Origin of the sequence: Citrobacter freundii complex sp. CFNIH9, from assembly GCF_002903305.1 — a bacterium.
GTDB classification, from domain to species: domain Bacteria; phylum Pseudomonadota; class Gammaproteobacteria; order Enterobacterales; family Enterobacteriaceae; genus Citrobacter; species Citrobacter portucalensis.
In genome coordinates, this window is sequence record NZ_CP026238.1 from 2,127,349 (window position 1) to 2,358,034 (window position 230,686).

Sequence of the window (230,686 nt, forward strand, 5' to 3'; positions counted from 1 at the left end):
AAGCTATCCGGAGTTAAACAAAGGTAAAGATAATCCAATATTGGCCGCACTTGCTGCGCGATTTCCATTAGTCCTGACAAACTATGGTTCTGGCGGTATATCAACCCGGGCAATTTTTGACGGCCTGTTCAAACGCGTCGTGCTGGATAAAAACTTTGTTCAACAAAGGATTGCACATATTTCGTTTGAACCGTTTATGCGGGCTATTCTGACGCAACTATCGCCCAGCTGTGAGTCAATAATCATTAGCGGAATTGATACACAAGAGATGCTGGAGCGCGTCTTGCCTGTGGGATTCAGTGCCATGCAGGGAGGATTGTGGCCTGCGGTGCCTCCTGCGCAGATAATTTCGCTCGCTAAGATATAACCCTTTTATTTGCTGGTGTTTAACAGCCTATTAACAGTCTACACTAGAGGCAGGAGGCCCTATGACCCTGTCTTTTACCACTCGCTGGCGTGATGAACTACCAGCAACCTATACCGCGCTTTCACCCACCCCTCTGAAAAACGCGCGCCTTATCTGGCATAACGATGCGCTGGCGGAGCAATTAGCAATTCCTGCGGCGCTATTTGATATTCCGACTGGTGCAGGCGTTTGGGGCGGCGAATCGTTGCTTCCCGGGATGTCGCCTTTAGCCCAGGTTTATAGTGGGCATCAGTTCGGCGTCTGGGCTGGTCAGCTTGGCGACGGACGTGGGATCCTGCTGGGCGAACAACAGCTCGCGGATGGTTCAACGTTTGACTGGCACCTGAAAGGCGCCGGACTCACGCCGTATTCCCGCATGGGTGATGGGCGTGCCGTGCTGCGCTCGACCATTCGTGAAAGCCTGGCCAGTGAAGCGATGTACTACCTGGGAATACCGACCACGCGGGCATTGTCGATTGTCACCAGTGACACGCCGGTTTATCGCGAAACGGTCGAAGCTGGGGCGATGCTCATTCGCGTGGCGCAAAGCCATATGCGGTTTGGCCATTTTGAGCATTTTTACTATCGCCGAGAGCCGGAAAAAGTGCGCGAGTTGGCTGACTTTGCGATTCGCCATTACTGGCCGCAATGGCAGGAAGAAGCCGATAAGTATCAGCTGTGGTTTAACGATGTTGTCACGCGTACTGCGACGTTAATCGCTGACTGGCAGGCGGTAGGATTTGCACATGGTGTTATGAACACGGACAACATGTCGATTCTGGGTCTGACGATGGATTACGGTCCATTCGGTTTTCTTGATGATTACGTGCCTGATTATATCTGCAACCACTCTGACAACCAGGGGCGATACAGTTTCGATAACCAACCGGCTGCCGCGTTGTGGAACCTGCAACGTCTGGCGCAAACCCTGTCGCCGTTTATCCAGGTCGAGGCGCTAAATGATGCGCTGGACAGTTACCAGCTGGCGCTGTTAACTCGCTATGGTCAGCGGATGCGGCAAAAGCTCGGCTTCTTTAGCGAGCAGAAAGACGATAACGAACTGCTTAGCGAACTGTTTAGCCTGATGGCGCGAGAAAGAAGCGACTATACGCGAACGTTTCGCATGCTCAGCGAAACGGAGCAGCACAGTGCGCAATCTCCGTTGCGCGATGAGTTTATCGACCGCGCAGCATTTGACGACTGGTTTACGCGGTATCGCTCGCGCCTTCAGCAAGACAATATTGCCGATGCAGTCAGACAAACACAGATGAAGGCGGTAAATCCGGCGATGGTATTACGTAACTGGCTGGCGCAACGGGCGATTAGCCAGGCAGAGCAGGGGGATTACGCCGAACTGCACCGGTTGCACCAGGTGTTGCGTACCCCGTTTGCCGATCGCGATGATGACTATGCCAGCCGTCCACCTGACTGGGGCAAACGGCTGGAAGTGAGTTGTTCAAGCTAAGGGGCCAGAAATACCTGCGGGGAGGCGTTGGCCGGATGCTGGCCAACGTGTACCTGAGCACCGTACCAGCGCTTCAGATCATCGGCCTGTAACACAGTTTCCGGTGTTCCCTGCGACACCAGCCTGCCGTTGTGCAGCAGCACTATTCTGTCTGCCCACAGTGCGGCGAGGTTCAGATCGTGAAGCACAATGCACACATGCAGCTCACCCGAAGCGGTTAGCGTTTTTAGCATGCGCAACAGATGCTGCTGGTGGTAAAGATCCAGCGCGGAGGTCGGTTCATCAAGGAATAACCAACCGCGAGGCGCACCGTCGCACCAGAGTTGCGCCAGCGCACGGGCTAACTGCACTCGCTGTTGCTCGCCGCCGGAAAGCGCGGCGTATTGCCGGCCTGCCAGAGGCGTACATCCGGTCATCTCCATTACCTGTGCAATAAGCCCAGGTTCCGGTCGTTGGGTCCAGGGCGCGCGACCCATCGCGATGACGGCCTCTACCGGCCAGTCAAATCCCAGTTGCGTTTGCTGACGCATTACCGCCCGGTGTCGCGACAGCATTTGGGTAGGCCACTCCTCCAGCGGTTTGCCCGCCAGCACGCAGCGCCCGGTAGCCGGTTTCAGAAAACCGGTCAGCAAGCGTAGCAGAGTGGATTTCCCCGCACCGTTTGGGCCGATGAGCGCCACCAGTTCACCTTTTGTAAGGGCGAGTGATACGTCGTCGATCACCGCTCTGCCAGCTACGTGATAGTGAAGCCCTTCAGCGATGAAATGTTCAGCCATGCGGTCCTCGCTGACGAAAAATAAGCCATAAAAACCACGGTGCGCCGAGAAGACTGGTCAACAGACCGACCGGCATCTCCGCAGGCGCAACCGCCGTACGGGCCAGTGTGTCTGCAATCAGCAATAAAAACGCGCCCGCCAGCACGGAACCCGGAATAACGGCCCGATGGTCTGAGCCGAGCCACATACGTATTAAATGTGGGATGACCAACCCGATAAAGCCAATCACGCCGCTTACCGCCACGGCTGAGGCAACCAGTAGTGCGCTACAAAGCAGCAAAATACGCTGGATTGTACGCACATCAACGCCGAGATAATGCGCCTCTTCCTCACCCAGTTGCAGAAGATTCAGCGCCGGAGCAAGTCGCCAGATGATCAGCACTGTCGGGATTGTCAGTGAAGTGACAGCCAACAGTGTGGACCACTGCGCGGCCCCCAGACTTCCCATTCCCCATAGCGACAGCTGGCGCAGTTGCGCATCATTACTGACCCACGACAAAACGCCAACCGCCGCCCCACAGAGCGCGTTAATGGCAATGCCGACCAGCAGCAGGCGTGAGAGTGAACCGTCGCGCTGTTGGCTAAGGATAAAAATCACTACGGTTGCCGCCAGCGCGCCGAAAAAAGCGGCCAGCATTGGAGCATACAACATCAGCAGCGCGGGCAAGGATACAGGCAGCACCACCCACAGGGCCACAGCGCAGGCGGCGCCACTGCTTATTCCCAGTAATCCAGGGTCTGCAAGTGGATTGCGAAACAGCCCCTGCATCACGCAGCCCGCGAGCGCCAGAGAGCCGCCAATCACCAGCGCCAGCAGGACGCGGGGCAGACGAATCGTGAGCCAGATTTGACGCAATGCCTCATCGCCATCACGCCAGAGCAGACTTACCGGCAGGCGCAACGCGCCAAAACCGGTAGCCAGAACCGTCATTACAACCAGCATCAATGCCAACATCCACAATGAACAGGTGATCCGCCGGGACATCAGGGCAATTGCTCCGCTTTAGCACGAAGCTGCAAAATAGCCTGTGGCGTGCGAACGCTGAAGCCCAACAGCGCCATATCGTCAACCTGCAATACCTGTTTATTCCTTCCGGCAGGTGTTTGCGCAAGTCCCGGTAGCGCCCACAGATTTGCCTCGCCACCCATCGCCTTAACACCTTCTTGTGAAATCACTACCAGATCGGGCTGGCTGGCAATGACGCCTTCTTGTGACAGCGGCTGATAGCGATTAACGCCCTGCATCGCGTTGCGTAGACCTGCGGCACGAATCGCCGCATCGGCTCCGGTTTGCTGGCCCGCCGCCATCGCGGTCATCCCGCCATGATTGAGAATAAACAGCACACGTTTATTAAGTTCAGATGACGGGAGCGTCGCCAGTTCCTGACGTAACGTTGCGCGCAGCGTTTCGCCGTCGGCCTCCCGATGAGTAGCCTCGGCGATAACCCGAACTTTTTCATCAATCGCGTTAAGATCGTTGCTTGCTAGGATCGTGACAACCCTGACGTTGCTCTGCTTGAGCTGTTTTAACACCAGAGAAGGCTGCGCCTGCGCGCTGGCAAGGACCAGCGTAGGGCGTGTGGCAAGGATCCCTTCGGCGTTGAGCTGGCGCAAATAACCAACATCAGGTAACGCGGTTGCCGCAGCAGGCCATTGGCTGGTGCTGTCTCTCGCCACAAGGGAGGGTTGTGCTCCCAGTGCGTATACGATCTCGGTGACATCGCCACCGAGGGCAACAACTCGTTCCTCGGGCGCAGCCAGTGCGACGAAGGGCAGCAGCACGATCAGGGCCAGCAGTTTTTTCATGCGGCCAGTCCTTTCGGCGTTAGCGCGTCAATCTGTGTGCGCCATTGCGTCTGTTCCGGCTCGCCTTCCGTACGTTGACCATACAGTTGTGCGATTTGCGTACCGTCGGCAGCAAACAGTTCCAGACTGGTGACGTGACCATCGGCGGTCGGTTTGCGCGTCACCCACGTTTCAGCCACGCTCTCTTCCAGCAGATGTAGGGTAAAGGTTGGGTTGAAGATGTTTAGCCAGCCTTTCATCGGTACCAGTTTTTCAATCACGCCGGTAAAAATCTGTACACAGCCGCGATTACCCACAAAAACCATAATTTCGTTGCCATCCTGACGCGCGGTGTTGAGTAACTGCGCCAGTGCACTATTAGAAACCTTACAGGCCAGATCGTCGCCCACCAGATTAAACGCCTGTTGGCGGGTGAGTTCATGGCGTTTCAGCAGACCGAAGAACTGGTGGACATCGGTCATCGCTCGCCACTCTTGATCAACGGTCCGCGCATCGACCGTGACGGCGGCAGGCGCGGAATTGTTGGCAGGTTGCAGTGCCAGCGGCGGGTTTTCTGCAAAGATGAAACGGGTCAGCAACGCTGCCCATTCCTCAACGAGGGTATTTTGCGTGGTATAGACCTTCAGCAGCGCATCTCCCTGATGGTCGAAGAACTGAATGCTCTGACGCTCACCATGGGCGGTTGTTTCGCTGATATGAAAGGTGCTGGCCCACTGATTCAGGAAAAGACGCAGATCGAGGGCGCGCGGATTGAGAACCAGTCCGGCATGACCGTTGAGGTGCTGATTGGTAAAAGCACCCACCTGCTCATGTACTGCGTATTCATTGCGGCAAATACATTTGGTTTCGCCAACTGCTTCCAGTGCGCTGAGAATTTCACGCACTTCGCCACGTAAGCGCCAGGCATCGTGACCGACGCGTGCAAAGGTCAGTTCGGCTTCGCTAATATTCATCAACCCCGCAATATCACGTGCGTATTTGCCAGGATTTTCTTTCTTCAGTTCCAGCCAGCGTGTGTAATGATTCATTGTCTCTTCCTTCCAGATTGCGGCCCCGGCGAACCGGGGAAAAGTGATTACCACTGATAACTCACGAAAATTTTGCCATTACGACCATCCTGCGGAATGCCTTGCGGCGACCAGTACTCTTTGTCGAAGGCGTTGCCCAGTACCAGCGTGGTGGTCATGCCTTTCAGCGCTTGTTGGCCCTGATAGCTGACGTAGAAATCGTTTACCGCATAGCCGGGCTGTTTAGCGTAGGTGCTGCTGATATGCGTTGAACGGTCAGCAAATGTCCCTATCCAGCCGACAGAGAAACCGCTGTGCGCAACTGGCACATTCAGTTTGCTGGTGACGGTGTCCGGGTTAATGCTTGAAATGTATTCGCCGGTGTCAGTATCTTTTCCGCGTGTGCGGTTATAGGCCATGTCGAGGCTGAACAGATCGGTGGAATATTTCGCCATCACGTCCCAGCCCCAGATTTTGGCGTTGGGTACGTTATAGGACGTGGTTGTCGCAGCGGCGAAATCGACGCTGGTGGAGATGTAATCTTTCGCTTTGGTGTCGAAATAGCTGGCTTTAAATTCGAGCGCGTCGCTCGCCATCAGCAGATCGTCAAAGCGCAGGCCAAATCCGTATTCCTGTGTTTCGTTGGTTTCCGGGCGCAGGTTAGGGTTCGGCACCCAGTAGTTGGTGTAAAAACGACCAATCGAGAAGTGTTTCGCATCGTTATACATCTCGCCCATAGTCGGGGCACGGAAAGCCTGAGCGTATGAACCGAACAGCATCAGCCAGTCAGTTGGCGCAACCGTTAATCCGGCGCGGGACGACCATTTATCGGCATCGACATCTTCATAACCGTCGCTGCTGCCGCGATAAGAGTCATAACGGGTACCGCCCAGCAGCGTAACCGGCAGGTCGCGCAGGGTGATTTCATCCTGGAGCCAGCCGGAGCTGAAATCGATCTTAGCCTCCGGGAAACCAGTTGTTGCTCCTCCCGGTTGTTGTTCCTGACGATAGTATTCACCGCCGTAGGTCAACAGGTGAGATGCAAAAGAGTCGGTAAACAGGCGGCTGCGGTTGTCGATCTTCCCGCCTTTGGTGGTTTGCTTGCGGAATTCGCCAGTGTTATCTGCATTCTGAGCATTAATGCGCGCTTCGGACCAGTAGATACGGGCGTCAGCGTTCAGCCAGTCATTGTCCGCCGGAGCGAGCGAGTAGGTCAGTTGCGCATCACGCTGGATCGTTGAACGGTTGGTCATCGGATTGCTGGCATCCGCCGCGCTGGTCTGCGGGTTTTTAGGTTCCCGGGCGTCATTATTGTAGTATCGCAGCGAACCGGCCAGCGTCTGGGCGCTGTCAATTTTCCAGCTACCTTTCGCCAGCATATTGTTAATTGCTTCGTCATTCGGCGCAGTAGTACCGTCACTCTGGCGTAAATCACCGCGATCGCGGCTGGACCAGGCAAGCAGTCCGTCAAGCGTATCGGTACGGCCATACGTGCTGGCGCCCATGCCGAGACTGTGATCGCCGGTCGCCGCGGTACCGAACACGCGATAACCACTGTTTTTCCCGACGTCCAGTAGATCTTTGGCATCTGCAGTGTCATAGGCGATCACGCCGCCTAGCGCGCCGCTACCGTACAGTAGTGCGGAAGGGCCACGCACGACTTCGATGCGTTTGATAAGCGCCGGGTCGAGGAAGGTACTGTTCAGGTGTCCGGTGTCGGTTCCCTGACGAACGCCGTCAACCAGTACCAGAACTCCGCGTCGATCATAGCCGCGCAGATTCACGTCCTGGCCGTTGGTACGGCCCGTACCGTCAAGGGTCAGGCCTGGAACCTTACGTAACAGGTCGGCAGCGGAGCTGGCGGTTTGGTTTTCTGGGGCGGTGGCGTCAATGACGCTAACCATCATTGGCGCTTCAAAGGCGCTACGGGCATTGCCGGTGGCGGTAACGGTCATATCCTCGACCGCCGCCCAGGCGACGGCGGGTAGGTTACTGATAATCGCCAGCGCCAACAGCGATGGGCGCAGGGAAGCGGTGTGCAGGTAAGGCATAGCAACTCTCCATTAGGAAATCGAAAAGCGCTGGCTGCCTGGGTATGACCTGGGTGGCTGGCGAAATGTGTTGTTTATTTAGTCAGAATGAGTTTTCCGGCTTGTGTCTGGCGCAGCAGGTAGTGCTGACCATCATGTTCTATGATCACGCGTCCTTCGTTACCAAGCAGGGTTTTACTGTCAATTCGTCGCTCGTTTGGCGCGACGGAAGGCGGTGTTTTGTCTTTTGCAGGCGTTGCCGTTGTGTTATCCATACGTGACATAGTGTTTAAAAATAACAATCAATGTAACAATGATAATCATTATCATCAAACTACAAATTTGCGGCAAGCGTTTTTGTGAAATAATTGTGACGAGAACGTTTTTTGCGCAATAAGCAAGGGGAAAACAAGGGATTAGCGCCGGGCAAGGTAATATTGCCCGGCGAACAGCATTAAAAACGGCTATCAACCGCAGAGGCGAGTTTTTCAACCAACAGTTCAGTATCTTCCCAGTTCAGGCACGGGTCGGTAATGGACTGACCGTAAACCAGCGGCTGGCCGCTAACGATTTTTTGCGTACCTTCACGCAAGAAACTCTCCGCCATAATCCCGGCAATCGCCGTCGAACCATTGCGAATTTGCTGGCATACATCATCACAAACGTCCAACTGACGGCGATGCTGCTTCTGGCAATTACCGTGGCTAAAATCGACCACCAGATGCTCAGGCAGGGAAAATTCGTGCAGGGTATCGCAGGCGGCAGCAATATCTTCAGCATAATAATTCGGCTTTTTACCGCCACGCATGATGATATGCCCGTAAGGGTTACCGCTGGTCTGATAAATGGTCATCTGGCCGGTTTTATCCGGCGAGAGGAACATGTGACTGGCGCGGGAGGCGCGAATCGCATCGACGGCGATGCGCGTGTTGCCATCCGTTCCGTTCTTAAAGCCAACCGGGCAGGAGAGCGCGGAGGCCATTTCACGATGGATCTGACTTTCGGTGGTGCGCGCGCCAATAGCTCCCCAACTGATTAAATCAGCAATAAACTGGCCGGTCACCATGTCGAGGAATTCAGTCGCCGTGGGGACGCCCAGTTCGTTGACCTGCAACAGCAGTTTTCGCGCCAGTTCAATACCGTGGTTCACACGATAACTGCCATTCAAATCCGGGTCGGAAATCAGGCCTTTCCAGCCTACGACGGTGCGTGGTTTTTCAAAATAGGTACGCATCACGATTTCCAGACGCGCTTGGTGCTTAGTGCGCAGCGCCTGTAATCGTGTCGCGTATTCCATCGCGGCATCAAGATCGTGAATCGAGCAGGGACCTACGATCACCAGTAAACGGGGGTCTTCACCATTTAAAATTTTTTCTATCCGACGTCGGGAGTCCGTAACATGACGGGCGACGGAGGACGAAACAGGATGCCGTTGCGCAAGCTCTGCTGGAGTGACCAGGTTGTCAATACGCGCAGTACGGAGTTCATCGGTTCTGTTCATTACTTGTCTCAGAAATTTGTTGCTTCAACGGCAGGACTACCGGGAAGTGATGTACATCACAATATCACACTCATCCTGCCTGGTGGCGAGCATAATAACAAAAAATCGAACCAATGCACTAGCATTCTAGTACATGCGGCGATTCAGTCCCATGATATCGAGGATCTTGGTAGCAATCTCTTCTACCGAATAATTGGTACTGTTCAGCCAGGGGATCTGGTTTTTCCGGTACAGCGCTTCTACCTCAGCGACTTCCATACGGCACTGACGCAGCGAGGCGTAACGGCTGTTCTCACGGCGTTCTTCGCGGATGGCCGCCAGGCGCTCAGGGTCGATAGTCAGACCGAACAGCTTATGCTGCAACGGCTTCAGGGAGGTGGGCAGCACCAGATTATCCATATCATCGGCAATAAAGGGGTAGTTGGCCGCGCGGATACCAAACTGCATGGCCAGATACAAACTGGTCGGGGTTTTGCCGCAACGGGAAACGCCGAGCAGGATCACCTGCGCCTGATCGAGGTTGCGCAACGAAATACCGTCGTCGTGGGCGAGGGTGTAGTCAATGGCAGCGATGCGCGCGTCGTACTTGTTGAGGTTACCGGGATTCAGACCGTGCGTGCGGTGGGCGATAGGCGTAGGGTCGAGTTTCATCTCGTGCTGCAGTGGGGCAACCAACGCCTGCACGATATCCTGACAAAACCCTTCGCTTTGCAGAATGATCGAGCGAATTTCCGGCAGGACGATGGAGTAAAACACTAAAGGGCGCACGCCAGTTTGTTGGTAGATAGCGTCAATCTGGTCTTTAACCGCGCGCGCACGACTCTCATTTTCCACAAACGGCAGCGTAATACTGCTGATCGTGACCGGAAATTGCGACATCACCGCGTGACCCAATACCTCGGCGGTGATGGCCGTACCATCAGAAATATAAAATACGTGACGATCAACAGCATTATCCATTTTGCTCATCCTGGGGCAGATATAATTCTCTGAAAGCATAAATTAAAATTCGCCAGAAGCGAATATTGCGGCATCTATTTTATAAAATGAAACGGTATTTTTATATTTAATGAAAAGTGCATTTCATTTTTCGGAACAAATGTTTATACCGGTCATTTTTGTGGTGATCCCGTGTGGCTCGCGGGTTTGCGCAAATGCGGAAACAATCTGAAAAAATAAAAAATAAAGTTGCTTGAACGATTCACCGTTTTTTTCGCCGGAGTAAATATGCCAAGATAATTACGCAAAATTGAGTTTCCTAACCTCGTTCATATATAAGGATTGTTCGATGTCCAACAATGGCTCGTCACCGCTGGTGCTTTGGTATAACCAACTCGGCATGAATGATGTAGACAGAGTTGGAGGCAAAAATGCCTCCCTGGGTGAAATGATTACTAACCTTTCAGGTATGGGTGTTTCCGTACCGAATGGTTTTGCAACGACCGCCGATGCGTTTAACCAGTTTCTGGACCAGAGCGGTGTAAACCAGCGCATTTATGAGCTGCTGGATAAAACGGATATCGACGATGTCACTGAGCTTGCGAAAGCCGGGGCACAGATCCGCCAGTGGATTATCGACACTCCTTTCCAGCCCGAACTGGAAAATGCCGTCCGCGATGCCTACGCGCAGCTGTCAGCGGACGATGCCAATGCCTCTTTTGCCGTGCGTTCTTCCGCTACCGCAGAAGATATGCCAGATGCGTCATTTGCCGGTCAGCAGGAAACCTTCCTCAACGTCCAGGGATTTGATGCCGTACTGGTTGCCATCAAACACGTATTTGCCTCGCTGTTTAACGACCGCGCGATCTCTTATCGTGTTCACCAGGGCTATGACCACCGTGGCGTCGCACTTTCTGCTGGCGTTCAGCGGATGGTGCGTTCTGACCTCGCGTCCTCAGGCGTAATGTTCTCCATCGATACCGAATCCGGTTTCGACCAGGTTGTCTTTATCACGTCCGCCTGGGGCTTGGGCGAAATGGTCGTGCAGGGCGCCGTTAACCCGGATGAATTCTACGTGCACAAACCGACCCTGGCGGCTAACCGTCCGGCGATCGTCCGTCGCACAATGGGATCGAAAAAAATCCGCATGATTTACGCGCCGACCCAGGAACACGGTAAGCAGGTGACCATTGAAGATGTCCCGCAGGAACAACGCGACATTTTCTCCCTGACTAACGAAGAAGTGCAGGAACTGGCCAAGCAAGCGGTGCAGATCGAGAAGCACTACGGTCGTCCAATGGACATCGAATGGGCGAAAGACGGCCATACCGGCAAGCTGTTCATTGTTCAGGCGCGTCCAGAAACCGTGCGCTCTCGCGGTCAGGTGATGGAGCGTTATACGCTGCATGCTCAGGGTAAAATTATTGCTGAAGGTCGCGCCATCGGCCACCGCATTGGCGCGGGTCCGGTCAAAGTCATTCATGACATCAGCGAAATGAACCGTATCGAACCAGGCGACGTACTGGTTACCGACATGACCGACCCGGACTGGGAACCGATCATGAAGAAAGCGGCAGCAATTGTCACTAACCGTGGCGGTCGTACCTGTCACGCGGCAATCATTGCCCGTGAACTGGGGATCCCGGCCGTGGTGGGCTGTGGCGATGCGACCGAGCGCATGAAAGATGGTGAGAAGGTAACTGTCTCCTGTGCCGAAGGTGACACCGGTTATGTTTACGCTGACATGCTCGACTTTAGCGTGAAGAGTTCCAGCGTGGAGACCATGCCGGATCTGCCGTTGAAGGTGATGATGAACGTCGGTAACCCGGACCGGGCTTTCGACTTCGCCTGTCTGCCAAACGAAGGCGTCGGCCTGGCGCGTCTGGAATTTATCATCAACCGCATGATTGGCGTACACCCGCGTGCGCTGCTGGAGTTCGATGACCAGACGCCTGAGCTGCAAAATGAAATCCGCGCCATGATGAAAGGTTTCGATTCTCCGCGTGAATTCTATGTCGGTCGTCTGACGGAAGGGATCGCAACGCTGGGTGCGGCGTTTTATCCAAAACGCGTCATCGTGCGTATGTCGGACTTTAAGTCCAACGAATATGCCAACCTGGTCGGCGGTGAGCGTTATGAACCGCATGAAGAGAACCCGATGCTGGGCTTCCGTGGGGCGGGCCGTTATGTTGCCGACAGCTTCCGCGACTGCTTCGCGCTGGAATGCGACGCAGTAAAACGTGTCCGTAACGACATGGGCCTGACTAACGTTGAAGTGATGGTACCGTTTGTACGTACCGTTGCCCAGGCGAAAGCGGTGGTGGAAGAGCTGGCACGCCAGGGGCTGAAACGCGGCGAGAACGGACTGAAGATCATCATGATGTGTGAGATCCCGTCTAACGCCTTGCTGGCCGAGCAGTTCCTCGAATACTTCGACGGCTTCTCCATCGGCTCAAACGACATGACGCAGCTGGCGCTGGGTCTGGATCGTGACTCTGGTGTGGTTTCTGAACTGTTTGATGAGCGTAACGACGCGGTGAAAGCGCTGCTGTCGATGGCGATTCGTGCTGCCAAGAAACAGGGTAAATACGTGGGTATTTGCGGCCAGGGACCTTCTGACCACGAAGACTTCGCGGCCTGGCTGATGGAAGAGGGGATCGACAGTCTGTCGCTGAACCCGGACACCGTCGTACAAACCTGGCTGAGTCTGGCGGAACTGAACAAGTAATATCATGCCTTATCCGGCCTATTCAACGTAGGCCGGATAAGATGCGTGAGCATCGCCATTCGGCGCTTTATCCTGTAATACTCTCCACGCTCAAACGCTGAATAATATCCTGACGAAGCTGGTATTTTTGTACTTTACCGGACGCCGTGCGCGGTAATTTTTCCACGATCACAATGTGCTCAGGGTATTTATACTTTGCCACCCGCTTGCGGCTAAAAAAGGCCACCACTGATTCCAGCGACAACGAATGATGCGGAGGTTTTAGGACCACGTAAGCACACGACCTTTCACCTAACCGCTCGTCCGGCATCGCGACAACACAGGCATCGTGAATGCGAGGATGCTGCAATAAAATATCTTCAACTTCGCGGCTGCTGATGTTTTCTCCACCGCGGACAATGATATCTTTTTTCCGTCCGGTGATTTTGATGTACCCCGCATCGTCCATTCGGCATAAGTCGCCGCTGTAATACCAGCCGTCTTGATCCAGCGCGCGGGCGGTAAGTTCGGGTTCATCGAGGTAGCCCATAAACACATTGGGACCACGCGAAGCTTCTTCACCTTCTACCCCCGCGGGCAACGTATTGCGTGCTTCGTCGACCACTTTAATTTCGACGCCTGCAGCAGCATATCCGTCGGTATTCATCATGCGAGAAAGCGAATCATCGAGATTGACCAGCGCATGCGGTGAACTCTCTGTCGAGCCATAAATGCTTAATAATTTTATGCCGAGCTGCTGGCAGTCACGGGCAATCTTCTGTGGAATGGTTGTGCCCCCACATAAGAAAAAGCGTAGCGATGAGAGATCGCGTGGTCGTTTTTCCATGCTACACAACATGTCGTAGACGAAGGGCGTTGCGCCGAGCACACAGGTACAGCGTTGTTGCTCCAGCAGTTCAAGACAGGCGGTTGGGGTGAAAATATCTAACAATACGCTGCGTGCGCCGATTAAAAACGGTGCGGTAACGCCATGCAGAAAACCGGTAGCGTGTCCCAGTGGTGCGGGCATCAAAAACACATCCTGCCAGGTGAGATTGAGGCGGGCACAGTAGGCGCGCTCGCTGGCAAGGATGTTGTTGTGGGTCAGCATTACGCCTTTTGGCATTCCCTCGGTACCGGAGGTAAACAACACCGCCGCCAGTTCATCGGCGTGAACATTAATCGTCTGGGTTAAAGGCGGAGCTAAAAGCAGTTGACTGAGCGCCAGCGAGGTCGTTGCCGGAGCCAGTTTATCCACGGCAACGATCTGTTGCAGATGCGGCAACTGGTTTTGTAAGGGGAGGATCAGATCGACCGGTCGGGTCTGTTTAAACAGCGTCGGTGCGAAAAAAATCTTCGCTTTGCACTTATTTAGCACCCATACCAGCTCTGCTTCACGCCACGCTGGCAGCAGCGGTACGGAAACGGCCCCGGTTTTCAGGCAGGCCAGGTAGATAATCGTAAACTCGCACCAGCCCGGTAACTGGAAGGCAATGCGATCGCCGGGTTGAATACCGCAGGTTAAAAACCAAGTTGCCAGACTGCTGGCCGCGCTGTCGAGTGCAGCATAGGTGTATGAAGCGCCATGGTTATCAACCACGGCGATTTTATCTGGCATGGCTCTGGCAGTTTGGTTCCAGTAATCGCCAAGCGAAGCATCTCCCCATAAACCCTGTTGCCGCCAGACTTCGCGGCGTTCGGCGTTAAACGTTAGTGTGATACTCATGAAGTTATTCCCAGGATGATTTCGGCATACATCTGACCGGATGGCCGGCGTGGCCGATCCGGTGTACTACAGGCAAAATCCATTAGCCGTAGCGAAAATCAACGCCAAATGTTCCGACCGGATATTCCCATTGGTCGAGGATCGTGTCGCCGCACAGTACTCGACACGTTCCGCACTCCAGGCAACCAGCAGAATCAAAATGAATGTTTCCACTCTCATCCTGCTTATACAGCCCGGCGGGGCAGGCTTTCAGCAGCTTGCGAAATTCATTAAGGTCTGGATGTTCGGCCAGGATAATGTGCGGGTGGCCTTCATCGACATTGAATTTATTGACGCCCAGTTTGACGTCAACGTTAACGGTATTGTCCTGATTCATAGTGCAGTTGCCCCCTTGATACCGTCTTTCAGTAAGTTCATCAGCCCGATTTGTTTTGCGTGGGACATAATCATCTTGCGAACCGGTTGATTTGGACGTCCGTCAACGGTGAACATATCGCTCATGATGTCGGCCACCATACGCGGATACTGAGTGAACAGCCGTGGGTTTTCCATTAACGCCGGGATCTTGCGAAAATGCTGTAAATCACGCATCACACAGCCCTGCTCGAGCGCGCGCTTGTAGCTCATCAGGCTGCTGGCAGAGAAATCCTGGCGTCCTTTTGCTGCAATAGCTGTTTGGGCTGCGGCTTCTGCGGAAGCGATGGCCAAATCCATACCTCGCACCGTGAAACCCAGGTTCAAACAGAAACCGGCGGCATCGCCCACGATCATCACACCGTCATCGACCAGCTTTGGAACCATTGCCAGACCGCCTTCCGGCACCATATGCGCGGAATATTCCAGTAGTTCTCCACCGGCAATCAATGGCCGAATAGTTGGATGTTGCTTAAAGTCTTCCAGCATTTGTGGAATGCTTTTTGTGGCATGGGCAATATCCCCCAGACCACACACAAGACCCAGAGAGATGGAGTCCTGGTTGGTATACAAAAATCCGCCTCCCATCAACCCATCAGACGGTGAGCCCGCAAACAACCAGGCCGCGCCTTCATTACCTGAAAGATTGAAGCGATCTGCAATGACCGCTGGAGGTAAGCCGATCAGCTCTTTTACGCCAACGGCATAGTGATGTGCAGAAGAGGGCGGAACCATCCCCAGGGAACGCCCCAGCATAGAGTTGACGCCATCGGCAAGGATGACAATATTGGCTTCCAGGATATCGTCACCGGCCTGAACTCCGGTAACCTTATTACCTTCGCGGATCAGGGCATCGACGCGCACGCCGGGGATGAACTGCACGCCAGCTTGTTCCGCTTTTTCCATTAGCCATGGGTCAAGTCTGTTGCGCAAAACGGTATACGAATCCTGCGTTGGTGCGTCAGCTTTTTCACGATGGAAATCGAGAGTGACGGCGCTTTCTTCGGTCAGAAAGGAGATTTTTTCGCGGGTGACTTTACGCTCGAGCGGCGCTTCCTGCGCGAACCCCGGCATGATGCGCTCAAGACTATGTGCATAGAGTCTTCCGCCGGTCATATTTTTACTACCAGCACTGTTACCGCGCTCGATGACCAGTACGTCCAGTCCGGCCTGAGCCATCACGTAGCCTGCAACCGTACCCGCCACGCCAGCACCGACCACAATGGCATCAAATTTTTCATCTGACATGCTTTATGCTCCCTTCCCGCTGCGAGGGCAGCGGGATATGTGCGTTAAATGTGGGGGTTAGCGGCTGAGATGCTCGATAAGAGCCGGAACGACTTTGTAGATGTCGCCGACCAGTCCGTAATCGGCGTAATTGAAAATAGGGGCTTTCTTATCTTTGTTGATGGCAACAATGACTTTCGCGCCGTTACCGCCAACCATATGCTGAATTTGTCCTGAAATGCCGAGGGTGAGGTAAAGGTCCGATTTCAGTAACACGCCAGAAACGCCGATGTAGCGTTCGCGTTCCATCCAGTTTTCGCCTTCGGCAATCGGTCGTGAACAGCCCACTTCTGCACCCAGTACAGATGCCAACTGGTGCACCATCTCCAGATCGTTTTGCGCAACCAGGCCGCGGCCCACACCCACCACACGTTTGGCTTTGCTGAGATCCACGCTGCTCACGGATTTGGCGCGACGTTCCTGACACATAATTTCATGGTGCGGTGCGATGTAAGGTGCAGAGACAACAGGGCAGGTTTGTGAAGCATTAGCCTCTACCGGTTCAAGTACGCCTGGGGCAAGGGTGATAATTGCCTGAGTTGTTTTGATTTTTTCTTTGCCGAATGCCAGGCCACCGTACATACGGTGTTCTGCGAACAGTGAGCCATCATCAAGCGTTACCGACGTGGCGTCATTTACCATCGCTGCATTGAGCTGAATACTTAACCGCGCACCAAGGGATTTAGCGCGTTTTGTAGCTGGCATCAGCAATAGCCCGGTATGTTCTTGTATCAGGGCGGCGATGGTCTCGGCAAAATTTTCAACACGCTGTAAACCAGACGTTGTTTCAAGCACGACAATCTCATCGGCACCCAGAGGTTTAACCTGATTGGCCTGTTCGTTGCCTTGTACAATAAGGTGTACCTGTTCACCCCACAGGCGTGCGCCGGCCATTAATTCTGCATAGCGTTCTACGTTATCGCTGAACACCCATACGTTAGCTAATTTACTCATGATAATTTCTCTCCGTTGGGCTTAGTTCAGGGCTTTTTTCAGATGCTCAGCCAGCTCGGCGATGGCTTCTGCTGAGTCATTTTCCAGAATGATGTGCTTACGTTCTGTTTGTGGCGGAACGGTGAGGCTCACCAGTTCTGCTAACGGTGAGGCAGGTGTCCAGCCAATATCGCTGGCTTGCCACGGTGTGACTGGTTTTTTACCTGCGCCCAGAATGGCTTTCATCGAGGGAATACGCGGCGTGTTGATATCCGAGGTTACGCACAGCACGGCGGGGAGCGACAGTTCAATCACTTCAACTTCGTCTTCCAGCGTACGTTCAACCACAATGCGATCGCCGTTACGTTGGATGTTGCTGACGGCGTTAATCACCGGAAGTTGTAAGAGTTCGCCAACCAGTAAGCCAACCTGCTGGGCGTAGATGTCTCCAGACCCTTCGCCGAACAGCATCAGGTCGAATTCAATGTTTTTGGCCGCGCAGGCCAGCGCCTGAGCCGTGTCTCGCGGTAATGAATGCTCCAGTTGGGGATCCTGCACCATAAACAAACTGTCCGGCCCGCGGGACAGTACGTCTTTACGCACTTTGGAGTTTTGCAGTAGCGAGCCGCCAACCGTTAAGGCGACAATTTCATCACCTTCCGCACTAAGTTGCGTCGCGGCCTCTATTGCATTCAAATCAAACTGACTGATTTTGGCATCGGCCCGGTCAAAGTTAAGCGAACGTTCTGGGGTAACAACAATGTCCTGTTCTTCAGGCACCAACTTAAAGCAGGTTATTAGTTTCATGGCATCTCCAGTGATTCTCGTGTTGATGATGACGGGGAGTGCCATCATCAACAGTAGGGAAAATTGACTGAAAATAGTGTGCGGCAGAGGGAGACTGTTTTCGACGGGGCAATCTGTTTTCATTCCCAACAATCTTGCAAAAAAAAGGACTTTAGGAATGCTGAGTTTATGAACGTAAAGACGACGTCGGGTGTTAAAGTGATAAATATGGAAATAAAATCGAGACGTTTTTTTGAGAAATGGATCATATTTTTATCCGTTTCTGCATGCACTTTGTTTCTGGTGTGTAAATTATTATTGCTGACTTAATAACATTTACACTTTCCTGTTATTTTAAAATAAAAACAATTTGTGCGAGCAGCGTGCTGAAGTTGGAGGTGTCATCTTGCAGACGACGCAAATAATTTTGTTTCGCCTGGACAGAATAACGTTGTATAACGTCTTCATCGTTTTTACTTTTCGATATTAATTATCCGCAAAATTACTGCCTTTCGGTGGAGGTTGTCATGTATCAACGCTGTTTTGATAATGCCATGGAGACCCTTTTTGAACAGGGAAAAACCCCGAGATTTTCGCGATTCGTCATCAGTGATGATCCTAACTGGGAGTCGGGTCATCATGTTCATGACAATGAAACAGAGCTTATCTATGTAAAAAAAGGTGTCGCAAGGCTAATTATCGACTCTTCGCTGTATGTCGCACATGCGGGTGACATCGTAGTGATAGAACAAGGGCGGTTACATGCGGTTGCTTCCGATAGCAGCGCACCTGCAACCACTTACACCTGTGCGCTCTACGGCTTTCGTTTCAACGACTGGCAGGAGAACCAACTCTTGCAGATGCACTCGTGTCCGGTTATTAGCGTTAGCCAGGGCAAAGAGGTTATTAAAAGTATCTTTAATGAACTGAGTGTTATGATCCCGCAGAGCAAGAATAACCTGACGTCTTCCGCTTATGACGCCTTCGCTTATGCATTAACCGTTTTATATTACGAAAACTTTAAAAATGCTTATCGTTCTGAGCAGGGATATATTAAAAAAGATATCTTAATTAAAGATGTGTTGGTTTATTTAAATAACAATTTCCGAGAGAAAATTACGCTGGAACAGTTGTCTAAGAAATTTCGTGCCAGCGTGAGCTATATCTGTCACGAGTTTACTAAGGAGTATCGTATTTCGCCGATTAATTATGTGATTCAGCGGCGAATGACAGAGGCAAAGTTTGCCCTGACGAATACGGAGTCCTCGTTGGCAGAAATTTCCTGGCGGGTAGGGTATGAAAATGTCGATCACTTTGCCAAACTCTTTCAGCGGCATGTGGGCTGTACCCCCAGCGATTATCGTAAGCAGTTTAAAAATAACCTTGTAGAACAGGAATGTTTGATGCCAGAAATATGATTCACCTGTCACGTGCCGGATAACGCATTTGCGCTATCCGGCAAGCATTACTGCTTACTTATTCTGATAATCTTTCAGGATTTGGCGACCCGCGACGTAAATCATGATTTCATCTGTACCACCGCCAATGCGTTCACAGCGGACATCACGCCAGAACCGGGAAACGCGTGCTTCGTCGGTGTAACCCAGTCCACCCATAATCTGAATGGCGTCATCAATCACTTCCATTGCAGTACGTGCACAATACAGTTTTGCCAGCGCTGCACTGGTGCGCAGAGACTGTTCCTGATCGGCCTGCCAGGCGACTTTTAACACCATATTGCGCATGTTATCGATTTTAATCGCCATCAGCGCCAGTTTTTCCTGGATCATCTGATTGTGACCAATTGGCTTACCGAATGCGATGCGCTGGTTGGCGTAACGGGCGGCATCTTCGAAGGCGCATTCAGCAAAACCGGTACTGCGCGCAGCGTTGATCAAACGTTCCATTTCGAAGTTGTACATGACGTTGAGGAAACCCATGCCTTCCTCTCCGACCATATCGCTTTCGTCCACTTCGACGTCATCAAGATAAACTTCGCAGGTGCTGAGCATATGCCAGCCGATTTTATGCAGCGGATTAACCTTAATGCCGGGTTTTTTCGAATCGACCCACCACAGCGTAAAGGCTTTTTTCGGATCTTTTGGCTCCGGATCGCGGGCCAGTACCAGCATATAGGGATACTCTTTCGCGCCGGTGATAAAGGTTTTCTGCCCGTTGAGATAGACCTTACCGTTTTTGCGAGTGTAGCTGGTGGTCGCGCTGTTGTTGTCGGAGCCAGCTCCCGGTTCGGTTAATGCCAGCGCATACGCTGGATCGCCCGTTTCCATGGTGCTTTCTGCGGTCTTACGCAGCTGTTCAGCGGATCCAAAACGACGCATACTGTGAATGCACTGACCGTTAGTGATCAAAAAAGCGGGTGCGCCGCATTTTGAAACTTCCATCAGCGCCAGCATCTGTGTGACGTAATCCGCCGGGATGCCACCAAACTCTTCCGGAACGCCCAGCATCGAAATACCGTTGTCCGCCAGGGCACGCATAAACTCTTTCGGGTAGGTCGCCGTCTGATCGCAGGTACGGAAATATTCTTCCGGGAAATTGCTGGTAATCAGTTCTCGAATACTGGCAAGCAGCAGTTCTTGTTCTTCAGTTAAAGAAAAGTCCATCAGGGTACTCCTTTTAATTGGCGGCGTCGGGTAATACAAAACCCATCGAGGCATCGATAAATAATCTTTCGTCCATCAGCTTCAGATTTGGCGAAATAATTGGTGTGAAATCCATCTTGTCCAGGATGTCTTCCTGTAAAGAGACTCCCGGTGCAATTTCGATTAAATGAAGACCATCTGCTTTTAACGTAAATACAGCGCGTTCAGTGATGTAACGCACATCAAGTCCACGTTCGAGAGCAATTTTTCCGCTGAAAGTCACTTCAGGTAATTCGTTGACGAATTTTTTCACCCGACCTTCCTGCACAATATTTAACTTGCCATCGGCAACTTCCGTTTTCAGACTTCCGGCAGTTAACGTGCCGCAGAAAATAATTTTTTTGGAGGTGGCGCTAATATCGATAAAACCGCCGGTACCCATGATTTTGCCATTGAATTTGTGTACGCCGACGTTGCCGTGGCGATCGACTTCGGCAAAACTTAAATAGCACACGTCCAGTCCACCACCGTGATAGAAGTCAAACTGGGAGGTCATATCCAGAATGGCGCGGGTGTTGACGTTGGCGCCGAAAGCAATACCTTGAGAGGTGATGCCGCCAATCGGACCCGTTTCGACTGTCAGAATAAAATCGTCAGCACAGCCTTCTTCGCGCGCGACGAGGCCAATGCCATCGGCAATGCCTACGCCAACGTTGCCGACCGCACCTTTGCGCATTTCAAACAGGGCGCGTCTGGCCACCAGTTTACGCTGATTGAGCGGCAGGGCAGTCTGTTGGCTGTCATCGAGAACAAAATCGCCAGAGATAAAGCGGTTAACCGGCGCGCCACCATACAGTTGCGTTTGGTCGGGGTCGATGACCACAATATCGACCAGATAGCCGGGAATACGCACCGATTTCGGATGCAACGTGGCTTTCTTCACCATCTTTTGCACCTGCATCATAACGATGCCACCGTTATTGTGTACGGCCTGGGCAATCACCAGCGCATCAAGATACATCACTTCATCTTCAAAGGTGGCGTAGCCTTCACTGTCGCAAGTGGTGGCGCGAATAAAGGCGATGTTTGGCGCAATGGCTTTGTAATACAGGTACTCTTTGTTATCAATTTCCACCAATTTGATCAGATCTTCGGTGGTCACTTCATTCAGCTTACCGCCCTGTTGGCGAGGGTCAACAAATGTACCGATGCCGATATCACTAAGGATCCCCGGCTGGTGAGCCGCCGATGCACGCAGGGTTTGGGTTAATACGCCCTGAGGATAGTTATAGGCGGCAATTTTATTTTGTTCAGCCAGATCGGAGATTCGCGGTGATTGTCCCCAGTGTCCGCATAATGCCCATTTGACTAAACCTTCCTGTGCCAGTGGGCTAATTCCCCGGTCGGCACGGTCACCCAAACCTGTAGGACTAATCAACGCTAAATTTCGCGGTGACTGTGAGTTTTTATATTTTTCAGCCAGTGCATTAATTAATGTTGTTGCTTCGAGAATACCCCCTCCAGCACCTAATACACAAAGCGTTGCTTCATCAGGAATATAATTGACTGCATCTGCAGCGGATAATACGGGTACCCGACCATCTATACGATTTGGCCTTGAAAATTTCATGTGAACTCCAGATTATATGCGTGCGACTACCTGTCGCTATATTCGACAATAATATTGTGAGTTATTTAATAACGCTTAATTACCGGCCAGATATCCGTGGTTAGACGAATATCTGGGGTAGGGCATTACTGATATTTATATGGATATATCTGTAATTAAGCCTGATGCAATATTGTCAATACAGTACGCAGGTCGGTGACCGAAATTTGTCCTGGTGCGGAGGCTTTTTTTACTGCCCCAAAGGTTGCCGCTGAACCGAAAACCTCACCAGACAGACGTGAAATCACCCCTGTTTTAGCCATCGACATGGTGATTATCGGGCGATCGGCATAGCGTTCTTGCATTTCCAGCGTGGCACTAAGCAGCGTCAGAACATCCGTTTTATTTTGCGGCATCAAGGCAATCTTGGGGATATCTGCACCCAGCTCCTGCATTTTACGCAGGCGCTGGACAATCTCTTCCGCGGCTGGTGTCTTATGAAAATCGTGATTGGACATTATCACAAAGACATTTTTCGCATGCGCATGCTCGACGGTCGCTTTGACCAGTTCGTCACCGGTAAACAGTTCCAGATCGATCATATCCACCAGACTGCTGTCTACCGCCGCGCGGTTAAGTGCAATATAGTGCTCGACAGACAGAGCCTGTTCACCGCCTTCTTTGGCGCTACGGAAGGTGAAAAGCAGTGGTTTGTCAGCCATCACATCGCGGATGGTGCGCGCAGCTTCCAACACCGCCTCAATGGAAGAGACATCGGCGAAATGGTCTACGCGCCATTCCAGAATGTCGAAATCCGCTTCGCGATAGGCCAGCGCTTCGCTTTTTACCGTTGCGATGTCTTTACCCATCAGCGAGACAATGATCTTCGGCGCACCCTCGCCAATAACGAGGTTTTTTACGGTTACGGTTTTCATTGATTACCCTTTAACTATTGTACAAATGCTTGCCCGTCAGGCGGCAAAACCCATAACCTGTTTCACATACTCCAGTGGGAAATCTTTCCCGGTCCAGAGCTTGAACTGTTCAGCCCCTTGCCACAACAACATGCCGTAACCATCAATTGTTTTGCAACCAGCACTTTGTGCCTGCTGCAATAATTTGGTCATATGCGGGTTGTAGACGCATTCGGTTACCAGCAGTTCCGGACGCAGCAGGGACGCGTCGGTCACGAGAGATTCATTTTCCAGCGGCTTCATGCCGACTTTAGTGCCGTTGGTCAAAATATCTGCGCTGGCAAGTGCGTCAGCAAAAGCCTGGCGATCGGCGAGATCGATAACGGTGACCACGCAGTCGGTGTTTTCATTGACGCGTTTGGCAAACTCCTGCGCTTTGGCAAAAAACTCATCCTGGCGGTTAAAGAGTTTAATTTCTTTGATGCCTTCAATCGCTGCCTGTGCACCAATAGCCGTCGACGCACCGCCTGCGCCCAACAGTACCATGGTTTTACCTTTGATATCGAAACCACTTTCCTTAATTGCACGAATATGGCCCGTGCCATCGGTATTGTAACCGCGCAGGTAACCATCATCATTGACGATAGTGTTAATTGCGCCGACCAGCTTGGCTGCGGGTGTTAATTCATCAACATACTCACATGCCAGCTGCTTGTTGGGCATTGAGACCCCGGTACCCCGCATCTTTAAGGCCTTCAGCCCGGCAATGGCATTAGCAAACGTTGAGTTATCAACTTCAAATGCCATATAAGTGAATGGCAATCCCGCTTTTTCTAATGCCTTATTTTGCATTTCAGGCGACAGACTGTGTCTGATAGGGTAAGCCATCAAACCAATCAGTTCATATTTAGCAGTTACGTCCATTTGATACTCCTTCTAAACAATTTATTGAAAATAACGCTCGCCCAACCGCACATCATTTTTGGGGATATCAAATACGCGGTAGTAACGAATAAAGACGATGATGGCGGTGACAAAAGCCAACAGAGCAAATGCAAGGTCCAGCAAAATAATGTATTGCAGACCAATGTTAGAGAGGTATCCGGTGATTAATGGGATAATAAAGTTGGCTACGCCACCCATCATCATATAAATACTGGTGACTTTGGCTTTGCTCTTGGGAAAGAACTCCGACATCACCGAAACACCGAGCTGTAAAATACCGCCAGCGGCAGAGAATCCAATGAGAAATGAACCGGCGTTACAAACCAGCGGAGATGGGTATAAATAGATCACGGCTGCGGTGATGGTTGCCAGTCCGGCGTTAAATACGTTTGCCCAAATAGGTCGTACCCATTTTTTCAACAATGCGGCAAAGATAAATACGCAGACCAACGACCCCATACTGTAGTAAGAGATTGTTTTCAGTGCGTCGGATTCTGCCATACCGGCAAAGGCCATCGCATATTTCGGCATCCAGACCACGATGACGTAAAAAGTCGAAAAGGCAGCAACACCAAACATGACGGATGCCACACCTTCCAGCCAGACCAACGGTTTACTGTTCATCTGTGGCAGATCTTTCGCGATGCCGGCATCCACCATCTGGCTGGGGAAACGACTTTTTAGCAGCATCAGGGTAATGACTACAAACAACGCACCTGGGATAATGACCGCATAACCGTACCAGATATGGTTGAGCAGCATGGTGCTGACGACGATGGGGTAGATCATCTGCCCAAACGAGACCATAGCTTTCACCAGGATAACGGCTGAGCCAGAGGCTTTAGGGAAGCATTCCATTAACGCCGGGTACCCACCGGTATCCAGTGCCGAGTTTGCCACGCCAACGCAAACGGCCAGAATAAAGGCAATCATCAGATTAGGGCTGGCGGGAATACCGAAGAAGAACAGTATATAAAGAATCGCCCCTAACAGAATGATAGCCCGACGACCAAATTTATCTGAGAGCACGCCAAAGAATAAGATGCTCACCAGTCGCCCCAGACCAATGCCTGAAATTAAATAGGCAATTCCTGCATTGTCGGTGGAAAACTTTTCTGCAAGAGAGGTCATATTTTGCGCCAGTGTAATGACGCTAATGCCGTGTAGGAAATAACTTAAATAAATACAGGTTATCGCCAAAAGAAATGGCGTATTAAAGGTCTTGCTTTGAGACATTTTCACAACTCCTTGCGGATTTTAAAATTGTTCTGTGCTCGTCGATATTGTTTAAATTGCGGCGACCTTGTAATTAATATACCGGGCAGCAGCCACAGAGCCTACATAGCATGGCGTTTAAGTTACCAGGTATATTGCATAACACACTGTGAAATTGAACTCTGCCAGCCGGTGTTTTGTTGATGTTTTAAAACATATGTCAATTATTTTGCAGAAGGGGGGAACAATATTGCATCCACGCTATTCTACGGCTTGTATCATTTTTAGCTGATGCTTTGACGCGATGTGGCTGCGATAACCAATAAACAACGCCAACAGGAACCCAACAGCAGCTATGCCAGTATCAAGCCACATGATGTGAGCAATACTGGTTTCTGAGAGTTTTGCTGTTATCAATGGAATAGTGAAGGTCGCAATGCTGCCCGCACTGTAGTAAATACCGGTCGCTTTACCCTTCGCATGCGGAAAGCGTGCGGCCATGAGCGTTAAACCGATTTGCACAACGCCCCCTGCGGAAGAAAAACCGATGACAAACGCAAAGATAATGACCACGTAGGGTGTCGGATGCAGACAAACCATCAGCAGTGCGACAAATGAGATAAACGTATACAGCATCAGCATCGATGTCGCGCGTTCTGCTTTTCGCGCCAGCGGGGCGGTGATCAGCACGCACAGTAGAGAGCCGCAGGTATAAATGCTTAACAGTTTGATAGATAACGTATAGGACATTCCTGCGACAAACTGTCCGTATTGCGCCAGCCACTGGCTTACCAGGTAAAATGTTGCCATTGCGATGTAGCCGTACAGGGTGTAACTGGCAAGGTCGAGCAGGGAGCAACGATGTTCAGGTTGTGCGGTTTCTCGTTCTGCAGGTTGTGCCCGGATGACGATATGAGGCCCGGGGTGTGGAGGAAACCGACAGCGAAACAAAAACACGCCGTTGAGTATCATAACGGCAGCCGCCAGCAGGAAGGACCAGCCAAACCAAAGTTCGGCCCACACCAGCAGGCTGATGATCATTGGCAGCAGGAACTGACCGCTGGAGACGAAGGCTTTTATCAAAATATTGGCCGTGCTGGGGGAGCGGGGGAATGCCTCCATCAGGCTGGGATAGGTTCCGGCATCGAGAAAACTGTTTGCCATTCCTGCTAAAAAACCAAAAGCATAGGCAAGAAAAATACTGTGAGTATTGATGATGCCAATAAAGAAAATCAGGTAGCAGGTCATACCAAGGATAATAAATGGTCTGCGACCGTAGCGATCGGAAAGCATCCCTGCCACTAATAAAACGCTTAAGCGGCCGATGCCGAGTGAGGAAATAACAATCGAGACGCCCGCAGCATTGGTTTGCCACTGTTGTTCCAGCGAAGACATATTGAGGCTCATCAGAATGACCCCCATACCGTGCACAAGGTAATTTAGGTACAGCCCTATCGCAGTGGAGAAATAGGTGTTTTTCATAATGTGTTACTCAGCGAAGAGGCTAAATAGGTATGGCGTTGCAATCTCTTAACACATACGCTCGAGATCGTGAGCATAGAGTTCAACAGCAGCCGACTGATAGATTTTCCAGTCGAGAAAACCATCGTGGTGATAAACCGCCTGAAAAGCGTTCAGATCGGGGAAAAAACGCATGGTGTTATTACCGATACGATTATTTATTTTGTCGATAATTGCATTAATTCTTAACTTCCTCCTTGCTTTCATTTCTGAACAAATGCGGATGATGTCTTCTGGAATTTCTCTTTCACCCTTTTCCCATTGCTGCCAGGCGGCAACATTGTTATCGCGCGCGATATACCTGGCGCTTTCTTCCACCGTCATAGCAAAAATATGGCGGATCGCCTGTAGTTCTAATGCGTTCATTATTTGGTCACTTCATAAAAGACGGTGGAATAGTAATAACATTGCTGTGGATATTTCTGCTTGAAGAGAGTCACAGTATTTTGTGCAATATTATTTGTTCCTTGACGGGGAAGATAATGTGTTGGTGCGTTAAGGTTGGTGGAGTGGCGCGCGAAGGACAAAAAAAAGCCCATCGTGGGAGATGGGCAAAGACTACACACAGCAATTCGTTGTTTCACTCAGGGGATTTCCATGCTTATAAATCAATGTGTTGATCTAAAGCCATGGCCTAATAGTAGGCATAGTGATTTTTTACGTCGATCAGATTCATCTCAATAGTTTAAAAACTGTAAAGAATTTGCGACACAAATGATTATTTTAAGAAGGACGAGGTTGGGTCTAATCCCGCAAGAGGGAGGATTGATTAGTATTGTTAAACAATCAGGCGGCGCTGCCGCCTGATGTTGGATTACTTATTGCGTTCGATTTCAGCAATTTCTTCGAGGATTTCATCCGGATTGGTACCTGGCGCAGGGGCTTCGTTTACCCAGGCGGAGAACAGACGCCAGGAAACGGCCAGCACTACTGGACCGATAAATAGACCAATCATGCCGAAGGCAATCAGTCCGCCGATGACTCCGGAGAGAATCAGGATCAGTGGCAAATCGGCACCCATACGAATCAGCATCGGTCGAATAACGTTATCCAGCGTTCCGACTACGCCGCTCCAGACCAGCAGAACCGTGCCCCAGGTTGAATCACCCGTCCAGTACAGCCAGATAATGGCCGGAATCAGCACCGGCAACGGCCCCAGTTGCACCAGACAAGACAGGATCATCAATACCGCCAGCAGCGTGGCGTAAGGTACGCCGGTTACCGCCAGACCAATTCCCCCGAGCACTGCCTGCACCAGAGCGGTGACCACAACGCCCAATGCGACGGCGCGAATGGCTTGCGCGGCCAGCAGAATGGCAGCATCGCCACGTTTTGAGGCAAGACGGCAAGCGAAGTGACGAATACCTAATGCGACCTGTTCACCGCGCCAGTACAACAGGGCGCTGAACAGCAGCATCAGACCACAGTGCATCATAAAGCGGCCGATATGCGCGGCCTGACCGACAAACCAGGTGGTGGTGGTACCGATATAAGGACGAACCTTGGCCATAATGGCCGAACCGCCCATATCCAGTAAACTGTGCCATGCGCCATACATTTTGGCACCCACCAGTGGAATGCTGTTCAACCAAGCCAGATCCGGTAGCGTCATATCACCTGCGGTTACGGCATGGATCAGCGGCCCGCTGCCATCGACGATACTGTTAACCAGCAGCGCGATAGGGATGATGAACAACAGCACTAACAACAGTGTCATCACCAGTACGGCAAGTGAACGACGTCCCCAGAGCAATTTTTGTAAGCGTAGCAGGATAGGCCAGGTCGCAATGACAATCGTACCTGCCCAGGCAAAACCGAGGATAAAGGGCTGAACAATCCAGAGACAGGCCACAATCAGGATGGCTAAAAACAGCACCGATAGCAGCACTTGTGCAATATCCCTGGGCTGACGGAAATTTACCATAAATACTTTTCACCTTTGTCTTTGCGCCAGAACGTTGACGCGACGTGAACACGTTAATCACACTCTATAATGATGAGCAATTTCAGCGGTTTTGAACAGGCGGATTCTGCCTGTAAATCTGCTGAGCGTATTAGAAAAAAATGTGATACAACAAACAAAGCAACACGCAAACGATTAAATTCACAACACAGACCGCAGGAAAGGGTCACTATAATGATTCCACAAATTTCTCAGGCGCCAGGTGTCGTTCAGCTGGTGCTCAATTTTTTGCAGGCGCTGGAGCAGCAAGGATTCACGGGTGATACGGCAACGAGCTATGCCGATCGTCTGACAATGTCGACGGATAACAGTATTTACCAGCTGCTTCCTGATGCTGTCGTTTTCCCTCGTTCAACCGCAGATGTGGCGCTAATCGCCCGTCTGGCGGCAGAACCGCTATTCTCGTCGTTGATTTTTACCCCGCGCGGCGGCGGCACCGGGACCAACGGTCAGGCGCTGAACCAGGGCATTATTGTTGATATGTCCCGCTATATGAGCCGGATTATTGAAATCAACCCGCAAGAAGGTTGGGTGCGGGTAGAAGCCGGGGTGATAAAAGACCAGCTCAACCAGTTTCTGAAGCCATATGGCTATTTCTTTGCCCCGGAATTATCCACCAGTAACCGGGCAACGCTCGGCGGGATGATCAACACCGATGCGTCCGGGCAAGGATCGTTGGTTTACGGTAAAACTTCCGATCATGTGTTGGGCATCCGTGCGGTGCTGATGGGCGGTGATATTCTGGATACCCAGCCCATGCCGGTCGAGCTTGCCGAAATGCTGGGTAAAAGCAATACCACGATTGGCCGTATCTATAAGACCGTTTATGAGCGTTGTCGTGATAACCGACAGCTGATCATGGATAAATTCCCGAAACTTAATCGCTTCCTGACGGGTTACGATCTGCGGCACGTCTTTAACGATGAGATGACCGAATTTGATTTAACCCGCATTCTTACCGGCTCTGAAGGTACGCTGGCGTTTATCACCGAAGCCCGCCTTGATATCACGCCACTGCCCAAAGTCAGACAGTTGGTTAACGTTAAGTACGATTCGTTTGATTCGGCGTTGCGTAACGCGCCGGTGATGGTGGAAGCGCGCGCATTGTCGGTAGAAACCGTCGACTCCAAAGTACTCAATCTGGCGCGTGAAGACATCGTCTGGCACTCGGTAAGCGAACTGATTACCGATGTCGCGGATAAAGAGATGCTGGGCCTGAATATTGTCGAGTTTGCCGGTGACGACGAAACCTTGATTAATTCGCAAGTCAGCGCACTCTGCGAACGCCTGGATGGGTTAATCGCTCGCCAGGAAGCGGGCGTCATTGGCTGGCAGCTATGTACCGAACTGGCGGGCGTCGAACGAATTTACGCCATGCGCAAAAAGGCTGTCGGTCTGCTGGGCAATGCAAAAGGTTCCGCGAAGCCAATTCCGTTCGCCGAGGATACCTGCGTTCCTCCGGAGCATCTGGCTGACTATATTGCCGAGTTTCGCGCGCTGCTCGACAGCCATGGTCTGAGTTACGGCATGTTCGGCCACGTGGATGCTGGCGTGCTGCACGTTAGGCCGGCTTTGGATATGTGCGACCCGCAGCAGGAAGTGCTGATGAAACGCATTTCCGATGATGTCGTCGCGCTGACGGCAAAATATGGCGGTTTGTTGTGGGGTGAACACGGTAAAGGTTTCCGTGCGGAATACAGTCCGGCGTTTTTCGGTGATGAACTGTATCGTGAACTGCGCAAAGTGAAATCGGTGTTTGATTCGCAAAACCGGCTCAACCCCGGCAAAATCTGTCCACCGGAAGACGTTGATGCGCCGATGATGAAAGTGGACGCGGTGAAACGCGGAACGTATGACCGTCAAATCCCGCTGGCCGTACGCCAGGAGTGGCGTGGGGCAATGGAGTGTAATGGCAACGGGTTATGCTTTAACTTCGATGCGAAAAGCCCCATGTGTCCGTCGATGAAAATCAGCCTTAACCGTATCCATTCTCCGAAAGGGCGAGCTACGCTAGTACGTGAGTGGCTGCGTCTGTTGGCCGATCGCGGGATCGATCCTGTGCAACTGGAAAAAGAGCTACCGGAGAAACGCGCCAGTTTACGCACGCTGATTACCCGTACCCGCAACAGCTGGCATGCACGCAAGGGCGAATACGATTTCTCGCACGAAGTAAAAGAGGCGATGTCAGGGTGCCTGGCGTGTAAAGCCTGTTCCACACAGTGTCCGATTAAAATTGATGTGCCGGAGTTCCGCTCACGCTTCCTGCAGCTGTACCACACGCGTTATCTGCGCCCGTTGCGCGATCATATGGTGGCGACCGTTGAGAGCTATGCACCGCTAATGGCGCGGGCGCCTAAAACGTTTAACTTCTTCATCAATCAGCCGCTGGTGCGAAATCTGGCTAAAAAGCACATTGGAATGGTTGATTTACCGCTATTGTCTGCGCCGTCGCTGCAACGCCAACTGGTGGGACATCGTTCTGCCAATATGACGCTGGAACAGCTCGAATTACTCAGCCTCGAGCAAAAAGCCCGTACGGTGCTGGTGGTACAAGACCCTTTCACCAGCTATTACGATGCGCAGGTGGTCGCTGATTTTATACGTCTGGTAGAAAAACTGGGTATGCAGCCGGTACTGCTGCCGTTTTCGCCAAATGGCAAGGCGCAGCACATTAAAGGCTTTTTAAACCGTTTTGCCAAAACGGCGAAAAAGACATCCGAGTTTCTTAACCGGGTAGCGAAGCTGAATATTCCGATGGTGGGTGTTGATCCGGCGCTGGTGCTTTGTTATCGCGATGAATACAAGCTGGTGCTGGGAGAACAGCGGGGTGATTTCCATGTGCTGCTGGCCAACGAATGGTTATCAAAAGCTGTGGAAACACAGCAGTCAGTCGCTGTTGGCGGTGAACCGTGGTACTTCTTTGGCCACTGTACCGAAGTGACGGCTTTACCGGGCGCGCCTGCACAATGGGCGGCTATTTTTGCTCGCTTTGGCGCAAAGCTGGAGAACGTCAGCGTGGGGTGCTGTGGTATGGCTGGCACTTACGGTCACGAAGTGAAGAATCACCAAAACTCATTGGGTATCTATGAGTTATCATGGCACCAGGCAATGCAACGATTGCCACGTAACCGTTGTCTGGCTACAGGGTACTCCTGTCGCAGCCAGGTTAAACGCGTTGAAGGTACGGGCGTTCGCCACCCATTACAGGCACTGCTGGAGATTATAGGATGATCTGGAAACGTGAAGTCACACTCGAGGCGCTTAATGCCATGGGTGAAGGAAATATGGTTGGGTTGCTCGATATTCGTTTTGTGCACATTGGCGACGATACGCTGGAAGCTACGATGCCGGTGGACCATCGCACCAAACAACCCTTTGGGTTGTTACACGGCGGCGCATCCGTGGTGCTGGCGGAAAGCATTGGTTCGGTAGCTGGCTACTTGTGTACTCAGGGTGAGCAGAAAGTGGTGGGCCTGGAGATCAATGCCAACCATATCCGTTCTGCACGGGAAGGGCTCGTCAGGGGCGTATGTCGCGCGTTACATACAGGTTCTCGTCACCAGGTGTGGCAAATAGAAATCTTCGATGAGCAGGGTCGATTGTGCTGCACGTCGCGTCTGACGACCGCAATTTTGTGATGCATATTGCTTTTGGTCATTATCTGCACAGGGAATGGTGTTATACTGTGCAGGTTTTGAACACAAGCGAGGATGATATGTCTACCCAATTAGACCCTGCCCAACTGGCAATAGAATTTTTACGTCGTGATAAAACCGATCTTTCACCGGCTCAGTACCTGAAAAGGCTGAAACAGCTTGAGCTGGAGTTTGCAGATCTGTTGGCGCTCTCTTCCACTGAACTGAAAGAAGAGATCTATTTTGCCTGGCGCATGGGCGTTCATTGATTCCGGTATGCTTATCGTAACGAAACCCCGACACGCGTTCGGGGTTATTTTTGCCTTAAATCTTCATTACCACTTCATCTCGCCGCTGTTAACCTTCGCACTTAGTTCCAGCGAGCTTACGTCTGCAAGGCCTGGCCATGCAGCCGTCATGGTTTTAATCACATAATCCGATCCTTTTTTCGCCCCTAGCGCCTGCTCAAACGACTGCAAATAGTCCTGGGTGAAGCGAATAGCTTTATCACCGGTTGGGCGGTCGCCAATGTAATGACCCGGGACCACCTGAGTGGGCTGCAAGCTCTGCATTTCGCTCAGTACGCTACGCCATGCACTACGTTGTTGTTCAGACTGTGTATCCGCCGTCCAGACGTGAATACCTGAAGCCACGCCTGTGCCGCCAATAATGGCCCGATTCGCCGGGATCCAGATATACGCTGCATAATCGTTGGTGTGACGCAGTTCCAGCGTTTCGCCATCAACCGTGAACTGCGTTTGCGTAGTCGCCTGCGGAACGGTAAGCGATGTTGGCGCGCCGTCCTTCATTTGCGGGCCCCAGAACTGCAGCTTGGCCTCTTTGGTGGCGCGGATATGGTCTACCACCTGCGGCGTTGCCAGGACTTTTACCTGTGGGAAGGCCTTAACGATGGGCTCCAGACCAAAATAGAAATCTGGATCGCCGGAGGTGATCACAATAGCCTTCAGCGTTTTACCGCTGGCGCGAATCATTTGCACCAGTTGTTCACCATCTTTGGTACTGAACTGGGCGTCAAACAAAATCGCCTCTTTTGGGCCAGACACCAGCGTCGAAGAAACCGGGAAAATAGCCTTATCCTGTGGATTATAGACGTCCAGCTGTAGCGGCGCGGCGAAAGCTGAAGACGCAAACAGAGGTAACAGCAGGGCCAGAGTTTTAACTTTCATACCAGGTAACCTTGTGCAGGAAATTGTCTTTTGATAGTTCCCGTATTTTAAGGATATTCGGATCTGTTAGAATTCCCTCATTAGGACATGCTGAGTTTCATAAAACGATCGGATGGGAACAATGGACAGAGTGATGGCGGCAACGGTATTCAACCATATCTGTGATTTGGGTAGCCTTAGCGCAGCCGCGCGTGCGTTGGGGCTTTCCCGTCCGATGGTCAGTCGTTATCTCGACGAGATGGAAAAATGGGCAGGCGCAAGGCTTATCCATCGCTCATCGCGTCGCTTGACGATCACGCCAGCGGGTGAAGAGGCATTAGTGAAAACACGTTCTCTGGCGCAACTTTCGCTGGATATTGGTGCCGCCAGTGCCGCGCAAATTCCCTCCGGCACGCTACGTGTAGCCTGCGCCCATTTTACCGCGATGCATATTCTTGCTCCGGTTCTGCCGACGTTTATGGCGCAATATCCGCAATTACGTATTGAGGTGGAGATCAATAATCAACCGGTAAGCCTTGTGGGGGAACGCATCGATGTGGCGATCCGCATAACGGATAATCCAGAGCCAGGGACTATTGCCCGTCGGTTGGGCGACTGTAAATCGGTGCTTTGCGCGTCTGCAGATTATCTGCATCAACATGGCACGCCTGAGACAATCGACGATCTCACACGGCACAATTGCCTGTACTACAGCGGTTTTGCCGGACAATCCTGGCACTTTTTGGATCCTCAGGGGCAGCCTGTCTCCGTTGCAATCAAAGGGAATTTGAGTGCAGGGATCTCTTCGCTGCTCTGCGAGTCGGCGGTGGCCGGAATGGGGATCGCGTTGGTGCCAGAGCTGGAGGCGCAGGAAGGGCTGGCGCAGGGAACGCTAATTCGATTACTGCCAGAACTTCAACCTAAATGCCTGCCGATTTATGGTTTATACCTTTCACGTGAACATCAACCCGCAGGGCTACGCCTGCTGCTGGACACGCTCAGTGAGGCACAGCGTTAAATATGTGATTGAACGCGTTTATAAAAGAGTCAAACCGCAATTAGTGTTAAAAAAAACTAATCGGTGTATGAGATTCTTCTTATCGCCCCTTCAAGAGCTAAGCCAATATGAGTGCCGGAGATAAGCGCCGGATGGGGCCGGAACCCTTAAGCCTGCCAACAAGCAGACTTAAGGGTTTTTTGTTGTTTGTTTATTATTTGAATTGTTTTTCCCTACCTTCATCCCCACCTATCCCTTAAATAGACATTTTCTATACATCTTTTGTCATTTGACCTGACTGAACGATTGGATTTTCATAATCCATTATTAATCAATGCATTGAACAAAATAATCCATCCCTGTAAACCCTCGCTGCAGGGTCTATGCTTAGTAAAAGTAGTCAAAAAGGGCGATTAACCCGAATGCCCCTGCTGTTGAGGGGTTGAAGTGATAATCATTATCACTAACATGGTGTTATAGCTTAAAAGCTAGTGACTCGAGGTAACTCTATGGAATTGCATTCAGGAACATTTAACCCGGACGATTTTGCCTGGCGTGGGCTGACGTTAACGCCAGCGGCTGCGGCGCATATCCGTGAACTGGTGGCAAAGCAACCTGACATGTTGGGTGTGCGTTTAGGCGTGAAGCAAACAGGGTGCGCGGGATTCGGTTACGTGCTGGATACCGTCCGCCAACCCGAAAAAGACGATCTGCTGTTTGAAACGGAGGGCGCCAGACTTTATGTGCCGTTGCAGGCGATGCCGTTCATTGACGGCACAGAAGTCGATTTCGTTCGCGAAGGATTAAACCAGTTATTTAAATTTCATAACCCGAAAGCCCAGAACGAATGCGGCTGTGGCGAAAGTTTTGGGGTATAGGCGGTACTATGTCTCGTAATACTGAAGCAACTGACGATGTCAACACCTGGGCTGGCGGGCACCTTAATTACAAAGAGGGCTTCTTCACCCAACTGCAAACCGATGAGCTGGCAAAAGGGATCAATGAAGATGTCGTGCGCGCGATTTCGGCAAAACGAAATGAACCCGACTGGATGCTGGAATTTCGCCTGAATGCCTTTAAAGCGTGGCTGACCATGGAAGAACCACACTGGCTTAAAGCGCATTACGACAAACTGAATTATCAGGAGTACAGCTATTACTCCGCACCTTCCTGCGGTAACTGCGATGAAACCTGTGCGTCTGAACCGGGAGCGGTACAGCAAACGGGCGCGAATGCATTTTTAAGCAAAGAGGTTGAGGACGCATTCGAACAGCTTGGCGTGCCGGTACGTGAAGGCAAAGAAGTTGCGGTTGATGCCATTTTCGACTCGGTATCGGTAGCGACCACCTATCGCGACAAACTGGCGGAACAGGGCATTATTTTCTGTTCGTTCGGTGAGGCCATTCACGATCATCCTGAGCTGGTAAAACAGTACCTGGGCACGGTTGTCCCCGGCAATGACAATTTCTTTGCCGCGCTGAATGCGGCGGTGGCATCTGACGGCACGTTTATTTATGTACCGAAAGGCGTACGTTGCCCAATGGAGCTGTCGACCTATTTCCGTATCAATGCGGAAAAAACCGGGCAGTTTGAACGCACCATTCTGGTTGCGGATGAGGGCAGCTACGTCAGCTATATCGAAGGCTGTTCAGCCCCGGTGCGCGACAGTTACCAACTACACGCGGCGGTGGTGGAAGTCATCATCCACAAAGATGCCGAAGTGAAATACTCCACGGTGCAAAACTGGTTTCCCGGCGATGGCAATACGGGCGGTATTTTGAATTTCGTCACCAAACGCGCACTCTGCGAAGGCGAAAACAGCAAAATGTCGTGGACGCAGTCGGAAACCGGCTCGGCCATTACCTGGAAATACCCAAGCTGCATTTTGCGTGGTGACAACTCGATCGGCGAATTCTACTCCGTCGCGCTGACCAGTGGACATCAGCAGGCCGATACCGGCACCAAAATGATCCACATTGGCAAAAACACCAAATCGACCATTATCTCGAAAGGGATCTCCGCCGGACACAGCCAGAACAGTTATCGCGGCTTAGTGAAAATCATGCCGACTGCTACTAACGCCCGCAACTATACCCAATGCGACTCGATGTTGATCGGTGCGGATTGTGGGGCACACACCTTCCCGTATGTGGAGTGTCGTAACAATAGCGCCCAGCTTGAACATGAAGCCACCACGTCGCGTATTGGTGAAGACCAGTTGTTTTACTGCCTGCAGCGCGGCATCAGTGAAGAGGATGCCATTTCGATGATCGTGAATGGTTTCTGTAAAGACGTGTTCTCTGAACTGCCACTGGAGTTTGCCGTGGAAGCGCAAAAACTTCTCGCCATAAGTCTTGAGCACAGCGTCGGTTAAATTTTAAGGAAAGCACATGTTAAGCATCAAAGATTTACAGGTCAGTGTGGAAGATAAGGCGATCCTGCGTGGGTTGAGCCTTGAGGTTCGCCCCGGAGAAGTTCACGCCATTATGGGACCAAACGGTTCGGGGAAAAGTACGCTTTCTGCAACTCTCGCTGGGCGGGAAGACTACGACGTCATTGGCGGGACGGTAGAGTTCAACGGCAAAGATTTACTGGAACTGTCGCCGGAAGACCGGGCCGGTGAAGGGATCTTCATGGCATTCCAGTATCCGGTGGAAATCCCTGGCGTCAGTAACCAGTTTTTCCTGCAAACGGCGCTGAATGCGGTGCGAAGTTACCGTGGCGAAGAGTCGCTGGATCGATTCGACTTCCAGGATCTGATGGAAGAGAAAATAGCGCTGCTGAAGATGCCGGAAGATTTGCTCACGCGCTCGGTAAACGTCGGTTTCTCCGGCGGTGAGAAAAAACGTAATGACATTCTGCAAATGGCCGTGCTGGAGCCTCAGTTGTGCATTCTTGATGAATCAGACTCCGGGCTGGATATTGATGCGCTGAAAATCGTTGCGGATGGCGTGAACTCGCTGCGTGACGGGAAACGCTCATTCATTATCGTCACTCACTATCAGCGCATCCTGGACTATATCAAACCCGATTTTGTTCACGTTCTCTACCAGGGGCGAATTGTGAAGTCCGGTGATTTTACGCTGGTCAAACAACTGGAGGAGCAAGGTTATGGCTGGCTTAGCGAACAGCAGTAACGTGCTGCAACAGTGGCACCATCTGTTTGAGACGCAAGGGGAGACACGCTCACACCATGCGCAGCAGCACTTGCAACAGATGCTGCGTCTGGGGCTGCCAACGCGGAAGCATGAGGACTGGAAATACACGCCGCTGGAGGGATTAACCAACAGCCAGTTTGTCAGTCATGTCGCTGAGATAACGTCAGCCCAATGTGCAGCGTTGTCGCCGACAATTGATGCTGTACGACTGGTGTTTGTTGACGGGCAATTCTCTCCGACGCTCAGCGACAGCACAGACGGTAGCGGTTTTGACATTACCATTGACGATGCGCGCCAGGCGCTGCCAGCGGCTATCCAACCGGAAGTGTTTTTGCACCTTACCGAAAGCCTGTCCCGTAGCGTAACGCACATTCAGGTGAAGCGTAACCAGCGCCCCGCGAAACCGCTGCTGCTGCTGCACATAACCCAGGGGCTGGCGGGCGATGAGGTGAATACGGCGCACTATCGCCACCATCTGGAGCTAGCGGAAGGCGCAGAAGCCACCGTTATTGAACACTATGCCAGCCTCAGCGAGCGTCGCCATTTCACCGGCGCACGCTTAACGATGAACGTCGCGGCAAACGCCCATTTGCGCCATATCAAACTGGCGTTCGAAAATCCGTTTAGTCACCATTTCGCGCATAATGACATTCAATTGGGCGCGGATGCTACTGCCGTTAGCCACAGCTTCTTGCTTGGTGATGCGGTATTGCGCCATAACACCAGTACGCAGCTTAACGGTGAAAACACCACGCTTCGGCTGAACAGTCTGGCGATGCCGGTGAAAAATGAAGTCTGTGATACACGGACCTGGCTTGAGCACAACAAAGGGTATTGCAACAGTCGCCAGCTGCATAAAACGATTGTCAGCGATAAGGGACGAGCGGTCTTCAATGGTCTGATCAACGTCGCCCAGCACGCCATCAAAACCGACGGTCAGATGACCAACAATAATTTGTTGCTCGGAAAGCTGGCGGAGGTGGATACCAAGCCACAGCTCGAAATCTACGCCGACGATGTGAAATGCAGCCACGGGGCGACGGTAGGACGGATCGACGACGAGCAGATGTTCTATCTGCGTTCGCGAGGGATCGGCCAGCAGGATGCTCAACACATGATTCTCTATGCGTTTGCCGCTGAGCTGACGGAAGCCCTGGGCGATGAAACGCTGAAACAACAGGTACTGGCGCGGATCGCCCAACGCTTGCCGGGAGGCGCAGCATGACATTTCCCATTGAAAAAGTACGGGCTGACTTTCCGGTCCTGACGCGTGAAGTGAACGGTTTACCGTTGGCGTATCTGGACAGCGCTGCCAGCGCGCAAAAACCCAATCAGGTGATTGATGCCGAGGCCGAGTTTTATCGTCACGGCTATGCGGCGGTCCACCGCGGTATTCATACGCTGAGCGCCCAGGCCACGGAAAAAATGGAAAATGTGCGCAAGCTTGCCTCGTTGTTTATTAACGCCCGCTCAGCGGAAGAGCTGGTGTTTGTTCGTGGTACGACGGAAGGCATCAATCTGGTGGCGAACAGCTGGGGCAGCAGCAATGTGCGAGCGGGCGATAACATTATCATCAGCGAAATGGAGCACCACGCCAATATTGTGCCCTGGCAGATGCTGTGTGCCCGCGTAGGGGCAGAGCTGCGCGTTATTCCGCTCAATGCCGATGGTACGTTGCAGCTGGAGACGCTGCCGACGCTGTTTGACGATCGTACGCAACTGCTGGCGATTACCCACGTTTCTAACGTGTTGGGTACCGAGAACCCGTTATCGGAAATGATTGAGCTGGCGCATCAATACGGCACAAAAGTGTTGGTGGATGGCGCGCAGGCGGTGATGCATCATCAGGTGGATGTCCAGGCACTGGATTGCGATTTTTATGTTTTCTCCGGGCATAAACTTTATGGACCAACCGGTATTGGCGTTCTGTATGCCAGAGAGTCGCTGTTGCAGGAGATGCCACCTTGGGAAGGCGGTGGTTCAATGATTGCGACGGTGAGTTTGAGTCAGGGAACAACGTGGGCCAAAGCCCCCTGGCGTTTTGAAGCCGGAACGCCAAACACCGGAGGTATTATCGGACTCGGCGCGGCTATTGAGTATGTTTCAGCACTGGGGCTTACTGAAATCAGCGAATATGAACAGTTCATGATGCGCTATGCGTTGGAGCAGCTGGCGGATGTGCCGGATTTGACACTCTACGGACCGGATAACCGCCTGGGTGTGATTGCATTTAACCTAGGTAAACATCACGCCTTTGACGTCGGCAGTTTTCTTGATAATTATGGAATAGCCGTGCGGACGGGGCATCACTGCGCTATGCCGCTGATGGCCTACTATAACGTTCCTGCTATGTGTCGGGCGTCGATTGCAATGTACAACACCCATGAAGAAGTGGATCGCCTGGTAACGGGCCTCAAGCGTATTCATCATTTACTGGGCTAACAGGGAGGCGTTATGGCTGCGCTACCGGATAAAGAAAAGTTGTTGCGTAATTTTCTGCGTTGCGCTAATTGGGAAGAGAAATACCTGTACATTATTGAGCTGGGTCAGCGTTTGCCGGAATTAAACGACGACTTACGCTGCCCGGAAAATAGCATCCAGGGATGTCAAAGTCAGGTATGGATTGTTATGAACCAGAATGGCGAAGAGATTATTGAATTACAGGGCGACAGTGATGCGGCAATTGTGAAAGGACTTATTGCCGTGGTATTCATTTTGTATGATCGCATGACGGCCCAGGATATTGTGAATTTTGATGTGCGTCCGTGGTTTGAAAAAATGGCGCTCGCACAGCACCTCACACCGTCTCGTTCACAAGGGCTGGAGGCGATGATTCGGGCTATTCGCGCCAAAGCCGCAACTCTTAGCTAAACTGATAAAACACGTTAACTTTCAGACCGACTTGAAAGCGTTCGTGTAAGGCAACGCAGTGACTCGTAAGCCGGATTGGGCGCTCGCCGCCGTCCGGCAAGAACGCCAGGGGGGTGAGTGAGTATGAAACGCGCGTCTGTTATTACGTTAATGCTAATCGGCGCTTACAGCGCTATTCAGGCCGCATGGGCGGTCGATTATCCTTTGCCCCAGGCGAACAGCCGCCTTGTTGGGCAAAACCAAACCTACACCGTGCAGGAAGGCGATAAAAACTTACAGGCGATAGCCCGTAAGTTTGATACCGCTGCCATGCTGATCCTTGAAGCCAACAACACTATTGCCCCCGTACCTAAACCCGGAACCCTGATTACTATTCCCTCACAATTACTGCTGCCGGATGCACCACGCGAAGGCATTATTGTGAATCTGGCGGAACTGCGTCTGTATTACTTCCCGCCGGGAGAGAATATTGTTCAGGTATTCCCAATTGGTATCGGTTTGCAGGGGCTGGAAACGCCGGTAATGGAAACCCGGGTTGGGCAGAAAATCCCGAATCCTACCTGGACCCCTACACCAGGCATCCGTAAACGCTCTCTGGAGCGCGGCATCACATTACCGCCTGTTGTACCTGCCGGGCCAAATAACCCGTTAGGACGCTTTGCACTGCGTCTGGCGCATGGAAACGGTGAGTATCTGATCCATGGAACCAGCGCGCCGGACAGCGTGGGCCTGCGTGTGAGTTCTGGTTGTATTCGCATGAACGCGCCGGACATTAAAGCACTGTTTGCTCAGGTCCGCACAGGCACGCCGGTCAGGGTGATTAATGAGCCGATAAAATATTCGATTGAGCCGAACGGCATGAGGTATGTCGAAGTGCATCGACCGCTGTCGCCGGAAGAGGAGCAAAACGTCCAGACCATGCCGTATGTGCTGCCAGCCGGTTTTACCCAGTTTAAAGATAATAAAGCGGTGGATAACAGTCTGGTGGAAAGGGCGTTGTATCGTCGCGCAGGTTATCCAGTCACCGTCACTGCCGGGCAAGCATCGGTCGCGAGCAATGGGCCAGAAGTGAAGTCTGCGCAAAATGGCGTGCCGGGAGGAGATGCTGAGGTGCGCGCTACGCAATAACAGGGAAGGGGAATTCAGAGCAAAAAAAATGGCGCACAATGTGCGCCATTTTTATTACACAGATACTATTACTTGCGGTATTTAGTAGCTGCGTTGTCCAGACGCTGGTTAGCGCGAGCTGCGTCATCTTTAGCAGCCTGAACGTCGGAACGCATTGCGTTCACGTCGTTGCTCAGCTGGTCAACTTTAGCGTTCAGAGTCTGAACGTCAGAAGACAGCTGATCGATTTTAGCGTTGCTGGAGCAACCTGCCAGCAGAGTAGAACCCAGGATTACCGCGCCCAGTACCAGTTTAGTACGATTCATTATTAATACCCTCTAGATTGAGTTAATCTCCATGTAGCGTTACAAGTATTACACAAACTTTTTTATGTTGAGAATATTTTTTTGATGGGAATGCACTTATTTTTGATCGTTCGCTCAAAGAAGCATCGAATTGTGCAAAAACGGCTAAAAACCCGAGTGAAAACAGAAAGCTTTCATCGGATTCATCTTAGATAATCACGGATTAGATAGTGAAATCCGATTTGATTTTTTATTAATTGTGGCTATCGATAAAATAAAAAAAGCGCCACCAGGGCGCTTTTTTAAGCAAATTAATTCGCGATGGAATTATTACAGCACGTGAACGGATGCGGTGTTGGTGGTGCCACTCGGAACCAGTGCACCAGAAACCATAACCACAACGTCACCTTTTTGAGCCAGACCGCTTTCCAGAGCGACTTCTTTACCCAGACGATAGAAATCATCGGTAGAGCTGATTTCTTTAACCACCTGTGCAACAACGCCTTTGCTCAGCACCAGCTGACGCGCGGTAGTTTCGTTGGTGGTCAGCGCCAGGATGGTGGCATCCGGGAAGTATTTACGTACTGCGCGAGCGGATTTACCACCCTGGGTTGCGACGACGATCAGCGGCGCGTCCAGTTTTTCAGCAGTTTCAACCGCGCCACGGCAAACGGCTTCGGTGATGCGCAGTTTGCGGCTGTCGTTGTTGAAGTCCAGACGGCTGGTCATCACACGGTCAGTACGCTCACAGATGGTCGCCATGATGGTAACGGCTTCCAGCGGGTATTTACCTTTTGCAGACTCGCCAGACAGCATTACTGCGTCGGTACCGTCGAGGATGGCGTTCGCTACGTCACCGGCTTCAGCGCGGGTCGGACGCGGGTTTTTGATCATGGAGTCCAGCATCTGGGTCGCAGTGATAACGACTTTACGTGCACGGATACATTTTTCGATGATCATCTTCTGCGCGAAGATAACTTCTTCAACCGGGATCTCAACGCCCATATCGCCACGCGCAACCATGATGCCGTCAGACGCTTCGAGGATTTCGTCGAAGTTGTTCAGGCCTTCCTGGTTTTCGATTTTGGAGATGATCTGGATGTTTTCGCCGCCGTGCGCTTTCAGGTGCTCACGGATTTCAACGACATCAGAACGTTTACGGATAAAGGACGCTGCAACGAAGTCAACGCCTTGCTCGCAACCGAAGATCAGGTCTTGTTTGTCTTTTTCAGCCAGTGCTGGCAGCGCGATGGAAACGCCCGGCAGGTTAACGCCTTTGTTTTCGCCCAGGTCGCCGTTGTTCAGCACTTTACAGATAACTTTGTTACCTTCGATGGCGGTAACTTCCATGCCGATCAGACCATCATCAACCAGAACGGTGTTGCCGACGGACAGATCTTTAGTGAAGCCTTCGTAAGTTACAGCAACGATTTCGTTGTTGCCTACGACAGATTTGTCGGTGGTGAAGGTGAAGGTCTGGCCCGCTTTCAGGGAAACGTCGTTACCGCCTTCCAGTTTGATGGTACGGATTTCAGGACCTTTGGTGTCGAGCAGGATTGCGGCTTTCTTGCCGGTTTTGCTCATGACGTTGCGCAAGTTCTTGATGCGCTGACCGTGTTCTGCGTAGTCGCCGTGGGAGAAGTTCAGACGCATGACGTTCATGCCCGCGTCCAGCATTTTGGTTAACATCTCTTCGGATTCGGTTTTCGGACCGATGGTGCAAACAATTTTCGTCTTTTTCATGACAGTCTTAGTCTTTAAGTTGAGAAGGATATGGAAATCTGGCTCCCATCGCGCACGGATGGGAAGCTAAACCTGAGTTACGAAAGTTGTGATGCCTCGCTCTAAGGATAGGTGACATCGAAAAAGCGTGCAGAGGAATGTGTGCTTGTGTTTCAGCCCAACGGGATGGTGAGTTCTGTAGTCGTTGAGTTTTACAGGTCAATGTGCTGAAACCATTCAAGAGACAATTGGCGCGCATTATACGCTGAAAATTATCAAAAAGGAAAATGGAAACAGCGTTTCAAAACACTTCTGTGCAGTTTTACAAAAATTATTCATTAATTTGTTCATCGGTATGGATAAAGAGGTTATCGGGCGTTGCGATTAGTTGCGCAACAAACTGCATTTAACATCTCGATGACTACGTTTTATGCCGTTGACGTCGATGCAGTACTATATTTCTAAAAGTTATATCAAATGCGTTTTAATTCATTTTAAAAGCCAATTCCACTGATTACACTCGTTTGGACATCCATACTGCTAAACAGCCAAAAGCGCTAGCAGAAGAACAATAAGCAGCAGCGGATACCCAAACGACATGATTGTCCTGAAAAATATTTCGAAAGTGTTTACGCCAGGCAGGCTTGCCATCACCGCTGTCGATAACGTCAACCTGACGGTTGAACAGGGGCAGATTTACGGCATTATTGGTTACAGCGGGGCAGGTAAAAGCACCTTAATTCGTTTGCTCAATGGTCTCGAAAAACCAACCTCCGGCAGCGTGACGATTAACGGCCACGATATCTCGGCCGCCAGTGGGGAATCGTTACGCCAGGCGCGACTGAAAATCAGCATGGTGTTTCAACACTTCAATTTGCTGTGGTCGCGGACCGTTAGCGAAAACATTGCGTTCTCTATGCAAATCGCCGGTGCGTCCAAAGCGTCCATCAAAGCGCGGGTTGCTGAACTGATTACGCTGGTTGGGCTGAGCGGTCGTGAAAATGCGTATCCTTCCCAGCTCAGCGGTGGGCAAAAACAGCGTGTAGGAATTGCTCGTGCGCTGGCGAACAATCCAGATGTCCTGCTGTGTGACGAAGCCACCTCGGCGCTGGATCCGCAAACTACCGATCAGATCCTCGATTTACTCCTCGATATTAACCGTCGTTTCAAATTGACCATTGTGCTGATCACTCATGAAATGCACGTGGTACGCAAAATCTGCGACCGCGTCGCGGTAATGGAAAACGGCAAGGTCGTTGAGGAAGGTGATGTGCTCAGCGTCTTTACCCATCCTCAGCAGCCTATTACCCGACAATTTGTTCGTCAGGTGAGCCAGTACACCGAAGAAGACGAGTTTAATCCGCAGCTGGCAAGCGAGTTGGGTGGGGTAGTTATCAAATTAACCTTTACCGGGCAACGTACCCATCGGCCTGTGGTTGGGGAATTGACCCTGCGCTATGGCCTGCCGTTCAACATCTTGCACGGCAAGATGACGCAAACCGCACACGGCGTGTTTGGGCAACTCTGGGTGCACGTGGTGGCCTCTGAGGAACAATTGAACAATATTTTGGCCGACCTGCGCCAGAGCGACATTGAAGGCGAGGTGATTCAACATGGCTGAAGAACTGTTTCCCCATCTGAAGTGGGATCAACTGTTAGCGGCAACCCAGGAAACGCTGTATATGACAGCTCTTTCGGGGGCGGCGACCTTTATTCTGGGCATCGCGCTTGGCCTGGCATTGTTCCTGACAGCGCGCGGCGGATTATTCCCTAATCGCGCGGTATATAGCGCTATTTCGCTGGTGGTGAATATCTTTCGTTCGATCCCATTCATCATTTTGATCGTGCTGCTGATCCCGTTTACCAAAGCGATGGTAGGCACCATTCTCGGCGCCAATGCTGCGTTGCCTGCGTTGATCGTGGGGGCAGCGCCGTTTTATGCGCGTCTGGTCGAAATCGCTCTGCGTGAAGTGGATAAAGGCGTTATTGAAGCGACGCGTTCAATGGGCGCACGACTGAGCACACTTATTTTTCGAGTTTTACTGCCGGAATCCTCTCCTGCTCTGGTGTCCGGGATCACCGTGACGCTAATTGCGTTGGTTAGCTACAGCGCGATGGCAGGGGTAATTGGTGCCGGTGGTTTAGGGAATTTGGCCTATCTGGAAGGATTCCAGCGCAACCACAGCGACGTCACGCTGGTGGCGACGGTGACGATTTTGCTCATTGTCTTCATCATCCAGCTTTGCGGCGATGTGATCACCTCTCTGTTAGATAAACGCTAATAAAATACGGAAACCATTATCATGAAAAAATCACTGACGTTACTCGCCGCAGCAACCTTAAGCGCCCTGAGCTTTGCCTCCTGGGCTGATACTCTGACCGTTGGCGCGTCTAACGTGCCGCATGCGGAGATCCTTGAACAGGCCAAACCGATTTTGGCGAAGCAGGGGATCGATCTGGAGATTAAACCGTTCCAGGATTACATTCTGCCGAACACTGCGCTGGCTGGCCGTGAGATTGACGCCAACTACTTCCAGCATATTCCGTACCTGAACAGCGTGATTAAAGACCATGCAGGCGATAAAACGTATGACTTCGTCAGCGCCGGAGCGATTCACATTGAGCCGATTGGTATCTATTCGAAAAAAGTGAAATCACTTAAAGATCTGCCGGAAGGCGGCAAAGTCATCATGCGTGACGCGGTATCTGAGGAAGGCCGTATTCTGTCGATTTTCGAAAAAGAGGGGGTGATCAAGCTGAAGCCGGGCGTGGATAAAGTAACTGCGCGCATTAGCGATATCGTCGAAAACCCGAAAAAGCTGAAGTTCCTGCCAAACGTGGAAGCCGCGCTGTTACCGCAGATGTATAACAACGACGAAGGCGATGCGGTGGTGATTAACGCCAACTACGCCATCGACGCCGGGCTGGATCCAGTGAAAGATCCTATTGCTGTTGAAAGTGGTGAAAACAACCCGTATGCCAACATCATTACCGTGCATCGTGGCGACGAGAAGAAAAAGGATATCGTAGCGCTGGTTGATGTCCTGCATTCAAAAGAGATCCAGGACTGGATCCGTACTAAATATAAAGGTGCGGTGATCCCGGTAAACAACTAATCTGCTTTTTGCCGGGTGGCGGCAGTGCTTTATCCGGCCTACGACGTCCTGTAGGCCGGGTAAAACGCGTTCGCGTTGCCATGCGGCACCAGAGCTACACTCGCTCAATTCTCGCTGGCAACCCCTGACGCACCGACGCACCCGACACCCAGTCAAGCCAGGTATTGGTTACCTGTCGGGTTGGGTCCGCAAAACCCAACTCGTTGAGATTAATCCCCGACTTAATCTGCTCATCAAACGCCATCGGCTCACCGTCGAGGGTATGCCGTGCCGCGCCCATTTCTTTATGCCCGTAACCATGCTCGATGGCGATAACACCCGGCATGACGCCATGCAGCAGGCTTATCTGCGCTTGCGCCTGACCACCTGGGGTGGTGATACGCACGATATCGCCGTGTGCTAAACCATACCGCTGACCATCCTGTGGATTGAGCGCCACCAGATTAACCGGCTTCAGATGATGAAGGCGTGGGATCACTGCCGTGGCGCTGGACATGGTATTGGATTTAAAGGAAATCAGTTTCAACGGCCACTCTTGTTCCGGGAACAACTCCTCGACCGCACGTCCATCTGACAGACGTGAAGGATACCAGGCCGGGCAGCCGCTGAAGCGCTCGCCGGTAATCGCATGGCGGTGCGCGGCGACGTTCGCATTCCAGATTTGGAGCGGTTTTTCCCAGGCATTGCCGACGCGGTTATCAACTCGCCCGCTGTTGTCCGGCGCAAAGCGCCCGCCGCGGGAGTAGATAAACGCCACTCGGCTGATTTCATCGGTTTTCAACGTTTGGGTCATCACAGGCATGATCCGCTGGACCCCGGTCAGCGCTATGTCTTCCGGCTGTGCTTCAGCAACCGGAGCTTTGCCCATAAACGCAATATTGGCCGCGAGACGCAGGTAGTAATCTTCCGCACGGTTTAACGGATAGTGATTACCTTGCGGATCGGTAATTGCATTGTCGCCGAATCCAGGTAGCCCGATGCGCTTTGCCACTGCGATACAGAAAGACTCCATCGAGGCCGGTTGACCGTCAGCCGTGAGGCTGGTCGCCGATCTGACAACTGGCCAACGCGCGGTGGTGGCTTTGCTGGCCACGCCCGCCCACGGAGCGCTGAATCCCCAGCTTTCGAAGTTGTGGGTATCCGGCACGATGTAATCTGCCAGCGCCGTGGTTTCGTTCATAAAGGCGTCAATGGCAATAAACAGCGGCAGACGAGCAGGATCCTTGAGCTTTTCTTCCGCCACGCCGCGTAACCCCGCAATGCCGTAAAACGGGTTGGTCATGTTGGAGATCCAGGCTTTCAGCGGATAAGGGTAACCTTCAAGCGCCGAGACGAGGAGTTCGGTAAGCTGACCGGCGACAAACGGATACCACGGCGCTTTAGCCGGGAAGGGCGATTGCCCGGCAGCCACCTTATTGCGGTACTCTTCCGAAGACTCATAAGCGGTTTTACTGCGCGCGATGCTTAACCCTTTCGGTTTTACCTTCCCGGCGAAGCTGTCCATGTTGTAGCGCGGACCGTCGGTGGCGCCATTAAACTTGCCGCCGCCGACGAACACGCCGCCTTCAAGACTAAGGTTGCCAATCAGCGCATTGAGCATCATCACCGACCAGGCGTTATAAAATCCATTACCTGCCATCATACCGCCGTGCGTGATCACTGCCGCTTTACGCCCGTGGCGGGTGAATGCGTCGGCCAGAGCGGCAATGTCTGCTTCTGACACCCCACACTGCTGGCTGTACTGCGTTAGCGACAGTTTCTTTGCGGACTCACGCAGACACTGGAAGCTGCTTTTTACCGTTACTGTCTGCCCGTCGGCCAGCGTCACTTCACGGGTAACAAACAGCTGAGCGCGCGGGCAACTGCTGGCGGCGACAATCTCACCGGCCTCGTTGACGACCACCGGCTCCTGGGCTGCGTTTGCACTCAGATGGGCGAGGGTCAGGTGTTGTCCGGCAAGCGTTGGAATTTCATCGGTAATCACCAGATGCGTAGCGTTAGTCCAGCTTTTTTCTCCAGCCTGCTGCATGGCCTGCATGCCGGGAATGGCGAGATAATCAGCGTTATAGCGTTGTTTATCGATAATCCAGCTTATCATCCCCATAGCCAGCGCGGAGTCGCTTCCCGGTCGTACGGGTTGCCAGTGGCCGCGATCGTCAGCCAGCACCGTGGTTAATGGCAGGGCTGGTGCCACCACAACATAGCGGAAGTCGTCACGTAAACGGGCGCTGGCCAGCTGGCGGGCCTGGCGCTTAAACGGGTTGCCGGATTGCGCCGGAGAGGTGCCCATAAACAGCGCGAATTCGACGTTATCCCAGTCGGGTTTCACGTGGGTATTTTTATCCAGATCGCCCATTAACGCGCCGGAACCGGCCCGATAGGCCAGGCCGCAGTAAGCGCCATGAGCACCGAAGTTTTTACTGCCGAAACTGTTCAGTGCGAAGCGACGTAAAAAGGTATCACGTCCTTCATCGCTGGTATTGGTGACCAGCAGTTGATTGGATTTTGGGCCAAAGCCGGGATGTTTCGCATCAAGCGGTGTAGTGGGATCGTGGATGGCTCTCAGACCATCAACGTGGCCTTCACCAAACAAATCGCCACCTTCCACCACCTCTTTGATCAGCTGTTCGAAGCTGATGCGCTGCCATTTTCCCTCACCGCGTTTACCGACGCGCTTCATAGGCTCCAGAATTCGTAGCGGGCTGTACAGACCTTCGAGTAAGGTTGCGCCACGGGCGCAGGCGGTAGAACGTGCGTCAAGACCTGACTCCCCGGCCAGTTGTTCCATTGCCGTGGCAAAGGGGACGGAGGCGTCTATATGGTGCTCGTGCGACAACGGATGATAAGGGTTGCCCGCAATGCGCAGCACTTTGCCTTGCTCTGTGTCAACGCGAACCCGTACACCACACTGCGTCCAGCAACCAAAGCACTGCGTCATCGAGATCACCTGCTGCGGGTTTTGCTGCCAGTGAGGCCGGGCGTTGGCTTCGGGGATGAGCGCGTTGGCAAAAATGCGGTCACGGGTAATTTTGCCCGAGGTTCCGTCCAACAAACCGTCTATCGCGCGCTTTGCCACATCCCGATAACTCAGGCCAAAAGTCACCATACCACCTACGGCAAGGCCCACTTTAAGCCACTGACGACGGGTTAAATTAGCCATGTTGCATTCTCCTTGCGATCGCGTTCAGGGCTTCACGAACAATAATAATCAGTGCTATCCACAGGCCGAAGGTACCCACAATAGCCAGCCAGCCATCGGTGCCGCCGGGCAGGGTATAGGGATTAAACTGCGCGTTAAATTTCGGTACGGTCTGCACCTGGATGAGTAACGTCCAGCGCATTAGCCAGCACAGCGCCATAGCGCTAAAAGCGAGTAATATGCGCAGCGGTAGCGACAAGGGGTATCGTACAACCAACCCGCAAAGAGCAAGCGAAACAAGCCATAGCGCAACCCAACCGATAGCGTAGTGTTGTGCTGAAGAGGCAACATCCAGCCACTGACGGATAGCCGAACCGGAAAGCGTATTACCACTCGCCCAGATCGCCACCACGATAGCAAGCGCAATCAACGTGACCATTTGCCCCCACGCTAGCTTACGCGGTAGTGCGTCCTTGCTATTTGTCGTGGCAATAAGCAGGGCAAGAAATGTTTGCAGCGCGCTGAGGAACATCGCAACCGGAAAGGCGTAACTGAACCAAATGGGACGCGCCTGTACCACCGACACTTCACGGCCGGTGTAAACCAGCAATCCGATGGCGGACAGCGCGCTACCAAGTGCTAACCATTTTGTGACGCTGTAACTTTTTAGCGTTAGCCGTTTCACATGCTGCGCCAGAAACCACAGACCTAAAAAACCGGTAAACAGCGGTAAAAACAGCGCGCCCCACGGCATCCAGGACCATGGCGTCGGATACGCATAGAAATGCCAGACGCGGGCGGTTTGGTGTAGATCAGCGGTCAGCGCCAGCGGTGCGGTAATCGCGCAGGTCAGGGCGATTAACAGCGTCAGATTCTCCAGGTTTGCCGTTTCTTTTTTGCGCCAGTGAAGAACGCAGGCGAACAGCGCGGCGCAGGCGGCAATGCCGATGAAAAAGAAATATTGTACGGCCCAGGGTAACCAGCTTACGTCCTGGGGATGGGCCAGAACCTCGTCGATAATCAGTGAATGGTTCATTTAAACCTCCTGCCAGAGAGCGGGTTGAGCTCGTCCCATCAATGGGGTGACAAACGCCTCATCCAGTCCCAGATAGAACACGTGAGGAGACGTACCGCTTTCCGGCTTCAGAACTTTGATGGCGTCATGGTGTTCATGCAGCATTTGTGAAATGCGGCTGTGCGGATCTTTAATATCGCCAATGATGCGCGCGCCGCCGACACAGGATTCCACACAGGCCGGGAGCAGCCCCGCTTCGAGGCGGTGAACGCAAAAGGTACATTTATCGGCGGTTTGCGTTTCATGGTTGATGAATCGCGCATCATAAGGGCAGGCCTGCACGCAATAGGCGCAGCCCACGCAGCGTGTGTTGTCGACCACCACAATGCCGTCTTCTCGTTGGAAAGTGGCTTGTACCGGGCAAACGGGCACGCAAGGGGGATTATCACAATGGTTGCACAGTCGCGGCAGCAGGACGTTGGTAACGCTTTGCTGGCCTTCAATCTGTACTTGATACTGGTTGACGAGGGTACGAAATTCGCCCAGTGGCGTCTGGTTTTCAATGGCGCAACTGACGGTACAGGCCTGGCAGCCGATACAGCGTCGCAGGTCAACCAGCATGGCGTAGCGATGCTGTTGTGAGCCTTCGTGGCGTTCAGGCGAAAAGGGAAATTGCGCCTGAGCCAGCGGAACCAGTGATGCGCCAGCGGTCAGGACGCCCAGTTGCTGGAGAAACTGCCGTTTACTGCTGTCCATATTTTCTCCCGTCACGATGCAACAACGAAACATTGGTCACGCCGTTGATTTGCGTGTGATGAATAAAGAATCTCAATGATTTACAGTGTAAAAATCGTGACGGGGTATACTCTATTGTGGTTAACCACATACCCGGCTTGTTGTTGATCTAAAACAACATAATTGACAGGGATAATTGAGTGGGACGCAACGTAGTAAGATGTCTGACGGTGCTGGCGTCGCTGTGGATGCTAAGCGGCGCGGTCAGGGCGCAGACATGGAACATTGGCGTTTTGGCGATGCGCGGGGAGGTTTCTACACGTAATCACTGGCAGCCGCTGGAAACCTTGTTGAATCAGCAAATCCCCGGTGAGCAGTTTCATATTCAACCGCTGGACCTGCGGCAGATGCAGGAGGCGGTGAATCGTGGAACGGTACACTTTGTGGTCACCAATCCGGCGCAGTTTGTCCAGCTTAACAGCCGCTCGGCGCTACGCTGGCTGGCGTCGTTACGCTCCACCCGTGGCGGGAAAGCCACCAGTAATGTGATTGGCAGCGCCATTCTCGTCAGGCGCGACAGCGGGATAACCTCCGCACACGATCTGATCGGCAAAACGGTTGGCGCCATTGATGCTCAGGCGTTTGGTGGCTATTTGCTGGGATATAAAGCGCTCAGTGATGCCGGTCTGCGCCCGGAGCGCGATTTGCGTCTGACGTTCACCGGATTTCCCGCCGATGCCTTACTCTATTTATTACGTGAAAAAGCCGTGCAGGCGGTGATCGTGCCGGTGTGCCTGCTGGAAAAAATGGATGAAGAAGGCCTCATCCGTAAAACCGATTTTATGACCGTGTTGAACCATCCGACTTCAATTCCCTGTTTAACCAGTACGCCGCTCTATCCGGACTGGTCATTTGCCGCACTACCTGCAGTGAGTGACGAGCTGGCCGATCGCGTCACGCGGGTACTGTTCAATGCACCGCAAAACGCGGCGTTTCGCTGGGGCGCGCCCGCCTCGACCCGCGAAGTAGAAGCGTTGCTGCGCGACGTCCGCCAGCATCCGCAGCAGCGTCAGCTGTGGCTGGATGTCAAAAGCTGGTTTATTCAACACCGACTGGCGATGGGGGGCGTGGTCATCGTATTGCTGTTGCTTACGCTCAATTACATCTGGGTGATGCTGTTGGTTCGCCGACGTGGCAGGCAGCTGGAGCGGAACAACGTGTTGTTGCACAAACAGGAACAGGCGCTGGAGACTGCCCGCCAAATGAGCGTGCTGGGGGAGATGACCTCCGGTTTTGCCCATGAACTCAATCAGCCGTTGTCTGCTATCCGTCATTATGCCCAAGGCTGTCTAATTCGCCTGCGTGGTCAGGATGAGCAGCATCCGTTGCTGCCCGCGCTTGAGCACATAGACGCCCAGGCACAACGAGGAGCCGATACGCTGCGCAATCTCCGGCAGTGGGTCAGCCAGGCACAGGGCAATCCGGTACTCACCGATGACTGGCAAGCCATCAACGTTCACGATGCTATCCATCACGTCTGGCAATTACTGCGTATGCCCCAGCAATTCCCGGCGATAACGCTGCACACGCAGGTTAGTAAGGCGTTAACGTTGATGCTGCCAAGCGTTCTTCTTGAGCAGGTGCTGGCTAATCTGGTACTCAATGCCGCCCAGGCAGGTGCTACGACGGTATGGTTTAGCGCCCTGCATAAGGGTGGCGGCGTGCGTATTCAGGTGCAGGATAATGCCGGAGGTATTGACGAGGCTCAGTTGTATCAGGCGTTTCAGCCGTTTATGACCACCCGCAAAAAAGGTATGGGACTAGGACTGGCCATTTGTCAGCGACTGGTGCGCTACGCAAACGGAGATATTGAGATCAAAAATCAGCAGGCCCCGGACGGTAAAGCGGGGGCGAGAGTGACATTGTATTTTAAGCCAAATCAGGAAGGAGGCCGTAGTGGCGATAATTCATCTGCTGGATGACGACATTGCCGTTACCCAGGCCTGTGCGTTTTTATTGGAAAGTCTGGGATATGAAGTGTCTTGCTGGGAGCAAGGCGAGAAATTCCTCGCCGAGGCAAATTTGCACCAGGTGGGCGTACTACTGCTGGATATGCGTATGCCGGTACTGGATGGGCACGCTGTGCATGAAATCATGCGTCAGAAAGCAAGTACGCTGGCGGTGGTCTTTCTCACCGGGCACGGCGACGTGCCGATGGCGGTTGAGCAAATGAAACGTGGCGCGGTCGATTTTTTGCAAAAAACCGTGTCAGCCGTGCCGCTTCAGGCGGCATTAGAACATGCCTTGCAGGTCTCGGCAGCGGCGTTCTCGCGACAAGAGATCATCTCATGCTACCAACAACTTACGCCAAAAGAACGGGAACTGGCGCATCTGGTAGCAAAAGGGTTAATGAATCGGGAAATTGCTGATGCCATGAATATTGCCGTGCGTACGGTTGAAGTGCACCGGGCGCGGGTGATGGAAAAAATGCAGGCAGGAAGTCTTGCTGAGCTCGTTAATCGACTTCAGAGAGTTCAGTAGAATGATGACATTTATTTGATTTTCATTGAATTTTGTCTAAATCCTCAGAGTGATATATGCTGTTGGTTTGAGTTAATGACGAGCGGGCAAAAATGGGAAATCAGACGAAAGACGACGAGTTGTACCGTGAAATGTGCAGAGTAGTCGGTAAAGTAGTGCTGGAAATGCGCGATCTGGGACAAGAACCTAAGCATATCGTCATTGCGGGAGTACTGAGAACCACCCTTGCTAACCAGCGCGTTAAGCGCAGTGAGTTAGAAAAACAGGCTATTGAGACCGTAATTAAAGCATTGGCCGGTTAATTCATAAAAAGAGGACCGCAGAAATTTTTTGCCGTCCTCTTATTCTCGATACGTTAATCTATCAATCTATATAATTTATCTCCGTTAATAATTGGTTGTAGAGAACTATAAGTCGATATGTATTTATTTATATATCGTTTGCCGTGCAGTATTATATTTGGGAGAGGGTTCACAAATATTTGTAATTTAAATGGGCTGCTATTTCACTCCATTTCTTAATGATAATAAATCTCACTCCGCATTAATTATATCCCTTCCGTTTTTTAATTGATGACGATCAAGACTATGCATGCTGAATAACCACATTATTTCTGCGCCTAACCCTAAAGGATTAGATTCATTCAGTTTAACCACCGTCATTTACGCGATCAGGTTAGGGCAAAAATTTACGTGTTGTTGGCAACATTAACCGCCCGATATGGCTTGAGCTGCGCTGGTTTAAATTAGCCTGGAGGTGTTGCTACCACAGCATTTGCGAAGAGGATGCGAAATAAATGAACCAGGTTGATCGTCCATTTTTAGATTGTGGTTTAACGCGGCTAGAATTCCTGCGGATATCAGGGAAAGGACTGGCGGGATTAACGATTGCCCCCGCGCTGTTATCCCTATTTGGTTGTAAGCAGGAAGATATCGATAGTGGGACCGTGGGGCTTATCAATACGCCGAAAGGGGTTCTGGTGACCCAGCGAGCGCGCTGTACGGGCTGTCACCGCTGTGAAATATCCTGTACCAATTATAACGATGGTGCCGTAGGGACCTTCTTTTCCCGGATAAAAATCCATCGCAATTTCTTCTTTGGCGATGATGGCGTCGGGTCCGGTGGTGGGCTGTATGGCGATTTAAACTATACCGCTGATACCTGCCGTCAATGCAAAGATCCGCAGTGCATGAAGGTCTGCCCAATTGGTGCAATTACCTGGAAACAGGAAGACGGTTGTATTGCGGTGGACCACAAACGCTGTATTGGCTGTAGCGCGTGTACCACAGCCTGCCCGTGGATGATGGCGACCGTAAATACCGAAACGAAAAAGTCCTCAAAATGTGTGTTATGCGGGGAATGCGCCAATGCTTGTCCGACTGGAGCATTAAAAATTATCGAGTGGAAAGATATTACTGTTTGATAGATAACAGGCATACCTGATTCGCGCCATTAATTGCCAAAAATACTGCAGTTTTGGATAAAAAACTGCCTGAAGAATGGCGGGTATATCTATTAAACCTTCTTGCAAAGGAAAACATGATGGCTAATGGTTGGACAGGTAATATTTTACGGGTCAATCTCACCACGGGTAATATCACCCTTGAAGATTCCAGTAAATTTAAAAAATTTGTCGGTGGGATGGGCTTTGGTTATAAAATTATGTACGACGAAGTCCCGCCAGGCACCATGCCTTTTGATGAAGGGAATAAGCTAGTTTTTGCCACCGGACCATTAACGGGGTCTGGCGCTCCCTGTAGCTCCCGCGTCAATATCACCTCCTTATCGACGTTTACCAAAGGTAACTTAGTCGTAGATGCCCATATGGGCGGTTTCTTTGCTGCACAAATGAAATTCGCCGGTTACGACGCCATTATTATTGAAGGCAAGTCCGCATCACCGGTCTGGATCAACATCAAAGACGATAAAGTCAGCATCGAAAAAGCCGATTTCTTGTGGGGCAAGGGGACTCGCGCCACAACCGAAGAGATTTGCCGGATTACCAGCCCGGAAACCTGCGTTGCCGCTATTGGGCAGGCGGGTGAGAATCTGGTGCCACTGTCCTGCATGATCAACAGCCGCAACCACAGCGGAGGCGCCGGTACAGGTGCGGTGATGGGTTCGAAAAACCTGAAAGCCATTGCGGTAGAAGGGACTAAAGGCGTCAACATTGCCGATCGTAAAGAGATGAAGCGGCTCAATGACTACATGATGACCGAGCTTATCGGCGCCAACAACAACCACGTTGTGCCAAGCACCCCGCAGGCCTGGGCAGAATACTCTTCGCCAAACTCGCGCTGGACAGCCCGTAAGGGACTTTTCTGGGGCGCGGCAGAAGGGGGGCCAATCGAAACCGGTGAAATCCCGCCGGGAAACCAAAATACGGTGGGTTTCCGTACCTATAAATCGGTGTTCGATCTGGGTCCAGCCGCAGAAAAATACACGGTCAAAATGAGCGGCTGCCATTCATGCCCTATTCGTTGTATGTCGCAGCTCAATGTCCCGCGGGTGAAGGATTTTGGCGTGCCGAGTACCGGCGGCAACACCTGCGTGGCAAACTTTGTTCACACCACCATTTTCCCCAATGGCCCGAAAGATTTTGACGATAAAGACGATGGGCGAGTCGTAGGGAACCTGATCGGTCTGAACCTGTTTGACGATTACGGTATCTGGTGTAACTACGGCCAGCTGCACCGTGACTTTACCTACTGCTATTCGAAAGGCGTCTTTAAACGCGTGCTGCCAGCCGAAGAGTACGCGGAGATCCGTTGGGATCAACTGGAGGCGGGCGATCCTAACTTTATCAAAGATTTCTACTATCGACTGGCGCATCGCGTGGGGGAACTCAGTCATCTTGCGGACGGCTCGTATGCCATTGCTGAACGCTGGGATTTGGGCGAAGAGTACTGGGGTTATGCCAAAAATAAACTGTGGTCGCCGTTTGGTTTTCCGGTCCATCATGCAAACGAAGCCTCAGCGCAGGTGGGGGCGATCACCAACTGTATGTTTAACCGTGACTGTATGGCGCACACCCATATCAATTTCATCGGTTCCGGTTTGCCGCTGAAATTACAGCGCGAAGTGGCGGGCGAGTTATTTGGGTCGCAGGACGCCTACGACGAGACCAAAAACTATACCCCAATCAATGCCGCCAAGATCAAATATGCCAAATGGACGCTGCTGAAAGTCTGCCTGCATAACGCGGTTACGCTGTGTAACTGGGTTTGGCCGATGACGGTTTCACCACTCAAGAGCCGCAACTATCGCGGAGATTTGGATCTGGAAGCGAAATTCTTCCAGGCTGTCACCGGTGATGAAACCACGCAGGCGAGTCTGGACCTGGCCGCTGAACGCATCTTTACCCTGCATCGTGCCTATACGGTCAAACTGATGCAAACCAAAGATATGCGTAATGAACACGATCTCATCTGCTCCTGGGTGTTTGATAAAGACCCGAAAATTCCGGTCTTCACCGAAGGCACCGACAAGATGGACAGGGAGGATATGCGTCAGTCACTGACGATGTTCTATCAGGAAATGGGCTGGGATCCCGAGTTGGGTTGCCCAACGCGCGAAACCCTGAACCGACTCGGACTTGAAGACGTGGCAGCCGATTTGGCTGCGCAGGATCTGTTGCCAGCGTAAGGAACGCGAGATGACTAACGTGAGCAACGTTCAGGCACCCGTTGGGGCGCTTCCTGACGAGGTTGATAGCCAAAAGAGACACTGGCTACAGGCGTTTCACCCGCCGGTCGAGCGGGTGACTGCGCCGCAGGTTCAGGAAGCCGCTAGCCCGGAGTCGATTGTGGCAGATTTTATCCGCCAGCATTCGGCATCGGGGCACCTGGTGGCGCGCAGCGTGTTTCTGCAGCCACCTTATTCGGTCCCTGAAGCCGATCTCTCCGCGCTGCTGGGTGTGCTGTGCCAGGACGCGAATAACGCGGATATCACCCGTGTGCAGGGTGCTGAAGATGTCTATTTCTACTCAACGCAAACCATGACGGCAAACTACGCCGGCATGTGCGTGCAGGTGGTGGAAAACGACATCTGCCGTGCGATTGCCGAGGCGGTATGCTTCGACTGTCAAACGTATCCTCGCCCCTATAAGGTCGCCATGTTGACGCAACCGCCGTACAGCTTTGAGTCTCAGCAGATTTCAGCGGCGCTCACGGCCATGGAAACGCATCCTGATTACGCAGATATACGTACTGTGGAATCGTCAAATGCGGAGCCTTATTTGTTCAGCGAACGTTTTATGAGTTATGGCAAAGCGTACGGCCTGTGTGAATGGCTTGAGGTTGAGCAGTATCAGAACCCCTGAATTATTCAGGTTGATGTCATGGAATGTGTGGACGACCACTGTCACAGCATTAGAGGATAACCCGATGTCCTTCACCCGACGAAAATTTGTCATTGGCATGGGGACGGTGATTTTTTTTACCGGCCCAGGTCAAAATCTGTTAGCGAGTACCAGGAGCCCTAAAGCCGTTCGTTACGTCATGATTCACGACGAATCACTGTGTAACGGATGCAATATTTGCGCTCGTGCATGCCGGAAAACCAACCATGTACCTGACCAGGGCAGCCGTTTGTCGATCGCTCATATTCCGGTAACCGATAACGACAACGAAACGCTGTATCACTACTTCCGTCAGTCCTGCCAGCATTGTGATGATGCACCTTGTATTGAGGTGTGTCCGACCGGTGCCTCCTGGCGAGATGAGAACGGTATTGTGCGAGTAGATACGTCTTGCTGTATTGGTTGCAGTTACTGTATTGGCGCGTGTCCTTATCAGGTGCGCTATCTCAACCCGCAAACCAAAGTGGCGGATAAATGCGACTTCTGCGCTGAATCTCGGCTGGCGAAAGGTTTCCCTCCGATCTGTGTTAACGCTTGCCCGGAACATGCGCTGATTTTCGGTCGTGAAGATAGCCCGGAAATTCAGACTTGGTTGCGAGAAAACAAGTATTACGAATATCAACTTGCAGGCGCCGGGAAGCCCCATCTGTATCGTCGGTTCGGTCAACATTTGATTAAAAAGGAAAATGTATGAACGCGTCGCAGAATGCCGAACAGTTTCACGCCCAACTTGCACAGTATGTCCCCCTGTTTTCACCGGACTACTGGCCTGTGTGGTTAGTCGTTGCCGGGTTAATGCTGGTGGGAATGTGGCTGGTGCTGGCGCTTCATGCCATGCTGCGCTTTCGGGCGGCGCATAAAGCGTCGGCAGGGCATGGTGAGAAGGTCTATTTATATTCGAAGGCTGTCCGCCTGTGGCACTGGTCGAATGCGCTGTTATTTCTGTTGCTTCTGGTTAGTGGCCTGGTCAATCACTTCTCTGCCGTTAGCGCACCGGTAATGAAAAGCCTGCTCACCGTTCATGAGGTTTGTGGCTTTTTGCTACTTGCCTGCTGGATTGGTTTTGTGCTGATCAACCTGATTGGCGGCAACGGACATCACTATATTATTCAACGTCAGGGCTGGATCGCACGTGCGCAAAGACAAACGCGTTTTTACCTGTTTGGCATTATGCAGGGCGAGTCACACCCATTTCCGGCCTCACCTCGCTCTAAATTTAATCCGTTACAGCAGGCGGCCTATGTTGGCGTGATGTATGGTTTGTTGCCACTGCTACTGATCACTGGATTGTTATCGCTTTACCCGGTAGCTGTCGGCGATCTGTTCCCCGGAGTGCGTTACTGGCTGCTTCAGGCGCACTTTGCGCTGGCAATAGTCAGTCTGTTTTTCATTTTTGGGCATCTTTATCTCTGCACTACGGGGCGCACGCCGGGCGAAACCTTTAAGTGTATGGTGGATGGCTACCACCGGCATTAAGCGATGATGATTACGCGAAGTGACTTACGGGCCTGGCGTGTTGGGCCCGTCATGTATCGTTGGTTTCTACGCGCGTTTCCCGCAGGAGGAAGCTATGCCGATGTTCATCGCGCGCTCCAGCGGGAAGGGTATACCGATTGGGCAAATAGCCTGGTGGAATACGGCTGGTCAAAATGGCGGGAAGAGGCGAGTTTTGCTCAGCAGGATATTGACGCAATGGGGAATATTTCCTGTGAGCAAGCTGCAGGGGAAACCAGCCGTCCGTTGGCTTGTGCGGAAGATTATGCCCGATTTAGCAGTGCGGGTGATAACGTAAAAATTGCCAGCGCCGGGTATGCTGCGCAGATCGCCTGTGCCGGTTACAGCGCACGGATTGGCAGTGTAGGCTATAACACGCATATCGGCAGTTCAGGCGATCGCGGGCGAATAGCGATTGCGGGAAACTCGGCGCGTATCAGCAGTGTGGGCGACGGAACGCGTATTGCCAGTACCGGCATGCGCGTACGTATCAGTTCGCTCGGCGATCGAAATCGGATTGCCAGTAGCGGTGATTTAACCCAACTGGCCTGTTTTGGCGCAGATGCGAAAATCGCTAACTGCGCGGACAATATCCACATTATTGCCAGCGGAGAGAACGCCGTTGTTGCCAGTACCGGTGCTGTCGACTCAATAATTCTTGGTCCCGGCGGATGTGCGGCGCTGGCTTATCACGATGGCGAAAGAATGCGTTTTGCGCTTGCCGTTGAAGGGGAAAATAACATTCGGGCGGGCGTAAAATATCGGCTCAACGAAGACCATCAGTTCGTGGAATGTTGAGCCGAGAGGTCATTTTAGTGCGAATCGGCGCTGGGTGATTTTTTCAAGGCTAAAGCACAGCAGGTAATAAACCAGCCCGGTAAAGATAAAAATGGCTGCGGGGTAAATTTGCACCCGGCTGTTAACCTGACCGGCAACTGTCGTGAGTTCCGGCACGTTAACGATAAACGCCAGTGACGTGTCCTTCAGCAGCCCAATAAAAATCCCTGTCAGCGACGGTAGTACGTTACGCAGCACCTGCGGCAGCAAGATAAGCCACAGGGCCTGATCCGGGCGAAAACCCTGAACAACTGCCGCTTCATACTGCCCGCCAGGCAGTGCGCTAATTCCAGCATACACTGAGTGCATCACCGAGGCGGCGGTGAACCATGCCAGCGCCAGCGTCACGGTAACGGCACCGGGCAGATCGCTTCCGGTCAGCATGGGTAGCAAATACCACATCCAGAAAATCACAAAGATGAGCGGAATGCCGCGAATAAATTCCGCCCAGATAAACAACCCGTTGCGAACCGCGCCCGGAAACCGCCAGGCACAACAGGCAAGAACGATCCCGCCAGGCAGCGCCAGCAAAGCCGCACTGATAGCCATCAGCAAAGTGAGCAGTACACCGCCGGGTTGCCCCTCAGCTACACGTCCCCACAGGAGATAGTCAAGATTGTCGGTAATGACCGAAACATTAGCGATCATGCAGTATGCTCCTGACGCTGAAGATGCGCATTCTTATCTTTGACGATTTACCCGACGCAGACTGCGGGCCAAGACGGGTAAGCAGCATACCCAGAACGATGCCGGTAAACAGATAGAGTGCAGTGCCAACGGCAAAGGCTTCCAGCGCGTGCGCGTTGTAGCTCTCAATTTGCCGTACCTGGTAGGTGAGCTCAGCAAATCCAATACCGCTGGCAAGCGAGGAAAGCTTCATCAGGTTGAGATATTGCCCAACAATCGGTTGCCAGGCGTTTGCCAGCCCCTGAGGCAGCAGAATGTGACGAAATATCGCCCAGGATGAAAAGCCCTGCGACACGGCAGCCTCGCGTTGTCCGGCAGAAACAGCCTGTAAACCCGAAGCGATCTCTTCAACCAAAAATGCTGAGGTAAATACCCCCAACCCCCATGCTGAACAGATAAATTCCGGCGTTAACCACCAGACATCACCCGGCAAAATTGACCATGGATGATCGGCATTGATAAAGCTAATGACGTTACGGGGTAGCCAGTTCCAGGCGGCAAAATACCAGAACATCAGTTGCACCAGTAAAGGCGTGTTGCGAAACACCGAGACCCACACCCCGACCATCGCTTTAGCGAGACGATTGCCCGTCAGGCGCAGGCCGAGCAGTGAGATGGCAATGAGCGTGGCGAGCACGATACCTGCCAGCGTCACCCAGAGCGTGGTGAGAAAACCGGAAATTATCCATTGCAGGGGTTGCCCGCTCAGCACTCCCTGCCAGTCCATTGCATGCATTATGACGATGACTCCTGGTGTAACGGGTCGAGCACTTTTTTCAGGAAACGCTGGGTTCTCGGGTGCTGTGGTCGGACGAAAAAATCCTCCGGCGCGGCCACTTCCAGAATATCGCCACCATCGATGAAAACCACCCGATCGGCAATTTCGCGGGCAAAATGCATTTCGTGGGTCACGACGATCATGGTGATACCGCTGTGGGCCAAATTTTTCATTACCTGTAATACCTCGCCGATCATTTCCGGATCCAGCGCGGAAGTGGGCTCATCAAACAGAATAATTTGTGGCGACGAGGCCAGTGCGCGGGCGATGGCCACGCGCTGCTGCTGCCCACCGGACAACTGCGCGGCATAGGCGTTGGCTTTTTCCGCCAGTCCCACTTTTTCCAGCAACTCAAGTGCCCGACGATCCGCTTCCGTCTTGTTCCAGCCGTGAACATATTCCAACGCCAGTGCGATGTTCTGCAGCGCAGTCAGATGCGAATAGAGATTGAATTGCTGAAATACGAAACCGATACGGCTGCGTAACTGGCGTAATGCCGCCCCGCGCAACTGACTAATCGGTTTACCATCAATGAAAATTTCGCCACCGCTGAGCGACTCAAGCTGGTTGATAAGACGTATAAGAGTGGATTTTCCTGAGCCGGAAGGCCCCAGAATGGTCACCACTTCACCGGGTTCAACCGTCAGGCTAACGTCGTTAAGGACGGTGTGAGCGTCATACTGTTTAATCACATTGCGCAGTTCGACGCTCGCCTGGCGCAAATGGGTAAAATCCGCAGCCGAAGCTGCGGATCGATGAAAAAGGGTTGAGAGCATATTACTTGGCTTCTATTTTAAAGGCGCGGGCTTGCGGATTTTTGGTTTCAGGACCAAACCAGACATCATAAATTTTGGCTGCCTGCCCGGTAGATTCCAGCTTCAAAAGTTCATCGTTGACGGCTTTTAACAACGCTAGCTCACCTTTTTTCACCCCCACGCCGATCTCTTCTTTGCTCAGCAGGTCCGGCAGAATTTTGAAATCAGCTTTATCCGGCGCAGCGCCTAATAACCCGGCCAGAATCGTACTGTCCTGGGTAATGGCCTGAACATTGCCGTTGCGTAGCGCGGTTAACGCCAGCGGGATATCGTCGTAGGCCAACACGCGCGACTGCGGGAAGCGCTGATGCAGTGCCTGTTCACCAGTAGTGCCTTTTACCGCGCCGATGCGTGCTTTGCTGTATTCATCGAGCTTATCCGGAGATTTTGCTGGCACAAGGAACTGCTGGCCGGTAACAAAATAAGGAACGGAGAAATCTATTACCTGCGCCCGTTCAGGTGTAATCGTGATATCTGCGACGATTAAATCAGCTTTACCAGATTGTAATAACGGAATGCGGTTTGCCGGATTGGTCGCTACCAGTTCCAGTTTTACACCAAGGGATTTGGCCAGCGCTTCGGCAAAATCAACGTCGTAGCCGACAATCTTATGGGTTTTGGCATCGACGGAGCCAAACGGAGGATTCGCGTCAAATGTCGCGACTTTTACGACGCCTGCGGCTTTGATATCGGCCAGTTGGTCAGCCTGAACCTGCGAGACGGTAAGTCCTGAGGCCAGCAGCACGCCCAATGCCAGCAGTGTTTTTTTAGCGCGGTTAGTTTTCGTTGCCATCATTGTATGAAATCCCTGTAGTTTTTGGTTTGTGCTTTTTACGCTCCCATAACTTACGGTTGGGACAAAATAAGAAAAAATTCTTATCTATATACAAAATGTTATTAGTGAAGGATGTGTTAATAGCGGGTGAAAATAATGCATGAGTGAAAGGTAAAATCGTGCATAAGCCTGGTAATAATTCGCATTTTGTTTTTGTGTGAGAGCACGCTTGAATAAGATTGAGCTGTGCTAATGTCCAGAAATGCTACTGGAATACCCTCCGGACCTGTACCATATATCACAACAGGTCTGGAGTGGGGATAAGCATGCTGCGTGATAATTTTAACGATCTCTATTATCTCATTATCGTTGCCCGCGAGCGTAGTTTTACCCGGGCAGCGGCAAAACTTGGGGTTTCGCAATCCGCGCTAAGCCATGCGATTCGTGGGCTTGAAGAGCGGCTGGATGTACGGCTTCTGACCCGCACCACGCGCAGCGTTGCGCCGACCGAAGCCGGAGAACGGCTTATCAACAGTATCAGCCCGCGTTTTGATGACATTGAAACAGAGCTGCTGGCATTAACCGATGTCCGTCAGCGCGTGGCCGGTAACATCCGCCTGACGCTGGGCGAACATGCATTGCAATCTACCGTCTGGCCCGCGCTGGAGCCGTTTTTGCAGGCTTACCCTGATGTTAATGTGGAAATGACCATCGACAATAGTCTGACGGATATTGTGACTGGCCGTTATGACGCGGGTATTCGGCTCGGTGAGCAGGTGGCAAAAGACATGGTAGCCGTCAGAATTGGCCCGGACTGGCGCATGGTAGTGGTGGGGTCACCGGCGTATTTTGCTCGTCATGGCAAACCGCAAACCCCTCACGACCTGCAAAATCACAGCTGTATTAACATGCGCATGCCGACGTTGGGCGGGTTATACGCCTGGGAGTTTGCTAAAGACGGGCAAGATTTGCGCGTACGGGTGGAAGGGCAGCTTATTTTTAACAATCTACCCCCGCGAATTAGCGCAGCGATGGCGGGAATGGGGCTGGCTTTTGTGCCGGAAGACACCGTCGAGCAGGCTGTTGCAGAGGGGGCATTGGAAAAAGTGTTGGAGGACTGGTGCGAACCTTTCCCTGGCTATTATTTGTACTATCCCAGCCGAAAACAACATACCGCCGCCTTTGCGCAACTGATTGAGGCCTTACGGTATACGGGCTGAAGTGGGTGGGGTTAACAGGCGATAAAAAACCGGCATTGCGCCGGTTTGGAAATCAGATTTTGCAGGCGTCGCCGCAGTCATTATCAGCAATAATTTCCTGCGCTTTCTTGTCTGCATCTTCCAGACGTTCAGCGTTACGCTCTTGCGCTTCTTCCAGTCCATCAAAGACCAGATTATCGAGATCAATTTCCATCATTCACCTGCTCAGGTTCAGCGTTTAACATCACGTTATTATATTGCAAAAATGTTGCTTAACAGCAGCGATTCTTGCTACTTAGCATCGAACGCAATCCGCTGTGTGTATTTATCCGCCAAAATAGCCTATGGTTCGCAATTGCTAAAGAATCGTTGGTTGTAAATACCGCAAAATCCTCGCTCTCTCTACCGTTTTATCTCCACTTTTTCATTAACGTGATGCGCGATCATTTTTAACAAATCTGCGACAAAATCACTATACATATAACTTAATATCTTTTATACATTAATTGTTCAACCCTGCGACTATTCCACAAAAGAGAAAGCAATATGGAACAGACACCTGATAAGAAAAATGATAATTTTCAAAAAGATGGCAAAGAACAGTTCAATCGCTCGATCGGTCTTATTTCAAACTTTGCGTTGGGTTTTACCTACCTGTCGCCGCTTACTGCCGTCTATTCGCTGTTTGCGCTGGCCGTAACGCTGGCGGGGCCGCCCGCAGTATGGTGGATTTTAATCGTCGCATGTGGGCAACTTTTGGTGGCATTGGTGTTTGGTGAGGTCGCTTCCCAGTATCCGATAACCGGTGGGCTTTACCCCTGGGCCAGAAGGTTGTGGGGCAAGAAGTATGCGTGGATCGCCGCCTGGATCTATCTGTGGGCGCTGGTGGTCACCATTACGTCGATCGCGGAATATACATCAACGTTCGTTGAATCACTCTTCCACTATGGCCAGACGCCGGCCACGATGTTGGTGACTTCTGTTCTGCTGCTGCTGTTGATGATGGCCGTTAATATGTCCGGGACTAAAAATCTGGCCCGGGTGGCAAAAATTGGCTTCTGGTGTGAAATTGTCAGCGTGATCGCGCTGGGGATTTATCTGCTGATTTTCCACCGTTCACAGCCGTTCTCTGTGATTTTTGACTCGATGGGCGTGCTGGCTCATGACGGCAGCTACTCCACCGCATTTATGTCTGCTGCACTGATGGGGCTGTTTATGTTCTTTGGCTTTGAGGCCTGCGGTAACGTTGCGGAAGAGGTGCAGAATCCGAGTAAAAAGATCCCGGTGGCGATGATTTTAAGCATCGTATTCGGCGCGATTTCCGCCATTATTTCTGTTATGGGTTATTTGCTGGCTTCACCGAATCTGGTCAGTATCGTGAATGGCAAAACGTCCGATCCGATCCCGGCAATCCTTAATGAAGCTCTGGGCGAAACTGGCGCGACTGTCTTTATCGTGGTTGCAATTATCGCCATGTTGTCGTGCATTTTGTCTCTGCAGGCTGCGTTAAGCCGTCTTATCTTTTCTTTCTCCCGCGACAGAATGCTGCCTGGAAGTGAATGGATGGCCAAAATCTCTAAAAATGGTGTTCCGGATAATGCCATGGTCGTCAGTTGCCTGCTGCCAGTGATCATCTGCGTTTGGGTTTATTTCCAGCCAGATAACCTGTCGCGTATCACCGCGTTTGCTGTTATCGGGATTTATATCTCGTTCCAGATGGTTGTGCTGGCCGCGCTGCGTCAGCGTCTGAAAGGCTGGAAACCGGCGGGGGAGTGGACCATTGGCGGTTGGGGCGTAATCGTGAATGTGTTGGCGTTAGCTTACGGATTGTGCGGGATCTGGTTACTGGCGCAACCGGCAGACAGCAGCGACTTCATCGACCGTTGGACGGTCCTGTTCGGCCTGGCGATTGTTGTTGGCTCGGGGCTTATTTATATGTTCCTGACCCGTCCGTTTGGTCGTTCAGCGGCGCCGGAAAACGACGCCATTGCGTACGCCAATAAGCTCAATATGGGGCAGGATAACTAAAAACTAAGGGCCTTCGGGCCCTTAGTTTTGATAGTGATAAAGGATAAAGTAGTCGCTCTGATACACCACGGTACTGTTTGCAGGTGACAGCAATTCACCCACGCGAAAACGTGGCCAACTGGAGAAAATGATCCTGTTTTCCAGATTAGTCAGAATCACATAGTCAGGATGGGCACAGGAAAGCAGTTCGGCTTCTATCTGACTGACCAGCAGATCGACCGCGGCAACACCGAGAAACTGATCGTTGTAGTAGACCGGGACGGCTGACGTTAAGGTATAGGAGATATTGCAAATATAGTCGACGTAGGGACCGTGGATATAGGCTTTGCCTGCCGGAGGAGAATGCTTAAACCACTCAAAGGTTCTGAAATCCAGTCGTTGTTGAGTGGCCTGATCCAAATCCAGATGCGCCTGGCTTAAACCATTATCTTTCTTATACCACCACTCCAGCAACCAGTACTCTTTTGTGGTTGCGGTGCTCTCAATATGGCTGGCGAATCCCGCCCCTGAGCAGTAATGGTTGTTATTGAGCGTGCGCTTGATGTGCTGTTGAACGGTGGATCTGACTGAGGGGTCGAGAACGATCTCGGCTGAGGCCTTTTGTACCCCTGAAATCGCCTCATGGATGCTCCTCGCCAGCGCAACGGTAGAATCTACGGTAGAAACAGTAATATCATCAATTTTACGAATTAATGCGCTTAGGGATGTCGAAGAGCTCATTGTCTGTCCTGCCTTCACTGATTGTCAGTTCGAGTTATATTTCAGCTTTTTTTCAATAAGGTAGTAGGTAAACGTGTCGATGATCTGCGTGGCAAACTGTACTGACTCTGCCTCGTTGTGAGCAGCCAGCGCATCGGCCAGCGCCGAATAAAGCGCGATAATTTCTGCATGAATACTGTCTGTGCGATAAAGTATCGCCACCAGCGATGCCCATTCAGCCTGAACCTGCAGCTCCTGATTGGCCAGTCGCGCTGAATGCGAACTGGCGGCAATCGCCAGCAGACAACGCATATCGGCCTGAGTCATCAGCTCAGGTGAGTTTGCCTTTCTGAGCACCTCGACAAACTCGCGAAATTTGGCGATATCCGCACCGGTCATCCGTCGGGAAGCCAGCCGCGCGCTATGGCTAATAATGGCGCAATGCATTTCACCCAGATCAGACAGATAATCCGTACTGATCGCCTTGAACGGATGCAGGGCGCTATTTTTGCCATCAATATTTTCGCAAACGAAACTCCCACCATTACGACCACGAACCGTATGGATAAGATTATTAGCCCGAAGCGTGTTTAGCGCTTCTCTGATAGTGATATGTGAGACACCCATCATCTTTGCCAAATCAGTTTCGTTGGGGAGCTGTTCTTTTGGCTCCAGCAACCCCGTGATAATGGCATTTGAAAGGCGTTGGACTATCTGGTCTGAACGACTGACCTGCCCGATAGGCGCAAATATGACCGCGTGAGTAATCATAATCTTTTCTGTACTCAATTCCCTGAAACAACGACCATTTTTAACACATGCCCGTCGGGCAAGGAAGGTAAGAATGGCCGAGTTATTTTACATGCCTGGGCGCAACGTCACTGCACAAGCGGATGTGTGTCCCGATAACCTTATGATGAGCTGGGCGTAACGCGTCAGCTGGCAATAAAAAGCCTCATCCTGCAAATGTGAAAATTAAGTTAAAAATGCGAGGCTTATCATAGTGTCAATGTTGCGCATTTGAAAAAAATTTACAATATATATATTACATAAGATTCTTTATGTATTAATTGGCAGGAGACAAACATGAAAACCCTGAAGCATTTTATTAATGGGCACTATGTAGCAGGCAGTAGCGAAGATAGCTTCGAACTGGTGAGTCCGGTTGACGGTGAAACGTACGCAATATCTCCCAACGCTAACGAGGCGGAGGTAGAGCAGGCTTACTCAGCAGCGGAGGCGGCGTTTAGCATCTGGAGAAAATCGACGCCGGCACAGCGGCAAAAGGCGTTATTGCGGCTGGCCGATGAGATTGAACGCAACGTTGAGCGACTGGTAACCGCGCAGAGCCAGGAAACCGGTCAGCTTCGCCATTTTATTGAGAAAGAGGAGATCGCAGCATCTTGCGATGCCATCCGCTTTTTTGCCGGTGCGGCGCGCTGTCTTGAAGGAAAGGCGGCCGGAGAATATTCCGCAGGATTTACTTCAACCATTCGTCGTGAACCGCTGGGTATTGTTGGGCAAGTGACGCCGTGGAACTACCCGTTCATGATGGCGGTGTGGAAGATTGCACCAGCGCTGGCGGCAGGCAACACGGTGGTGCTAAAACCAAGCGACACCACGCCAGTTAGTACGCTGCTGTTGGCTGAACTGGCCGCACCGTTGTTCCCGAGAGGGGCGTTTAACGTTGTGTTGGGCAAAGCCAGCACTGGTTCGCTGGTGGTTTCAAACCCGAAAGCCTCACTGGTCTCGATTACCGGTTCGGTCCGTGCGGGTTTGCAGGTTGCCGCTTCGGCGGCGGCAAATCTGACCCGAGCACACCTGGAATTGGGCGGGAAAGCGCCCGCAATCGTGTTCGCCGATGCGGATATGGACAAGGCGATTGCGGCGATTACCACAGCAGGCTTTTTCAATGCCGGGCAGGATTGCACAGCGGCAACGCGGATTCTGGTAGAGCAATCCATCTACGCAGAGTTTCTTGAAAAACTGATCCAGAAAACAAAAAGTATCAAATATGGGCCGCCAGAAGATCAAAATGCACTGTACGGCGCATTGAATAGCCGGAATCAGCTGGAGCAGGTGAAAGGCTTTGTTGAGCGTTTACCGGCACATGCAAAAATTGAAACCGGTGGGCGCGCAGGATCTGGTCCAGGCTTCTATTTTGAGCCGACGATCGTCTCCGGATTGCATCAAAATGATGAAGCTATTCAGCATGAAGTATTTGGCCCGGTAATGACTATTCAGTCGTTTTCTACTGACGAAGAGGTACTACACAAAGCGAATGATGTGGAGTATGGTCTTGCCGCCAGCGTCTGGACCAGTAACCATGGTCGCGCCCAACGCTTCAGCATTGACCTCGATTTTGGCACGGTGTGGATTAACAATCACATTCCTCTGTGTGCCGAGATGCCGCACGGCGGGTTCAAAAAATCGGGGTACGGCAAAGATCTCTCATCTTATTCACTCGAGGAATACACTCGGGTGAAACATATCATGTGCGACATTTCTGAATAGAGAGGATTACGATGAAAACATTAAAAATCGCGGTGCTTTCATTAGTGATGTTCTCGGGCTATAGCCTGGCAGAAAGTACATCGCTGAATACCGTAAAAGAGTATATGGCGGCGTGGAATGCGCATGATGCTTCGCGAGCCGCTCAATTTCTTGCTGATGATGCGGTCTATTATGATGCCGCCGCAGGAGAACCGATAAACGGCAGGGAAAAAGCAGAAAAAGAGGTTATCGGCGCTTTTATTAAGGCGGTTCCAGATCTTAGCTGGAAAATGGTTGGAAAACCCGTCTACGACGAAGATACCGTGGCCTTTCGTTGGGAATTTTCAGGCAAAAATAGTGGTGAATGGGCAGGGAGTCCGCCGACAAATAATCCGATCAAATTTGAAGGCGTCAGCTATATTCATGTTAAAGCAGGAAAAATTACCTGGCAGGGTGATTATTATGATTCTAAAAAACTGGATGAAGAGTTAAAGCCAGTGAAGTAGTCGGTTGTACCCCTTTATAAATAAGAAGGGGTATCTCTCTTATTTGTGTCGTATTAAAGGCAGTGTGTAGCAATAAGGAAAAAAGTTAATGGCAATTACCAGACGTGATTTTCTCAACGGCGTCGCGGTGACTATTGCGGCGGGGCTTACCCCGCTGGAGTGGGTCAGGGCGGCAGGAAAGGGAAACGCATTTATAGATGGAAATTATTATCCTCCTGCGCTGACGGGGCTGCGGGGTAATCATCCTGGATCGTTTGAAATGGCGCATGCGCTAGGCCGCGAGCATAAACATTTTGATTTAAACGCTCTGCCCGTTGAGGAAGAGTACGATCTGGTGATTGTGGGTGGCGGGATTAGCGGGTTAGCTGCCGGTTGTTTTTGGCGTCAAGTTGCCGGGCAAAATAGCCGGATCCTGATCCTCGATAACCATGACGACTTTGGTGGACATGCCAAACGTAATGAATTTACCAGCTCGGGTAAGAAATTACTCGGTTATGGTGGCAGCGAAGCATTCCAGTCACCTGCGCATAATTTCAGCCCTGAAGTACAAAAGTTGATGGAAACTGTGGGCGTCAGCGTCACGCGGTTAAAAGAGAGTTTTGACGTAAACTTCTACCCCGACTGGCAGCTCAGTCGCGGCGTTTTCTTCGATAAGAAGAATTTTGGCGAAACAAAAATCGTCAGCGGCGATCCGGGCCGCGCGGTATCTGATGATATTCCGCCGGACAGGCTCAATGGGCGTAAAATTGAAGACTTTATCAATGATTTTCCGCTAAGTGAGAACGACAGAAAAGCGCTGATCGACCTGCACGTCCGGCCCGGTGATTACCTGCCGGGGATGACGGTCGATGAGAAAATGGAATGGCTGGATACCCACAGCTACAGTGAATTTTTGGCAACAAAAGTTGGTTTGAGCAAAATGGCGCTGCTCTATTTCCAGCAGCGTTCCAACGACTTCTTTGCTATTGGTATTGAAGGTATTTCCTGTAGCGATGCCCGTGCGTGCGCCTTACCCGGCATGGAAGGGATGGGGTTACCGCCGTTGGACGGTGAGTCACTGGCCGACCTCGAAGAGCCGTATGTTTACCACTTCCCGGACGGTAACGCCGGGTTAGCCCGCCTGTTAGTCAGATATATGCTGCCGGATGCGCTACCGGGCAACACGATGGAAGACTCTGTCCTCGCCAGACTACATTACGAAAAGCTGGATCTGCCGGAAAACACCACGCGCCTGCGCCTGAACAGCACGGTGATTAATGCGGCCAACGTGCAGGATGGCGTGGCGGTGACCTATCTGCGTGACGGTAAAATGCACCGTGTGCGCGGTAAGAACACCATCATGGCAGGCTATAACATGATGATCCCGTATCTGGTGCCTGAGATGCCGGAACAGCAGCAGGCGGATCTTAAACTGAACGTGAAGGCACCGCTGGTGTACACCAACGTGGTGGTCAAAAACTGGCAGGCGTTCAAACAGCTTGGCGTACATGAGTTTTATTCTCCGGCGGCACCTTATAGCAGGGTTAAGCTCGACTATCCGGTCAGTATTGGTGGGTATCAACATCCGGCCTCCCCGGACGATCCGATGGTCATTCATATGGTCTATGTGCCGACCTATCCGGGCAGTAACCTGTCGGCCAGAGAGCAGTTCCGTCTGGGACGAGCCTATTTGCTGGGGACCACCTTTGCGGCGCATGAGGAGATGATTCGCTCCCAGTTGCAGGAGATGTTTGGCTCAACCGGATTTGATAATCAACGCGATATTTCCGCCATTACGGTTAACCGCTGGGCGCATGGCTATGCGTACTACGCCAACTCGCTGTTCGATGATATGGATAAGATGCCAGAAATTATCGAACGGGCGCGTAAGCCAGTCGGTCGCATTGCCATCGCTAACTCTGATTCTGACTGGAGTGCTTATGCCCACACGGCAATCGATCAGGCATGGCGTGCGGTTAATGAACTCAAGGATATGGGGTGATCTATGCGTAAAGTAACCATTCTCGCCGCCTGTTTATTTACCGCTTCGGTTTCCGCTGCTGAATCTAACGGTGAATACATCGCGCGAATTTCAGACTGCGTCGCCTGTCACACCGCTGAAGGTGGTGCGGCGATGGCGGGGGGCAAAAAGTTTCCTACTCCGGTGGGGGATATTTATTCGACCAATATTACCCCGGACAAAACGCAGGGTATTGGAAATTATTCTTACGAGGATTTTGAAAAGGCCGTACGGCAGGGGATCGCCAAAGATGGTCATCCGCTCTATCCGGCTATGCCTTATCCCTCCTATGCGAAACTTTCTGACGAGGATGTTAAGGCGCTGTATAGCTATTTTATGCATGACGTCACGCCGTCAGCACAGCCCAATAAAGAGAATGCCATTCCGTGGCTACTCTCCGCCCGCTGGCCGCTGCATATCTGGAACTGGCTGTTTACCGACGCGCCAGTGACGGCTGTAGAGGGCGCGAAAACGGATGATAATGCTGCCCTGGTAAAACGAGGTGCTTATCTGGTGGAAGGCCCCGGACACTGCGGTTCATGCCATACCCCGAGAGGCATGGCGATGAACGAAAAAGCGTATACTAATGCTGATGCCGAATACCTGAGCGGCGCGATGATTGACGGCTGGTATGCACCGTCGCTGCGCGGCACCGGTATGTCTGAGCAGGAGTTAAAATCGCTGTTGCTGACCGGTAAAAGCAAGCATGCCGCGGTTTCAGGTTCGATGGCTGAAGTCGTCACGCAGAGTACACAGTATCTGACCGACGAAGATGCCACGGCGATCGCCCAATATCTGTTGAGCCTGAAAAGTGCGAAGCCTGAAACGGTACGTGCTGCGGCGACTACAGCATCCTGGTCGAATTCACCTGAGGCGGGCAAAGTGACCTATAACCGCTACTGTTCAACTTGTCACGGTCTGGAAGGGAAAGGTACGGATGATAACGCGCCTTCTTTAGTTAACAATCCACTGGTGATGGTTGATGACCCGACACCGCTGTTCAGAGTGATTGCTCACGGCGCAGAAACACCGACAACGCGTGGCAGCGTCTCCTTTAAGATGCCTGCCTACGGTGGCTTGTTAAGCGATAACGAAATGCGCGACGTGATCAACTACGTGCGTAAAAGTTGGGGTGAAGGGAATAGCGAAGTAAGCCAGGAAGACCTGGCTGGCGTTAAAAAAGCGTCACATTAAACAGTATGCCGGAGAAGTTGCTTGCACCGTCATCCGGCAGTGCTTACACGGTGTTTACCCTGATAATATCCGCGAGTCGGGTAAACGCCGCCGTCATTTCATTTTCTTCTATACTGGCAAATCCCAGCAACAGGCCGCTGCGTTTCTCTTCATTCACGTAGTAGCGTGACAGTGGGCGCACCAACAACCCTTGCGCATTCGCCTGTTGGGCAATGACCGCATCATCGCTCCCGGTGGGTAGCTGTAAGATCATATGCAGTCCGGCGTTGCTGCTGAAAGAACCAAGAAAATGTTCACCAAGCTGGCGGCTGATAAGCTCTACCAGCATCTGGCGACGACGACTGTATAGCTGACGCATTTTCCGAATGTGTGCCGCGTAATAACCCTCGCGAATAAACTCCGCCAGTGCGGCCTGAATCAACAGATGCCCACCACGATAGAGGTCGTTATGAACCTTTTTCAGCGGAGCGGCTAACGATTTAGGTAGCACGACATACCCGAGTCGCAGTGCGGGATAGAGTGTCTTACTGAATGTCCCGATGTAAATGACCGGTGTCTCTTCTTCCAGCCCCTGCAAAGAGGGAATCGGCTGGCCGGAAAAGCGGAACTCACTGTCGTAATCATCTTCCACTATCCAACTTCGCGTTTCACGTGCGCGAAAGAGAAGTTGCCGGCGGCGGCTCAGACTCATTACCGAACCGAGCGGGTATTGATGTGACGGTGTCACAAAAATAAGTTTTGGCGGTGTTTCACCTGCATCCGGCGGGACCATGCCTTGTTCATCAACCGGGATAGCCGAAAAATTAACGGCATTGATGCGCAGAATATTTTTGATTCCCCAGTAGCCCGGTTCCTCAATCCAGGCGTGATCGCCGGGGTTGCATAAAGTCCGGGTCACCAGATCCAGGGCCTGGTGAATACCTTCAGTAATCAGAATTTGCTCCGGTGAGCACCGTACGCCGCGAGCGGTGCGCAGATAGTCTGCCAGTGCTTCTTTTAGCTCATTCACGCCGCCTGTGGCATCGTAAGTGAGATACTCCGGGCGCAGTCGTCTTGCCAGCCTGTCCTGAATTTTCTTGAGCACCCGGTGCGGGAAATGCTCTACATCAGGTACGCCTGGAATAAATGCCCCCCACTGACGGGGACTGGCGCTGGCATGACCCAGCAGCTCAAGGCAGCGGTCGGATAAGCGGGTGTGATCTTCCAGAGCGGCAGCAACAGGCTCTTTTTCAGGACGCAGGTCGAGATTGTCCAGCACGCTGTCGGTCACAAATGTGCCGCTGCTGGTGCGCGCGGAAATATACCCTTCAGCTTGCAACTGTTCGTACACCCGCAGGACGGTATTGCGCGATAGCGTCAGCTCTCCTGCCAGGTCACGCGACGGAGGCATTCGGGTAGCCGGTTTCAGGCTACCTTCGAGGATGCAACTACAAATGGCGGCATACAGGCGGCGATGTAGTTTTTCGTCAGTCTGCTGATTAAATGCATGCTTGATCACATCTCCGGCAAGTGAACGCATTTGGATCCTTAAAATAAAACGATTTGGCTCTCGATTAAAGTACCAGACGGCGTCTAAATTTAAAGGGTAATTCAACCGAAATGTATTAATGGACAAGGTGTAGAGAATGAACAATAAAAACCTGCAACAACGTCGTCTGGATGCCACCCCGCGTGGCGTGGGTGTGATGTGTGATTTTTATGCCCAGTCGGCAGAAAACAGCACGATTACCGATATCGAAGGCAATCAGTACATCGATTTTGCCGCCGGGATCGCCGTGCTGAACACCGGACACCGCCATCCTCGCCTGGTGCAGGCAGTCGAAGCGCAACTTCAGGCTTTTACCCATACGGCTTATCAGATTGTCCCGTACGAAAGCTATGTGTCTTTGGCTGAGAAAATCAACGCCGTTGCGCCAATCGACGGCAAGCGTAAAACCACATTCTTCACTACCGGGGCTGAAGCGGTAGAAAACGCGGTGAAAATTGCGCGCGCGCATACCGGCCGTCCTGGCGTTATCGCATTTGGCGGTGGTTTTCACGGGCGTACTTACATGACGATGGCGTTAACCGGCAAGGTGGCACCCTATAAAAAAGGTTTCGGCCCGTTCCCAGGCTCTGTTTACCATGCGCCGTATCCTTCTGAATTGCAGGGTATTTCCACGGCGGATTCCCTAAAAGCGATTGAGCGTCTGTTTAAAGCCGATATCGATCCAACCCAGGTTGCGGCGATTATTTTCGAACCCGTCCAGGGCGAAGGAGGCTTCGTGGTGGCACCGCCAGAATTTGTGGCTGCCATCCGCCGTATTTGCGACGAGCATGGCATCGTGATGATCGCTGATGAAGTACAAAGCGGGTTTGCCCGTACGGGTCACCTGTTTGCGATGGATCATTACGCCGATAAAGCGGACCTGATGACCATGGCGAAAAGCCTTGCGGGCGGCATGCCGCTGTCAGGCGTCGTGGGCAAAGCCGAAATTATGGATGCGCCTGCGCCGGGTGGTCTGGGGGGAACCTACGCCGGAAACCCGCTGTCGATCGCGGCGGCCCATGCGGTGCTGGATATCATTCGTGATGAGCAGTTATGCCAGCGTGCGGCGGCTCTCGGTGAACAGCTGCGCGCTGCTCTGACAGATGCACAAGCAGGGTGTCCTGAACTGGCCGAAGTGCGAGGTTTAGGCTCTATGATTGCTGCTGAATTCTGTGATGCAGCGACAGGAGAACCCAACGCTGCTGCCGCACAACGCGTGCAGAAGAAAGCCCTTGAGCAAGGATTGCTGCTGCTGACCTGCGGTCAGTATGGCAACGTTATTCGTTTCCTTTACCCGCTGACAATTCCGCAGGATCAGTTCGCTAAAGCGCTCGATATTATCAAAGCAGCAACCAAGTAATTCGTTAGTTGTCATTTACACAAAGCCGACGGTCGTCATCACCGTCGGCTTTTTTGTTGCCGTGGATTTACCAACCACATGCCGTTATATATTTACATATATATCGATTGGATCTATTCTATTCATCATACAAATATAATAACTGTACTCTTCAAGAGAAGGCGCTTGCGTTAGCGGCCTCCAGTCTTTCTATCTAACGAATTGAATTAACGAATGTTAAATAACAAATTTACCCCAGTGGCCTCTGGGTTGTTAACCTTTGCCTGTTTTTCCACCGCCGTCACGGCTCATGCTGAAGATACCGTCATCGTTTCGGCGCCAGCCACGTCACAATCCTCGTTATCGGAACATGAACCTCCGGCGAGCGAAAAAAAAGTCACGTTAGGTAGCCTCGGCGAGCGAGAGTTGATAGACGTTCCCTGGTCGGTGCAGACGTTGTCGAAAAAAGTGCTGGATCAGCAACAAATCAAAGATGTGAAAGACGCCTATCGCTACCTACCGTCCGTTCAGGGTGACGGCGTCCGCCCACAAACCCGCGGCATGCAGGGGAGCGTGGTACAAAACCATATGATTGATGGCCTGAACGCCGTCTCCACGACGGAATATTCGACCGAACAGTTCCAGAACATTGAGGTGTTGAGCGGCATCGCTGGATCGCTGTATGGCCCTGCTAATCCAGCAGGGATGTTTAATTTGGTGTCTAAACGACCTGTCGATACACCGTTGCATCGCGTCACAGTAGGGCAAGGTACAGGGTCGGGAACGTTGGCATCGATGGATTTCAGCGGCCCAATCGATGCGGGAGACCGGGTGAAATATCGCCTCAACTTGCTGAACGATGAGGGCCATAGCTACACCACCGATAGTCATGTCCGTCGACAGTACGCTGGCTTGGGGCTGGACTTTCAACTGACAGATCAAACGGTGCTGGAGAGTAATTTCAGCTATTACCATTATTACGAAAAAGGCATGCCGGGTAGCTTTGCCCTGGCGAAAGGCGTTCACTTTCCCGCGGCATTTGATCCTACGGACAGTAAATATGGTCAATCTTATGCGGGTCATGATGACGAAACGACTACCGTCGATATGCATATTAAGCATGATTTTGACGGCAACTGGATGCTGGATCTGGGGGCGCTGCACCAGGTTGCAGACCGCGAGTCGACGGCCGTGACCAACACCCTGACGGATAACCGGGGCGATTACACCACTACAACCTCTAATTCGGCGGCCAGTCGGTTTACCATCAACAGTTATTTAGCGAACCTGACCGGTAGCATTGATACCGGCTGGCTGACCCAGGATATTGCTACCGGAATGCGTGGATTTGTGTGGAAAAACTATAATCCAAGAAACGGCGGCACTTTCACTCTGGGGCATTCTTCCCTCGATCAACATCCCGACTATCCACGACCACCGTATCCAGATTTTAACGATCGCTATCATTCAGCGACCACCACTCAACATGCATTTTTGCTCAGCGATACGCTGCATTTTTCCCCGCAGTGGAGTTTGCTGCTTTCCGGCAGTGAGAACCTGTTTACCGTCAGTAACTACAACAAAGCTGGACATGAAAGCAGCCATCAGCAGGACAATGGCATGAGCGGTTCTACCAGCCTGATGTATAAACCGGTGGAGAACGTCACGCTGTATACCACCTGGGTGGACAGTTTGCAGCAGGGCGATACCGCGCCCGCCGGGGCGCGCAATGCCGGGCAGGTGTTAGATCCCTACCGTAGCCATCAACTGGAGGTGGGCGCAAAATATGCGCCAGTAAAAGATCTGCTGCTTACCGCTGCGCTTTTTGAAGCCAAACGCCCCTTTGCCTATACCAACGACAATGGCGATTTTGCTCAGGATGGTACGCAGAAAAACCGTGGGCTGGAACTGATGGCTGATGGGCATATCACCCGTAATTTGCGCGTGTTAGGCGGCGGAGCCTGGCTTGATCCAACGCTTCATAATACCGCGGCCAGCAATGCGGATGGTAAGCAAGTTGTTGGTTTGCCGCGCTTCGCCTCGAATATCCTCGCAATCTACACCATCGAACGGGTTCCGGGACTGGATATCGACACGAACGTGCATTACGTCGGACGTCGGGCTACCGATAATGCCAACGACAGCTGGGTCGGGAGTTACACCACGGTGGACATCGGTACGCGTTATGCCACCAGACTGTGGAACACACCAACCACTTTCCGGTTTGATATCACCAATCTCACCGACCGTCACTATTGGACCAATATTGTTCCGGGCGCATTGACTGGTTACACGGGCGCAGGGGCTGCCAGCGCTCAACTTGGCGCACCGCGCCAGGCTCAGTTTTCTGTTCAGGTTGATTTTTAGGGGTTGCTTATGAAAACGTGCCACACATGGCTGCTTTGTGTGTGGCTGGCGTTTCCTGCCCTGGCAACACGCCAGGTTGTGGATGATGCTGGTCACACAGTTACCGTTCCCGCGCATGTTGAACGTATCGCGGATGGCTGGTTTGCCCATCATTCGGTGCTGATGACGCTGGGTGCTGGTCGTAACATTGTTGCGACGGTCAACCATGAGGAAAACCAGCCATGGATGTTCAAAATCAATCCTTCTCTGAGACAAGCCTTACATATACGAGGAACATCATTTAATAGTGAGGATTTGTTGGCCCGGCACGTCGACGTGGTGTTTGTGGCAAAAGGAAAAGGGGATGCTCAAAGCTACAGTCAGGCGGGTATTCCGGCCCTTGAAATGGCATTTACTGACTATGCTTCGATGGAAAAATCGGTCACTACGACCGCAGAGGTTCTGGGTACCGAGCAGGCTCGCGTCCGTGCAACGGCTTACAATCAGTATCTCAACCGTGTACTCGCGGATGTGCAGGCTAAAACTGCGGAGCTGGCGGAAAATCAGCGCCCTCGGGTACTTCATATTCAATCGCTAAATCCGCTTAAAGTCGACGGCAGGAACACGTTGATCGATACCTGGATTACGCTGGCGGGTGGACGGAATGCGGCAGGTGAAGTTGACGGCAACATGAAAGAGGTGTCGCCCGAGAGGGTGCTCTACTGGCAACCGCAGGTCATTATTCTCGGTGCGGGGTGTGGTGATATCGCCAGTTCGCCATACGCAGCATTGTTCAAAGAACTTAACGCAGTGAAACAGGGTAACGTCTGGCGCAATCCGGCGGGCGTGTTCCCCTGGGATCGCTACGGCACTGAAAGCGCGTTGCAGCTACAGTGGGCTGCATCGAAACTGCATCCGGCATTGTTTAGCGGCCTGGATATGGTCAGCGTAACGCGAGATTTTTATCGCCAGTTCTTCGATTATTCGCTCACTCAGGAGCAGGCGATGCGAGTTTTAAACGCGTTACCCCCACAGGAGTAGCGCTCACGTATAAAGACAGGCGTGATAAGGATTGCACGCCATTTTTACCCCTCTGAAATGTGGGGTTTGGTGCGCTCATGATGAAAATGGTTTGCCAGGCCTCTCGTTATATAATTTAATGCATATCGTTTTTACTCCTCTATTCAGATGGTATCCCATGTTAACTTTCCGCTCTTTTGTGCTGGTTTGCGCCAGCATGTTGTTTGCGTTTTCTGCTCAGGCCGACCGAACGATCACCGATCAGCTTGGTCGACAGGTCACGATTCCTGACCACGTGGACAAAGTGGTCGTGCTGCAACACCAGACGTTGAATATTCTGGTCCAGCTCAATGCCCGGCAGGACATTGTTGGTGTGATGTCGAGCTGGAAAAAGCAGCTCGGGCCTGAATTTGCGCGCTTTATGCCGACGATTACTACATTGCCGACGCCGGGCGATCTCACCAGCGTGAACATCGAAAGCCTGTTGGCGATTCATCCGCAGGTGGTTTTTGTCGCCAACTATGCGCCCGCGGAAATGATCCAGCAGATTCAGAACGCCGGTATTCCGGTCGTGGCTATCTCATTACGCAAGGATGCCACCGGGCAACAGAATAAAATGAACCCGACCATGGCCGATGAAGAGCAGGTCTACAACGAAGGGTTGAAGCAGGGTATTCGCCTGATTGCGGACGTGGTTGGGCGCAAACCGCAGGCCGAAACGTTAATCGACTACGTTTTTACCGCGCGGGCAAAATTCAATGCGCCGGTTGCAAAAATCCCGGATGCGCAAAAAGTCCGTATTTATATGGCTAACCCCGATCTGATGACTTACGGCTCCGGGAAATACACGGGACTGATGATGCAGCACGCGGGGGGATTAAATGTGGCGGCTGCCAGTGTGAAAGGTGCCCGTCAGGTTGCGCTGGAGCAGGTATTAGCGTGGAACCCGCAGGTGATTTTTGTCCAGGATCGCTATCCGCAGGTGGTAACTGAGATCCAAAACGATCCGAACTGGCAGGGGATTGATGCGGTGAAAAATCATCGCGTCTGGTTGATGCCTGAATATGCCAAAGCCTGGGGCTATCCGATGCCGGAAGCGTTGGCGATCGGTGAACTTTGGATGGCCAAAAAACTGTATCCGGATGCCTATAAAAACGTGGACGTTGATGCGCAGGCCCAGGACTACTATCAACGTTTTTATCGTGTGAACTGGCAGCCTGATGCAGCTAAGTAACCGTATTTTGCCCCAGCAACCGCTCTTAATCGTTGTGGTCCTGTTGCTGGGCGTCAGTTCGCTATGCCTCGGACAGTATCCTCTGTCGTTAAGCGAGGTGTTTTACCACCTGACGCACTATAGCGACGCTGAGGGAATAGGCAGCCAGGTTATCTGGACGGTCAGGCTACCGCGTATTCTGATGGCACTGCTGGCGGGGGGCGCGCTTGGGTTATGCGGCGCGACGCTGCAAGGGGTATTTCATAACCCTCTGGTCGACCCGCATATTATCGGCGTGACGTCGGGGGCGGCCTTTGGTGGAACACTGGCCATCCTGCTCGGACTTTCGCCCTGGCTGATGATGGGATCAACGTTTTTCTTTGGTCTGACAGCGTTGATCCTGGTGTATGCCATTGCTGCGTTACAGGGGCTGGAGAATACGCTGGTATTGATCCTGTCGGGTATCATTTTGAGCGGTTTTTTTGCCGCGCTGGTGAGCCTGATCCAGTATCAGGCTGATACCGAAGAGACGTTACCTAATATTGTGTTCTGGCTACTGGGCAGCTTCGCGACGGCCAACTGGCATAAAGTGCTGCTGTTGGCGGTCCCGGTCGGTATCGCCGCGACGGTTTTGTACCAGCTACGCTGGCGGATAAACCTGTTGTCGCTCAATGACAAAGATGCCAGAGCACTGGGTGTGGCGGTGGTTCCTCTGCGACGCAGCGTTTTGGTGTGCTGCGCATTTTTGGTCGCGGCTCAGGTGGCGGTCAGCGGCAGTATTGCCTGGGTTGGATTAGTGATTCCGCATCTGGCGCGTTTGCTGGTGGGGGTTGATCATCGTCGTTTACTACCGTGCGCCTTCTGGTTGGGGGGCGGATTTATGATTGTGGTGGACGATATTGCTCGCACCCTGATGCACGCGGAGATACCGTTGGGGATTATTACCGCATTGTTCGGCGCGCCGTTGTTTGCTTTCTTACTCATTCGTACCAGCCGTCGGGAGAAATCATGATACCTGCCGCACTGCGTGTACATCAGCTTATTTATGGGTATCGTACGCCGCTATTTGAGCCGCTAACGTTCTGTTGCCAGAAAGGTGAGATCTGGGCCGTGCTGGGACGCAACGGCCTGGGTAAAAGTACACTGCTCGATACGCTAACCGGCACGCTGCCTGCTTTAGGCGGGAATATTGAAAATAACGGTGGGATAGGGATTGTGGCACAGCATAGCCATCTGCCGTTTCCGTACACGGTCAGCGACGTGGTGTTGATGGGGCGAGCACAGCACGTGAAGCTGTTTGCGCAACCCAGTCCGCAGGATCAAAAAAGAGCAATGCAGGCGTTAGAGCAGTTGAATATCGCGCATCTCGCCTCCAGCTCATTTGGCTCACTTTCCGGCGGGCAGCAACAGTTGGTGATGATTGCCCGGGCTTTGGTGACGGAGTGTCAAACGCTGTTACTGGATGAACCGTGTTCCGCGCTGGATCTCGCCAATCAGCAGGTGGTGCTGCAGCTCATCAGCGATCTGGCCCATCAACAGGGATGCAGTATTCTCTTTTCGACTCACGATCCGCTTCATGCGTTACAGGTTGCTTCCCATACTTTGCTGCTACTCCCTGAAGGAAAATGGCGGGCAGGGCCCACGAACAGCATTGTGACGGAGGAGAATTTATTCCTGGCCTATGGCTTAACGCTGAGAAAACTCAGCGTGGAGAACTACCAGACGCCGTTTATCGCACCGTTGTTTTCTATTCGTCGTTAAGCGTTAAGAATCCTGCGGCGCTAAGAAATTCCTGCCCGCTGCGGGTGAGTATGAATTCAACCAGCGCCATGACTTCATTGGAAGCATCAAGCACCGCCAGTTGGTATTCGCAGCGAATATTGTGCTCATCGGGAATAGCCACGTAATGTACGTCGGGCATTGCGCGCAGCGCGTGTGCGTAATGCGCGTAACCGATAAACAGATCGGCCAGTCCCTGGCGCAGGATCCAGGCGCTCGCCAGTTCTCCTTGCGGGATTTTTACCGTATCACGACCACCCACCAGCGGGATTGCGCGCGTCCGAAGCTGTTGCCCGAGTCCTGGTTCCAGTACATCCATATTGTCGAAAAATGCCCAGGTATAGTCTCCGGAAGGGTCGCAGCCGGGCGTTGATGTACCTGGTCGCAGCGTTGGGTCGCGGAGTAAATCCAGCCAGACACCGGTTCGGTTGCTGACAAGGCTCAGTTTGTTCCAGCAAAAAGTGTGCGTAGAGACGGCTATATTACGTGCTAACAGGTTTTGCGGATGTTCCCTGTTGGCCGAGGCAAAGAGCGCACACGGTTCTCCCGCTTCAATACGCTCACGCAATAAACCGGCCGGACCATATTCAATATTAACGTCTATTCCACTCATGCGCGTGAACTGGCTTATCAGTGGCGTAAATGCAGGGCGCAAACTGCCTGCGGCTAACAGGAATATGGAAGAGGGCATGGTATCCGATCTCTGGCGAATGACATTATGCGAAGAAGGTGAATGATACGCGTTGAGCATGGAATTTAGAATGATTTAGCGCAGTGCTATTGAATCATCAAAGGAAATGATAAAACTGACGGATACAAACTGAAGATAAAAAAATAGTTTTGAAGTGAAATAGCACCAAATCAAAGGGATATGATTTGGTGCGTCCGAGTGGACTCGAACCACCGACCCCCACCATGTCAAGGTGGTGCTCTAACCAACTGAGCTACGGACGCAAAATGGTGCGTTCAATTGGACTCGAACCAACGACCCCCACCATGTCAAGGTGGTGCTCTAACCAACTGAGCTATGAACGCAACGTTGTAGGTGACAACGGGGACGAATATTAGCGGCACAGACCGAATGAGGCAAGAGGGAAATAGCATTTTTCTTCCTGATCTCACGCGATTGCAGAGTAATTAAGCAAGTTGATTATATTTTGTTGATTTTGCAGCGTGTTTTTTATTCAGACAGCGAACTGGGGCATACCAGGGACGGTTTGAATTACAGAGGCGCTCAGACTTTAAGCAATGTAAGGATGGTGGTTTCTATTTTCTCTGGGGTAGTGAAGGGGGCAAATCGCTTAAGCGGCTTGCCGTCACGCCCGATCAGGAACTTAGTAAAATTCCACTTGATCCGCCCACCCAGCACGCCGGGTAATTCGTCTTTCAGGTAACGAAATACCGGGTGCGTAGCGGCACCGTTGACTTCCACTTTCTCAAACATCGGGAAGCTCACACCGTAGTTGATGTGACAGGTTTGCGCGATTTCGTCGGCTCCACCGGGCTCCTGGTTACCGAACTGGTTGCAGGGAAAACCAAGCACCACCAGACCCTGCGCGGCGTACTTCTTGTAGAGCGCTTCGAGGCCTGCATATTGTGGAGTGAAACCACAATGGCTGGCGGTATTAACCACCAGAACCAGTTTGCCAGCGTAGTCGGCCATACAGATGGGCTGGCCATGCAAACTGGTGGCAGTCAGTTGATGAAAGGGGGCCATGCCAGAATCCTCAAATAAGATAGCATTACTCATGTTGCCCGCGAGTGGCAGGCTTAGCTGCGTATCTATTTATTATGATCGCAACTGCAGGATTATTAAACTTGCCATTGGTGCAGGGCAAAAATAGAAATTCTCTGCGGTTCGGTTATGGACATTCCATAATTTATATTAACCAACCTGACGAGCGTTCCATTCGTCGCGCGTGATTTCCCAAAGTTCAGAATCCAGCAAACCGCTGACATACTCTTTCTTTTCCGTCTTGATAAGCCGCATGCCGCTACTGTCTGAAATACGTTTGGAACGGATATTGAGAGAGGCTTTCGGCGCACGCAATACCGTCTTATTTAACGTATTAAACCAGTAATCCGTAGCGACATTACTGGCCTCACGCATAAAACCCTGCCCCTGATATTCCGGAGCTAACCAAAATCCACGGTTATTATCCTCAACGTCATAAAGGCAAATTAAACCTATGAGAGCGTCAGGGGCCTCACGGAGTCTGATAGTCCAGATCCACGCAATCCCTTTATCCATATCAGGCAGGGCAACGTTATTGACGTAATTCTCCGCACCGTTATCAGGATAGGGCCAGGGTACTGAGGAGACCATATAACGAACTATCTCCCAGCGGGGATAAAGCACCTGAATCTGCGAGGCATCTTTGGCTTCTAATGGTTTTAACAGCAAGCGTTCCGTATGGAGTATTGGTATTTTCATATGCACTTTTCCTACTCGATCAAGATAAGAGGATCAATGTGGGGAGGATTTTGAAAAAATATTAATAACCAGAACCCCAGCACAAATAAGAAGCATACCTGCGATCGCCGGAAAATCTAGCTTTTGCCCACTTACCAACCAGCCCAAAAGACTGATTAATACGATTCCAGCACCTGACCAAATTGCGTACGCAATACCCGTTGGAATGGTCGACAGAGTTTGGGAGAGAAGATAAAAGGCTGTGCAGTAGCACACAATAGTTGCTACAGATGGCCATAGGCGTGTGAATCCGTCAGAGAACTTCATCAGGGTTGTACCTATGACTTCAGCTACGATGGCCCCGGCAAGGAAAATGTATGAATTCAAAATCTGACCCCATATGACAATTTAAAGCAAATATCGTATCACAAAGGGGTGGGTGAGTTTGAACACAGGAGTTATCCGCCCAAGACCTCGAAGCTGCCGTACTGAACTCATAGCGATTAGATTTCCGTTGGTGAGTTCTCCTGCCAAGAGCAAAAGAAAACTCAGGCTGATAATGCGATGGACATATCCATACAACGCAGATCTGTTTGGGCAAGTCTTGATGGGGATGTCGTTTCCTTGATAAACATAAAACCATGCTTTTCGTAGAAAGTTTGCGCGTTTGGTGTTGAGGTCAAGGTTAACTGTTTCAGCCCTCTTTTAATCGCCTCATTACATTTATAGATTTATCATGAAACGGTTTCGTTTCAACATCGTTGTTTAACAAAAGAGGGAAGTCCATTACTGGCACGGAGTGGACAAGTTACCATCATGAGCAGTGAGCAGATAATCGACTCTTGATGAGTCGATTATTCAATGCAAACGGGGCATAGTAATTCATTCAGTACAGGATTATGCAGCTCAATCCATCGACACAAAATAATTGTGAGGTTACAAATATGACGCCTACATTGCAAGGATCTCTTGTCACGCTCCGTCCTCTGCTTGAGACAGATGCTCAGCTATTGATTGATGCGGCAGCGGATGGGGAACTCTGGTCCCTGCCATTTACGGTGGTTCCGTCTGCTGATACCGCAGATTTGTACATTCAGAAAGCCCTCAAGGGGCAGATCGAAGGCACAGTCATGCCGTTTGCTGTAACGCTTTCGTCCGATCAACGTGTCATTGGATCAACACGTTTCTGGAAGATTGATAGAGAAAACCGAAAGCTCGAAATTGGTCACACCTGGTATTCACAAAGCTGGCAAAAAACAGCTGCAAATACCGAGAGTAAACTGTTATTGCTGCGGTACGCCTTTGAGCAACTGAAGTGTGTTCGCGTTCAGTTTACGACCGATGTATTGAATGAGCGCTCGCAGGCTGCCATTCTCCGTATTGGCGCGATCCAGGAAAGCATCATCAGAAATGAACGAATTATGCCTGATGGTCGAAAACGTACTTCCATACGGTACAGCATAATTGATGATGAGTGGCCGCAGGTTCGGACCAACCTTGAGCACCGCCTTTCCAGCTACAGGAAAGAGAAATAACTCGAGGTTTTGCGGACAGAAGGTCTGCTGTGAGCGAACAGCGGTCGTTACCGACACCAGCGGATTTTCATTAATGTAGCACTTCAAATTGGTATATAACTTGAATCAGGTTCGACTTCGTCACTACATATGGAAAATAAAGTGTTGATGTATAATTATTTTTTCTTATGTTAATTCATTCTAACCTGAGCTCAAGAAATCATTCTTAACGACGGAAGGCCATAAAATGAATATCGAAGCATTTGCTTTTGGCACCACCAACTGGGGTGAAGTCGAAAAAACAGAACATCCAGGGGAAACAGGCATAGCCTACTGGCGCACACAATTTTTTGGCCACAAGCCGAACCAAATCCGTGTGCGAATGGTTGAATATACCCCAGGCTACCTTGCGGATCATTGGTGCAGTAAAGGTCATGTCCTTTTATGCCTGGAGGGAGAACTCGAAACACTGCTCGCAGATGGCCGCAAATTCACTTTAACTGCGGGGATGAGTTATCAGGTTGGTGATAACGCAGAACCACATCAGTCCAGAACGGAGACAGGAGCAAAACTCTTTATTGTGGACTGACGGATTCGTCGTTGTTGCGTTTGCGATGTCCGCTCCTGGCACTGAGCAGTCGTATGAGGAGGTACTGTTTTTCACGTGAAATTTGAATAGTTGAAGGCCATAAGTACAGATGATGAGAGGCTTGAATAACCTTTGTGGTTTTGGAGTAGTTTTACACCACTTGAAGCGTGATTTTGGGGGCATCTTTAGGAGCAGGGACATACAAAGGGACACATCAATAGCTGCTATAACCCGCTATCAACTGTCCCTGGAGTTGTTTATTATACTGATTTATATGTTTATTTAGTTTTTAAATGATTATTTTTTGTTAATTTTGCAGAATGCTATTTACTCAGGCTGTGCGCCGGGCGAGTCGCACCTGATTGTTAAACTGCGTGATGTTTTGCATTCCTACGTGCTGGAGTCACTTAAATAATTACACAGCAACTTCCATAAGTAATGTGCAGCCGGTGTAAAACGATGATCGGAGCTACGCAATACATGCCACTGACACTCTCTGGCAATATGATGATCAATCGGTATTGCCGTCAATTCCCCAGGATAAGAATTAGCATTAGCATTAGCAGTTTGTTCTGTCATAAAAGCAATCCCCAGTCCCGCACGGCACAGGGCTATTGCGCTGGTAAACAGATTACAGCAGTAGGATGGCCTGAACATAATCGCTTCATCGCGAAACATCGCAGTGAGATATCGCTGAAGCCCAAAATTGTCATGCATAGCAATCAGGCGATGCCGGGAAAGTTCCTGAAGCGTTACTTTCTTTAAACCAGAAATAACATGATCCTTCCTGACAATGGCACAAATGGCTCCCCGGTTATAGCTATACCGTTTAAGTGCCGGTTGCCCAACGGGACCAAATCCTACGGCCATATCCACTTCACCTCTTGCAATGAGTTCCATCGATGTTTCCATGTTGCCAGAGGTGATATCGACAAACACATTCGGGTAGATTTGGGCAAAATCGCTCACGACGTGGGTAATGATTTCCTGGACCATCCCTTGTCCAACGCGCAGCGTAACGGTCCCTCCACGCATATGGCGCATATCGCTGAGTTGCCGCTCAAGTTCATTGCGTTTTTGTTGAGTAATGGCGTAGTCATCAGCCAGTAATCTTCCCGCCTCGGTGAGGACAACGTTACGTCCTCTTTTCTCCAATAATGGCAGCTGTATTGTTCTTTCCAGAAGAGAGATTTGGCGACTGACAACCGAAGGGTTAAAGCCAAGGATGTCGGCGGCTCTGCGGATCCCACCGTACAATCCGACCATATATAAATAACGGATCGCTTTTTCTGGATAGGTGCTCAATGTCATGTTTTTGCCATTATTGTTGACCTGAAAGCAACAATAATAGCATAGGAGCCTGATTCTTTTTCAACCGGGATTCATCACATACTAATGCTAAATACCTATGCGGAGAGTGTGGCAATGAAGAGCGTTGTTAATTACTTACAGAAACATACTGACCTTATCATGGAAGATATCAGCGATTTGGTACTGGCTGAGTCTCCTTCAACTGATAAAGCTGCTGTTGACCACTGTGGTGACGTTTTAAAAGCTATTTTCGAAAAGCGTCTGGGTATACAGGCTGAAACTGAAAAACAGACACATTACGGTAACCAGTTAAAATTTGTTCTGGGAAAAGAGGGCCCGCAAACCACAATTTTGGGGCATTTTGATACGGTCTGGGATAAAGGGGTACTCTCACTTCGCGAAGAAGAGGGGAAATGGTATGGCCCGGGGATCCTCGATATGAAAGCCGGGATGATTCAGTCCATCTGGGCAGTTCGTGCGTTAAAAGAGAGCGGGCAGCTCGGCGGTAAGCGCATTGTTTTCCTGTGCAATAGTGATGAAGAACTCGGAAGTCCAAGTTCGAAGGAATGGATTATCCGTAATGCTACAGGATCTGAGCAAGTATTGGTTGTGGAACCGGCGACAACTCATGGTGATTTAAAAATTGCCCGTAAAGGCACTGGCCGCTACCGCATTGCTATCACAGGTCTTGCTGCGCATGCAGGCAATAATCCTGGTGAGGGGGTTAGTGCTATTGAGGAAATGGCTTTTCAGATCCTCAAATTGCGAGAGTTGAATGATCCTGAGCGCGGTACCACCGTTAACGTTGGTATTGTACGGGGTGGCAGTAGGGTCAATGTCGTCGCGGATTATGCCGAATTAGAAATTGATACCAGAGTGGAAAATCAGTCAGAAGCTGCACGGATCCATGATGCTATCACCCGTTTGACACCTCATTTGCAGGGTAGCCAACTCAGGATTGAAGGAGGGCAAACTCGCCCACCGATGGAACGTTCTTCAGCTTCCGAACAGCTATTTGAAAAAGCGCAAAAGATTGCGGAAATACTGGGCATTACGATTACCGCGAAATCGGCTGGAGGTGGTAGTGATGGAAACTTCACCGCGGCGTTAGGTATTCCTACATTAGATGGCCTTGGTGCGACAGGAGCCGGTATCCATGCGCTCCATGAGCATATATTACCCGAAAATATCGTTACCAGAACCGCACTGGTTGCTGGAATGATGCTTAACGATATTAATTCTGATGATGGGGCATAATTTTAGCTAAATACATCATGCACACTCAACGACATTATTGTTTGTTATCCTCATGTAACCACTGTGGCTATATGGATTATTAATATCTTGACGAATAAATAACAGGACATATCCATGAGTGCTTTTATTATTGCGATAGTTATTACTGTCGTTGCGGCTTGGTTAATTATTAAGAATTACCAGCCGCAAACTATTTTGCTGTTAGCGGGGCTTTCCTTGTTAACAATTACAGCCATTTTCTACCCTGAAAAAAGTATCTTATATGGAAATGCAAAATCCACAGGATCTGTCTGGATTGATATATTTGCTTTTGTAAAAGGTTCATTATCAACGCAGGTAGCAGGGATCGGTTTGATTATTATGGCGGCCGGTGGTTTCGCCAGCTATATGGATCATATTAAAGCTTCAAAGGCCATGGTTGATGTCTGCATTCGGCCGCTGGAGGCTTTAAAAGCACCTTACCTGATCCTTGCCATCGGCTACATTTTTGCGCAATTGCTCCATGTTGCCATCTCCAGTGCTGCGGGCCTTGCAATGTTATTACTGGTGACATTTTTCCCGGTCTTGGTTCGGCTTGGGGTAAGTAAGGCCGCTGCCGCGGCCATGATTGGCATGTGTGCCTTTATGGATCTTGGGCCGGCCGTTGGCACCGCGAACTTAGCTGCTGAATATGCTGGCATGGAAACAGCACTGTATTTTGCTCATTATCAGATGCCGGTAGCTGCGGCGGTGATGGTTGTCGTTTCTATATTAATCTATTTTACGGCGAAATATTTTGACAAAAAAGATGGACATGTTGTTGCGTCACAATGTGCTGTGCCCCCCGAGATTGCTGAAAAAGATGACGCGCCAGCACCTAAGTTCTACGGGTTATTGCCCATTTTTCCTGTCGTTCTGGTATTGGTGTTCAGTCCGTTGGTTGTTGATACCATTAAAGTAGATGTCGTGACTGCAATGGTTATCGGAACTATTGTCGCCTTTATTTTTGAGCTATGTGTAAAACGAAACTTTAAAGAGTGCTGCAAAGGAGTACAAGTCTTCTTTAAAGGTATGGGGAGTATGTTTACCAGTATCGTTTCATTACTGGTATGCGCCGAAATTTTCGCACAGGGATTACAAAAAATTGGTGCAGTGGATTATTTACTCGATGCGACACATAACGCTGGCTTTGGTTTCACCAGCATGACGATTGTAATGGCATGTTTGGTCGGGGTAACGGCTGTACTGACAGGATCGGGGGTTGCAGCCTTCTTTTCATTTGCCGGTATGGCGCAGTCTATTGCAACAAAGTTTGGTATGAACGCCGTACATATGCTTCTGCCGATGCAACTGATGGCTGGGATGGGGCGCGCAATGTCGCCTGTAGCCGGTATTATTATTGCCGTCAGTAAATCGGGTGAGTGTTCCCCATTTATGATCGTGCGCAGAACGGTCATTCCGGCACTTGGTGGAATCATAACTATGCTAATCGCTAATACGCTAATTTCCAGTATGTAATAGTAACCGAATACGGAAGGTTTTTATCTGGATGAACACTATGTTAAATGAAAATGTAGATAATTTACTCTATATTCCTTACTCAGGTTCTGTCCTACTCGAATCTCCTCTTCTTAATAAAGGAAGTGGTTTTAGCGAAGAGGAACGAGTGATATTCAATCTGGAAGGATTGCTACCCAATGCAGTTGAAACAATTGAAGAGCAATCCCATCGAGCATATCGCCAGTTTAGCGATTTTAAGTCTGCTATTGCACAGCATATCTACCTTAGGAACATTCAGGACACTAACGAAACACTATTCTATTATCTGGTGAATAAACATTTAGCAGAAATGCTACCTATTATTTATACACCTGTTGTTGGCCATGCATGCGAACATTTTTCTGATATTTACCGTAGGGCCAGAGGGTTATTTATCGCATGGCCGGATCGCCATAAAATCGATGATATATTGCACAATGCCACGAAACAGCATATTCGTGTCATCGTCGTCACCGATGGTGAACGGATCCTGGGACTTGGGGATCAAGGTATTGGCGGCATGGGGATTCCAATCGGCAAACTGTCTTTGTATACCGTCTGCGGTGGTATAAATCCGGCAAATACATTACCCATTCTGCTGGATGTTGGAACCAATAATTCTCAACTGCTAAATGATCCTCTTTATATGGGATGACGTCACCCAAGAATTACCGGGGAAGAATATTTTGAGTTTGTGGATATGTTCATAAACGCGGTTAAACGTCGATGGCCTGAGGTCCTACTGCAATTCGAGGATTTTGCTCAGCAAACGGCACTTCCTCTTCTGGAGCGATACAGAGATGAGATGTGCTGTTTTAATGACGACATCCAGGGAACTGCTGCCGTCGCGCTAGGATGTTTAATGGCGGCAAGCTCAGTCTCCGGTCGTTCATTATGCGAGCAAACAGTTGTATTTCTGGGGGCCGGATCGGCTGGTTGCGGTATTGCGGAGCATATTGTTCAGCAGATGGTCGCTGAAGGCTTGTCTGAAGTGGAAGCTCGCGCCAGAATTTATATGGTGGATCGGTTCGGATTGTTGACTGATGACCAGGCAAACCTTCCACCTTTTCAGCGACAACTGTCACAGCCTCGAACGATCGTCGAAAGCTGGGGTGTGGAAAGCGAAAAAATGACGCTGATGGATGTTGTTTGTCACGCGCATCCTACGGTGTTGATAGGTGTTACCGGCCAACCAGGCTTGTTTAGCGAAGCTATTATTAGGGAAATGTACAAGTACTGTAAGCTCCCAATAATCATGCCGTTATCCAACCCAACTTCACGGGTCGAGGCGAGGCCGGAAGATATTATTGAATGGACAGAGGGAAACGCCATTGTTGCAACGGGAAGTCCATTTAATCCCGTAATATACAAAGGAAAGGAGTATCCCGTTGCACAATGTAATAATGTTTACATCTTCCCTGGTATTGGTCTAGGGTGTCTGGCAAGCCGCGCCACAAGAATTACAGATAATATGTTAATAACGGCAAGCCGAACGTTAGCCTCTTTTTCGCCAATGAAAAGCAATAAAGATTCTCCATTATTACCGGATATAAATAATATTCAGGAAGTAACAAAAGCTATTGCCTTTAGTGTTGGTATTGCAGCGCAACGCGATGGCGTAGCCATTCGTATACCGGAGGAATCATTACTCGGCAAAATTGACGAGATTTTTTGGCATCCGCAGTATTGTCAATACAGACGGACCTCATACTGACGCTAATCAACCCCCTCTCTGGAGGGGGATTGACGCCACTCATCGATAGGGAGGTTGGATTTTGGCACAAAGCATCTTATTCTCAACGCAAGACACCCTTGCTGACCGATGGCGAAGGTCATGGGATATTAACCCGTTACTCAGGGAAGGCGGCAATGACAGATTATTGGTGGAAAGACCTGGTTGATCGTAATAACCAGTGGCAAGGGTTGGAACTGACCGTCAAAGAAAATCAAAGAACTGAGCCAGCGATGGAAATGCTCAGTGGCCATTTTGGGCGTATGGCATTGCAGCTCGCCGGAGAGCCGTTATTCTGGGCTTCAATGCTTGAAGATCATTCCGGCGTTTGGCTGGTTTTTAATGCAGATCATCCACGGAGCCAGGAGATATTACCTGCGGTAACTTCTGAAGATATTGAACGGATAAAAGCCAAAGGCGAGCAGGTGCGGATCGGCGAATGGTGCCGGTATTTTGTTCGTCAGTTAATGAATGCGCCAACACCATTACTCTCACCGCAGCGTTGGTTGATAAGACCGATGTTACCGATTCAATGTTCATCGCGCTATTCCAGTCCCCAACCCGTTGCGTTAGAAAACTGGCGTTTCTCAGCGCCAGAAAGCACTGAAAATATTAACTGCCAATGGACGCTGTACGTTGAAGATTTCCCAGATCTGACGCAGCCGGAAAACGTCAGATTGGTTGACTGGTGGTGGGGCGGTTATTTGCTGCGGGGGCGTTATGCCATTCAACCCAATACGGGGAGATTAAAATGGTGGCGTAAAAAATGCCGAGAGGGGACGTTGCCGCCGATACTGGTCTGGTATATCGCCGGATTAGGATCTTATGTGATCCTTGATGGGCATTATCGATTACAGGCGGCGATTGAAGAGCAGATCCCCCCTTTATTTCTGGTGTTGAGCGAGCTTAATGAAACGGAATATCCTGCCGATGCTGCCCATCAGGCGCGTATCGTTCAGTCGCTGGAAAAGCAGTTGGCTAACAACCCCAATTACAGTGTCAATGCGGTAAATCAGACGCTGATTAGTCTCTATGACAGACGATATCTTTACGCGTCAACGCATAGCCGCGCTACTCTCGGTGAGGGAACCCAATGGGCTACGGAGGTGGAACGTTATCTGCAAAAACATCATCTTGATGCGTATCGGGACAAGATTTTTCAGCGGGTTAAAGGAGATTGATTTTTATCCTAAATTTTTTCGATAAAACGCGAGCCAGCTTCTGATAACTCCCGGCGGTGGCATTCAGACGGGAGTCATCGTTACTTATCGCTCCTGTTGCAACTCGATATCAGAACACCGGCAAACCCAGTCCTTGCTTCACTTCTCTTAATGTCTGCTGCGTAATCTCGTGCGCCTGCTCGCTTCCTTTTTTGAGCATCGCCATCAGCATGCCTTTATCCTGAATGTAGGTTGCACGCCGCTCGCGCATTGGCGCGATGAGTTCTTGCAAGCACACTTCCAGCTCGTTTTTGCATGTCCGATCACCCAGTCCCCCCTGTTGGTAATGCGCTTTCATTTCCGCCACTTTTGCTTTATCCGGATGAAAAGCATCGAGGTAAGTGAATACCATATTGCCGTCTATTTGCCCTGGGTCGGACACTTTCAGATGATTAGGGTCGGTGTACATTGCGCTGACCGCGCGGTGAATGGTTTCTTCGCTGGCTGACAGGAGCAATGTGTTACCAAGCGATTTTGACATTTTGGCATTTCCGTCGATCCCTGGAAGGCGGCTGGTTTCACTCAGCAGCGCTTTGCAGTGCAATAGGACGGGGGCCGGTAACAGGCTATTCATCTTATGCACTATCTCATTAGTCTGTTCAATCATTGGCAACTGATCGTCGCCGACGGGAACGACTTCGGCTTTGAAGGCCGTAATATCTGCCGCCTGACTGATGGGATAAACCAGAAAGCCAACCGGTAACGAGCGAGCGAACCCTTTCTGCGCAATTTCGTTTTTGACCGTAGGATTACGCTCCACGCGAGCCACGGTGACGATGTTCATATAAAGCGCGGTTAACTCTGCGAGAGCAGGCAGTGCCGATTGCAGACAGATGGTAGTAAGTGACGGGTCTATTCCTGCGGCAAGATAGTCGGCAAGTACTTCGGGAATATTGTTGCGGATCTTTTGCGGTGTGCTGCCGTTATCGGTTAACCCTTGTAGGTCAGCCACCAATATAAACTGCTGATAATCGTGTTGCAGCGTGGCGCGCTGGCGCAATGACCCCACATAATGGCCAAGATGCAGCGGGCCGGTGGGACGATCGCCAGTGAGGATGATGGTTTTATTGTTCATGTCAGACTCCTTAGTCATAAAACCGAAAGGGGTCTCTAAATGCAAATAACCGCCTTTCGGCGGTTATTTAAAATGAGGAAAACACATTCTGACCGCCTTTAAGAAGGCAGCCACCACAGGTTGTGATTAAAACCGTTGATATCGTGTTTTGTGTTCATCCAATTAACATACCACCTGGCGTAGAGGTAAAGCAATGCCCGAAGTGCTGGCTCCTATCAGCTCGCTTCCAGCATGCCAAAGCTCACAATGCGCGAACGACCTAACTCTTTCGCGCGGTACAGTGCGACATCTGCGGCGCGTAACAGGTTGTCGCTCTGGGCATGCTGCGGGTAACTGGCGACACCTATAGAGACATCCACGTGTCCAATATCGGAAACGCCAAAGCGCAGCGACAGTTCGCGTACGCCGTTGTAGATTTCCGTAGCAAAGCGGTTAGCGGCCTGTTCATCCGTATTGGCCAGCAGTACCAGAAACTCTTCACCGCCGTAGCGGAAGGCCATGCCGCTGTCGTGGACAACGCGCTGAATAGTCGCAGCGATACTTTTGATTACGCTATCGCCTGCCTCATGGCCAAAGCGGTCATTAATACTTTTAAAATGATCGATATCGATCATCAGGCAACTGATCGGTTCTTTGTTACGCACTGCCTGGCTCATCTGGGTACGCAGTGTATCTTCAAGATGATGACGGTTGCGCAGTCCGGTTAGCGGATCGTAGAGCGCTTTCTCCAGCAGGGCGTCACGCAGACGCTGGTTGGCTAATGCGAGGCCGAGTGCTTCTGCCATCAGCTCCAGATATGCACGGGAGGGGGCGGAATCATCGCTAAGGTTCTGGAATGAGAGCAGACCGATGGCTTCGCCCTGGGCAATCAGCGGAACACACAGGGTGTGGTGCTGGCATGACTCTGGCAGATGGTAGCAGGCGATATCGGGTTCACCTTGTACCGGAGGATGACTCTGGCCGCGGCGCACAGCCCAGCATTCGTCCGGGTGGAACGCATCCGCTTTACCCTGCGGAGAAAGCCATTGTGCAACACAGCGCATTTGCCAGGGTTCCTGGTCCAGTATGTAAAGCCGCCCGGCAATACCTGGAGCAATATTCGGTGCAAACAGCTCTGCCACATTGATGACATCGGCAAAACTCTCGCAGCCTTGCAGACGCTGCGTCATACGCGCCAGCAGATCGCGGATTGCCCAGTCTGCATCTCGCTCTTTCTCAAGTCTCTGACGCGCCAGACCGTTCTCGCGAAATATCCGGATCGCCTGCGCCATATCGCCTATTTCATCTATCTGGTTAAAGCTGGGCGTTTCCACGGCGTAATCCTGCGACGCCAGACGGTTAACCACATCGCTCAGCCGTACAACGGGATGCAGGACGCGACGCTTTAAAATGAAACCAAGAACGAATAAAAACAGCAGCGCTGTCAGACCGACCATCACTTCAGAGGCTGTCCGCAGCATGCGGGATGACTGGGTTGCATCTTCAATCGTATTACGTACGCGGTTATCGAGCAGTTGGCGGAAATGATCTATCCGGTCCTGGGCGCGTTCCAGTTCCTGTTCATAGCTTTTCCCATAGAGCAGGGCAATAGCCTGCGACTCTTCTGCGCGCGCGACGCTGGCAAGCGCCGCAGCTTGCTCGTCCTGCAGGGCATCAACAATCTGTAGCCCTTCGTGCAATAGCGCCAGCTCTTCATCCGTTGCCCCAAGGTCTTTGAGCTTTGACAGCCGATGCTCAACAGCTTTCAGCGTCGCTTCTTTCTGACGGTAGGCGTTAAGCACCTCAGGATCTTTTGCAATAACATAGTCGCGCGCCAGGTCGGACAGCGACCAGGCATCGAGTTCGACTTCTTCGGTAAGTTGATCGAACTGATAACGCTGTTCTACCACCTGGCGTTCTGTGTTATCGGCGCTGGATGCCATCAGCATGACAACGCCTGAAGCGATGGTCAGGCATACCGTCGCGCTATAGGCCCAGTTGGTGATTGTGGCAATTCGCACTGATTAGTTCCTTCTGCGACGATTAATGAATACGCATGATTGCAATTATAGGAAACGCATGATTTTGCGTGAAAATAAAAAAGGCGGTCCAGAAACCGCCTTCTGTTATCGTCCTGCAATCATAAATCTGGAGGATTTTTTCCTTCTTCCATAAAGGCTTCGTCGATTCCTTCCACGTTACCTTCATGGTCACGCCCGGAAAACAGGTTCCAGCAGGTTATGAATAGTGCAGCAATCAGGGGGCCAATCACAAAGCCGTTAATGCCGTAGATCTCCATGCCGCCGAGAGTGGTAATCAAAATCAGATAGTCCGGCATTTTGGTGTCTTTACCTACCAGCAGCGGGCGCAGGATATTGTCCACCAGCCCAACGATAATCACGAAGAAGCCAACGATAAACAGCCCTTGCCATAGCTGGTGGGTGGCGAACAGGAATATTGCTGCAGGTACCCAGACGATCGCTGAGCCCACGGCAGGCACGAGCGAGAGAAACGCCATCAACGCCCCCCACAGAACGCTGCCGTCGATATCCACAATTGCAAACGCGATGCCGCCAAGAATACCCTGAACCAAAGCGACGACCGCCGTGCCCTTGACGGTTGCCCGCGTCACGCCGACGAATTTGGCAAACAGGTGCTGTTTGGCAAAATCAGAAAGGGGTAATGAGTCCAGAATCTGGCGCACCAGATACGGTCCATCCTTCAGTAAGAAGAACAGCAGATACAGCATGATGCCAAAACTGATAGCAAAGCCGAATGTCCCTTTCCCAATCAGAAATGCACTGCCAGCAAGGTACTGCCCGCCTTGCAGCACGACATCGGACAGTTTTTTCTGGATCTGCGCGACATCATCCAGATTGTGTTCTGCCAGAAATCCTCTGGCCCAATCAGGAAGGTACGAAAGAATAGAAGTGACGACTTCCGGGAACTGCGTGTCATTCTGTTGCAGTTTGGTGTACACCACGTTCAGTTCAATGGCCAGCGATGACAGGATTACCATCAGCGGGATAAAGACAATCAGACAGATAATGACGATGGTAATTAACGATGCCAGCCCGTTGCGTTCGCCAAGCGCGCTACGCAGTCTGTTTTTTACCGGGTTAAAGATAGTCGTTAATATCGCGGCCCACAAAATGGCGGAAAAGTAGGGGGACAATACATCGAAGAACGCCCAGGTCACGAGGGCAAGTATGAAAATGAAGAAACCTTTAGTCAGTCCGTTAAATCGCATTAGTGAACCCTGTAATGAGAAGCAGTCCCGACTATAGAACCGTTCAGGGGATTTACCAACTTTAGCTGCAGATATTTAGAATAAAGATGTTGCACTAAGGCTACATTCTTATTGTCCTTGCTTCACTGGCGGGAGAGCTATCCTCGCCTCAGTTCAAACTTAATCTTAGACATATACGAATTCCTTCTTTTCAACGATACTCTTATGCTATGAGTTCAAATAAGCAGCGTTATTACAGCTCTTCAGACAGATTCAATATCAACGTCGAATAATTTTTCGATATCCAAACTGCACCTTAATCAGTCCGGCGCATGGCAGACCGCCTCAATATTATGGCCATCAGGTGCAATGACAAATGCGGCATAGTAGTTTTCGCTATAGGAACGTAAGCCAGGTGCTCCGTTATCCTGGGCTCCCGTGCGCAAAGCAGCATTGTAAAATTCATCAACTTGCTGCCGGGTTTTTGCGACAAACGCCAGATGCAGAGGAGCCGGCTTGTCATTCGTCTGGAACAGACAAAGTGAAACATTATCGGAACCCATTTCAACACCGTAGCTTGGTGTGCCTTCATCGATGAGTTCTACGCCAAGCGGCTGAAGCGCGTTGAGAAAGAAAATTTTACTTTTTTCGTAATCACTTACACCGATTTTCACATGATCGAACATTCTTTATTCCTCATGAAGATATGAACAAATAAAGAGTATATAAAGAGATTGAAGTCGCATTCACGTAAGAACCTGTCAATGTGATGAACATCAATTTAGAGATCTATATATCTACAGTACCTGCCTTTGCTGTTTTAATTGGATTCTTTGATTGCCTGGTTTGTATCCCGCCTAAATATTCATTAGGAATGGCACGATTATGGGGGATACTTACACTTGCATCTATCAGTTCAACTCACAGCAGATAACTTACGCTATGATTTAATAGTGAAACCGTCATTTTTTCCCGAAAAGGGGCGTCAATTAACGAGGGGGGCGCTATGAACACTCAGCCTGTCATCGGGATTAGTGGATGTTTAACTGGTTCAGCCGTGCGATTCGACGGTGGGCATAAACGGATGGGGTTTGTGATGGACGAACTGGCTCAGTGGGTGACTTTCAAACCTGTCTGCCCAGAGATGTCCATCGGTTTGCCTGTACCACGTCCCGCGTTGCGTCTGGTTCAAACCGCCCAAGGGAATGTCCGCATCTGTTTTAGCCATGAGCCTGGTGAGGATGTAACCGATAAAATGTCCGATTTCACCAACTCATATCTTCAGGGACTTGGTGGCCTCTCGGGTTTTATCGTCTGTGCTAAATCACCGAGTTGCGGTATGGAAAGAGTGAGAATGTATGACGAGAAGGGAAATCGTGGGCGAAAAGAAGGGACTGGTCTGTTTACTGGCGCGTTAATGGAAACCTACCCGTGGTTGCCAGTCGAAGAAGATGGCCGCTTGCACGATCCAGTGCTGAGGGAGAACTTTGTCGAACGCGTGTTCGCATTGCATGAGCTTAACAGGTTGCGGGCCAATGGTCTTACTCGCCATGGCTTACTCAACTTTCACAGTCGCTATAAGCTCCAGCTTCTGGCTCATCACCAGGCCGGTTACCGGGAAATCGGCCCATTCGTTGCCTCGCTTCACCAGTGGGATGATTTGGAGGCTTTTTTTGTTGTCTATCGTGAAAAGCTCATGACGATCCTCAAAAAGCCCGCCTCACGGAAAAATCACACCAACGTACTGATGCATATCCAGGGCTACTTCCGCGAACAGTTGAACACCCGCCAGCGCGGAGAGTTACGTGACGTTATCCTCAACTATAGCGGTGGGCTGCTGCCAATATTGGCGCCTCTGACGCTACTCAAGCACTATCTGGCTGAATACCCAGACAGCTATCTGCTTACCCAGAACTATTTTGATCCTTATCCGAATGATTTAGCGCTACGGTTGATGATCAAATAGTCTGAGAGCGATTCAACCGTTTCTGATTTTCTCATCGATACAAGGCTGAGGTTTACCAAACAGATATCCTTGGGCGAAATCGCAGCCCAGCGCCTGAAGGCTTTTTAGTTGTTCCTGCGTTTCAACACCTTCAGCAACAGCCTTCATATTGAGGGATTTCGCCATGCCGGTGATCAGTTTGATGATATTAAGCGCATCTTCCTGTGTGGATATTGAATGGACAAACGACTTGTCTATTTTAATTTTATCGAAGGCAAGCCTGCTCAGGCGCGAAAGGGAAGAATATCCGGTACCAAAATCATCGATGGAGATTTTTACACCCATGGCTCTGAGTTTATTAAGTGTATTCATCGGCGTCGTACTCTCAGTGAAGAGAGAGGATTCTGTTACTTCCAGTTCAAGACGATCGGCTGGGAGTCCAGTTTCTTTCAGAATAGACAGTACGATACCGACAAAGGCTTTGCTGCTTAGCTGGACAGGAGAGACATTCACTGAAATTTTAGCCGGAACCGCCCAACAAGCCGCTTCCCGGCAGGCAATTTCAAGCACAGCTTTCCCCATCTCATTAATCATTCCGGTTTTTTCAGCAACAGGAATAAAGTTATCCGGCGACAGGAGGCCCTTTAGAGGATGGAGCCAACGAATTAGGGCTTCATAGCTATAAATTTCCTGGCTGAAGGAGTCAACAATGGGCTGATAATAAACCACGAATTCTTTGTTCACTATTGCCAATGCCATATCATGCTCAAGCGTTCTGCTTTCTTGTAGCTTTTCTAACATTCGTTGTCGGAAGACTTTTATCTTACCAGAGCCTTCACCTTTGGCTTCATAAAGGGCCAGATCGGCAAATTTATAAAGATAGTCGGAACGACGTTCAGTGTCTGAGATAACAATGCCAACACAGGTGGTTATGTTGATAATCGTGTTATAAATAGTGTAGGGCTGGCTGATAAATTCACATATTTTCTGGGCGCGCGAAACGGCGTGGCTTTCTGTCAGGCCGCTTGAGAGAAACGCAAATTCATCTCCACCCAGGCGATACAGCGTATCCGAGGTAAGGCTCATCGAAACCAGTCGGTCTGATATCTGGCGTAGCAACATATCACCGGCATCATGACCATACGTATCATTTACCTCTTTGAATCGATCTAAATCAAACAACATCACAGTCACAGAATCGTGATTTTTTTCTGCTCTCTCAATTGTGTTATTTAAATCGCTCCAGAATAGCTGACGGTTATTCATCTCGGTAAGAGAGTCATGGTAGACGTCATATTCTAGTTTAGCATTCTGCATTTGCAGTTTTTCTTTAGATTTCTGCAGTTCTTCGGCAAGACTCTTGACCTGCAGGTGCGCCCGTAGAATATTTCTGTTTTGATAGAAAATGAGCACGCCCAGAATCGCACTCAGTATTATCAGCAGCACAGAGGTTGCAGAATAAATATAGTACAGCGTCTGAATTTTTTGGTTGGCGTTATTGATCGAGTTAACATCTTTGTTTAACGCACCAGATGAAAGACGGCCCAGTGGCGCATCCAGAGTATGCATTTTTTTCAGATAAGCCTGGAGTGCTGAACGGTTCATTTTTTCTAGATTAACATCCAGAAAACTAAGGGTATTTTCAAGTTTTACCGCCAGTTCACGGTGAGCTATATTGCTTTCGATGTAGCGCCCCAGGTCACCTTCTTTTATCAAATCACTCTGGCTAAGCATAATGTCGAGGCGCATGCGTACATCATCGAGATTCATCGTATCATCGATAGTGTAAAGACCAAGCAACGATTCAAATCGATAATATTGTGATACCAGCTGAGCAGCAGACCAGGAATCGGTGTAGTGAGTCAGTTTCTGTAACTCTTGTTGCCGTTCATGCACGAGGAAAGAGATATACCCGGTAGATATAAAAAGAAAAAAGATGATGCCAGCCAGTATTCTGTTCATGATGTTCCTCTGAACGCTTACTCAATATCCATACTACTGACCTGCCATGCAGACCTTGAATAATAAATCTGATTATTCAATTCTGGCATGCTGTCATAGGGGTACACAATGAATAACGGGCCTTTGTCACGGATGCGCATATATTTTCCGTTGATTTTTAACGCAAGGATAGCATTGTATTTTTTGAAATCACTAAGAGGGATAACAGTGGTGTAGTCATTGAGTGCAGTGACCTTAACAACAGAGCCGTTCGCCCCGACATAATCCATGAGCTTTTGTAGCGGAATACCCGTAAAGGTAGTGCGCCCATTATACCAGGGGGAGGTGGTCTGGAAACTGACCATGCCCAGCTTCTCAAGGCTGGCGGTATCAAAAACGGCTTTCCCGTCTGCATTTGTATTTTCAATATTACCCGACAGCGTTAAAAGCACTTTACCGGTGGGCCTGGAAAGTTCACCTGCCCATAGCTGGGTGGAGAGTACAAAGCTTACCAACATGACCATTAATCGCATTCTTACCTCACCAATCAGCCGGATGTTAAAGAATTATAATTTAGATATCACGCTATTTATATATATTGCATGGGTATTATTGGCGTAATAACTTCAATAGTTTTTTAACTCTTTTAAATCAGTTAGTTAGTTGCTACCTGTTCTGCTGTGGTGCATTAAAATGCTAGGGAAGGTGCGAACAAGTTCCTGATATGAGATCATCATATTCATCCGGAGCGCATCCCAGAGGGACATCATGAGCCATCAACTCACCTTCGCCGATAGTGAATTCAGCACTAAGCGCCGTCAGACCCGAAAAGAGATTTTCCTCTCCCGCATGGAGCAGATTCTGCCATGGCAGAATATGACCGCTGTCATCGAGCCGTTTTATCCCAAGGCGGGCAATGGCCGACGGCCCTATCCGCTGGAGACCATGCTGCGTATTCACTGCATGCAGCATTGGTACAACCTGAGCGACGGTGCCATGGAAGATGCCCTGTACGAAATCGCCTCCATGCGCCTGTTTGCCCGATTATCCCTGGATAGCGCCCTGCCGGATCGCACCACCATCATGAATTTCCGCCACCTGCTCGAGCAGCATCAACTGGCCCGTCAATTGTTCAAGACCATCAATCGCTGGCTGGCCGAAGCAGGCGTCATGATGACCCAAGGCACTTTGGTGGATGCCACCATCATTGAGGCACCCAGCTCTACCAAGAACAAAGAGCAGCAACGCGATCCGGAGATGCATCAGACCAAGAAAGGCAATCAGTGGCACTTTGGCATGAAGGCCCACATTGGTGTCGATGCCAAGAGTGGCCTGACCCACAGCCTAGTCACCACCGCGGCCAACGAGCATGACCTCAATCAGCTGGGTAATCTGCTTCATGGAGAGGAGCAATTTGTCTCAGCCGATGCCGGCTACCAAGGAGCGCCACAGCGCGAGGAGCTGGCCGAGGTGGATGTGGACTGGCTGATCGCCGAGCGTCCCGGCAGGGTAAAAACCTTGAAGCAGCATCCGCGCAAGAACAAAACGGCCATCAACATCGAATACATGAAAGCCAGCATCCGTGCCAGGGTGGAGCACCCGTTTCGCATCATCAAGCGGCAGTTCGGCTTCGTGAAAGCCAGATACAAAGGGCTGCTGAAAAACGATAACCAACTGGCGATGTTATTCACCCTGGCCAACCTGTTTCGGGTGGACCAAATGATACGTCAGTGGGAGAGATCTCAGTAAAAACCGGAAATAACGCCAGAAATGGTGGAAAAAATAGCCTAAATAGGCTGATTCGATGTGTTTGCGGGAAAAAAATCGGCCCAGATCCGCGAAATTTTAATCAGCGAGTCAGCTTGGGAAGAAATGACCTGCTTATTCGCACCTTCCCTAGTGTGTTATTTGAGTAAAGCTAAATTTCACTATGTATGTACAAAAATAAATCATCTATTTACTCAGTGCCAATAAATGCGCACGAAAATAAAGGTTAATTTTTTTCACTGCAGCTGGATTTGGTTGTTTACTGGTGGGTAACTATATCGGGCACGAAGCCGCCTTTAGTGGAGCGGGAGCGCTTCGTGTCGGTAATCAAGGACAGAAATTCTCTACGTGGCAAGTGTGGTCTATCTGAACCCGTTTATTCACCCGCCTGAGCTGACTGGCGGGCATACAGATAGGCGGTGGCCCTCGATACGCCCAGATGCTGTGCAACCGTATCCATAGATTTGCGTACGTTCAGCAAACCGTCCTGGCGTAATTGTTGAATCAGCAGCTTACGGTCTTGAGGTTTAAGGGCTCGGGCCGTCGTCGCGCGTTTAGCGGCAAAGTCATCAATACGCTGGCGGATGACTTCATTACTGCCGGGATCGATATGTTCCTTAATGGGGGAATTTTCAGTTTCAGTAAAACGCGCAAGAGCACTCTGCATACCACGGAACAGCGTCATATCGACATTCAGGCAAAGTGCCGCTACGTATTTGCCGTCTTCGTCCTTGATGCCAATCGATGTACTTTTCACCGGGCGGCCATCGGCAAACTGATTACTGTAGTTCGCAATGATGCTGGGAAAGTCAGGTGATGCGATTCTCGCCAGGCCAAGCTCGGTTGCTGGCTGGCCGGGTTGACGTCCGGAAAGATTATTATGGATGGACAAAATGGCATGATCAGGATTTTTGAGGTCATGAACCACCACTTCGCAAAACGGAGAGAAGGTCTCACTCAATCCCCTGGCTATAGTATCAATTTGGCTGAGAAGCGAGTTATTGTCGGTTTTTGGCATGCCAGTCTCCTGCGGTGATGTCTGTTGCCATGATTGCGAGCAGTTTACAGTGACCTGGGAGCGTTTTTCCAGACGGGAGTGTACAGACAGTAAAAGTAGGGTATCTGCATGGCAGATACCCTGTTTATCATCCGGCCAGAAATTCACTGTAGCGACTGATATCCACATTTCCGCCGCTGATGATAATGCCGATTTTCTTGCCGCGAAGCTCAGCTTTACGCGCTCTGGCGGCAGCAAAACCCAGACACCCGGTCGGCTCAACGACGATTTTCATGCGTTCAGCGATAAATTTCATTGAGGCGATTAACTCAGCGTCTGAAACAGTCAGAATATCGTTCACGTTTTGCTTGATAATCTGAAACGTATAGTTCCCGAGATGTTGAGTCTGGGCACCGTCAGCAATGGTTTTGGGCGTATCGATATGAACTATTTTGCCGCTACGAAACGACTGTTGACCATCGTTACCCGCCTCAGGTTCGACACCATAGATGATGCAGTCAGGAGACAGATGTCTGGCCGCCAGGGCGGATCCTGAGAGCAGGCCGCCACCGCCCAGACACACGAAAAGGGCGTCTAACTGACCCACTTCTTCAATTAGCTCTTTTGTGGCGGTGCCCTGGCCTGCGATCACGTGCGGATGGTCGTAAGGGGGGATCAGCGTTAACCCCTGTTTCTCTGCCAGGTCCCGACCAATTTTTTCACGATCTTCAGTATAGCGATCGTAAGTTACCACTTTTCCGCCATAGCCTTTCGTCGCCGCAACTTTGGCCGCCGGGGCATCATGCGGCATGATAATTGTTGCTGGAATGCCTAACAACTTTGCCGACAAGGCAATGGCCTGTGCATGGTTGCCGGAAGAAAATGTCACGACGCCCGCAGCGCGTTGTTGTGGGGTGAACTGGCGTAGTGCATTCATAGCGCCGCGAAATTTGAAGGCGCCCATTCTCTGAAAGTTTTCGCACTTAAAGAAGACTTCCGCGCCAAATTCTTCGTTAACCGTTCGGGAGGTCATCACCGGCGTTTTGTTAGCATAATCTGCGATGCGCTCTGCCGCAGCGGCAACATCGTTATAATCAGGCAGTGTCATTTCAATCATTGTTGTTCACCTGTATGTTGTTAAACGTCACGCTTGCGGGGCCAACGCAATAGCTTCAACTTCCAGCGCAAAACCATAATGAAGTTCCGCAACACCTGCTACTGCACGGGATGGACGGAAATCGCCGATCCACTCTCCATAGATTTTGTTAAACGTCGGCCACTGGTTCATATCCGTCACATAGACGCGAACAGACACCAGATGCTGACGTGATGCCCCAGCACCAGCCAGACAAGCATCAATATTCTTGAGTACCAGCCGGGTTTGATCTTCAAAAGAGGCATCCGCTTTTTTCTCGCCGTCGAAAGTGACCGGCAATTGCCCGGAAATGAAGACGAATCCGCCAGCCGTTGTACTGTGCGAGTAATGACCTGCTGGCGGGAAGCTTCCAGCAGATGAGTTCAGTGTAATGTCCGCGGTCATATGAGAATCTCCAGTCGCAGTTTGTGATTCATTTTGTATAAAATAATACTGTTTGTATTATTTTATACTCCTTCATAGTGCGTTCGGCCAGCGATAGTTTTCGCTAACGCTGATTTTGTGAACTACTGCAAACGTGGCCCAGGCTAAATCACTGTCCTGGAGCGGTGACGGGGATATCGCTGTTGAAAGGGGAAAGCAAGGGGAAATGAAGAAACGCCCCGGGAGGGGGCGTCTAAGGCAAAAGTTTAGCTGATATGACCGTGGTTAATTTTACTTAGCGGTTCATTGATATCGAAGATTTTGAACGTTACTTCCTCCACACCCAGGTGCTTCAGGCGGGCGGTATGCTTTTTGATATAGGCCTGAGCGGTGTCTTCGTCCTGGAACAGGTAGATGCCTCCCGCTTCGTGATTTGCTTCGTTCTCGGTCCAGATTTTCCAGATGAACCCCGGCTCCTGGTTGATTGATTCGGCCAGTTCAACGAGCTGATTCGACATCTCAGCCCCAAACGGACCATGAAAATCAAAGTGTATCTGCACGAGTTTGTTCGACATAAATCCTCCATGGATTGGTTATTTTGGGTAAGGCTGCTAGCGCAACAGCACTTTACCGGTCAGATAAGTTATCGCCTGCCCACTGATATATACACGCGTTCCTGCTAACTGACAGCGTAAATCCCCGCCGCGTTCAGAGACCTGGCGTGCCAGCATCTGTGTTTTATTCAGTTTTCCAGCCCAGTAAGGGATCAGCATGCTATGTGCCGAGCCTGTGACCGGGTCTTCCGCGACGGCTTCGCCCGGGCAGAAGAAACGGCTGACAAAATCGTATTCCCCGTCACCCGGCGCGGTGATGCATACCATTTTCCCCAGCGGAATCATGGCGTGGATGTTTGGGCGCACAGCCTCAACCTGCTGTTGATTTTCCAGCACCACCATGTAATCGCGTGCCACACGCATCTCTTTGTATTCGGTGATGCCTAATGTTTCCAGCAGTAAAGCGGGCGGCACGGCAGATTCGCTTTGCCAGGCTGGAAAATCAAGCGTCAGCCATTCACCGCAGCGCGTGACCGTCAGCGGTCCCACAAAGCGGGTAGCAAATTGGATTTTGGTATCCGGGTAATCCAGATGTTCAAAGATGACATGCGCGGCGGCAAGCGTGGCATGCCCACACAGATTAATTTCACCCTGAGTGGTAAACCAACGCAGCTCAAAGCCATTCTCATTGGCGACAAAAAAAGCGGTTTCTGACTGGTTATGCTGCTGCGCCATCTTTAATAATGTTTCATCGGGCAACCAGTCCGTGAGCGGACAGACTGCTGCGGCATTACCGCCAAATGTCGTGGTGGTAAAGGCATCCACCATGTAAAAATCGATTTGTTGCACAGAGTAACCCTCTCATCGCACTCAGGATAAATCACAATCTACCATGCCAGCCATTGGGTCAATGCTCAGATTCGCCACTGTGGTGAAAATTCGTTATCATCCGTTCCCACACCTCATTCTGGCCGCCTGATGTCTACGATCTTCGATACCTTTATTGCCCCGCCTTGCCATGACGAGATAGAGACCCTCTATCAGGACGAGCATCTGGTGCTCATCAATAAACCCAGCGGGTTGCTTAGCCTGTCGGGCAAAAATCCGCAGAATCTCGATTCGGTACATCACCGGCTGGTACAGATTTACCCTGGCTGCACGCTGGTACATCGGCTTGATTTCGGCACCTCTGGGCTGATGGTGGTCGCTCGTAACAAGGCTATTAACGCCGCGCTTTGCCAGCAGTTCAGCCAGCGGACGATCACTAAGGTGTACAGTGCGCTGTTATGCGGGCATCTGGAAAACGACGAAGGGGTTATCGACGCCGCAATTGCCAAAGACCCGGCGCTGTTTCCATTGATGTCGATTTGTGCTCTCAACGGCAAACCCGCGCGCTCGCGCTATCAGGTTGTCGAGCGTTTTTATCATCGTCAGGAAGAGGGGACGTTGCTCCCCTTGACGCGGGTACAACTGACCCCTGAAACCGGGCGCACCCATCAACTACGGATCCATTGTCAGCAGTTGGGACATCCTATTTTGGGGTGCGATCTGTACGGTGGACGTCTGCTGCCGGGGACTGAACAAACGCCACGGCTGATGCTGCATGCCAGTGAACTGCATTTCAGGCATCCCATTAGTGAAGCGTGGATGAACGCCAAAAACGCCAGCCCGTTTTGAGGCGAAAAAAAGCCGCCTGGTGGCGGCTTTTATGAGGTTATCGCGCAGCGCGTTGTAAAATAACCGCTGACGGCTGGCGTTGTAGAAACCGCATCCGCAGCATCATCAGTATCGCCGCAGAGGTCAGGCCGATAATAAAGCCCATCCAGAATCCCGCCGGTCCCATCCGGTCAACTACCAGATCGGTAAGCGCCAGAATATAACCGCTCGGCAGGCCCAGCACCCAGTATGCCGTAAAGGTAATAAAGAAAATGGAACGCGTATCTTTATAACCACGCAGGATCCCGCTGCCAATAACCTGGATAGAGTCCGAAATTTGATACACAGCGGCCAGTAACATGAGCTGAGCCGCCAGGGCGACAACTTCCGGGTTATTGTTATAGAGCAGGGCAATATGCTCGCGGAATGTCACGGTGAAAATCGCTGTTACGACCGCCATACACACACCAACACCCAGACCCGTTCTGGCTGCGGTTTGCGCATCCAGCGTGGAACCCTGGCCCAGACGATAACCGACACGAATGGTGACGGCGGCAGCCAGAGACATTGGCAGGACGAACATTAACGAGCTGAAGTTCAGTGCGATCTGATGTCCGGCTACGTCGACAATCCCCAGTGGAGAAACCAGCAGCGCGACCACCGCAAACAACGTCACTTCGAAAAATAACGCCAGCGCGATAGGTAAACCCAGCTGTACCAGACGCTTCATTACTGCGGTGTCAGGTTTCTGGAAACCACGCTCATTACGGATATCGCGCATTGAACGCGCACGTTTGATGTAAGAGAGCATGGCGATAAACATCACCCAGTAAACCGCTGCTGTTGCCACACCACAACCCACGCCACCCAGTTCCGGCATGCCTAAATGCCCATAGATGAAAACATAGTTAACCGGAATGTTCACCAGCAGGCCGAGAAATCCCATCACCATCGCCGGTTTAGTCTTGGCTAATCCTTCGCACTGGTTACGGGCTACCTGGAAGAACAGATAACCCGGTGCGCCCCACAGCAGGGCACGCAGGTAGCCAACGGCTTTATCTGCCAGCGCCGGGTCGATGTTATGCATGGAGCGAATAATGTACCCCGCGTTCCATAGCACAACCATAATCAGCACGGAGACGCTGCCCGCCAGCCAGAATCCCTGACGTATTTGATGGGCGATACGGTCGCGGCGTCCGGAACCATTGAGTTGCGCAATTACCGGCGTCAACGCCAGCAGTAGTCCGTGACCAAACAGAATGGCCGGTAGCCAGATGGACGTACCAATGGCGACTGCCGCCATATCCGTCGCGCTGTATCCGCCCGCCATGACGGTATCAACGAATCCCATTGCGGTTTGAGCGATTTGCGCAAGAATCACCGGAATTGCCAGAGCTAATAACTGACGCGCTTCACTTACATACTTTTGCACGTGTACACCACTATATTGTTGTTATTTGAGAGACTAAAAAAGCCGCCTTATATGGCAGCAAGGAGAAAAAGCAGGGGAAATTTCAGTCTATTGTAGCGAGGAATACGTAATTCTCCAGTGAAAAAACAGGCGCTGGTGGCGCATTGCTGGCAACCTGAATTTCCACCTGCTATTGTGCTGTGCAGAGATGTCTTAATTGAGTTCAGGAGTAGGAAGTATGTTTACGGGTATTGTGCAGGGCACCGCAAAATTGGTGTCCATTGATGAAAAACCGAATTTTCGTACGCATGTTGTGGAGTTGCCTGAATATATGCTGGATGCGCTGGAGACCGGCGCATCGGTTGCCCACAATGGATGCTGCCTGACGGTCACCGAAATTAACGGTAACCAGATAAGCTTCGACCTGATGAAAGAAACGCTGCGTATCACCAACCTGGGCGATCTGAAGGTTGGAGATTTGGTTAACGTTGAACGTGCGGCAAAATTCAGTGATGAGATTGGCGGACATTTAATGTCGGGCCATATTATGACCACTGCCGAAGTGTCGAAAATTCTGACCTCGGAGAATAACCGTCAGGTGTGGTTTAAAGTCCAGGATCCGTCGCTGATGAAATATATCCTGTACAAAGGATTTATTGGTATTGACGGTATCAGTCTGACGGTCGGTGAAGTGACGCCGACGCGTTTCTGTGTGCATTTGATTCCGGAAACGCTGGAGCGTACGACGCTTGGCAAGAAAAAGCTGGGCGCACGGGTTAATATCGAAATCGATCCCCAAACGCAGGCGGTGGTTGATACCGTTGAGCGTGTCCTGGCGGCGCGTGAAAGCGCCATCAGCAACATAACGGGCGAAGCGGGAGCCTAAGCCTGAGAGTAAAGCCCCCGTTGCTACGGGGGCGAAAACGATTAGCGGGGAACGCGCAGACCGTGTTCAACACCGCGGGAAAAGACCACCTGCCATAGCTGAATATCTCGAGCACGAAACGCCCCGGCGCAGGCGTTCAGATAATAGCTGAACATCCGCTTGAAACGTTCGGTGTAGTTATCGGCGATTTCAGGCCAGGAGCTCATGAAACGCTCGTGCCATGCCATCAGCGTCGTGTCGTAATCCGCGCCAAAATTATGCCAGTCCTCCATCACAAAATGTGGTTCGCTGGCGTTGGCAATCTGGCGAACTGACGGCAAACACCCGTTTGGGAAGATATACTTATTGATCCACGGATCAACGTTATTGTCGGTCTTTTTGGAGCCGATGCTATGCAGTAAAAAGAGACCATCCGGTTTTAAATTACGATCGACCACCTCAAAATAGGTGGCGTAGTTCTTCGGTCCAACATGTTCAAACATGCCGACGGAGACAATGCGGTCGAATTTGTCGTTCAGGTCGCGATAATCCTGCAGCAAAATGGTGACATCCAGCCCAGCGCAACGTTCCTGTGCCATTTTCTGCTGTTCTGCCGAAATGGTCACACCCACCACGCTCACGCCATATTGCGATGCCATAAACTGGGATAAACCACCCCAGCCACAGCCAATATCAAGCACCCGCATTCCTGGCTTCAGTTGCAATTTTTCAGCAATCATTTTGAGCTTCGCCTGCTGGGCAGATTCCAGAGTGTTGGCATCTTTCCAGTAGGCGCAGGAATACTGCATATAGGGGTCAAGCATGCGGATAAAGAGATCGTTGCCCAAATCGTAATGTTCTTTGCCGACCATCCACGCACGTTTTTTGGTCTGTAAATTGAACAGGCGAGCCGTGGCGATACGTAGCGTATCTTTAAAGTGGCGGGGGAGTTGGTTTTCAAGACCGGCGCGCAAGACTTTACTAAAAAACATGTCCAGCCGGTCGCATTCCCACCAGCCATCCATATAACTTTCACCCAACCCTAACGATCCTTCCTGCAATACGCGTTTGAAAAAATCGGGGTTCTTTACTCGAATATCAGCCGGTGCATTGCCATTAATGGCAATGCCTGCACGGCTCAATAATTCATTAGTAATGCGGTACCAGTCATCATCCGGTACGCTGACGTCTTCTATACATGATGAACTCATAGCTTCTCCATCACTGGTCGGTGATCAGAACCTTAAAACAGCGTAGACGCTTTTTTGGGCTTTGTGAGAAATCTCACGGAATTAATCCGCGAATCTATAATCCGACGTAGAACAGAGGAAGGGAGAAACCCTTGCCGAAAAGGCCATCCGTGGTAAAACGGGAACGTTCTTGTCCCCGTTAACGCATTAAAATTATCGTTTTTTTAACAACTGAAAATCAGTATATGCCTGAATTTTTGACGATTCAACCAATAATTGTTAGCGGGCTAACTAAATGCCCGCAACCATTATTAGTGCGACTCTCCGTGGGCAACTTGCGCACGATCATCTGTTTGCGGGGCGTCAGTTTTATGCGACTGCATTTTGTAACCCACAGCAGCCAGCAATACTGTTGTCAGCATAACGCTGGTGGTGGTGAGCAGTGGGGTGGCAATCAACCAGGAAACGACAAGGCTTGCCAGGAAGCATAAACCCAGTTGCAGCGTATTCTGCAATGCGGCTGCGCGTCCCGTGGCCTGTGGGAAAGGGCGTAATGCCTGCGCGACAACGATAGGGTAGATTGCGCCGTTCGCAATCGCCATAACGCAGAATGGGATCAGGATTTCAGCCAATGCAACATGATGAATAAAGCCGGTCGCCCAGGTGCCTACAACGCTGAAGGCATACAGAATGAGTAACCAGGGCAGCAGCTGACGACCCTGCCATTTTTGCAGCGCTGCACGACAGCCGTAACCACCAATTAAGAAGGCGATAGTTTGCGGAACATAGCTCAGACCAATTACCGCTGGGCTATAACCCATTTCGCTGAGGATGAACGGGGAACCCGTCAGCCATGCGAAAAAGCTCGCGGAACAGGCGGCATAAATCAGCACGTTTCCACGGTAAGTTTTCGAGCGCAGCAAGGTGGCGAAAGTCAGTTTATCCTGGCTGTCATCGCGCGCTTTAGCCGTTGGCTTTAGACGCAGAGCCGGAAGCATCAGAATCAGAGTAATGGCAAACAGAGTTGCAAAAATGGCCTGCCAGGAAAAATGTACCAGGATCCAACTGCCTAAAAGCGGGGCGAGTGCAGGAGATAACCCGACCAGCGGCATAATAGTGGCAAAGATGCGGTTTACTTTTTGTGAAGGATAATAATCGGTAACCAGCGCTTGCCAGATAACCGATGCCGCACAGACGCCAACGGCCTGAACAAATCGCAGTACCAGCAGACCAGTGGCGTTTTCAACCCATAGCATGCCCAGACTGCCCAGTGCGAAGATAGATAAACCCAGCAGCAAAATAGGCTTGCGACCATAGTGGTCAGAAAGCGGCCCCCACAGCAGTTGCGCGACGGCAAACCCCGCTAAGAACAAGCTCAGGCTGGCGCTGACGGCAGATGCAGGTGTTTGCAGATCGGACTGAATAGCAGCAAAGGCGGGTAGATACATATCCGTTGCCAGAAAACCGAGCACGCTAAGACCTGCCAGCCAGACTAAAAACCCTTTCCCAGGTTGCATCATCATTTCTCTTTTTTAGCAGTAGAACAATGCCGCTGAGTGTAGTGAGTGTAATTCTCGCTGTGAAACGCTAATATTTGCTTACTGATTTCAAATTTTTTGCAGGCAGAATATGTGGTCGGAATATTCACTTGAAGTGGTTGATGCGGTTGCGCGTAACGGCAGTTTTAGTTCGGCCGCGCAGGAGCTGCACCGTGTACCTTCGGCAGTAAGCTACACCGTACGCCAGCTGGAAGAATGGCTGGCGGTGCCACTTTTTGAGCGACGCCATCGGGATGTGGAATTAACGCCTGCCGGGGCATGGTTTTTAAAAGAAGGCCGCTCTGTTATCAAAAAAATGCAGATCACGCGCCAACAATGTCAGCAAATTGCCAACGGCTGGCGCGGACAGCTGGCGATCGCCGTCGATAACATTGTCCGCCCGGATCGTACCCGACAGATGATCGTGGATTTCTACCGTCACTTTGATGATGTGGAGTTGTTAGTTTTTCAGGAAGTGTTTAACGGCGTGTGGGACGCACTGTCTGATGGGCGTGTGGAGCTGGCCATCGGGGCCACACAGGCCATTCCGGTCGGGGGGCGCTATACCTTCCGCGATATGGGAATGCTGAGCTGGAGCTGCGTGGTAGCCAGCCATCATCCACTAGCGTCAATGCCTGGACCGTTAAGTGATGACACGTTGCGCAACTGGCCGTCACTGGTGCGCGAAGATACCTCCCGAACATTGCCGAAGCGTATTACCTGGCTGCTGGACAACCAAAAGCGCGTCGTCGTGCCGGACTGGGAATCTTCTGCGACCTGTTTGTCCGCGGGATTGTGCGTGGGCATGGTACCGACGCATTTTGCCAAGCCGTGGATCGATAGCGGTAAATGGGTTGCGCTGCAACTGGAGAACCCTTTTCCTGATGCCGCATGCTGCCTGACATGGCAGCAGAACGATACGTCACCGGCATTGAGTTGGCTGCTGGACTATTTAGGAGATAGTGAAACGTTGAACAAGGAATGGCTGCGGGAGCCAGATGAGACTCCCGCACAACAAGCTTAACGGCGGTAATCGCGGAACGGACCGTCGGCAACGGAGCGACGCTCAACCAGGCGCGGATGCACCTCGATAGACTGTGACTCTTCACGTTTATTCACGATACGGTCTAACAGCATGTTGAATGCCGTTTCACCCAGTGAATCCTTCGGCTGGTGAATGGTCGTCAAGGCCGGCGTGAAGAAGCGGGCGTTGCGCACGTTGTCGTAGCCGATGAGTGAGACATCCTGCGGTACGCGCAGTCCCATTTCGTCAGCGGCGCACAGCGCACCCATTGCCATAATATCGCCACCGCAGAAGACCGCGGTCGGACGATGAGACTGCGACAGAATTTGCTGCATGGCGCGGTAGCCGGATTCAGGCTCAAAATCGCCCTGGACAATCCAGTTTTCAGGCACTTTAATCAGCGCTTCTTCCATCGCTTTCATAAAGCCAGCCAGACGCCCGGCCCCGGTGTTACGTTCCATTGGGCCAGGGATCACGCCAATCTCACGATGACCGCGTTCTACCAGATACCGGCCCGCCATGTAACCGCCTTCGAAGGCGTTATCAATTACCGTGTCGGTAAAGTCGGCTTTTGCTTCGCCCCAGTCCATGACAACCATCGGGATATGGCGATACTCTTCGAGCATCGAAAGCAGCGACTCCGGATACTCAGAACACATCACCAGCAGACCATCAACGCGCTTTTGCGCCATCATCGACAGATAAGCCTGCTGTTTTTCGAGACTGTTCCATGCGTTACCCAGGATCAGGGTATAGCCTTTCTGGAAACAGTTTTTCTCAACGGCTTCGATAATTTCGGCGAAATAGGCCGCTTCGCTGCTGGTCGCCAGCAAGCCGATAGACTTGGTGTGATTTACCTTCAGGCTGCGGGCAACTGCGCTCGGAGAATAGTGCAGTTCTTTGATTGCTGCCCAGACAGCATTACGTGTTTCTTCCGCGACAAAGCGCGTCTTGTTAATTACGTGTGATACGGTTGTAGTGGAAACGTTTGCTCGCTTCGCTACATCTTTAATTGTTGCCATTACATCTCACTCCAGACCATATCCTAAGCTCCTGAGAATACTCCAGGTAAACGTTTGCCTTTACACACCCTTATCGCAACGTAAGGGTTGCGGCACGCCGGGAAAACGACACGGAACGTCAGGAAGGGGTCAATGGCCGGTACGCTAATCAAGTAAGCGTGGAATTTTGTCTGATCTTAACGAAAAGGGGAAGAGTTAAAAGCAGTTATCAATATAAATCGTGAGAGATTTTTGCTTTCAAGTGTGTAAAAATGCGCAATATCACTTTTTGTGTGGGAATAAAAAGGAGAAAACTTGATGAGCACCGATCTGAAATTTTCGTTAGTGACTACCATTATTGTTCTGGGTTTGATCGTCGCGGGTGGTCTGACCGCAGCGCTGCATTGATTTCCCCGAGGGAGTTAGCTCTCCCTCATCCCTTCGACTCGTTTTTCCCCTCTATTGTTTGCGAATAAGCAAAAGTCTTTTGCAGTTTTGTTAACTTTATTAATTTTGCGATCAATGTCATGCTTTTGACTCTTATTTATGTCGTGCCGCGGCTCGACGATACGGAGTCGAAATATGAAAATCAATTACCCTTTACTGGCGCTGGCAATCGGGGCGTTTGGTATTGGCACCACCGAGTTTTCGCCAATGGGGTTATTGCCCGTCATTGCCAAAGGTGTGGACGTCTCGATTCCGGCGGCTGGCATGCTGATCAGCGCTTATGCGGTAGGTGTGATGGTAGGTGCACCGCTGATGACATTGCTGCTGTCTCATCGTGCGCGACGTAATGCTTTGATATTCCTGATGGCGATTTTCACGCTGGGTAATGTGCTTTCGGCTATCTCGCCGGATTACACCACGCTGATGCTATCGCGTATTTTGACCAGTCTTAATCATGGAGCCTTTTTTGGTCTCGGTTCTGTGGTTGCAGCCAGTGTGGTACCTAAACATAAGCAGGCCAGCGCTGTGGCAACGATGTTTATGGGGTTAACCATCGCCAATATTGGCGGCGTTCCGGCGGCGACCTGGCTTGGTGAAACCATCGGCTGGCGCATGTCGTTTATGGCCACTGCGGGGCTGGGTGTCATTGCGATGGTCAGCCTGTTCTTCTCATTACCCAAGGGTGGAGCAGGAGAGCGCCCGGATGTCCGTAGCGAACTGGCGGTACTTATGCGCCCACAGGTGCTGTCGGCGTTACTGACTACCGTACTGGGTGCTGGGGCGATGTTCACGCTGTATACCTACATCTCGCCGGTTCTGCATACTATCACTCATGCTACACCGGCATTTGTTACCGGCATGCTGGTGTTGATAGGCGTTGGCTTCTCGATCGGTAACTATTTTGGCGGCAAACTGGCTGACCGTTCAGTCAACGGTACGCTGAAAGGCTTTTTGCTGCTGCTGATGGTTATTATGCTGGCCATTCCTTTCCTTGCGCGTAATGAGCTGGGAGCGGCGGTCAGTATGGTGGTCTGGGGCGCGGCGACGTTTGCGGTCGTTCCACCGTTGCAGATGCGTGTGATGCGCGTTGCCAGCGAAGCACCTGGATTATCATCGTCAGTCAATATTGGCGCGTTTAATCTGGGGAACGCTCTGGGGGCTGCGGCCGGTGGGGCGGTAATATCTGGCGGCCTGGGCTACAGTTTTGTGCCGGTAATGGGGGCGATTGTGGCGGGTCTTGCGCTGCTGCTGGTGTTCATTTCCGCAAGAAGACAGCCTGAAGAGGCTTTCACTACCGCGAATTAATGCAAAAACGCAGAAGGAAGTCCTTCTGCGTTATCTTTTTTATGCTGCGAAGTTCTTCGCAACAAATTCCCAGTTCACCAGTGCCCAGAAATGTTCCAGGTAGCCAGGACGAGCATTGCGATAATCGATGTAGTAGGCGTGTTCCCATACGTCAACGGTCATCAGCGGCGTCGCGTCGGTAGTCAGCGGAGTACCTGCGTTGGAGGTGGAGACGATAGCCAGTTTGCCATCCGTTCCTTTAACCAGCCAGGTCCAGCCAGAACCGAAGTTTTTGATAGCGGCATCGGTGAACTGCGCTTTGAAATCTGCAAAGCTGCCAAAGGAAGCGGCGATTGCATCAGCCAGTTTACCGGTTGGTTCGCCACCTGCGTTCGGTGCCAGGCAGTTCCAGTAGAACGTGTGGTTCCATACTTGTGCTGCGTTATTGAATACACCGCCTTCAGAGCTACGAACGATCTCTTCCAGTGATTTGCCTTCAAACGCCGTGCCTTTAATCAGATTGTTCAGATTGGTCACGTAGGTTTGATGGTGTTTGCCATAGTGATATTCCAGCGTTTCGGCAGAAATGTGCGGTGCCAGAGCATCTTTGGCATACGGTAATGCAGGTAATTCAAACGACATTGCTTCTCTCCTTATTATTTATATTGAGTACACACAATAGCCTCATTGTGAGTAAGGATAGGGTAGCAAATTGAAAGGTTATGCAAAAGAAGAACTTACCCTACAGCATGTTCTGTAGGGTAAGTTTTTAGCGAATTGTTTTTGGCGTCATTACCCGACGAGCGCCCACATAGTGGCGCTGCCAGTAATCTTCGCTCAGAGAGGTGATTTGAATTTCCTGCCCGCTGCGCGGTGACTGAATAAACTTACCGTTGCCGACGTAGACGCCGACGTGATCGGCTGTGCCGCGACCCTGGGTACGAAAGAATACCAGATCGCCATTTTTCAGTTCGCCACGTTCAATTGGTGCGGCATCACGCAGATGGTACATTTCATTCGCGGTACGCGGAATGCGGAACTTCACCAGATCTTTATAGGCGTAATAAACCAGACCGCTGCAGTCAAACCCGGTTCTTGGCGAGGAGCCGCCCCAACGATAAGGTTTGCCGATTTGGTTCATCAAGGTGGACATAGCGGTTTTAGTCGCTTTCTGCACTTTCACTTTATGTGCATCAGCAAGCGTAGTCGGTGCAGTGGTTTTCACCTTCACGCAGCGTGGTTTATGACCTTTGCGGGGTGTGCATTTTTCCGTCCAGGTAACGGCTGCGGTTTGTGCTGCGGCAGTTTTACCACGGCGATTTGCAGTTTTAGTCGACTTTGCCGGAGTGGCAGTGCGTTTTTTAGAAGAGGAAGCGGTTTTGGTGCTGGTTTTGCTGGTGGTTTTTGTCGCCGTTTTCTTACTGGTCTTTGTTGTTTTTTGGCTGGTTGTTGCGCTTTTCTTTTTATCTACCGTTTTGATGGTGTGAGAATTGGTAGGTGTCGTCCTGGCCTGCTTGGAAGCATGAGCCATAGGCGTAAAGGGCAGTGTAGTAAAAAGTAAAGCACAGAGCGTGATCGAGATTCGGTTTATCCGCGCCACTGAGCAGTCCTCTGGTAAGGCAGGTCTATCGTGCCTGCGTGTGATTTTCAAAACTTGACGATTCTAATCTATAGAAAGAGGGAAAGTTAATAGCTTTTTTAGTTTAAAACTGCGTTTCGTAACCGACCGCAAAAAAAAACAGCAAATAGAGATAGAATTGGTGAACAGATAATCAAATCCACATGTTTGAAGGGGATAAGTGAGATTGTGAATGCAACTTTTAGCGTCAGGGGATAAAATAATAACGCGTAATGAAAATGTTATTTTCCGTTGCCTGTCTGACCCGTTACAATGTCAGACTACTGCCGTAAAAGAAGTTTAAGGAAGCAAGATAATGAGCACCACTATCGAAAAAATCCAGCGCCAGATCGCTGAAAACCCGATTCTCCTGTACATGAAAGGTTCCCCTAAACTGCCAAGCTGCGGTTTCTCCGCACAGGCTGTGCAGGCGCTGTCAGCCTGTGGTGAACGCTTTGCTTACGTTGATATTCTGCAGAACCCGGATATTCGCGCCGAACTGCCGAAATACGCAAACTGGCCGACCTTCCCGCAACTGTGGGTTGATGGTGAGCTGGTTGGCGGTTGTGACATTTTGATCGAAATGTACCAGCGCGGTGAGTTGCAGCAGCTGATTAAAGAAACAGCAGCGAAATACAAAACCGAAGAGCCGGACGCTGAGTAATACCAGCAGAAGTAAAAAAGCGACCTGAAATGGTCGCTTTTTTTATGTCGCCGTTACGCTTCTTCAGGCACGGGAAGAGGCCAACCGCCGAGACGTTTCCAGCGGTTAACGATTTCGCAAAACAGCACGGCCGTACGTTCGGTGTCATACAGCGCCGAGTGCGCCTGATTCCCGTCAAACTCCATTCCCGCCGCCAGGCACGCTTTTGACAACACAGTCTGCCCCAGTGACAGGCCGCTTAATGCCGCCGTATCAAAGGTGACAAATGGATGGAACGGATTACGTTTGAGCGAGGCGCGTTCTGCCGCCGCCATCATAAAACCGTGGTCGAACGTAGCGTTATGCGCCACCATGATTGCCCGATTGCAGCCGCTGTCTTTAATGCCTTTACGCACCATTTTGAAGATGGCATGCAGAGCATCATATTCGCTGACCGCACCGCGTAGCGGATTGTTAGGGTCAATACCGTTAAAGGCGAGCGCTTCCGGTTGCAAATTGGCACCTTCAAACGGCTCTACGTGGAAATGTAACGTCGTGTCCGGCATCAGCCAGCCTTGTTCATCCATTTTCAGTGTGATGGCGGCAATCTCAAGCAGCGCATCGGTTTTGGCATTGAACCCTGCGGTTTCGACATCAATGACGACAGGATAAAAACCACGAAAACGGTCACACAGACCGGAAAGTTGAGCGTTATCGGACATCTGGGTCTCTTAATACGGGAAAATTGCAGCGCGTATTATGGCAAAATGATGAGTATAAAACTATGGGCACAGACGATCTGCGCCCGAGGGGGAGATTAATCGCCCAGGCCGCGCCCGGCGTCTTTCTCTTCGATCAGCTCAATTTTGTAGCCGTCCGGATCTTCAACGAACGCAATCACTGTGGTGCCGCCTTTTACTGGACCTGCTTCACGCGTTACGTTACCGCCATTCTGGCGAATGCGTTCACAGGCTTCAGCCGCGTTGTCTACGCTCAGGGCGATATGGCCATAGGCAGTACCCAGATCATACTTGTCGACACCCCAGTTATAGGTCAGTTCGATTACTGCTTCACTGGTTTCAGGACCGTAGCCGACAAAAGCCAGAGAGTACTTGTATTCAGGGTTTTCGCTGGTACGCAGCAGCTTCATGCCCAGCACGTTGGTATAAAACTCGATGGAACGCTGCAGGTCACCCACGCGCAGCATGGTATGGAGTAAACGCATCTTTTTCCCCTTCGAAAATGGCTAATACATTCAAAATGTTGTTTTAGTATAGCGGCGTTGTTACGCCGCTATCAATGGCAGAACGGAGATTGTGACGTTAGAGGGTAGGATAGTCGGTGTAACCTTCCGCGCCGCCGCCGTAGAAACTCTCGGCACGTTGCGGATTCAGTTCTGCTTTTCGTTGCAGACGCGCCACCAGATCCGGGTTAGCAATATAGGCGCGCCCAAAAGCAACGGCGTCGATCAGACCTTTCTCGATCAGCGCTTCTGCTTTTTCTGGGGTGTAAGCACCAGCACCAATGATAGGGCCGTGGAAGCGCGCGCGAACTTTTTCGCGGAACGCATCGGAATACGGCTCGCCACCGGCCCAGTCCGGCTCAGACATGTGCAGGTAAGCGATTCCGCGCTTGCCCAATTGTTCAATCAGATACAGCGCATCGGCTTCTTCGTTTGGACCATTGTCTACGTTCTGGAAAGTGCCAATCGGGGAGACGCGAATACCAATGCGATCGGCACCCCATTCTTTAATTCCGGCATCAACCACTTCCAGTACCAGACGCGCACGATTTTCGACGCTGCCACCGTATTGATCAGTACGCTGGTTAGACGTTGGCGACAGGAACTGGTGCAGCAGGTAGCCGTGGGCAGAGTGTAGTTCAACCATATCGAAACCCGCTTCGCGCGCATTGGCTATCGCCTGACGGAAGTCATTAACGATGCCCGGAATCTCTTCGGTTTCCAGCGCACGCGGCATTGAGGTATCGGCACGCGTTGCCAGGCCGTTTTCATCGCGCAGCGAGGTGCGGGTTCCAGCGCTAATCGCGGAAGGTGCAACTGGAGCTTGACCGTTTGGCTGCAGACTGGCGTGAGAGATGCGTCCAGTGTGCCACAACTGGACAGCAATATGACCTTGCTCAGCGTGTACGGCAGTAGTGATTTTCTTCCATGCGGCAATTTGCGCTTCGCTGTGTAAGCCGGGTGCTCCGGCATAGCCTTTCGCCTGTGCGGAAATCTGCGTCGCTTCGCTGATGATAAGACCCGCGCTGGCGCGTTGACGGTAATACTCGGCCATCAGCGGAGTAGGGATGTCGCCAGGCTCAATACTGCGCAGACGCGTCAGTGGCGCCATAAATACGCGGTTTGCTGCCGTAATGGCACCCACTTTCAGTGGGGAAAACAGTTTTTCAGATGACATGTGGTACTCCTGAATAGACCGGTCGTCTAGTAATGAAGAAAATAAAAACGCCTGTTAAACGGCAGGCGTTGTGATGATGTTTTTAACGTGCGCCAGCGCATTTTCCAGCGGAGTGGCGCTACGAGAAATCTTGGCCTGCAGGTTGGCGCCAAGCCACAGCGCATACAGTACCTGCGCCTGCTGTAACGGCTCGCCAACAAAAGACAGACAATGGCTGGCCTGACCTTTCTCCAGCGCCTGCGCTAACAGCACAATAATGTGCCGCGCGCCTTTATCCATCGCTGTGCGCATATCTTCTGACAGATCGCACACTTCGGCAGACAGTTTTACAGTTAAACAGCCGCTAATAATGCCGTGCTGGCTAAACTGGTTCAGGGTTTCCTGATAGTAGGCCAGAATGCGATCGCGGTAGTTTCCCGCTCCCGTATCAAAGTGCGTAGCCAGTCGCCGATGATAGGCCGCATAGTGGCGTTCCAGCATCGCGACACCGAACGCTTCTTTAGAGCGAAAGTAATGATAAAACGAACCTTTGGGTACTTCAGCGGTTTTCAGTAGTTCGCTTAACCCCATGCCGGTGAAGCCGCGCTGCATACACAGCAGTTCGCCAGTCGCCAGCAGATGTTCGCGTGTATCGTGTTCAGTGATTTTGTTCATGGGAAGGAGTGTAATAGACCAGTCGGTCTAATGCAATAGCGCTTGCGAGAAATTCAGTTAACGTCTTCAATAGGTATATCAATCTTATTAAAGGAGGGGATGTGGCCGAACAGCTGGAGTTTTTCCCCGTCCAGAGCCCATGCCGTGGAATATGTCAGTCTGACGAACGCGGCTTTTGCCGTGGCTGTTTTCGCAGTCGGGATGAGCGTTTTAACTGGCAAAAGATGAGCGATACCCAAAAGCAGGAAGTGCTGCGGCTTTGTCGTCAGCGCCTGATGCGTAAATTACGTGCAAACAAAGCCAACCCTTCGGAAGAACCGCAACAACCTTCACTCTTTTAAAAGCGTAATTGCGTATACTCGAGACACATTCACTTAAAAGGAAGCTGCTATGGTTCAGCGTATTACTATTGCGCCGCAAGGCCCGGAATTTTCTCGCTTTGTGATGGGGTACTGGCGCCTGATGGACTGGAATATGTCCGCGCGCCAGCTAGTCAGCTTTATTGAAGAGCATCTGGATCTTGGCGTGACCACCGTCGATCACGCCGATATTTACGGTGGATACCAGTGTGAAGCGGCGTTTGGTGAGGCAATGAAACTGGCTCCGCATTTGCGTGAAAAAATGCAGATTGTGACCAAATGCGGGATCGCGACGACGGCGCGCGCGGAAAATGCGCTGGGCCACTACATCACCGACAGTGCACATATTATTGCCAGTGCGGAAGAGTCGCTGAAGCTGCTGGCGACCGATCATATTGATCTGCTGCTGATCCACCGTCCCGATCCGCTTATGGATGCTGACGATGTCGCCGACGCTTTTAAAAAATTGCACCATAGTGGCAAAGTGCGTCACTTTGGCGTCTCCAACTTCACCCCGGCACAGTTCTCATTGCTGCAATCGCGTCTGCCGTTTACTCTGGCGACCAACCAGGTAGAAATTTCACCAGTACATCAGCCGCTCCTGTTGGATGGTACTTTAGATCAACTGCAACAGCTGCGAATTCGCCCGATGGCCTGGTCCTGTCTCGGCGGTGGTCGCCTGTTTAATGATGATGCTTTCCAGCCTTTACGTAATGAGCTTGCCGTGATCGCTGAAGAGTTGAATGCGCAATCTATTGAGCAGGTGGTATACGCCTGGATTTTACGTCTGCCGTCTCAGCCGCTGCCGATTATTGGCTCAGGAAAAATAGAACGTGTACGTGCTGCCATTGAGTCTGAGTCGCTGAACATGTCTCGCCAGCAATGGTTCCGCATTCGTAAAGCGGCGCTGGGTTACGACGTACCCTAATCGCGTTTTTGGCGCATCTCCGTTCAAATTTGTGTCACTGGTTTACACTTAACAATCAGACACCTTTTGGACGGAGGTCTTATGAAGCGTTTGAGTTTGGCCATCATCACTCTACTCGCCTGTGCAGGTGCGCAGGCTGCCAGTGAAGAAAAAGTGACGATGAATCTGGTCACGTCGCAAGGCGTCGGCCAGGCGATTGGTACGGTCACTATTTCTGAAACCGCAAAGGGGCTGGAGTTTACGCCCGATCTGAAAGCGTTGCCGCCAGGTGAACATGGCTTCCATGTGCATATGAACGGCAGCTGCCAACCCGCGATTAAAGAAGGGAAAGCGTCAGCCGCAGAATCGGCTGGTGGCCATTACGATCCGCATCAAACCGGTAAACATGAAGGCCCGGAAGGCGCAGGTCATATGGGCGACCTGCCGCTATTGGTGGTGAATAACGAAGGTAACGCCACAACGCCGGTCGTTGCGCCGCGGCTGAAAACGATCGATGAGGTTAAAGGCAAAGCGCTGATGATCCATGTGGGCGGCGATAATATGTCCGATCAACCGAAACCGCTTGGCGGTGGCGGAGCGCGCTACGCCTGTGGTGTTATCAAATAATCAACGACTAAGAGTGCCCGGCGGCGGCGCCTGTTCGAGTTGTGAAAGCGAGCAGTGTAGCCGCCAGACCAGTGCCGACAGTTCCTGCGCAGCGGGTTGATGATGGTGGGCAAGCGTATCGCAGATGCGCTGTAGCTCATTCAGCGTGGCATTCAGTGGTCGTTGCTGGACGCCACGTTCGCTCATTACATCGCGTAGCAGCGAGATACACACGTCCCTGACGCGAGCCAGCGGATCGGAACGCGCCTCCCAGGTGCGCAGTTGCCACACCACGTGCGAGCAGTTCAGTAAAACGACCCCCCAACGTAATAACCAGCGTCGCGCCAGCGCATCCTGACTGTTGCTGAGCTGGCTGACGTGATGATAGGTCAGCGATTCAAATTCGTTTTCACTCAGTGATGGATGTCGGCTGAGCTGATCGACAAAATCCCGGCGCAGGGCGCGAATATGGCGGCGACTTTTCCGTGCATCCGATCCGGGGCGCAGAATGGCGAAGGCCAGCCATGACAGCGCCACGCCGGTGATTTTCGCCATATTGTCATTCAGGAAATCAGCAAAATCATATACCGGCGGATTGGTCACCGCGATAAACGAACCCATAAATACAATCAACTGCCCCCAAAGACCTGCCAGGGCAGGCATTTGTAGCTTCAACAGTTGCATGGTGGTGAGTAGTGGGAAGAGAAAGAGAATAAACTGCCAGAGGTCGGAAATTTGCACCATCAGGCCAAACTTAACTACAAAGCTAAATAGCGACAGTAGAACCAGCGTACGCATCAGCAAAGAAAGCGACTTGAACGGTGTGGCAACGGCGGAATACAGCACACTGCTGATCGCAGCGAGCGTGAGTGCGCCAGAGCCTGATTCCCATTGTGCACCAATGCTCCATGCGCCGATAAGCATCAAAGTGCAGAACGTACGCAACCCGCTCCAGATAGCTTCCGCATTATCGGTATGACGGGCAAGTCCCGGCGTGCGGGCGATATTAATACGCTCGGCGGTAACACCATTTTCCAGTAAATGCAGATAATGGCTGCTGCGCAGGTAGAGCCGACAAAAATAACGCAGTCGTTGCCAGAAGGCGACGTGTCGATAGTCGCGGGCATCGACGGGCCGCAGTGGGGCAATAATACGTGCGACGGTGTAGCTATTCGCATTGGATTTTATTAGTTCGCTGAGCAACTGCTCGATGATTTCCCGGGTGTTGGACGGCGGATTAGGCCAGTTCAGCAGCATCCTGCGCAGACTGGAAATCACGCTGGTCATCCGTAACTGCTGGTGCAACAGCGAATTGAGCAAAGCATTCTGGCGACGAAAGCGGTAATGACTCCAGAAAGCCTGAATACGCAGCAGGTTCATGGTCAGAATCTGCCCGATAACACCTTCATGGGCTGTGCGAATGGCATCCGTGGTTTCTGGTTGCCAGAGTAGGCTGGCATGTTCCAGTAAACGTGAATGCATGTTTTTCAATGCAGTCAGTAACGTGGTGCCATCGGAGGTGCTGGGCAGGATCATCATCATCACGCCGCCACACAGGATACCGACGATGACTTCACACACGCGTGCCTGCGCGATATCCCATAATTGCGTAATTTCCACGGTATTGACCATGGGAAACGCAATGATCGCCGCCGTATAACCCGCCAGTTGAAAGGCGTAGGCAACGTTATTGGTGAAGTGCGCGCATGCCCAGGTACAAAAACCGATCCACACTGACATGCTCAGCAAAAACAGCCACGGCTCATTGAGAGTATGACCGGCAATAATCAGTGCGGCGGTGGCTCCCAGTAGGCTACCCGCCACGCGACCCAGACTTTTGCTGATAACCCCGCCAACGGTGGGAAAACTAACCACCGCCGCCGAGGTCATCGCCCAGTAGGGCTCATCCAGATTCAGATAATAAGCAAAAGTTAACGCCAGGCACATCGCAATGGTGTTACGCAGCGCATAACGCCACTGTGCCGCCGTGGCTTTAAACCACGGCAAATTGCCTGGTGTCAGGCGGGGCAGTTTCATTTACGCTGGCCGATGGATACGCTGCAGGTTGTACCTGACACCAGCGTGACCTCTCGCGGCAGGGCGTCGAATTCGATGCGTACCGGGACACGCTGCGCCAGACGCACCCACGGCACGTTGGGTTTGATGTCGGGAATCAGGCCGGAATCACTTTCCACACTTTGATCGTAGATGGCACGGCCAATACTGGAAACGTGACCCTGTAACTTTACATTGCCGCTGTAGAGTGTAATCGTCGCAGGTGCGCCTTCTCGAATATGGCGCAATTTGGTTTCTTCAAAATACCCCATCACATAAAAAGAGTGACTGTCGACAAGGGCGAACAGGGGCTTACCGGTTGAAGCGTAGTCTCCGCTACGGGTTGAAAGATTGGTGACCCAACCCGCTACGGGGGCTTTGACCACCGTTTGCGTCAGCTGCCACTGGGCCTGGCGCAAACTGGCCTCAGCCGCTTCAACGCTTGCCTGCATGGCTTTCACGTTGAGATTTGCGGTATCCAGATCCTCGGCTGAGATGTAATTTCGCGATAAATGACGGCGGCGGTTGGCTTCGTTGTTGGCTTTCGCCAGGTCAGACTGCGCTTTTGCCAGTTGCGCTTGCGCATTCAGTTCAGCAATGTGAAATGGCGTCTTGTCGATAATAAAAAGGACATCGCCTTTATTCACAAACTGGTTATCTTTTATATAGAGTTCGCTAATGCTACCTGACACCTGCGGCGTGATGCTGACCTGCTCAGCACGTACTTTGCCATCACGTGTCCAGGGCGATTGCATATAGTAATTCCACATCCACCATCCGGCGAAAACTGCGATTGCAGCGACTATAATAGTTGAGAAGTATTTAATGGTTTTAAGCGACATAATCACCACGCTATCAGCATAACAAAGGCCAGACATACGCAAAGCGTAAAGAGTGACAGATCCATTAGCAGGGGATGCCAGATTTCGCCGGAGTAAATCCAGTCGCGCAGCAGGCGATGAACAACCAGCCAGAGAATAAATCCTGCTACAATCGCCTTGAAAACAGGAGGAAAGTAGACAGATGCGCCGATCATTAAATCTTGTAGGGGCAATCCTGTTGCATTAAACATAAACTTCACGGGCAAAATCCTTGACGGAAGAGAGCATTGCTATAGGTTTAGCAAAAAAGAGACAATGAGTCTCCGTAACGCATAATGTCTGAAAAAATGTCAGCCGGTAAGCAAATTTGGCAATACATTTGTTTTGGGAATACAAATGCTGCACACTATTCTAAAATCAGCACAATAACTTAGCAAGCTAATTATAAGGAGATGAAATTGGAATCGCCATTAGGTTCTGATCTGGCACGGTTGGTGCGCATTTGGCGTGCTCTGATTGACCATCGCCTGAAACCTCTGGAGTTGACGCAGACGCATTGGGTTACGCTGCACAACATTCATCAGTTGCCGCCGGATCAATCGCAGATTCAGTTGGCTAAAGCGATTGGCATCGAGCAGCCTTCGCTGGTACGTACGCTTGACCAGTTGGAAGAAAAGGGACTCATTTCACGACAGACTTGCGCCAGCGATCGTCGAGCTAAGAGAATTAAACTGACAGAGAAGGCTGAGCCGCTGATCGCTGATATGGAAGCGGTGATCAACAAAACACGTGGAGAAATTCTGGAAGGGATTTCAGCTGAGGAAATTGATCTGCTGATTAAGCTGGTTGCCAAACTCGAACACAATATTATTGAACTGCAGTCACAAGGTTGAAACGATAAGTTACGTGTGGCCAGAGCCTGACCACACGTGAATTCGATTAGCGTGGGGACACGGTAACCTGGCTGCCGTTGTTAGCCATAACAACGCGCTGGCCGGCTGAAAACTTGGTCGCACCCTGTTTCTGAACCACCATGATGGTATTACCATCATCCTTACGGATTTCCAGTTCCACACCCTGGGTTTTATTCATCGCACCTTGTACGCCTTGACCCGCTACGCCACCGGCAACTGCACCTGCAGCCGTCGCTAATGAACGACCCGTACCGCCGCCGACGGTGTTACCAAGGAACCCGCCGAGTACCGCACCACCAATAGCACCAATCACGTTTGCGTCATCGCCACCCTGGATTTGCACCGGACGAACATGAACAATCGTACCGTAGGTAACGTTCTGAACTTGTTTCGCTTCGGATGCGGTATATACGTCGCCTGAAAGGCTGTCATTGTTAACGCAACCCGCTAAAGATACGCCCATTAATGAAACAATCAGCACACGTTTAATCATTTACAAATCTCCTTTGTCACCACGAAACGCTAATAAAGCACCCTTCATGGCTAAATTATATGGCATTTGTGAGCCTAAGGTCACATGTTCTACTGGAACAATATGAAAATCTTAACCGAAATCGGATCAACCGAGTATAAACGAATCATTCATGTAATTGATGTAATTAAACGATCATTGTAATGATTAGCCACCAAAAATCATTAAGGAAGCATGGCATTAGTCGACACTTTATGGTTGAGTGTCAAGGCTAATTTGCTTAAAAGGATGACCTATGAAATCGGGCCGTTTTATCGGTGTAATGTCTGGAACCAGCCTTGATGGCGTCGATGTTGTGCTGGCGACAATAGATGAAACGATGGTTGCGCAGCAGGCGAGTCTGACCTGGCCCATCCCCATCCATGTTAAACAAGCGATTCTGGATATCTGCCAGGGGCAGCAGCTTACACTTTCTCAGTTTGGTCAGTTAGATGCACAGCTCGGTTATCTATTTGCTGAGGCGGTGAATGCGCTGTTGGCGCAAGAAAAATTGAAACCGCAGGATATCGTTGCGATTGGTTGCCACGGGCAAACCGTGTGGCATGAACCGAACGGTGCTGCGCCGCACACGCTGCAAATTGGTGATAACAACCAGATTGTCGCGCGTACTGGGATAACCGTAGTCGGCGATTTTCGTCGACGTGATATCGCCCTCGGCGGGCAGGGTGCACCGCTCGTTCCCGCGTTTCACCAGGCACTTCTGGCACATCCAACGGAACGGCGAATGGTGTTAAACATCGGCGGGATTGCCAATCTGTCTCTGCTTATTCCGCAACAACCCGTTCGCGGATACGACACCGGGCCGGGCAATATGCTGATGGATGCATGGATCTGGCGGCAATGTGGCCAGCCCTACGACAAAGATGCGCAGTGGGCCATTTCAGGAACGGTGATCCTGCCGATGCTGCAGAATATGCTTAACGACCCTTATTTTTCCGCGCCTGCGCCGAAAAGCACCGGCCGTGAGTATTTTAATTACGGCTGGATAGAGCGTCATCTGGCGCAGTTTCCGGGAATTAGCCCACGAGATGTACAGGCGACGCTTGCCGAACTGACGGCAGTAACCATTTCAGAGCAGGTCTTGTTAAGCGGCGGCTGTGATAGACTCATGGTTTGCGGTGGAGGAAGCCGTAATCCACTGCTGATGATGCGTCTGGCGGCATTATTACCGGGTACAGAGGTTACCTCTACTGATGAAGCCGGGATCAGCGGTGATGATATGGAAGCGTTAGCCTTTGCCTGGCTTGCGTGGCGAACGCTGGCCGGATTACCGGGAAATTTACCTTCTGTGACGGGGGCGTCAGAGCCGAGTGTTTTAGGGGCAATTTATCCTGCCAATCCACGAACTCAGAGTTAACTGAAATTATTCAGCGCGGTGTGCCGGTAAACTAAGGATATTAGGGAGGGTGCCATTACCCTCCAGGACCAGGAAAGTCTTCAGGATATGGCTATGAAAAAACTGTTGTTAGTGTGTCTGCCCGTACTGCTTAGCGGTTGTAGTGTGTACAACCAATTTGTCGAGCGTATGCAAACGGATACGTTTGAATACCGCTGCGACGAAAAACCGCTGACCGTGAAGCTGAACAATACCCGCCAGACGGCAAGCTTTGTTTATGATAATCAGCTATTGAACCTCAAACAGGGCGTGTCGGCATCAGGTGCACGTTATACCGATGGTATCTACGTATTTTGGTCTAAAGGCGACGAGGCAACGGTCTATAAACGAGACAGAATTGTGCTAAATAACTGTCAGTTACAGAACCCGAAGCGTTGAGATTTTCACCTGGGCGGCGCACAATAGCGTCACCCACTGACAATCCGTAGCCCAACATCATGTCTGATAACGACGAATTGCAGCAAATCGCGCATCTGCGCCGTGAATACACGAAAGGCGGTCTTCGCCGCCGCGATCTTCCCGCCGAACCCCTTGCGCTGTTTGAGCGCTGGCTGGGGCAAGCCTGTGATGCCAAACTGGCCGATCCCACCGCAATGGTCGTTGCGACCGTCGATGAAAATGGTCAGCCGTATCAGCGCATCGTGTTACTCAAGCATTATGATGACAAAGGGCTGGTGTTCTATACCAACCTTGGTAGCCGTAAGGCGCATCAGATCGAGAAAAATCCACGCATCAGCCTTTTATTTCCCTGGCATACGCTGGAACGGCAGGTGATGGTGATCGGCAAGGCAGAGCGTCTTTCCACACTCGAAGTGGTGAAATACTTCCACAGTCGCCCACGCGATAGTCAGATTGGCGCCTGGGTCTCAAAACAATCCAGTCGGATCTCCGCGCGCGGTATTCTCGAAAGCAAATTCCTCGAACTGAAGCAGAAGTTTCAGCAAGGGGAAGTTCCTCTGCCCAGTTTCTGGGGCGGCTTTCGCGTGAGTATTGAACAAATGGAGTTCTGGCAGGGCGGTGAAAACCGTCTGCACGATCGTTTTTTATACCAACGCGAAGATAACGCGTGGAAAATTGATCGCCTGGCCCCCTAAAGATGCAAATTTCTTGTTTTAAGCGCTGGTGCTGATCAATCCGGCGCTTTATTCTATGTTTCTTTCGCATCAGGCGAAAAGTCGTGTACCGGCAAAGGTGCAGTCGTTTTATACATGGAGATTTTGATGGCAAGCAGTAACTTGATTAAACAATTGCAAGAGCGGGGGCTGGTGGCCCAGGTGACGGACGAGGAAGCGTTAGCAGAGCGACTGGCGCAAGGCCCGATCGCGCTCTATTGCGGCTTCGATCCTACCGCTGACAGCTTGCATTTGGGGCATCTGGTTCCATTGTTATGCCTGAAACGCTTCCAGCAGGCAGGCCATAAGCCTGTTGCACTGGTAGGTGGCGCAACCGGTCTGATTGGTGACCCGAGCTTTAAAGCCGCCGAGCGTAAACTGAATACCGAAGACACCGTGCAGGAGTGGGTGGACAAAATCCGCAAACAGGTTGCACCGTTCCTCGATTTCGACTGTGGCGACAACTCGGCGATTGCTGCGAACAACTACGACTGGTTTGGCGGTATGAACGTACTGACTTTCCTGCGTGATATCGGCAAACACTTCTCCGTTAACCAGATGATCAACAAAGAAGCGGTTAAGCAGCGTCTGAACCGTGACGATCAGGGGATCTCCTTTACCGAGTTTTCTTACAACCTGCTGCAGGGTTATGACTTTGCCTGCCTGAACAAACTGCACGGCGTGGCACTGCAGATTGGTGGTTCTGACCAGTGGGGTAACATTACTTCGGGTATCGATTTAACCCGTCGTTTGCACCAGAATCAGGTGTTTGGTCTGACCGTTCCGCTGATCACTAAAGCTGATGGCACCAAATTCGGTAAGACGGAAGGCGGCGCAGTGTGGCTGGATCCGAAGAAAACCAGTCCGTACAAATTCTACCAGTTCTGGATCAACACCGCCGATGCTGACGTTTATCGCTTCCTGAAATTCTTCACTTTCATGGACATTGAAGAAATCAATGCGCTGGAAGAAGAAGATAAAAACAGCGGTAAAGCGCCGCGTGCCCAGTATGTTCTGGCCGAACAGGTTACGCGTCTGGTTCACGGTGAAGAAGGTCTGGTCGCGGCAAAACGCATTACCGAAAGCTTGTTCAACGGCAATCTCAGCGATTTGAGTGAAGCAGATTTCGAACAGCTGGCGCAGGATGGCGTGCCGATGATCGAGATGGACAAAGGTGCCGATTTGATGCAGGCGCTGGTGGACTCCGAGCTGCAACCTTCTCGCGGTCAGGCACGTAAGACTATTGCGTCAAACGCGGTAACCATCAACGGTGAGAAGCAGTCCGATCCGGAATATTTCTTCCAGGATAGTGATATCCTGTTCGGGCGCTATACCTTACTGCGTCGTGGCAAGAAGAACTATTGTCTGATTTGCTGGAAGTAAGATTGAGTTAGCAGGGGCGTGGGAAACTACGCCCCTTTATTTTTTCAGGGTTGTGGTAAGTAAAATGAAGAATATCCTCGCCATCCAGTCCCACGTTGTTTTTGGTCATGCGGGCAACAGTGCAGCAGAATTTCCGATGCGTCGTCTTGGCGCAAATGTCTGGCCGCTGAATACCGTTCAGTTTTCAAACCACACGCAGTATGGCAAATGGACCGGTTGCGTTATGCCGCCGAGCCACCTGACTGAAATTGTTCAGGGCATTGCTGATATTGATAAACTCCAGACCTGTGACGCAGTACTGAGCGGCTATCTTGGCTCAGCAGAACAGGGCGAGCATATTCTGGGTATTGTACGCAAGGTAAAAGCGGCAAACCCGCAGGCAAAATACTTTTGCGATCCGGTGATGGGACACCCTGAAAAGGGGTGTATTGTTGCACCCGGAGTGGCGGAATTTCATGTACGCCATGCGCTTCCGGCTAGTGACATTATTGCCCCAAATCTGGTTGAGCTCGAAATTCTGTGCGAGCATGCGGTGAACAACGTCGATGAGGCCGTTGCAGCAGCGCGTGAACTGATCGCTCAGGGACCTGAAATTGTACTGGTGAAGCATCTGGCACGCGCAGGTATCAGCACCGACCGTTTCGAAATGCTGCTGGTCACCGCTGAACAGGCGTGGCATATCAGTCGTCCGTTAGTCGATTTTGGCGCACGTCAACCGGTTGGTGTGGGTGATGTGACGAGTGGCTTGTTGCTGGTGAAACTGCTGCAGGGCGCATCTTTACAACAGGCGCTTGAGCATGTGACTGCGGCGGTGTACGAAGTGATGATCACTACCAAAGAGATGCACGAGTATGAGCTACAGGTCGTGGCCGCGCAGGACCGTATCGCCAAGCCTGAACACTACTTTAGCGCAACGCAGCTGTAATCGATGCCCGATGGCGCTCACGCTTATCGGGCATATTTTTAGCTGTAGGCCGGGTATGTGCAAGTGCCACCCGGCAACAACAATTAATTTAAGCCTTCTGCTTTCAGCGCGGCGGCAACCGCCGGGCGTTCAGCCATTCGCGCCATATAGGCATCAATATTACTTAATCCTGCCATATTCAGCTTAACCGCATAGGCCCAACGCAGTACGGTAAACAGATAGGCATCGGCGATGCTGAAGCGCGGGCCGCAGATCCATTGGTTATCTTTCAGCGAGTCGTTCACATACTGCATTTTTTTCTCCAGCAGCGCGCGAACGGTTGGCTTGAAGTCTTCCGGCGTATCGGGACGGAACAGTGGCGTAAAGCCTTTATGCAGTTCAGTCGCAATGTAGTTAAGCCATTCGATGGTTTTGTAACGGGAGAGGCTGCTGGTAGGGGCAAGGAGCTGGCGGTCTGGCACGCTGTCCGCCAGGTATTGCATGATGGCGACACCTTCGGTAAGTAGCGTCCCGTCATCCAGCAACAGTGCGGGAACTTGCCCTTTTGGGTTTACCGCGAAAAAATCATCGCCATTTTCCAGACGTTTCTTCATCAGATCAACACCATCCAGCGTGAAATCTTTACCGCTCTCACGAAGTGTGATGTGGGAAGCGAGAGAACAAGCGCCCGGTTTGTAGAACAGTTTCATCGGTAACTCCTTTTGGCTGAGGTATATCGTATGGTAGTGCTACCTCAGGCAAAAAAAAAGCCGCTAACAACAGTTAGCGGCCTGAAAATGAGTTTCCCTGAGAATTACGCTGTCGCGGCCTTAGAGGCTTTCTCATTGACGTCATCGTCCTGAGTCATACGGTTCAGTTTCGGAGCCGTCAGCAGCATCAGAACAGCGATAACAGCCGTTGCGACACCAATCTGCAGGAACACACGACCGTAGACTTCAAGGGACATCAGCGGGTCAGTCACGTTCTCTGGTACAGCCATCATGTTAGCGACGTAGCCACCGATGATGTTTGCACCGGCAGTGGTCAGGAACCAGCTACCCATGATGAAGCCCATCAGGCGTTGTGGAACTAACTGTGCCACCATTGCCAGACCCAGACCGGAGATCATCAGCTCACCGATACTTTGCAGACCGTAGCAGATAATCAGCCAGTTAACGGAAACGATGCCCGCATCGGTAGCGAATTTCGCGCCCAGTGGCAGGATCAGGAACGCACCGGAACACAGCACCATACCAATCGCAAACTTGGTCGGCATTGGCAGGGTATCGCCCATCTTGTTATAGATAGCAGCGAGGATTGGGCTACCAATGATGATCCAGAACGGGTTCAGTGCCTGGTACTGTTCAGGTTCGAAAGCAATGCCAAGAATAGAGTGCTCAACGTTACGAATCGCAAAGAAGTTCAGTGAGGTCGGCATCTGGCTGTACAGCACGAAGAAGATAATCGCTTCCAGCATCAGGATGAAGGCGACGATCATTTTACGACGCGCAGCACCGTGCATGGTGAAGGCTTCTTTACCGAAGATGAACACGATACCCAGTGCAATGACGCCCAGAACCATACGTGCGATCTGCTGGTTGTGCAGCAACCAGGTTGCAATCGCGATCAGTACCACAACGCCAGCAATGGTCAGCAGCAGGTTACGGAAGTTGATCGGTTCAAAGTCAGGTTTAGAACCGTACTGTTTAACCCAGCGCTGACAGAATGCGAAGTTAACAACGGTAATCAGCATACCCACGACGCTCAGAGCGAACGCGGTGCTCCAGCCGTAGCGCGCAGCCAACCACGGTGTTGCCAGCATAGAGAAGAATGAACCGATGTTGACGGACATGTAGTACATGGTAAATGCACCATCAAGACGCGGGTCATCTTTGGCATAGCAGGTAGAGAGCAGGGAGGATGGGTTTGCTTTAAACAGGCCGTTACCGACCGCGATGGCCGCCATGCCCATATAAACGATACCCGCATCGTGACCGGACCATGCTACCAACGCATAACCGATGGCCAGCACAACGGCACCCAGCATAATGACACGTTTTGTTCCCAGAACTTTATCACCTAACCAGCCGCCAATGGCAACCAGACCGTACACCAGGGCGCTAAAGGACGAGAAAAGGGTGATGGAATCCGCTTCTGACATACCCAGCTGTTTAACCAGGTAGACGGCCATAATCCCTTGCAGGCCGTAATAACCAAAACGTTCCCACAGCTCAATAGAGAAAATGAGATAGAACGCTTTTGGTTGTTTGAAGGCGTTTAAACTTACGCTTTCTGTTGGTTTATTGTTTGCAGTAGACACTTTTACCTCTTTTTTTACATCCCATATCAACGGGGGTGTTCAGGTACGTGATGAGTCAAGTTCATCCGTCCGATTGTTATAGTGGGAGGGGAAACGGCAAGTAATGTTCACTATCTTGACCCTTCAGACAAGTGGTTTGTAATAATCTGTTACATATATCATGACTGGTGAAATCGTCGGGGCTGTGAAATGTTATCTAGCGTTAAATTTCTTCATTTCTAAAATGGCAGATTTTTACACTGTTTAATCACCGCCAGAACCGCAATGTGGCGATATGTTCTGCTATTTAAGGTTGAATCCAGTGATATAGGCCATTATCTGAAAAATAGGCAGTGTAATGTTTTGTTTAGAAACTGTGCAGTTAGGTCATCTAATTGTCACCTTAACTAAAAAATAAAAATTTATTAACATTGTGTTAGCTGGATGATCTGGATCACGTATAGATAGAAATTTCTTTTGCTAAAAAAACGATTAACCTGCTCAGGTGTTAATTAACAAGAATATTGCATTAGATATGAGCAATTGAATGGCATCATTGTCGGGAAAATAAACGCTGGGGAGTGCATAACTAATCGTTATGTATGTAAGGGGCGAGGAGGATGCCCCGGCAGCATTAGATATCGACTTTCTCTTTGAATTCGCAGAGATCTTCAATAATACAGGAACCGCAGCGCGGCTTTCTGGCGATGCAGGTGTAGCGACCATGAAGAATTAACCAGTGATGGCAATCGACTTTAAATTCACTGGGTACGACTTTCAGCAGTTTCTCTTCAACCTGCTCGACGTTTTTACCCGGGGCGAATTGCGTGCGATTACAGACACGAAAAATGTGGGTATCTACAGCGATAGTGGGCCAACCAAAGGCGGTATTTAACACCACATTAGCCGTCTTCCGCCCAACGCCGGGGAGAGCTTCTAACGCCGCACGGTCTTCAGGCACTTCACCATTATGTTGTTCCAGCAGAATACGGCAGGTTTTAATTACGTTTTCTGCTTTGCTGTTAAACAAACCGATTGTCTTGATGTAGGACTTAACACCTTCAACGCCGAGCTCCAGCATCGCAGCCGGCGTATTGGCGACGGGGTATAGCTTAGCTGTCGCTTTATTGACGCTGACATCGGTCGCTTGTGCGGAGAGCAAGACCGAAATCAACAGTTCAAACGGCGATGTAAAATTAAGCTCGGTTGTCGGATGCGGGTTGTTATCCCGCAGACGCGTCAGTATTTCCAGACGTTTTGCTTTGTTCATTACGCATTCCCTGTTTCACCCGCGGGACTGTCCACGACAGCCGCCTCGGCACGACGTTTCTTCATTTTCTCATCAATCAGATACTTCACCGCCAGCATCAGACCCAGGCCAATAAACGCGCCCGGTGGCAGCATGGCCAGCAGAAACGGCGTATCAGTATGGAAGATCTCAACGCGCAAGACTTTGGCCCAGCTACCCAATAAACCATCTGCACCATCAAACAGTGTACCGTTACCAATTATTTCACGCAGCGAGCCCAGAACAAACATGGCACCTGTTGCGCCCATGCCGATGGAGAAACCATCAAGTGCGGATAACGCAGGGCCCTTTTTGGCGGCGAAGGCTTCTGCACGGCCAACAACAATGCAGTTGGTTACAATCAGCGGGATGAAGATACCCAGAGACTGATACAGGCCGAAGGCGTAGGCATTGATCAACATCTGTACCGCACTCACCACGGAGGCGATAATCATGACATAAATCGGAATACGAATTTCTGGCGGTGTCCAGCGGCGAAGGGCTGAAATCGTCAGGTTGGTCAGCGTCAGGACGAGCGTAGTCGCAAGTCCAAGACCCAGCGCGTTAGTTGCGGTAGAAGTGACGGCCAACAGCGGACACATCCCGAGTAGTTGCACAAGCGCGGAGTTATTTTTCCATAACCCCTGGACAATCACGTCTTTAATTTCGCTCATGGTTATTCTCCACAGGCGCTAAGTTGAGGGAGTTGCGCAGGCAGCGTCTGCGCATACAGGCCGGCACGTTTAACCGCGTTAACCACCGCACGTGGTGTAATGGTTGCGCCAGTAAACTGGTCAAAGTCGCCGCCATCTTTTTTCACTGCCCAGTGAGAGGTGTTATCCGCAGAAATTGTTTTACCGCTAAAATGGGTGATCCAGTCGGACAGTCGCAGTTCGATTTTATCGCCCAGCCCAGGCGTTTCATGGTGTTCGGTAACCCGCGTACCCAACACGGTACCCGTGAAATCGACACCCACCAGCAGTTGAATCGTCCCGGAATAACCATCTGGCGCCGTAGCTTCAAGAATCGCAGCAACAGGACGATCGTCCTGACGGGCAATATATACACGGTGCGTACCTTTGCCTAACGCTGGCGCATTGACCAGATAACAACTTTCAGACAAGTTATTATTGTAGCGATCGCCAGGCAGAACCTGATCGAACAGCGTTTTTTGCTGTATCGCGGCCTGTTCATCAATGGTTGACTTGGTTAATTGATTGATTGCTGCGGTTAACCCCGTTGAGCCCGCAGCAAACAGCGCCAGTGTAATACCGTGTTTACGAATCGTTTTCAGCATATCTAGTCCTTAGCGATGTCCGTACACGCGAGGGCGGGTGTAATAATCAATCAGGGGAACCGTGATATTTGCCAGCAACACGGCAAAAGCCACGCCATCAGGATAACCACCAAAACTACGTATCAACCACACTAACAGGCCCGCAAGTGCGCCAAAAATAAGACGACCACGGTTGGTTGTTGATGCCGTAACGGGATCGGTAAGAATAAAGAACGCACCTAACATCGTCGCGCCGGAAAGCAAGTGCAACTGAGGCGATGCCAGTGAGTCTGGCGAAAAAATCCAACCTAAAGTGGCGCAAACTGCGAGCGACAGCAGGAAGCTAACCGGGATATGCCAGCGAATCGCTTTTTGCCATAACAGCACGATGCCACCAACCAGCCAGGCAAGGTTCACCCACTGCCAGCCAGCGCCTGCCAGCATGCCGCTGTAGATCGGGTATTGCATCACCTGCTCAACGGTACGTCCGGCATGCAGGGATGTCTTAAAAGTATCAAGAGGTGTTGCCTGACTGATACCATCGATACCCATACGCAGCGAATTCATATCACCTCCGCTGGCGGTATGCCCGTTAAAGATAACGTTCAGGGCGTCAAAGAAACCAGGCACCGTGGCCGCAATTTCATGCGGCGGCAGCCAACTGGTCATCTGTACCGGAAATGAGATGAGCAGCACGACATAGCCAATCATGGCAGGGTTAAACGGGTTCTGCCCGAGCCCGCCATACAGCTGTTTCGCAATGATAACCGCAAATACGGTGCCTAATACCACCATCCACCAGGGGGCGAGGGGCGGAATACTGACGGCCAAAAGCAACCCGGTAAGTAACGCCGAGTTGTCTTTTAAAATTGCCACAATGGGTTGTTTACGCAGTTTAAGCACACCTGCTTCGGCAGCAATAGCGCTGATGGCAGCGAGAACGATCTGGAACAACGTGCCCCAGCCGAAGAACCACAGCTGAGCGGCGATCCCCGGCAATGCAGCAAGTAACACCAGCATCATGATACGCGATGTCTGGCGCTGGTTATGGGTATAAGGGGAGCTTGCTATTCTGAATACCATTTATTCCTCGTTTACAACCTGCTGCTGTGCGGCTTTCTTTGCCTGAGCGCGTGCGATGGCGGCCGCGACGGCGGCTTTACGTGGTTCAACCGGCTCGGCTGTTTCTGTTACCGCTTCTTGTTCAAGCTTGCGGGCTTTGGCGCGGGCGATTGCCGCTTCCACGGCAGCTTTACGCGGATCAACCGGTTCGGTTGTTTCTGTTACCGCCTGCTGCTCGAGCTTGCGAGCTTTGGCGCGGGCGATTGCCGCTTCCACGGCAGCTTTACGCGGATCAACCGGTTCGACTGTTTCTGTTACCGCTGCTTGTTCAAGTTTGCGGGCTTTGGCGCGAGCGATTGCTGCTTCGACGGCGGCTTTACGTGGGTCAACCGGCTCGGCCGTTTCTGTTACCGCTTCTTGCTCAAGCTTGCGGGCTTTGGCGCGGGCAATTGCCGCTTCCACGGCAGCTTTACGCGGGTCTGTACCCGTGCTGCTGCCTTCACTTTGCGGTGGATTTTCCTTACGGGAAGCACGAGCTTGCGCCTTACGCGCCTCGCGTGCGGCAATCACGGCGCTATTGTCAGGTTTTTCACCTGCCTGAATGACCACCGGTTGCAGCGCCTGAGCCTGCTTTTCTTTTACGCGAGCCAGCGCGGCGGCAATGGCATCATGATCTTTGGCCGCCGGCTGAGCAGCGGCGCTCTTATGGCGTTCAAGACGTGCTGCTTTTTCACGTTCAAGGCGCGCCTGTCGGGCTTCAAACCGAGCTTTTGCTTCTGCGGCGCGCTTTTCTTCCTGACTAATGGCGTAAATCTCGGCTTTTTCCTGACGGAAATACTGTACCAGTGGAATATTGCTTGGGCATACCCAGGCGCAGGCACCGCATTCAATACAGTCGGCGATATTGTGGGCCGTCGCTTTGTCGTGCTGTTGCCCTTTACTGAACCAGTAAAGCTGTTGTGGCAGGAGATCGGCCGGACAGGCATCGGCGCATGCGCTACAGCGAATGCAGCCTTTCTCTTCTGGCGTTTCACCCATTTCACTGGCAGAGGGGGCCAGAAGACAGTTGGTTATCTTCACCACCGGGACATCCAGCCATGGCAGCGTAAAGCCCATCAGCGGCCCGCCCATAATCACCATCTGGTCGGCGGAAGGGCAGAAGCCCGCATTGTTGAGCAGATGACGAACCGGCGTACCTAAACGCGCCCAGACGTTGCCCGGACGACTAACTGCTTCACCGGTTAGCGTCACGACACGTTCGGTGATCGGCTCTCCGTCGATTACTGCACGTTTAATTGCATAGGCGGTTCCGACGTTTTGCATCAATACGCCGATATCGGAGGAGCGTCCGCCGTGGGGAACCTGCTTGCCGGTCAGGATTTGTGTTAACTGCTTGGCCCCGCCGGACGGGTACTTGGTGGGGATCACGCGTAGGCTAATGTCGTGTGAATCAGCCAGCACCGCGCGCAGCATAGATATTGCCTGCGGTTTGTTATCTTCGATACCCAGGAGGATCTCGCGTGGCTGAAGAATGTGCGCCAGGATGCGGATACCTTCGACGACCTGAGCGGCACAGTCCTGCATCAGGCGGTCATCTGCCGTAATGTACGGCTCGCATTCGGCGGCGTTAATGATCAGCGTTTCAATTTTATCTCCGCCGCCCTGCAGTTTAACGCCGGTGGGAAAACCTGCGCCACCCAGCCCGGCGACGCCGTACTGATGAATACGCGCAATCAGCTCTTCCCGGCTGCGGGAGCGATAATCGGTCCAGCCGTCTCGCTCAATCCAGCGATCTTCGCCATCGGCGTCTATGATGACGCTCAACTCAGCCAGTGCCGAAGGATGCGCGGTGGAGTGCGGGGCAATGGCAACAACGGTGCCTGATGTTGGCGCATGGACTGGAAGCATTCTGCCACGTCCGCGGGTTAAGGGCTGACCACGCAGCACGGTGTCACCCACGTTTACGCACAGTTCACCCTCCGCACCAATATGTTGTTTCAGCGGAATAACGAAACGCGGCGCCAGCGGAACCTGTCGCAACGGCGTTCCGTTTGACTGGGTTTTCATTTCTGGTGGATGAATGCCGCCATCAAAGTCCCAGATTTTATTTTTTCTGAATGCAGAGAATAACTTAAACATGTTGTTCCACGGGAATGATGCGCACAGGGATGGTGTTTAAATCCCATTTCCAGCTATCGGGTGTCTCGGCTACCGGGCGTAATTCAATACATTGCGTCGGGCATGGGTCAACGCACAGGTTGCACCCGGTGCAGAGATCGCTCATTACCGTGTGCATGGCGCGGGTCGCGCCCACGATGGCATCGACCGGGCAGGCCTGAATACACTTAGTGCACCCAATACAGTTATTTTCATCAATGACCGCCAGCATTCGCACCGGCGTAACGTCTTGTTCATCGCCATCAATAGGCTGCGGATCGACATTCAGTAGGGCGGCAATTTTTAACATCACCGCTTCGCCGCCGGGGGCGCAACGGTTAATTTTTTCACCCTGAGACCCGATCGCCTCAGCGTAAGGATGACAGCCCGGATAGCCGCACTGGCCACACTGGCTTTGCGGGAGAATTTCATCAATTTTCTCCACGACCGGATCATCTTCAACGGCAAAACGTCGTGAGGCGTACCCCAAAATAGCGCCGAACGCCAGACCCAGTAGACTCACTGCGGCAACGGCAATCCAGATAGCATTCATTACAACTTCACCAAACCACTAAAGCCCATAAAGGCCAATGACATTAAACCAGCGGTAATCAGCGCAATCGCATTGCCGCGAAACGGCGCTGGGACGTCCGCCACGGCGAGGCGTTCGCGGATCGCGGCGAACAGTACCATCACCAGCGAGAAGCCGACGGCGGCGGAAAAACCGTATAGCGCCGACTGTAAAAAGTTATGGCCGAGGTTGATGTTCAGTAGCGCCACACCTAACACTGCGCAGTTAGTGGTGATCAGCGGTAGAAAGATCCCCAGCAGGCGGTACAGCGCAGGGCTGGTTTTGCGCACAACCATTTCGGTAAACTGCACGACGACGGCGATAACCAGAATAAAAGCCAGCGTGCGCAGATAGATGAGATTGAGCGGAATTAGGATCCAGGTATCAATCAGCCAAGCGCAGATGGATGCCAGTGTCATGACAAACGTCGTGGCAAGCCCCATACCCATTGCGGTTTCCAGTTTTTTGGAAACGCCCATAAACGGGCAAAGGCCCAGAAACTTCACCAGTACAAAGTTATTGACCAGTACAGTTCCGACAAACAGCAGCAGGTAATCAGTCATTTTTCGGCCTGAAATAAAAAGCCGCCTATTATCTGACAATCTTCAACAGGCGACAACAGGTTAACTGTAGGGTTATTACGGGTTCACAAACGTCGATTTAACGCGCTGCGATCGTTTGAAGTAGGGCACCAACAGTGCTGCAGCCAGTAATGGGAACAGCAGTTGGCGCACGGCAAAAGCGTCTGGGACGGGTGAAAACGCAAACGCTTTAATCGCCAGCAACACGGAGATCAGCAGCCACAGAATGTAATGCTTAGGTACACAGGCTCTGCGTTTGAAAAACGCAATCGTCAGCCACAGTGTGTAATACCACATGGCGATCGCGGTAATAAAGGAGACGCCCCATAACAGCAAATTTGCCGTACTTTGCTCACCCAGCGTTTTGAAGGTTTGCGGTGTAGCCAGCGCAGTGACATAAAGTAATAACGCCAGCGAAGCGCTCAACAACGCGACTAACAGCCAGGCCAGTGGCCCAAGTAGCCAGCCTCCGATACGTTGTGCCGGTGTCGTAGTCATCTCTTCTCCAGGTTTACGCGCGCAATCAATCATGCCATTCATTTTGGGGCAATTATTATAAAGCTTTTAACGTTGAGCGCTACTTTCTTCTTTATTGCACGTAATGCCAGACTGATTTAGGTACCTGACCAACATCAAACAGACGACCTCCGGAGATAAGCTCCGCACGGCGATGGTCTGCGGCACGGTACATATTGATAATGTCGTTATCATCGGTGAGCGTGTAGTTAAGATGGTCGAACAGTTTTTCCAGACTTTCGAGCGAACTGATTTTGCGGAATTTTAATAAGTAATCCTGAACGGTCATAAATGCAGATCCATATTAATAAAATAATACCAACGGAGTAGAAAATATAAAAATAAACAACGAGCACAGGTCAAAGCGCATTTACGTGCAAATGTAAGAAGAGTGTTCATACCTGTGAAAAATCAGGCGCTATGCGCGTCTTGAGCAAGGGTAACGCGCTTAGCGATCGCTGGCAATATGCAGCGGAGCGGGACGCGGCATAATTCGCTTTTTTTGACAGAAAGCGATCTTTTACCGGCAGACCCTGCAACTACCAATGTTAATTGCCGGGCAATAAAAGGCTGCGGATGCTTATTTCTTCTGCACTGCCGCAACGGGCTCTGGTGGCTGGTAATTGTCAATATGATTGGCAACACCCAGCAGGATCACGGAGACGGCGAGAACAATCCAACCTGTTAATTCAATAAGACGATTCATTACTGATGACATTTGCTTTGATTTATCCATAAACACAGGCTGCAAATGTTACTAATCTCTCATTAATACAGCAAGATGATTGGGAACGATTTCTACCTCTTTTTCGCTGCAAGTTAAGCATAAGTGGCATATGTTTGACTTAAGTTAAAAAACAACCTTTGTAGCGCAAAGGTTATTAAACTATTGAGACGTTGCAAGGTATGGTGTGAAATAGGTCAGTCCTGAATTGAGAGGCAATAACATGAGTGACAACATCCGCGTTGGGCTAATTGGCTACGGTTATGCCAGCAAAACCTTCCATGCTCCACTGATTGTGGGCACACCGGGTCTGGAACTGGCTGCAGTGTCCAGTAGTGATGAAGCAAAAGTGAAGGCAGACTGGCCTACGGTGGCGGTTGTTGCTGAGCCTAAGCATCTTTTTAACGATCCAAATATCGACCTGATTGTGATCCCCACGCCAAACGACACGCACTTCCCGTTAGCGAAAGCAGCGTTGGAAGCGGGCAAACATGTGGTTGTTGATAAGCCCTTTACCGTGACACTGTCACAAGCGCGTGAGTTGGATGCACTGGCACGTAGCCTGGGGCGTGTGTTGTCTGTATTCCATAACCGTCGCTGGGACAGTGATTTTCTGACGCTGAAAGCTCTGCTGGCGGATGGTGTTTTAGGTGAGGTAGCGTATTTCGAATCCCATTTCGATCGTTTCCGCCCACAGGTTCGTGACCGTTGGCGTGAACAGGGCGGTCCGGGAAGCGGTATCTGGTACGATTTAGCACCGCATCTTTTGGATCAGGCGATTAATCTGTTTGGTTTGCCCGTCAGCCTGACGGTAGACCTGGCCCAGCTGCGTCCGGGCGCGCAGGCGACGGATTACTTCCATGCCATCCTGACGTATCCGCAGCGTCGTGTGATCCTGCATGGCACCATGCTTGCTGCCGCAGAATCGGCCCGTTATATTGTGCACGGATCGCGCGGCAGCTATGTGAAGTATGGTCTTGACCCGCAGGAAGAGCGTTTGAAAAATGGCGAGCGGTTGCCACAGGAAGACTGGGGTTATGATATGCGCGATGGCGTATTGACGCGAGTCGAAGGCGAAGAGCAGGTTGAAGAAACCTGGCTGACCGTACCGGGCAACTATCCTGCGTACTATGCTGGCATTCGGGATGCGCTAAACGGCAACGGTGAAAACCCGGTACCGGCGAGACAGGCTATCCAAATTATGGAGCTGATTGAGCTGGGTATAGAATCAGCGAAACATCGTTCGACGCTGTGCCTTGCCTGATTAGGTAAATGGCGCAAGGCGGTACCTTCCTGGCATCGTATCCGGCCTACAATGAAAACCAACGTAGGCCGGATAAGCGTTAGCGCCATCCGGCACTTTACCTGTTACGCTGCGGCGACTTTCTCGCGCAAGGCTCGTTTTTCCTCGTTACTCAGGAATGCCATTTCCAGACCGTTGATTTGCGCCTGGCGGATCTGTTCGGGCGTTAGGCCTGCAGCTGGTGCGGCAATGGTGTACTCGTGAATAATATCCACACCCTGAACAGCCGGGTCGTCCGTATTCAAACTGGCGATAACGCCATGCTCAAGGAACGTTTTCAGCGGATGGTTCGCTAGTGAGGCAACGGTGCTGGTCTGAATGTTTGATGTCAGGCAGGATTCGATGCCGATACGGTGCTCGGCGAGGTAATCCATCAACGCACGATCTTCAACGGCTTTAACGCCGTGACCAATACGCTCAGCGCCTAGCTCTTTAATGGCCTGCCAGATGCTTTCTGGTCCCGCGGCTTCGCCCGCATGTACGGTGATATGCCAGCCGGCATCGCGTGCCTGGTTGAAGTGAGACAGGAACAGGCTGCCCGGGAACCCCAGTTCGTCACCGGCCAAATCCAGTGCCGTAATATGGTCTCGGTGGGCTAACAGCGCATCCAGTTCCTGCAGACAGGCGGCTTCGCCGAAAGTACGGCTCATAATGCCAATTAAGCGAGCTTCGACGCCAAAGGTCTTGCAGCCCTCGCGTACGCCTGCGATGACGGCTTCAACTACACCTGCAACCGGGAGCTGATGCGCCATCGCCATGTAGCCTGGGGAAAAACGCAGTTCAACATAGTGCAGGCCGTTACGTGCTGCGTCCTCAATATTTTCAAATGCCACGCGACGACACGCATCCAGCGAGGCCAGTACCTTCACGCCCCAGTCGAGCTTGGATAAAAAGCTCACTAAATCTGGCTCAGTTGATGTGACTTGCACATGAGGGATCAGCGTTTCCAACGTTTGTGCCGGAAGCGTTAAGTTGAACTGACGACCCAGATCCAGGATCGTTTGTGCACGGATGTTACCATCAAGGTGGCGATGGACGTCGGTCAGGGGGAGGGAAGTATCAATCATGGTCGCACTCGTGTATTTAGGTAAAGTGCAGGCCATTATACAACAGAAAAATGTTCCTCTAAAAACTTTAAAAAAAGCAGTGCAGAGTTCGGGGTTATGGGGAAGCAAGCATCGCCAAATTGTTGACCATGCTGTTAGCGTACCAACAGAGTGGTGTTCCGACTCCCTGATCCTTGAGACCGTATCACGATGCTTTTGCCTTGCGGTGGTAAGACAGGCATAAAGTAAGCAATAACGTATTTCCTGCAGCATGTGTGTAATGAAAGGATTTCATTTTTTTAAGATTATTTACCTCGTTTTTATTTAATTACTGCCTGTCAGTGTTATTTTATTCAGACATTTATTGAATAACATTGCTAATAGCGAAAAATGGACACTTTCCAGTTTATGAATGTGCAGCGAGGTATGTTATAAAAACACAATAACGACTGAGGGTATTAATAAAGTGAAAAGTGTAAAGCTAATTGTCAGTACAATGTTCTGTGGAAGTTTACTGCTGGCAACTGTGCCTGCGCATGCGGCGTATAAAGCGGATGAAACGCATGTAATCCAGTTTAAGAAAGGCACCAGTGGCGCAGATATCAAGGGGACAATTACGGGTGATAAAACAAAAGATTATACGTTTGTCGCCAAAAAAGGGCAGACCATGCAAGCAGTTCTGAAAAGCGCCTGGCCTCATCCTTTCATGAGTATTATTGCACCGGGCGAACAATTCATTTTTGATGGCATGATGAGTGGTGACACTTATAAAAATACGCTGCCTGCCAGCGGTAAGTATACCATCAGAATATATCAAAAAGGCGCGGCGAAGGATGAGGGGAAAACCAACGCATTCCAGCTGCACATGAAAATTACCAACTGATCATGAGGAAAAGATCGCCCTGGTGGTGATCTTTTCCTTTGCTATTAAACTTCTTCGCCAGAATAGGCCACAACGCAATTACGGCCTCGGTTTTTTGCCATATACAGGGCGCGGTCTGCGCAATCAGCAAGTTGTTCGGGGGCTGAACGGTTATCAACCGAGGTTACGATACCCAGGCTGATGGTGATGATGCGTGGAAAATCACCTTTAGTCGTGGCCTGAGTTTGTTGTTCTACGTGTTTTCTGATTCGCTCTGCGATGTTAAATGCTGCATCAGCGTTAGTTTCAGGTAGCAAAATAGCAAACTCTTCTCCGCCAATGCGTGCTACGATGTCGTTACGCCGACTCAGTCGCTGCATAATTTCTGACAATTTAATTATCACTCTGTCACCCTGCAAATGTCCCCAGGTGTCATTGACCGACTTAAAGAAATCAATGTCGCAAAAGAAAATGCTCAGGGGTTTATGGGGCGCTGTCATTTTAATCTCATTGCTGAGTGCGTTATAAAAATAGCCACGGTTGAAAAGTCGGGTCATCGGGTCGCGGACTGAATTTTCATAGGATAATTCATAGGCCTGACGTGAGGCTTTGTAGCGCTTGAAAATATCAGACATGAGCACGATCATCACGGCCATTGCGCTAAGGCACTCCAGGCCTCTGGCGAGATACCATCCAGCGGAGTCTATATGCGTGTACTTCAGCATAATGATGACACTTAACAGATTGCTCAGGGCAACCAGTGACATACTTACCCAAAACTGTGTTTTTAGCCGGGTTAATTTTGCCCCTAATAAAACGATACAGGTCCACAAGATAATGAGGACATAAATAAAGCTACCACGCCAGGGTCTAAGCCATTCAAACGTTTCTGTGTCAACCAACTGAAACGATATTGGCGTAATACGGATGGAGTAGAGGATAGCCATTACCAGATGCAACATGCACCATAAATAAGTGGCGTAAATAACTGTTTTACCATGCTTTTCTTTTTTATTTTTAAACGTATATAAATAGTATGTTGCAAAGAACAACCCCGTAATTAACATGTTCCTCATAAAGTATAAAACAGCAATGTCATTGTAGATGACACCAGGAAGACCGTTTTTATAAAAATAAATATAGAGCGCAAGAAATAAGAAAACCCCTGAGAAATAAAACGCGCAGGCCAGGGGTAAAAGATATTTTTTGCGCCGATAACTCATGTAATTCATCGTCATAAAGCACCCAGTCTGAATGTGCAATACACCAGCAAAGGTTGCAATAACCGGGTAAAAAGAGAGGCTATAACGCTGATTACTAAAAGGGATATACCAAAGAAAAATGGATGTTGTTAGGGACAGGAGTAAAAAAAAAGTTAAATTCTTTTTGTGAATGTTTATTTGTGTTGTATTCATGATTTTTATGTATATAAAACAGCGCTATATTTCGGCTATCTTCTCAGCTTTGTATTTTGTCTTTTTGATTTTTATTGCTGTTGATTTTGACTGGCAGGAAAAGTCAGGGAGGAATTGGTATTAAAAAAAACGATAAAAAACAGATTTGTTTTTTTATATAAGGAGTTGCGCAATGAGTTCTTCATTGCGCAAGACTATTTAACTTATTGTGCGGATGGCGTTAATCAACCCCTGAACGCCTTTTTCAAGCTTGGAACGTGGACATCCGGCATTGAGGCGCACAAAACCGCGTCCTTCTTCTCCGTATGTGTATCCGGGCATGATGGCGACTTTCTGCTGATGGATGAGTGCATCCTGCAGTGCGTGGTCATCAAGGTTGAGTGGACGCAAGTCAATCCATGCCAGATAGGTGGATTGCGGAACCTGCCAGTTCAGTTCGGGGAATGCGTTATTCAGCTCGTGCGCGATGTAATCCAGGTTACTGGCAAGATATTCCCGCAGCGCATCAAGCCAGCTAGCGCCCTGTTGGTAGGCTGCGATATGTGCGCTAAGCGCGAGCACTGCAGGTGAGGAAAGACCATCCCGACCCTTTAACGCACTGAGGTAATCGTTGCGACTCTGCTCATCCTCAATAATCCCGTAAGCCCCGGTTAATGCCGGAATATTGAAGCTCTTTGAACCGGAAGTGAACAGCGCCCAACTGTCGCGCGCGACGTTACTCCACGGGATGTGTGGCTGGTCTGCCCATACCATATCCATATGGATCTCATCAGAGATGACTTTTACACCGTGGCGCTGACACAGCTCCGCCATGGTTTCCAGTTCATCGCGCGTCCACACCTTACCGGTTGGGTTGTGCGGGCTGCAAAGCAGGAGAATTTTGCTTTCAGGCCGGGACAGGGCTTTCTCTAGTGCAACCATGTCGCAAAACCAGCCGTCAGCGCGTTTTTCAAGTCCGACAGCGCATACCTGGCGCTGATTACCTTCAATCGCTTTGTAAAACGCGTCGTAAGCCGGCGTATGAATAACCACCGCATCACCCGCAGAAGACCACTGGCGGATCAGCTCCGATACCATATAGATGACCGAGGGGCCATAAACCAGCGACTCAGGATCGATTTGGGTATTATGACGCGATAGAAACCAGTGGCTAATCGCCGCCAGAAATTCATCATTTTTCCAGCGACTGTAACCCAACACGCCATGTGACAGGCGCTGAGTCAGCGCCTCCAGAATGCAGGGGGCGGTGGCAAAATCCATATCGGAGATGGTGAACGGCAGAAGGTCGGCTGAACCAAAACGGTCGGCAACGTAATCCCACTGAGTACACCAGGTACCATGCCTGTCCACAACCTTTGAAAAATCAAACATATTGTTGTCCTTAAGCCTGTACGGTGTTCATAAGAACTGCGATTTCATCTTTCACTGACTGGACCTGCGGACCAATAACAACCTGAAGATTATGCTGATTGAGTTGCACTACGCCAATGGCGCGATTGTCCTTCAGTGCCTGTACGTTCACAAGCGACATATCCTTTACTGACAAGCGCAGACGGGTAATGCAGTTATCAAGGCTGACAATGTTTTCCGCACCGCCCAGCGCCGCCAGAATGGCAGGGACGTTGTAACCGGATTTACCCGGTGCTCCCGCCATGACTTTATCGATATTGCTGGCAATTTCGACGTCCCGACCCGGGGTCTTCAGATTGAAGCGTGTGATGGCGAAACGGAAGATCACGTAGTACACCGCGAACCAGATCGCAGCCACGACAGGGACCAAATACCACTTGGTAGAGAGTCCGTGCAGGATGCCGAATACCACAAAGTCAATCAGGTTACCGTCCGTGTTCACTGAAGTGTAATGGGTATAATTGATATTTGCCGATGTACACTGTGAACAATCAGGTTACTGCAATGTTGAAAATTACAGCTCCCACTCAACTGTGTATGCCGGAAGGAAGCCAAAGACAAGATTGTAAATCCCTTTGAATTTCTCCGTTGTTACCAACACCCCACACAATCATCATCCCTCTTTTATCAAGGCATGATTTCCGTTGCCCCCTTTCACTCCTTCTGATATGATAATGAGTTATTATAAATATTTCCGTAAACTTTGTTCCGTAGTATTTCTCTCCTCGAAAACATCCCCAACGTCAGATGCAAGGCGGCTTTGCGCTATCGCAAATGCCATCGTTTTACCGTGGTTTTAGGTAGTAACTATGTAGGGGGTGTGATCTCTTTCTGAGTACAAAAAGGTTAATTTAACAATGATGCAACAATCACAAACCCTATTCGAATCGTCGGTTTTATCGGCAACAAGTTTTCGTACCGTCTACCATGAACACGGACGTTACAAAACAATTAATGGCAACTCCTTTGTTCATGATGGTCATGCATACCGGATTAACACAAGAATCGGCTCTGGTGTTCGCCATGACATACTTATGTCAACAATCAACGAACTGAAAGCAATCCAGAAGCGCTACAGTCGAGTGTTCCTTACCCGTTTTGATCTTCACCTCCCTGCGTTGACTTCTGTTGAAGCGGGTAACAAATACATACGCAAACTGTTCAAACGATTACGTGCCCGCCTGGAGTCTGGGAATAACGGCTTATCGAAACCTATCATCGATTTTGCTTACGGTTGGGTTTGCGAGCAGGAAAAGGCATTACAGCCACATTACCATTGCTGGATTGCGCTTCCACATCGTCTGGTAAGATGGTTTGGAACGCCAGAAAGAGGGATCGCTGGTATTATTACTGAGATCTGGATGAAACTGACAGGTGGTGAAGCAACGCTGGTAAACTTGTCTAAAGCTACGAAGGACTATCGCGATCACTACGTCATTCATCTTGACGATCCTTCATCACTCGAAGGTCCGATATTTTGGCTTTCTTACCTGGCAAAAGAACGCGGGAAGTCGCAAACAGGGAAGGGAACGCGCTTGTATTCAACATCAAAGTTGAGTCGTAAAGCACTGGATTCGTAAATATCGCACAGGAAGCCCGTAGTGCGTTTTTCTTTGTAAGTTATACGATTGCATTACCCATGTCATGAAAAGCGCTTAGAATCGCACTCAGGACATTTGAGGGCATGATCAATACATGATTAACTTGTTGCTTCGGTCATGTGTTTGATTACTGAATGATAATTGCTTTGCTTATAGAAGTATACATTACTTCAAAATTCCGAGCGAAGCGAGGGACACGAACGAAGTGAGTGTTAACAGCTAAACTACATAATTATATTATTATATTTTATATATAGAGAAAAATGTAGTTTTTGGGCTGGTTTTTAACCAAATGTAAACTATCCGTCTTCGCTTCGCTTGACGGAACTCGCTTCGCTCGTAATTCAGGGTATTACTTCAACATTTGAAGCGAAGGACACGAACGTAGTGAGTGTGTTATGAATTCACAACCCGCAGAATGTTTTGTTCAATGATCACTGTACGGTCAGAACCGAATAATAAAATGTATTAGCTCAGATTTGCACCGTTGGTAACATTTGTCACAAAGCCGGACCCAATTTGACATTCCGCTCCGAGTCAAGAGCGGACATTACTGACATCAAATTTTGTTAAGCTACAGTGAGGAGTTCAGCATGTATAATGCTTTTACTATTCCATATGGAACCCTAACATGAATCGTTTGACTGAGATTGGTTTTATCAAGGTGGGATTCTGGCAGATTATAGACGGTAGCCTGAAGTACCATCTCGATGACAGATTCACAGATGTTAAGAACAACCTCTATGCATTTGTTTGTGATGGTGAGGTAAAATACGTTGGTAAAACCACTCGTCTACTACGTAACAGGATGTACCATTATTCACGTCCAGGCCCTTCCCAATCTACGAATATAAAAAATAACGCTAACATCATTGAGATGCTATCTAATAATGTTGCCGTTGATATCTTAGTGCTTCCAGATTCGGGACTTATGCACTACGGGCAATTTCACTTAAATCTTGCTGCTGGTCTTGAGGATTCCATCATTAGTGCCATTAACCCTGAATGGAATGGAATTCAGAGGCCAGAACTGAAGAGTGAGGAAGTAATATCAACTGAAGCTGAAATCATCACACATAGCAGTATTAAACAATTCACTTTCAACATGACAGATACGTACTGGCGAAGAGGATTCTTTAATGTGCCGGTAGTAAGTTCTCAAAAGTTTGGTAAAGACGGTGAGAACATCAAGATTGTTCTTCATGATGGCATGTCTTCCATCACGGCAATGATTAACCGAACTGCCAATCAGTCTGGTTCACCCCGCATTATGGGGGGCGTTGAGCTTAGGCAATATTTTCAACTCAATTACACAATTGGTGATGTTGTACCTTTCGAGGTGCTCACACAAAATATGATGAAGCTAAAATGAAAGATTTTTTTCCTTCTTACAGTCGTATCAGCCTGAACGTTCCGCAGGTTGGCCTGTTCGCTGTCAATTAAATACGCAGATTTTATCAAAGTGGATCCGGTAGTAATAAACAACGAACGTCCTCTTCGCTCAGGACGGATGGTCAGATTCGAGTACGTTCTGTCTGCGCATTCATCCGGTCAGAATCGAATATAATTAGCTTACTAACTCCTTCTTGATTCGGTAAAAAGTGGCGCGACTGATATCTGCTGCTTTCATGATGTGGGCTGGTTTAACGTTCTGTGCCAGCATTTCCCGAACCACTTCACGGGCTTGCATATCTTTTTCTTTCCCCGTATACAAACCTGCCTGTTTTGCTTTTGCGATCCCTTGTGCCTGGCGTTTACGCCGGGTTTCATAATCTTGTCGTGCCATTGTCGCGAGGATATCGATCAGCATGGCATTAACTGCTCTCAAAATGCCGCTGGTTAGGTCACTACCAGACATTTCAACCATCTGCCAGCTTGTTGGCAAATCCATTGATACAATAACCAGCCCTTTACTGTTCAGCGTAGCTTTGAGTTCAGCCCATTCTTCATGTTGAAGACGACTGAGACGGTCAATCGCTTCAATAAGAAGCAGATCGCCAGGTTGTGCTTCTTCAAGAAGATGCATTAGTTCCACACGCTCCAGCTTCGCACCGCTGGCATTCTCAATGTATTCTCCGGCTACTTGCCAGTTTTTGCTTTGCGCAAATTCGCGCAGGCTAACTAATGCACGATCAGCATGTTGGCCTTCGGTAGATGCACGGCAGTAGATACGGACATTCATTATGTATTCTCTTTTAAGTATCAAATCAATACCCATATGATACATTACATTGTTTTGTAGTCAATAGGGTTGAATTTGATTGTATTGAGACTTCTTATCATGGTCTTTATCAGGTATACCTAAAAGAGATATTGTTCGGATGGTATTCAGATCTTGCTTGGGGTATACGATTTGGTCAGTTTCTGTAGCTGAAGCACTCCGGTTTCATTTCAGCAGGTCTTAATCAAATTCAGTGTGCCATACATGCGGCACGAAAAAGTCTGGCATCAATGTGACCAGTTCTATCACCCACCACAGTCACTACAGTGGCCACACAGTTGGGGACCCAAAGGATGTTGTTTACCATTTTGCAATGGTTGACAGCTACCCGAAAGCAACTCCTCTTCGAGAGCGCTCAATTCCTCAGTTAATCGGGTTTGCAATTTTAGTTTGTTGAACCCATCCACACTGGGCGTAAGTGTATAGTTGTGATAACTGTCAACTTTTCTTCTCTCTTCTGTTCAGAATAAATTAATGTTCAGGCGTTATGATAAATAGATGTTATCGCCACCATGGCGCGGTCTTTACAGGAATAAATCTCACCATTTTTATATTTTCACCACAGTACCTCAAAATTTCATATACCAAAACTGAACTTGGCCGGGTAGTATTGGCTGCTTAGTATTAACTGTAGATGCTGTTATTAGGAGTTTCAGGTGCAGGTAAACAAACTTACGGATGATATTGATATTAGTTCTCATGAGCGTTTCCTCGCGGCCCGTAAAAGCACATGGGTTAGTGTGCTTGTTAATTGTTTTCTGACATCCGGGCAAGTGATTACTGGCGTATTTTCCGGATCTCAGGGGCTTATTGCGGATGGTATCCATTCTCTGTCTGATTTAGTTTCAGACTTTGTGGTGCTTATTGCTAATCATAAAAGTAAAAAAAATCCCGATGATGACCATCACTACGGGCATCATCGTTATGAAAATGGTGCATCATTAATTCTGGGGACAATTTTATTCATTGTTGGCATCGGGATGTTATGGTCAGCAGCAAATAAAATGCAACAACCAGATGATATTCCTCAGGTACATATTGTTGCTCTGTGGGTGGCCTTAGCCGCACTGGTTATCAAAGAGCTTCTTTTTCGCTATATGCTGGCAGTAGCAACCCGAGTAAAATCCACTATGCTGGTTGCCAATGCCTGGCATGCCCGCTCTGATGCCGCCTCATCTTTGGTGGTGGCTATTGGTATTATTGGTAGTTTATCAGGGTTTAAATTGCTTGATCCGGTAGCTGCACTGGTTGTGGGACTGATTGTGACCAGAATGGGATATTCATTTATGTCAGATTCGCTTCATGACTTGATGGACAGGGCCGTGGATATTGAAACTGAAAATAGTATAAAAACAACATTATTGTCCACGCCTGGGGTCGAAGGCATCCATGACCTCAAGACCAGAAAAATGGGGGACCTTGTTGTGGTTGATGTTCATCTGGAAATTGATGGTGATTTATCAGTGAAAGTAGGACATGACATTGCTGTTTTGGCCAGGAAATCAGTTTTAGATAATCATCATGTTTTAAATGTTATGACACATGTTGACCCTTATTTTAAAGGTGATAATAGTCCTGGTTGCGGGGGCAAATAATCCTGAAAAATAATATGAATGCTGCTGTTTTTTGAGAGGATTGGGAAGGGATTATTTTTTTGCGCAATATTACCCCTTCTGACTGTGAAAACGAGAGTAAACAATATGGAGGCTATTATGAGAAAAATTATGCGTACTGTTGTGATAGGAGCCACCCTTCTTTTATCCCCCTGTGTAATGGCTGGTTCTGACGGTGTTGAACATGCCATGAAGATGATGAATAAAAGCTACCGCGCAGCACTTAAGGAGGAGGACGTTACATCCTTCAGGAAAGATATGCGGGAACTGAAAGCAACAGCAGAGTCCATCCTGAACAGCCCTGTAGAAGGGTATGACAGGGAAACGTATGTTGCAGGCATGTCACTTCTAATTGATGAGGTAACTGCCGTTGAAAGTACCGCTGAGAAGGAAGGTCTTGACGCCGGGAAAATTGCAGCACAGAAACTAGGCAGTCTGATGAGAAAATACCACAATAAACTAGGTGTTGACTGAGACCGGGAATTATTCGGTGAAGGTAGATATGCTGGAAAGATATCCCTGAACTGACATGATACACGTGCCTGTAATCAAGCAGATAGCTATGCACTGGTGAGGAAATTTCACAACGTTATCTTATCTGCAAAATACATATAAAAATGTTGGGGTAACAAACATGCATTATCAATGCTACATATTTTAGTTTGTTGCCTCAACATAAGTTAAGTACCTATTGGTGTTGCGCGGGGTGGATTCAGGGGGCCAAATTATATTTGGTGGTCACGCGTCAGTCTGTGTTTTGTTTGTTGGTCATGATGACCTGCTCCCCGTTGATTAACACACTGATGCCCGTAATGTCTTCATCATCGGTATGAGACCCTCATTAAGATGCTTTTTTCCGGCAAATAAATCATCAGTATCCTCTTCGAGGCTGGAACAGGGATTCTAAGCCATGTGCTTTGCCGTAAGAAGATCATTTCCGACGTCACCTAATGTGGCTTGGTGAATGGATTTTGTCATGGCTGCACTCTTCATCGGTCGTCGGATTAAGTGCCGTACGATCCACGTCGCTTTTGGAATTTCAAGCGTTCAGATATAAGCATTCTGTACAGCATTGCGTTGTTTCGTGGCTATCTGGCGACGATAAGAAGCACTCAGGAACCTGAATTTACCTGTCGAGTACTGGGCCTTTGAACATGGTTTGGATATTACTGAGTGCATCTTGGTTTTGAGAAGTTAAGGTTATCATTAATAAAAAGGCATAATATTGAGTGGTCAACCAACCTTAAAAAAGTGGCTAAATTATGAACGAAAATTTACGTAATGCTCTTCCTCACAAAAACACACCATTTCTACGTGTGCTGCATATCATCGTAGCTGTATTGATTTTATTGCAGATTATTAATTCAAACCTTACCGAAAGCGATGCGCTTAGTGACTATACTCTCACTGGGTTCGTAACATGGTTCCATGTTATCACTGGGTTATCACTGATTGTCCTTGGGTTTGTCATGCTTGCATGGATGCTGACACAACGAGGATTTCGTTACTATTTTGCCTGGGTGGTCCTTGATTTTCGAGGTGTGGTTGAAGATATCAAAATGCTGATATCATTCCGTCTTCCTGAAGCTCATGCTGGTGGGATTGCTGCTCTGGTTCAGGGGCTTGGTGTACTTGCACTATTGGGCGTTGCATTATGTGGTGGATTCTGGTTTGCTCTCAATACTGCTCTTGGCACGTCACCTGTGCTGACAGAAACCGTCCTGCATGTGCATAAGTTTCTGACTGTATTTATTGAAACCTATTTCTGGGCACATGGTGCGATGGGGTTGCTGCATATCTTCCTCACCGTTCGTAGCCAAAGGAAAAATCCCGTTACCGAATAGTGCTGTAGGTTTATGATGGATAAGATGCCCTGTAATGGTTGGCTAAAACAGACTATAACCGCGCATTTATCCGTCAATGCATTTTCTATTTATCCGTAATTCCGATGAGTATGCGTATTTGAAGGAAAAAATATATGCATCTTGAACGACATAGTATCGAAAAAGTGGGATGGCTGAGGGCAGCTGTACTGGGGGCAAATGACGGAATTGTTTCGACAGCGAGCCTTGTTCTTGGGGTTGCATCTGCAAATAGCAGTCCTTCCGGTGTTTTACTTGCAGGTGTTGCAGGACTGGTTGCCGGAGCTATGTCAATGGCTACAGGGGAATATGTTTCCGTCTCATCTCAGGCGGATACCGAAAACGCAGCACTTGCCCAGGAAAAAAGGGAGCTGGAAACTGATTATCAGGGAGAGGTGCGGGAACTGACTTCACTTTATATGCAACGTGGACTGGAGCCAGAGCTTGCCCGGCAGGTTGCGGAGCAACTTATGGTCAAAGATGCCCTGGATGCTCATGCCCGTGAAGAACTGGGGTTGACGGATATAAATTCTGCACAGCCCCTACAGGCAGCTGTCTTTTCTGCCCTGAGTTTTTCCGCTGGTGCGGTGTTACCCTTAATCGTGGCATGGCTCTCCCCTCTGAAACTGGCTTTTTTGTTGATAATCCTTTCCACCCTTTTTTCACTGGCGGTCCTTGGCTATATATCTTCGGTTTTGAGTAAAGCCTCTCCTGTCAGGGCGATCATAAGAATTACGTTCTGGAGTACCATGGCTATGCTTTTGTCTATGGGGATTGGTCATTTTGCAGGGCAGGCCCTGCTTTAATGTTATGAAGCACAATTCGTGTACCATCTTACTGGCGATGCTTCGCAAAACAATTTGCAATGCAGCTCCCTTCAAACTCGATTCCTGCTTGCGCCAATACCTGTTGAAGGGGTGATGGAGGGGATTCTCCCCCTCCATTTCAAGGGCAAGGACAACGCTACTTCTGGCAAATTTCCCGGTCGTAAACGCCACCATTGACAACCAAAATTTGTCGTTTCTTCTTTGAAATCATATCAGTCATTATCTTCGAGTCATCAAGAAAGATACCACCAAAGGTTCCAGGTCGTGCATTCTTCCCGGCGATTATAATCAGATCCCCAATATTCAATGCAGCAACTTTATCGTTATTGTAATTCGTATCTTCAAATATGAACTTCAGGCCTTCATCTGAACCGGGAATACCCAATGTTACTACAGGATTTTTTCTGAAAGTAACAGTACCGATACCAGTTATTTTTCCTGTTACCATTAACTGACATTTTTTGAAGTCATTTGTTGCCCTGAATTCATGTTGTTCAAACCGCGCATAAACTTCCCCTGTTGTATACATTCGCGGAAGTATATCGATTATCGATGGTTTGGATGGTTGCTCAGGTTGTTGCTGAGTTACGGTATCAGCATTTACCTTGGCCTTCACTTCGGGGGTTTTAGGCTGATATGGGGGGGGCGTCAGCCCGTAAAGGAGATTGATGCCGTAGGCTATTGCGACGGTTATGACTGCTATTTTAATATAACGTTCATAGGGTGATTTCATTTCGTTCTTCCATAACTTCTATCTTAACAATACGCTCTCCATTACGATATATTTTCAGCTTGTCAGGCGGGGACTTCACTGCATTACGGATTTCGTTCATTGTATCTTTCGATAACATATCACAGCCTTCCATATACATAACCCTACGGGTATCGGTATCTGGTATGTTAGTGAAACTGCTACTGACCCATAAATCGGGTATTTCAATTCCATGTATCAGCTTCATATACACAACGATGAACGCATCTGTCAGGTGAAACCGTCCAACTGTGTATTTTCCGGTATAGGTATTACCAGAAGACGATGCTACCCAATCGTTTTTTAAAACCAAAGTCAGTGCATTATTTTCCATATTCAGACTCCAGTTCACGAATGCGATTGTTCGTCATGTCGGTAAGACATTTCTGTTCATTATTGCAGCCGGATTTGTGCTTTATCCATTCTCTTTGAGAAGGAAGCAATCGTTTTCGGGTTTCAGGGCTAAGGCTTTTCCAGACCGAATTAAGTTTCTCATCGCTTGCTTTATAACTGTGTGTATCGACGTTTGAGGTTACTGCATTGTTTTTGGGAGCTTCGCTACCGCTGCTATAGAAAACGGGTGCACGTACTCCCTGAGCGTAGTCTTTAGCTGCTTTTTCCCCCACGGCTTGCCCATTCGCAGTCAATACCTTTCCGAACTCTGTAGTGTCGAAACTGTAATTGCGGATCTCGCCATTGAAGTCCAGCTTCACGTTAACGGTTGTTGACTTCGAAATGGCAGTCAAGAAATCACCAGCTTCGGACCCGAAGGAACAAGCGACTTCTTTAGAATCACTGACATTAGGGCGTAACCCGTGCATCGTGAATCTGCCGTTATCAGTTGTAGCAGTGATATCTACCAGCGGAACGATTGATGATGATTGCTTTGTCATCGCGAAGCATATTCCCTTCAGATTTACATCCCTGTCCATCCCGAGAAACATCAGTGCGTTTTTGTCGCTGCTGGCGACACCCATTGATTTTGCCTCTGGCAAGAAATACACGGTACTGGAGGCGGTGGTTAAACCTGAAACGAAAACAACACCTGACGCCATGATTTTTAACGTTTTAATAAGAATTGTCATTCTGGATACCTTCTTTCTTTCGCACTCCATCGTGGGCAGAGTATTCATTCCGTGAGTCTTGTTTACGAGAAACACTAACCGAAGAATCATGATCTTACATTGATCTATGAAATCTATCAATATCGTATAATTGATCTGTAAAAACGATCGATTAACATGGGGAGAAGAGGGGGAAGATGCGAAGGGTATTGTTTTTAAAGGGTTTTAAAATGGTTCATATGCTTGGTGTTAACGTCGGGCGGCGGGCAGCGGTTAGTCTTGAATACTGCGATTGAAAGACATAACAATCTACTTTGTGCGGGGTTTCCGGCAACCATAGAGGTGTTTCGATAAGGAGCGGTGCAATAAGTACAGTTCGTAGACAGAATGAATACGATGTAATTTTGAACCCTTGCTCTACAACGCTCTGTATCAAGTTTTACGGGGGTTTTATATTGAACGATGCCTGAAGTCTGCTTTAATCGCTCTGACAAGATACAGAGCGATTCATGGCTATATAGCGATGGATTACGCTAACATTTCTGTGGGGCAATTTTACAATGGCACTAACACTTACCTTTATTCCGTCAGTTCATCGATCAGTGTTCGGGGATGATCTAGTCGTTTTTTCGCTTCCGTCATGAACTTGTCTCGGTTGATCAATATGTCAATATGGTCATGCAGTATCAAACCTTCAGATTCAAGAATTTGAATATCGTTGATAGTCTGCGCTTCAACATAAATCTTACCCTTCTTCCAGCCTGAGTTGTTTTCGATAACGATACGCTGTTTATGCTGATCGCGGTATGTGATGGTAAACAAGTTGTGTTTCTTATCTATTCTGGAGCAATCTACGCGCATAATAACGGTCTTAATGTTTACTCTTATTTTTGTGCGTAAAGGGTTAAGTGCGTCATCAATGTCAAACTTCCTGAACTTGTCCCAACCTTCAGTGTTCATTTGCACGATTGATTCATCGTATAGTCTTTTTTCCACTATCAGACTTTGTTTTTCTTGTTCTAGTTGATCAATTTGCGAAGTGAGGCTATTAATGATCTCAGGGCTTTTAGCTGAACCTATAGCCAATACATAGTTCTCAATTTGCGATTGTATGTCCGCTATTTTCCCTTCTAAACCAGATGGTTGATATTTCGTCTGTAAGAATATTCTATCGGCTATTAGTTGTAAAATCGTCCTTTCAAGGGTGCTTGCCCTGAATCCCCACTTATTACAATCTTGATGTAAATCTCTGGATGCACATTGGTAACGGTAAGCATGTGGATGGTTTTTAAGGGTTGATTTAGCCTTAACCATGTAACATGAGCAGTGCGCACAGTGCAAAATACCAATACCGGAAAGTAATGGTATTTCTGGATTACTCTCGCGATTCGGGGCAAATCCTTTGTTTCCAACTTGGAGCTTTAACGCTTCATATTCATCTTTGCTGATGATCGCAGGGTAATAATCATCCAGAACGTATTCTGCATTGTTTACAGTGATTACTTTTCGTCCATAAATGGCAGGTTCAAGGATTCTGGAACAATGCTGCATATTCCATATACCTTTTGATTTTTTGTTGCCAATAACCGGTCCATCGTAGTTGTTTTTCAGATGTTGAAGGATCATCCGATTTGACCAACCGTCTTGTTTTAACTGGATAATTTTTTTTGCTATGGGGAACAGGACTGGATGCGGATTGACATATCCAGTACTTGAATCTGTCCACCATTTATCCGAGCCTAACTCTTTAATTGCGACTACAGGATCACCTGGTTTCCGTTCCTGGTGACGTCTGATCTTGGACAGAGCACTTGCAATGGTGCGGTGTGATTTGGTTGAACTTTCTTCGTTTGCACGGCTGAACAACATCACGCTAAACATCAGTTGCTGCAATGTCTCGGTGTTTACTTCAGTCTGTCTGTAAACCTGTTTATCAATCCCGGTAATTACCGTGATGCCATTAAGTAATAAGCTGGTGAAAAGGTTAACCGCTTGCATGGCGTTCTGGCGTGAGAAGCGATCAAGGGATTCAATCAAGAGGAAAGACCCCTTTGGGATCAAACCGGATTCAACTTGGTCTATGAAATCCGATAAAGCTCCTTCCTGAACGTTTTTACCCTTGTACGCGGATACCCCTAAATCTTGGTATTCCTCGAAAATCTCCAGATCGTACTCAGTAGCAATCTGTTTTGCCATTTCAGCAATGTAGCTCTTCTGACGCTCAATCGAACTACCTTTACCTTGTCGTTCGCTGGAGTAACGGATATATGAATATAAGCGTGGACGATTCATGGTATTGAATTTCACTGGAAGTACTGTATTTCTTAAGATTGTAACATGTGCAGACATTGGTCATCACCTCCTTGGTAATCCATTGGGGCGACAGGTATAGCTGTTTTTACGCCTCAATTCTTAATGAGGTGTATTTTACTTTAGTGTTACCGATGGTGACGCCTAACACCGCCATCACGGTGAAACCAAGACCGGTCAGCAGGGCGTGGATTACATACAAAACAGGGGCAACGAACAGGAATAAGAACTCGAGTGGTTCGGTTGTACCGCCGATCACGCAGGCAATGAGACCAGAAATTAACAACCCTTTAATTTTATGACGATTTTCAGGGCGAGCACAGTGGTACATAGCGAGCGCTGCCCCCGGCAAACCACCGAGGAACGCCGGCATTTTACCCTGCGACAGGAAGCGGGTTGCGCTTTCAGAGAAACCTTGTGTCGTTGGGCAGCTCAGTTGAGCCTGGAAAATAGTCAGTGCGCCGCTCACGCTGTGACCGCAGACTTCCTGCGTGCCGCCAGCTTCGGTGAAGCGAATGAGTGCCACCAGAATATGATGCAGACCAAACGGCAGCAGCAGACGTTCACCGGTACCAAACAGCATTGGACCAAATTCGCCCGCGCTGTTGATGATGTGGCCGAGCCCGTTAATGCCCATGGCGAAAACCGGCCAAACCAGGGGAATGACCAGGCCGACCAGTCCCATCACCACCGAAGAGATAATTGGTACAAAGCGGGTACCGCCGAAGAAGGCCAGTGCATCCGGCAGGCGAATGTTGTGGAAACGTTCATGCAGCATCCAGACGATGATCCCGGCAATAACAGCGCCGAGGATCCCGGTGTCGATCGACTGGATCCCCAGGATATTCTGTACGTTGTTAGCCTTCAGGATCGTGGCATCCGTGGTAGGCAAGATACCTTTCGCGGTTAACCAGAAGTTGACGGCAAGGTTCATCACCGCATAACCAACAAAACCGGCAAATGCCGCTACGCCTTTGTTCTCGCGGGCCAGGCCGAGAGGTATGGCAATACAGAACATCACCGGTAAGAAGCTAAACGCAAATGAGCCTACTTTGCTCATCCAGGTAAAAATAGCCTGCAGTACCGGATTACCCAATGCCGGAATCAGCGTTAAGACATCATGACTACTTAACGAGCTGCCGATCCCTAACATGATCCCGCAGAATGAGAGCAGAGCCACGGGCAGCATAAAGGTTTTGCCCAACTGCTGGAAAAATTCCCATAACGTAATTTTTGGTGTGGTTCTCGTCGTCATCAAACGACTCCTCGTAAAAGCTAGCTGACTAATGATGGCGAGAAGATAAAACGTTTTACCTAATTTTAGTGCGGTATAAATCACATTATCGAACGATAATAGGGCGTATAAATATAAGTGATTGATAAAACGTTTTATCCGTCACGTTATCAGGGAGTTTTCCGTTTTTATGGCTATAGCCAAAAAAATAACCATCCATGATGTTGCGCTGGCCGCGGGCGTTTCGGTTAGTACCGTCTCATTGGTGCTCAGTGGAAAAGGCCGTATTTCATCCGCGACCGGCGAACGGGTGAATGCCGCTATTGAGCAACTGGGGTTTGTGCGTAATCGCCAGGCATCAGCGCTGCGTGGCGGCCAGAGCGGGGTAATTGGTTTGATCGTGCGCGACCTTTCCACCCCGTTTTACGCCGAGTTGACAGCGGGTCTGACGGAAGCATTAGAAGCGCAGGGGCGCATGGTTTTTTTATTACATGGTGGCAGAGATGGCGAACAGCTGGCGCAGCGTTTCGCTATGCTGCTTAATCAAGGGGTTGATGGTGTGGTGATCGCCGGGGCAGCCGGCAGTAGCGACGACCTTCAACAACTGGCCGCCGATAAGGGGATTCCGGTAGTGTTTGCGTCTCGGGCCAGCTACCTGGATGACGTTGACACCGTCAGGCCTGACAACATGCAGGCAGCGCAATTGCTGGTTGAACATCTGATAAGCCATGGGCATCAGCGCATCGCGTGGTTGGGGGGGCAGAGTTCTTCATTGACCCGTGCAGAGCGTGTCGGCGGCTATTGTACGACGTTGCTAAAGTATGGTTTACCGTTTCATAGCGACTGGGTGCTGGAGTGCTCATCCAGCCAAAAGCAGGCCGCAGAGGAGGTGACCGCGCTGTTACGTCGTAACCCAACGATCAGCGCAGTGGTGTGCTACAACGAAATCATAGCCGTTGGCGCCTGGTTTGGCCTGATGAGAGCAGGGCGTCAGAGTGGTGAAATTGGCGTAGATCGCTACTTCGAACAGCAGATCTCGTTAGCTGGATTTGCCGATGTAGCGGAAAATGCACTGGACGATATCCCCATTATTTGGGCCTGTACGCCCGCGCGTGAAATGGGATATACCCTTGCTGAGCGCATGCTACAGCGCATTGGGCACGATGATGGTCATTCACGTAACTTAACGCTTTCCGCCCGTCTGGTGGTGGCAAAATAAAAAAGGCCCGATAAACACACGGTTATCGGGCCTGTTGTCACGCGTATTTACTGTTGCGGAATAGCCGGGGCATCCGGTTCGCCGAGAGAAGGCATACCGAACATGCCAACAAACTCATCCAGCGGCATTTTTTGTCCGTTTAACGTAACCTGGCCGTTTGCGTATTGCAGGCTGGAGCCGATGACGTTGTCCTGCATCGTTGTAATCCGGAACATCTGACCCATTGCCGCCAGGCCATTCACCTGTTGCTTCGCCAGATCGGCCGCTTGCTCCTGCTGATAGCCTTCAATTTTGGCAATCTGCGTCATGAACTCAGTCGCCATATCAACCGGAATCGTCAGCTTAGCATCCAGTGATTTGACCGAACGATCCACTTCCTGAGCCAGCGTTTGTGGTTCCTCAGTATTTGCTGTCGGATCTTTTAGCAGCAGTGACAGATTAAATGCAGTTTCACCTTTTGCATTTTTCCAGCTCAGCGGGGCAATGGTGATAACCGGCTCGCCTTTCATCAGAATCGGCAGCGCATTGAAGAAGGCTTCAGTGACTTTTTGCTGATAAAGCTCAGGATTTTGTACCACATCAATCTGCGCCATCAGCGCCTTGGTTTGGGCGCTATATTGCTGACTGAACTGGTGTAATGCTTCACCGTCAATCTGGCCAACTTTCAGCGTCAGTTTACCGCTACCCATATCCTGACCCTGCAATTTCAGACTGTTCAGCGTGTAATCCAACTGGCTGTTGACAGTTTTACCGTCGTTGATCAGATCGGATTTACCATCAATACCCATGCCTTCCAGAACCGCCAACTCTTTACCTTCGACGGAAATCGACAGTTTATCGAGTGACAATTTCTGGTCGCCTATGCGCTCACCAAAGCTGGCAATACTGCTGGAACCCTCAGTTTTCAGGTTATTGAAAGTCATTTGTACTTTCTGGTCATACTCGTTGACCGCATTGACCACGCCGCTTTGCGCATTGCCTGTCAGCGAGACAGCGTTACCTTCTTTGTCTGCTGTAAACTGGAATTCCCCGCCGCTGAAGGCTACTTTTTCGTCGCCTTTCTCATAGTTCAGTGGTTTGAGGGAGAGAGCGGAACGGGTATCGCCGCTGTAGCCGATTCGGGAATTAATGACAAATGGCGACTCACCTTTGGCAATATCAAACAGTGGTTTGGTAACGTCGTTATTGACCAGAGTCGTTTTCACGGAGGCCATAGCCGGGACCAGATTCAGTGATTTCAACTGAGCCAGCGGGAATGGACCGTGATCGACGGTTTCATTCAGGACGATACTTTGCCCCGGTTTTAGCCAGGAATCTGCCTGCCCGGCGATTGGTTTCACCACCAATTGCAGTTGGCTATTGAACACCCCGCGCTGGTAGTTTTGATAACTCAGTTCAATGCCCGCCTCAGGGGAGAAACGTTTTAACTGATCGTTTGCCTGTGTCACCATCTCGGCGAGATGCGTTTCAAGTTTCTTACCTGTGTACCAGGCGCCGCCCGTCCAGACGATACCCAGCGCAACCACCACACCCGCAGCTACCAGCGATTTTTTCATTTCGATATCCATAAAATAAAACCAGGCGTTTGAAGACGCCTGGAGGAGTGACATGTCTTTAACACACTACAGCTTAGCAAGAGTTGTTAAAAATATCAGTATCTTGCTATAGCTTGTTATAAACCCGGGCTAAACGACCTGCGCCACTGATGTTAACCGGCGATTCATTCGCGCCAATAAAGGCCGATTCACCCGGTCGCAGAACCAGACGTTGCTCGCCTTTGCTCAGCACGGCTTCACCCTCTATGCAGAACAAAATAGCCGCACTTTGCTGGCTGATATCTGCGCCACTGGTAGTAAGCTCATGCAGGGAGAACGCAAAATCATCAACCGGGATTGGGAAGTCCAGTTCACCATCAGATTCAACCGGCGTGGTCAGTAACTGGTTTGCTGGCTTGGCGACAAACTTCACGTTGGCGACCAGTTCCGGGATATCAATATATTTTGGCGTCAGTCCGGCACGCAGCACGTTGTCCGAGTTAGCCATCACCTCAAGCGCCACACCTTGCAGGTAAGCGTGCGGGGTTTCGGCAAATAAGAACATAGCCTCGCCTGGATTGAGTTTCACCACATTGAGCAGCAGCGGGGAGAAAAGCCCACTGTCGTTCGGGTAGACGTCAGCGATCAGACGGATGGTTTGCCAGGGTTCACCCTGCTGGCTGTTCAGCGCTGATTTCAGGATCGCCAACGCATGGGATTTCTCCTCATCCTGCATATTCAGCAAGCTGGCGAAAAGATAGCTCAGACGTTCCGCACTCGGCTCTTCCAGGAAATGTGCAATAGCCGGATGTGCGGCGGAAACGGGTTGTAACAATGCAACAATGTCAGAGAACTCGCGGAATGCGTTCATCGCCAGGAAAGGCGTCAAAGCAAATACCAGTTCTGGTTTGTGGTTAGGATCTTTGTAGTTGCGCTCGGCGGCATCCATCGGGATCCCCGCAGCGTTTTCTTTGGCAAATCCAATTTCAGAATTGTGCTTGTTAGGATGAACCTGAATCGAAAGCGGTTGAGCAGCACAGAGCACTTTAAACAGGAAGGGCAGTTCACCAAAACGTTGCGCTACGGCATCGCCTAGCAGTGCGGATTTATCGTGCTCGATAACGTCGCGCAGAGCAACCGTCTGACCGTCAGCGCCCAGAACCTGCGAACTGCTTTTCGGATGCGCGCCCATCCACAACTCAGCCATCGGTTGCTGAGTGGGGTTGGCAATGCCATAGAGTTCCGTTAACGCCGTTTTACTTCCCCAGGCGTAGTTCTGCACTGAGTTGATGAGTTTTTGCATTATCAAGCCCTGTTTCAATGTTGAATTTTCTACGGCTATTAAACCAAGAAACCCTGAGGGAAGTAACCTGCACATGTAAAAAGTCGTACTTGTCTCAGTTTTTGTTAAAAAAATGTGTAGGATATGGTGACTCGCTTTTAATACCCTGAGTAATTCCGGTTGCAGAAAGCTCTTCCTTCTACAACCGGATCTGCGGCAGGGAAGCAGGGCAATGGAACATCTGCCCAGAGAATAACCAGACCGAGCAGTAAGTGAGAGCACAATGTCAAACAAACCCTTTCATTATCAGCATCCTTTCCCCCTCAAAAAGGATGATACCGAATACTATCTGCTGACCAGCGACTATGTCTCTGTTGCCGAATTTGAAGGGCAGGAGATTGTTAAAGTTGCACCTCAAGCCTTAACCCTGCTGGCTCGTCAGGCCTTTCATGATGCGTCGTTTATGCTGCGTCCCGCACATCAACAGCAGGTAGCTGATATTCTGCGCGACCCGGAGGCCAGCGAAAACGACAAATATGTGGCCCTGCAATTCCTGCGTAACTCTGACATCGCGGCAAAAGGCATTTTGCCGACCTGTCAGGACACCGGAACTGCGATTATCGTGGGTAAAAAAGGTCAGCGTGTCTGGACCGGTGGGGGCGATGAGGAGGCGCTGGCACGAGGCGTCTATAACACCTACATCGAAGACAACCTGCGCTATTCACAAAACGCAGCGCTGGATATGTATAAAGAGGTGAACACCGGTACCAACCTGCCAGCACAAATCGATTTGTATACCGTCGACGGAGATGAATACAAATTCCTGTGTATTGCCAAAGGTGGTGGTTCGGCGAATAAAACCTATCTGTACCAGGAAACCAAAGCGCTGCTAACACCGGGCAAATTAAAAGATTACCTGGTTGAGAAAATGCGTACGTTGGGCACTGCGGCCTGTCCGCCTTATCACATCGCGTTCGTAATCGGTGGAACATCGGCAGAAGCCACGCTGAAAACGGTCAAACTGGCTTCTGCAAAATACTACGACGAATTGCCGACAGAAGGTAACGAACATGGTCAGGCATTCCGCGATGTAGAGCTGGAAAAAGAGCTGCTGATTGAGGCGCAGAATTTGGGGCTTGGCGCGCAGTTTGGCGGGAAGTACTTCGCGCATGATATCCGCGTGATCCGCCTGCCGCGTCACGGCGCGTCGTGTCCGGTTGGAATGGGCGTTTCTTGCTCAGCCGATCGAAATATCAAAGCCAAGATCAACCGTGAAGGTATCTGGATCGAAAAACTGGAACATCATCCTGGCAAATTTATACCGGAAGAGCTGCGCCAGGCGGGAGAGGGCGAAGCGGTGCGCGTTGACCTCAATCGTCCGATGAAAGAGATTCTGGCTCAGCTTTCCCAGTATCCGGTTTCCACGCGTCTGTCGCTCAACGGTACAATTATCGTTGGCCGTGATATTGCGCATGCGAAACTGAAAGAACGTCTGGATAACGGCGAAAGTTTGCCGCAGTATGTTAAAGATCACCCGATCTATTACGCAGGTCCGGCAAAAACGCCGGAAGGCTATGCCTCTGGTTCGCTGGGGCCAACCACTGCCGGACGTATGGACTCGTATGTTGACCAGCTTCAGGCCGCTGGTGGGAGCATGATTATGCTGGCGAAAGGCAATCGCAGCCAGCAGGTGACCGATGCTTGCCATAAACATGGCGGCTTCTATTTGGGCAGTATTGGCGGCCCCGCCGCGGTGCTGGCTCAGGGCAGTATCAAGAGCCTGGAGTGCGTGGAATACCCGGAACTCGGGATGGAAGCCATCTGGAAAATTGAAGTAGAAGATTTCCCGGCATTTATCCTGGTAGATGACAAAGGCAACGATTTCTTCAAGCAAATTCAGACGTCGCAGTGCGCACGCTGCGTTAAGTAACGTCAGCCGCCCTTCGGGGCGGTTTTTTTTACCGCACGAACCACCAAACGACAGCTTTATCCTCGTTAATACTCATAAGACCAATGCAAATGGGCAATGTCGAAACATAACCTAATCAACTGTTAATGTAAGGAGCAGGTAATGGTAACGGTACGCCGCGAGAATGATTCAATGGGGGCGATTGATGTTCCTGCCGATAAGCTTTGGGGCGCGCAAACCCAACGTTCGCTGGAGCATTTTCGTATCTCTACGGAGAAAATGCCGGTCTCGCTGATCCATGCGCTGGCGCTGACGAAACGCGCCGCGGCAAAGGTTAACCTGGATCTGGGGCTGCTGGCGGAGGATAAAGCCAGGGCTATTATGCAGGCTGCAGATGAGGTGTTGGCAGATAAACACCGCGATGAGTTTCCGCTGGCCATCTGGCAAACCGGCTCAGGCACGCAAAGCAATATGAATATGAACGAGGTGCTGGCAAACCGGGCCAGCGAATTGCTGGGCGGCGTGCGGGGGATGGAGCGAAAAGTACACCCCAACGATGATGTCAATAAAAGCCAAAGCTCGAACGATGTCTTCCCAACCGCAATGCACGTTGCCGCACTGCTGGCGCTGCGTAAATCTTTGATCCCACAATTAAATGTGTTGACAAAAACGCTCAGTGATAAGTCCCACGCTTTCGCCGATATCGTTAAAATTGGTCGTACACATCTGCAAGATGCAACTCCACTTACGCTTGGCCAGGAGATTTCCGGCTGGGTAGCAATGCTTGAACATAACCTCAGACACATTGAAAACAGTTTACCGCATGTGGCAGAACTGGCGTTGGGGGGAACCGCGGTAGGTACCGGACTGAACACTCATCCCGAATACGCCCGCCGGGTCGCGGATGAACTGCGGGTCATTACCTGCGCGCCGTTCGTTACCGCTCCGAATAAATTTGAAGCGCTGGCCACCTGCGATGCCCTGGTTCATGCCCACGGAGCGCTAAAAGGGCTGGCAGCGTCGCTGATGAAAATCGCCAACGATGTACGCTGGCTGGCATCTGGCCCGCGCTGTGGTATTGGCGAAATTTCAATTCCGGAAAACGAACCGGGCAGCTCGATCATGCCGGGTAAAGTCAATCCTACCCAGTGTGAAGCGCTGACCATGTTGTGCTGCCAGGTGATGGGTAACGATGTCGCCATCAATATGGGCGGGGCGTCAGGTAACTTTGAGCTCAACGTCTATCGACCGATGGTCATCCACAACTTCCTGCAGTCGGTACGCCTGCTGGCGGACGGTATGGAAAGCTTCAATGAACATTGCGCGACGGGAATCGAGCCCAACCGTGAACGAATAGATCAACTGCTCAATGAGTCGCTGATGCTGGTGACCGCGCTCAACACCCATATCGGTTACGATAAAGCGGCTGAAATTGCCAAAAAAGCGCATAAAGAAGGGCTGACGCTAAAAGCCTCCGCTCTGGCGCTGGGATATCTAACCGAAGCGGAGTTCGACAGCTGGGTACGTCCGGAGCTGATGGTTGGCAGCATGCGGCCAGGCAGTTAATCCGCAACGTACAGGTGCAGCCGGGGAATAATCAATCTCAACGGCTGCGCCTGAGGTTTAAAGCGATGCTGAACGTTATCGGCATCGTAATTCAGTAACTCGCCGATATCCGGTACGGTCATACCGTTGTCGTCATTAAGCAGTGCAATTAGTGGCGTCGGGCAGGCATATTGCACCTGTTTTTGCTCTCCTTTGTACCAGACTCGGGCAATAGGCTGCACTTTTACCGGCCTTTTAATTTTCAGGCGGGCCTGCTGCGGTAAGTCGGCGATATCCTGATATTCGTGTTCAAGCTTCGCCTGCCATTCTTCACGTGTCCAGGGATGTACGCTGCGCGGTGAGGTCAGGCTTTTTTCCAGTTGCTGCAGTACTTCATCACGTTTCAGGTTTTTAATAATGTGCTTGTTAGCCCAGCCGAATCGCAGGGTGGCAGGATCTCTGACAACGGTGAGCGTGCGATAGGCATTCAGTGTAATCAGCCCCGGCAGGTGGCGATGCACCCATTCGAAACGTGCTGCCGGCGCCAGCCCTGACTCTACTGTAACAATGCGCTCGAAGGTGGTTTTCAACTGGTTTATACGCTGGATTTGTTCTTCCAGAGCACATTGCGCCGCATTATCAACCTGGTAGCACAATACACCCGGCAGGCGGACGGCCGCTTTGCTGCTGCGGTTTTCGGACTGCTGCTGAATAAACAGGTGACGGTAATGGCGCAGTGCCAGCGCTTCAGCCTCTTTGCCTAAATGCTGCTTAACATCAATGCTCTGCAGAGGGGCATGCTCTGCCTCTTTGACCACTTCCGGTAACGAGAATACGCGGGCAATCAGCAGCGTCTGCTGCAACAGGTTTTCGTTCAGAAGCGCCAGTTCTTGTTCCATCTGGCGAAAGGTGCCGTTCAGGCGGTCAACGAGATCGTAACGGGCCATAGATTTACCATTTTAGTTACAACATACTTTTTTATAGCACAACATCTACCGCCTGGCCACCGAGCAGAATAGGTCAGGCAGCCGAAATTTCAGGAATGTTATGCCAGACGGGCCAACAGAAAGTAAACCGGGCGCCGCCAAGTTCACTTTCATCACAGACGACCGTCCCTCCCATAGCCAACGCTATTGAGTGGACGATGGCTAACCCAAGCCCACAACCCCCGGTCGCCCGGTCACGGCTGGGGTCAAGGCGTACAAACGGTTCAAAAACCTGTTCGCGAGCGTCTGGTGCAATACCGGGACCGTCGTCTTCCACTACCAGCGTGGCTTGATTGCCGTTCAGCAGCAGACTGGCTTGCACCGTTGACTGGCAATAGCGCAGGGCATTATTCAGCAAATTATCCAGGACCCGCTCCATCAGGCGCATATCCAACGCGCCGTAGTCGCCAGTTTCGAGATGACGTAATTGCACCGCACGGTCAGGATTTACGCTTTGCACATCCTCCAGATGGGTTGTCAACCAAGCAGGCAGGTCCGGTACGCTGAGTTTCAGTTCATTTTGCGGGCGATCCAGGCGGGCGTAGGTCAGTAACTCTTCGATCAACGCTTCCAGTTGGCCGATATCACGATTCAGCGCCTGAGATTCCTGCTCGGTGAGGTTATCACTCATTTCCAGCCGGTAACGTAAACGTACCAGCGGGGTACGAAGCTCATGGGCAATACCATCGATGAGCTGTTTTTTACTGGCGATCAGCGCATTGATATTGTCGGCCATTTGGTTAAACGCTACGCCCAGGCGCTCAAAGCTGGAACCGCTGTCAAAATGAAGGCGTTCACTCAGATGTCCTTCACCAAAACGTTGTGCGGCGGATTCGAGTCTGAGCATTTCCTGCCAGTGCGGGCGCATCCAGATCAGTACCGGGAAGGCCAGTGAGATAGCAATAAACGCCATCAGCGCGATGTCCAGCAAGCGCATTTGATGGAGAAAATAGAGGTAGGGAACCGGACCGACGGCCAGCACATAATGGCTGCGAGGAATGCGTTGAATGAAGGTGTATTGATCGTCAAGTGCCACAATATCGCCTTCGCGCAAACGCTGCATGGTTGGGGCATCCAGTGTGTACTTATTCAGCGGTTCAACGCGCAGGTCAAATGAAAGGTTTAAATCCATCTCCTTCAGCGTCTTACCCCAGTCGCGTGGCGGGATTTCGCGTAGTTCACTGCGCATCAGGTACAACGAGCTTTTCATCAAATCGTCGAGCGACTGTCTGCCTGCGCGTTCTGCGGTGAATTTGTATACCAGACCGACCAACAGGGTCATCACCAAAAAGCAGACAAACAGCAGGAGGTAAAACTGCACAAACAGTTTCTTCATAAAAAATCACCGAACGCTCAATAAGTTAGCGAGTGCACGTGTCCCACAGGGGAAAAGTGAGCACAGCGGTATCCGCCGATGCGTGGGTTCAGAAAGGTTCTCCGATCACCATCCGGCGTGCTTGTCCACGCAGAGTACACTGTATATCTCTTTTCTGCATTCTTATGGCTCCTACGGGCGCGGAATGACCTTTCGCTGGATCACGCATTGCTTTCTACGCTGTAAGTTAATCAAAATCGGGATGGGGTTGTTCTGGCGTATGTCACGACCGCACCTAAAAGGTTACTTCGTTTCTCAACGTAGATGGTGTTGTTATATTCGTAGTTACCTTCGGGATAGCAAATTCTTATGTTAGTCCCGAGATCCGGATCGTCAACATCAGCCCCCGAACAGCTTTTAGAACTTCCTGTAGCATAGACGTATGTTGCGGTATAGGACGAGGGGACACCTGGAATGAACCAGGTTATCGCCATAACCATGATCACTGAAAACAGCACCATGGCAATGCTGATGCCACCAAATAATTTCAGATAGGTTTGGAAGGGACTTTTTTTCATTATCCCATTACCTACCAGAAATAAGGTAATTAACAATGACACTGCCAGAGAAATAAGCATGAGGTATTTGGATGTGAGCGGGTAGAGAAATGTCGCTCTGTAAATCGTTACCTTCCACCAGTAAAAGAGAAATATTGCGCCGAGAGATGAGACGGTAACAAAAAACAAATATGGATATGAGTATTTTCTCATCCTTGTGACTCCAGAACAATTTCTCCATTTGGGTTTAATAAATTACCATTTGTTTTGAATAATGAAAACGGCTCTCTTGTTTGAATTGTTAGGTACGCCGCAGACCAGAGAATTTGCGCTATCTTTGGGGATATAGGCATAATAATAAAAGGGATATTCTCACCCGTGGCAGGGATGACTGACCTTGCGTATAATGCGTGCCGATACTTCCTGAAAAGTGCTGTGACTGAAAATATGAATCTCAATCGCTGTTGTTATTCGCTACTCATTTTCGCAGCGGTCGGCTGCATTTTCACCGCTTATCCTCTTGTTATATGGTTTCTACTCGCCAACGTTCTGACGCTGCTGTTATACGGCGTGGACAAAATGGCGGCACGCAAGGACTGGCGCAGAGTGCCGGAATCCACATTGCTGGTGTTTGGCGTTGTGGGCGGATGGGGCGGCGCGATAGCGGGTCAACAAATCTTTCGCCATAAAACACAAAAGCAGCCTTTCAAAACCTACTTTATTATCAGTGTGATAGTCAGTATTTCTGTGATGGGCGTGATTTATAAGTTCTATCCATTTTTACTTTCCTGAGCATGGTTGGTGAATAAACTGCCGGTTTTTTTGAGGCAGGAAATATATTTTTCACCTGAACGGCGCACAATTTCATCGGCATTTTACGTAATATCTTTACCTTCAAATGCGCCGTAAAGTTGCTTAAATTTCACTGTTCTCAGGCGTTGGATGATGTCGCTGACGGTGGCGGCTGGCAACGGTAGCATATTGGGGTAGCTCCACATAAATGAGACTGCATGGGCACCTGGTGTAACTTGAACGATGTCGCCAGAAAGCACCACGCCTTCGTCACGCGCCCAGTGCAGGACGCAGCCGCCAGCAAAGTGCCCGCCGAGACGTATCATCGTGACGTCACGGGTTAACTCAATGGTGTCGCCATCCCAGAATCTAATCCACGGGCTGTCACGCATTACCCACCTTCTGTCGCTGGCATGAAGGTAAATCGGCGCGTTAAATTCCGCAGCCCAGTCCTGCATGGTGGTGTAGTAATGAGGATGCGAAATCGCGATAGCCTTAAGGCCGCCAAGGGACGTTATTAGCGTTTTTGTGGCATCGTCGAGCGTGGCAATGCAGTCCCACAGAATATTTCCTTCTGGGGTACGCACAAGAAACGCGCGCTGATCAATTGCAAAATCAGGAACGGTGCGGATGCTGAGGAGGGTACTGTCGTGTTGCTTCCACTTATTTGTATGCGATGCACACAGGGTGTCAAAATCGATCCATTTCTGCCCGCTTGTGGGGACATATTGACGTTCATCCAGGCAGATACCGCAATGTTCCGGATGGGCGCCAGTTACCTCATAGGATGTTCCACAGGTTTTGCATAACGTGATCATCGTGTCCTCCTCATATACCGAACACAGTCAGCATGGCACACAGATACACAAGGATGTGCCTGTTAGTGCTCTACCCGATAAGTCAGTGATGATGGAAGTGGGGGTTGTGGCTCAACCAAAAGAAAACAGGAATAATGCCGACACGGATCTTTTTGATTACCATCTTCCAGAGCAAAATGAGGATATTGTTTGGAAAATCGTCTGTTCAACACCTGGCTCAACCGTTGGGGGCTCACTCCAGATGGTGAACCGTTTGAAACGCACACATCGCAGCTTTTGCCTGTGGTGGTGGTCAAGGACGGGCAGAAAGCCATACTAAAGATCACCGATGATGACAGTGAACGGATCGGCTGTGAACTCATGGTCTGGTGGAACGGAAATGGCGCAGCGAAAGTACTTGCTCATGCAGCAGGGGCGATTCTGCTGGAACGTGCGACAGGGACAGGGTCTTTAGCGGACATGTCCTGGACTGGCAACGATGCGCAGGCCTGTCGCATTATTTGCCATGCTGCCAGTAGACTCCATCTCTCCCGAAATGCGTCTACGCCTGCGTTAACGCCTCTGCACCATTGGTTTCGCGATCTGGCTCCTGCCGCGAAAAAGCATGGCGGTATCCTGACGCGTTGTGCTGCGGTGGCAAACGTACTGCTATCTTCACCCCATGATGCAGTCGTATTACATGGCGATCTACACCACGGCAATATTCTTGATTTCGGAACGAGAGGATGGCTGGCTATCGATCCCAAAGGGCTGGTGGGCGAGCGCGGCTTTGATTATGCCAATATCTTTACTAACCCCGATCTTGCCGAACCTACCAGACCTGTCGCCATTGAGCCTGAAAGATTCACGCAACGAGTCAACATTGTGTCTGAAATCGCCAGAATTGAACGGCAGCGTTTACTGATGTGGATTGTTGCCTGGTGTGGGTTGTCGTCCGTCTGGTTTCTGCAAGAGGGTGACAGCGCAACGGTACCTCTGCGTATTGCGGAGCTAGCGATGGCAGAACTTGCTTCAGGTGGTAATCAATTTTGATCTACGACACTGGGTTAGTAATTCTTAAGAGTTATCATTAGCCTGGTAAACGTTGTATTAATCAATTAATGAACGGCGGTGTGGTGTGTTGTTGAGCGAAAATTTGACAGGCCGGAAACAATGAACGCATTGTTTTCATTATTAAAAAAACGCCCGAATATTCTTTTGTTGATGGTCTTACTCATCGGGGCAAACATCGTAGCGTGGCTGTGGGCTTTCACCGCGTTTAGCAACAATACTTCCTTATTGGCACTGAGTCTGATTGCGTGGTGCTATGGTTTGCGCCATGCCGTTGATGCCGATCATATCGCCGCGATAGACAGCGCGACGCGTAAACTCATGCAGCAGAAAAAACGTGCCCTGACAACGGGGGCCTGGTTTTCTCTGGGACACTCTACCATTGTGGTGCTAGCCAGCATTGGCATTGCGCTAACTACCAGCGTGTTTAAGCAACATATGGCATGGTTTCAGAATGTCGGTGGTCTGATAGGAACTACGGTTTCTGCCGTATTTTTGCTGATTCTGGCTACCATCAATCTCATTATTTTCTGCCAGGTTTGGAAGGCATTCCGCCATCTTAAACGCACCGGTACTTACGATGGCACCACGGAAGACATTACAGTTTCAGGCCCTCTGAACTGGCTTTTCCGCTCAGCGTTTCGGCTGGTAGGTAAAGACTGGCATATGTATTTTGTCGGCTTTCTGTTTGGTCTGGGTTTTGATACCGCCACTGAAATTTCTCTGCTGGGAATTTCTGCTTCAAGCGCGTCCAGCGGCATGTCGATTTGGTCAATTCTCGTGTTCCCGGCGCTGTTTACCTGCGGTATGGCGTTAATTGATTGTCTCGACAGTATTCTGATGGTTGAGGCCTACGGATGGGCGTTCAATAAGCCGCAACGTAAGCTCTATTACAATATGACCATTACCGGGACTTCCGTGATTGTTGCGCTATTTATTGGCGGGCTGGAGGCGCTGGGACTTCTCTCTGACGCGTTTTCGCTTCAGGGGGGTTTGTGGGATACCGTCAGCAATTTGAGTGACCATATGGGGAATGTCGGTTTTGCGATTATTGGCGTCTTTATCGGCTGCTGGATTATCTCCGCCGTAAACTACCGTTGGAAAAAATACGACGGACTGACGTTTAGTTAGCTATCAATGTGACAGTGTAACGCCAGGTAATTAAGAGGGCCGATCAAAGTGACCGGCCCAGTTGGATTACTTCTGCGGCGCGTCGTCCCAGGCGTGCGGTGCGAACAGATAACCTTTGTTGCGTACCGTTTTGATTCGATAGGGTTCAGTCGCGTTATCGAGCAGTTTTTTGCGTAAGCGGGAAATCGCGACATCGACGCTGCGATCCATGCCGTCATAACTTACGCCACGCAAGTTTTTTAGCAACGCATCACGGTCCATAATCTGCCCGGCATGGGTTGCCAACTCCCACAGTAATTCAAAATCAGCGGTGGAAAGAGAGATTTGCTCGCCGCCGAGCAGCACGGAGCGGTTGGTGGGATCGATAGTGAGTGTGCCAAAGCGCAGCGTTGTGTGCGGTGTGATGGTTGCCGCTTGAATGCCTTTAGACTGTGCGGAGTGTTCATTCTGGCGCAGGTGCAGGCGCAGGCGAGCCAGCAGCACAGCTGGCGGCGTTGTCTTCAGGATATAGTCACAGGCGCCCATTTCCAGCGCCAGGATATGGTTCATGTCGCTGTCCAGCGAGGTGAGCAGAACAATCGGGCCTTGCCAGCGTCCGCGTAAATCGCGGCAGATAGTCATCCCGTCTTTGCCCGGCAGCATGATATCTAATAACACCAGATCGGGTTGAACGTGCAGGATTTTCTCCTCGGCCAAATCACCACGAGGTTCAAGGATAACCTCAATATCATGCCGGGCCAGATAGGCTGCAATCAGTGAGCCAACTTCGGGATCATCTTCAACAAATACGATGGTGTTCATATCATTCATTTTGAATATAAAACGCCAACATACACCGCCCCGGTTTTTCCTTCCATTAATCTTTTCTAAACAAGAACGCTTCCGTTATGCTAGAGGCTGATGTTATTGATGTGTTAAGGCAGAGTGATGGGACTCGTTATAAAAGCGGCGCTCGGTGCGCTGGTGGTGGTGTTGATAGGTTTGCTGGCGAAAACAAAGAATTACTATATTGCTGGATTAATTCCACTGTTCCCGACGTTTGCGTTGATTGCCCACTACATCGTGGCCAGTGAGCGTGGGATCGAGGCGTTACGTACAACCATTGTATTCAGTATGTGGTCGATTATTCCCTATTTTGTCTACCTTGTTTCACTGTGGTATTTCACCGGGTTTATGCGCTTACCTATCGCGCTCGGCGGTGCAGTAGTGTGCTGGAGCCTGAGCGCGTGGTTGCTGATCTTTTGTTGGATCAAACTGCACTAACGCAGATGGCGCCCACCATCAAGGGCAAAACTACGTCCGGTGACAAAACAACTGGTTAGTAGGTAGTCAATTAAATCAATGACCTCTTTTTCACCAGGCGCGGTTTTCATCAGTGATTTGTTTAGTGCCTGCTGGCGATACTCTGCATCGTCACCCTCGTTAAACAGGATAAGTGAGGGGGCAATCGCGTTCACTTTCACTTCCGGTGCCAGTTTGCGCGCGAACGAACGGGTCATATTATCCAGCGCCGCTTTGCTGGCAGCATAAGCAATGTGTTTGTCGCTGCCACGCTCCACAACATAATCCGTAAAATGGATGATGTCGCTGGCTGCGTGCCCATGACCGCGTAGCAATCCTTCCAGTGCGTGGTTGAGCAGGTATGGCGTATTGACGTGGATCTGCATCATACGTGACAGTACTTCGCTAAGCGGTGTGCCGGGTTTTTCGGCGACCCAGGCGCTGGCATTGTGCACAATGGCGCGCAAGCCATCCGTCTGCGCTTTGACCTCATCAGCAAAGGCCAGTACGCCTTCATCCGTGGAAAAGTCAGCCGGGATACAAATCGCGCCCGCTTCTCGCAGGCCGTCAATGGCAGGATAGTGAGTTCGGTAGCTGACGATAACTGGCTGTTTTTGGTTCAGAAAGTGCCATGCGACGGCGAGGCCGATACGACGACCACCTCCGGTGATAAGAATTGGCAAAGGAGGTTTTTTACCCATTGTTATACTCAGGCTCCGTTAAAAACAGCATCTTACAAGAGAAAGGGTGTAAGTGGTGTAGTGATCAGTACAAACTCATGTGTACACAGTAGCACACAGGAATAAAGTTGTTGGGTTTGTTACAGCATATTGATTTAGCGGCGAGCACATTTTAGTCGGGCTATAGTCGAAGGAGTAATAGAGAGAGGGGGATTAACGTAATAGAATGATTAGTCACTAAAAAAGGGAACCAGAAAACAGGCTCCCCATTGTAGCTACGTTTTCCTAAGCTCTCTCAGTTTATCCATTATTTTATTGAATTCTTCTGTGAACTTTCTGTGATCTCTTTCTTCTGCTTCTTGCATAATACGAGCGGCTTCAAGCCTTCTTGCTTCAATCAATCTTTGTTCTCGTTCTTTAATCTGAATCTTCAATCTCTGTTCAAATTCTGATATGTCGATAGAAGCAACAATCACCGGATTCTCTAAGAGTTGGTAGAGTGGGGAAAATAAATCTGAATACTGATCTACAGCGTCTTCTGGCGGTGGTGAACGATAGAAGGTTAAACCTTTTCTCCATCGTGATAGTTGTGCATAGTTCAGCTTAGGTTTCTTGCCTGTGCCTTCATACGCCTCTTTCACAGCATCTAACACAGCGGCAGGTTTTACGTCCTTGCTTATCTTTAACGCTTCTTTCATTCGGCGTTCTTGTGGCTGTGTGCTGTCTCCGAGTAAGATCAGATTTACGTTCTTCATTGTCTACCCTTAAATGATTAAGGGAGCATGATAATACACACAGCCTCTTGTGTTCAATCTGATGGCTTCCAATTAGGAAAGATAGCTATCATCATCTCTATTGCTTTCTGTTTTGCCCGTGTTGCAGCCTTCTCTGTAAAAGCTTTTAGTTCAGCTTGTGATTCTTCTTCGATACGTTCGACGATACCCGCAAAAATGGCTTTCTGATTGTCCTCAGAAGCGATAGAAGCAATAACCTGATTTTGTTGTTGTGACGCTCTCAGTTCCGCTGTGAGACGGGCAACTTCTTCCTTTAGCTTTTCTTCTGTGCTCTTACTGGGGGACTGCTGAAATCGTGCGGGAATTTCTCCGAGATCATCGGCGAAAAACTTGTTTAACCATCGTTCCTGTAAACGGCAACCCGCAGATGCATTTAACCATTTGAGGAAAAAGCGGAGATTTACATGACCTTCTTTTACAGCAAGGCGTAGCTTTTCTAATTCAATACTACGCTGAACAGAGACACCTGCTTCATTGTTTAGCTTCTTGAATGGTTCAAGATCAATAAGTTTTAGAAAATCTGCTGCTGTTAAAACTGACATAATTATTTCCTCTAAAAAGGCTGGATTGCTCCAGCCTCATTTAGTTTAGATATTCCAATACAAGATGACACTATCACCGAGTTTATCGTTATACACGGTAGTCGCTGGTGTGGCTGGGGTAATCGTTGATGCTGGAACAACGTGAACCACGACAGGAGGATTCACAGGCGTCGCAGGAGTCAGAGGAGTTACGGGTACAACGTGTACGACAACTGGAGTTGGTTGTGGTTGTGGCGGAGTGATATCGGTGATTGTTTTCACTTCACCCGTTTTCAGATTTTCTGCCTTCTCTGCATAGTGACTAGGGCCATATGCCCCAACAGTTGCTATGCCAAGTGAGTTGACTGAAGTTTCGATTGCATAACCATCTTCTTTAGCTACGCCCTTAGAGAAACCATACCCAACAGTCTCATTTCCAACATAACCACGAAGGTGAGTGATTGTGAGATCACCTTCTTTCACCATAACATTATGAGTACGCATGGTTGGTGCAATTACTGTTGATGCTACACGAGTCAGGTCAGCGTTTTTGAGCGCGTGGGTAGTTTTCACTGCGTTGGATACATCGTTGTATGCAGTGACTGTACCAATAGCTTCATCACCTTCTTTAGTGCCGTGAATCGACAGGCCGCCAACGCCTTCAACATAGCTATGGTCGGAGAAATGCGTTACATCACCGTTCGTCACGTCAACGGTGTGGGAACGCATTTCAGGCGAAACAACAGTTGATGCTGTTTTGGTCACACCATCACGAGTAACTGTTGAGGTACGAACCACACCTGTTTCTTGACTGATTGTGGTTGTCGCAGAATATTGTTCATTAACACCGTTATAGGCAATGTTTTTAGTGACGACACCATCTTTCACACTGATGGAACGTGTCGTGTTGTCAGCGATGGGGTGATCGCTCATATTGATGGAGCCTTTAGAGAATCCTGTGAAGCCACCACCTGCATTCATGCGCTCCGCAAAGTGACCACCAAACGAATGACCACTAAAAGCATGACCAATGTTACCACCATGGCCATGGCCACCAAAATTGTGACCGCCCATACCTCCATGGCCACCGTGACCATGAGCAAAAGCAGACATTGGAAGAACTATTAATACTGCAACCACTGATTTCTTAAACATTTTAATACTCCATTTAGGATTAATAGGGGGTGTCATCATTAATTCTTTATTTATCATTTTGTTTGTCCTTCAATGACTAAATACTGCCGACTACATAATTAATCGATGCAGTAACAGCTATTAATAAACCTTTTTTATTTCCGACATAATTGACGAGGGGAGTGTAGCTGGTGGGACCAGCGCACGGGTTGCATTATCATCAAACACAAATACCAACACAACCGCATGATAAACCCAACACAAGATAAAGCACAAATAGTTAATTGTGTGATGATTAATTGTTCTTTTGTTTATCCATGTATTATGATGTATGTGTGTTCGTTAATTGTTTCTTTTTTTATCTTTTATCAATATGAAAAGTGAACAAAGAATTGAGAAGGTTATGATGTGTTTCTGTATGTTATGTTGTGATTCATAAGAAGATAAAGTAGGTGATCGTGACTGACTGTTGCGCCGTAAAGCAGTTTGCGATTGTGAAGTGTAGAAAGAATAACTCGAACTCAATAGGGGGATCACACCTCGTGATGAGTCATCATCTGGAGAGCCGTGATAAGCGCTTCACACGCAGCAACAAATAGTGTGGGGGGCAAGCATGAAGGGAGAGCGAGAGCGATTATTTTCGATTAATCAGCGTTAACCATGATATCCCGATAGTCCTTTATCAGGATATTCATAGTCTGATATTTTCCGAAGCCAGCGATGGGTATAACGTTAGCCTATCAGCATCCAGGTAGCTGGCACAGCAGCAACAAGCAACAGGCCGATCAGCGCCATCTCCTGGCGTTTTAATACGTTTTCATGCGTGTGCGTTTTACGGGCATAAAGGAAAACCAACAGCCCTGGCGCATACAACACTACAGACAGCAGCAGATGCATCGGACCTGACGCATACAATAACCAGATGCCATAAATACTCGCGCCGATACCGACAGCCTTATGAATCGGACGGGTGGCAATTTTTAACAGAAATGCGCCGACCAGCAAATAGGGCACCAGAATCATCTCTGAGGCGATTGTCAGTAACGTATTGTAGTCGGAGCCTGTGAGCCAGATTAGCACAAGGCAGATTTGTACACAGATGTTGGTTAGCCACAGCGATGCCGATGGCGCACCCTGTGCATTCTGTCGCGCAAAAATACGCGGAAACGCTTTGTGCGTGGAGGCGAGGAACGGCACTTCCGCCGCCATAATCGTCCAGCTTAAATAGGCACCGCACACGGAAACAATCAGACCCGCGGCAATAATAATTTCGCCCCATGGCCCCATCATTTTAACCATCAGACCGGCCATTGATGGATTGCGGATCTCTGCCAGTTCTGGCCGCGCGACAACGCCGAGAGATAGCAGGGTGACTAACAGGTAAACGCCCAGTGCGGCGAGTACAGCTAACAGCGTGGCGCGACCAACATCGCGTTTATTTCTGGCGCGGGCAGATACCACCACCGCGCCTTCCACACCAATGAAAACCCACAGGGTGATGAGCATGGTGTTTTTGACCTGCTCCCAGACAGGCACGCCCAACGCGACGCCGGTAAAATCGAGAGTAAAGGTGTCGAGCTTAAACAGCATGAACGCCAGCACGATAAAGAGGCCTAGCGGCAATAGTTTTGCCAGAGTAGCGGCCAGGTTAATGCTGGCCGCGGTTTGTACTCCCCGCAACACCAGAAAATGGACTATCCATAACAGTACCGATGCGCCGACAATCGACTGCCAGGTATTACCGTCGCCGAACAGACGTAATTCCGGTGTGTCGGTAAAGAAACTGAGCGCAGAGAAGACGATAACCAGATACGAAACGTTAGCGATAACAGCGCACAGCCAGTATCCCCACGCAGAGCAGAAGCCAATCAACTCGCCGAAACCTTCACGTGCATAGGTGAAGATACCGCCGTCCAGTTCAGGACGGATACGCGTCAGGATCAGCATGGCAAAGGCGAGCAAAAGAATACCCGCACCGGTAATCGCCCAACCAATCAGTAATGCAGCCGGGCTGGCTACTGCCGCCATATTTTGTGGCAGACTGAAAACGCCAGCGCCGAGCATTGAGCTTAAAACCAGCGCGGTCAGTGCGCTCAGACCCAATTTCTTTTCCATTTGTATCCAGTTACAAAAACGAGAGTGAGAGAATAATTATTTTGGCAAACCGCATAAAAATGGTGAAAGCCACTAAGGCGCGGGATTTTACGGAGAGAAGAGAACGCATGCAATGGGGATAGAGAGATTTGTGACTAATAGTGTGAAAAGTTGTCTTAATACTGCTGTTTTTGTTTAGTCTGGAAACAGAACTGCACGAAATTATCAGGTCTACAAGGACTGTAGACCTGATATGGCATTGGGTATTACTTATACAGATCGGCGCTGATCGTCACGTTATTACCACGTTCTGACCACTGGCGGGTAATGTGATAGTACTTCGCGCCTTTCTTCGCTGCGCGTTTTGCTACCTGATAAGAGACTTCAGTCATGTTGCCGTAGTTTCCGGTGAACTTGATGCTGTCGAACGGTACCATCATGGCGGCGGTCGCTTTGTTCAGCTCTTCAACTTTGGTTCCATCCGGCAGCGTGACAGTGTAACGTCCGCCTTTGGTAGATTGCGTTTCGAAGAAGCGGCCGACTTCAGCACTCGGAGAAGCGGTAGTTGCTACGCCCGGGATCTCAACTTTCTTCGCGGCTTCGCCACCTGCTGCTAATGCGGCACGACCAGCATCTGAATCTGCTGGGATCGCATCAGGGCTTTGTACAATGCGTTTTTTCGCATCAGCTTTATAGATGAATGCAGTAATACGCTGGTTGCCGCCCTGGTTAGCATCGACCTGACGCACGATATAGAAGGAGTAAGCACCTTTCTCTTTCGCTGCTTTGGTGATGGCATCGTTTACTTCAGGCTGGCTACGGTAGAAACCTTGCACTGTAACGGTGTCGTAAGGTTCTATCAGAACTGCCTGATCTTTTGGCAATTCCATAACGCCGTTAATGACACGGTTTTTTGACGCTTCCGCTTTTTCAGCGTCGGCTTTATAGACGTCGGCAACAACGCGCCAGTTACCGCCGCTGCCAAAATCTGAGGTATCAACAACATAAAAGGAGGCTGCACCGTCTTTATCTGCACGGCGCGAAACGGCAGCAACCGCATCACCGATAGCATTAAAACGACCGGTGACCACAATGCGGTCATAGGGTTTCAGGGCAGCCGCTTGCTCCGGCGTCAATTCTGTCGCTGCATTTACAGAAAAAGCAGTCGCAGAAATTAGTGCGGACGCCAGGAGAGTGTTCTTAAGCTTCATAAAAATAATCCTTCGCCTTGCGCAAACCAGGTACTGGTATTGTTATTGACTAGAAACGTCGCTGATTATTGCATTTAAATTGTGTCAGTGTCTGCGTCATTTTTCACTCATCGTGTCACGTTAGGTAACAACAGCGATAACATTTTGTGATATGCCGAAAATTTCGGCGTTTGGTGACCAAAACTGATAAAGCAGTTGAATTTCATAAGTTAATTTAATGTTAATTAATTGTTTTTGGCAGGTAGGTAATCATGTTTTGCCGCTTCGCTTGAGCGAATTATCAGCCTTTGTGGGCTATTTTTAGGGCATTTTATCTGTCTGAGGTTCGATTCATCTCTATTTCGCGAATTTCATAATAAATACTGTTTTTTGGCGCTAGATCACAGGCGTCATTTTCAGTAGGTTATACAGAGTTTGTTACTGTTTTATTTTATTGAGGTAACACTGACCTCTTTCGAGAGTGCGCGCATGCCTCGTGCGAACATTGATAAACCATCATCATAATTACAGATGGAAGGGAACATTATGCGAATTGGCATACCAAGAGAACGGTTAACCAATGAAACCCGCGTTGCAGCCACGCCGAAGACGGTTGAGCAGCTGCTTAAACTGGGTTTCAGCGTCGCGGTTGAAAGCGGTGCAGGTCAACTGGCGAGTTTTGACGATAAGGCGTTTGTACAAGCAGGCGCAGAAATTGTTGATGGAAATGCAGTCTGGCAGTCAGAGATCATCCTGAAGGTCAATGCGCCGGAGGAGGCGGAAATTCCGTTACTCAATCCGGGCACGACGCTGGTGAGTTTTCTTTGGCCCGCGCAAAACCCTGAGCTGCTGCAAAAACTTGCAGAGCGCAACGTGACGGTCATGGCGATGGACTCCGTGCCGCGTATTTCGCGCGCACAGTCGCTGGATGCCTTAAGCTCGATGGCGAACATCGCCGGGTATCGCGCTATTGTTGAAGCTGCACATGAATTCGGTCGCTTCTTCACCGGCCAGATCACCGCCGCAGGCAAGGTTCCACCTGCCAAGGTCATGGTGATTGGTGCGGGTGTGGCAGGTCTTGCGGCGATCGGTGCGGCAAACAGCTTGGGCGCTATCGTGCGCGCTTTTGATACCCGTCCGGAAGTGAAGGAACAAGTGCAGAGTATGGGCGCAGAGTTCCTTGAACTGGACTTTAAAGAAGAAGCGGGCAGCGGCGATGGCTATGCCAAAGTGATGTCCGAAGCGTTCATCAAAGCTGAAATGGAACTCTTCGCTGCGCAGGCGAAAGACGTCGACATTATCGTTACCACAGCGCTGATTCCGGGCAAACCGGCCCCGAAACTGATCACCCGTGAAATGGTCGATTCGATGAAAGCGGGCAGCGTAATTGTCGATCTTGCCGCGCAAAACGGCGGTAACTGCGAATATACCGTGCCTAATCAGGTGAACACCACCGAGAACGGGGTGAAGGTTATCGGCTATACCGATCTGCCTGGCCGTTTGCCAACGCAATCTTCCCAGCTGTACGGCACAAACCTCGTCAACCTGCTCAAACTGTTGTGCAAAGAGAAAGACGGCAATATCACTGTCGATTTTGACGACGTGGTTGTGCGTGGTGTCACGGTGGTTCGTGATGGTGAAATCACCTGGCCTGCGCCGCCGATCCAGGTTTCTGCTCAGCCGCAGGCAGCGCCAAAAGCCGCACCTGCGCCGAAAGAAGAGAAAAAACCTGTCTCTCCGTGGCGCAAATATGCGCTGATGGCGCTGGTAGTGATTTTGTTTGGCTGGCTCGCCGACGTCGCGCCGAAAGAGTTCCTTGGTCACTTTACGGTGTTCGCGCTTTCCTGCGTGGTGGGTTACTACGTGGTCTGGAATGTGTCACATGCGTTGCATACTCCGCTGATGTCTGTGACTAACGCCATCTCGGGGATTATCGTGGTTGGGGCGTTATTGCAAATTGGCCAGGGTGGCTGGGTGAGTTTCCTGAGCTTTATCGCGGTGCTTATTGCCAGCATTAATATTTTCGGTGGCTTCACCGTGACTCAGCGCATGCTGAAAATGTTCCGGAAAAACTAAGGGGTAACATATGTCTGGAGGATTAGTTACAGCTGCATACATTGTTGCCGCGATCCTGTTTATTTTTAGTCTGGCGGGGCTTTCGAAACACGAAACCTCTCAGCAGGGTAACAACTACGGCATCGCCGGGATGGCGATTGCGCTGATTGCCACGATTTTTGGTCCGGATACCGGCAACGTTGCGTGGATCCTGGTAGCAATGATCATCGGCGGCGCGATTGGTATTCGTCTGGCGAAGAAAGTCGAAATGACCGAGATGCCGGAGCTGGTGGCGATTCTGCACAGCTTCGTTGGTCTGGCTGCGGTACTGGTGGGTTTCAACAGCTACCTGTATCACGATACGGGCCTGGAGCCGATTCTGGTGAACATTCACCTGACGGAAGTGTTCCTGGGTATCTTCATCGGTGCGGTGACCTTTACCGGTTCTGTGGTGGCCTTTGGCAAACTGCGCGGCAAGATCTCCTCTAAACCGCTGATGCTGCCGAATCGTCACAAAATGAACCTGGCGGCGCTGGTTGTTTCTTTCCTGCTGCTGGTGGTGTTTGTTCGTACCGAAAGCGTGGGCCTGCAGGTTCTGGCACTGCTGGTGATGACCATTATTGCACTGGCCTTTGGCTGGCATCTGGTGGCCTCCATCGGCGGTGCGGATATGCCGGTTGTCGTTTCAATGCTTAACTCCTATTCAGGATGGGCGGCGGCGGCAGCGGGCTTCATGCTGAGCAACGATCTGCTGATCGTTACCGGTGCGCTGGTCGGTTCTTCTGGTGCGATCCTGTCTTACATTATGTGTAAGGCGATGAACCGTTCATTTTTCAGCGTTATTGCGGGTGGCTTTGGTTCTGACGGTTCTTCTACCGGGTCTGATGAAGAAGTGGGTGAACATCGTGAGATTACTGCGGAAGACACAGCAGAAATGCTGAAGAACTCGCACTCCGTGATCATCACCCCGGGCTACGGCATGGCAGTGGCTCAGGCACAGTATCCGGTCGCGGAAATCACTGAGAAACTTCGCGCGCGCGGCATCAAAGTGCGTTTTGGTATTCACCCGGTAGCAGGGCGCTTGCCAGGTCATATGAACGTGCTGCTGGCGGAAGCCAAAGTACCTTATGACATCGTGCTGGAAATGGATGAGATCAACGATGATTTCGCCGATACCGATACCGTGCTGGTCATTGGTGCCAACGACACGGTAAACCCGGCGGCGCAGGATGACCCGCGCAGCCCGATCGCCGGCATGCCGGTGCTGGAAGTGTGGAAAGCGCAGAACGTAATTGTGTTCAAACGTTCAATGAACACCGGCTATGCAGGTGTGCAGAACCCGCTGTTCTTTAAAGACAACACCCATATGCTGTTTGGCGATGCCAAAGCCAGCGTGGATGCGATCCTGAAAGCGCTGTAATTGCCAGTAAAAGTAAGACGGCCTCTGCGGAGGCCGTTTTTTTTATACATCCAGTTTACGCTGGGTGATCCATTCCACACGAGCCGGATCGCGATGCGAGAAGAACGCGCTGGTTCCGCTGTCCATCGCGGCAATTTGCGTCATCTCTTCCGCCGTTAGGGCAAAGTCCAGCACCTGAATATTCTCGGCCATCCGCGTTTTACGCACGGTTTTCGCCAGCGAAATAATCCCACGTTGATAAATCCAACGCAGCACGACTTGACCAACGCTTTTGCCATATTTTTCACCAATAGCCGCTAAGACTGGGTTCTGAAACAGGTCATTGCGTCCTTCAGCGAACGGTGCCCAGGCTTGCGGTTGAATATTCCGGCTCTGCATCCAGGCCACGGCATGCGGCTGCTGATGAAAAGGATTCACCTCAATCTGGTTAACGGCTGGAATAATGCGATTGAAAGCGATTAAATCCGCCAGACGATCCGGATGAAAGTTACTCACGCCAATCGCGCGGATTTTCCCTTCTTCATATAATTCTTCCATCGCGCGCCAGGCACCGTGTACATCGCCATAGGGCTGATGAATCAAATAAAGGTCAATATAATCCAGTTGAAGCCGTTGCAGAGAACGTGCGAATTGCGCCTTTGCGCCTGCATAGTTGGTATCCTGTAACCACAGTTTGGTAGTCACAAAAAGCGCCTCGCGGGGGACTCCGCTTTGCTTAAGAGCATTGCCGACCTGAGTTTCATTCTGGTAGGAGGCAGCGGTATCAATCAGGCGATATCCTGTATCAATGGCATCCCGTACGGCTTGCTCACATTCGCTGGCATCAGTCATTTGATAAACGCCAAATCCGAGCAGGGGCATCTCAACACCGTTATTCAGAACTGTTGTATTCATTGGGTTCTCCTGAGCATCATCGTTGCATTGGCTGCAGATTAGCAAATCTGTGTTGATACGATTAGTCTGTGAAATTCGCATGGACCTATGAGTAGAATTCATTTCTGAAAGGTAATTGTTGGAAGTCAGTCACAAAATATGACGCATATGATTTCACCATTCATGATCTCAGTTCATAAACTCATGCGGTTTTAACCGTCTAATCACGGCAATACGTTGTCTATATACTGCGACCTGACTTTTTAGAACATGACAGGGCACTATGCGTACACGTGAACATGCCTCACCGGTAACTACCGCAAGCCAGACCGGTCTTACTTTTATTCTGATCCTCAGTGGCCTGATGGCCTTTACATCGCTTTCTACCGATATTTATCTTCCAGCAATGCCGACGATGGCCGAGGATTTACATGGCAATGTTGAGCTGACGATTACTGGTTTCTTAATTGGTTTTACTATCGCACAGTTGATTTGGGGGCCGATTAGCGATCATATGGGACGGCGCAAGCCGCTGTTTATCGGCATGGTGCTATTTATCATTGGTTCCGCAGGGTGTGCGCTGTCTACAAGTATCACGCAAATTGTTTTCTGGCGGGTATTTCAGGCGCTTGGAGCCTGTACCGGGCCTATGCTGGCGCGAGCGATGATCCGCGATCTCTTTGCACGTACTCGTGCGGCGCAAATGCTCTCGACCCTGGTGTTGGTTATGGCGATTGCGCCAATCGCCGGACCGTTGATTGGCGGGCAAATTATTCGCCTGAGCACCTGGCACTCTATTTTTTGGCTACTGGTAGTGATTGGTGCGCTGATGTTTATCTCCCTAAACTGGCTGCCCGAAACATTGCCGGAAGATAAACGGGTGAAAGCCTCTTTGGCTGGCGCATTTCGTAATTACCGCTCGTTGTTAACGAATGGGCGTTTTATGCGCTATACCCTGAGCCTGACGTTTTATTACGTCGGTGCGTACGCGTTTATTACCGGGTCACCGTTTGTTTATATTAGCTATTACCATGTTGATCCACAGCATTACGGCTGGTTGTTTGCGCTAAACATTATCGGTGTTATGGCGATGAGCGTGGTTAACCGTCGTCTGGTTCAACGACATGCTCTGGAACAACTGCTGAAATATGCGACGATGCTGGCGGCGCTGGCCGCAGTGGCGCTTGCACTGCTGGTTAAACTGGAGTCAGGCGGAATTGTTGCCATTATCGTTTCCATTTTTCTGCTGTTCTCGATGAATGGCATTATTGCCGCGACATCGACTGCTGCGGCGTTGGACGCGGTACCGAACATTGCGGGTTCAGCTTCGGCGCTGATTGGCGCGTTGCAATATGGCAGCGGTATTATCTCATCGTTGCTGCTGGCCGCCTTCAGTGATGGCACGCCCTGGACCATGGCGTGGATAATAGCGCTATTTACGCTGTTAAGTGCCGTTTTGGCTTTCCGCGTGAAACGATAAAGGAAATGCCCCGTAATGGCGGGGCGAAAACTCATTCTTTGTTCAGATCGCTAAGCAGCACGGCAATGCTTTGACCGCCGTTGGTTTGCTCAAGCGCGATTTTCACGATGATGGTCAGCGGCACAGAAAGCAGCATCCCCACGGGACCGAGCAACCAGCCCCAGAAGATTAACGACAGAAATACCACCAGCGTAGACAGCCCCAGCCCGCGGCCCATGATCCGCGGCTCGAGGATATTCCCGAATACCAGGTTGATGACCAGATAGCCTGCCAGAACCACCAGCGCATCGTAAAGACCGCTGAATGCCAGCACCTGAGCGATAGGGGGAATGGCTGCCAATACAGAACCGATATTAGGGATGTAGTTCAGGGCGAAGGCCAGTAATCCCCAGACAAAGGCAAAGCGCACATCCAATGCAGCAAGCATGCCCCAGGCGACCAACCCGGTCACAATGCTGATTGCCGTTTTAAGCACCAGATAGTGGGAGACGCTGTCGATGGCGCGTTGAATCGCCGCCATACCTTCAATGGGGCGACTCATCATTTGTTTGAGTTTGTTGGGCAGTTGCGGTACTTCCAGCAGCATAAAAACTACCGTCAGTAGCAGTAAAAATATCGATGACATAGCATTTGAAAGCTGCGCCAGTAAATTGGTCACCAGCGTCATTGCCGCATTCGGATCGATATATTTGACGAGCTCGTCCACGGAAACGCCGATCCCTGCGCGTTGTAACCATGGTTCAAGATTTTTCAGTGGGATAACCAGTGAAGAGCGATATTGCGGTAGCGTTCGAGCAAGTTCATTTAAGGATGTACCTAAATACGCCAACAGCAGCACCATTAACATTACAATAATAACGATAAGCAATGACACCGCAATTACGCGCGGTATGCGAAGCTTGACCATCCGCTGCACCACGGGATTGAGCACAACGGCTATAAATAACGCCAGAATAAAGGGGACGATGATATCTGCGGCAAAGCGAATACCGCTCAGGATGATAACCAGCATGCCCAGCATAATGACTATTTTTAGACCGTTAAGCGTGATGATCGGTTTCGCCATGTGTATTCCCGCATTTTTCATTTTTGAATCTGCATAATAATGTGATTTGCGTCGAGCCGTTATAACAAAAATCAAACGGGGCAGGTAAAGAAGTGAAAAGACTTTGAGTTCGTCTTGAAGCTATGATACAAATCATCTGTGTTTAACTACCGAGGACAATTATCATCCGCGATGATGAGAAGCAACACTGCGGATAATTGTAATATTATGGACAATATGTTCAGGATGTTTTTGCGTTTACCTACACTTCTTCGTACCTCCTCCACTTTCTTGCTTGCGGGTGAGCAACACTGGCGCAACGCGCTTTAGTCCCTTCTTCTGCCTGAGCTGGCGCTGTGCGCTGAGCTAACTATTTTTTTTTTTGGTTTACTGCATGCAGTAGGCCTAAAGGACTATATTCTCAAGCAGGAGAAGCATCATGTTTTACTGGATATTATTAGGTCTGGCCATCGCGGCTGAAATTACTGGTACGCTGTCAATGAAATGGGCAAGCGTTGGCCATGGTAATTCAGGCTTTATTTTAATGCTGGTAATGATCGCCTTATCATATATTTTTCTTAGTTTCGCTGTTAAAAAAATTGCCCTTGGTGTGGCCTATGCCTTGTGGGAAGGTATCGGTATTTTATTTATTACGCTGTTTAGTGTGTTGTTATTTGACGAAACCTTGTCCACGATGAAAGTGGCTGGACTGGTCTCGCTGGTATTAGGCATTGTGCTGATTAAGTCTGGTACTCGAAAACCTGCCAAAACGAGCAAAGAGGTGACCCATGCAGCAGTTTGAGTGGGTTCATGGTGCCTGGCTTGGCATGGCCATCGTGCTGGAAATAGTCGCTAACGTCTTTTTGAAATTTTCTGATGGATTTCGCCGCAAGGTTTATGGCGTGCTGTCGCTGGCTGCCGTGTTAGCGGCCTTTAGCGCGCTGTCGCAGGCGGTAAAAGGTATTGACCTTTCTGTTGCCTACGCTTTGTGGGGCGGGTTTGGGATTGCCGCGACGTTAGCGGCTGGTTGGGTGTTGTTTGGTCAGCGCCTGAATAATAAAGGCTGGATCGGCGTGGCGCTGCTGCTGGCCGGAATGGTGATGATTAAACTTGCCTGATATCCGTGCTGCCCGTTAATGCGGGCAGCATATGTTACTCCTGCGCCAACTCCTCCAGCTTATCGCGAAAACCGGTCACGGATATGGCGCGATTATCGGCTCGCCAGCGATCTTTCGCTGCCGGAGCGGAGCTTTGTACGCCAATCAACTGCCAGCCTGAATCTGTCTTCAGCATCAACGGTGAACCGCTGTCGCCCGGGAGCGTGTCGCACTGGTGCGACAAGACGGTATTCTGCGCCCAGCCGGTCACCACGCAATCCTGATGGGTGTACAAATCGTCCAGATGATCTTCCGGATAGCCCGACTGTGTGACTTTGCGATCGGCGGTTTTCAACGCCGCGGTTAACGCCGCTTTATCACCTTCAAATAATGGTAGGGGCGTGATTCCGGAAGGCGGGTAACGCAGCAGCACCAGACCAAAATCCCACGGGGCTGCTGATGGCGGAACAATCCAGCCATCGCCATCTGCTTTCAAACGCTTACCGAGTGAGGGATCAACCCGTCCTTCGATTCCATGGATTTCATAGCGCCAGACACCCTTTTTCGACACAAAGCGTAACGCGACGGCTTTATCCGGTTTGCCTTTCGGTGGAGCGAGCAAGCAGTGTCCGGCAGTCAGGGCCAGATGCGGTGAAATGAGCGTGGCGGTACACAGATTACCACTGGCGGTTTCCAGTTGTCCGATAGCGTCCCACGGTGATTGCGTTGGGTCCGTTACTTTCGTGCGATCGTCATGACCAAAAAACAGCGTTTTTATGCTTTCTGCTTCAGCGGTGGTCGTTGCTGGCTGATCCGCATGCGCAACAACAGGAAAAAAACAAATTGAGCCCAGTAATACAGCAATGGTTTTATGCATATCACACTCTGGTGGGGAATTATGATTATAAACAGCAAACCCTCAGTTAATACTATAGACGGGACGGCGAGAAAGTGGGAGTAAAATCAGATAACTACACTCAGGAAAGATAAAAATGCATGGCAATAAGGGCGCAAATTATCAGAGTAATAAGAATGAACTCAAAGCGGTAATGTGACACCATTTTACCCTCCGAAAGGCGGCGCTACATCAGGTTGATCTAGCGCCGTATGCTATGGCGTGGGGGACGCCATAGTGACTACAAATGCGTTATGCTGCAGGTTGAGCTGCTGGTTTAGCGGTGTCGTGTTTTACGGCTTTTTTGATGTGTTTTTTAGCGGCCTGAGCTTTCTGCTCTGGTGCTTTTTGTTCTGCTGCTGGCTTGGTTGCTGCTTTTTTGGTGTGTTTTTTAGCAGCCTGAGCTTTCTGCTCTGGCGCTTTTTGTTCTACAGCCGGTTTAGTGGTGGATTTTTTAGCGTGTTTCTTGGCAGCCTGCGCTTTCTGCGGCGCTGCTTTGTGCTGTTTTTTATGATGCGTGGTTTTTGCCGGCGCTGCTTTGGTGGTTGCAGCAGCAGTCGGAGCGGTAGTAGCAGTTGTTTCAGCAGCAAAAGCAGCAGAAGACAGACCCATAGCAGCGGCAACAACCAGAGCTAATACTTTTTTCATTCTCATACCCTCGATTTGGTTTTTCATTCAACCCCACTGCGGGGCCGTTGAAATAACTATATCGCTGTAAACACAGGGCTTCCGTGAGTCATTGGTTTCGGCGTGTAACGATATGTACAATGACTCACGGTATGAGATTACAAATAGCGGGCTTCCAGATGAGAACGGAAATAACGGCTGCTGAGCGGCTCTCCGGTCGCCTGGGTAATAAGCTGTTCAGTAGTAAAGCGGCTGCCATGCTGCCAGATATTCTGACGTAACCAGTCAAACAGAGCACCAAACTCACCTTGGGCAATAGACTGATTCAAATCAGGCAATGCGCGGTTAGCGGCACTGAACAACTGCGCTGCATACATGGCGCCTAAGGTATAGGAAGGGAAGTAGCCAAAGCCGCCGTCAGTCCAGTGAATATCCTGCATACAACCGTTACGGTAGTTTCCGATCGTTGACAGCCCCAGCCAGGCCTGCATTTTCTCGTTCCACAATGCCGGGATATCATCCACTTCAATATCGCCATTAATAAGCGCACGTTCGATTTCATAACGCAGGATCACGTGAGCGGGATAGCTTACCTCATCGGCATCAACACGGATAAACCCGGGTTTGACCTGCTGGTTCCAGGCGATGAAATTGCTTTCTTCAAACGCTGCCTGATCGCCAAAGTGGCGCGTTACAGCCGGAATCAACCGCATCAGAAAGGCTTTACTGCGTCCCAGTTGCATCTCAAAGAACAGACTCTGGGACTCATGAATGGCGGTTGAGCGTGCCAGAGCAATAGGTTGCCCAGACCAGCTGCGTGGCAGGTTTTGCTCATAGCGCGCATGACCGGTTTCATGGATCACGCCAAACAGCGCGCTGAGTAATTCGTTTTCATCATAGCGGGTGGTAATGCGAACATCTTCTGGTACGCCGCCACAGAAAGGATGTGCACTGATATCCAGCCGACCAGCGGTAAAGTCGAAACCTAGCTGTGCCATTGTTTCAAGACCCAGCTCTCGCTGTACAGCTGTTGGGAAGGGACCTACCGGGGCGATGAGCGACTGCTGAGACTGCTTTGCCACCACCTTGTTTAGCAGATCGGGCAGCCAGCTTTTAACGTCTGCGAAAAGGACATCCAACTGAGCGCTGGTCATTCCTGGTTCAAAGATGTCCAGTAGCGCGTCATACGGCGAACAACCTTTAGCTTCTGCGCGCAGTAGGGCTTCTTCGCGGCTGTACTTCACAACTTCTTTCAGGTTATCGGAAAATCCTTCCCAGTCATTAGCTGGTCGCTGGCTACGCCAGGCATGCTCACAGCGGCTTCCCGCAAGAGATTTTGCTTCTACCAACGATTCGGGCAACAAGGATGCCTGGTGATGCAATCGCGACATTTCGCGCAGGTTCGCCTGTTCTACATCGTTGAGATCTTCCTGTTGCGCTGCGGCGATCCACATTGCCACTTTCGGATCGGTTAACAGTTGGTGCTCAAGCACGCTCAGCTCGGCCAGCGCTTCGCCTCGGGCTTTACTGCCTCCTGGCGGCATCATGGTAAACATGTCCCAACTGGCGATTGCCGAGAGGTGGGAGAAGCGAGAGAGCCGCTGGAACGTGCGGGTGAGCTGATGGTAATTATCATTGTTACTCATTTTTTGTTCTCGTTCTGTTTAGGTGTGGTTAAGAAGTTTACCGTGATTCACTCACTTTTCATAAACACACCTTTGTACCCGGTTTTCCGCAACAGCTTTTTATAGCGAAAAGCCAGCAGAACCACAAAACAGATGGCGTAGATAATAGGGAGCGGTGATAATACTTTTACCGACCACAGATAATGCAGCGGTAGCAAAATGGCGGCCAGGTAGACGTAGTTGTGCAATGTTTGCCAGCGTTTGCCCATTTTACGCTGAGCGGCTTGTGTCGAGGTCAACGCCAACAGGAATAAGATAATCCAACCGGCCATACCCAGCATTAGCCATGGGCGTGAAACCAGTTCACGACCCAACAATCCCAGGTTTTGTATACCCAGTTCCAGCAGAGCATAGCTGGTTATATGCAGTGTGGCCCAGGCAAAGCACCATAAACCTAACAACCGCCGGGTACGAAACAACAAAGGCTGTTTTGCATAGCGCGCAAGCGGCGATACCAGCAGGGTAGCCAGCAAAAACTTCAGCGCGGTAATGCCCGTAAAGTGCTGGATATCTTTTCCCGGGTCGGCACCCAACCCGCCATGCTGCGCGGCCCAGAAGAGCCATAGCAGGGGTAAAAAACCGGCGAGATGCAGCAGCACTTTCAGGCCGGTTATCTGTTTTGCGTTCAACCTCACTTAAAAATACTCCCGTAGATCCATGCCCTGATATAACGATGCCACCTCATCGGCATAACCATTAAAAGGTAACGTGGGCTGTCGCTGCACATCAAGAATGCCACCCGAACCGATAAAACGCTCAGTAGCCTGAGACCAACGAGGGTGATCGACCTGCGGATTTACGTTGGCGTAAAAACCGTATTCATTCGGTGCTGACATATTCCAGGTCGTCGGCGGCTGCTCACGCGTCAGCTTAATACTGACGATTGATTTAATGCCCTTGAAGCCGTACTTCCAGGGTACAGTCAGACGTATTGGCGCACCGTTTTGCGGCGGCAATGCTTTGCCATATACGCCTACGGTGAGAAGTGTGAGCGGGTGCATAGCCTCATCCAACCGCAGACCTTCGACATAGGGATATTTCAACCCACCGCCAATAAAGCGGTCTTTCTGACCCGGCATTTCATCAGGGGCGTAGCGTGTTTCAAAAGCGACGTATTTGGCGTGACTGGTTGGCTCAACCAGCGCCAGTAATTTATGCAACGGAAAACCCACCCACGGCACAACCATTGACCAGGCCTCAACGCAACGCATCCGATAAATACGCTCTTCTAATGGAAAGCGTGTGGTCAGCGCATTATGATCCAAGGTTAACGGTTTGTTGACCTCACCGCTGATGGTTAACGTCCAGGGATCGGTTTTCAGGCTACCGGCATTGGCCGCAGGATCGGCTTTATCCAGACCAAATTCGTAGAAATTGTTGTAGCCCGTCACCTTGTCTTCTGGCGTCAGTGACAGGCTGTTTTGCCAGCGTTCGGGCTTTGTGAACTCAAGCGCTTTGCCTGCGGGTGCGGGTGGACGATCGTTGCCTTTAAACCAATCCAGCAAATTAGCCTGTGTAGGGGAGGACAGCGTGGCCGCAGCCGCACCTATCCCTAGAGCTTTGAGGATCTGTCGTCGTTGCATAAAAAATACTGACTCGGCTGTAACATCTGCTTCCCGAAGTGGACGTTTTTTTAGCATGACTTTTCCTTCTTATTTTCATGTTAAGGAAAACAAAGCGACGTTTCCCTGTTGATGTCTGACGTGTCTGTAACGACATACTGCTCGCATGCGTATCCCTGGATCCTCACGAAAAGTTAAAAATTTTGTGATAACTTCCGCCCCTTGCCTGAGGTAAGCTTTCAGCACGACGAGAGGGGGATGACACTGATGGCAGGCGCGAAAAAGATATTTTTGGTGGAAGATGACAGCGATATTGCCTCACTTTTGCAGCTTAGCCTGAAGGATGAGGGTTACGAGATTGTTCATGAGGCAGACGGAGCTCGTGCGCTTGAACAACTGGAGAAACACGTCTGGGATGCCGTTATCCTCGATCTGATGCTGCCGGGTGTCGACGGGCTGGAGATTTGTCGTCGCATTCGCCAAATGAGTTTTTATTTGCCCGTCATTATCATCAGCGCCCGCACCAGTGAAACGCACCGTGTATTGGGGCTGGAAATGGGTGCCGATGATTATCTGGCCAAACCTTTCTCGGTGCTGGAGTTGATGGCCCGGGTAAAGGCATTGTTTCGTCGTCAGGAAGCGATGAGTCAGAACCTACGTATGGAGGCGGGGATTATCACCGTTCATGGCGTAGAGATTGACCCATTAGCCCGGGAAGTCCGGCTGCATGGTAAATCCCTCGATTTAACGCCGCGCGAATTCGATCTGCTCTATTTTTTCGCCCGTCATCCAGGCGAGGTCTTTTCGCGTCAGGCGCTGTTAGATCAGGTGTGGGGCTACCAGCATGAAGGGTATGAGCATACGGTGAACAGTCATATTAATCGCCTGCGGACCAAAATTGAAAAGGATGCTGCCGAGCCGGAAATTATTCTCACGGTTTGGGGACGAGGCTATAAGCTTGCTGCGGTTAACGCGGAGCATCAGCCATGATTTATCGCCTGTCGCTGAGCCAGCGTCTGACCCTCGTCTTTACCGCCATTATGCTGATTTGTGCGGTTACCGTCAGTGTTGTCCAGATTCGCAGCAGTAAACAGTATGGTGACGCCATGGTGCAAAGGCTCTCACTGGAGCTGGCGAGCAAGATTGTCAAAAGTGAGTCGCTTATTGATACCAGCGGGCAGATTAATCGCCAGACCTTAAAAGGATTGTTTAATCACCTGATGACGCTCAACCCCAGCGTGGAGCTGTATCTGGTTTCACCATCAGGTGAAATACTTGCTGATGCCGCACCGCCGGGGCATATCCAGCGGCAGAAAATTAGCGTACAGCCGATACAGGATTTCCTTAACTCAGATGCGTTGCCCGTCTATGGCAACGATCCGCGTAGCAGCCAGCAAAAGGTATTCAGCGCCGCGCCAGTTTTATATAACGGTGAGCTACATGGCTATTTGTACATTATTCTGCAGGGCGAAGATCTGAATATGCTGGCGAATACCGCCTGGCAAAAAACGCTCTGGAATACCGTGGCCTGGACGTTAATACTGGTTTTATTAGCCGGTGGAATTGCAGGTTTTCTGGTGTGGCGATGGGTGACGAATCCAGTGAAAAGGCTAACCGGACAGGTGGTAAAACTGGAGAAGGACAGTATTACCGTCATCAAACAATTGGCACAAAAAAATCCCGAACCGGTACCGGAGAATGAAATAGCACTGCTGAACAATGCGTTTATCGAGTTAGCGCAGAAAATTGCCCAGCAGTGGGATTTATTAGCAGACAGCGATCGTCAGCGCAGAGAGTTTATTGCCAATATTTCGCACGATTTACGCACGCCGTTGACTTCACTGTTGGGATATCTGGAAATGCTGTCGCTGAAAGCCGATACGATGACGCCGGAGGAAAACCGGCATTATCTTAGCATCGCGCTGCGCCAGGGGCATAAAGTTCGCCATCTGTCACAACAGCTGTTTGAGCTGGCAAGGCTGGAGCATGGCGGTATAAAACCGCAGCGTGAACGTTTTGCTATTGGTGAATTGATCCAGGATGTGGCACAGAAATTTGATCTCCCTGTTGCCACGCGTCATTTGCAGTTGCACCTTGACGTAACGGGGCCGTTACCACTGGTGAATGCCGATTTATCGATGATAGAAAGAGTCGTGACGAATTTGCTGGATAACGCTATCCGTCATACGCCTGACGGAGGCGAAGTGCGGCTAAAAGTCTGGCGTGATGAAGACCGTTTATTCGCCGAAGTGCAGGACAGTGGGCCAGGGGTAGAAGAAGCTGTGCGAAAAGTATTGTTTCAGCGCCCGACCGCGTTAATTCCCCGTGAGCAGCGGGCCGAGCGCGGCGGCCTGGGCTTACTGATCGTGCGTAGAATGCTCGAACTGCATGGAGGGGATATCCATTTGGTTAGCTCAACGGCAGGGGCCTGCTTCCGTTTCTCGTTGCCGCTGGCGGATTCTCCTCTGAGTAGTTGACGGTGAAGTTCCGGAGTAAAGAGGGTTTGGCATTGTACTCATGGGCATTGCGTAAAAGTTGGTAGGTTGTCAGTGATAATGAGAATTTTTATCATGCATGGGTAATTCATCAACTTATCTTCGATGAGCGCAAGGAGATCGTATGTCACAGGATGCCGACAACCTGTATATCGCCAGGACTAAAGCAGTTGCTGGCTGCTTTTCAATGTTTTTACTGATGTTTGGCCTCACGTTTACCCCGTTGTTTTTCCCCGCGAGTCAGGACCTGCTTGCCAAAGGGCTACTTTTTCCGCTGTTGTTTGCTTTGGAATTTGTTGTGCTGGTTCCGCTGTATTATTTCTTCTTTAGAAAAAGAGAGGGGCTGGGCAAAGGCATTTTCAACGCCAGGTGGTTTACCATTTTGTTTGCGGCGCTGCTTTTTATTCAGCTTATCCTGCCATTGGTTTTGGGGCTTAGACAAACTGAAGCGTGGGTGACCAGCCAAATATCCTTAAGTAGTTATGCGTTGTGGTTATCTACGTTGACCCTGATATTTATCGCGCCAGTTTATGAAGAAATTGTTTTCAGAGGCTGTTTATTCAACGCGTTCCAGTACTGGTTCAATAATAAAACCTGGCTGTCGTCAGTGGTGGTATCGGTCATTTTTGCCATCATGCATACGCAGTATGTGGATCTACGCACGTTGCTGATGTTGTTTCTTGTGTCGCAGGTGTTGATCCTGGCCAGACTGAAAAGCAACGGTCTGTTGATGCCAATTATGCTGCATATAGTGATGAACGGGACGGTTATTGCTCTGCAAATGGGAGCCCAGACGTTACTGCCTGATTCATAAAGGTGATGCCCGGAACCCGGGCATCACGGATTATACGTGCAGACGATGGTGCAAACGCGCACCGACCAGCAACGCCAACACCAGCATCAGGGCGATAAATCCGCCCACGCCGTTCCAGCCATAGCTGTGCCAGAACACACCGCCCAGCGTACCGGCAATACTGGATCCCAGATAATAGCTGAACAGATACAGGGAAGAAGCCTGGCCTTTAGCGCGTTTTGCTCGTGGTCCAATCCAACTGCTTGCTACGGAGTGCGCGGCAAAGAACCCGGCTGAAAAGAGCAGCATCCCGGCGAAGATCAGCCATAGCGATGTGAACAGGGTCATTAAAAGTCCAACCAGCATCACGCCTGTTGAAAAGAGCATTACCGGGCCACGGCCATAACGAGTGGTCATAGAACCCGCCTTTGGCGAACTCCATGTCCCGGTCAGATACGCCACAGATAACAAACCTACAACCGCCTGGCTGAGCTCCCACGGGGAGAGCATCAGGCGGTAGCCGATATAATTAAACAGCGTGACAAACGATCCCATCAGTAAAAAACCTTCCGCAAACAGCAGCGGCAAACCTTTGTCGCGCCAGTGCAAGCGGAAGTTGATAAACAACGTTTTCGGGCGCAGCGACGTTGGTCTGAAATGACGAGATTCCGGCAGGATTTTCCAGAACATCAGCGCAGAGGCAAGGGCAAAACAGCCGATCGCCGCCAGCGCGATACGCCAGTTAAAAAAGTCGGTAAACACGCCGCTGATCAAGCGACCACTCATTCCGCCAATTGAGTTACCGCTGATATACAGGCCCATTGAGAAGGCGACGAAACTGGGATGAATTTCTTCACTCAGATAGGTCATCCCTACCGCTGCGACGCCGCTCAGTGAAAGTCCTATCAGAGCACGCATGATTAAAATACCGTGCCAGCTGGTCATCATCGTTGAAAGCAGCGTACAACAAGAGGCGAGCAGCAGCGCGGTAACCATCACCGGCTTGCGGCCAATAGCATCTGAAAGTGGGCCGGTAAACAGTAACCCTATCGCCAGCATCGCCGTCGAGATGGAAAGCGAGATACTGCTGCTTGCGGGAGAGACCCCAAACTCGTGCGAGAGCACTGGCAGTATGGGTTGTACGCAATAGAGGAGGGCAAAAGTCGCCAGTCCGGCGGAAAACAGCGCCAGCGTGACGCGCATAAATGGGGATGTTCCGCGTTTGATAAATCCATCCGGCGGGGTAACTATCTGTTCATCAACATCGCTTGTTGGCGCGGTATCGACAGTTGTTGTACGGCTCACTTGAAATCCTTGCTCATTCAATTACGTCTACAGGACCAGCCTTAAGAGTATGAAAATCACAATATTCTGTCTAATATATTAATAATCTCAAATAATATTTTAAAAATATGAATATCGAACTGCGTCATTTACGTTACTTTGTGGCCGTTGCCGAAGAGTTGCATTTTGGTCGGGCGGCGGCGCGGTTAAACATTTCGCAACCGCCGCTAAGTCAGCAGATCCAGATCCTTGAACAGCAGGTTGGCGCCCGGTTACTTGCCCGAACTAACCGTAGCGTGGCACTGACCTCTGCCGGAAAGCAGTTTCTGGCGGACAGTCGGCAGATCCTCGGGCTGGTTAATGAAGCCGCCGCCAGGGCTGAGCGTTTGCATCTGGGAGAAGCAGGGGAATTGCGTATCGGCTTTACGTCGTCCGCGCCGTTTATCAAAGCGGTTTCAGATACGTTATCGCTGTTTCGCCAAAGCTACCCGGCAGTGCATATGCAAACCCGTGAAATGAACACGCGTGAGCAAATTGCCCCGCTCAATGAAGGAACGCTGGATTTGGGACTTCTGCGTAATACGCAGCTTCCGGAAACGCTGGAGCGTGAAATCATTCTGCATGAACCACTGATGGCAATGATCCCACGTGCGCATCCGTTGGCGCAAAAACCCGTGGTCACGTTGGCCGAACTGGCGAATGAGCCATTTGTCTTTTTTGACCCCCATGTGGGGACAGGGTTGTATGACGATATTCTGGGCCTGATGCGTCGCTATGGACTGAAACCGACGATTGCGCAGGAGGTTGGCGAGGCGATGACTATCATTGGGCTGGTGGCCGCAGGATTAGGGGTTTCTATACTTCCTGCTTCTTTTAAACGGGTGCAACTGTATGAAATGTGTTGGATCCCGATAGCGGAAGAAGATGCTGTCTCGGAAATGTGGTTAGTGTGGCCAAAGCATCATGAGCAAAGTCACGCCGCGCAACGCTTTCGCGAGCAGCTTCTGGCGGCCGTTCAGAGCGGTTAATTTAGTTTAAAAATGGGCGAAAATGTGCAGTAAATCACAAGGCTAAGTAAAAAGTTGACGGAAGCCATTGAAGTGCTTCACCATAGCCCGCAGATTATTTCGGAGCGCGAAAATAAAGGGAGTAAGTGGTGGTTGCTGATAGTCAGCCTGGGCATATCGATCAAATTAAGCAGACCAATGCGGGTGCGGTTTATCGCCTGATTGATCAGCTGGGTCCGGTATCGCGTATTGATCTCTCCCGCCTGGCACAATTGGCGCCTGCCAGCATTACCAAAATTGTCCGCGAAATGCTCGAAGCGCATCTGGTGCAAGAGCTGGAAATTAAGGAAGCGGGTAGCCGTGGTCGTCCGGCCGTTGGGCTGGTTGTCGAAACGGAGGCCTGGCACTACTTATCCATTCGTATCAGTCGTGGCGAGATTTTTCTGGCGCTACGCGATCTGAGCAGCAAGCTGGTGGTTGAAGATTGTCTTGAAATGGCGCTGGTCAGCGAAACACCGTTGCTGGATCGCGTGATAACCCAGGTCGATCAGTTTTTCATCCGCCACCAGCAAAAGCTGGAGCGCTTAACCTCCATCGCCATCACCTTACCCGGCATTATTGATACTGAAAACGGTATCGTTCATCGCATGCCATTTTACGAAGATGTCAAAGAGATGCCGTTGGGCGAAGCGCTTGAGAACCATACCGGCGTGCCGGTGTATATTCAGCACGATATCAGCGCCTGGACGATGGCCGAGGCGCTTTTTGGCGCATCGCGCGGTGCGCGCGACGTCATTCAGGTGGTGATCGATCATAACGTGGGTGCAGGGGTGATCACTGACGGCCATTTGCTGCATGCAGGCAGCAGTAGCCTGGTGGAGATTGGTCATACGCAGGTCGATCCCTACGGTAAACGCTGCTATTGCGGCAACCATGGTTGTCTGGAAACAATCGCCAGTGTCGACAGCGTGCTCGAATTGGCGCAGGTGCGCCTGAAGCAGTCAATGAGTTCTTCTCTACATGGGCAACCGTTAACGGTAGACGCGCTGTGTCTGGCGGCCATGCAGGGTGATTTATTGGCGAAAGATATCATTAGCGGCGTTGGGACCCACGTCGGTCGAATTCTTGCCATCATGGTGAATTTGTTCAATCCGCAAAAGATATTGATTGGGTCTCCGCTCAGTAAAGCGGCAGATATCTTGTTCCCAACCATCGCGGACAGCATTCGTCAGCAGGCGCTTCCGGCTTACAGTCAGCATATTGTCGTTGAAAGTACGCAGTTTACCAATCAGGGGACGATGGCGGGTGCGGCACTCGTGAAGGACGCGATGTATAACGGTTCTTTGTTGATTCGTCTATTACAGGGTTAACATTTTTTAACTGTTGTACGAAAAATTGCGCTATCTCAAGCTGATCCTGGTCGTCATACCTTAGACTTTCTCCACTGTTTTATTTTCCTGACTTATATTTTCAAAGCATAACGGTGGAGTTAGTGATGCTGAAGCGTTTCTTTATTACAGGTACAGACACTTCTGTTGGGAAGACCGTGGTTTCCCGCGCATTACTACAAGCGTTAGCGTCAGGGGGTAAAAGCGTTGCGGGTTACAAACCAGTAGCCAAAGGCAGCAAAGAGACGCCCGAAGGTCTGCGCAACAAAGATGCACTGGTGCTGCAAAGTGTGTCATCTATCGAGCTGCCCTATGAGGCAATTAACCCAATTGCGTTAAGCGAAGATGAAAGTAGCGTGGCGCATAGTGGTCCGGTCAATTACACCCTGTTATCCAACGGTCTCGCAAGCCTTAGCGAAAAAGTCGATCACGTCGTCGTGGAAGGCACCGGAGGCTGGCGGAGCTTGATGAACGATCTGCGTCCGTTATCGGAGTGGGTGGTGCAGGAACAACTGCCGGTGCTGATGGTAGTGGGTATCCAGGAAGGCTGTATTAACCATGCGATCCTCACCGCGCAGGCGATTGCCAGCGACGGACTGCCGCTGATTGGCTGGATTGCGAATCGCATTAACCCGGGGCTGGCACATTATGCGGAAATCATTGATGTGCTGGGTAAAAAATTACCTGCACCGCTGATCGGTGAACTGCCTTATCTGCCTCGTGCAGAGCAGCGTGAACTGTCTCAGTACATCCGCCTGTCAATGCTCGGCAGCGTGCTGTCGGTAGATAGAGTCGTGGCGTAACGTACGCGACAGCACCGACGCCAGGACACAGGCGATCAGTAATCCGGGGAGCAGGCGATACTCCCCGGTCATTTCACAAACCATCAGCGTCGACATTATTGGCGCATGCGTGGTAGCCGCCAGCAGCGTGGCCATCCCCGTTAATCCCAGTAAAATAGCTATCTCATCCGAGCCTGGAAGCCATAATCCCCATACCTGGCCCAGCAGCATGCCCACAGACAGACCGACAAACAGCGTTGGCGTAAACACGCCACCTGGCGCACCGGAACCACTGCTGGCAAGCACCGCCAGTAATTTGCAGATAAAAATCCCGCTAACCACGGCCAGCAGCGGTGGTGAAAGTAAATATGACTGCACCACGCTGTAGCCATTACCCCAGACCGTAGGCGTGAGCAATGAAAGCAGGCCAACGATCAACCCGCCAAGCGCCAGTTGCCACGGTGGCGAGAGTTTTAAGCGCAAAAATACATTATGGCTGGCGGTCATCAACCACATGAAGAGCGGTCCGCAGATGCCAGCAGCCAGACCGGTGCTGACAATCATAACGTATTCCAGAGCATGTAATTCCCGCGACAGGTGCACGGTATACAGCAGCGCATTGCTGTCGCTAAGCAGATTGGTGGTGAGTAATGCGACTACGGCGGACACCACTACCGGTCCCAGTGAGGCGAGGATCAGCGTGCCAAACAATACTTCGGCAATAAATAAACTGCCCGCCAGCGGGGCATGATAGGCTCCAGCCATACCTGCAGCGGCGCCGCAGGCAATCCATAACTTCCATTCTGTACGCGGGGTAAAGCGTTGAGCAAAGCAGGAGGCCGCCAGCGCCGCCAGTAAAATCATGGCACCTTCACGTCCGATGGCGCTCCCGCTGGCAACCACCAGTAACGATGCCAGCGATTTCACCAGGCTTGCACTGACGTCAAATTGTCCGTCGGTTTGCAGGGCTTCCATATAATCAGTGGGAGCCTGCGGACGTAAACGGTTAAATTTTTGCCAGCCCCACAGTAGTAATCCAGCCGCCAGACCGCCGAGTGCAGGTGTCAGCATACGCCTTAAGGGCGAAAGGTTTGTCGCTGCGTTGACCAGACTCCCTGTGTTGTTGCTCAGAAACAACCATTCGAGAAGTAGCATGGCATGACGAAATCCTGCGACGGCCAGCGCAGCAAGGACGCCAATCAACGCGGCGATCAGCAGGCGGCGGAACATGGCACGCAGGTCAGGGTAAGCATGTAAATGATGCATGAGTGGCCAGACTGGAAAATTCAGACGCTCTATTTTGCGGCTATTAGGTAACAGAAGCAAAAGCTCAGCGTGCGCAACAGGATGCACCACAGGCAGGACGCATCCTACCTGTGACGAAACTAACGGAACAAAGGCTTATCGGCTACCGGGATCAGTAACTGTGATTGCCACTGTGCCAGCGTCAGGCGCGCCAGCTCACCAAGCGCCTGGTAGAACGGGTGATCGGCTTTTTCGATAAACACATTAAGAAAGCGTGATGACCATGGGAACAGATGCCAGGCCAGCAGTTGCTCGCACTCGGTGTGGCGTTCGTTCTCGGCAAGCCAGGCCGTCAGCAGCAGCAGGGAACCAAAATGATCTTCTGGCTCATTTTGCTGCATGGCAAACTGGATGCCGTTGTCCCGCATCCACTGACGTAATGCCAGCGTGGAGTCGCCAAACAACACGTTTTCACGATCCAGCCAGACGGATCCCCATGGCGGAGAAGGGAGCGCATAAGGTCCAACAAACAGACGTTGCCAGGCCTGCGGGAGAGACTCATCGGCCTCAGCCTGAAACTGAGCGACTAACGGCGAAAGCGTTGTCTTTTCAAGCGGCCACTGCGCCTGCCAGCCATAGGTTCTTAACGCACTGACCAGTGCCGAAGCTTCCGCACTGTCTGGGGCATAGTAAAATAGCGCGCCGAGCACGCGCGCTGCGGTAGAAAAGTTGTCACGTTGTGAAAAATGGGTCATGCAAACAATCCTGAACAGTGCGGGTTGCCCCGCACCCGAAAGTTAACCTGCGACAGCCATTCCGACTGTCATATGTAAACCGTAAAACAAACCGCGGCCAATGATTTCACCGACAAGCACCAGAATTAACCCGAGCGCCAACCCGCCAACGGACGGTCCTTTGCGACGGATCAACGGACATATCCAGCAACCCAGACCCGCGGCCAGCAGCAGGACTCGCCAGACCTGTAAACTGCCGTAGTCGGGAACCAGTGCGCTGGCGGATTGTACCGAACTGTGGATCTCGCCGAGTGACAGTCCCTGCAGCACAATAACGGCCACCGTAACCAGCAGAGCCAATACGCTGATACCGGCGAATCTGGCGGCGTTAAAAGAAACGCCTGCAGCACGCAGCAGCAGAGCGGCAAATAGCGGTCCACTGAGCAGCATCGTCATGAAAAACGCCAGTGTAGTATAGCCGTTATACCAGGTTGGGACGGTGTCTATCTGGTAGACGTTGGTCATCGCAAAGACAAATACCAGGCCCAGCAGCATGCTCAATAGCATCCAGATTTTACCTAACGCTGCGGGCATTTTACCGAGAAACGCCACCAGCCACCACAGGCCACCGACGGCGAAAAACAGCGAACCGCTGGCGATTTCGTTACTTAGCGCCGATGCGCCAATTCTGTTCAGCGAGTTAAACGCGCGCAGCGGCGAACCTAAATGCATAACCGAGGCGAGAAAGGCGATGCCCATTACCAGCCAGAGAAAAAACATACTGCGAACGATACGTTGTTTTGCCAACTCGTCTTTAGCGGTCAGCCAGCCGTAACCACTGACGATCAGCGCCCCGCCTACGCACTGGCCCAGCACCGTAAACAGTACCAGCGGCCATTCATGCCATCCATTTCCCATTTTACACCTCCTTTGGATTAGCCAGAAAACCCGTGGTATCCCCGGTCGGGCGGCAATTGGCGTTTGGTTTGATCACAATATTTGGTTTGGTGAAGTGCGCACCCGGCAGCGGGGCGACGGCAACCAGTTCACCATGTTTTTTGCGCAGTTCGTCGATGGGGCCAAAATCCAGCGCACGCAGCGGACAGGACTCGACGCAGATGGGCTTTTTGCCGTCTGCCACACGATCATGGCAGCCATCACACTTGGTCATATGTCCTTTTGCAGCATTGTACTGTGGCGCACCGTACGGGCAGGCCATATGACAGTAGCGACAGCCAATGCACACGTCTTCATCGACCACCACAAAACCATCCTCACGCTTATGCATCGCACCACTTGGACAAACCTTGGTGCAGGCCGGATCCTCGCAGTGGTTACAGGAGATTGAAAGATAGTAGGCAAAAACGTTCTGGTGCCAGACGCCGTTGTCTTCCTGCCAGTCACCACCTGCGTATTCGTAAATCCGCCGGAAACTGACGTCAGGGGTGAGGTCTTTGTAGTCTTTGCAGGCCAGCTCGCAGGTTTTGCACCCGGTGCAACGACTGGAATCAATAAAAAATCCATACTGAGTTGTCATGGGTTAGTCCTTAAACCTTCTCGATCTCGACCAGATTAGTGTGCTGTGGGTTGCCTTTTGCCAGCGGTGAAGGGCGCTGTGTTGTCAGCGTATTGACGCAGGCGCCATGGTCAATTTTGTCGCCGGCCATATCGGCATCGTGCCATGCACCCTGGCCCATTGCGCTGACGCCAGGCAGGATCCGTGGCGTCACTTTGGCCGGAATACGTACTTCCCCGCGGTCGTTAAAGACCCGCACCATATCGCCATTTGCAATACCACGCTTTTGGGCATCGACGGGATTGATCCACACTTCCTGACGACAGGACGCCTGCAGAACATCGATATTGCCGTAGCTGGAGTGCGTACGGGATTTGTAATGGAAGCCAAACAACTGCAGCGGAAATGCGCTGCGTTTGGGATCGTCCCACCCTTCAAACGTGGAGGCGTAGACGGGAAGTGGGCTAATTACTTCATCCTTCTGCAACTCCCATGTGTTGGCAATTTTCGCCAGCCGGCTGGAGTAAATTTCAATCTTTCCAGACGGTGTTTTGAGCGGATTGGCCTGCGGATCGTCGCGGAATTTTTTATAAGCGACAAAATGCCCGTTAGGATCTTTGCGTTTATAGATCCCCATTTTTTTCAGCTCGTCATAAGAAGGGAGCGCGGGGTCCTTGGCCAGCATTTTTGCATACAGATACTGGAGCCACTGTTCCTGAGTACGGCCTTCCGTAAACCGTTGATAGATATCATTGCCAAGGCGTTTGGCGACTTCGCTCATTATCCAGTAGATCGGTTTGCGTTCGAACTTCGGTGACGTCGCGGGTTGAATAAAAATGAGGTATCCCATGTTGCCCGCATAGTCGTTAGGAATGATGTCTTCCTGTTCGACGGTCATTAGGTCCGGCAGCAGGATATCGGCATATTTCGCCGAGGAGGTCATGAAGTTTTCGATGACCACTATCATTTCGCATTTCGTATCATCCTGAAGGATCTCATGCGTTTTATTGATATCTGAGTGCTGATTAGTAATGGTGTTGCCCGCGTAGTTCCAGATAGACTCCACTGTCAGACGGATGGACGGACTTGAAGTAGTTGACTCAACGCTACTTAAGGTCCTGATATGACTGACATTAACCATGACAACACTGTATATCCATCCAGTTCTTTCTCTGGGTCTCCCTATCTGTATGGGCAAGTCTACACCCCAAGTCCTGACACAAGGCTGACACAAATCAATCTACTCGGCGTAGCTAAGCCTCAGTTAGTCCGTAGAGCCAATGGTCGATATACTATCCGCTTCAGACTCAAGGGACAGACCACACCGTTTCTTTCAGTATCGACCCGCAGCACAGACAGGAGAGTAGCCACAATGCGTCAGAGAGAGCTTGCAGCCACAGCTAAGGCCTTCATGTTGGATAGACCTGAAGTCTCGCTACAGGAGCTTACAGAGCACCTCCGGTCTATGGCTGAGCAGTTCCTGACAGACGCTAGTGACGATTACTGGAATGGACTTGAGGTCGCTACTTTGGTGGACGAGAAGTCCAACCTGAAGGAGCTAGCCGCTACGCAAGCCTTAAGTCTGGACCAGCAGAAGGGCATAAGGTTAGCGCTTGAAGTCCTGACCGCAGCACAGCAGAGGGTAGACACTGGTGATACCTCTGGTCTGATTAAGCTGATTGATGATAATAACCATACTGATTACTCAACTATAGGCGACTCTACGTCAATTCTGAAGAATGAGCAGGGGGATAGACCAGTAGTTTTCACACAGGAGCGCCAACCTGAGGTCACTATCTGTAGTTTTTCTGAGCTAGTGTCCTCGCTGCTGGCTGAGAAGGTCCAGACCCTGAAGTCCTCCAGCTACAAGGACCTCTCGTCCTCACTGAATACCGTCTCTCGGTTCTTACCTGAAGACATGGACCTGATGTCCCGCTCTGAGTGGCTGGCTGTCAGGGACGCTATGCTGGCTTCTGAGGTGAGACCGTCGACGATTAACAAGCTGCTGACTAAGGCGAAGATGTGTCTTGACTACGGTCTGATGAATGGGCAACTTGAGGGCCGCAACCCTATTGAACGGATGAAGCTGACCAAGGATATCGACTCCAAGCGCAGAGCGTTCACAGACGAGGAGCTGGAGAGACTTCTGGTCCGTGTTGAGGCTGAGTATCAGTTCACACGACACACGGCTCACACGACCTCTGAGGCCCGTAGATGGGCGTCTCTGGTGTCTGTAGTTACTGGCGCTCGGTCTGCTGAGGTCTGCCACCTGACTAAACGTGACATTGTAACCTTAGACAATGGACTGGTCTGTATCGACATCAACGAAGATGGGGACGGTAAGTCTGTGAAGAACAAGCATTCAGTCCGACTTGTGCCGTTGACCGATGGGGCCTGTGGTCTTGACCTGAAGTCCTTCCTCGAATGGGTAGACATGCAGCCTGACGAGGGTCCTCTCTTCGGGATGACTCCAAGCGCATACTCTAGCTGGTTTAACTCTAGGGTCCTGACTGAGGCCCTAGGAGACTCTCAGGATGTCTCTCTCCACAGTCTGAGGCATTGGCTGGCGACCCGCATGAAAGAGCGTGGAGTCAATCTGGTGGATGCTCAGGGCATCTTAGGCCATAGCAGTCAGTCCATTACGTATGACCTGTACGGGAAAGGACATGCAGTCCAGAGACTGGCTGAGGTGCTGAAGACAGCTTTACTTTAAGTAGGGAGACCCAAGGTGGGAGACCATAGATAGCTATGGTTTGTGCCTTGGGTCACTGAAGTCTGACTGAAGTTATGGAGGGTGATATTAATCATAATCCCTCCTGACTGTAGGTCCACTGGTTCGCCTTCGGCTGCCTGACCCTAAGTCTGTCTGTGGTCTTATTTAAACTGCGTCCTAAACTCAGGCCCCTCCAACTTTCCATTAGCTTTCAGTATCTTACAATAATCCCTCACCTTCGGAAGTTTGGGCTCAGACCCTTAACTATCACCCTAGGAGAGACACGCCTGTCCTCCATCTAACCGAAACCGCTGCTACCCACTGCAAGTAGCCAACCTTAAGAGGAGGCCCATCCATGGCTATTACAATTCAATGCTACTCAGAGTCCGACAATGAGGCCTTCTTCGGTGGAGACCTCGACCATGAGCAGCTACCAGCGCCGACCTATGATGAACCTAAGGCCCGTACAGGTAAGCCGCCTGTGGTCATCGACAATCGGTCTGTGAGGCTGTGGCTGATTGAAACAGGATGTCTATCCTATTCACAGCTTGCTGAGGCCTACCCATGGGCAGACGATGTGTTTACAGGGCTGTCACGTCCTTCAGGTCTCTCTAACAGCGGGGGACTCCCGGTCTCCAAGGCCTACCTGTTCGCTGCCTTATATGGCACCAACGATATCTTCTCCCGCAATACTGACATCTCCTACACGGCAATCACGGGTCGCTCCCCGTCTCCTCGCTACCTACGCCACGTTAACTCTGTACTTCAGGCTACCTCTGTGAACATGAAGAAGGTGCTCTGTGATAAAGGGATGATGGAATAAGCACTCACTATAGGGGACCAGACCCTAAACTATCACTATAGGGAGACCTGCTTCCGCCTCTGAGTCTGATGCGTCAGAACATGCGAGCATCTGGTCAACCGACATTAAGTATCTCTCCTAAGTAATCAAGGCCCGTGACCGCCTCTGTCAGACCTCCTGTATGACCTCCAGCTCGTTAGCGTTCTTCAGTCATCTGTTAGTAGCTCGTCTACTCACTACTCATTGGCTTAAGTTTATCACCGCTCACCATCTGGAAGTCCTTACAGCTCGTCCTGACATGCGGTCCCGCCTTTATACATATGGAGACACGCTAGTTATCTAGTAGCCAGTAGGAAAAAGTTTCCGTCTGGTCAGGACTTAACGCGCTCAAAACTGAGCAGTCACCATTCTTAACGGGTCCAAATTTGGGCGCGTTGGCGAGAAGTCTAACCAACCCAGAAAACGGGTTTGTTAAAAAAGTTAACATGGTCTTCACACGACCTTATTACCTCAAGTCTTTCTGTATGTCTCCTGTTGCCTGTGAGTCTCCCTATCGTTGGGGGCTTGAGTAGGCTTTCAGGGTGTGACTTCAGGAGGCATAACAAAAGGAGTACAACGATATGTCAACTCAACCCTTAATGAAGCATGAAGTAGTTCTTCCTGTCATCGTTGACGGCTATCACTGGGCCTGTAATCAGGACCGTATGTGGAACCTGAACGAGCTACATAAAGAGCTTGAGCTTCCATCTGCTAAGGAGCCGGGTCAGTGGCGTTCTAGCGTCAGGACGCTTCTTGACCAAGATGCAAATTTGCATGTTGCTCATGGTGGTTCGACTCCGGGGACATGGGCTACTGAAGAGGCGGCTATTGCCTATGCGATGTGGGTCTCACCTGATTTCTACCTTAAGGTCATCCGTGCTTTCATCGCTTTACGTAACGACAAAGTGTCGGAAGCTAAGGCGCTGGCGCAGGACTCCAAGGAACTTAAGGGTCTCAAGCCTATAGCCCGTAACTGGCTGGAAAAGCTGGATAACCCGAAGCAGGGCCACACCCTGACAGAGTGTCTTAAGAATCTCGACTTCAGGTTAGGTACAAAGCTGGTATCAGCCAAGGCTCTTAATGCCGTATTGAAGTCAGGGCGTATAGCTAATCCCTTCTATAGTCGCAAGCTGGACGGTCGAGGACAGCCTGTATTTGACATCTCGTCAGGTGGCTGGATGACCAGCTTCAATCCTAAGGGTCTGGAGAACGGCTATTACCGTCTTCAGGATAACCACTATAACGGTCAGGAGGGGCTTAAGGTCCTCACCAAGGGTTACGAGTGGCTTAAGTCCAACAAGGTCGAGCTGGTTCGTCTGTGCGCTAAGGGAGGACTCTAAGATGATTGACCCACGCACACCTGAGGGCCGCATGACTCTCCGTTACCGTGGCTACCGGACTGAAGTCCTCCTCAGAGAGCTTGGTCTAGACCCGGAAGATGAGACCCGCCAGCACCAATCCCGAGACGAGCTGATAGCGCAACTGGTCGCTATGAAACTGTCTGCCTAATTTTAAAACCTTTTGAGATGACCGATGCGGGGAGACCCGTAGGCGCTACTGCGTCTGCGATACCGATAGTCTCAACTCTCAAGAGGAGAATTACCTATGATGTTCAACAACAACAACTGGAAGCTGTCAGTCACCGACATCAACCTTTATGAAAACACTGTGAGTCTGGACGGTCAGTCCTATCCGTTGTCGCTCGCTATCAAGACCCTGATTCCGGGCTACCTGTCAGGACTGCCGTCTACCAGCCGTGAGTCTATGGAGTTACTGGAAGCTCTGGCTGAAGCTGGTGTAGCTATTGGCAACTTCTTCAGTAATGACCTGATGACCGCCTATGGTCGCCGCCAGCAGAACAAGCGAGCTGAGGCTGAGCGTATCGCTAAAGAGCAGCGCATTCAGGCCGAGCGCATGCGTGAAGAGAACATGACTGATGCAGAGTGGCAGAAAGAGCTACAGCGCCGCGAACAGGTCAAAGCTGAACGCCGGACCTATGGTGAGAACCTCCGCAGTGCTACCCATTCCGCTGGTCGCTCCCGTGCCGCTATTGTCGCTGACCTTGAGTCAGGCGGTAACTGGCTGGACAGCTTATAAGACACACAGTCCCTGACCCGATGTTAGGGACTCCTCAGTTTTGAGGACTCACAGTATTTAAACTAATTTAGGAGATTGATTATTATGACGATTAAAGACGCTTTCCAGTTTGGCATTGAGCCAGTACGCATCACCGATACCGACAACATTCAGGTCAATGAAGGTCTGCCGACTAACGCTGACCCGCAGGTCTACGCCCTCCAGTTAGCTAAGACGGTTAAGGCTATGCTGAACGGTGTACTTAAGGACGCTCAAGAGAACATCCCGTTCCCTGTAGAAGTCCTGCCGACCCGTAACAGCTTACCGACCCCAATCATTGCCCACACTCTGACTGACCGCTCTGTGGTCGTTCCTGTCCGTGGTGGCAAGCGACCTGAAGTCGTGACCGTTCCGTCTGGTCAGGAGATTGTCGTCGAACCTATCGAACAGGCAATCCTCATCTCGGAGCAAACTAAACTGTGGGACGCCAAGTCCTCCACTGGTTTCACTCATGGCACACTCCAGCAGGACGCTATGAACATCTGTGAGAATGTGGTCCGTACCATCAACGCTCGCATGGTTGACGTTCTGGAGTCCTCCAAGCTGCTGAAGACCGTAGAGCTGCCAGTCCTGACTGGAAGCCTGACCACTAAGGCAGACGCTATCATGGACGCTCTGTTTGAGAACACCGAGTCCTCTTTCGGCTCTGAAGTGTCTGATTACGGCATCATCGCCCATGAGTCCCAACTGAAAGCGCTGTCCCGTCTGGCTGCTAAACAGGGCTTCTCTGGTGAAGACGCTATCGTGGATATGCTGGGTACCGACATCGCGTATTACAACGGTGAGGACAAAGGTGTGTTCATGCTGGCTAAACGCTTCACGGCCCTGAGCTTCGGCTGCTTCCGTCACGACGGTGAGAATATTACGGTCGTCCTTTCACGTGATGGCGACTCTCAGTCCCACGACTTGGAAATCCTCGGTAAAGTGTTCGTTGTCGCTGAAGCTGCTACGACCGTCAAGATGGGCACTGGCTCAGCTACTGCCGTCCTGCCTGTAGTCAAACGCCTGAAGTTCACCAAGACCGAAGCGTAAGACCAATGGGTAAGAGCATTAGTAAAGGCTTCAGGTCCATCGCCAAGGGCCTGACAGGTGGTGGTGGGACTCAAGGTGGGGCTTCGGTCCCGCCTCCTGTAGCTCCTCCTGTAGCTCCTCCAGATGACGCTCAGCAAGCTGTAGTCGATACCCAAGGTCAGGAGACCGAGGGAGGTAAGACCATGAGCAGGGGTAAGTCTGGACTGAATATCAGCAGGACTTCAGGTGGTGGGTTATCACTGTGATTAAGACATCCATACAGCCTGTGGAGGGTGGACGATATCAAGCAACAATCTGGATGACACGCAGAGTCTATAAGCGGCTATGCTGGTCACTGGCTGAAGCTGAACAGTGGGTGAGACGTAAAGTGCCTACCGTTCAATCGTTCCAATCATCATGATAACTATGGTCTGGACCAATGGTCTGGACCTTTGTTTTGTACTAGTTATCTAGTGCAGTAGTACAATAGACGAAGGAGGCTTTATGTCCATGACTTCCGCAGACCTAAGGTCCCTCCTGACTCTGGTCTATAAACTCGTGTTCCTCTCTGTGGGTCTCTATATGGTCCTCTCCGGTCGACTCGGTGTGAATGTATTCGACACTCTGTCTAAGGCTGTGGGTGGGCTTCTGGGGGCTTAGGTTTGGACTCACAGTGGGACCGATGGTTTCTGACAGAAAAATGTGAATGACCATCTAATACATTAAGCCAGCAGACTTCCCCCATAGCCCCACCTCAAGTCCAGACCGAGGCCACCGGGGGTCCTGACCAGCCGTCTAGACATCCCGTCTAATGACACAAGTCTGGCACAAAGAATGACACAAGGTCTTGACTCAATGCAGGACCTCAGGCCTACTAAGGGTCCGCTTCAAGTCCTTGAAGTTCCAGATAAATTTAATTGGTACATCGAGCTTATCTTTACCGCGCACGCCATCGCGGGTTGCGGTCATTTCCGGACCCCGGGCGATGGCGTCGGTCCAGCTAAAGCATGATATCTGGGTCTTGATGGGATTTTCCGGCAGCGGCATGCGTTCAATCGTGATGGTGTAGGTTGATTCTCGTGCACCGCTATTGCCGCCGTTGATGCCAACGTTGCCGGTCAGGATTGGCAGCATTGCGATCGCGCGCGAAGTCAGTTCGCCGTTAGCCTGACGTTGTGGACCCCAACCCTGACAAATATACGCCGGTTTTGTACTACCGATTTCTCGTGCCAGTTTAATGATGCGCTCGGCCGGGATCCCTGTGACATGCGAGGCCCATTGGGGCGTTTTAGCGACACCGTCATCGCCATTGCCAAGTATATAGGCCTTGTAATGTCCGTTAGCGGGGGCGTCAGCGGGTAGGGTTTTCTCGTCATAACCGACGCAATATGTGTCGAGGAACGCCTGGTCGACGAGATCTTCGTTAATCAGGACCCAGGCGATTCCCGCCACCAGTGCGGCATCGGTTCCCGGACGGATAGGGATCCACTCATCTTCACGACCCGCAGCGGTATCGGTATAACGCGGGTCGATGACGATCATGCGGGCATTAGAACGCTCCCGGGCCTGCTCAAGGAAGTATGTTATGCCACCGCCGCTCATGCGCGTTTCGGCAGGGTTATTGCCGAACATCACCACCAGCTTCGTGTTTTCAATGTCGGAGGTACTGTTGCCGTCATTTGAGCCGTAGGTGTAAGGCATTGCCGCCGCGATTTGTGCGGTACTGTATGTGCCGTAATGGCTCAGGAATCCGCCATAGCAGTTCATCAATCGAGCGACCAGCGAGGCATAAGGGGAGGAGCGAGTAATATTGCCGCCGACAATGCCAGAGGTGTAGTTGATATACACGGCCTCATTACCGTATTTCTGTACGGTATTTTTTAAACTGGTGCTGATGGTATCCAGCGCTTCCTGCCAGGTTATGCGTTCGAATTTACCCTCACCGCGTTTGCCCACGCGCTTCATAGGATAATTGAGACGATCCGGATGATTGATCCGTCGACGGATTGAGCGTCCACGTAAACAGGCACGCACCTGGTGCTGACCATAAATATCGTCTCCGGTCGTATCAGACTCCACCCATACGACCTCGTCATCTTTGACGTGGAGTTGCAGGGCACAACGACTGCCGCAGTTCACGGAACAAGCGCCCCAAACCACTTTCTCTTCAGCCGGTTGTATCGCCTGTTGTACCGCAGCAGCTGCGGTGCGCATCCCAAAAGGTAACGATAACCCGCCAGCGGCAAGCGCCAACGAACCTATAGCCGAGGATTTCACTAACATCCTGCGGCTAATGCCTCCATATTGCTCTGTATCAGACATAACTCACTCCATTATAGTTATCGCTATATATTAATCTCTACAGCGAAATTAATAGCATGCTAATAATAGAGTGAGTTTACCCATTTATGAGTATGGCATCTTAATGCATATCAAACTGGAGTAACCCTCCGCGTACGGAGGGTATGATTTATTGCGGTTCGGCGACGTGCCCGTCCTGTGCAGGCGAGCTGTTGGCAGGGGCGTTTCCACTGTTAGTCCGGGTGTAGAGAATTTTGTGCGTATCGTTTGCACAATGTCCTACCACCAGCGAATCAGGTTGATCGGCCTGATCGTTGGGGACAATGTTCAGCGTAAAGCTGGACTCTGCGACGCCATTATTGATGATGCGCTGCTCGATATCGCTTTTCACGCGTTCACATGACGCAGGTGCGGCCAGAACCTGTGGGGATGCAACTGCCAGTAAGATCGCGGCAATTCCTGTTACGTATTTCATCATCAGCTCCTTTATGATCGACATAGACTAAGATTAGCATTTCTGGTGTAAATAACTGTATTTGCTAATATGATTGAGAATTATCTTCTTATCCCGGTGAAAAATGTGAAGAAACAGACCCTGTTAGGTTTCCTGTGTGTCGTGCTGGTCGGGTGTGATAACGCCAAAGGGCTGGTTTCCTTTACGCCGGAAATGGCCAGTTTTTCCAATGAGTTTGATTTCGATCCGCTGCGCGGGCCGGTGAAAGATTTCAGTCAAACGCTGCTCAACGACAAAGGTGAGGTCACCAAGCGCGTCGCTGGTACCCTGTCACAGGAAGGGTGTTTCGATACACTTGAACTGCACGATATCGAAAACAATACCGGTATGGCGCTGGTCCTGGATGCTAACTACTATCGGGATGCCGAAACGCTGGAAAAACGGATCCGTTTACAGGGCAAATGCCAACTGGCGGAACTGCCTGCTGCAGGTGTGGTGTGGGATACCGACGATAACGGTTTTGTCGTTTCCGCCACGGGGAAAGAGATGAAGGTGCAGTATCGATATGATGCCGAAGGCTACCCGCTGGGCAAAACAACCGTCAGTAAGGACAGCACTTTGCAGGTTGATGCTAAACCGTCGGTTGACCCATTGAAGAAGTTAGATTACACCGCGGTGAGCATGCTCAACAATCATCCGTTAGGCAATGTCAAACAAACGTGCAAATACGATGAATACGCAAATCCGATCAACTGCCAGCTTGTTATCGTTGATGAGAGCGTGAAGCCGGCAGTTGAACATCATTACTCGATTGAAAACACAATCGACTACTACTAGTCGTGTTTACTGAGCGGTAGGCGGCAGCAGATTAGGGCCTGCCGTTTTGTGCTCTGCCAGATACTGCTGCTGGAAGATACACATACGAATCGTGTTGCGGTATTGGCCGTTGATAAAGAACTCATGGATCAGCTCGCCTTCCACCATAAAACCGAGTTTACGGTAAATGTGGATAGCCTTTTCGTTCTCTTTATCGACGATCAGATACAGCTTATAGAGGTTGAGCACGGTAAAGCCATAGTCCATTGCCAGCTTTGCTGCCCGTGAGGCCAGACCCTTCCCCTGATATTCCGGCGAAATAATAATCTGGAATTCGGCCCGGCGGTGTACATGGTTAATTTCAACCAATTCCACCAGCCCGGCTTTTTCACCGTCGCACTCCACCACGAAGCGGCGTTCGCTTTGGTCGTGGATGTGTTTGTCATACAGGTCTGACAGCTCAACAAACGCTTCGTAAGGCTCTTCGAACCAGTAGCGCATTACGCTGGCATTATTATCAAGCTGATGGACGAATCGTAAATCTTCACGCTCCAGCGGGCGCAACTTAACACTGAGGGCGCTAGTCATATCGTATCCTTTCAATATCCTTCAAAGTGCAATGATTATGGGGCAACGGTGCGGCCAGTACGGCGGTCGAGGCAGCGCAGGGTGTTAGGTTCCCAGTACGCATTAATATTAGCGCTTTGCTCGCACTTATCACGGCTATCAAAGGCCGTATCGGCTTTGTCCCACTCTTTCTCTGCACGTTTATTGACTTTCTGGCGAAGCTGACGCGTATCGTTCCATTGTTCCTTTTCCATTGCGGCTTGTTGACGACTTTGCGCACTGTCTCCGGATTCAATGACCAGTTTACTGGTTTCAGCAAATGCCGAAGAGGTGTACACAGCCGCAGCCAGCGTCAGCATAGCCGTCAGGCACAGGCGTTTGGTCAGTGTAATTTTCATGGTGAATTCCTTTTATGGGAAAGGGTAAAAACGATAAAACAGGGTTAAATTCTACACTATTCCAGTTTGCGGGCATACCCACCCGGTGGATATGGATACGCTAACGAGATTCTGTCGTATCATGGTTAAACCGAAGGTAACTGAATAACATCAATGCTTAAGACCACATTTCTTTTTTTCATCACCGCGTTATGCGAAATCATTGGCTGCTTTTTACCCTGGCTTTGGCTTAAGCGAGGAGCTACAGCCTGGTTGCTGATACCCGCCGGGGTGTCACTGGCTTTATTCGTCTGGTTGCTGACACTGCATCCGGCAGCCAGCGGGCGTGTATACGCAGCCTATGGCGGTGTTTACGTGGTGACCGCGCTGCTATGGCTACGTATTGTCGATGGTGTAAAACTCAGTTTATATGACTGGTCTGGCGCGCTGGTGGCGTTGTGCGGCATGCTGATCATTGTGGCTGGATGGGGGCGCGCATAGCGCCTTTTTTGTGATCAAACAGCGCTTTTTTGATCTTCATACTTGTATGGTAGTAGCTCAGTTGAGTAAATTTCCTGCATCACAAGAACAGATGTAGGGAATAAGAAATGAAGATTGTTGGGGCTGAAGTGTTTGTCACCTGTCCTGGGCGTAATTTTGTAACGTTGAAAATTACGACAGAAGATGGGATCACCGGGCTGGGAGATGCCACGTTAAATGGACGCGAGCTGTCCGTGGCGTCCTATCTGAAAGATCACGTGTGTCCGCAGCTTATTGGTCGCGATGCGCATCGTATTGAGGACATCTGGCAGTTTTTCTACAAAGGCGCTTACTGGCGTCGTGGTCCGGTCACCATGTCGGCGATTTCTGCGGTGGATATGGCTCTCTGGGATATCAAAGCGAAAGCGGCGAATATGCCGTTGTACCAGTTGCTCGGCGGTGCTTCTCGTGAAGGGGTTATGGTCTACTGCCACACCACAGGCCATACCGTTGATGACGTACTCGAAGATTATGCGCGTCATAAAGAAATGGGCTTTAAAGCGATTCGCGTACAGTGCGGCGTACCGGGTATGAAAACCACTTACGGTATGTCTAAGGGCAAAGGACTGGCCTATGAACCCGCCACCAAAGGGCAATGGCCGGAAGAACAGTTGTGGTCAACGGAGAAATACCTGGATTTCACGCCAAAACTGTTTGCCGCCGTGCGTGACAAGTTTGGTTTCAACGAACATCTTTTACACGATATGCACCACCGTCTGACGCCAATTGAAGCGGCCCGTTTCGGTAAAAGCATTGAACAGTACCGTTTGTTCTGGATGGAAGATCCAACACCAGCTGAAAACCAGGAGTGCTTCCGCCTGATCCGCCAGCATACCGTCACGCCGATTGCGGTAGGGGAAGTGTTCAACAGCATCTGGGACTGTAAACAGCTTATTGAAGAACAACTGATCGACTATATCCGCACCACCATCACCCATGCGGGTGGTATCACCGGTATGCGCCGGATTGCTGATTTCGCGTCGCTGTATCAGGTTCGTACCGGTTCACATGGACCTTCCGATCTGTCGCCTGTGTGCATGGCCGCCGCGCTGCATTTTGATCTGTGGGTGCCGAACTTCGGCGTACAGGAATATATGGGCTATTCCGAGCAAATGCTGGAAGTGTTCCCACATAACTGGACCTTTGATAACGGCTATATGCATCCAGGAGACAAACCTGGTCTTGGGATCGAGTTTGACGAAAAACTGGCGGCGAAATATCCGTATGACCCTGCATATCTGCCCGTTGCTCGCCTGGAAGATGGCACGCTGTGGAACTGGTAAGGAGTGATTTGCTATGAAAAGTATCGTAATTGAAAAACCGAATACGCTGGTTATCGCCGAACGACCGGTGCCAGAACCCTTAGCAGGTGAGGTGAGGGTAAAAGTGAAACTGGCGGGGATTTGTGGTTCCGACAGTCATATTTATCGCGGTCATAATCCATTTGCACAATACCCGCGCGTTATTGGCCACGAGTTTTATGGCGTGATCGAGGCGGTAGGTGACGGCGTTGACCATTCGCGAATAGGTGAGCGGGTGTCCGTTGATCCGGTCATCAGCTGCGGACATTGTTATCCCTGTTCAATTGGTAAACCTAACGTTTGTACATCGCTGGTGGTGCTGGGCGTGCATCGCGATGGTGGTTTCAGTGAGTACGCTGTGGTGCCAGCGAAAAATGCCTGGACGATCCCCGATACAGTGCCTGATGAGCATGCCGTTATGGTGGAACCTTTCACCATCGCCGCAAACGTGACCGGGCAAATTAAACCAACAGAAAACGATATTGCGCTTATTTATGGCGCAGGGCCTATGGGACTGACCACTGTACAGGCGCTTAAGCGTGTCTATAAGGTCAAAACCGTAGTGATTGCTGACAGAATCGATGAGCGCCTGGCCATGGCGAAGCAGTGCGGTGCAGACTGGGCAATCAATAATAGTCAGCACTCGTTGCAAGAGTTCCTTGCGGAAAACGGACTAAAACCGACCATTATCGTGGATGCAGCTTGCCATCCATCCATTTTACAGGAGGCAATCACGCTGGCATCGCCGGCCGCGCGAATTGTTCTGATGGGCTTCTCCAGCGATCCTTGTCAGATTATTCAACAAGGCATTACCGGGAAAGAACTGTCCATTTATTCCTCAAGATTAAATGCGAACAAATTCCCGATTGTGATTGATTGGTTGGTCAACGGACTTATCGATCCTAATCAACTTATTACTCACACTTTTGACTATCACCACGTTACAGACGCAATTGAATTGTTTGAGAAAGATCAGCAGCACTGCTGCAAAGTCTTACTTACATTCAGTGAATAATATAAATAACTGCGAGTAAGTGGTACGCATCTTACCTCTTAGAGATAGCCAATATGAATCAAGAAAAACACGAAAGATCCACGAAAGATCTGGTTAGAGCTGCCGTATCCGGATGGTTGGGTACTGCGCTTGAATTTATGGATTTTCAGTTATATTCTTTGGGTGCCGCACTGGTATTCCATGAAATATTTTTCCCGGAACAGTCTGCCGCCATGGCGCTTATTTTAGCGATGGGTACATACGGTGCAGGATATATTGCTCGCATTGTTGGGGCATTTATATTTGGCAAAATGGGAGACAGCATCGGCCGTAAAAAAGTACTTTTTATTACCATTACGATGATGGGAATTTGTACGACCTTAATTGGCGTGCTGCCAACATATGCACAAATTGGTATCTTTGCGCCTGTGCTGCTGGTGACGCTGCGTATCGTGCAAGGGCTTGGTGCGGGGGCTGAAATTTCGGGCGCAGGCACGATGCTTGCCGAGTACGCGCCAAAAGGTAAACGTGGCATTATTTCCTCACTTGTTGCAATGGGGACCAACTGTGGAACCCTTAGCGCAACGGCCATCTGGGCGGTGATGTTCTTTGCGCTCGACCGTGAGGAGTTATTAGCCTGGGGTTGGCGCATTCCGTTCCTGGCGAGTGTCGTGGTGATGATCTTTGCCATCTGGTTGCGTATGAATCTCAAAGAAAGCCCGGTATTTGAGAAAGTGAATGATGAAGAAAACGCTCCGGCATTAAATAATTCGTCAGAAAATACGCTGGGGGCGATGTTTACCAGTAAATCTTTCTGGCTGGCAACCGGCCTACGTTTTGGACAGGCGGGTAATTCAGGATTAATCCAAACCTTCCTTGCCGGTTATTTAGTGCAGACGCTTTTATTTGATAAATCTATACCCACTGATGCCTTAATGATCAGTTCGGTGTTGGGCTTTATTACAATACCGTTGCTTGGCTGGTTGTCTGATAAGTTTGGTCGTCGTTTGCCTTATATTATCCTGAATATTTCAGCAATTATTTTGGCTTACCCGATGCTGTCAATTGTAGTGGATAAAACGTATAGCCCGGGTGTCATTATGACGGCATTGATTGTTATTCATAATTTTGCCGTATTGGGGTTATTTGCTCTCGAAAATATTACTATGGCGGAAATGTTCGGTGCGCGTAACCGGTTTACGCGAATGGCGATTTCAAAAGAAGCAGGCGGGTTGGTTGCTGTTGGTTTTGGTCCGGTTCTGGCGGGTATTTTCTGCAACATGACTAATTCCTGGTGGCCAATTCTGGTGATGGCCATCGCTTACTCACTGATTGGTTTGATTTCCGCGTTGCTGATGCCAGAAGTGAAAGATCGCGACCTGAGCGTACTTGAGGATGCTGCCGAGGTGAATAAAGCCGAGAAGGTTCGTTGCTCGGTGACTCAGACAAGCTGATACCAGACAGTAGCATGGGCGGATGTACTCGTACGCTGCCCATGCTATTACACAGCTTTACATGATGTCATACCAATCATAAAAAGCTTAATGCAAATCAAAACATACAACCATACAGGCGTTACTCTGGAACAGTCCTGATTTCATTTATAAGTAGGCCATACCATGCAAAACAAGCTCTTAGCGGCAAAGGCTGCACTTCCTGACTACGATCGTACAAAACTGGTTCCGCGTATTGTTCATCTGGGGTTTGGCGCGTTTCACCGCGCACATCAGGGTGTTTACGCTGACATTCTGGCCGCCGATCACGGCAGTGACTGGGGCTACTACGAGGTGAACCTGATTGGCGGCGAGCAGCAGATTTTCGATCTGAAACAGCAAGATAATCTGTATACCGTTGCAGAGATGTCTGCTGATGCCTGGACTGCGAGAGTCGTGGGCGTGGTGAAAAATGCATTGCATGCGCAGGTTGATGGTCTGGAAAGCGTACTGTCAGCGATGTGTGAACCGCAGGTCGCGATCGTTTCACTGACCATCACCGAGAAAGGATACTGCCATTCACCGGCGACCGGCCAACTGATGTTAGACAACCCGATGATTGCAGCCGATCTGCAAAACCCTAAACAACCAAAAACTGCGCCGGGCGTGGTGGTTGAAGCCCTGGCGCGTCGCAAAGCTGCCGGTTTAGCCGCCTTTACCGTGATGTCCTGCGATAACATGCCAGAAAACGGTCATGTGATGCGCAATGTTGTCACTGCATATGCCCGAGCGGTGGATATGGAACTGGCCGCGTGGATCGAACAACATGTGACATTCCCATCAACAATGGTTGACCGCATTGTCCCGGCAGTTACGCAGGAGACGCTGGACAAAATTGAACATATCACCGGTGTACGCGACCCGGCAGGCGTGGCATGCGAACCGTTCCGCCAGTGGGTAATTGAAGATAACTTTGTTGCCGGCCGTCCTGAATGGGAAAAGGCCGGGGCGGAACTGGTGGCTGATGTCATTCCGTTTGAAGAGATGAAACTGCGTATGCTCAACGGCAGCCACTCTTTCCTTGCGTATCTTGGGTATCTGGCGGGATATCAACATATTAACGATTGCATGGGTGATGAAAACTATCGTCTTGCTGCACGTGCGCTGATGTTGCAGGAACAAGCACCTACGCTGAAAGTAAAAGGTGTTGACCTACAGCGCTACGCCGATCTGTTAATTGAACGCTACAGCAATCCGGCGCTGCGTCATCGTACCTAGCAGATCGCCATGGACGGTAGCCAAAAACTGCCGCAGCGTATGCTTGATTCCATTCGTTGGCACATTGTGCACGGTAGTGACTTTGCGCTGCTGGCACTGGGTGTCGCTGGTTGGATGCGTTACGTCGGTGGTGTGGATGAACAGGGCCAGGCGATTGAAATTAGCGATCCACTGTTGCCGGTAATCCAGAATGCAGTGCGTAGCAGTAACGAGGGCGAAGAGCGCGTTCAGGCGCTGCTGGCAATCGATGCTATTTTTGGCCGTGAACTGCCACAGGTTGAACTGTTCAACCGTCAGGTCACACAAGCGTATCTTACTTTACTGGCTGAAGGGGCGAAGGCGACGGTTGCGAAGTATGCAGCAAAACTGAAGTAACGAAGATTATGCTTTATGCCGCCATCTGGCTTGCAACGGCCAGATGGCGCTGTGTTTTCTGGCATTCACACCAATTAGTTCATGCCTAAACGAATCAGCTCGAGGGGGGCGTATTTGCCTTCACATCCTTCGATTTCCACTGTTTTCCCGCGGCGAATCTGCTCAGCGGTCAGGCCATCGGTATCTATTGCTGTAATGCGGCCTGTGAGTCCGGTGTCGCTGATCATGACGCGGCTGCCAGTGGTGATTGCGTTACGGTTACGATCGTATGTTTTCATGGTGTTTTCTCCTTTCCAACTTACCGTCAAAGCCCGTGGGCTTTTAGTCCCACGTAACGGGCGCAATATAAATACGCTTCTCGTTAATGATTTTTTTTGTTTTCGATCAAAATCACAGCTTTTTTTATGCAGTTATGCGGGCGCGGGGAAAACGCAGGAGAAACTCACCCCGGAGTGAGGTGAGCGTAGTATTAATCTTCGCTGAACCAGTCGCTATTTTCCTGACGAATAAGCTGAACGGACTCACCAATTTCCTGAAGATGGAGCATCATTGCGCGCTCGACCGCATCGCCATCATGCTTCTCAAGGGCGGCAAAGATATCGTGATGCTGGCGTAGCAGCATCTCAGGCGGGGAAATATGATCCAGGCTCATATAACGAACGCGGTCAATTGTAGCCTTTATATTCTCAACGGTATCCCAGGCGAGTTGGCACTCGGCGATTAAAGCCAGTTTCTGATGAAACTCATCATCAAGCTGGAAGAAATCATTAATCTGTTTTCGGTCAATTGCGATGCGCTGCTGATGCAAATTCTGTTCAAGCTGATAGCACTGTTGATCGTTGATCAGTGATGCGGCGCGGCGTACCACGGCACATTCAATTGCCTGGCGAACAAAACAGCCGTTTTGCACCTGCGACAGCGAAATTTTATTCACGTAGCTGCCACGCTGCGGGCGGATCTGAATCAGACCGTTCTCAGCCAGTTTGATGAATGCTTCTCGTACCGGCTGGCGTGACACATTAAAGCGTACAGAAACCTCTTTCTCCGACAGCGGTGTACCGGGTGCAATCAGACAATGCACGATATCACGGCGAAGAATACGGTAAATCTGTTGATTTACTGGCTGTGTAGGGTTGAGCTGCGTTTCTACGGTCATTCATTCTTACTTTTTAGAGAGTTAACCCGGATATTTTATCACTTCTTTCAGGCTATCTATACCCGGCACAAGGCCGGGCAGAGAAATTAGCCACGATGAATACTCAGCCCGGCAAAAGACTGTGTGACAGGCATCATTTCAAGGGTGTTGATATTGACATGAGCCGGTAAAGAAGCCACCCACCATACCGCTTCTGTAACATCTTGCGGAGTCAGCGCCGTGGTATTTTCGTAGGCTTTTTCAGCTTTGGCGTCATCACCTTTAAAACGGACATTAGAGAACTCCGTACCGCCAACCAGACCCGGCTCGATGTCGGTAACGCGAATTGCAGTGCCGTGTAAATCAGTACGTAAATTCAGGCTAAACTGGCGAACAAACGCTTTGGTCGCACCGTAGACGTTACCGCCAGCATAGGGCCAACTGCCCGCGGTAGAACCGATATTGATAATATGACCGCGGTTGCGTTCAACCATGCCTGGCAGAACGGCACGGGTCATATAAACCAGCCCCTTGTTGTTGGTGTCGATCATATTCTCCCAGTCTTCAATGCTGGCCTTGTGAGCAGGCTCAAGGCCCAGCGCCAGACCCGCGTTGTTGACCAGAACATCAATATTGCGCCATTCAGCAGGAAGGGCGTCCATCATCTCTTCAATCGATGCACGATTACGTACGTCCAGTTGCGCGGTATAGAGGCGGTCACCCAATTCCTCTTTCAGTTCCTGCAGGCGCTCCTGGCGGCGTCCGGTGGCAATAACTTTATGCCCATTCTCAATAAAACGACGCGTAATGCACTCACCAAAACCTGCGGTTGCTCCGGTTACTAAAACGATCATCTCACTGTTCCTCAACGCTTTTTATGTCGTACTACCATAGCACGTCATTTCCGTTCAGAGCTATTCCTGCGTAACGCGATTGCGGTTGATTCCTGGGAAGTCTACTCTGGTAAACAAATCGTTTTCAGGAGTGAAAGATGTCGTTAACGAATCCTTTTTTACGTCACAGCACGTTGCCGTACCAGGCACCGCAGTTTGATCAGATAGAGGTGCAGCACTATCGCCCAGCGTTCGATGAAGGCGTGCGGCAAAAACGTGCAGAGATCGAGGCGATTGTGCAAAACCCGCAGGCCCCTGATTTTGCCAATACGTTGCTGGCGCTTGAACAAAGCGGCGCTTTGCTGACACGCGTAACCAGCGTTTTCTTCGCGATGACGGCGGCGCACACCAACGATGAACTACAGCGCCTTGACGAAGAATTTTCCGCAGAACTGGCGAACCTTGCCAATGATATTTATCTCAATGGCGCGCTTTTTTCGCGCGTTGAAGCGGTCTGGCAACGGCGAGGTTCGCTGGGGTTGGATAGCGAATCATTACGCTTGCTGGAGGTCATCCACCAGCGTTTTGTATTAGCCGGCGCGCGTTTAAATGAGGTCGATAAAGCGAACCTTAAAGCGCTCAATACAGAGTCCGCCACGTTGACCAGCCAGTTTAATCAACGTCTGCTGGCGGCGAACAAGTCCGGTGCTCTGGTGGTGGATGATGCACGTTACCTGGACGGACTCAGCGCAGAGGAAATTGCTGTTGCCGCCGAAGCTGCAAAGGAGAAAGGGCTTGAAGCGCGTTGGGTTATCCCGCTATTGAACACGACTCAGCAACCGGCGCTTGCGGCGTTACGCGATCGCCAGACCCGTGAGAATCTGTTCAACCGCGCATGGACGAGAGCAGAAAACAATGACGCTAACGATACTCGGGCGATTATTCAGCGACTGGTCGAGATCCGGATGCAGCAGGCGAAACTACTCGGTTTTGCCAATTACGCCGCCTGGAAAATTGCCGATCAGATGGCAAAAACACCGGAAGCTGCACTCAATTTCATGCGGGCGATTGTTCCCGCTGCGCGAGCCAGGGCATTGGATGAACAGGCCGAAATCCAGAATGTTATCAATCACGAACAGGGGAAATTTAACGTCGAGGCCTGGGACTGGGCATTTTATGCCGAGCAGGTTCGTCGTGAGAAATATGCACTTGATGAGGCGCAGTTCAAACCTTACTTTGCCCTTGATACGGTGCTGAACGAGGGCGTTTTCTGGACAGCTAATCAACTCTTTGGCATAAAATTTATAGAACGGTTCGACATTC

The 230,686-nt window shown here is 50.6% G+C and carries 216 protein-coding genes, 2 tRNA genes, 1 other RNA gene and 9 pseudogenes (2 of these 228 running past the window's edge); 103 read left to right on the plus strand and 125 right to left on the minus strand.

The annotated features are described in order from the left end of the window. Both C2U43_RS10785 and selO read left to right on the plus strand, forming a co-directional pair. Positions 1-367, plus strand: a pseudogene (locus tag C2U43_RS10785) (EAL domain-containing protein); its annotated part reaches 170 nt to the left of the window's first position; the annotation flags it as partial. A 61-nt stretch (positions 368-428) separates the two neighbouring features. Next, positions 429-1,871 (plus strand): protein adenylyltransferase SelO, encoded by a 1,443-nt coding sequence (gene selO / locus C2U43_RS10790; RefSeq protein ID WP_103285103.1) that lies wholly within the window; start codon positions 429-431, stop codon positions 1,869-1,871. On the opposite strand, the gene C2U43_RS10795 is transcribed toward selO, so the two are convergent. The 8 genes from C2U43_RS10795 to ppsR form a co-directional block, all read right to left on the minus strand. Beyond that, positions 1,868-2,647, minus strand: a complete 780-nt coding sequence (locus tag C2U43_RS10795; RefSeq protein WP_103285104.1) for a heme ABC transporter ATP-binding protein — start codon at positions 2,645-2,647, stop codon at positions 1,868-1,870. The genes selO and C2U43_RS10795 overlap by 4 nt on opposite strands. Beyond that, entirely contained in the window at positions 2,640-3,632 is a 993-nt protein-coding gene (locus C2U43_RS10800; protein ID WP_003832595.1) for a FecCD family ABC transporter permease, read from the minus strand. The genes C2U43_RS10795 and C2U43_RS10800 overlap by 8 nt, the downstream gene beginning before the upstream one ends. Next, a complete protein-coding gene (locus C2U43_RS10805) occupies positions 3,632-4,453 on the minus strand; it encodes a heme/hemin ABC transporter substrate-binding protein (RefSeq protein ID WP_103285105.1) in 822 nt (273 codons plus the stop codon). Before C2U43_RS10805 ends, C2U43_RS10800 begins: the two co-directional genes overlap by 1 nt. Next, entirely contained in the window at positions 4,450-5,481 is a 1,032-nt protein-coding gene (gene chuS / locus C2U43_RS10810) for a hematinate-forming heme oxygenase ChuS (protein ID WP_103285106.1), read from the minus strand. Before chuS ends, C2U43_RS10805 begins: the two co-directional genes overlap by 4 nt. Positions 5,482-5,528: 47 nt before the next feature. After that, complete coding sequence (locus C2U43_RS10815; RefSeq protein ID WP_103285107.1) at positions 5,529-7,511, minus strand: TonB-dependent hemoglobin/transferrin/lactoferrin family receptor; 1,983 nt, start codon at positions 7,509-7,511, stop codon at positions 5,529-5,531. A gap of 74 nt (positions 7,512-7,585) precedes the next feature. Further along, positions 7,586-7,774, minus strand: a complete 189-nt coding sequence (gene hemP / locus C2U43_RS10820; protein WP_032943171.1) for a hemin uptake protein HemP — start codon at positions 7,772-7,774, stop codon at positions 7,586-7,588. Positions 7,775-7,944: 170 nt separating this feature from the next. After that, on the minus strand, positions 7,945-8,991 hold the full coding sequence (aroH, locus tag C2U43_RS10825) for a 3-deoxy-7-phosphoheptulonate synthase AroH (protein WP_003030555.1): 1,047 nt from the start codon (positions 8,989-8,991) through the stop codon (positions 7,945-7,947). Between the two features lie 126 nt (positions 8,992-9,117). After that, on the minus strand, positions 9,118-9,951 hold the full coding sequence (gene ppsR / locus C2U43_RS10830) for a posphoenolpyruvate synthetase regulatory kinase/phosphorylase PpsR (protein ID WP_003832602.1): 834 nt from the start codon (positions 9,949-9,951) through the stop codon (positions 9,118-9,120). A gap of 328 nt (positions 9,952-10,279) precedes the next feature. Here ppsR and ppsA point away from each other — a divergent pair, with 328 nt between their 5' ends. Next, positions 10,280-12,658 carry a phosphoenolpyruvate synthase gene (ppsA, locus tag C2U43_RS10835; protein WP_003832604.1) on the plus strand — a complete coding sequence of 793 codons (2,379 nt, stop codon included), beginning with the start codon at positions 10,280-10,282 and terminating at the stop codon, positions 12,656-12,658. 67 nt (positions 12,659-12,725) lie between these two features. Here the strand turns inward: ppsA and fadK are convergent, their stop codons facing one another. The 5 genes from fadK to C2U43_RS10860 all read right to left on the minus strand — a co-directional run bounded on the left by fadK (position 12,726) and on the right by C2U43_RS10860 (position 17,804). Continuing rightward, complete coding sequence (gene fadK / locus C2U43_RS10840) at positions 12,726-14,363, minus strand: medium-chain fatty-acid--CoA ligase (RefSeq protein ID WP_103285108.1); 1,638 nt, start codon at positions 14,361-14,363, stop codon at positions 12,726-12,728. 82 nt (positions 14,364-14,445) lie between these two features. Next, positions 14,446-14,739 (minus strand): ferredoxin ydiT, encoded by a 294-nt coding sequence (locus tag C2U43_RS10845; RefSeq protein ID WP_003832609.1) that lies wholly within the window; start codon positions 14,737-14,739, stop codon positions 14,446-14,448. Continuing rightward, positions 14,736-16,025 carry an FAD-dependent oxidoreductase gene (locus C2U43_RS10850; protein WP_103285109.1) on the minus strand — a complete coding sequence of 430 codons (1,290 nt, stop codon included), beginning with the start codon at positions 16,023-16,025 and terminating at the stop codon, positions 14,736-14,738. Before C2U43_RS10850 ends, C2U43_RS10845 begins: the two co-directional genes overlap by 4 nt. A gap of 57 nt (positions 16,026-16,082) precedes the next feature. Further along, positions 16,083-17,018: an electron transfer flavoprotein subunit alpha gene (locus tag C2U43_RS10855; RefSeq protein WP_103285110.1), complete on the minus strand. Its 936-nt coding sequence runs from the start codon at positions 17,016-17,018 to the stop codon at positions 16,083-16,085. Positions 17,019-17,039: 21 nt separating this feature from the next. Continuing rightward, positions 17,040-17,804, minus strand: a complete 765-nt coding sequence (locus tag C2U43_RS10860) for an electron transfer flavoprotein (RefSeq protein ID WP_020996442.1) — start codon at positions 17,802-17,804, stop codon at positions 17,040-17,042. Positions 17,805-18,310: 506 nt separating this feature from the next. Between C2U43_RS10860 and C2U43_RS10865 the strand changes: the two genes are divergently transcribed. After that, positions 18,311-19,201 (plus strand): AraC family transcriptional regulator, encoded by an 891-nt coding sequence (locus C2U43_RS10865; RefSeq protein ID WP_032943176.1) that lies wholly within the window; start codon positions 18,311-18,313, stop codon positions 19,199-19,201. A 54-nt stretch (positions 19,202-19,255) separates the two neighbouring features. Here C2U43_RS10865 and C2U43_RS10870 read toward each other — a convergent pair whose 3' ends face one another. The 9 genes from C2U43_RS10870 to ydiK all read right to left on the minus strand — a co-directional run bounded on the left by C2U43_RS10870 (position 19,256) and on the right by ydiK (position 28,514). Then, entirely contained in the window at positions 19,256-20,407 is a 1,152-nt protein-coding gene (locus C2U43_RS10870; RefSeq protein WP_003832619.1) for an acyl-CoA dehydrogenase, read from the minus strand. Positions 20,408-20,420: 13 nt separating this feature from the next. Beyond that, the gene (locus C2U43_RS10875) at positions 20,421-22,016 is read right to left on the minus strand and encodes an acyl CoA:acetate/3-ketoacid CoA transferase (RefSeq protein WP_008784596.1); all 1,596 of its coding nucleotides are present in this window, start codon (positions 22,014-22,016) and stop codon (positions 20,421-20,423) included. 155 nt (positions 22,017-22,171) lie between these two features. Further along, a complete protein-coding gene (aroD, locus tag C2U43_RS10880; RefSeq protein WP_048235496.1) occupies positions 22,172-22,930 on the minus strand; it encodes a type I 3-dehydroquinate dehydratase in 759 nt (252 codons plus the stop codon). 36 nt (positions 22,931-22,966) lie between these two features. Then, a complete protein-coding gene (gene ydiB, locus C2U43_RS10885; RefSeq protein ID WP_003836604.1) occupies positions 22,967-23,833 on the minus strand; it encodes a quinate/shikimate dehydrogenase in 867 nt (288 codons plus the stop codon). 21 nt (positions 23,834-23,854) lie between these two features. Continuing rightward, on the minus strand, positions 23,855-25,090 hold the full coding sequence (locus C2U43_RS10890; protein ID WP_032943180.1) for an MFS transporter: 1,236 nt from the start codon (positions 25,088-25,090) through the stop codon (positions 23,855-23,857). Between the two features lie 240 nt (positions 25,091-25,330). Next, entirely contained in the window at positions 25,331-26,551 is a 1,221-nt protein-coding gene (locus tag C2U43_RS10895; protein WP_103285111.1) for an MFS transporter, read from the minus strand. Positions 26,552-26,599: 48 nt separating this feature from the next. Continuing rightward, the gene (locus C2U43_RS10900) at positions 26,600-26,956 is read right to left on the minus strand and encodes a YdiL family protein (protein ID WP_008784601.1); all 357 of its coding nucleotides are present in this window, start codon (positions 26,954-26,956) and stop codon (positions 26,600-26,602) included. A 157-nt stretch (positions 26,957-27,113) separates the two neighbouring features. Beyond that, an RNA gene (gene rprA, locus C2U43_RS10905) (antisense sRNA RprA) lies at positions 27,114-27,221 on the minus strand. A 183-nt stretch (positions 27,222-27,404) separates the two neighbouring features. Beyond that, a complete protein-coding gene (gene ydiK, locus C2U43_RS10910; RefSeq protein WP_003832632.1) occupies positions 27,405-28,514 on the minus strand; it encodes an AI-2E family transporter YdiK in 1,110 nt (369 codons plus the stop codon). A gap of 213 nt (positions 28,515-28,727) precedes the next feature. Here ydiK and ydiJ point away from each other — a divergent pair, with 213 nt between their 5' ends. The 3 genes from ydiJ to C2U43_RS10925 all read left to right on the plus strand — a co-directional run bounded on the left by ydiJ (position 28,728) and on the right by C2U43_RS10925 (position 32,457). Beyond that, on the plus strand, positions 28,728-31,784 hold the full coding sequence (gene ydiJ, locus C2U43_RS10915; protein ID WP_103285112.1) for a D-2-hydroxyglutarate dehydrogenase YdiJ: 3,057 nt from the start codon (positions 28,728-28,730) through the stop codon (positions 31,782-31,784). Beyond that, complete coding sequence (gene menI / locus C2U43_RS10920; protein ID WP_008784603.1) at positions 31,781-32,191, plus strand: 1,4-dihydroxy-2-naphthoyl-CoA hydrolase; 411 nt, start codon at positions 31,781-31,783, stop codon at positions 32,189-32,191. Before ydiJ ends, menI begins: the two co-directional genes overlap by 4 nt. A 77-nt stretch (positions 32,192-32,268) precedes the next feature. Next, positions 32,269-32,457, plus strand: coding sequence for a YdiH family protein (locus C2U43_RS10925; RefSeq protein WP_003030540.1), 189 nt, complete (start codon positions 32,269-32,271; stop codon positions 32,455-32,457). A gap of 66 nt (positions 32,458-32,523) precedes the next feature. Here C2U43_RS10925 and C2U43_RS10930 read toward each other — a convergent pair whose 3' ends face one another. After that, positions 32,524-33,375, minus strand: a complete 852-nt coding sequence (locus C2U43_RS10930; protein ID WP_060682288.1) for a Vmh family MBL fold metallo-hydrolase — start codon at positions 33,373-33,375, stop codon at positions 32,524-32,526. A gap of 121 nt (positions 33,376-33,496) precedes the next feature. Between C2U43_RS10930 and C2U43_RS10935 the strand changes: the two genes are divergently transcribed. From C2U43_RS10935 to ldtE, 8 genes are all read left to right on the plus strand, one after another. Further along, the gene (locus C2U43_RS10935) at positions 33,497-34,372 is read left to right on the plus strand and encodes a LysR family transcriptional regulator (RefSeq protein WP_103285113.1); all 876 of its coding nucleotides are present in this window, start codon (positions 33,497-33,499) and stop codon (positions 34,370-34,372) included. A gap of 488 nt (positions 34,373-34,860) precedes the next feature. Beyond that, positions 34,861-35,229, plus strand: coding sequence for a Fe-S cluster assembly scaffold SufA (sufA, locus tag C2U43_RS10940; protein WP_003832645.1), 369 nt, complete (start codon positions 34,861-34,863; stop codon positions 35,227-35,229). Positions 35,230-35,237: 8 nt separating this feature from the next. Then, the gene (gene sufB, locus C2U43_RS10945; protein WP_020996440.1) at positions 35,238-36,725 is read left to right on the plus strand and encodes a Fe-S cluster assembly protein SufB; all 1,488 of its coding nucleotides are present in this window, start codon (positions 35,238-35,240) and stop codon (positions 36,723-36,725) included. A gap of 16 nt (positions 36,726-36,741) precedes the next feature. Continuing rightward, positions 36,742-37,488 carry a Fe-S cluster assembly ATPase SufC gene (gene sufC / locus C2U43_RS10950; RefSeq protein WP_103285114.1) on the plus strand — a complete coding sequence of 249 codons (747 nt, stop codon included), beginning with the start codon at positions 36,742-36,744 and terminating at the stop codon, positions 37,486-37,488. Beyond that, positions 37,463-38,734, plus strand: coding sequence for a Fe-S cluster assembly protein SufD (sufD, locus tag C2U43_RS10955; RefSeq protein ID WP_032943209.1), 1,272 nt, complete (start codon positions 37,463-37,465; stop codon positions 38,732-38,734). The genes sufC and sufD overlap by 26 nt, the downstream gene beginning before the upstream one ends. Next, positions 38,731-39,951, plus strand: a complete 1,221-nt coding sequence (sufS, locus tag C2U43_RS10960) for a cysteine desulfurase SufS (protein WP_079933944.1) — start codon at positions 38,731-38,733, stop codon at positions 39,949-39,951. The genes sufD and sufS overlap by 4 nt, the downstream gene beginning before the upstream one ends. 12 nt (positions 39,952-39,963) lie before the next feature. Next, positions 39,964-40,380: a cysteine desulfuration protein SufE gene (sufE, locus tag C2U43_RS10965; protein ID WP_103285115.1), complete on the plus strand. Its 417-nt coding sequence runs from the start codon at positions 39,964-39,966 to the stop codon at positions 40,378-40,380. Between the two features lie 123 nt (positions 40,381-40,503). Then, positions 40,504-41,508, plus strand: coding sequence for a L,D-transpeptidase LdtE (ldtE, locus tag C2U43_RS10970; RefSeq protein WP_032943210.1), 1,005 nt, complete (start codon positions 40,504-40,506; stop codon positions 41,506-41,508). Positions 41,509-41,576: 68 nt separating this feature from the next. On the opposite strand, the gene lpp is transcribed toward ldtE, so the two are convergent. The 3 genes from lpp to ynhH form a co-directional block, all read right to left on the minus strand. Further along, positions 41,577-41,813: a murein lipoprotein Lpp gene (gene lpp, locus C2U43_RS10975; protein ID WP_003029373.1), complete on the minus strand. Its 237-nt coding sequence runs from the start codon at positions 41,811-41,813 to the stop codon at positions 41,577-41,579. A gap of 309 nt (positions 41,814-42,122) precedes the next feature. Then, positions 42,123-43,535, minus strand: coding sequence for a pyruvate kinase PykF (pykF, locus tag C2U43_RS10980; protein ID WP_003029366.1), 1,413 nt, complete (start codon positions 43,533-43,535; stop codon positions 42,123-42,125). Between the two features lie 7 nt (positions 43,536-43,542). Further along, positions 43,543-43,737: a protein YnhH gene (gene ynhH / locus C2U43_RS30040; RefSeq protein ID WP_244293978.1), complete on the minus strand. Its 195-nt coding sequence runs from the start codon at positions 43,735-43,737 to the stop codon at positions 43,543-43,545. 375 nt (positions 43,738-44,112) lie between these two features. Here ynhH and C2U43_RS10990 point away from each other — a divergent pair, with 375 nt between their 5' ends. The 3 genes from C2U43_RS10990 to C2U43_RS11000 are packed head-to-tail and all read left to right on the plus strand — an operon-like array spanning position 44,113 to position 46,630. After that, positions 44,113-45,135: a methionine ABC transporter ATP-binding protein gene (locus C2U43_RS10990; protein ID WP_063941515.1), complete on the plus strand. Its 1,023-nt coding sequence runs from the start codon at positions 44,113-44,115 to the stop codon at positions 45,133-45,135. Further along, positions 45,128-45,796: a methionine ABC transporter permease gene (locus C2U43_RS10995; RefSeq protein WP_048214308.1), complete on the plus strand. Its 669-nt coding sequence runs from the start codon at positions 45,128-45,130 to the stop codon at positions 45,794-45,796. The genes C2U43_RS10990 and C2U43_RS10995 overlap by 8 nt, the downstream gene beginning before the upstream one ends. Positions 45,797-45,817: 21 nt before the next feature. Next, positions 45,818-46,630 (plus strand): MetQ/NlpA family ABC transporter substrate-binding protein, encoded by an 813-nt coding sequence (locus C2U43_RS11000; RefSeq protein ID WP_003029358.1) that lies wholly within the window; start codon positions 45,818-45,820, stop codon positions 46,628-46,630. Positions 46,631-46,724: 94 nt separating this feature from the next. Here the strand turns inward: C2U43_RS11000 and ttrA are convergent, their stop codons facing one another. Genes ttrA through ttrB form a run of 3 tightly spaced genes read right to left on the minus strand, consistent with a single transcriptional unit; the run spans position 46,725 to position 51,540 of the window. Beyond that, a complete protein-coding gene (ttrA, locus tag C2U43_RS11005; protein WP_103285117.1) occupies positions 46,725-49,790 on the minus strand; it encodes a tetrathionate reductase subunit TtrA in 3,066 nt (1,021 codons plus the stop codon). Beyond that, positions 49,783-50,805: a tetrathionate reductase subunit TtrC gene (gene ttrC / locus C2U43_RS11010; RefSeq protein ID WP_103285118.1), complete on the minus strand. Its 1,023-nt coding sequence runs from the start codon at positions 50,803-50,805 to the stop codon at positions 49,783-49,785. Before ttrC ends, ttrA begins: the two co-directional genes overlap by 8 nt. Next, complete coding sequence (ttrB, locus tag C2U43_RS11015) at positions 50,806-51,540, minus strand: tetrathionate reductase subunit TtrB (protein WP_032943223.1); 735 nt, start codon at positions 51,538-51,540, stop codon at positions 50,806-50,808. A gap of 227 nt (positions 51,541-51,767) precedes the next feature. Between ttrB and ttrS the strand changes: the two genes are divergently transcribed. From ttrS to ydhT, 9 genes are all read left to right on the plus strand, one after another. Continuing rightward, positions 51,768-53,501, plus strand: coding sequence for a tetrathionate respiration histidine kinase TtrS (gene ttrS / locus C2U43_RS11020; protein ID WP_103285984.1), 1,734 nt, complete (start codon positions 51,768-51,770; stop codon positions 53,499-53,501). Beyond that, positions 53,476-54,060, plus strand: coding sequence for a tetrathionate respiration response regulator TtrR (ttrR, locus tag C2U43_RS11025; protein ID WP_103285119.1), 585 nt, complete (start codon positions 53,476-53,478; stop codon positions 54,058-54,060). The genes ttrS and ttrR overlap by 26 nt, the downstream gene beginning before the upstream one ends. Positions 54,061-54,152: 92 nt before the next feature. Next, positions 54,153-54,362 carry a fumarate hydratase FumD gene (fumD, locus tag C2U43_RS11030; RefSeq protein ID WP_003029345.1) on the plus strand — a complete coding sequence of 70 codons (210 nt, stop codon included), beginning with the start codon at positions 54,153-54,155 and terminating at the stop codon, positions 54,360-54,362. A 494-nt stretch (positions 54,363-54,856) separates the two neighbouring features. After that, positions 54,857-55,483, plus strand: a complete 627-nt coding sequence (locus tag C2U43_RS11035) for a ferredoxin-like protein (protein WP_016152920.1) — start codon at positions 54,857-54,859, stop codon at positions 55,481-55,483. Between the two features lie 119 nt (positions 55,484-55,602). Continuing rightward, complete coding sequence (locus C2U43_RS11040) at positions 55,603-57,705, plus strand: aldehyde ferredoxin oxidoreductase (protein ID WP_003832676.1); 2,103 nt, start codon at positions 55,603-55,605, stop codon at positions 57,703-57,705. 10 nt (positions 57,706-57,715) lie between these two features. Continuing rightward, positions 57,716-58,381, plus strand: coding sequence for a YdhW family putative oxidoreductase system protein (locus C2U43_RS11045; RefSeq protein WP_103285120.1), 666 nt, complete (start codon positions 57,716-57,718; stop codon positions 58,379-58,381). A 64-nt stretch (positions 58,382-58,445) separates the two neighbouring features. Further along, complete coding sequence (locus C2U43_RS11050) at positions 58,446-59,114, plus strand: 4Fe-4S dicluster domain-containing protein (protein WP_020996435.1); 669 nt, start codon at positions 58,446-58,448, stop codon at positions 59,112-59,114. Next, complete coding sequence (gene phsC, locus C2U43_RS11055; RefSeq protein ID WP_048235471.1) at positions 59,111-59,896, plus strand: thiosulfate reductase cytochrome B subunit; 786 nt, start codon at positions 59,111-59,113, stop codon at positions 59,894-59,896. Before C2U43_RS11050 ends, phsC begins: the two co-directional genes overlap by 4 nt. 51 nt (positions 59,897-59,947) lie before the next feature. Continuing rightward, the gene (ydhT, locus tag C2U43_RS11060; protein ID WP_442861430.1) at positions 59,948-60,712 is read left to right on the plus strand and encodes a protein YdhT; all 765 of its coding nucleotides are present in this window, start codon (positions 59,948-59,950) and stop codon (positions 60,710-60,712) included. A 9-nt stretch (positions 60,713-60,721) separates the two neighbouring features. On the opposite strand, the gene C2U43_RS11065 is transcribed toward ydhT, so the two are convergent. Genes C2U43_RS11065 through C2U43_RS11080 form a run of 4 tightly spaced genes read right to left on the minus strand, consistent with a single transcriptional unit; the run spans position 60,722 to position 63,827 of the window. Further along, positions 60,722-61,399: an amino acid ABC transporter permease gene (locus tag C2U43_RS11065; protein ID WP_071446909.1), complete on the minus strand. Its 678-nt coding sequence runs from the start codon at positions 61,397-61,399 to the stop codon at positions 60,722-60,724. Then, positions 61,389-62,174: an amino acid ABC transporter permease gene (locus C2U43_RS11070; RefSeq protein ID WP_103285122.1), complete on the minus strand. Its 786-nt coding sequence runs from the start codon at positions 62,172-62,174 to the stop codon at positions 61,389-61,391. Before C2U43_RS11070 ends, C2U43_RS11065 begins: the two co-directional genes overlap by 11 nt. Then, entirely contained in the window at positions 62,174-62,992 is an 819-nt protein-coding gene (locus tag C2U43_RS11075) for an amino acid ABC transporter ATP-binding protein (RefSeq protein ID WP_103285123.1), read from the minus strand. Before C2U43_RS11075 ends, C2U43_RS11070 begins: the two co-directional genes overlap by 1 nt. A gap of 1 nt (position 62,993) precedes the next feature. Beyond that, positions 62,994-63,827, minus strand: a complete 834-nt coding sequence (locus C2U43_RS11080) for an ABC transporter substrate-binding protein (RefSeq protein ID WP_103285124.1) — start codon at positions 63,825-63,827, stop codon at positions 62,994-62,996. Positions 63,828-64,132: 305 nt separating this feature from the next. Between C2U43_RS11080 and C2U43_RS11085 the strand changes: the two genes are divergently transcribed. Beyond that, positions 64,133-65,026 carry a LysR family transcriptional regulator gene (locus tag C2U43_RS11085; protein WP_032943239.1) on the plus strand — a complete coding sequence of 298 codons (894 nt, stop codon included), beginning with the start codon at positions 64,133-64,135 and terminating at the stop codon, positions 65,024-65,026. Between the two features lie 52 nt (positions 65,027-65,078). Here C2U43_RS11085 and C2U43_RS11090 read toward each other — a convergent pair whose 3' ends face one another. Then, entirely contained in the window at positions 65,079-65,219 is a 141-nt protein-coding gene (locus C2U43_RS11090) for a hypothetical protein (protein WP_003832695.1), read from the minus strand. Between the two features lie 332 nt (positions 65,220-65,551). Here C2U43_RS11090 and C2U43_RS11095 point away from each other — a divergent pair, with 332 nt between their 5' ends. Then, positions 65,552-67,033 (plus strand): APC family permease, encoded by a 1,482-nt coding sequence (locus C2U43_RS11095; RefSeq protein ID WP_003832697.1) that lies wholly within the window; start codon positions 65,552-65,554, stop codon positions 67,031-67,033. A 21-nt stretch (positions 67,034-67,054) separates the two neighbouring features. Here C2U43_RS11095 and C2U43_RS11100 read toward each other — a convergent pair whose 3' ends face one another. Both C2U43_RS11100 and C2U43_RS11105 read right to left on the minus strand, forming a co-directional pair. After that, entirely contained in the window at positions 67,055-67,753 is a 699-nt protein-coding gene (locus C2U43_RS11100; protein ID WP_020996432.1) for a cache domain-containing protein, read from the minus strand. A 24-nt stretch (positions 67,754-67,777) separates the two neighbouring features. Then, positions 67,778-68,503: a FadR/GntR family transcriptional regulator gene (locus C2U43_RS11105; protein WP_008784630.1), complete on the minus strand. Its 726-nt coding sequence runs from the start codon at positions 68,501-68,503 to the stop codon at positions 67,778-67,780. 315 nt (positions 68,504-68,818) lie between these two features. Between C2U43_RS11105 and C2U43_RS11110 the strand changes: the two genes are divergently transcribed. The 4 genes from C2U43_RS11110 (at position 68,819) to C2U43_RS11125 (ending at position 73,924) form a co-directional block, all read left to right on the plus strand. After that, a complete protein-coding gene (locus C2U43_RS11110) occupies positions 68,819-70,246 on the plus strand; it encodes a gamma-aminobutyraldehyde dehydrogenase (protein WP_103285125.1) in 1,428 nt (475 codons plus the stop codon). Between the two features lie 11 nt (positions 70,247-70,257). After that, entirely contained in the window at positions 70,258-70,731 is a 474-nt protein-coding gene (locus C2U43_RS11115) for an ester cyclase (RefSeq protein ID WP_032943249.1), read from the plus strand. Between the two features lie 88 nt (positions 70,732-70,819). Beyond that, positions 70,820-72,712 (plus strand): NAD(P)-binding protein, encoded by a 1,893-nt coding sequence (locus C2U43_RS11120; RefSeq protein ID WP_008784633.1) that lies wholly within the window; start codon positions 70,820-70,822, stop codon positions 72,710-72,712. Between the two features lie 3 nt (positions 72,713-72,715). After that, complete coding sequence (locus C2U43_RS11125) at positions 72,716-73,924, plus strand: c-type cytochrome (RefSeq protein ID WP_103285126.1); 1,209 nt, start codon at positions 72,716-72,718, stop codon at positions 73,922-73,924. 43 nt (positions 73,925-73,967) lie between these two features. Here the strand turns inward: C2U43_RS11125 and pdxR are convergent, their stop codons facing one another. Then, positions 73,968-75,443 carry a MocR-like pyridoxine biosynthesis transcription factor PdxR gene (pdxR, locus tag C2U43_RS11130; RefSeq protein ID WP_103285127.1) on the minus strand — a complete coding sequence of 492 codons (1,476 nt, stop codon included), beginning with the start codon at positions 75,441-75,443 and terminating at the stop codon, positions 73,968-73,970. 106 nt (positions 75,444-75,549) lie between these two features. Between pdxR and puuE the strand changes: the two genes are divergently transcribed. The 6 genes from puuE to C2U43_RS11160 all read left to right on the plus strand — a co-directional run bounded on the left by puuE (position 75,550) and on the right by C2U43_RS11160 (position 83,131). After that, on the plus strand, positions 75,550-76,812 hold the full coding sequence (gene puuE / locus C2U43_RS11135) for a 4-aminobutyrate transaminase (RefSeq protein WP_103285128.1): 1,263 nt from the start codon (positions 75,550-75,552) through the stop codon (positions 76,810-76,812). A 213-nt stretch (positions 76,813-77,025) separates the two neighbouring features. Then, on the plus strand, positions 77,026-79,158 hold the full coding sequence (locus C2U43_RS11140) for a TonB-dependent receptor (RefSeq protein WP_103285129.1): 2,133 nt from the start codon (positions 77,026-77,028) through the stop codon (positions 79,156-79,158). Between the two features lie 9 nt (positions 79,159-79,167). Next, positions 79,168-80,178 carry an ABC transporter substrate-binding protein gene (locus C2U43_RS11145; protein ID WP_048235459.1) on the plus strand — a complete coding sequence of 337 codons (1,011 nt, stop codon included), beginning with the start codon at positions 79,168-79,170 and terminating at the stop codon, positions 80,176-80,178. A 157-nt stretch (positions 80,179-80,335) separates the two neighbouring features. Continuing rightward, positions 80,336-81,391 carry an ABC transporter substrate-binding protein gene (locus C2U43_RS11150; protein ID WP_103285130.1) on the plus strand — a complete coding sequence of 352 codons (1,056 nt, stop codon included), beginning with the start codon at positions 80,336-80,338 and terminating at the stop codon, positions 81,389-81,391. After that, the gene (locus C2U43_RS11155; RefSeq protein ID WP_003832715.1) at positions 81,378-82,382 is read left to right on the plus strand and encodes a FecCD family ABC transporter permease; all 1,005 of its coding nucleotides are present in this window, start codon (positions 81,378-81,380) and stop codon (positions 82,380-82,382) included. The genes C2U43_RS11150 and C2U43_RS11155 overlap by 14 nt, the downstream gene beginning before the upstream one ends. After that, positions 82,379-83,131, plus strand: coding sequence for an ABC transporter ATP-binding protein (locus tag C2U43_RS11160; protein ID WP_103285131.1), 753 nt, complete (start codon positions 82,379-82,381; stop codon positions 83,129-83,131). The genes C2U43_RS11155 and C2U43_RS11160 overlap by 4 nt, the downstream gene beginning before the upstream one ends. On the opposite strand, the gene C2U43_RS11165 is transcribed toward C2U43_RS11160, so the two are convergent. The 7 genes from C2U43_RS11165 to C2U43_RS30045 all read right to left on the minus strand — a co-directional run bounded on the left by C2U43_RS11165 (position 83,118) and on the right by C2U43_RS30045 (position 86,293). Then, the gene (locus C2U43_RS11165; protein WP_103285132.1) at positions 83,118-83,840 is read right to left on the minus strand and encodes a substrate-binding domain-containing protein; all 723 of its coding nucleotides are present in this window, start codon (positions 83,838-83,840) and stop codon (positions 83,118-83,120) included. The genes C2U43_RS11160 and C2U43_RS11165 overlap by 14 nt on opposite strands. Positions 83,841-84,026: 186 nt before the next feature. Next, a tRNA-Val gene (locus tag C2U43_RS11170) sits at positions 84,027-84,103 on the minus strand. Positions 84,104-84,107: 4 nt separating this feature from the next. Next, positions 84,108-84,184 (minus strand) — tRNA-Val (locus C2U43_RS11175). A gap of 199 nt (positions 84,185-84,383) precedes the next feature. Then, the gene (locus tag C2U43_RS11185) at positions 84,384-84,866 is read right to left on the minus strand and encodes a glutathione peroxidase (protein ID WP_071446924.1); all 483 of its coding nucleotides are present in this window, start codon (positions 84,864-84,866) and stop codon (positions 84,384-84,386) included. A gap of 168 nt (positions 84,867-85,034) precedes the next feature. After that, positions 85,035-85,583 carry a GNAT family N-acetyltransferase gene (locus tag C2U43_RS11190; RefSeq protein WP_103285133.1) on the minus strand — a complete coding sequence of 183 codons (549 nt, stop codon included), beginning with the start codon at positions 85,581-85,583 and terminating at the stop codon, positions 85,035-85,037. 33 nt (positions 85,584-85,616) lie between these two features. After that, on the minus strand, positions 85,617-85,949 hold the full coding sequence (locus C2U43_RS11195; RefSeq protein WP_063941528.1) for an EmrE family multidrug efflux SMR transporter: 333 nt from the start codon (positions 85,947-85,949) through the stop codon (positions 85,617-85,619). Positions 85,950-86,110: 161 nt separating this feature from the next. Further along, entirely contained in the window at positions 86,111-86,293 is a 183-nt protein-coding gene (locus C2U43_RS30045; RefSeq protein WP_128611921.1) for a GNAT family N-acetyltransferase, read from the minus strand. 213 nt (positions 86,294-86,506) lie between these two features. On the opposite strand from C2U43_RS30045, the gene C2U43_RS11200 reads away from it, so the two are divergent. Together C2U43_RS11200 and C2U43_RS11205 are read left to right on the plus strand one after the other, a co-directional pair. Continuing rightward, on the plus strand, positions 86,507-87,097 hold the full coding sequence (locus C2U43_RS11200) for a GNAT family N-acetyltransferase (RefSeq protein ID WP_057067255.1): 591 nt from the start codon (positions 86,507-86,509) through the stop codon (positions 87,095-87,097). Between the two features lie 226 nt (positions 87,098-87,323). Continuing rightward, positions 87,324-87,665, plus strand: a complete 342-nt coding sequence (locus C2U43_RS11205; protein ID WP_048226653.1) for a DHCW motif cupin fold protein — start codon at positions 87,324-87,326, stop codon at positions 87,663-87,665. 390 nt (positions 87,666-88,055) lie between these two features. Here C2U43_RS11205 and C2U43_RS11210 read toward each other — a convergent pair whose 3' ends face one another. Further along, complete coding sequence (locus C2U43_RS11210; protein WP_103285134.1) at positions 88,056-88,976, minus strand: LysR family transcriptional regulator; 921 nt, start codon at positions 88,974-88,976, stop codon at positions 88,056-88,058. A gap of 114 nt (positions 88,977-89,090) precedes the next feature. Here C2U43_RS11210 and C2U43_RS11215 point away from each other — a divergent pair, with 114 nt between their 5' ends. The 4 genes and pseudogenes from C2U43_RS11215 (at position 89,091) to C2U43_RS11230 (ending at position 94,664) form a co-directional block, all read left to right on the plus strand. After that, the gene (locus C2U43_RS11215) at positions 89,091-90,233 is read left to right on the plus strand and encodes a M20 family metallopeptidase (RefSeq protein WP_048235450.1); all 1,143 of its coding nucleotides are present in this window, start codon (positions 89,091-89,093) and stop codon (positions 90,231-90,233) included. A 114-nt stretch (positions 90,234-90,347) separates the two neighbouring features. Continuing rightward, positions 90,348-91,730 (plus strand): C4-dicarboxylate transporter DcuC, encoded by a 1,383-nt coding sequence (dcuC, locus tag C2U43_RS11220; protein ID WP_103285135.1) that lies wholly within the window; start codon positions 90,348-90,350, stop codon positions 91,728-91,730. Between the two features lie 40 nt (positions 91,731-91,770). Continuing rightward, positions 91,771-93,465, plus strand: a pseudogene (locus C2U43_RS11225) (NAD-dependent malic enzyme). A 155-nt stretch (positions 93,466-93,620) separates the two neighbouring features. Beyond that, entirely contained in the window at positions 93,621-94,664 is a 1,044-nt protein-coding gene (locus C2U43_RS11230; protein ID WP_103285136.1) for a ParB/Srx family N-terminal domain-containing protein, read from the plus strand. A gap of 109 nt (positions 94,665-94,773) precedes the next feature. On the opposite strand, the gene trpS is transcribed toward C2U43_RS11230, so the two are convergent. The 4 genes from trpS to C2U43_RS11250 all read right to left on the minus strand — a co-directional run bounded on the left by trpS (position 94,774) and on the right by C2U43_RS11250 (position 99,672). Further along, on the minus strand, positions 94,774-95,778 hold the full coding sequence (trpS, locus tag C2U43_RS11235) for a tryptophan--tRNA ligase (RefSeq protein WP_103285137.1): 1,005 nt from the start codon (positions 95,776-95,778) through the stop codon (positions 94,774-94,776). Between the two features lie 215 nt (positions 95,779-95,993). Beyond that, positions 95,994-97,778 (minus strand): diguanylate cyclase, encoded by a 1,785-nt coding sequence (locus C2U43_RS11240; RefSeq protein WP_103285138.1) that lies wholly within the window; start codon positions 97,776-97,778, stop codon positions 95,994-95,996. Between the two features lie 119 nt (positions 97,779-97,897). Then, a complete protein-coding gene (locus C2U43_RS11245) occupies positions 97,898-99,007 on the minus strand; it encodes an AI-2E family transporter (RefSeq protein WP_003832733.1) in 1,110 nt (369 codons plus the stop codon). Between the two features lie 299 nt (positions 99,008-99,306). Further along, positions 99,307-99,672, minus strand: coding sequence for a VOC family protein (locus C2U43_RS11250; protein WP_103285139.1), 366 nt, complete (start codon positions 99,670-99,672; stop codon positions 99,307-99,309). A 320-nt stretch (positions 99,673-99,992) separates the two neighbouring features. On the opposite strand from C2U43_RS11250, the gene C2U43_RS11255 reads away from it, so the two are divergent. Further along, positions 99,993-100,952, plus strand: coding sequence for a YbgA family protein (locus tag C2U43_RS11255; protein ID WP_103285140.1), 960 nt, complete (start codon positions 99,993-99,995; stop codon positions 100,950-100,952). A 12-nt stretch (positions 100,953-100,964) separates the two neighbouring features. Here the strand turns inward: C2U43_RS11255 and C2U43_RS11260 are convergent, their stop codons facing one another. Next, a complete protein-coding gene (locus tag C2U43_RS11260; protein WP_103285141.1) occupies positions 100,965-102,893 on the minus strand; it encodes a putative bifunctional diguanylate cyclase/phosphodiesterase in 1,929 nt (642 codons plus the stop codon). Positions 102,894-102,910: 17 nt separating this feature from the next. Then, positions 102,911-103,405 carry a molybdopterin-dependent oxidoreductase gene (locus C2U43_RS11265; protein ID WP_003832739.1) on the minus strand — a complete coding sequence of 165 codons (495 nt, stop codon included), beginning with the start codon at positions 103,403-103,405 and terminating at the stop codon, positions 102,911-102,913. Positions 103,406-103,640: 235 nt separating this feature from the next. Between C2U43_RS11265 and C2U43_RS11270 the strand changes: the two genes are divergently transcribed. Both C2U43_RS11270 and C2U43_RS30050 read left to right on the plus strand, forming a co-directional pair. Further along, on the plus strand, positions 103,641-104,621 hold the full coding sequence (locus C2U43_RS11270; RefSeq protein ID WP_000019450.1) for an IS5-like element ISKpn26 family transposase: 981 nt from the start codon (positions 103,641-103,643) through the stop codon (positions 104,619-104,621). After that, positions 104,603-104,788, plus strand: coding sequence for a hypothetical protein (locus C2U43_RS30050; RefSeq protein WP_327004355.1), 186 nt, complete (start codon positions 104,603-104,605; stop codon positions 104,786-104,788). Before C2U43_RS11270 ends, C2U43_RS30050 begins: the two co-directional genes overlap by 19 nt. A gap of 227 nt (positions 104,789-105,015) precedes the next feature. On the opposite strand, the gene C2U43_RS11280 is transcribed toward C2U43_RS30050, so the two are convergent. From C2U43_RS11280 to C2U43_RS11300, 5 genes are all read right to left on the minus strand, one after another. Then, on the minus strand, positions 105,016-105,657 hold the full coding sequence (locus tag C2U43_RS11280) for a helix-turn-helix transcriptional regulator (RefSeq protein WP_048235444.1): 642 nt from the start codon (positions 105,655-105,657) through the stop codon (positions 105,016-105,018). A 127-nt stretch (positions 105,658-105,784) separates the two neighbouring features. After that, positions 105,785-106,753 carry a threo-3-hydroxy-L-aspartate ammonia-lyase gene (locus C2U43_RS11285; protein WP_103285142.1) on the minus strand — a complete coding sequence of 323 codons (969 nt, stop codon included), beginning with the start codon at positions 106,751-106,753 and terminating at the stop codon, positions 105,785-105,787. A 27-nt stretch (positions 106,754-106,780) separates the two neighbouring features. Next, positions 106,781-107,176 (minus strand): RidA family protein, encoded by a 396-nt coding sequence (locus C2U43_RS11290; RefSeq protein WP_003832744.1) that lies wholly within the window; start codon positions 107,174-107,176, stop codon positions 106,781-106,783. Between the two features lie 245 nt (positions 107,177-107,421). Next, on the minus strand, positions 107,422-107,730 hold the full coding sequence (locus C2U43_RS11295) for a monooxygenase (RefSeq protein ID WP_057067232.1): 309 nt from the start codon (positions 107,728-107,730) through the stop codon (positions 107,422-107,424). Positions 107,731-107,766: 36 nt separating this feature from the next. Further along, complete coding sequence (locus C2U43_RS11300; protein WP_103285143.1) at positions 107,767-108,558, minus strand: PhzF family phenazine biosynthesis protein; 792 nt, start codon at positions 108,556-108,558, stop codon at positions 107,767-107,769. 129 nt (positions 108,559-108,687) lie between these two features. On the opposite strand from C2U43_RS11300, the gene C2U43_RS11305 reads away from it, so the two are divergent. After that, entirely contained in the window at positions 108,688-109,386 is a 699-nt protein-coding gene (locus tag C2U43_RS11305) for an RluA family pseudouridine synthase (RefSeq protein ID WP_057067234.1), read from the plus strand. A 37-nt stretch (positions 109,387-109,423) separates the two neighbouring features. Here the strand turns inward: C2U43_RS11305 and mdtK are convergent, their stop codons facing one another. Beyond that, entirely contained in the window at positions 109,424-110,797 is a 1,374-nt protein-coding gene (gene mdtK, locus C2U43_RS11310; protein ID WP_008784661.1) for a multidrug efflux MATE transporter MdtK, read from the minus strand. A 217-nt stretch (positions 110,798-111,014) separates the two neighbouring features. Between mdtK and C2U43_RS11315 the strand changes: the two genes are divergently transcribed. Then, complete coding sequence (locus C2U43_RS11315) at positions 111,015-111,662, plus strand: riboflavin synthase (RefSeq protein ID WP_003832752.1); 648 nt, start codon at positions 111,015-111,017, stop codon at positions 111,660-111,662. A 41-nt stretch (positions 111,663-111,703) separates the two neighbouring features. Here the strand turns inward: C2U43_RS11315 and cfa are convergent, their stop codons facing one another. Further along, positions 111,704-112,852 carry a cyclopropane fatty acyl phospholipid synthase gene (cfa, locus tag C2U43_RS11320; RefSeq protein WP_103285144.1) on the minus strand — a complete coding sequence of 383 codons (1,149 nt, stop codon included), beginning with the start codon at positions 112,850-112,852 and terminating at the stop codon, positions 111,704-111,706. Positions 112,853-113,142: 290 nt separating this feature from the next. After that, positions 113,143-114,348, minus strand: coding sequence for a purine nucleoside transporter PunC (punC, locus tag C2U43_RS11325; RefSeq protein ID WP_103285145.1), 1,206 nt, complete (start codon positions 114,346-114,348; stop codon positions 113,143-113,145). A 112-nt stretch (positions 114,349-114,460) separates the two neighbouring features. On the opposite strand from punC, the gene punR reads away from it, so the two are divergent. Then, on the plus strand, positions 114,461-115,393 hold the full coding sequence (gene punR, locus C2U43_RS11330) for a DNA-binding transcriptional activator PunR (protein WP_003029215.1): 933 nt from the start codon (positions 114,461-114,463) through the stop codon (positions 115,391-115,393). Here the strand turns inward: punR and purR are convergent. After that, the gene (purR, locus tag C2U43_RS11335) at positions 115,390-116,415 is read right to left on the minus strand and encodes an HTH-type transcriptional repressor PurR (protein WP_003832757.1); all 1,026 of its coding nucleotides are present in this window, start codon (positions 116,413-116,415) and stop codon (positions 115,390-115,392) included. The genes punR and purR overlap by 4 nt on opposite strands. 297 nt (positions 116,416-116,712) lie before the next feature. Here purR and cydH point away from each other — a divergent pair, with 297 nt between their 5' ends. Continuing rightward, on the plus strand, positions 116,713-116,802 hold the full coding sequence (cydH, locus tag C2U43_RS11345) for a cytochrome bd-I accessory subunit CydH (protein WP_003029209.1): 90 nt from the start codon (positions 116,713-116,715) through the stop codon (positions 116,800-116,802). 174 nt (positions 116,803-116,976) lie between these two features. Next, positions 116,977-118,146, plus strand: a complete 1,170-nt coding sequence (locus tag C2U43_RS11350; RefSeq protein ID WP_008784665.1) for an MFS transporter — start codon at positions 116,977-116,979, stop codon at positions 118,144-118,146. Between the two features lie 39 nt (positions 118,147-118,185). Here C2U43_RS11350 and sodB read toward each other — a convergent pair whose 3' ends face one another. Both sodB and C2U43_RS11360 read right to left on the minus strand, forming a co-directional pair. Next, positions 118,186-118,767 carry a superoxide dismutase [Fe] gene (gene sodB, locus C2U43_RS11355; protein ID WP_003029205.1) on the minus strand — a complete coding sequence of 194 codons (582 nt, stop codon included), beginning with the start codon at positions 118,765-118,767 and terminating at the stop codon, positions 118,186-118,188. Between the two features lie 127 nt (positions 118,768-118,894). Next, the gene (locus tag C2U43_RS11360) at positions 118,895-119,725 is read right to left on the minus strand and encodes a C40 family peptidase (protein WP_003832759.1); all 831 of its coding nucleotides are present in this window, start codon (positions 119,723-119,725) and stop codon (positions 118,895-118,897) included. 334 nt (positions 119,726-120,059) lie between these two features. Here C2U43_RS11360 and grxD point away from each other — a divergent pair, with 334 nt between their 5' ends. After that, on the plus strand, positions 120,060-120,407 hold the full coding sequence (gene grxD, locus C2U43_RS11365) for a monothiol glutaredoxin 4 (protein ID WP_003832760.1): 348 nt from the start codon (positions 120,060-120,062) through the stop codon (positions 120,405-120,407). A 53-nt stretch (positions 120,408-120,460) separates the two neighbouring features. Here grxD and rnt read toward each other — a convergent pair whose 3' ends face one another. The 4 genes from rnt to C2U43_RS11385 all read right to left on the minus strand — a co-directional run bounded on the left by rnt (position 120,461) and on the right by C2U43_RS11385 (position 123,460). Further along, entirely contained in the window at positions 120,461-121,108 is a 648-nt protein-coding gene (rnt, locus tag C2U43_RS11370) for a ribonuclease T (RefSeq protein ID WP_048226615.1), read from the minus strand. Between the two features lie 95 nt (positions 121,109-121,203). Beyond that, complete coding sequence (gene gloA / locus C2U43_RS11375; RefSeq protein WP_003832762.1) at positions 121,204-121,611, minus strand: lactoylglutathione lyase; 408 nt, start codon at positions 121,609-121,611, stop codon at positions 121,204-121,206. A 97-nt stretch (positions 121,612-121,708) separates the two neighbouring features. Further along, complete coding sequence (locus C2U43_RS11380) at positions 121,709-122,806, minus strand: alkene reductase (RefSeq protein ID WP_008784667.1); 1,098 nt, start codon at positions 122,804-122,806, stop codon at positions 121,709-121,711. Positions 122,807-122,860: 54 nt separating this feature from the next. Next, complete coding sequence (locus C2U43_RS11385; protein ID WP_003832766.1) at positions 122,861-123,460, minus strand: TetR/AcrR family transcriptional regulator; 600 nt, start codon at positions 123,458-123,460, stop codon at positions 122,861-122,863. Between the two features lie 101 nt (positions 123,461-123,561). Here C2U43_RS11385 and C2U43_RS11390 point away from each other — a divergent pair, with 101 nt between their 5' ends. The 3 genes from C2U43_RS11390 to sodC all read left to right on the plus strand — a co-directional run bounded on the left by C2U43_RS11390 (position 123,562) and on the right by sodC (position 125,353). After that, entirely contained in the window at positions 123,562-123,801 is a 240-nt protein-coding gene (locus C2U43_RS11390) for a DUF1289 domain-containing protein (RefSeq protein WP_003832768.1), read from the plus strand. A 49-nt stretch (positions 123,802-123,850) separates the two neighbouring features. After that, a complete protein-coding gene (locus C2U43_RS11395; protein ID WP_048214269.1) occupies positions 123,851-124,747 on the plus strand; it encodes an aldo/keto reductase in 897 nt (298 codons plus the stop codon). A gap of 81 nt (positions 124,748-124,828) precedes the next feature. Beyond that, complete coding sequence (gene sodC, locus C2U43_RS11400; protein WP_032943327.1) at positions 124,829-125,353, plus strand: superoxide dismutase [Cu-Zn] SodC; 525 nt, start codon at positions 124,829-124,831, stop codon at positions 125,351-125,353. On the opposite strand, the pseudogene C2U43_RS11405 reads toward sodC, so the two are convergent. From C2U43_RS11405 to C2U43_RS11415, 3 genes and pseudogenes are all read right to left on the minus strand, one after another. Then, positions 125,329-127,369, minus strand: a pseudogene (locus C2U43_RS11405) (FUSC family protein). The gene sodC and the pseudogene C2U43_RS11405 sit on opposite strands and share 25 nt — an antisense overlap. Next, positions 127,366-128,229: an efflux RND transporter periplasmic adaptor subunit gene (locus C2U43_RS11410; RefSeq protein ID WP_199771092.1), complete on the minus strand. Its 864-nt coding sequence runs from the start codon at positions 128,227-128,229 to the stop codon at positions 127,366-127,368. Before C2U43_RS11410 ends, C2U43_RS11405 begins: the two are co-directional and overlap by 4 nt. A 2-nt stretch (positions 128,230-128,231) precedes the next feature. Beyond that, entirely contained in the window at positions 128,232-128,468 is a 237-nt protein-coding gene (locus C2U43_RS11415; protein ID WP_003029180.1) for a DUF1656 domain-containing protein, read from the minus strand. A gap of 192 nt (positions 128,469-128,660) precedes the next feature. Here C2U43_RS11415 and slyA point away from each other — a divergent pair, with 192 nt between their 5' ends. Beyond that, a complete protein-coding gene (gene slyA / locus C2U43_RS11420; RefSeq protein WP_008784672.1) occupies positions 128,661-129,101 on the plus strand; it encodes a transcriptional regulator SlyA in 441 nt (146 codons plus the stop codon). Between the two features lie 46 nt (positions 129,102-129,147). On the opposite strand, the gene slyB is transcribed toward slyA, so the two are convergent. After that, positions 129,148-129,615 carry an outer membrane lipoprotein SlyB gene (gene slyB / locus C2U43_RS11425; RefSeq protein WP_003029175.1) on the minus strand — a complete coding sequence of 156 codons (468 nt, stop codon included), beginning with the start codon at positions 129,613-129,615 and terminating at the stop codon, positions 129,148-129,150. Positions 129,616-129,889: 274 nt separating this feature from the next. Between slyB and anmK the strand changes: the two genes are divergently transcribed. The 5 genes from anmK to pdxY all read left to right on the plus strand — a co-directional run bounded on the left by anmK (position 129,890) and on the right by pdxY (position 134,470). Further along, positions 129,890-131,011, plus strand: a complete 1,122-nt coding sequence (gene anmK / locus C2U43_RS11430; RefSeq protein ID WP_103285148.1) for an anhydro-N-acetylmuramic acid kinase — start codon at positions 129,890-129,892, stop codon at positions 131,009-131,011. An 87-nt stretch (positions 131,012-131,098) separates the two neighbouring features. After that, positions 131,099-131,428, plus strand: a complete 330-nt coding sequence (gene mliC / locus C2U43_RS11435; RefSeq protein WP_103285149.1) for a C-type lysozyme inhibitor — start codon at positions 131,099-131,101, stop codon at positions 131,426-131,428. 59 nt (positions 131,429-131,487) lie between these two features. Then, entirely contained in the window at positions 131,488-132,144 is a 657-nt protein-coding gene (pdxH, locus tag C2U43_RS11440) for a pyridoxamine 5'-phosphate oxidase (protein WP_003029169.1), read from the plus strand. Positions 132,145-132,270: 126 nt separating this feature from the next. After that, the gene (gene tyrS / locus C2U43_RS11445) at positions 132,271-133,545 is read left to right on the plus strand and encodes a tyrosine--tRNA ligase (RefSeq protein WP_020996426.1); all 1,275 of its coding nucleotides are present in this window, start codon (positions 132,271-132,273) and stop codon (positions 133,543-133,545) included. 64 nt (positions 133,546-133,609) lie between these two features. Continuing rightward, the gene (gene pdxY / locus C2U43_RS11450) at positions 133,610-134,470 is read left to right on the plus strand and encodes a pyridoxal kinase PdxY (protein ID WP_008784675.1); all 861 of its coding nucleotides are present in this window, start codon (positions 133,610-133,612) and stop codon (positions 134,468-134,470) included. 83 nt (positions 134,471-134,553) lie between these two features. Here the strand turns inward: pdxY and gstA are convergent, their stop codons facing one another. The 12 genes from gstA to blr form a co-directional block, all read right to left on the minus strand. Further along, on the minus strand, positions 134,554-135,159 hold the full coding sequence (gstA, locus tag C2U43_RS11455; RefSeq protein ID WP_003832787.1) for a glutathione transferase GstA: 606 nt from the start codon (positions 135,157-135,159) through the stop codon (positions 134,554-134,556). Positions 135,160-135,263: 104 nt separating this feature from the next. Continuing rightward, positions 135,264-136,769, minus strand: coding sequence for a dipeptide/tripeptide permease DtpA (gene dtpA, locus C2U43_RS11460; RefSeq protein WP_020996425.1), 1,506 nt, complete (start codon positions 136,767-136,769; stop codon positions 135,264-135,266). 613 nt (positions 136,770-137,382) lie between these two features. Then, positions 137,383-138,018: an endonuclease III gene (gene nth / locus C2U43_RS11470; RefSeq protein ID WP_003029161.1), complete on the minus strand. Its 636-nt coding sequence runs from the start codon at positions 138,016-138,018 to the stop codon at positions 137,383-137,385. Continuing rightward, entirely contained in the window at positions 138,018-138,710 is a 693-nt protein-coding gene (locus C2U43_RS11475) for an electron transport complex subunit E (protein WP_008784678.1), read from the minus strand. Before C2U43_RS11475 ends, nth begins: the two co-directional genes overlap by 1 nt. A 2-nt stretch (positions 138,711-138,712) precedes the next feature. After that, positions 138,713-139,333: an electron transport complex subunit RsxG gene (gene rsxG, locus C2U43_RS11480; RefSeq protein WP_103285150.1), complete on the minus strand. Its 621-nt coding sequence runs from the start codon at positions 139,331-139,333 to the stop codon at positions 138,713-138,715. Positions 139,334-139,342: 9 nt separating this feature from the next. Further along, positions 139,343-140,395 carry an electron transport complex subunit RsxD gene (gene rsxD / locus C2U43_RS11485; RefSeq protein ID WP_008784680.1) on the minus strand — a complete coding sequence of 351 codons (1,053 nt, stop codon included), beginning with the start codon at positions 140,393-140,395 and terminating at the stop codon, positions 139,343-139,345. Beyond that, positions 140,396-142,513, minus strand: a complete 2,118-nt coding sequence (gene rsxC / locus C2U43_RS11490) for an electron transport complex subunit RsxC (RefSeq protein ID WP_103285151.1) — start codon at positions 142,511-142,513, stop codon at positions 140,396-140,398. Beyond that, positions 142,506-143,084, minus strand: a complete 579-nt coding sequence (gene rsxB, locus C2U43_RS11495; protein ID WP_032943340.1) for an electron transport complex subunit RsxB — start codon at positions 143,082-143,084, stop codon at positions 142,506-142,508. The genes rsxC and rsxB overlap by 8 nt, the downstream gene beginning before the upstream one ends. Then, positions 143,084-143,665, minus strand: coding sequence for an electron transport complex subunit RsxA (gene rsxA, locus C2U43_RS11500; RefSeq protein ID WP_003029144.1), 582 nt, complete (start codon positions 143,663-143,665; stop codon positions 143,084-143,086). The genes rsxB and rsxA overlap by 1 nt, the downstream gene beginning before the upstream one ends. Positions 143,666-143,740: 75 nt before the next feature. Beyond that, positions 143,741-144,181 (minus strand): DUF2569 domain-containing protein, encoded by a 441-nt coding sequence (locus C2U43_RS11505; protein ID WP_020996422.1) that lies wholly within the window; start codon positions 144,179-144,181, stop codon positions 143,741-143,743. Positions 144,182-144,272: 91 nt separating this feature from the next. Next, the gene (ydgT, locus tag C2U43_RS11510; protein WP_008784684.1) at positions 144,273-144,488 is read right to left on the minus strand and encodes a transcription modulator YdgT; all 216 of its coding nucleotides are present in this window, start codon (positions 144,486-144,488) and stop codon (positions 144,273-144,275) included. 291 nt (positions 144,489-144,779) lie between these two features. Next, positions 144,780-144,905: a division septum protein Blr gene (gene blr, locus C2U43_RS11515; RefSeq protein ID WP_003029134.1), complete on the minus strand. Its 126-nt coding sequence runs from the start codon at positions 144,903-144,905 to the stop codon at positions 144,780-144,782. Positions 144,906-145,146: 241 nt separating this feature from the next. On the opposite strand from blr, the gene C2U43_RS11520 reads away from it, so the two are divergent. Beyond that, positions 145,147-146,187, plus strand: coding sequence for an oxidoreductase (locus C2U43_RS11520; RefSeq protein ID WP_071446495.1), 1,041 nt, complete (start codon positions 145,147-145,149; stop codon positions 146,185-146,187). A 104-nt stretch (positions 146,188-146,291) separates the two neighbouring features. On the opposite strand, the gene add is transcribed toward C2U43_RS11520, so the two are convergent. Next, positions 146,292-147,293 (minus strand): adenosine deaminase, encoded by a 1,002-nt coding sequence (gene add / locus C2U43_RS11525; protein ID WP_008784687.1) that lies wholly within the window; start codon positions 147,291-147,293, stop codon positions 146,292-146,294. 445 nt (positions 147,294-147,738) lie between these two features. Between add and C2U43_RS11530 the strand changes: the two genes are divergently transcribed. Next, a complete protein-coding gene (locus C2U43_RS11530) occupies positions 147,739-148,155 on the plus strand; it encodes a hypothetical protein (RefSeq protein ID WP_048235434.1) in 417 nt (138 codons plus the stop codon). Between the two features lie 44 nt (positions 148,156-148,199). On the opposite strand, the gene C2U43_RS11535 is transcribed toward C2U43_RS11530, so the two are convergent. The 3 genes and pseudogenes from C2U43_RS11535 to C2U43_RS11545 all read right to left on the minus strand — a co-directional run. After that, positions 148,200-149,549: a sensor domain-containing diguanylate cyclase gene (locus C2U43_RS11535; RefSeq protein ID WP_103285152.1), complete on the minus strand. Its 1,350-nt coding sequence runs from the start codon at positions 149,547-149,549 to the stop codon at positions 148,200-148,202. A gap of 198 nt (positions 149,550-149,747) precedes the next feature. Then, positions 149,748-150,920, minus strand: a complete 1,173-nt coding sequence (locus C2U43_RS11540; RefSeq protein ID WP_103285153.1) for a MalY/PatB family protein — start codon at positions 150,918-150,920, stop codon at positions 149,748-149,750. 10 nt (positions 150,921-150,930) lie between these two features. Continuing rightward, positions 150,931-151,398 (minus strand): annotated as a pseudogene (locus C2U43_RS11545) (glucose PTS transporter subunit EIIB); the annotation flags it as partial. A gap of 418 nt (positions 151,399-151,816) precedes the next feature. Here C2U43_RS11545 and C2U43_RS11550 point away from each other — a divergent pair. Both C2U43_RS11550 and C2U43_RS11555 read left to right on the plus strand, forming a co-directional pair. Beyond that, on the plus strand, positions 151,817-152,539 hold the full coding sequence (locus C2U43_RS11550; protein ID WP_049003481.1) for a YagK/YfjJ domain-containing protein: 723 nt from the start codon (positions 151,817-151,819) through the stop codon (positions 152,537-152,539). A 652-nt stretch (positions 152,540-153,191) separates the two neighbouring features. After that, positions 153,192-153,932: a GIY-YIG nuclease family protein gene (locus C2U43_RS11555; RefSeq protein ID WP_049003480.1), complete on the plus strand. Its 741-nt coding sequence runs from the start codon at positions 153,192-153,194 to the stop codon at positions 153,930-153,932. A gap of 195 nt (positions 153,933-154,127) precedes the next feature. Here the strand turns inward: C2U43_RS11555 and C2U43_RS11560 are convergent, their stop codons facing one another. After that, positions 154,128-154,742 (minus strand): recombinase family protein, encoded by a 615-nt coding sequence (locus tag C2U43_RS11560; RefSeq protein WP_049003478.1) that lies wholly within the window; start codon positions 154,740-154,742, stop codon positions 154,128-154,130. A 695-nt stretch (positions 154,743-155,437) separates the two neighbouring features. Here C2U43_RS11560 and C2U43_RS11565 point away from each other — a divergent pair. The 5 genes and pseudogenes from C2U43_RS11565 (at position 155,438) to C2U43_RS11580 (ending at position 159,062) form a co-directional block, all read left to right on the plus strand. Beyond that, a complete protein-coding gene (locus C2U43_RS11565; protein ID WP_001198019.1) occupies positions 155,438-156,376 on the plus strand; it encodes a cation diffusion facilitator family transporter in 939 nt (312 codons plus the stop codon). Between the two features lie 117 nt (positions 156,377-156,493). After that, the gene (locus C2U43_RS11570; RefSeq protein WP_013096889.1) at positions 156,494-156,868 is read left to right on the plus strand and encodes a cytochrome b562; all 375 of its coding nucleotides are present in this window, start codon (positions 156,494-156,496) and stop codon (positions 156,866-156,868) included. Between the two features lie 463 nt (positions 156,869-157,331). Beyond that, positions 157,332-157,562, plus strand: a pseudogene (locus C2U43_RS29765) (IS3 family transposase); the annotation flags it as partial. A gap of 94 nt (positions 157,563-157,656) precedes the next feature. Further along, positions 157,657-158,238: a cytochrome b/b6 domain-containing protein gene (locus tag C2U43_RS11575; protein WP_001004932.1), complete on the plus strand. Its 582-nt coding sequence runs from the start codon at positions 157,657-157,659 to the stop codon at positions 158,236-158,238. Positions 158,239-158,372: 134 nt separating this feature from the next. Beyond that, positions 158,373-159,062, plus strand: a complete 690-nt coding sequence (locus C2U43_RS11580) for a VIT1/CCC1 transporter family protein (RefSeq protein WP_000549951.1) — start codon at positions 158,373-158,375, stop codon at positions 159,060-159,062. A 157-nt stretch (positions 159,063-159,219) separates the two neighbouring features. Here C2U43_RS11580 and C2U43_RS11585 read toward each other — a convergent pair whose 3' ends face one another. From C2U43_RS11585 to malX, 5 genes and pseudogenes are all read right to left on the minus strand, one after another. After that, positions 159,220-159,816 carry a hypothetical protein gene (locus C2U43_RS11585; protein ID WP_016537359.1) on the minus strand — a complete coding sequence of 199 codons (597 nt, stop codon included), beginning with the start codon at positions 159,814-159,816 and terminating at the stop codon, positions 159,220-159,222. Then, entirely contained in the window at positions 159,800-160,168 is a 369-nt protein-coding gene (locus tag C2U43_RS11590) for a hypothetical protein (RefSeq protein ID WP_023280004.1), read from the minus strand. The genes C2U43_RS11585 and C2U43_RS11590 overlap by 17 nt, the downstream gene beginning before the upstream one ends. Beyond that, the gene (locus C2U43_RS11595; RefSeq protein WP_023280005.1) at positions 160,158-160,919 is read right to left on the minus strand and encodes a lysozyme inhibitor LprI family protein; all 762 of its coding nucleotides are present in this window, start codon (positions 160,917-160,919) and stop codon (positions 160,158-160,160) included. Before C2U43_RS11595 ends, C2U43_RS11590 begins: the two co-directional genes overlap by 11 nt. Before the next feature lie 558 nt (positions 160,920-161,477). Beyond that, positions 161,478-163,247: a recombinase family protein gene (locus C2U43_RS11605; protein ID WP_103285156.1), complete on the minus strand. Its 1,770-nt coding sequence runs from the start codon at positions 163,245-163,247 to the stop codon at positions 161,478-161,480. Positions 163,248-163,332: 85 nt separating this feature from the next. After that, a pseudogene (gene malX, locus C2U43_RS11610) lies at positions 163,333-164,463 on the minus strand (PTS maltose transporter subunit IICB); the annotation flags it as partial. Positions 164,464-164,632: 169 nt separating this feature from the next. On the opposite strand from malX, the gene C2U43_RS11615 reads away from it, so the two are divergent. Further along, on the plus strand, positions 164,633-165,661 hold the full coding sequence (locus C2U43_RS11615; protein WP_103285158.1) for a Mal regulon transcriptional regulator MalI: 1,029 nt from the start codon (positions 164,633-164,635) through the stop codon (positions 165,659-165,661). A 47-nt stretch (positions 165,662-165,708) separates the two neighbouring features. On the opposite strand, the gene C2U43_RS11620 is transcribed toward C2U43_RS11615, so the two are convergent. After that, complete coding sequence (locus tag C2U43_RS11620) at positions 165,709-167,217, minus strand: YdgA family protein (RefSeq protein ID WP_103285985.1); 1,509 nt, start codon at positions 167,215-167,217, stop codon at positions 165,709-165,711. Between the two features lie 106 nt (positions 167,218-167,323). Continuing rightward, on the minus strand, positions 167,324-168,499 hold the full coding sequence (manA, locus tag C2U43_RS11625; RefSeq protein ID WP_103285159.1) for a mannose-6-phosphate isomerase: 1,176 nt from the start codon (positions 168,497-168,499) through the stop codon (positions 167,324-167,326). Between the two features lie 262 nt (positions 168,500-168,761). Between manA and fumB the strand changes: the two genes are divergently transcribed. Together fumB and fumC are read left to right on the plus strand one after the other, a co-directional pair. Continuing rightward, entirely contained in the window at positions 168,762-170,408 is a 1,647-nt protein-coding gene (gene fumB / locus C2U43_RS11630) for a class I fumarate hydratase (RefSeq protein WP_103285160.1), read from the plus strand. Between the two features lie 141 nt (positions 170,409-170,549). After that, entirely contained in the window at positions 170,550-171,953 is a 1,404-nt protein-coding gene (gene fumC / locus C2U43_RS11635; protein WP_103285161.1) for a class II fumarate hydratase, read from the plus strand. On the opposite strand, the gene tus is transcribed toward fumC, so the two are convergent. From tus to C2U43_RS11650, 3 genes are all read right to left on the minus strand, one after another. Then, complete coding sequence (tus, locus tag C2U43_RS11640; protein WP_103285162.1) at positions 171,950-172,879, minus strand: DNA replication terminus site-binding protein; 930 nt, start codon at positions 172,877-172,879, stop codon at positions 171,950-171,952. The two genes, fumC and tus, sit on opposite strands and share 4 nt — an antisense overlap. Before the next feature lie 73 nt (positions 172,880-172,952). Beyond that, on the minus strand, positions 172,953-174,254 hold the full coding sequence (gene rstB / locus C2U43_RS11645) for a two-component system sensor histidine kinase RstB (protein WP_103285163.1): 1,302 nt from the start codon (positions 174,252-174,254) through the stop codon (positions 172,953-172,955). A gap of 230 nt (positions 174,255-174,484) precedes the next feature. Next, complete coding sequence (locus C2U43_RS11650; RefSeq protein ID WP_103014909.1) at positions 174,485-175,003, minus strand: hypothetical protein; 519 nt, start codon at positions 175,001-175,003, stop codon at positions 174,485-174,487. A 234-nt stretch (positions 175,004-175,237) separates the two neighbouring features. Between C2U43_RS11650 and C2U43_RS11655 the strand changes: the two genes are divergently transcribed. Continuing rightward, entirely contained in the window at positions 175,238-175,582 is a 345-nt protein-coding gene (locus tag C2U43_RS11655) for a DUF1294 domain-containing protein (protein ID WP_103285986.1), read from the plus strand. A gap of 83 nt (positions 175,583-175,665) precedes the next feature. Here the strand turns inward: C2U43_RS11655 and C2U43_RS11660 are convergent, their stop codons facing one another. Then, positions 175,666-176,400 carry an MBL fold metallo-hydrolase gene (locus tag C2U43_RS11660; RefSeq protein WP_103285164.1) on the minus strand — a complete coding sequence of 245 codons (735 nt, stop codon included), beginning with the start codon at positions 176,398-176,400 and terminating at the stop codon, positions 175,666-175,668. A gap of 189 nt (positions 176,401-176,589) precedes the next feature. Between C2U43_RS11660 and C2U43_RS11665 the strand changes: the two genes are divergently transcribed. Both C2U43_RS11665 and C2U43_RS11670 read left to right on the plus strand, forming a co-directional pair. Further along, a complete protein-coding gene (locus C2U43_RS11665; protein WP_103285165.1) occupies positions 176,590-177,432 on the plus strand; it encodes an aminoglycoside phosphotransferase family protein in 843 nt (280 codons plus the stop codon). A gap of 120 nt (positions 177,433-177,552) precedes the next feature. Continuing rightward, positions 177,553-178,581 (plus strand): HoxN/HupN/NixA family nickel/cobalt transporter, encoded by a 1,029-nt coding sequence (locus tag C2U43_RS11670; protein ID WP_032943366.1) that lies wholly within the window; start codon positions 177,553-177,555, stop codon positions 178,579-178,581. Positions 178,582-178,647: 66 nt separating this feature from the next. Here C2U43_RS11670 and rstA read toward each other — a convergent pair whose 3' ends face one another. After that, entirely contained in the window at positions 178,648-179,391 is a 744-nt protein-coding gene (rstA, locus tag C2U43_RS11675) for a two-component system response regulator RstA (protein WP_103285166.1), read from the minus strand. A 117-nt stretch (positions 179,392-179,508) separates the two neighbouring features. On the opposite strand from rstA, the gene C2U43_RS11680 reads away from it, so the two are divergent. After that, positions 179,509-179,844 (plus strand): GlpM family protein, encoded by a 336-nt coding sequence (locus C2U43_RS11680; protein WP_008784705.1) that lies wholly within the window; start codon positions 179,509-179,511, stop codon positions 179,842-179,844. On the opposite strand, the gene folM is transcribed toward C2U43_RS11680, so the two are convergent. The 6 genes from folM to ydgH form a co-directional block, all read right to left on the minus strand. Next, positions 179,841-180,563, minus strand: a complete 723-nt coding sequence (gene folM / locus C2U43_RS11685) for a dihydromonapterin reductase (RefSeq protein ID WP_048214244.1) — start codon at positions 180,561-180,563, stop codon at positions 179,841-179,843. The two genes, C2U43_RS11680 and folM, sit on opposite strands and share 4 nt — an antisense overlap. A gap of 254 nt (positions 180,564-180,817) precedes the next feature. Beyond that, entirely contained in the window at positions 180,818-181,297 is a 480-nt protein-coding gene (locus tag C2U43_RS11690) for a hypothetical protein (protein ID WP_048235422.1), read from the minus strand. A gap of 53 nt (positions 181,298-181,350) precedes the next feature. After that, a complete protein-coding gene (locus tag C2U43_RS11695; protein WP_103285167.1) occupies positions 181,351-181,878 on the minus strand; it encodes a hypothetical protein in 528 nt (175 codons plus the stop codon). Positions 181,879-181,923: 45 nt separating this feature from the next. Further along, entirely contained in the window at positions 181,924-183,069 is a 1,146-nt protein-coding gene (locus C2U43_RS11700; RefSeq protein ID WP_139762104.1) for a hypothetical protein, read from the minus strand. Positions 183,070-183,723: 654 nt separating this feature from the next. Continuing rightward, the gene (locus C2U43_RS11705) at positions 183,724-185,106 is read right to left on the minus strand and encodes an amino acid permease (RefSeq protein WP_103285168.1); all 1,383 of its coding nucleotides are present in this window, start codon (positions 185,104-185,106) and stop codon (positions 183,724-183,726) included. A 245-nt stretch (positions 185,107-185,351) separates the two neighbouring features. Next, positions 185,352-186,296: a DUF1471 family protein YdgH gene (gene ydgH / locus C2U43_RS11710; RefSeq protein WP_003832856.1), complete on the minus strand. Its 945-nt coding sequence runs from the start codon at positions 186,294-186,296 to the stop codon at positions 185,352-185,354. Between the two features lie 525 nt (positions 186,297-186,821). On the opposite strand from ydgH, the gene pntA reads away from it, so the two are divergent. Both pntA and pntB read left to right on the plus strand, forming a co-directional pair. Continuing rightward, the gene (gene pntA, locus C2U43_RS11715; protein ID WP_103285169.1) at positions 186,822-188,351 is read left to right on the plus strand and encodes a Re/Si-specific NAD(P)(+) transhydrogenase subunit alpha; all 1,530 of its coding nucleotides are present in this window, start codon (positions 186,822-186,824) and stop codon (positions 188,349-188,351) included. A 10-nt stretch (positions 188,352-188,361) separates the two neighbouring features. Further along, positions 188,362-189,750, plus strand: a complete 1,389-nt coding sequence (gene pntB, locus C2U43_RS11720) for a Re/Si-specific NAD(P)(+) transhydrogenase subunit beta (RefSeq protein WP_003832859.1) — start codon at positions 188,362-188,364, stop codon at positions 189,748-189,750. A gap of 42 nt (positions 189,751-189,792) precedes the next feature. Here the strand turns inward: pntB and C2U43_RS11725 are convergent, their stop codons facing one another. Then, entirely contained in the window at positions 189,793-190,644 is an 852-nt protein-coding gene (locus tag C2U43_RS11725) for an aldo/keto reductase (RefSeq protein WP_032943372.1), read from the minus strand. 262 nt (positions 190,645-190,906) lie between these two features. On the opposite strand from C2U43_RS11725, the gene C2U43_RS11730 reads away from it, so the two are divergent. Next, positions 190,907-192,103 (plus strand): multidrug effflux MFS transporter, encoded by a 1,197-nt coding sequence (locus tag C2U43_RS11730; RefSeq protein ID WP_048235417.1) that lies wholly within the window; start codon positions 190,907-190,909, stop codon positions 192,101-192,103. Between the two features lie 31 nt (positions 192,104-192,134). On the opposite strand, the gene C2U43_RS11735 is transcribed toward C2U43_RS11730, so the two are convergent. Beyond that, entirely contained in the window at positions 192,135-193,169 is a 1,035-nt protein-coding gene (locus C2U43_RS11735; protein WP_003832866.1) for an AI-2E family transporter, read from the minus strand. A 138-nt stretch (positions 193,170-193,307) separates the two neighbouring features. Here C2U43_RS11735 and C2U43_RS30190 point away from each other — a divergent pair, with 138 nt between their 5' ends. From C2U43_RS30190 to mdtI, 3 genes are all read left to right on the plus strand, one after another. After that, entirely contained in the window at positions 193,308-193,478 is a 171-nt protein-coding gene (locus tag C2U43_RS30190) for a protein YdgV (protein ID WP_087050578.1), read from the plus strand. Between the two features lie 106 nt (positions 193,479-193,584). After that, positions 193,585-193,950, plus strand: a complete 366-nt coding sequence (mdtJ, locus tag C2U43_RS11745) for a multidrug/spermidine efflux SMR transporter subunit MdtJ (protein ID WP_162623449.1) — start codon at positions 193,585-193,587, stop codon at positions 193,948-193,950. Then, positions 193,937-194,266, plus strand: coding sequence for a multidrug/spermidine efflux SMR transporter subunit MdtI (gene mdtI / locus C2U43_RS11750; protein ID WP_008784713.1), 330 nt, complete (start codon positions 193,937-193,939; stop codon positions 194,264-194,266). The genes mdtJ and mdtI overlap by 14 nt, the downstream gene beginning before the upstream one ends. A gap of 34 nt (positions 194,267-194,300) precedes the next feature. On the opposite strand, the gene C2U43_RS11755 is transcribed toward mdtI, so the two are convergent. The 5 genes from C2U43_RS11755 to msrP all read right to left on the minus strand — a co-directional run bounded on the left by C2U43_RS11755 (position 194,301) and on the right by msrP (position 199,092). Continuing rightward, positions 194,301-195,122: a trypsin-like serine peptidase gene (locus C2U43_RS11755; protein ID WP_103285170.1), complete on the minus strand. Its 822-nt coding sequence runs from the start codon at positions 195,120-195,122 to the stop codon at positions 194,301-194,303. A 270-nt stretch (positions 195,123-195,392) separates the two neighbouring features. Then, complete coding sequence (gene asr, locus C2U43_RS11760; protein WP_103285171.1) at positions 195,393-195,788, minus strand: acid resistance repetitive basic protein Asr; 396 nt, start codon at positions 195,786-195,788, stop codon at positions 195,393-195,395. Between the two features lie 137 nt (positions 195,789-195,925). After that, positions 195,926-197,413: a carboxypeptidase M32 gene (locus tag C2U43_RS11765; RefSeq protein WP_032943377.1), complete on the minus strand. Its 1,488-nt coding sequence runs from the start codon at positions 197,411-197,413 to the stop codon at positions 195,926-195,928. Positions 197,414-197,460: 47 nt separating this feature from the next. Beyond that, a complete protein-coding gene (gene msrQ, locus C2U43_RS11770) occupies positions 197,461-198,087 on the minus strand; it encodes a protein-methionine-sulfoxide reductase heme-binding subunit MsrQ (RefSeq protein WP_103285172.1) in 627 nt (208 codons plus the stop codon). Further along, the gene (gene msrP, locus C2U43_RS11775; protein WP_103285173.1) at positions 198,088-199,092 is read right to left on the minus strand and encodes a protein-methionine-sulfoxide reductase catalytic subunit MsrP; all 1,005 of its coding nucleotides are present in this window, start codon (positions 199,090-199,092) and stop codon (positions 198,088-198,090) included. Between the two features lie 189 nt (positions 199,093-199,281). Here msrP and C2U43_RS11780 point away from each other — a divergent pair, with 189 nt between their 5' ends. The 3 genes from C2U43_RS11780 to C2U43_RS11790 all read left to right on the plus strand — a co-directional run bounded on the left by C2U43_RS11780 (position 199,282) and on the right by C2U43_RS11790 (position 202,323). Then, positions 199,282-200,004: a response regulator transcription factor gene (locus C2U43_RS11780; RefSeq protein ID WP_008784719.1), complete on the plus strand. Its 723-nt coding sequence runs from the start codon at positions 199,282-199,284 to the stop codon at positions 200,002-200,004. Then, positions 200,001-201,491, plus strand: coding sequence for a sensor histidine kinase (locus C2U43_RS11785; RefSeq protein WP_103285174.1), 1,491 nt, complete (start codon positions 200,001-200,003; stop codon positions 201,489-201,491). Before C2U43_RS11780 ends, C2U43_RS11785 begins: the two co-directional genes overlap by 4 nt. Positions 201,492-201,633: 142 nt before the next feature. Beyond that, positions 201,634-202,323, plus strand: a complete 690-nt coding sequence (locus C2U43_RS11790; protein WP_103285175.1) for a CPBP family intramembrane glutamic endopeptidase — start codon at positions 201,634-201,636, stop codon at positions 202,321-202,323. Between the two features lie 30 nt (positions 202,324-202,353). Here C2U43_RS11790 and C2U43_RS11795 read toward each other — a convergent pair whose 3' ends face one another. Next, entirely contained in the window at positions 202,354-203,607 is a 1,254-nt protein-coding gene (locus C2U43_RS11795; RefSeq protein WP_003832886.1) for an MFS transporter, read from the minus strand. A gap of 107 nt (positions 203,608-203,714) precedes the next feature. Here C2U43_RS11795 and C2U43_RS11800 point away from each other — a divergent pair, with 107 nt between their 5' ends. From C2U43_RS11800 to bioD, 3 genes are all read left to right on the plus strand, one after another. Next, on the plus strand, positions 203,715-204,614 hold the full coding sequence (locus C2U43_RS11800; RefSeq protein WP_032943386.1) for a LysR family transcriptional regulator: 900 nt from the start codon (positions 203,715-203,717) through the stop codon (positions 204,612-204,614). 128 nt (positions 204,615-204,742) lie between these two features. Then, positions 204,743-205,963, plus strand: a complete 1,221-nt coding sequence (gene mlc / locus C2U43_RS11805; RefSeq protein ID WP_003832888.1) for a sugar metabolism global transcriptional regulator Mlc — start codon at positions 204,743-204,745, stop codon at positions 205,961-205,963. Between the two features lie 125 nt (positions 205,964-206,088). Beyond that, a complete protein-coding gene (bioD, locus tag C2U43_RS11810; RefSeq protein ID WP_103285176.1) occupies positions 206,089-206,784 on the plus strand; it encodes a dethiobiotin synthase in 696 nt (231 codons plus the stop codon). Here the strand turns inward: bioD and clcB are convergent. The 5 genes and pseudogenes from clcB to C2U43_RS11835 form a co-directional block, all read right to left on the minus strand. After that, positions 206,740-208,029 carry a voltage-gated ClC-type chloride channel ClcB gene (gene clcB, locus C2U43_RS11815; RefSeq protein WP_008784724.1) on the minus strand — a complete coding sequence of 430 codons (1,290 nt, stop codon included), beginning with the start codon at positions 208,027-208,029 and terminating at the stop codon, positions 206,740-206,742. The two genes, bioD and clcB, sit on opposite strands and share 45 nt — an antisense overlap. 119 nt (positions 208,030-208,148) lie before the next feature. Then, positions 208,149-208,763: a Tat proofreading chaperone DmsD gene (gene dmsD / locus C2U43_RS11820; protein ID WP_103285177.1), complete on the minus strand. Its 615-nt coding sequence runs from the start codon at positions 208,761-208,763 to the stop codon at positions 208,149-208,151. Positions 208,764-208,805: 42 nt separating this feature from the next. Next, positions 208,806-209,660, minus strand: a complete 855-nt coding sequence (locus C2U43_RS11825) for a dimethyl sulfoxide reductase anchor subunit family protein (protein ID WP_103285178.1) — start codon at positions 209,658-209,660, stop codon at positions 208,806-208,808. Between the two features lies 1 nt (position 209,661). Continuing rightward, positions 209,662-210,279 (minus strand): dimethylsulfoxide reductase iron-sulfur subunit DmsB, encoded by a 618-nt coding sequence (gene dmsB, locus C2U43_RS11830; protein WP_103285179.1) that lies wholly within the window; start codon positions 210,277-210,279, stop codon positions 209,662-209,664. 10 nt (positions 210,280-210,289) lie between these two features. Then, positions 210,290-211,324, minus strand: a pseudogene (locus C2U43_RS11835) (molybdopterin dinucleotide binding domain-containing protein); the annotation flags it as partial. 57 nt (positions 211,325-211,381) lie between these two features. On the opposite strand from C2U43_RS11835, the gene C2U43_RS11840 reads away from it, so the two are divergent. The 5 genes from C2U43_RS11840 (at position 211,382) to C2U43_RS11860 (ending at position 216,980) form a co-directional block, all read left to right on the plus strand. Then, a complete protein-coding gene (locus C2U43_RS11840; RefSeq protein ID WP_199771094.1) occupies positions 211,382-212,971 on the plus strand; it encodes a site-specific integrase in 1,590 nt (529 codons plus the stop codon). Positions 212,972-213,326: 355 nt separating this feature from the next. Then, positions 213,327-213,794 (plus strand): hypothetical protein, encoded by a 468-nt coding sequence (locus C2U43_RS11845; RefSeq protein ID WP_001018629.1) that lies wholly within the window; start codon positions 213,327-213,329, stop codon positions 213,792-213,794. A 599-nt stretch (positions 213,795-214,393) separates the two neighbouring features. Further along, a complete protein-coding gene (locus tag C2U43_RS11850) occupies positions 214,394-215,152 on the plus strand; it encodes a KilA-N domain-containing protein (protein ID WP_000107258.1) in 759 nt (252 codons plus the stop codon). A gap of 265 nt (positions 215,153-215,417) precedes the next feature. Beyond that, entirely contained in the window at positions 215,418-215,909 is a 492-nt protein-coding gene (locus C2U43_RS11855) for a hypothetical protein (protein ID WP_000971494.1), read from the plus strand. Positions 215,910-215,990: 81 nt separating this feature from the next. Next, the gene (locus tag C2U43_RS11860; protein WP_199771099.1) at positions 215,991-216,980 is read left to right on the plus strand and encodes a hypothetical protein; all 990 of its coding nucleotides are present in this window, start codon (positions 215,991-215,993) and stop codon (positions 216,978-216,980) included. Positions 216,981-217,856: 876 nt separating this feature from the next. Here C2U43_RS11860 and C2U43_RS11870 read toward each other — a convergent pair. Further along, positions 217,857-219,281: pseudogene (locus C2U43_RS11870) on the minus strand (molybdopterin-dependent oxidoreductase); the annotation flags it as partial. Between the two features lie 148 nt (positions 219,282-219,429). Beyond that, positions 219,430-219,738, minus strand: a complete 309-nt coding sequence (locus C2U43_RS11875; RefSeq protein WP_008784729.1) for a DUF1161 domain-containing protein — start codon at positions 219,736-219,738, stop codon at positions 219,430-219,432. A gap of 102 nt (positions 219,739-219,840) precedes the next feature. Here C2U43_RS11875 and C2U43_RS11880 point away from each other — a divergent pair, with 102 nt between their 5' ends. Continuing rightward, entirely contained in the window at positions 219,841-220,551 is a 711-nt protein-coding gene (locus C2U43_RS11880; RefSeq protein WP_081003631.1) for a YnfC family lipoprotein, read from the plus strand. Positions 220,552-220,557: 6 nt separating this feature from the next. Here the strand turns inward: C2U43_RS11880 and speG are convergent, their stop codons facing one another. After that, entirely contained in the window at positions 220,558-221,118 is a 561-nt protein-coding gene (speG, locus tag C2U43_RS11885) for a spermidine N1-acetyltransferase (protein ID WP_008784731.1), read from the minus strand. A gap of 35 nt (positions 221,119-221,153) precedes the next feature. Beyond that, entirely contained in the window at positions 221,154-221,495 is a 342-nt protein-coding gene (locus tag C2U43_RS11890) for a DUF1283 family protein (RefSeq protein WP_003032382.1), read from the minus strand. Between the two features lie 153 nt (positions 221,496-221,648). On the opposite strand from C2U43_RS11890, the gene C2U43_RS11895 reads away from it, so the two are divergent. The 5 genes and pseudogenes from C2U43_RS11895 (at position 221,649) to C2U43_RS11915 (ending at position 227,395) form a co-directional block, all read left to right on the plus strand. Further along, complete coding sequence (locus C2U43_RS11895; RefSeq protein WP_008784733.1) at positions 221,649-221,975, plus strand: YnfA family protein; 327 nt, start codon at positions 221,649-221,651, stop codon at positions 221,973-221,975. 107 nt (positions 221,976-222,082) lie between these two features. Then, entirely contained in the window at positions 222,083-223,297 is a 1,215-nt protein-coding gene (gene rspA, locus C2U43_RS11900; protein WP_003832907.1) for a starvation-sensing protein RspA, read from the plus strand. Positions 223,298-223,310: 13 nt separating this feature from the next. Continuing rightward, positions 223,311-224,330: a Zn-dependent oxidoreductase gene (locus C2U43_RS11905; RefSeq protein WP_048214216.1), complete on the plus strand. Its 1,020-nt coding sequence runs from the start codon at positions 223,311-223,313 to the stop codon at positions 224,328-224,330. 53 nt (positions 224,331-224,383) lie between these two features. Next, the gene (locus tag C2U43_RS11910) at positions 224,384-225,763 is read left to right on the plus strand and encodes an MFS transporter (RefSeq protein WP_103285184.1); all 1,380 of its coding nucleotides are present in this window, start codon (positions 224,384-224,386) and stop codon (positions 225,761-225,763) included. 165 nt (positions 225,764-225,928) lie between these two features. Continuing rightward, positions 225,929-227,395 (plus strand): annotated as a pseudogene (locus tag C2U43_RS11915) (mannitol dehydrogenase family protein). Between the two features lie 74 nt (positions 227,396-227,469). Here C2U43_RS11915 and ydfZ read toward each other — a convergent pair. The 3 genes from ydfZ to ydfG form a co-directional block, all read right to left on the minus strand. Further along, on the minus strand, positions 227,470-227,673 hold the full coding sequence (gene ydfZ, locus C2U43_RS11920) for a putative selenium delivery protein YdfZ (RefSeq protein WP_003032393.1): 204 nt from the start codon (positions 227,671-227,673) through the stop codon (positions 227,470-227,472). A 191-nt stretch (positions 227,674-227,864) separates the two neighbouring features. Then, positions 227,865-228,551, minus strand: a complete 687-nt coding sequence (locus C2U43_RS11925; protein ID WP_003032396.1) for a GntR family transcriptional regulator — start codon at positions 228,549-228,551, stop codon at positions 227,865-227,867. A gap of 86 nt (positions 228,552-228,637) precedes the next feature. Next, positions 228,638-229,384: a bifunctional NADP-dependent 3-hydroxy acid dehydrogenase/3-hydroxypropionate dehydrogenase YdfG gene (ydfG, locus tag C2U43_RS11930; protein ID WP_032943401.1), complete on the minus strand. Its 747-nt coding sequence runs from the start codon at positions 229,382-229,384 to the stop codon at positions 228,638-228,640. 137 nt (positions 229,385-229,521) lie between these two features. On the opposite strand from ydfG, the gene dcp reads away from it, so the two are divergent. Then, positions 229,522-230,686, plus strand: partial view of a peptidyl-dipeptidase Dcp gene (gene dcp, locus C2U43_RS11935; protein WP_103285185.1) — the 5' portion only. It continues 881 nt past the right edge of the window; only the first 1,165 of its 2,046 coding nucleotides appear in the window; the start codon lies at positions 229,522-229,524; its stop codon lies beyond the right edge, outside the window.

Coding starts and splice junctions, on each gene's coding strand:
- selO (WP_103285103.1), top strand. CDS start 429: ATGACCCTGTCTTTTACCACTCGCTGGCGTGATGAACTACCAGCAACC.
- C2U43_RS10795 (WP_103285104.1), bottom strand. CDS start 2,647: ATGGCTGAACATTTCATCGCTGAAGGGCTTCACTATCACGTAGCTGGC.
- C2U43_RS10800 (WP_003832595.1), bottom strand. CDS start 3,632: ATGTCCCGGCGGATCACCTGTTCATTGTGGATGTTGGCATTGATGCTG.
- C2U43_RS10805 (WP_103285105.1), bottom strand. CDS start 4,453: ATGAAAAAACTGCTGGCCCTGATCGTGCTGCTGCCCTTCGTCGCACTG.
- chuS (WP_103285106.1), bottom strand. CDS start 5,481: ATGAATCATTACACACGCTGGCTGGAACTGAAGAAAGAAAATCCTGGC.
- C2U43_RS10815 (WP_103285107.1), bottom strand. CDS start 7,511: ATGCCTTACCTGCACACCGCTTCCCTGCGCCCATCGCTGTTGGCGCTG.
- hemP (WP_032943171.1), bottom strand. CDS start 7,774: ATGTCACGTATGGATAACACAACGGCAACGCCTGCAAAAGACAAAACA.
- aroH (WP_003030555.1), bottom strand. CDS start 8,991: ATGAACAGAACCGATGAACTCCGTACTGCGCGTATTGACAACCTGGTC.
- ppsR (WP_003832602.1), bottom strand. CDS start 9,951: ATGGATAATGCTGTTGATCGTCACGTATTTTATATTTCTGATGGTACG.
- ppsA (WP_003832604.1), top strand. CDS start 10,280: ATGTCCAACAATGGCTCGTCACCGCTGGTGCTTTGGTATAACCAACTC.
- fadK (WP_103285108.1), bottom strand. CDS start 14,363: ATGAGTATCACACTAACGTTTAACGCCGAACGCCGCGAAGTCTGGCGG.
- C2U43_RS10845 (WP_003832609.1), bottom strand. CDS start 14,739: ATGAATCAGGACAATACCGTTAACGTTGACGTCAAACTGGGCGTCAAT.
- C2U43_RS10850 (WP_103285109.1), bottom strand. CDS start 16,025: ATGTCAGATGAAAAATTTGATGCCATTGTGGTCGGTGCTGGCGTGGCG.
- C2U43_RS10855 (WP_103285110.1), bottom strand. CDS start 17,018: ATGAGTAAATTAGCTAACGTATGGGTGTTCAGCGATAACGTAGAACGC.
- C2U43_RS10860 (WP_020996442.1), bottom strand. CDS start 17,804: ATGAAACTAATAACCTGCTTTAAGTTGGTGCCTGAAGAACAGGACATT.
- C2U43_RS10865 (WP_032943176.1), top strand. CDS start 18,311: ATGTATCAACGCTGTTTTGATAATGCCATGGAGACCCTTTTTGAACAG.
- C2U43_RS10870 (WP_003832619.1), bottom strand. CDS start 20,407: ATGGACTTTTCTTTAACTGAAGAACAAGAACTGCTGCTTGCCAGTATT.
- C2U43_RS10875 (WP_008784596.1), bottom strand. CDS start 22,016: ATGAAATTTTCAAGGCCAAATCGTATAGATGGTCGGGTACCCGTATTA.
- aroD (WP_048235496.1), bottom strand. CDS start 22,930: ATGAAAACCGTAACCGTAAAAAACCTCGTTATTGGCGAGGGTGCGCCG.
- ydiB (WP_003836604.1), bottom strand. CDS start 23,833: ATGGACGTAACTGCTAAATATGAACTGATTGGTTTGATGGCTTACCCT.
- C2U43_RS10890 (WP_032943180.1), bottom strand. CDS start 25,090: ATGTCTCAAAGCAAGACCTTTAATACGCCATTTCTTTTGGCGATAACC.
- C2U43_RS10895 (WP_103285111.1), bottom strand. CDS start 26,551: ATGAAAAACACCTATTTCTCCACTGCGATAGGGCTGTACCTAAATTAC.
- C2U43_RS10900 (WP_008784601.1), bottom strand. CDS start 26,956: ATGAACGCATTAGAACTACAGGCGATCCGCCATATTTTTGCTATGACG.
- ydiK (WP_003832632.1), bottom strand. CDS start 28,514: ATGGTAAATTTCCGTCAGCCCAGGGATATTGCACAAGTGCTGCTATCG.
- ydiJ (WP_103285112.1), top strand. CDS start 28,728: ATGATTCCACAAATTTCTCAGGCGCCAGGTGTCGTTCAGCTGGTGCTC.
- menI (WP_008784603.1), top strand. CDS start 31,781: ATGATCTGGAAACGTGAAGTCACACTCGAGGCGCTTAATGCCATGGGT.
- C2U43_RS10925 (WP_003030540.1), top strand. CDS start 32,269: ATGTCTACCCAATTAGACCCTGCCCAACTGGCAATAGAATTTTTACGT.
- C2U43_RS10930 (WP_060682288.1), bottom strand. CDS start 33,375: ATGAAAGTTAAAACTCTGGCCCTGCTGTTACCTCTGTTTGCGTCTTCA.
- C2U43_RS10935 (WP_103285113.1), top strand. CDS start 33,497: ATGGACAGAGTGATGGCGGCAACGGTATTCAACCATATCTGTGATTTG.
- sufA (WP_003832645.1), top strand. CDS start 34,861: ATGGAATTGCATTCAGGAACATTTAACCCGGACGATTTTGCCTGGCGT.
- sufB (WP_020996440.1), top strand. CDS start 35,238: ATGTCTCGTAATACTGAAGCAACTGACGATGTCAACACCTGGGCTGGC.
- sufC (WP_103285114.1), top strand. CDS start 36,742: ATGTTAAGCATCAAAGATTTACAGGTCAGTGTGGAAGATAAGGCGATC.
- sufD (WP_032943209.1), top strand. CDS start 37,463: ATGGCTGGCTTAGCGAACAGCAGTAACGTGCTGCAACAGTGGCACCAT.
- sufS (WP_079933944.1), top strand. CDS start 38,731: ATGACATTTCCCATTGAAAAAGTACGGGCTGACTTTCCGGTCCTGACG.
- sufE (WP_103285115.1), top strand. CDS start 39,964: ATGGCTGCGCTACCGGATAAAGAAAAGTTGTTGCGTAATTTTCTGCGT.
- ldtE (WP_032943210.1), top strand. CDS start 40,504: ATGAAACGCGCGTCTGTTATTACGTTAATGCTAATCGGCGCTTACAGC.
- lpp (WP_003029373.1), bottom strand. CDS start 41,813: ATGAATCGTACTAAACTGGTACTGGGCGCGGTAATCCTGGGTTCTACT.
- pykF (WP_003029366.1), bottom strand. CDS start 43,535: ATGAAAAAGACGAAAATTGTTTGCACCATCGGTCCGAAAACCGAATCC.
- C2U43_RS10990 (WP_063941515.1), top strand. CDS start 44,113: ATGATTGTCCTGAAAAATATTTCGAAAGTGTTTACGCCAGGCAGGCTT.
- C2U43_RS10995 (WP_048214308.1), top strand. CDS start 45,128: ATGGCTGAAGAACTGTTTCCCCATCTGAAGTGGGATCAACTGTTAGCG.
- C2U43_RS11000 (WP_003029358.1), top strand. CDS start 45,818: ATGAAAAAATCACTGACGTTACTCGCCGCAGCAACCTTAAGCGCCCTG.
- ttrA (WP_103285117.1), bottom strand. CDS start 49,790: ATGGCTAATTTAACCCGTCGTCAGTGGCTTAAAGTGGGCCTTGCCGTA.
- ttrC (WP_103285118.1), bottom strand. CDS start 50,805: ATGAACCATTCACTGATTATCGACGAGGTTCTGGCCCATCCCCAGGAC.
- ttrB (WP_032943223.1), bottom strand. CDS start 51,540: ATGGACAGCAGTAAACGGCAGTTTCTCCAGCAACTGGGCGTCCTGACC.
- ttrS (WP_103285984.1), top strand. CDS start 51,768: ATGCTAAGCGGCGCGGTCAGGGCGCAGACATGGAACATTGGCGTTTTG.
- fumD (WP_003029345.1), top strand. CDS start 54,153: ATGGGAAATCAGACGAAAGACGACGAGTTGTACCGTGAAATGTGCAGA.
- C2U43_RS11035 (WP_016152920.1), top strand. CDS start 54,857: ATGAACCAGGTTGATCGTCCATTTTTAGATTGTGGTTTAACGCGGCTA.
- C2U43_RS11040 (WP_003832676.1), top strand. CDS start 55,603: ATGGCTAATGGTTGGACAGGTAATATTTTACGGGTCAATCTCACCACG.
- C2U43_RS11045 (WP_103285120.1), top strand. CDS start 57,716: ATGACTAACGTGAGCAACGTTCAGGCACCCGTTGGGGCGCTTCCTGAC.
- C2U43_RS11050 (WP_020996435.1), top strand. CDS start 58,446: ATGTCCTTCACCCGACGAAAATTTGTCATTGGCATGGGGACGGTGATT.
- phsC (WP_048235471.1), top strand. CDS start 59,111: ATGAACGCGTCGCAGAATGCCGAACAGTTTCACGCCCAACTTGCACAG.
- ydhT (WP_442861430.1), top strand. CDS start 59,948: ATGTATCGTTGGTTTCTACGCGCGTTTCCCGCAGGAGGAAGCTATGCC.
- C2U43_RS11065 (WP_071446909.1), bottom strand. CDS start 61,399: ATGATCGCTAATGTTTCGGTCATTACCGACAATCTTGACTATCTCCTG.
- C2U43_RS11070 (WP_103285122.1), bottom strand. CDS start 62,174: ATGCATGCAATGGACTGGCAGGGAGTGCTGAGCGGGCAACCCCTGCAA.
- C2U43_RS11075 (WP_103285123.1), bottom strand. CDS start 62,992: ATGCTCTCAACCCTTTTTCATCGATCCGCAGCTTCGGCTGCGGATTTT.
- C2U43_RS11080 (WP_103285124.1), bottom strand. CDS start 63,827: ATGATGGCAACGAAAACTAACCGCGCTAAAAAAACACTGCTGGCATTG.
- C2U43_RS11085 (WP_032943239.1), top strand. CDS start 64,133: ATGCTGCGTGATAATTTTAACGATCTCTATTATCTCATTATCGTTGCC.
- C2U43_RS11090 (WP_003832695.1), bottom strand. CDS start 65,219: ATGGAAATTGATCTCGATAATCTGGTCTTTGATGGACTGGAAGAAGCG.
- C2U43_RS11095 (WP_003832697.1), top strand. CDS start 65,552: ATGGAACAGACACCTGATAAGAAAAATGATAATTTTCAAAAAGATGGC.
- C2U43_RS11100 (WP_020996432.1), bottom strand. CDS start 67,753: ATGAGCTCTTCGACATCCCTAAGCGCATTAATTCGTAAAATTGATGAT.
- C2U43_RS11105 (WP_008784630.1), bottom strand. CDS start 68,503: ATGATTACTCACGCGGTCATATTTGCGCCTATCGGGCAGGTCAGTCGT.
- C2U43_RS11110 (WP_103285125.1), top strand. CDS start 68,819: ATGAAAACCCTGAAGCATTTTATTAATGGGCACTATGTAGCAGGCAGT.
- C2U43_RS11115 (WP_032943249.1), top strand. CDS start 70,258: ATGAAAACATTAAAAATCGCGGTGCTTTCATTAGTGATGTTCTCGGGC.
- C2U43_RS11120 (WP_008784633.1), top strand. CDS start 70,820: ATGGCAATTACCAGACGTGATTTTCTCAACGGCGTCGCGGTGACTATT.
- C2U43_RS11125 (WP_103285126.1), top strand. CDS start 72,716: ATGCGTAAAGTAACCATTCTCGCCGCCTGTTTATTTACCGCTTCGGTT.
- pdxR (WP_103285127.1), bottom strand. CDS start 75,443: ATGCGTTCACTTGCCGGAGATGTGATCAAGCATGCATTTAATCAGCAG.
- puuE (WP_103285128.1), top strand. CDS start 75,550: ATGAACAATAAAAACCTGCAACAACGTCGTCTGGATGCCACCCCGCGT.
- C2U43_RS11140 (WP_103285129.1), top strand. CDS start 77,026: ATGTTAAATAACAAATTTACCCCAGTGGCCTCTGGGTTGTTAACCTTT.
- C2U43_RS11145 (WP_048235459.1), top strand. CDS start 79,168: ATGAAAACGTGCCACACATGGCTGCTTTGTGTGTGGCTGGCGTTTCCT.
- C2U43_RS11150 (WP_103285130.1), top strand. CDS start 80,336: ATGTTAACTTTCCGCTCTTTTGTGCTGGTTTGCGCCAGCATGTTGTTT.
- C2U43_RS11155 (WP_003832715.1), top strand. CDS start 81,378: ATGCAGCTAAGTAACCGTATTTTGCCCCAGCAACCGCTCTTAATCGTT.
- C2U43_RS11160 (WP_103285131.1), top strand. CDS start 82,379: ATGATACCTGCCGCACTGCGTGTACATCAGCTTATTTATGGGTATCGT.
- C2U43_RS11165 (WP_103285132.1), bottom strand. CDS start 83,840: ATGCCCTCTTCCATATTCCTGTTAGCCGCAGGCAGTTTGCGCCCTGCA.
- C2U43_RS11185 (WP_071446924.1), bottom strand. CDS start 84,866: ATGGCCCCCTTTCATCAACTGACTGCCACCAGTTTGCATGGCCAGCCC.
- C2U43_RS11190 (WP_103285133.1), bottom strand. CDS start 85,583: ATGAAAATACCAATACTCCATACGGAACGCTTGCTGTTAAAACCATTA.
- C2U43_RS11200 (WP_057067255.1), top strand. CDS start 86,507: ATGACGCCTACATTGCAAGGATCTCTTGTCACGCTCCGTCCTCTGCTT.
- C2U43_RS11205 (WP_048226653.1), top strand. CDS start 87,324: ATGAATATCGAAGCATTTGCTTTTGGCACCACCAACTGGGGTGAAGTC.
- C2U43_RS11210 (WP_103285134.1), bottom strand. CDS start 88,976: ATGACATTGAGCACCTATCCAGAAAAAGCGATCCGTTATTTATATATG.
- C2U43_RS11215 (WP_048235450.1), top strand. CDS start 89,091: ATGAAGAGCGTTGTTAATTACTTACAGAAACATACTGACCTTATCATG.
- dcuC (WP_103285135.1), top strand. CDS start 90,348: ATGAGTGCTTTTATTATTGCGATAGTTATTACTGTCGTTGCGGCTTGG.
- C2U43_RS11230 (WP_103285136.1), top strand. CDS start 93,621: ATGACAGATTATTGGTGGAAAGACCTGGTTGATCGTAATAACCAGTGG.
- trpS (WP_103285137.1), bottom strand. CDS start 95,778: ATGAACAATAAAACCATCATCCTCACTGGCGATCGTCCCACCGGCCCG.
- C2U43_RS11245 (WP_003832733.1), bottom strand. CDS start 99,007: ATGCGATTTAACGGACTGACTAAAGGTTTCTTCATTTTCATACTTGCC.
- C2U43_RS11250 (WP_103285139.1), bottom strand. CDS start 99,672: ATGTTCGATCATGTGAAAATCGGTGTAAGTGATTACGAAAAAAGTAAA.
- C2U43_RS11255 (WP_103285140.1), top strand. CDS start 99,993: ATGAACACTCAGCCTGTCATCGGGATTAGTGGATGTTTAACTGGTTCA.
- C2U43_RS11260 (WP_103285141.1), bottom strand. CDS start 102,893: ATGAACAGAATACTGGCTGGCATCATCTTTTTTCTTTTTATATCTACC.
- C2U43_RS11265 (WP_003832739.1), bottom strand. CDS start 103,405: ATGCGATTAATGGTCATGTTGGTAAGCTTTGTACTCTCCACCCAGCTA.
- C2U43_RS11270 (WP_000019450.1), top strand. CDS start 103,641: ATGAGCCATCAACTCACCTTCGCCGATAGTGAATTCAGCACTAAGCGC.
- C2U43_RS11280 (WP_048235444.1), bottom strand. CDS start 105,657: ATGCCAAAAACCGACAATAACTCGCTTCTCAGCCAAATTGATACTATA.
- C2U43_RS11285 (WP_103285142.1), bottom strand. CDS start 106,753: ATGATTGAAATGACACTGCCTGATTATAACGATGTTGCCGCTGCGGCA.
- C2U43_RS11290 (WP_003832744.1), bottom strand. CDS start 107,176: ATGACCGCGGACATTACACTGAACTCATCTGCTGGAAGCTTCCCGCCA.
- C2U43_RS11295 (WP_057067232.1), bottom strand. CDS start 107,730: ATGTCGAACAAACTCGTGCAGATACACTTTGATTTTCATGGTCCGTTT.
- C2U43_RS11305 (WP_057067234.1), top strand. CDS start 108,688: ATGTCTACGATCTTCGATACCTTTATTGCCCCGCCTTGCCATGACGAG.
- C2U43_RS11315 (WP_003832752.1), top strand. CDS start 111,015: ATGTTTACGGGTATTGTGCAGGGCACCGCAAAATTGGTGTCCATTGAT.
- cfa (WP_103285144.1), bottom strand. CDS start 112,852: ATGAGTTCATCATGTATAGAAGACGTCAGCGTACCGGATGATGACTGG.
- punC (WP_103285145.1), bottom strand. CDS start 114,348: ATGCAACCTGGGAAAGGGTTTTTAGTCTGGCTGGCAGGTCTTAGCGTG.
- punR (WP_003029215.1), top strand. CDS start 114,461: ATGTGGTCGGAATATTCACTTGAAGTGGTTGATGCGGTTGCGCGTAAC.
- purR (WP_003832757.1), bottom strand. CDS start 116,415: ATGGCAACAATTAAAGATGTAGCGAAGCGAGCAAACGTTTCCACTACA.
- cydH (WP_003029209.1), top strand. CDS start 116,713: ATGAGCACCGATCTGAAATTTTCGTTAGTGACTACCATTATTGTTCTG.
- C2U43_RS11350 (WP_008784665.1), top strand. CDS start 116,977: ATGAAAATCAATTACCCTTTACTGGCGCTGGCAATCGGGGCGTTTGGT.
- sodB (WP_003029205.1), bottom strand. CDS start 118,767: ATGTCGTTTGAATTACCTGCATTACCGTATGCCAAAGATGCTCTGGCA.
- grxD (WP_003832760.1), top strand. CDS start 120,060: ATGAGCACCACTATCGAAAAAATCCAGCGCCAGATCGCTGAAAACCCG.
- rnt (WP_048226615.1), bottom strand. CDS start 121,108: ATGTCCGATAACGCTCAACTTTCCGGTCTGTGTGACCGTTTTCGTGGT.
- gloA (WP_003832762.1), bottom strand. CDS start 121,611: ATGCGTTTACTCCATACCATGCTGCGCGTGGGTGACCTGCAGCGTTCC.
- C2U43_RS11380 (WP_008784667.1), bottom strand. CDS start 122,806: ATGTCATCTGAAAAACTGTTTTCCCCACTGAAAGTGGGTGCCATTACG.
- C2U43_RS11385 (WP_003832766.1), bottom strand. CDS start 123,460: ATGAACAAAATCACTGAACACGATACACGCGAACATCTGCTGGCGACT.
- C2U43_RS11395 (WP_048214269.1), top strand. CDS start 123,851: ATGGTTCAGCGTATTACTATTGCGCCGCAAGGCCCGGAATTTTCTCGC.
- sodC (WP_032943327.1), top strand. CDS start 124,829: ATGAAGCGTTTGAGTTTGGCCATCATCACTCTACTCGCCTGTGCAGGT.
- C2U43_RS11410 (WP_199771092.1), bottom strand. CDS start 128,229: ATGTCGCTTAAAACCATTAAATACTTCTCAACTATTATAGTCGCTGCA.
- slyA (WP_008784672.1), top strand. CDS start 128,661: ATGAAATTGGAATCGCCATTAGGTTCTGATCTGGCACGGTTGGTGCGC.
- slyB (WP_003029175.1), bottom strand. CDS start 129,615: ATGATTAAACGTGTGCTGATTGTTTCATTAATGGGCGTATCTTTAGCG.
- anmK (WP_103285148.1), top strand. CDS start 129,890: ATGAAATCGGGCCGTTTTATCGGTGTAATGTCTGGAACCAGCCTTGAT.
- mliC (WP_103285149.1), top strand. CDS start 131,099: ATGGCTATGAAAAAACTGTTGTTAGTGTGTCTGCCCGTACTGCTTAGC.
- pdxH (WP_003029169.1), top strand. CDS start 131,488: ATGTCTGATAACGACGAATTGCAGCAAATCGCGCATCTGCGCCGTGAA.
- tyrS (WP_020996426.1), top strand. CDS start 132,271: ATGGCAAGCAGTAACTTGATTAAACAATTGCAAGAGCGGGGGCTGGTG.
- pdxY (WP_008784675.1), top strand. CDS start 133,610: ATGAAGAATATCCTCGCCATCCAGTCCCACGTTGTTTTTGGTCATGCG.
- gstA (WP_003832787.1), bottom strand. CDS start 135,159: ATGAAACTGTTCTACAAACCGGGCGCTTGTTCTCTCGCTTCCCACATC.
- nth (WP_003029161.1), bottom strand. CDS start 138,018: ATGAACAAAGCAAAACGTCTGGAAATACTGACGCGTCTGCGGGATAAC.
- C2U43_RS11475 (WP_008784678.1), bottom strand. CDS start 138,710: ATGAGCGAAATTAAAGACGTGATTGTCCAGGGGTTATGGAAAAATAAC.
- rsxG (WP_103285150.1), bottom strand. CDS start 139,333: ATGCTGAAAACGATTCGTAAACACGGTATTACACTGGCGCTGTTTGCT.
- rsxD (WP_008784680.1), bottom strand. CDS start 140,395: ATGGTATTCAGAATAGCAAGCTCCCCTTATACCCATAACCAGCGCCAG.
- rsxC (WP_103285151.1), bottom strand. CDS start 142,513: ATGTTTAAGTTATTCTCTGCATTCAGAAAAAATAAAATCTGGGACTTT.
- rsxB (WP_032943340.1), bottom strand. CDS start 143,084: ATGAATGCTATCTGGATTGCCGTTGCCGCAGTGAGTCTACTGGGTCTG.
- rsxA (WP_003029144.1), bottom strand. CDS start 143,665: ATGACTGATTACCTGCTGCTGTTTGTCGGAACTGTACTGGTCAATAAC.
- C2U43_RS11505 (WP_020996422.1), bottom strand. CDS start 144,181: ATGACTACGACACCGGCACAACGTATCGGAGGCTGGCTACTTGGGCCA.
- ydgT (WP_008784684.1), bottom strand. CDS start 144,488: ATGACCGTTCAGGATTACTTATTAAAATTCCGCAAAATCAGTTCGCTC.
- blr (WP_003029134.1), bottom strand. CDS start 144,905: ATGAATCGTCTTATTGAATTAACAGGTTGGATTGTTCTCGCCGTCTCC.
- C2U43_RS11520 (WP_071446495.1), top strand. CDS start 145,147: ATGAGTGACAACATCCGCGTTGGGCTAATTGGCTACGGTTATGCCAGC.
- add (WP_008784687.1), bottom strand. CDS start 147,293: ATGATTGATACTTCCCTCCCCCTGACCGACGTCCATCGCCACCTTGAT.
- C2U43_RS11535 (WP_103285152.1), bottom strand. CDS start 149,549: ATGAATACAACACAAATAAACATTCACAAAAAGAATTTAACTTTTTTT.
- C2U43_RS11540 (WP_103285153.1), bottom strand. CDS start 150,920: ATGTTTGATTTTTCAAAGGTTGTGGACAGGCATGGTACCTGGTGTACT.
- C2U43_RS11550 (WP_049003481.1), top strand. CDS start 151,817: ATGATGCAACAATCACAAACCCTATTCGAATCGTCGGTTTTATCGGCA.
- C2U43_RS11555 (WP_049003480.1), top strand. CDS start 153,192: ATGAATCGTTTGACTGAGATTGGTTTTATCAAGGTGGGATTCTGGCAG.
- C2U43_RS11560 (WP_049003478.1), bottom strand. CDS start 154,742: ATGAATGTCCGTATCTACTGCCGTGCATCTACCGAAGGCCAACATGCT.
- C2U43_RS11570 (WP_013096889.1), top strand. CDS start 156,494: ATGAGAAAAATTATGCGTACTGTTGTGATAGGAGCCACCCTTCTTTTA.
- C2U43_RS11575 (WP_001004932.1), top strand. CDS start 157,657: ATGAACGAAAATTTACGTAATGCTCTTCCTCACAAAAACACACCATTT.
- C2U43_RS11580 (WP_000549951.1), top strand. CDS start 158,373: ATGCATCTTGAACGACATAGTATCGAAAAAGTGGGATGGCTGAGGGCA.
- C2U43_RS11585 (WP_016537359.1), bottom strand. CDS start 159,816: ATGAAATCACCCTATGAACGTTATATTAAAATAGCAGTCATAACCGTC.
- C2U43_RS11590 (WP_023280004.1), bottom strand. CDS start 160,168: ATGGAAAATAATGCACTGACTTTGGTTTTAAAAAACGATTGGGTAGCA.
- C2U43_RS11595 (WP_023280005.1), bottom strand. CDS start 160,919: ATGACAATTCTTATTAAAACGTTAAAAATCATGGCGTCAGGTGTTGTT.
- C2U43_RS11605 (WP_103285156.1), bottom strand. CDS start 163,247: ATGTCTGCACATGTTACAATCTTAAGAAATACAGTACTTCCAGTGAAA.
- C2U43_RS11615 (WP_103285158.1), top strand. CDS start 164,633: ATGGCTATAGCCAAAAAAATAACCATCCATGATGTTGCGCTGGCCGCG.
- C2U43_RS11620 (WP_103285985.1), bottom strand. CDS start 167,217: ATGAAAAAATCGCTGGTAGCTGCGGGTGTGGTGGTTGCGCTGGGTATC.
- manA (WP_103285159.1), bottom strand. CDS start 168,499: ATGCAAAAACTCATCAACTCAGTGCAGAACTACGCCTGGGGAAGTAAA.
- fumB (WP_103285160.1), top strand. CDS start 168,762: ATGTCAAACAAACCCTTTCATTATCAGCATCCTTTCCCCCTCAAAAAG.
- fumC (WP_103285161.1), top strand. CDS start 170,550: ATGGTAACGGTACGCCGCGAGAATGATTCAATGGGGGCGATTGATGTT.
- tus (WP_103285162.1), bottom strand. CDS start 172,879: ATGGCCCGTTACGATCTCGTTGACCGCCTGAACGGCACCTTTCGCCAG.
- rstB (WP_103285163.1), bottom strand. CDS start 174,254: ATGAAGAAACTGTTTGTGCAGTTTTACCTCCTGCTGTTTGTCTGCTTT.
- C2U43_RS11650 (WP_103014909.1), bottom strand. CDS start 175,003: ATGAGAAAATACTCATATCCATATTTGTTTTTTGTTACCGTCTCATCT.
- C2U43_RS11655 (WP_103285986.1), top strand. CDS start 175,238: ATGAATCTCAATCGCTGTTGTTATTCGCTACTCATTTTCGCAGCGGTC.
- C2U43_RS11660 (WP_103285164.1), bottom strand. CDS start 176,400: ATGATCACGTTATGCAAAACCTGTGGAACATCCTATGAGGTAACTGGC.
- C2U43_RS11670 (WP_032943366.1), top strand. CDS start 177,553: ATGAACGCATTGTTTTCATTATTAAAAAAACGCCCGAATATTCTTTTG.
- rstA (WP_103285166.1), bottom strand. CDS start 179,391: ATGAATGATATGAACACCATCGTATTTGTTGAAGATGATCCCGAAGTT.
- C2U43_RS11680 (WP_008784705.1), top strand. CDS start 179,509: ATGGGACTCGTTATAAAAGCGGCGCTCGGTGCGCTGGTGGTGGTGTTG.
- folM (WP_048214244.1), bottom strand. CDS start 180,563: ATGGGTAAAAAACCTCCTTTGCCAATTCTTATCACCGGAGGTGGTCGT.
- C2U43_RS11690 (WP_048235422.1), bottom strand. CDS start 181,297: ATGAAGAACGTAAATCTGATCTTACTCGGAGACAGCACACAGCCACAA.
- C2U43_RS11695 (WP_103285167.1), bottom strand. CDS start 181,878: ATGTCAGTTTTAACAGCAGCAGATTTTCTAAAACTTATTGATCTTGAA.
- C2U43_RS11700 (WP_139762104.1), bottom strand. CDS start 183,069: ATGATAAATAAAGAATTAATGATGACACCCCCTATTAATCCTAAATGG.
- C2U43_RS11705 (WP_103285168.1), bottom strand. CDS start 185,106: ATGGAAAAGAAATTGGGTCTGAGCGCACTGACCGCGCTGGTTTTAAGC.
- ydgH (WP_003832856.1), bottom strand. CDS start 186,296: ATGAAGCTTAAGAACACTCTCCTGGCGTCCGCACTAATTTCTGCGACT.
- pntA (WP_103285169.1), top strand. CDS start 186,822: ATGCGAATTGGCATACCAAGAGAACGGTTAACCAATGAAACCCGCGTT.
- pntB (WP_003832859.1), top strand. CDS start 188,362: ATGTCTGGAGGATTAGTTACAGCTGCATACATTGTTGCCGCGATCCTG.
- C2U43_RS11725 (WP_032943372.1), bottom strand. CDS start 190,644: ATGAATACAACAGTTCTGAATAACGGTGTTGAGATGCCCCTGCTCGGA.
- C2U43_RS11730 (WP_048235417.1), top strand. CDS start 190,907: ATGCGTACACGTGAACATGCCTCACCGGTAACTACCGCAAGCCAGACC.
- C2U43_RS11735 (WP_003832866.1), bottom strand. CDS start 193,169: ATGGCGAAACCGATCATCACGCTTAACGGTCTAAAAATAGTCATTATG.
- mdtI (WP_008784713.1), top strand. CDS start 193,937: ATGCAGCAGTTTGAGTGGGTTCATGGTGCCTGGCTTGGCATGGCCATC.
- C2U43_RS11755 (WP_103285170.1), bottom strand. CDS start 195,122: ATGCATAAAACCATTGCTGTATTACTGGGCTCAATTTGTTTTTTTCCT.
- asr (WP_103285171.1), bottom strand. CDS start 195,788: ATGAAAAAAGTATTAGCTCTGGTTGTTGCCGCTGCTATGGGTCTGTCT.
- C2U43_RS11765 (WP_032943377.1), bottom strand. CDS start 197,413: ATGAGTAACAATGATAATTACCATCAGCTCACCCGCACGTTCCAGCGG.
- msrP (WP_103285173.1), bottom strand. CDS start 199,092: ATGCTAAAAAAACGTCCACTTCGGGAAGCAGATGTTACAGCCGAGTCA.
- C2U43_RS11780 (WP_008784719.1), top strand. CDS start 199,282: ATGGCAGGCGCGAAAAAGATATTTTTGGTGGAAGATGACAGCGATATT.
- C2U43_RS11785 (WP_103285174.1), top strand. CDS start 200,001: ATGATTTATCGCCTGTCGCTGAGCCAGCGTCTGACCCTCGTCTTTACC.
- C2U43_RS11790 (WP_103285175.1), top strand. CDS start 201,634: ATGTCACAGGATGCCGACAACCTGTATATCGCCAGGACTAAAGCAGTT.
- C2U43_RS11800 (WP_032943386.1), top strand. CDS start 203,715: ATGAATATCGAACTGCGTCATTTACGTTACTTTGTGGCCGTTGCCGAA.
- bioD (WP_103285176.1), top strand. CDS start 206,089: ATGCTGAAGCGTTTCTTTATTACAGGTACAGACACTTCTGTTGGGAAG.
- clcB (WP_008784724.1), bottom strand. CDS start 208,029: ATGCATCATTTACATGCTTACCCTGACCTGCGTGCCATGTTCCGCCGC.
- dmsD (WP_103285177.1), bottom strand. CDS start 208,763: ATGACCCATTTTTCACAACGTGACAACTTTTCTACCGCAGCGCGCGTG.
- C2U43_RS11825 (WP_103285178.1), bottom strand. CDS start 209,660: ATGGGAAATGGATGGCATGAATGGCCGCTGGTACTGTTTACGGTGCTG.
- dmsB (WP_103285179.1), bottom strand. CDS start 210,279: ATGACAACTCAGTATGGATTTTTTATTGATTCCAGTCGTTGCACCGGG.
- C2U43_RS11840 (WP_199771094.1), top strand. CDS start 211,382: ATGACTGACATTAACCATGACAACACTGTATATCCATCCAGTTCTTTC.
- C2U43_RS11845 (WP_001018629.1), top strand. CDS start 213,327: ATGGCTATTACAATTCAATGCTACTCAGAGTCCGACAATGAGGCCTTC.
- C2U43_RS11850 (WP_000107258.1), top strand. CDS start 214,394: ATGTCAACTCAACCCTTAATGAAGCATGAAGTAGTTCTTCCTGTCATC.
- C2U43_RS11855 (WP_000971494.1), top strand. CDS start 215,418: ATGATGTTCAACAACAACAACTGGAAGCTGTCAGTCACCGACATCAAC.
- C2U43_RS11875 (WP_008784729.1), bottom strand. CDS start 219,738: ATGATGAAATACGTAACAGGAATTGCCGCGATCTTACTGGCAGTTGCA.
- speG (WP_008784731.1), bottom strand. CDS start 221,118: ATGACTAGCGCCCTCAGTGTTAAGTTGCGCCCGCTGGAGCGTGAAGAT.
- C2U43_RS11890 (WP_003032382.1), bottom strand. CDS start 221,495: ATGAAAATTACACTGACCAAACGCCTGTGCCTGACGGCTATGCTGACG.
- C2U43_RS11895 (WP_008784733.1), top strand. CDS start 221,649: ATGCTTAAGACCACATTTCTTTTTTTCATCACCGCGTTATGCGAAATC.
- rspA (WP_003832907.1), top strand. CDS start 222,083: ATGAAGATTGTTGGGGCTGAAGTGTTTGTCACCTGTCCTGGGCGTAAT.
- C2U43_RS11905 (WP_048214216.1), top strand. CDS start 223,311: ATGAAAAGTATCGTAATTGAAAAACCGAATACGCTGGTTATCGCCGAA.
- C2U43_RS11910 (WP_103285184.1), top strand. CDS start 224,384: ATGAATCAAGAAAAACACGAAAGATCCACGAAAGATCTGGTTAGAGCT.
- ydfZ (WP_003032393.1), bottom strand. CDS start 227,673: ATGAAAACATACGATCGTAACCGTAACGCAATCACCACTGGCAGCCGC.
- C2U43_RS11925 (WP_003032396.1), bottom strand. CDS start 228,551: ATGACCGTAGAAACGCAGCTCAACCCTACACAGCCAGTAAATCAACAG.
- ydfG (WP_032943401.1), bottom strand. CDS start 229,384: ATGATCGTTTTAGTAACCGGAGCAACCGCAGGTTTTGGTGAGTGCATT.